This window comes from Actinomadura sp. GTD37, assembly GCF_041951365.1.
Classification (GTDB): Bacteria; Actinomycetota; Actinomycetes; order Streptosporangiales; family Streptosporangiaceae; genus Spirillospora.
This window is the reverse complement of sequence record NZ_JBGNUS010000001.1, coordinates 1,392,846-1,620,217: the sequence shown is the minus strand read 5'-3', so window position 1 is coordinate 1,620,217 and position 227,372 is coordinate 1,392,846. Positions and strand designations below refer to the sequence as shown.

At 72.4% G+C, this 227,372-nt stretch carries 211 protein-coding genes, 2 pseudogenes and 1 riboswitch (2 of these 214 cut by a window edge); of the genes and pseudogenes, 90 read left to right on the top strand and 123 right to left on the bottom strand.

The window, feature by feature from the left end; all coding sequences use genetic code 11:
* The 3 genes in view from ACA511_RS07855 to ACA511_RS07845 are tightly spaced (at most 23 nt apart) and all read right to left on the bottom strand, a layout consistent with a single transcriptional unit that may run on beyond the window.
* A protein-coding gene (locus ACA511_RS07855; protein ID WP_375023381.1) for a hypothetical protein crosses the window boundary here: on the bottom strand, positions 1-858 show its 5' portion. It extends 249 nt beyond the left edge of the window; only the first 858 of its 1,107 coding nucleotides appear in the window; the start codon lies at positions 856-858; the stop codon falls past the left edge of the window.
* A 13-nt stretch (positions 859-871) separates the two neighbouring features.
* Positions 872-1,942, bottom strand: a complete 1,071-nt coding sequence (locus tag ACA511_RS07850; RefSeq protein WP_375023380.1) for an endonuclease/exonuclease/phosphatase family protein — start codon at positions 1,940-1,942, stop codon at positions 872-874.
* 23 nt (positions 1,943-1,965) lie between these two features.
* A complete protein-coding gene (locus ACA511_RS07845) occupies positions 1,966-2,568 on the bottom strand; it encodes a M15 family metallopeptidase (RefSeq protein ID WP_375023379.1) in 603 nt (200 codons plus the stop codon).
* A 355-nt stretch (positions 2,569-2,923) separates the two neighbouring features.
* Here ACA511_RS07845 and ACA511_RS07840 point away from each other — a divergent pair, with 355 nt between their 5' ends.
* The 3 genes from ACA511_RS07840 to ACA511_RS07830 all read left to right on the top strand — a co-directional run bounded on the left by ACA511_RS07840 (position 2,924) and on the right by ACA511_RS07830 (position 5,652).
* Positions 2,924-3,625, top strand: a complete 702-nt coding sequence (locus ACA511_RS07840; RefSeq protein ID WP_375023378.1) for a hypothetical protein — start codon at positions 2,924-2,926, stop codon at positions 3,623-3,625.
* A gap of 148 nt (positions 3,626-3,773) precedes the next feature.
* Positions 3,774-4,469 carry a response regulator transcription factor gene (locus ACA511_RS07835; protein ID WP_375023377.1) on the top strand — a complete coding sequence of 232 codons (696 nt, stop codon included), beginning with the start codon at positions 3,774-3,776 and terminating at the stop codon, positions 4,467-4,469.
* A gap of 10 nt (positions 4,470-4,479) precedes the next feature.
* Positions 4,480-5,652, top strand: a complete 1,173-nt coding sequence (locus ACA511_RS07830; protein WP_375023376.1) for a sensor histidine kinase — start codon at positions 4,480-4,482, stop codon at positions 5,650-5,652.
* A 123-nt stretch (positions 5,653-5,775) separates the two neighbouring features.
* Here the strand turns inward: ACA511_RS07830 and ACA511_RS07825 are convergent, their stop codons facing one another.
* The 3 genes from ACA511_RS07825 to ACA511_RS07815 all read right to left on the bottom strand — a co-directional run bounded on the left by ACA511_RS07825 (position 5,776) and on the right by ACA511_RS07815 (position 8,893).
* Complete coding sequence (locus ACA511_RS07825) at positions 5,776-6,843, bottom strand: sugar phosphate nucleotidyltransferase (RefSeq protein WP_375023375.1); 1,068 nt, start codon at positions 6,841-6,843, stop codon at positions 5,776-5,778.
* Positions 6,844-6,880: 37 nt separating this feature from the next.
* Complete coding sequence (locus tag ACA511_RS07820; RefSeq protein ID WP_375023374.1) at positions 6,881-8,029, bottom strand: glycosyltransferase family 4 protein; 1,149 nt, start codon at positions 8,027-8,029, stop codon at positions 6,881-6,883.
* A 159-nt stretch (positions 8,030-8,188) separates the two neighbouring features.
* Positions 8,189-8,893 (bottom strand): class I SAM-dependent methyltransferase, encoded by a 705-nt coding sequence (locus ACA511_RS07815; protein ID WP_375023373.1) that lies wholly within the window; start codon positions 8,891-8,893, stop codon positions 8,189-8,191.
* A 65-nt stretch (positions 8,894-8,958) separates the two neighbouring features.
* On the opposite strand from ACA511_RS07815, the gene ACA511_RS07810 reads away from it, so the two are divergent.
* Together ACA511_RS07810 and trxA are read left to right on the top strand one after the other, a co-directional pair.
* Entirely contained in the window at positions 8,959-9,927 is a 969-nt protein-coding gene (locus tag ACA511_RS07810) for a lysylphosphatidylglycerol synthase domain-containing protein (RefSeq protein WP_375024708.1), read from the top strand.
* Positions 9,924-10,247: a thioredoxin gene (gene trxA, locus ACA511_RS07805; protein WP_375023372.1), complete on the top strand. Its 324-nt coding sequence runs from the start codon at positions 9,924-9,926 to the stop codon at positions 10,245-10,247. Before ACA511_RS07810 ends, trxA begins: the two co-directional genes overlap by 4 nt.
* A gap of 31 nt (positions 10,248-10,278) precedes the next feature.
* Here trxA and ACA511_RS07800 read toward each other — a convergent pair.
* The 4 genes and pseudogenes from ACA511_RS07800 to ACA511_RS07785 all read right to left on the bottom strand — a co-directional run bounded on the left by ACA511_RS07800 (position 10,279) and on the right by ACA511_RS07785 (position 15,365).
* Positions 10,279-11,045: pseudogene (locus tag ACA511_RS07800) on the bottom strand (RNA-guided endonuclease InsQ/TnpB family protein).
* 75 nt (positions 11,046-11,120) lie between these two features.
* Positions 11,121-12,206 (bottom strand): glycosyltransferase family 4 protein, encoded by a 1,086-nt coding sequence (locus ACA511_RS07795; protein ID WP_375023371.1) that lies wholly within the window; start codon positions 12,204-12,206, stop codon positions 11,121-11,123.
* Positions 12,207-12,223: 17 nt separating this feature from the next.
* Positions 12,224-13,129 carry a glycosyltransferase family 2 protein gene (locus ACA511_RS07790; protein ID WP_375024707.1) on the bottom strand — a complete coding sequence of 302 codons (906 nt, stop codon included), beginning with the start codon at positions 13,127-13,129 and terminating at the stop codon, positions 12,224-12,226.
* 175 nt (positions 13,130-13,304) lie between these two features.
* Positions 13,305-15,365, bottom strand: a complete 2,061-nt coding sequence (locus ACA511_RS07785) for a hypothetical protein (protein ID WP_375023370.1) — start codon at positions 15,363-15,365, stop codon at positions 13,305-13,307.
* Positions 15,366-15,536: 171 nt separating this feature from the next.
* Between ACA511_RS07785 and ACA511_RS07780 the strand changes: the two genes are divergently transcribed.
* The 7 genes from ACA511_RS07780 (at position 15,537) to ACA511_RS07750 (ending at position 28,064) form a co-directional block, all read left to right on the top strand.
* Positions 15,537-16,418 carry a TIGR03089 family protein gene (locus tag ACA511_RS07780; RefSeq protein ID WP_375023369.1) on the top strand — a complete coding sequence of 294 codons (882 nt, stop codon included), beginning with the start codon at positions 15,537-15,539 and terminating at the stop codon, positions 16,416-16,418.
* 112 nt (positions 16,419-16,530) lie between these two features.
* A complete protein-coding gene (locus tag ACA511_RS07775; protein ID WP_375023368.1) occupies positions 16,531-17,949 on the top strand; it encodes an LCP family protein in 1,419 nt (472 codons plus the stop codon).
* Between the two features lie 12 nt (positions 17,950-17,961).
* Complete coding sequence (locus tag ACA511_RS07770; protein WP_375023367.1) at positions 17,962-19,119, top strand: acyltransferase family protein; 1,158 nt, start codon at positions 17,962-17,964, stop codon at positions 19,117-19,119.
* A 16-nt stretch (positions 19,120-19,135) separates the two neighbouring features.
* Entirely contained in the window at positions 19,136-20,278 is a 1,143-nt protein-coding gene (locus ACA511_RS07765) for an acyltransferase family protein (protein ID WP_375023366.1), read from the top strand.
* Between the two features lie 59 nt (positions 20,279-20,337).
* Positions 20,338-22,557 carry a CDP-glycerol glycerophosphotransferase family protein gene (locus ACA511_RS07760; protein WP_375023365.1) on the top strand — a complete coding sequence of 740 codons (2,220 nt, stop codon included), beginning with the start codon at positions 20,338-20,340 and terminating at the stop codon, positions 22,555-22,557.
* A 139-nt stretch (positions 22,558-22,696) separates the two neighbouring features.
* Positions 22,697-26,092: a CDP-glycerol glycerophosphotransferase family protein gene (locus ACA511_RS07755; RefSeq protein ID WP_375023364.1), complete on the top strand. Its 3,396-nt coding sequence runs from the start codon at positions 22,697-22,699 to the stop codon at positions 26,090-26,092.
* Between the two features lie 7 nt (positions 26,093-26,099).
* A complete protein-coding gene (locus ACA511_RS07750) occupies positions 26,100-28,064 on the top strand; it encodes a glycosyltransferase (protein ID WP_375023363.1) in 1,965 nt (654 codons plus the stop codon).
* Here ACA511_RS07750 and ACA511_RS07745 read toward each other — a convergent pair whose 3' ends face one another.
* A complete protein-coding gene (locus tag ACA511_RS07745; protein ID WP_375023362.1) occupies positions 28,065-29,594 on the bottom strand; it encodes a hypothetical protein in 1,530 nt (509 codons plus the stop codon).
* A gap of 129 nt (positions 29,595-29,723) precedes the next feature.
* On the opposite strand from ACA511_RS07745, the gene ACA511_RS07740 reads away from it, so the two are divergent.
* Positions 29,724-30,725 carry a CDP-alcohol phosphatidyltransferase family protein gene (locus ACA511_RS07740; RefSeq protein ID WP_375023361.1) on the top strand — a complete coding sequence of 334 codons (1,002 nt, stop codon included), beginning with the start codon at positions 29,724-29,726 and terminating at the stop codon, positions 30,723-30,725.
* Positions 30,726-30,785: 60 nt separating this feature from the next.
* Here ACA511_RS07740 and ACA511_RS07735 read toward each other — a convergent pair whose 3' ends face one another.
* The gene (locus ACA511_RS07735; RefSeq protein WP_375023360.1) at positions 30,786-31,595 is read right to left on the bottom strand and encodes a class I SAM-dependent methyltransferase; all 810 of its coding nucleotides are present in this window, start codon (positions 31,593-31,595) and stop codon (positions 30,786-30,788) included.
* 121 nt (positions 31,596-31,716) lie between these two features.
* Here ACA511_RS07735 and ACA511_RS07730 point away from each other — a divergent pair, with 121 nt between their 5' ends.
* From ACA511_RS07730 to ACA511_RS07720, 3 genes are all read left to right on the top strand, one after another.
* Positions 31,717-32,385: a winged helix-turn-helix transcriptional regulator gene (locus ACA511_RS07730; RefSeq protein WP_375023359.1), complete on the top strand. Its 669-nt coding sequence runs from the start codon at positions 31,717-31,719 to the stop codon at positions 32,383-32,385.
* Positions 32,386-32,659: 274 nt separating this feature from the next.
* The gene (locus tag ACA511_RS07725; protein WP_375023358.1) at positions 32,660-33,031 is read left to right on the top strand and encodes a type II toxin-antitoxin system RelE/ParE family toxin; all 372 of its coding nucleotides are present in this window, start codon (positions 32,660-32,662) and stop codon (positions 33,029-33,031) included.
* Positions 33,028-33,363 (top strand): helix-turn-helix domain-containing protein, encoded by a 336-nt coding sequence (locus ACA511_RS07720; RefSeq protein ID WP_375023357.1) that lies wholly within the window; start codon positions 33,028-33,030, stop codon positions 33,361-33,363. Before ACA511_RS07725 ends, ACA511_RS07720 begins: the two co-directional genes overlap by 4 nt.
* A gap of 188 nt (positions 33,364-33,551) precedes the next feature.
* Here the strand turns inward: ACA511_RS07720 and ACA511_RS07715 are convergent, their stop codons facing one another.
* From ACA511_RS07715 to ACA511_RS07705, 3 genes are read right to left on the bottom strand one after another with little or no spacing between them, the layout of a single operon-like run.
* On the bottom strand, positions 33,552-33,746 hold the full coding sequence (locus ACA511_RS07715; protein WP_375023356.1) for a DUF397 domain-containing protein: 195 nt from the start codon (positions 33,744-33,746) through the stop codon (positions 33,552-33,554).
* On the bottom strand, positions 33,743-34,558 hold the full coding sequence (locus tag ACA511_RS07710; protein WP_375023355.1) for a helix-turn-helix domain-containing protein: 816 nt from the start codon (positions 34,556-34,558) through the stop codon (positions 33,743-33,745). The genes ACA511_RS07715 and ACA511_RS07710 overlap by 4 nt, the downstream gene beginning before the upstream one ends.
* Positions 34,558-34,689 carry a hypothetical protein gene (locus ACA511_RS07705; protein WP_375023354.1) on the bottom strand — a complete coding sequence of 44 codons (132 nt, stop codon included), beginning with the start codon at positions 34,687-34,689 and terminating at the stop codon, positions 34,558-34,560. The genes ACA511_RS07710 and ACA511_RS07705 overlap by 1 nt, the downstream gene beginning before the upstream one ends.
* A gap of 25 nt (positions 34,690-34,714) precedes the next feature.
* Between ACA511_RS07705 and ACA511_RS07700 the strand changes: the two genes are divergently transcribed.
* A complete protein-coding gene (locus tag ACA511_RS07700) occupies positions 34,715-35,086 on the top strand; it encodes an ATP-binding protein (protein ID WP_375023353.1) in 372 nt (123 codons plus the stop codon).
* Positions 35,087-35,115: 29 nt separating this feature from the next.
* On the opposite strand, the gene ACA511_RS07695 is transcribed toward ACA511_RS07700, so the two are convergent.
* A complete protein-coding gene (locus ACA511_RS07695; protein ID WP_375023352.1) occupies positions 35,116-35,799 on the bottom strand; it encodes a formylglycine-generating enzyme family protein in 684 nt (227 codons plus the stop codon).
* A gap of 53 nt (positions 35,800-35,852) precedes the next feature.
* A complete protein-coding gene (locus ACA511_RS07690; RefSeq protein ID WP_375023351.1) occupies positions 35,853-36,695 on the bottom strand; it encodes an alpha/beta fold hydrolase in 843 nt (280 codons plus the stop codon).
* A 51-nt stretch (positions 36,696-36,746) separates the two neighbouring features.
* Between ACA511_RS07690 and ACA511_RS07685 the strand changes: the two genes are divergently transcribed.
* A complete protein-coding gene (locus tag ACA511_RS07685) occupies positions 36,747-37,337 on the top strand; it encodes a TetR/AcrR family transcriptional regulator (RefSeq protein ID WP_375023350.1) in 591 nt (196 codons plus the stop codon).
* On the opposite strand, the gene ACA511_RS07680 is transcribed toward ACA511_RS07685, so the two are convergent.
* Genes ACA511_RS07680 through wecB form a run of 3 tightly spaced genes read right to left on the bottom strand, consistent with a single transcriptional unit; the run spans position 37,326 to position 41,279 of the window.
* The gene (locus tag ACA511_RS07680) at positions 37,326-39,440 is read right to left on the bottom strand and encodes a glycosyltransferase (protein ID WP_375024706.1); all 2,115 of its coding nucleotides are present in this window, start codon (positions 39,438-39,440) and stop codon (positions 37,326-37,328) included. The two genes, ACA511_RS07685 and ACA511_RS07680, sit on opposite strands and share 12 nt — an antisense overlap.
* Before the next feature lie 53 nt (positions 39,441-39,493).
* Positions 39,494-40,219, bottom strand: a complete 726-nt coding sequence (locus ACA511_RS07675) for a hypothetical protein (RefSeq protein ID WP_375023349.1) — start codon at positions 40,217-40,219, stop codon at positions 39,494-39,496.
* Positions 40,212-41,279, bottom strand: coding sequence for a non-hydrolyzing UDP-N-acetylglucosamine 2-epimerase (gene wecB / locus ACA511_RS07670; protein ID WP_375024704.1), 1,068 nt, complete (start codon positions 41,277-41,279; stop codon positions 40,212-40,214). The genes ACA511_RS07675 and wecB overlap by 8 nt, the downstream gene beginning before the upstream one ends.
* 57 nt (positions 41,280-41,336) lie before the next feature.
* Between wecB and ACA511_RS07665 the strand changes: the two genes are divergently transcribed.
* The 3 genes from ACA511_RS07665 (at position 41,337) to ACA511_RS07655 (ending at position 45,374) form a co-directional block, all read left to right on the top strand.
* A complete protein-coding gene (locus tag ACA511_RS07665) occupies positions 41,337-42,779 on the top strand; it encodes a glycosyltransferase family 4 protein (protein ID WP_375023348.1) in 1,443 nt (480 codons plus the stop codon).
* 19 nt (positions 42,780-42,798) lie between these two features.
* Positions 42,799-44,061, top strand: a complete 1,263-nt coding sequence (locus ACA511_RS07660) for a nucleotide sugar dehydrogenase (protein ID WP_375023347.1) — start codon at positions 42,799-42,801, stop codon at positions 44,059-44,061.
* A 179-nt stretch (positions 44,062-44,240) separates the two neighbouring features.
* Positions 44,241-45,374, top strand: coding sequence for a glycosyltransferase family 4 protein (locus tag ACA511_RS07655; RefSeq protein WP_375024702.1), 1,134 nt, complete (start codon positions 44,241-44,243; stop codon positions 45,372-45,374).
* Positions 45,375-45,389: 15 nt separating this feature from the next.
* Here ACA511_RS07655 and ACA511_RS07650 read toward each other — a convergent pair whose 3' ends face one another.
* Positions 45,390-47,288: a PQQ-binding-like beta-propeller repeat protein gene (locus ACA511_RS07650; RefSeq protein WP_375023346.1), complete on the bottom strand. Its 1,899-nt coding sequence runs from the start codon at positions 47,286-47,288 to the stop codon at positions 45,390-45,392.
* A 137-nt stretch (positions 47,289-47,425) separates the two neighbouring features.
* On the opposite strand from ACA511_RS07650, the gene ACA511_RS07645 reads away from it, so the two are divergent.
* The 6 genes from ACA511_RS07645 (at position 47,426) to ACA511_RS07620 (ending at position 53,462) form a co-directional block, all read left to right on the top strand.
* Positions 47,426-48,022, top strand: coding sequence for an HD domain-containing protein (locus tag ACA511_RS07645; RefSeq protein WP_375023345.1), 597 nt, complete (start codon positions 47,426-47,428; stop codon positions 48,020-48,022).
* Positions 48,023-48,111: 89 nt separating this feature from the next.
* Positions 48,112-48,609 carry an SRPBCC family protein gene (locus tag ACA511_RS07640; RefSeq protein ID WP_375023344.1) on the top strand — a complete coding sequence of 166 codons (498 nt, stop codon included), beginning with the start codon at positions 48,112-48,114 and terminating at the stop codon, positions 48,607-48,609.
* 51 nt (positions 48,610-48,660) lie between these two features.
* Positions 48,661-49,395, top strand: a complete 735-nt coding sequence (locus ACA511_RS07635) for an acetoacetate decarboxylase family protein (RefSeq protein WP_375023343.1) — start codon at positions 48,661-48,663, stop codon at positions 49,393-49,395.
* The gene (locus tag ACA511_RS07630; RefSeq protein WP_375023342.1) at positions 49,395-50,042 is read left to right on the top strand and encodes an SDR family NAD(P)-dependent oxidoreductase; all 648 of its coding nucleotides are present in this window, start codon (positions 49,395-49,397) and stop codon (positions 50,040-50,042) included. The genes ACA511_RS07635 and ACA511_RS07630 overlap by 1 nt, the downstream gene beginning before the upstream one ends.
* Before the next feature lie 71 nt (positions 50,043-50,113).
* Complete coding sequence (locus ACA511_RS07625) at positions 50,114-52,669, top strand: HelD family protein (protein ID WP_375023341.1); 2,556 nt, start codon at positions 50,114-50,116, stop codon at positions 52,667-52,669.
* 154 nt (positions 52,670-52,823) lie between these two features.
* On the top strand, positions 52,824-53,462 hold the full coding sequence (locus tag ACA511_RS07620; RefSeq protein ID WP_375023340.1) for a TetR/AcrR family transcriptional regulator: 639 nt from the start codon (positions 52,824-52,826) through the stop codon (positions 53,460-53,462).
* On the opposite strand, the gene ACA511_RS07615 is transcribed toward ACA511_RS07620, so the two are convergent.
* The 4 genes from ACA511_RS07615 to ACA511_RS07600 are packed head-to-tail and all read right to left on the bottom strand — an operon-like array spanning position 53,459 to position 57,037.
* Positions 53,459-54,313, bottom strand: a complete 855-nt coding sequence (locus ACA511_RS07615; protein ID WP_375024701.1) for a glycosyltransferase family 2 protein — start codon at positions 54,311-54,313, stop codon at positions 53,459-53,461. The two genes, ACA511_RS07620 and ACA511_RS07615, sit on opposite strands and share 4 nt — an antisense overlap.
* Positions 54,314-54,336: 23 nt before the next feature.
* The gene (locus ACA511_RS07610; RefSeq protein ID WP_375023339.1) at positions 54,337-55,185 is read right to left on the bottom strand and encodes a CDP-alcohol phosphatidyltransferase family protein; all 849 of its coding nucleotides are present in this window, start codon (positions 55,183-55,185) and stop codon (positions 54,337-54,339) included.
* Entirely contained in the window at positions 55,175-56,248 is a 1,074-nt protein-coding gene (locus ACA511_RS07605; RefSeq protein ID WP_375023338.1) for an iron-containing alcohol dehydrogenase family protein, read from the bottom strand. Before ACA511_RS07605 ends, ACA511_RS07610 begins: the two co-directional genes overlap by 11 nt.
* A gap of 57 nt (positions 56,249-56,305) precedes the next feature.
* Positions 56,306-57,037, bottom strand: a complete 732-nt coding sequence (locus tag ACA511_RS07600; protein ID WP_375023337.1) for a sugar phosphate nucleotidyltransferase — start codon at positions 57,035-57,037, stop codon at positions 56,306-56,308.
* A 268-nt stretch (positions 57,038-57,305) separates the two neighbouring features.
* Here ACA511_RS07600 and ispD point away from each other — a divergent pair, with 268 nt between their 5' ends.
* Positions 57,306-58,007 carry a 2-C-methyl-D-erythritol 4-phosphate cytidylyltransferase gene (ispD, locus tag ACA511_RS07595; RefSeq protein WP_375023336.1) on the top strand — a complete coding sequence of 234 codons (702 nt, stop codon included), beginning with the start codon at positions 57,306-57,308 and terminating at the stop codon, positions 58,005-58,007.
* A complete protein-coding gene (locus ACA511_RS07590; protein ID WP_375023335.1) occupies positions 58,004-58,753 on the top strand; it encodes a glycerophosphodiester phosphodiesterase in 750 nt (249 codons plus the stop codon). Before ispD ends, ACA511_RS07590 begins: the two co-directional genes overlap by 4 nt.
* A 16-nt stretch (positions 58,754-58,769) precedes the next feature.
* Here the strand turns inward: ACA511_RS07590 and ACA511_RS07585 are convergent, their stop codons facing one another.
* Entirely contained in the window at positions 58,770-59,516 is a 747-nt protein-coding gene (locus ACA511_RS07585; protein ID WP_375023334.1) for a hypothetical protein, read from the bottom strand.
* A gap of 104 nt (positions 59,517-59,620) precedes the next feature.
* A complete protein-coding gene (locus ACA511_RS07580) occupies positions 59,621-60,703 on the bottom strand; it encodes a glycosyltransferase family 2 protein (protein ID WP_375023333.1) in 1,083 nt (360 codons plus the stop codon).
* Between the two features lie 241 nt (positions 60,704-60,944).
* Here ACA511_RS07580 and ACA511_RS07575 point away from each other — a divergent pair, with 241 nt between their 5' ends.
* From ACA511_RS07575 to ACA511_RS07565, 3 genes are all read left to right on the top strand, one after another.
* Positions 60,945-62,612, top strand: a complete 1,668-nt coding sequence (locus ACA511_RS07575) for an LCP family protein (RefSeq protein WP_375023332.1) — start codon at positions 60,945-60,947, stop codon at positions 62,610-62,612.
* Positions 62,613-62,659: 47 nt separating this feature from the next.
* Complete coding sequence (locus tag ACA511_RS07570) at positions 62,660-63,451, top strand: thioesterase family protein (protein ID WP_375023331.1); 792 nt, start codon at positions 62,660-62,662, stop codon at positions 63,449-63,451.
* Between the two features lie 75 nt (positions 63,452-63,526).
* Positions 63,527-64,078 (top strand): hypothetical protein, encoded by a 552-nt coding sequence (locus ACA511_RS07565; RefSeq protein WP_375023330.1) that lies wholly within the window; start codon positions 63,527-63,529, stop codon positions 64,076-64,078.
* Positions 64,079-64,124: 46 nt separating this feature from the next.
* On the opposite strand, the gene ACA511_RS07560 is transcribed toward ACA511_RS07565, so the two are convergent.
* The 4 genes from ACA511_RS07560 to ACA511_RS07545 form a co-directional block, all read right to left on the bottom strand.
* Positions 64,125-67,772 (bottom strand): protein kinase, encoded by a 3,648-nt coding sequence (locus tag ACA511_RS07560; protein ID WP_375023329.1) that lies wholly within the window; start codon positions 67,770-67,772, stop codon positions 64,125-64,127.
* A gap of 203 nt (positions 67,773-67,975) precedes the next feature.
* Positions 67,976-69,199: an MFS transporter gene (locus ACA511_RS07555; RefSeq protein WP_375023328.1), complete on the bottom strand. Its 1,224-nt coding sequence runs from the start codon at positions 69,197-69,199 to the stop codon at positions 67,976-67,978.
* Positions 69,192-69,932: a DeoR/GlpR family DNA-binding transcription regulator gene (locus tag ACA511_RS07550; protein WP_375023327.1), complete on the bottom strand. Its 741-nt coding sequence runs from the start codon at positions 69,930-69,932 to the stop codon at positions 69,192-69,194. The genes ACA511_RS07555 and ACA511_RS07550 overlap by 8 nt, the downstream gene beginning before the upstream one ends.
* Before the next feature lie 63 nt (positions 69,933-69,995).
* Complete coding sequence (locus ACA511_RS07545) at positions 69,996-70,664, bottom strand: TetR/AcrR family transcriptional regulator (RefSeq protein ID WP_375023325.1); 669 nt, start codon at positions 70,662-70,664, stop codon at positions 69,996-69,998.
* Between the two features lie 62 nt (positions 70,665-70,726).
* On the opposite strand from ACA511_RS07545, the gene ACA511_RS07540 reads away from it, so the two are divergent.
* Complete coding sequence (locus tag ACA511_RS07540) at positions 70,727-71,371, top strand: methyltransferase domain-containing protein (protein WP_375023323.1); 645 nt, start codon at positions 70,727-70,729, stop codon at positions 71,369-71,371.
* 157 nt (positions 71,372-71,528) lie between these two features.
* On the opposite strand, the gene ACA511_RS07535 is transcribed toward ACA511_RS07540, so the two are convergent.
* On the bottom strand, positions 71,529-72,698 hold the full coding sequence (locus tag ACA511_RS07535; protein ID WP_375023322.1) for an acyl-CoA dehydrogenase family protein: 1,170 nt from the start codon (positions 72,696-72,698) through the stop codon (positions 71,529-71,531).
* Between the two features lie 114 nt (positions 72,699-72,812).
* Between ACA511_RS07535 and ACA511_RS07530 the strand changes: the two genes are divergently transcribed.
* Together ACA511_RS07530 and ACA511_RS07525 are read left to right on the top strand one after the other, a co-directional pair.
* Positions 72,813-74,147, top strand: coding sequence for a UDP-glucose dehydrogenase family protein (locus ACA511_RS07530; protein ID WP_375023321.1), 1,335 nt, complete (start codon positions 72,813-72,815; stop codon positions 74,145-74,147).
* A gap of 56 nt (positions 74,148-74,203) precedes the next feature.
* Positions 74,204-74,617, top strand: coding sequence for a CoA-binding protein (locus ACA511_RS07525; protein WP_375023320.1), 414 nt, complete (start codon positions 74,204-74,206; stop codon positions 74,615-74,617).
* Positions 74,618-74,634: 17 nt separating this feature from the next.
* Here ACA511_RS07525 and purE read toward each other — a convergent pair whose 3' ends face one another.
* Positions 74,635-75,102: a 5-(carboxyamino)imidazole ribonucleotide mutase gene (gene purE, locus ACA511_RS07520; RefSeq protein WP_375024700.1), complete on the bottom strand. Its 468-nt coding sequence runs from the start codon at positions 75,100-75,102 to the stop codon at positions 74,635-74,637.
* A 23-nt stretch (positions 75,103-75,125) separates the two neighbouring features.
* Positions 75,126-76,316 carry a 5-(carboxyamino)imidazole ribonucleotide synthase gene (locus ACA511_RS07515; protein WP_375023319.1) on the bottom strand — a complete coding sequence of 397 codons (1,191 nt, stop codon included), beginning with the start codon at positions 76,314-76,316 and terminating at the stop codon, positions 75,126-75,128.
* Between the two features lie 221 nt (positions 76,317-76,537).
* Here ACA511_RS07515 and ACA511_RS07510 point away from each other — a divergent pair, with 221 nt between their 5' ends.
* The gene (locus ACA511_RS07510; protein ID WP_375023318.1) at positions 76,538-77,104 is read left to right on the top strand and encodes a GtrA family protein; all 567 of its coding nucleotides are present in this window, start codon (positions 76,538-76,540) and stop codon (positions 77,102-77,104) included.
* Positions 77,105-77,191: 87 nt separating this feature from the next.
* On the opposite strand, the gene ACA511_RS07505 is transcribed toward ACA511_RS07510, so the two are convergent.
* The 5 genes from ACA511_RS07505 to glgX form a co-directional block, all read right to left on the bottom strand.
* The gene (locus ACA511_RS07505) at positions 77,192-78,463 is read right to left on the bottom strand and encodes an ATP-binding protein (protein WP_375023317.1); all 1,272 of its coding nucleotides are present in this window, start codon (positions 78,461-78,463) and stop codon (positions 77,192-77,194) included.
* A 99-nt stretch (positions 78,464-78,562) separates the two neighbouring features.
* On the bottom strand, positions 78,563-79,234 hold the full coding sequence (locus ACA511_RS07500) for a response regulator transcription factor (protein WP_026402549.1): 672 nt from the start codon (positions 79,232-79,234) through the stop codon (positions 78,563-78,565).
* Positions 79,235-79,374: 140 nt separating this feature from the next.
* Positions 79,375-81,159 (bottom strand): malto-oligosyltrehalose trehalohydrolase, encoded by a 1,785-nt coding sequence (treZ, locus tag ACA511_RS07495; protein ID WP_375023316.1) that lies wholly within the window; start codon positions 81,157-81,159, stop codon positions 79,375-79,377.
* Entirely contained in the window at positions 81,156-83,531 is a 2,376-nt protein-coding gene (gene treY / locus ACA511_RS07490; protein ID WP_375023315.1) for a malto-oligosyltrehalose synthase, read from the bottom strand. The genes treZ and treY overlap by 4 nt, the downstream gene beginning before the upstream one ends.
* Positions 83,532-83,542: 11 nt before the next feature.
* A complete protein-coding gene (gene glgX / locus ACA511_RS07485) occupies positions 83,543-85,780 on the bottom strand; it encodes a glycogen debranching protein GlgX (RefSeq protein WP_375023314.1) in 2,238 nt (745 codons plus the stop codon).
* A 236-nt stretch (positions 85,781-86,016) separates the two neighbouring features.
* Here glgX and ACA511_RS07480 point away from each other — a divergent pair, with 236 nt between their 5' ends.
* Positions 86,017-86,328 carry a bacterioferritin-associated ferredoxin gene (locus ACA511_RS07480; RefSeq protein ID WP_375023313.1) on the top strand — a complete coding sequence of 104 codons (312 nt, stop codon included), beginning with the start codon at positions 86,017-86,019 and terminating at the stop codon, positions 86,326-86,328.
* 100 nt (positions 86,329-86,428) lie between these two features.
* Positions 86,429-86,926, top strand: a complete 498-nt coding sequence (gene bfr, locus ACA511_RS07475) for a bacterioferritin (RefSeq protein WP_375023312.1) — start codon at positions 86,429-86,431, stop codon at positions 86,924-86,926.
* Here bfr and ACA511_RS07470 read toward each other — a convergent pair whose 3' ends face one another.
* Both ACA511_RS07470 and ACA511_RS07465 read right to left on the bottom strand, forming a co-directional pair.
* Complete coding sequence (locus ACA511_RS07470) at positions 86,927-87,958, bottom strand: adenylate/guanylate cyclase domain-containing protein (RefSeq protein ID WP_375023311.1); 1,032 nt, start codon at positions 87,956-87,958, stop codon at positions 86,927-86,929.
* A 123-nt stretch (positions 87,959-88,081) separates the two neighbouring features.
* A complete protein-coding gene (locus tag ACA511_RS07465) occupies positions 88,082-88,948 on the bottom strand; it encodes a biotin--[acetyl-CoA-carboxylase] ligase (RefSeq protein ID WP_375024698.1) in 867 nt (288 codons plus the stop codon).
* Positions 88,949-89,020: 72 nt separating this feature from the next.
* Here ACA511_RS07465 and ACA511_RS07460 point away from each other — a divergent pair, with 72 nt between their 5' ends.
* Complete coding sequence (locus ACA511_RS07460) at positions 89,021-89,794, top strand: enoyl-CoA hydratase/isomerase family protein (protein ID WP_375023310.1); 774 nt, start codon at positions 89,021-89,023, stop codon at positions 89,792-89,794.
* Between the two features lie 29 nt (positions 89,795-89,823).
* Here the strand turns inward: ACA511_RS07460 and ACA511_RS07455 are convergent, their stop codons facing one another.
* From ACA511_RS07455 to ACA511_RS07440, 4 genes are all read right to left on the bottom strand, one after another.
* On the bottom strand, positions 89,824-90,582 hold the full coding sequence (locus ACA511_RS07455) for a DUF899 family protein (protein ID WP_375023309.1): 759 nt from the start codon (positions 90,580-90,582) through the stop codon (positions 89,824-89,826).
* 88 nt (positions 90,583-90,670) lie between these two features.
* A complete protein-coding gene (locus ACA511_RS07450; RefSeq protein WP_375023308.1) occupies positions 90,671-91,885 on the bottom strand; it encodes an RNA polymerase sigma factor in 1,215 nt (404 codons plus the stop codon).
* The gene (locus tag ACA511_RS07445; RefSeq protein ID WP_375023307.1) at positions 91,882-92,217 is read right to left on the bottom strand and encodes a YciI family protein; all 336 of its coding nucleotides are present in this window, start codon (positions 92,215-92,217) and stop codon (positions 91,882-91,884) included. Before ACA511_RS07445 ends, ACA511_RS07450 begins: the two co-directional genes overlap by 4 nt.
* A gap of 56 nt (positions 92,218-92,273) precedes the next feature.
* Positions 92,274-94,901 carry a phosphoenolpyruvate carboxylase gene (locus ACA511_RS07440; protein WP_375024697.1) on the bottom strand — a complete coding sequence of 876 codons (2,628 nt, stop codon included), beginning with the start codon at positions 94,899-94,901 and terminating at the stop codon, positions 92,274-92,276.
* Positions 94,902-95,033: 132 nt separating this feature from the next.
* On the opposite strand from ACA511_RS07440, the gene ACA511_RS07435 reads away from it, so the two are divergent.
* The 4 genes from ACA511_RS07435 (at position 95,034) to ACA511_RS07420 (ending at position 99,348) form a co-directional block, all read left to right on the top strand.
* Positions 95,034-96,626, top strand: coding sequence for an acyl-CoA carboxylase subunit beta (locus ACA511_RS07435; RefSeq protein ID WP_375023306.1), 1,593 nt, complete (start codon positions 95,034-95,036; stop codon positions 96,624-96,626).
* 28 nt (positions 96,627-96,654) lie between these two features.
* Entirely contained in the window at positions 96,655-96,897 is a 243-nt protein-coding gene (locus tag ACA511_RS07430) for an acyl-CoA carboxylase subunit epsilon (protein WP_375023305.1), read from the top strand.
* A gap of 93 nt (positions 96,898-96,990) precedes the next feature.
* On the top strand, positions 96,991-98,046 hold the full coding sequence (locus ACA511_RS07425) for an NYN domain-containing protein (RefSeq protein ID WP_375023304.1): 1,056 nt from the start codon (positions 96,991-96,993) through the stop codon (positions 98,044-98,046).
* Between the two features lie 102 nt (positions 98,047-98,148).
* Positions 98,149-99,348: a hypothetical protein gene (locus tag ACA511_RS07420; protein WP_375023303.1), complete on the top strand. Its 1,200-nt coding sequence runs from the start codon at positions 98,149-98,151 to the stop codon at positions 99,346-99,348.
* 50 nt (positions 99,349-99,398) lie between these two features.
* Here ACA511_RS07420 and ACA511_RS07415 read toward each other — a convergent pair whose 3' ends face one another.
* The 14 genes from ACA511_RS07415 to ACA511_RS07350 form a co-directional block, all read right to left on the bottom strand.
* Positions 99,399-100,058 carry a response regulator gene (locus tag ACA511_RS07415; protein WP_375023302.1) on the bottom strand — a complete coding sequence of 220 codons (660 nt, stop codon included), beginning with the start codon at positions 100,056-100,058 and terminating at the stop codon, positions 99,399-99,401.
* Positions 100,055-101,209 (bottom strand): sensor histidine kinase, encoded by a 1,155-nt coding sequence (locus ACA511_RS07410; RefSeq protein ID WP_375023301.1) that lies wholly within the window; start codon positions 101,207-101,209, stop codon positions 100,055-100,057. The genes ACA511_RS07415 and ACA511_RS07410 overlap by 4 nt, the downstream gene beginning before the upstream one ends.
* A gap of 14 nt (positions 101,210-101,223) precedes the next feature.
* Entirely contained in the window at positions 101,224-101,796 is a 573-nt protein-coding gene (locus ACA511_RS07405; RefSeq protein WP_375023300.1) for a hypothetical protein, read from the bottom strand.
* 137 nt (positions 101,797-101,933) lie between these two features.
* A complete protein-coding gene (locus ACA511_RS07400; RefSeq protein ID WP_375023299.1) occupies positions 101,934-104,987 on the bottom strand; it encodes a BTAD domain-containing putative transcriptional regulator in 3,054 nt (1,017 codons plus the stop codon).
* A gap of 61 nt (positions 104,988-105,048) precedes the next feature.
* Positions 105,049-105,477 (bottom strand): pilus assembly protein TadG-related protein, encoded by a 429-nt coding sequence (locus tag ACA511_RS07395; RefSeq protein WP_375023298.1) that lies wholly within the window; start codon positions 105,475-105,477, stop codon positions 105,049-105,051.
* On the bottom strand, positions 105,474-105,953 hold the full coding sequence (locus ACA511_RS07390) for a TadE family protein (protein WP_375023297.1): 480 nt from the start codon (positions 105,951-105,953) through the stop codon (positions 105,474-105,476). Before ACA511_RS07390 ends, ACA511_RS07395 begins: the two co-directional genes overlap by 4 nt.
* Positions 105,950-106,399 (bottom strand): TadE family protein, encoded by a 450-nt coding sequence (locus ACA511_RS07385; RefSeq protein ID WP_375023296.1) that lies wholly within the window; start codon positions 106,397-106,399, stop codon positions 105,950-105,952. The genes ACA511_RS07390 and ACA511_RS07385 overlap by 4 nt, the downstream gene beginning before the upstream one ends.
* A 6-nt stretch (positions 106,400-106,405) precedes the next feature.
* Positions 106,406-106,627: a Flp family type IVb pilin gene (locus ACA511_RS07380; RefSeq protein ID WP_375023295.1), complete on the bottom strand. Its 222-nt coding sequence runs from the start codon at positions 106,625-106,627 to the stop codon at positions 106,406-106,408.
* A 37-nt stretch (positions 106,628-106,664) separates the two neighbouring features.
* The gene (locus tag ACA511_RS07375) at positions 106,665-107,582 is read right to left on the bottom strand and encodes a type II secretion system F family protein (protein WP_375023294.1); all 918 of its coding nucleotides are present in this window, start codon (positions 107,580-107,582) and stop codon (positions 106,665-106,667) included.
* Positions 107,579-108,622, bottom strand: coding sequence for a type II secretion system F family protein (locus ACA511_RS07370; protein ID WP_375023293.1), 1,044 nt, complete (start codon positions 108,620-108,622; stop codon positions 107,579-107,581). Before ACA511_RS07370 ends, ACA511_RS07375 begins: the two co-directional genes overlap by 4 nt.
* The gene (locus ACA511_RS07365; protein ID WP_375023292.1) at positions 108,612-109,910 is read right to left on the bottom strand and encodes a CpaF family protein; all 1,299 of its coding nucleotides are present in this window, start codon (positions 109,908-109,910) and stop codon (positions 108,612-108,614) included. Before ACA511_RS07365 ends, ACA511_RS07370 begins: the two co-directional genes overlap by 11 nt.
* Entirely contained in the window at positions 109,911-110,822 is a 912-nt protein-coding gene (locus ACA511_RS07360; protein WP_375023291.1) for a hypothetical protein, read from the bottom strand.
* Between the two features lie 2 nt (positions 110,823-110,824).
* Complete coding sequence (locus ACA511_RS07355) at positions 110,825-111,760, bottom strand: hypothetical protein (RefSeq protein ID WP_375023290.1); 936 nt, start codon at positions 111,758-111,760, stop codon at positions 110,825-110,827.
* Between the two features lie 237 nt (positions 111,761-111,997).
* Positions 111,998-112,726: a TetR/AcrR family transcriptional regulator gene (locus tag ACA511_RS07350; RefSeq protein ID WP_375023289.1), complete on the bottom strand. Its 729-nt coding sequence runs from the start codon at positions 112,724-112,726 to the stop codon at positions 111,998-112,000.
* Positions 112,727-112,845: 119 nt separating this feature from the next.
* On the opposite strand from ACA511_RS07350, the gene ACA511_RS07345 reads away from it, so the two are divergent.
* Both ACA511_RS07345 and ACA511_RS07340 read left to right on the top strand, forming a co-directional pair.
* The gene (locus tag ACA511_RS07345; protein ID WP_375023288.1) at positions 112,846-113,787 is read left to right on the top strand and encodes an NAD-dependent epimerase/dehydratase family protein; all 942 of its coding nucleotides are present in this window, start codon (positions 112,846-112,848) and stop codon (positions 113,785-113,787) included.
* Between the two features lie 36 nt (positions 113,788-113,823).
* Positions 113,824-118,290 carry an FtsK/SpoIIIE domain-containing protein gene (locus ACA511_RS07340; RefSeq protein ID WP_375023287.1) on the top strand — a complete coding sequence of 1,489 codons (4,467 nt, stop codon included), beginning with the start codon at positions 113,824-113,826 and terminating at the stop codon, positions 118,288-118,290.
* Positions 118,291-119,585: 1,295 nt separating this feature from the next.
* Here the strand turns inward: ACA511_RS07340 and ACA511_RS07335 are convergent.
* The 3 genes from ACA511_RS07335 to ACA511_RS07325 all read right to left on the bottom strand — a co-directional run bounded on the left by ACA511_RS07335 (position 119,586) and on the right by ACA511_RS07325 (position 121,374).
* On the bottom strand, positions 119,586-120,122 hold the full coding sequence (locus ACA511_RS07335; RefSeq protein WP_375023286.1) for a heme-binding protein: 537 nt from the start codon (positions 120,120-120,122) through the stop codon (positions 119,586-119,588).
* 419 nt (positions 120,123-120,541) lie between these two features.
* Complete coding sequence (locus ACA511_RS07330) at positions 120,542-120,736, bottom strand: DUF397 domain-containing protein (protein ID WP_375023285.1); 195 nt, start codon at positions 120,734-120,736, stop codon at positions 120,542-120,544.
* The gene (locus ACA511_RS07325; protein WP_375023284.1) at positions 120,736-121,374 is read right to left on the bottom strand and encodes a DUF5753 domain-containing protein; all 639 of its coding nucleotides are present in this window, start codon (positions 121,372-121,374) and stop codon (positions 120,736-120,738) included. Before ACA511_RS07325 ends, ACA511_RS07330 begins: the two co-directional genes overlap by 1 nt.
* A 30-nt stretch (positions 121,375-121,404) precedes the next feature.
* Between ACA511_RS07325 and ACA511_RS07320 the strand changes: the two genes are divergently transcribed.
* Entirely contained in the window at positions 121,405-121,797 is a 393-nt protein-coding gene (locus tag ACA511_RS07320) for an ATP-binding protein (protein ID WP_375023283.1), read from the top strand.
* 16 nt (positions 121,798-121,813) lie between these two features.
* On the opposite strand, the gene ACA511_RS07315 is transcribed toward ACA511_RS07320, so the two are convergent.
* The 8 genes from ACA511_RS07315 to ACA511_RS07280 all read right to left on the bottom strand — a co-directional run bounded on the left by ACA511_RS07315 (position 121,814) and on the right by ACA511_RS07280 (position 128,018).
* Positions 121,814-122,251, bottom strand: a complete 438-nt coding sequence (locus ACA511_RS07315) for a hypothetical protein (RefSeq protein WP_375023282.1) — start codon at positions 122,249-122,251, stop codon at positions 121,814-121,816.
* Positions 122,252-122,346: 95 nt separating this feature from the next.
* Positions 122,347-122,907, bottom strand: coding sequence for a hypothetical protein (locus tag ACA511_RS07310; protein ID WP_375023281.1), 561 nt, complete (start codon positions 122,905-122,907; stop codon positions 122,347-122,349).
* A gap of 20 nt (positions 122,908-122,927) precedes the next feature.
* Entirely contained in the window at positions 122,928-125,093 is a 2,166-nt protein-coding gene (locus ACA511_RS07305) for a hypothetical protein (protein ID WP_375023280.1), read from the bottom strand.
* Between the two features lies 1 nt (position 125,094).
* Positions 125,095-125,343 (bottom strand): hypothetical protein, encoded by a 249-nt coding sequence (locus tag ACA511_RS07300; protein WP_375023279.1) that lies wholly within the window; start codon positions 125,341-125,343, stop codon positions 125,095-125,097.
* A 106-nt stretch (positions 125,344-125,449) separates the two neighbouring features.
* On the bottom strand, positions 125,450-125,719 hold the full coding sequence (locus ACA511_RS07295; RefSeq protein WP_067629811.1) for a WXG100 family type VII secretion target: 270 nt from the start codon (positions 125,717-125,719) through the stop codon (positions 125,450-125,452).
* A 231-nt stretch (positions 125,720-125,950) separates the two neighbouring features.
* Positions 125,951-126,493 carry a hypothetical protein gene (locus ACA511_RS07290; protein WP_375023278.1) on the bottom strand — a complete coding sequence of 181 codons (543 nt, stop codon included), beginning with the start codon at positions 126,491-126,493 and terminating at the stop codon, positions 125,951-125,953.
* A gap of 136 nt (positions 126,494-126,629) precedes the next feature.
* The gene (locus ACA511_RS07285) at positions 126,630-126,959 is read right to left on the bottom strand and encodes a hypothetical protein (RefSeq protein ID WP_375023277.1); all 330 of its coding nucleotides are present in this window, start codon (positions 126,957-126,959) and stop codon (positions 126,630-126,632) included.
* A 15-nt stretch (positions 126,960-126,974) separates the two neighbouring features.
* Positions 126,975-128,018 (bottom strand): SPFH domain-containing protein, encoded by a 1,044-nt coding sequence (locus tag ACA511_RS07280; protein WP_375023276.1) that lies wholly within the window; start codon positions 128,016-128,018, stop codon positions 126,975-126,977.
* A gap of 205 nt (positions 128,019-128,223) precedes the next feature.
* Here ACA511_RS07280 and ACA511_RS07275 point away from each other — a divergent pair, with 205 nt between their 5' ends.
* Positions 128,224-129,987, top strand: a complete 1,764-nt coding sequence (locus ACA511_RS07275; RefSeq protein WP_375023275.1) for an acetyl/propionyl/methylcrotonyl-CoA carboxylase subunit alpha — start codon at positions 128,224-128,226, stop codon at positions 129,985-129,987.
* A 126-nt stretch (positions 129,988-130,113) separates the two neighbouring features.
* Positions 130,114-131,529, top strand: a complete 1,416-nt coding sequence (locus ACA511_RS07270; RefSeq protein WP_375023274.1) for a hypothetical protein — start codon at positions 130,114-130,116, stop codon at positions 131,527-131,529.
* 8 nt (positions 131,530-131,537) lie between these two features.
* Here ACA511_RS07270 and ACA511_RS07265 read toward each other — a convergent pair whose 3' ends face one another.
* A complete protein-coding gene (locus tag ACA511_RS07265; RefSeq protein WP_375023273.1) occupies positions 131,538-132,092 on the bottom strand; it encodes an SPFH domain-containing protein in 555 nt (184 codons plus the stop codon).
* A gap of 155 nt (positions 132,093-132,247) precedes the next feature.
* On the opposite strand from ACA511_RS07265, the gene ACA511_RS07260 reads away from it, so the two are divergent.
* Positions 132,248-133,231, top strand: coding sequence for a histidine kinase (locus tag ACA511_RS07260; protein WP_375023272.1), 984 nt, complete (start codon positions 132,248-132,250; stop codon positions 133,229-133,231).
* 35 nt (positions 133,232-133,266) lie between these two features.
* Here ACA511_RS07260 and ACA511_RS07255 read toward each other — a convergent pair whose 3' ends face one another.
* Positions 133,267-133,926: a response regulator gene (locus tag ACA511_RS07255; protein WP_375023271.1), complete on the bottom strand. Its 660-nt coding sequence runs from the start codon at positions 133,924-133,926 to the stop codon at positions 133,267-133,269.
* Between the two features lie 304 nt (positions 133,927-134,230).
* On the opposite strand from ACA511_RS07255, the gene ACA511_RS07250 reads away from it, so the two are divergent.
* Positions 134,231-134,692: a CBS domain-containing protein gene (locus tag ACA511_RS07250; RefSeq protein WP_375023270.1), complete on the top strand. Its 462-nt coding sequence runs from the start codon at positions 134,231-134,233 to the stop codon at positions 134,690-134,692.
* Positions 134,693-134,732: 40 nt separating this feature from the next.
* Positions 134,733-136,016: an SLC13 family permease gene (locus ACA511_RS07245; RefSeq protein WP_375023269.1), complete on the top strand. Its 1,284-nt coding sequence runs from the start codon at positions 134,733-134,735 to the stop codon at positions 136,014-136,016.
* Positions 136,017-136,041: 25 nt separating this feature from the next.
* Here the strand turns inward: ACA511_RS07245 and ACA511_RS07240 are convergent, their stop codons facing one another.
* Complete coding sequence (locus ACA511_RS07240; protein ID WP_375023268.1) at positions 136,042-137,427, bottom strand: NAD(P)H-quinone dehydrogenase; 1,386 nt, start codon at positions 137,425-137,427, stop codon at positions 136,042-136,044.
* A 354-nt stretch (positions 137,428-137,781) separates the two neighbouring features.
* On the opposite strand from ACA511_RS07240, the gene ACA511_RS07235 reads away from it, so the two are divergent.
* The 3 genes from ACA511_RS07235 to ACA511_RS07225 all read left to right on the top strand — a co-directional run bounded on the left by ACA511_RS07235 (position 137,782) and on the right by ACA511_RS07225 (position 140,715).
* Complete coding sequence (locus ACA511_RS07235) at positions 137,782-138,234, top strand: gamma-glutamylcyclotransferase (protein ID WP_375023267.1); 453 nt, start codon at positions 137,782-137,784, stop codon at positions 138,232-138,234.
* Positions 138,235-138,295: 61 nt separating this feature from the next.
* Positions 138,296-139,096: a purine-nucleoside phosphorylase gene (locus ACA511_RS07230; RefSeq protein WP_375023266.1), complete on the top strand. Its 801-nt coding sequence runs from the start codon at positions 138,296-138,298 to the stop codon at positions 139,094-139,096.
* On the top strand, positions 139,093-140,715 hold the full coding sequence (locus ACA511_RS07225; protein WP_375023265.1) for a phospho-sugar mutase: 1,623 nt from the start codon (positions 139,093-139,095) through the stop codon (positions 140,713-140,715). Before ACA511_RS07230 ends, ACA511_RS07225 begins: the two co-directional genes overlap by 4 nt.
* Before the next feature lie 28 nt (positions 140,716-140,743).
* Here ACA511_RS07225 and ACA511_RS07220 read toward each other — a convergent pair whose 3' ends face one another.
* The 6 genes and pseudogenes from ACA511_RS07220 to ACA511_RS07195 all read right to left on the bottom strand — a co-directional run.
* Positions 140,744-141,388, bottom strand: coding sequence for a PH domain-containing protein (locus tag ACA511_RS07220; protein ID WP_375023264.1), 645 nt, complete (start codon positions 141,386-141,388; stop codon positions 140,744-140,746).
* Between the two features lie 7 nt (positions 141,389-141,395).
* On the bottom strand, positions 141,396-142,487 hold the full coding sequence (locus ACA511_RS07215) for an adenosine deaminase (RefSeq protein WP_375023263.1): 1,092 nt from the start codon (positions 142,485-142,487) through the stop codon (positions 141,396-141,398).
* 178 nt (positions 142,488-142,665) lie between these two features.
* Positions 142,666-143,022, bottom strand: a complete 357-nt coding sequence (locus ACA511_RS07210) for a cupin domain-containing protein (RefSeq protein WP_375023262.1) — start codon at positions 143,020-143,022, stop codon at positions 142,666-142,668.
* 130 nt (positions 143,023-143,152) lie between these two features.
* On the bottom strand, positions 143,153-143,761 hold the full coding sequence (locus ACA511_RS07205) for a class F sortase (protein WP_375023261.1): 609 nt from the start codon (positions 143,759-143,761) through the stop codon (positions 143,153-143,155).
* Entirely contained in the window at positions 143,761-144,324 is a 564-nt protein-coding gene (locus tag ACA511_RS07200) for a hypothetical protein (RefSeq protein WP_375023260.1), read from the bottom strand. The genes ACA511_RS07205 and ACA511_RS07200 overlap by 1 nt, the downstream gene beginning before the upstream one ends.
* 182 nt (positions 144,325-144,506) lie before the next feature.
* A pseudogene (locus ACA511_RS07195) lies at positions 144,507-144,740 on the bottom strand (ABC transporter permease); the annotation flags it as partial.
* A gap of 26 nt (positions 144,741-144,766) precedes the next feature.
* Here ACA511_RS07195 and ACA511_RS07190 point away from each other — a divergent pair.
* From ACA511_RS07190 to ACA511_RS07155, 8 genes are all read left to right on the top strand, one after another.
* Positions 144,767-145,981, top strand: a complete 1,215-nt coding sequence (locus ACA511_RS07190; protein WP_375023259.1) for an RNA-guided endonuclease InsQ/TnpB family protein — start codon at positions 144,767-144,769, stop codon at positions 145,979-145,981.
* Between the two features lie 52 nt (positions 145,982-146,033).
* Complete coding sequence (locus tag ACA511_RS07185) at positions 146,034-146,786, top strand: TetR/AcrR family transcriptional regulator (RefSeq protein WP_375023258.1); 753 nt, start codon at positions 146,034-146,036, stop codon at positions 146,784-146,786.
* A 55-nt stretch (positions 146,787-146,841) separates the two neighbouring features.
* Complete coding sequence (locus ACA511_RS07180; protein WP_375023257.1) at positions 146,842-147,498, top strand: MOSC domain-containing protein; 657 nt, start codon at positions 146,842-146,844, stop codon at positions 147,496-147,498.
* Between the two features lie 404 nt (positions 147,499-147,902).
* The gene (locus tag ACA511_RS07175; protein WP_375023256.1) at positions 147,903-149,381 is read left to right on the top strand and encodes a sensor histidine kinase; all 1,479 of its coding nucleotides are present in this window, start codon (positions 147,903-147,905) and stop codon (positions 149,379-149,381) included.
* Between the two features lie 30 nt (positions 149,382-149,411).
* The gene (locus tag ACA511_RS07170; protein ID WP_375023255.1) at positions 149,412-149,843 is read left to right on the top strand and encodes a roadblock/LC7 domain-containing protein; all 432 of its coding nucleotides are present in this window, start codon (positions 149,412-149,414) and stop codon (positions 149,841-149,843) included.
* Positions 149,840-150,205, top strand: a complete 366-nt coding sequence (locus ACA511_RS07165; protein WP_375023254.1) for a DUF742 domain-containing protein — start codon at positions 149,840-149,842, stop codon at positions 150,203-150,205. Before ACA511_RS07170 ends, ACA511_RS07165 begins: the two co-directional genes overlap by 4 nt.
* On the top strand, positions 150,186-150,770 hold the full coding sequence (locus ACA511_RS07160; protein WP_375023253.1) for an ATP/GTP-binding protein: 585 nt from the start codon (positions 150,186-150,188) through the stop codon (positions 150,768-150,770). The genes ACA511_RS07165 and ACA511_RS07160 overlap by 20 nt, the downstream gene beginning before the upstream one ends.
* Positions 150,771-150,789: 19 nt before the next feature.
* Positions 150,790-151,371: a GAF domain-containing protein gene (locus tag ACA511_RS07155; RefSeq protein ID WP_375023252.1), complete on the top strand. Its 582-nt coding sequence runs from the start codon at positions 150,790-150,792 to the stop codon at positions 151,369-151,371.
* A gap of 36 nt (positions 151,372-151,407) precedes the next feature.
* Here the strand turns inward: ACA511_RS07155 and ACA511_RS07150 are convergent, their stop codons facing one another.
* On the bottom strand, positions 151,408-152,940 hold the full coding sequence (locus ACA511_RS07150) for an acyl-CoA dehydrogenase family protein (RefSeq protein ID WP_375023251.1): 1,533 nt from the start codon (positions 152,938-152,940) through the stop codon (positions 151,408-151,410).
* Positions 152,941-153,810: 870 nt separating this feature from the next.
* Entirely contained in the window at positions 153,811-155,616 is a 1,806-nt protein-coding gene (locus ACA511_RS07145) for a tannase/feruloyl esterase family alpha/beta hydrolase (protein ID WP_375023250.1), read from the bottom strand.
* Between the two features lie 257 nt (positions 155,617-155,873).
* Here ACA511_RS07145 and ACA511_RS07140 point away from each other — a divergent pair, with 257 nt between their 5' ends.
* From ACA511_RS07140 to ACA511_RS07110, 7 genes are all read left to right on the top strand, one after another.
* Positions 155,874-156,836: an ABC transporter substrate-binding protein gene (locus tag ACA511_RS07140; RefSeq protein ID WP_375023249.1), complete on the top strand. Its 963-nt coding sequence runs from the start codon at positions 155,874-155,876 to the stop codon at positions 156,834-156,836.
* Complete coding sequence (locus ACA511_RS07135) at positions 156,833-157,663, top strand: ABC transporter permease (protein ID WP_375023248.1); 831 nt, start codon at positions 156,833-156,835, stop codon at positions 157,661-157,663. The genes ACA511_RS07140 and ACA511_RS07135 overlap by 4 nt, the downstream gene beginning before the upstream one ends.
* Positions 157,660-158,442 (top strand): ABC transporter permease, encoded by a 783-nt coding sequence (locus ACA511_RS07130; protein WP_375023247.1) that lies wholly within the window; start codon positions 157,660-157,662, stop codon positions 158,440-158,442. The genes ACA511_RS07135 and ACA511_RS07130 overlap by 4 nt, the downstream gene beginning before the upstream one ends.
* 2 nt (positions 158,443-158,444) lie before the next feature.
* Positions 158,445-159,269 (top strand): ABC transporter ATP-binding protein, encoded by an 825-nt coding sequence (locus tag ACA511_RS07125; protein WP_375023246.1) that lies wholly within the window; start codon positions 158,445-158,447, stop codon positions 159,267-159,269.
* Positions 159,270-159,390: 121 nt separating this feature from the next.
* On the top strand, positions 159,391-160,095 hold the full coding sequence (locus tag ACA511_RS07120; protein WP_375023245.1) for a GntR family transcriptional regulator: 705 nt from the start codon (positions 159,391-159,393) through the stop codon (positions 160,093-160,095).
* A gap of 164 nt (positions 160,096-160,259) precedes the next feature.
* Positions 160,260-161,069: an ArsR/SmtB family transcription factor gene (locus ACA511_RS07115; protein ID WP_375023244.1), complete on the top strand. Its 810-nt coding sequence runs from the start codon at positions 160,260-160,262 to the stop codon at positions 161,067-161,069.
* 27 nt (positions 161,070-161,096) lie between these two features.
* Positions 161,097-161,573, top strand: coding sequence for a hypothetical protein (locus ACA511_RS07110; protein WP_375023243.1), 477 nt, complete (start codon positions 161,097-161,099; stop codon positions 161,571-161,573).
* A 12-nt stretch (positions 161,574-161,585) separates the two neighbouring features.
* Here the strand turns inward: ACA511_RS07110 and ACA511_RS07105 are convergent, their stop codons facing one another.
* Positions 161,586-162,239: a maleylpyruvate isomerase N-terminal domain-containing protein gene (locus ACA511_RS07105; RefSeq protein ID WP_375023242.1), complete on the bottom strand. Its 654-nt coding sequence runs from the start codon at positions 162,237-162,239 to the stop codon at positions 161,586-161,588.
* A gap of 107 nt (positions 162,240-162,346) precedes the next feature.
* Entirely contained in the window at positions 162,347-163,342 is a 996-nt protein-coding gene (locus ACA511_RS07100) for a helix-turn-helix transcriptional regulator (protein WP_375023241.1), read from the bottom strand.
* A 142-nt stretch (positions 163,343-163,484) separates the two neighbouring features.
* On the opposite strand from ACA511_RS07100, the gene ACA511_RS07095 reads away from it, so the two are divergent.
* The 3 genes from ACA511_RS07095 to ACA511_RS07085 all read left to right on the top strand — a co-directional run bounded on the left by ACA511_RS07095 (position 163,485) and on the right by ACA511_RS07085 (position 165,854).
* Positions 163,485-163,880, top strand: coding sequence for a RidA family protein (locus ACA511_RS07095; RefSeq protein ID WP_375024696.1), 396 nt, complete (start codon positions 163,485-163,487; stop codon positions 163,878-163,880).
* A 94-nt stretch (positions 163,881-163,974) separates the two neighbouring features.
* The gene (locus ACA511_RS07090; RefSeq protein ID WP_375023240.1) at positions 163,975-164,508 is read left to right on the top strand and encodes a GNAT family N-acetyltransferase; all 534 of its coding nucleotides are present in this window, start codon (positions 163,975-163,977) and stop codon (positions 164,506-164,508) included.
* Positions 164,509-164,570: 62 nt separating this feature from the next.
* Positions 164,571-165,854: an FxsB family cyclophane-forming radical SAM/SPASM peptide maturase gene (locus ACA511_RS07085; RefSeq protein ID WP_375023239.1), complete on the top strand. Its 1,284-nt coding sequence runs from the start codon at positions 164,571-164,573 to the stop codon at positions 165,852-165,854.
* On the opposite strand, the gene fxsT is transcribed toward ACA511_RS07085, so the two are convergent.
* On the bottom strand, positions 165,785-168,319 hold the full coding sequence (fxsT, locus tag ACA511_RS07080; protein WP_375023238.1) for an FxSxx-COOH system tetratricopeptide repeat protein: 2,535 nt from the start codon (positions 168,317-168,319) through the stop codon (positions 165,785-165,787). The genes ACA511_RS07085 and fxsT overlap by 70 nt on opposite strands.
* 259 nt (positions 168,320-168,578) lie before the next feature.
* Between fxsT and ACA511_RS07075 the strand changes: the two genes are divergently transcribed.
* The 5 genes from ACA511_RS07075 to ACA511_RS07055 all read left to right on the top strand — a co-directional run bounded on the left by ACA511_RS07075 (position 168,579) and on the right by ACA511_RS07055 (position 175,143).
* Positions 168,579-168,725: a hypothetical protein gene (locus ACA511_RS07075; protein ID WP_375023237.1), complete on the top strand. Its 147-nt coding sequence runs from the start codon at positions 168,579-168,581 to the stop codon at positions 168,723-168,725.
* A gap of 50 nt (positions 168,726-168,775) precedes the next feature.
* Positions 168,776-170,689, top strand: coding sequence for a tetratricopeptide repeat protein (locus tag ACA511_RS07070; protein ID WP_375023236.1), 1,914 nt, complete (start codon positions 168,776-168,778; stop codon positions 170,687-170,689).
* Between the two features lie 252 nt (positions 170,690-170,941).
* Positions 170,942-172,252, top strand: a complete 1,311-nt coding sequence (locus ACA511_RS07065; RefSeq protein WP_375023235.1) for an MFS transporter — start codon at positions 170,942-170,944, stop codon at positions 172,250-172,252.
* Between the two features lie 85 nt (positions 172,253-172,337).
* Complete coding sequence (locus ACA511_RS07060; protein ID WP_375023234.1) at positions 172,338-173,339, top strand: hypothetical protein; 1,002 nt, start codon at positions 172,338-172,340, stop codon at positions 173,337-173,339.
* Between the two features lies 1 nt (position 173,340).
* Positions 173,341-175,143, top strand: coding sequence for a protein kinase (locus tag ACA511_RS07055; protein ID WP_375023233.1), 1,803 nt, complete (start codon positions 173,341-173,343; stop codon positions 175,141-175,143).
* A gap of 102 nt (positions 175,144-175,245) precedes the next feature.
* On the opposite strand, the gene ACA511_RS07050 is transcribed toward ACA511_RS07055, so the two are convergent.
* The 5 genes from ACA511_RS07050 to ACA511_RS07030 are packed head-to-tail and all read right to left on the bottom strand — an operon-like array spanning position 175,246 to position 176,891.
* A complete protein-coding gene (locus ACA511_RS07050; protein WP_375023232.1) occupies positions 175,246-175,449 on the bottom strand; it encodes a DUF397 domain-containing protein in 204 nt (67 codons plus the stop codon).
* Positions 175,450-175,451: 2 nt separating this feature from the next.
* Complete coding sequence (locus tag ACA511_RS07045; RefSeq protein ID WP_375023231.1) at positions 175,452-175,655, bottom strand: DUF397 domain-containing protein; 204 nt, start codon at positions 175,653-175,655, stop codon at positions 175,452-175,454.
* A 2-nt stretch (positions 175,656-175,657) separates the two neighbouring features.
* The gene (locus ACA511_RS07040; protein WP_375023230.1) at positions 175,658-175,861 is read right to left on the bottom strand and encodes a DUF397 domain-containing protein; all 204 of its coding nucleotides are present in this window, start codon (positions 175,859-175,861) and stop codon (positions 175,658-175,660) included.
* Between the two features lie 11 nt (positions 175,862-175,872).
* On the bottom strand, positions 175,873-176,076 hold the full coding sequence (locus ACA511_RS07035) for a DUF397 domain-containing protein (RefSeq protein ID WP_375023229.1): 204 nt from the start codon (positions 176,074-176,076) through the stop codon (positions 175,873-175,875).
* Entirely contained in the window at positions 176,073-176,891 is an 819-nt protein-coding gene (locus ACA511_RS07030) for a Scr1 family TA system antitoxin-like transcriptional regulator (RefSeq protein WP_375023228.1), read from the bottom strand. The genes ACA511_RS07035 and ACA511_RS07030 overlap by 4 nt, the downstream gene beginning before the upstream one ends.
* Before the next feature lie 145 nt (positions 176,892-177,036).
* Here ACA511_RS07030 and ACA511_RS07025 point away from each other — a divergent pair, with 145 nt between their 5' ends.
* Together ACA511_RS07025 and ACA511_RS07020 are read left to right on the top strand one after the other, a co-directional pair.
* The gene (locus tag ACA511_RS07025) at positions 177,037-177,264 is read left to right on the top strand and encodes a hypothetical protein (RefSeq protein WP_375023227.1); all 228 of its coding nucleotides are present in this window, start codon (positions 177,037-177,039) and stop codon (positions 177,262-177,264) included.
* Positions 177,265-177,371: 107 nt separating this feature from the next.
* Positions 177,372-177,650 (top strand): hypothetical protein, encoded by a 279-nt coding sequence (locus tag ACA511_RS07020; protein WP_375023226.1) that lies wholly within the window; start codon positions 177,372-177,374, stop codon positions 177,648-177,650.
* A 108-nt stretch (positions 177,651-177,758) separates the two neighbouring features.
* Here ACA511_RS07020 and ACA511_RS07015 read toward each other — a convergent pair whose 3' ends face one another.
* The 10 genes from ACA511_RS07015 to ACA511_RS06970 form a co-directional block, all read right to left on the bottom strand.
* Complete coding sequence (locus tag ACA511_RS07015; RefSeq protein WP_375023225.1) at positions 177,759-178,307, bottom strand: DUF6817 domain-containing protein; 549 nt, start codon at positions 178,305-178,307, stop codon at positions 177,759-177,761.
* A 124-nt stretch (positions 178,308-178,431) separates the two neighbouring features.
* Positions 178,432-179,829, bottom strand: coding sequence for a serine/threonine-protein kinase (locus ACA511_RS07010; protein ID WP_375023224.1), 1,398 nt, complete (start codon positions 179,827-179,829; stop codon positions 178,432-178,434).
* Positions 179,830-179,926: 97 nt separating this feature from the next.
* On the bottom strand, positions 179,927-181,201 hold the full coding sequence (locus ACA511_RS07005) for a thymidine phosphorylase (RefSeq protein ID WP_375023223.1): 1,275 nt from the start codon (positions 181,199-181,201) through the stop codon (positions 179,927-179,929).
* Positions 181,202-181,204: 3 nt separating this feature from the next.
* Positions 181,205-181,609, bottom strand: coding sequence for a cytidine deaminase (locus ACA511_RS07000; protein WP_375023222.1), 405 nt, complete (start codon positions 181,607-181,609; stop codon positions 181,205-181,207).
* 4 nt (positions 181,610-181,613) lie between these two features.
* On the bottom strand, positions 181,614-182,972 hold the full coding sequence (locus ACA511_RS06995) for an ABC transporter permease (RefSeq protein ID WP_375023221.1): 1,359 nt from the start codon (positions 182,970-182,972) through the stop codon (positions 181,614-181,616).
* Entirely contained in the window at positions 182,969-184,306 is a 1,338-nt protein-coding gene (locus ACA511_RS06990; RefSeq protein ID WP_375023220.1) for an ABC transporter permease, read from the bottom strand. Before ACA511_RS06990 ends, ACA511_RS06995 begins: the two co-directional genes overlap by 4 nt.
* Positions 184,303-185,841, bottom strand: a complete 1,539-nt coding sequence (locus ACA511_RS06985) for an ABC transporter ATP-binding protein (RefSeq protein ID WP_375023219.1) — start codon at positions 185,839-185,841, stop codon at positions 184,303-184,305. The genes ACA511_RS06990 and ACA511_RS06985 overlap by 4 nt, the downstream gene beginning before the upstream one ends.
* Positions 185,842-186,001: 160 nt before the next feature.
* A complete protein-coding gene (locus tag ACA511_RS06980) occupies positions 186,002-187,051 on the bottom strand; it encodes a BMP family protein (protein WP_375023218.1) in 1,050 nt (349 codons plus the stop codon).
* A gap of 277 nt (positions 187,052-187,328) precedes the next feature.
* The gene (locus ACA511_RS06975) at positions 187,329-188,744 is read right to left on the bottom strand and encodes an amidohydrolase (RefSeq protein WP_375024695.1); all 1,416 of its coding nucleotides are present in this window, start codon (positions 188,742-188,744) and stop codon (positions 187,329-187,331) included.
* Positions 188,745-188,934: 190 nt separating this feature from the next.
* Positions 188,935-190,101, bottom strand: a complete 1,167-nt coding sequence (locus tag ACA511_RS06970; protein ID WP_375023217.1) for a glutamate--cysteine ligase — start codon at positions 190,099-190,101, stop codon at positions 188,935-188,937.
* 483 nt (positions 190,102-190,584) lie between these two features.
* Here ACA511_RS06970 and ACA511_RS06965 point away from each other — a divergent pair, with 483 nt between their 5' ends.
* Positions 190,585-191,826 carry a D-alanyl-D-alanine carboxypeptidase family protein gene (locus ACA511_RS06965; protein WP_375023216.1) on the top strand — a complete coding sequence of 414 codons (1,242 nt, stop codon included), beginning with the start codon at positions 190,585-190,587 and terminating at the stop codon, positions 191,824-191,826.
* Positions 191,827-191,861: 35 nt separating this feature from the next.
* Here the strand turns inward: ACA511_RS06965 and ACA511_RS06960 are convergent, their stop codons facing one another.
* From ACA511_RS06960 to ACA511_RS06945, 4 genes are all read right to left on the bottom strand, one after another.
* Positions 191,862-192,944 (bottom strand): YihY/virulence factor BrkB family protein, encoded by a 1,083-nt coding sequence (locus tag ACA511_RS06960; protein ID WP_375023215.1) that lies wholly within the window; start codon positions 192,942-192,944, stop codon positions 191,862-191,864.
* An 88-nt stretch (positions 192,945-193,032) separates the two neighbouring features.
* Positions 193,033-193,599, bottom strand: coding sequence for a 2'-5' RNA ligase family protein (locus ACA511_RS06955; RefSeq protein WP_375023214.1), 567 nt, complete (start codon positions 193,597-193,599; stop codon positions 193,033-193,035).
* 76 nt (positions 193,600-193,675) lie between these two features.
* On the bottom strand, positions 193,676-194,752 hold the full coding sequence (trpS, locus tag ACA511_RS06950) for a tryptophan--tRNA ligase (RefSeq protein WP_375024694.1): 1,077 nt from the start codon (positions 194,750-194,752) through the stop codon (positions 193,676-193,678).
* A 25-nt stretch (positions 194,753-194,777) separates the two neighbouring features.
* Entirely contained in the window at positions 194,778-195,779 is a 1,002-nt protein-coding gene (locus ACA511_RS06945; RefSeq protein ID WP_375023213.1) for a hemolysin family protein, read from the bottom strand.
* An 81-nt stretch (positions 195,780-195,860) separates the two neighbouring features.
* On the opposite strand from ACA511_RS06945, the gene galE reads away from it, so the two are divergent.
* Positions 195,861-196,814: a UDP-glucose 4-epimerase GalE gene (galE, locus tag ACA511_RS06940; RefSeq protein ID WP_375023212.1), complete on the top strand. Its 954-nt coding sequence runs from the start codon at positions 195,861-195,863 to the stop codon at positions 196,812-196,814.
* Positions 196,790-197,959 carry a galactokinase gene (gene galK / locus ACA511_RS06935; protein WP_375023211.1) on the top strand — a complete coding sequence of 390 codons (1,170 nt, stop codon included), beginning with the start codon at positions 196,790-196,792 and terminating at the stop codon, positions 197,957-197,959. Before galE ends, galK begins: the two co-directional genes overlap by 25 nt.
* A 27-nt stretch (positions 197,960-197,986) precedes the next feature.
* Here galK and ACA511_RS06930 read toward each other — a convergent pair whose 3' ends face one another.
* Positions 197,987-200,644: a hypothetical protein gene (locus tag ACA511_RS06930; protein ID WP_375023210.1), complete on the bottom strand. Its 2,658-nt coding sequence runs from the start codon at positions 200,642-200,644 to the stop codon at positions 197,987-197,989.
* Complete coding sequence (locus ACA511_RS06925) at positions 200,641-202,404, bottom strand: HSP90 family protein (protein ID WP_375023209.1); 1,764 nt, start codon at positions 202,402-202,404, stop codon at positions 200,641-200,643. The genes ACA511_RS06930 and ACA511_RS06925 overlap by 4 nt, the downstream gene beginning before the upstream one ends.
* A 118-nt stretch (positions 202,405-202,522) precedes the next feature.
* Between ACA511_RS06925 and ACA511_RS06920 the strand changes: the two genes are divergently transcribed.
* Positions 202,523-203,119, top strand: a complete 597-nt coding sequence (locus ACA511_RS06920) for a hypothetical protein (RefSeq protein WP_375023208.1) — start codon at positions 202,523-202,525, stop codon at positions 203,117-203,119.
* A gap of 266 nt (positions 203,120-203,385) precedes the next feature.
* On the opposite strand, the gene ACA511_RS06915 is transcribed toward ACA511_RS06920, so the two are convergent.
* The 4 genes from ACA511_RS06915 to ACA511_RS06900 form a co-directional block, all read right to left on the bottom strand.
* The gene (locus ACA511_RS06915; RefSeq protein WP_375023207.1) at positions 203,386-203,880 is read right to left on the bottom strand and encodes a DinB family protein; all 495 of its coding nucleotides are present in this window, start codon (positions 203,878-203,880) and stop codon (positions 203,386-203,388) included.
* A 158-nt stretch (positions 203,881-204,038) separates the two neighbouring features.
* On the bottom strand, positions 204,039-205,028 hold the full coding sequence (locus ACA511_RS06910) for a malate dehydrogenase (protein WP_375023206.1): 990 nt from the start codon (positions 205,026-205,028) through the stop codon (positions 204,039-204,041).
* 228 nt (positions 205,029-205,256) lie between these two features.
* On the bottom strand, positions 205,257-206,474 hold the full coding sequence (locus ACA511_RS06905) for an NADP-dependent isocitrate dehydrogenase (protein ID WP_375023205.1): 1,218 nt from the start codon (positions 206,472-206,474) through the stop codon (positions 205,257-205,259).
* A gap of 126 nt (positions 206,475-206,600) precedes the next feature.
* A complete protein-coding gene (locus ACA511_RS06900) occupies positions 206,601-207,053 on the bottom strand; it encodes a DUF3017 domain-containing protein (RefSeq protein WP_375023204.1) in 453 nt (150 codons plus the stop codon).
* Positions 207,054-207,312: 259 nt separating this feature from the next.
* On the opposite strand from ACA511_RS06900, the gene ACA511_RS06895 reads away from it, so the two are divergent.
* Complete coding sequence (locus ACA511_RS06895; RefSeq protein ID WP_375023203.1) at positions 207,313-208,041, top strand: FHA domain-containing protein; 729 nt, start codon at positions 207,313-207,315, stop codon at positions 208,039-208,041.
* 150 nt (positions 208,042-208,191) lie between these two features.
* Here the strand turns inward: ACA511_RS06895 and ACA511_RS06890 are convergent, their stop codons facing one another.
* The gene (locus ACA511_RS06890; RefSeq protein WP_375023202.1) at positions 208,192-209,040 is read right to left on the bottom strand and encodes a bifunctional methylenetetrahydrofolate dehydrogenase/methenyltetrahydrofolate cyclohydrolase; all 849 of its coding nucleotides are present in this window, start codon (positions 209,038-209,040) and stop codon (positions 208,192-208,194) included.
* A gap of 56 nt (positions 209,041-209,096) precedes the next feature.
* Positions 209,097-209,181: riboswitch (ZMP/ZTP riboswitch) on the bottom strand.
* An 82-nt stretch (positions 209,182-209,263) separates the two neighbouring features.
* Here ACA511_RS06890 and ACA511_RS06885 point away from each other — a divergent pair.
* Positions 209,264-209,857 carry a GNAT family N-acetyltransferase gene (locus tag ACA511_RS06885; protein ID WP_375023201.1) on the top strand — a complete coding sequence of 198 codons (594 nt, stop codon included), beginning with the start codon at positions 209,264-209,266 and terminating at the stop codon, positions 209,855-209,857.
* On the opposite strand, the gene ACA511_RS06880 is transcribed toward ACA511_RS06885, so the two are convergent.
* From ACA511_RS06880 to purN, 3 genes are all read right to left on the bottom strand, one after another.
* Complete coding sequence (locus tag ACA511_RS06880; protein WP_375023200.1) at positions 209,854-210,030, bottom strand: hypothetical protein; 177 nt, start codon at positions 210,028-210,030, stop codon at positions 209,854-209,856. The genes ACA511_RS06885 and ACA511_RS06880 overlap by 4 nt on opposite strands.
* Before the next feature lie 162 nt (positions 210,031-210,192).
* Entirely contained in the window at positions 210,193-211,758 is a 1,566-nt protein-coding gene (gene purH, locus ACA511_RS06875; RefSeq protein ID WP_375023199.1) for a bifunctional phosphoribosylaminoimidazolecarboxamide formyltransferase/IMP cyclohydrolase, read from the bottom strand.
* Complete coding sequence (gene purN / locus ACA511_RS06870; protein ID WP_375023198.1) at positions 211,739-212,413, bottom strand: phosphoribosylglycinamide formyltransferase; 675 nt, start codon at positions 212,411-212,413, stop codon at positions 211,739-211,741. The genes purH and purN overlap by 20 nt, the downstream gene beginning before the upstream one ends.
* A 116-nt stretch (positions 212,414-212,529) precedes the next feature.
* On the opposite strand from purN, the gene ACA511_RS06865 reads away from it, so the two are divergent.
* Complete coding sequence (locus ACA511_RS06865; RefSeq protein ID WP_375023197.1) at positions 212,530-213,000, top strand: DUF4190 domain-containing protein; 471 nt, start codon at positions 212,530-212,532, stop codon at positions 212,998-213,000.
* A 21-nt stretch (positions 213,001-213,021) separates the two neighbouring features.
* Here the strand turns inward: ACA511_RS06865 and ACA511_RS06860 are convergent, their stop codons facing one another.
* The 3 genes from ACA511_RS06860 to sucC form a co-directional block, all read right to left on the bottom strand.
* Positions 213,022-214,923 (bottom strand): DUF6350 family protein, encoded by a 1,902-nt coding sequence (locus ACA511_RS06860; protein ID WP_375023196.1) that lies wholly within the window; start codon positions 214,921-214,923, stop codon positions 213,022-213,024.
* 161 nt (positions 214,924-215,084) lie between these two features.
* On the bottom strand, positions 215,085-215,972 hold the full coding sequence (sucD, locus tag ACA511_RS06855; protein ID WP_375023195.1) for a succinate--CoA ligase subunit alpha: 888 nt from the start codon (positions 215,970-215,972) through the stop codon (positions 215,085-215,087).
* 2 nt (positions 215,973-215,974) lie between these two features.
* Entirely contained in the window at positions 215,975-217,153 is a 1,179-nt protein-coding gene (sucC, locus tag ACA511_RS06850) for an ADP-forming succinate--CoA ligase subunit beta (protein ID WP_375023194.1), read from the bottom strand.
* A 487-nt stretch (positions 217,154-217,640) separates the two neighbouring features.
* Between sucC and ACA511_RS06845 the strand changes: the two genes are divergently transcribed.
* Positions 217,641-218,987: a glycoside hydrolase family 15 protein gene (locus ACA511_RS06845; protein WP_375023193.1), complete on the top strand. Its 1,347-nt coding sequence runs from the start codon at positions 217,641-217,643 to the stop codon at positions 218,985-218,987.
* Here the strand turns inward: ACA511_RS06845 and ACA511_RS06840 are convergent.
* Together ACA511_RS06840 and ACA511_RS06835 are read right to left on the bottom strand one after the other, a co-directional pair.
* Entirely contained in the window at positions 218,984-219,751 is a 768-nt protein-coding gene (locus tag ACA511_RS06840; protein WP_375023192.1) for a sulfite exporter TauE/SafE family protein, read from the bottom strand. The two genes, ACA511_RS06845 and ACA511_RS06840, sit on opposite strands and share 4 nt — an antisense overlap.
* A 65-nt stretch (positions 219,752-219,816) precedes the next feature.
* Positions 219,817-220,359, bottom strand: a complete 543-nt coding sequence (locus tag ACA511_RS06835) for a GNAT family N-acetyltransferase (RefSeq protein WP_375023191.1) — start codon at positions 220,357-220,359, stop codon at positions 219,817-219,819.
* Between the two features lie 50 nt (positions 220,360-220,409).
* Between ACA511_RS06835 and ACA511_RS06830 the strand changes: the two genes are divergently transcribed.
* Complete coding sequence (locus ACA511_RS06830) at positions 220,410-221,009, top strand: TetR/AcrR family transcriptional regulator (RefSeq protein ID WP_375023190.1); 600 nt, start codon at positions 220,410-220,412, stop codon at positions 221,007-221,009.
* A gap of 58 nt (positions 221,010-221,067) precedes the next feature.
* Here the strand turns inward: ACA511_RS06830 and ACA511_RS06825 are convergent, their stop codons facing one another.
* The 5 genes from ACA511_RS06825 to dhaK all read right to left on the bottom strand — a co-directional run bounded on the left by ACA511_RS06825 (position 221,068) and on the right by dhaK (position 225,831).
* Positions 221,068-221,409 (bottom strand): DUF5713 family protein, encoded by a 342-nt coding sequence (locus ACA511_RS06825; protein ID WP_375023189.1) that lies wholly within the window; start codon positions 221,407-221,409, stop codon positions 221,068-221,070.
* 10 nt (positions 221,410-221,419) lie between these two features.
* Complete coding sequence (gene pcrA, locus ACA511_RS06820; protein ID WP_375023188.1) at positions 221,420-223,675, bottom strand: DNA helicase PcrA; 2,256 nt, start codon at positions 223,673-223,675, stop codon at positions 221,420-221,422.
* 152 nt (positions 223,676-223,827) lie between these two features.
* The gene (gene dhaM, locus ACA511_RS06815) at positions 223,828-224,214 is read right to left on the bottom strand and encodes a dihydroxyacetone kinase phosphoryl donor subunit DhaM (RefSeq protein WP_375023187.1); all 387 of its coding nucleotides are present in this window, start codon (positions 224,212-224,214) and stop codon (positions 223,828-223,830) included.
* A 1-nt stretch (position 224,215) separates the two neighbouring features.
* The gene (gene dhaL / locus ACA511_RS06810) at positions 224,216-224,839 is read right to left on the bottom strand and encodes a dihydroxyacetone kinase subunit DhaL (protein WP_375023186.1); all 624 of its coding nucleotides are present in this window, start codon (positions 224,837-224,839) and stop codon (positions 224,216-224,218) included.
* Entirely contained in the window at positions 224,836-225,831 is a 996-nt protein-coding gene (gene dhaK, locus ACA511_RS06805; protein WP_375023185.1) for a dihydroxyacetone kinase subunit DhaK, read from the bottom strand. Before dhaK ends, dhaL begins: the two co-directional genes overlap by 4 nt.
* Before the next feature lie 83 nt (positions 225,832-225,914).
* On the opposite strand from dhaK, the gene ACA511_RS06800 reads away from it, so the two are divergent.
* The gene (locus tag ACA511_RS06800; protein WP_375023184.1) at positions 225,915-226,871 is read left to right on the top strand and encodes a nucleoside hydrolase; all 957 of its coding nucleotides are present in this window, start codon (positions 225,915-225,917) and stop codon (positions 226,869-226,871) included.
* A gap of 118 nt (positions 226,872-226,989) precedes the next feature.
* A protein-coding gene (locus ACA511_RS06795) for a PIG-L deacetylase family protein (protein WP_375024693.1) crosses the window boundary here: on the top strand, positions 226,990-227,372 show its 5' portion. Its footprint extends 301 nt past the window's final position; the window shows 383 of its 684 coding nt (coding positions 1-383); it begins with the start codon at positions 226,990-226,992; the stop codon falls past the right edge of the window.

Sequence of the window (227,372 nt, the reverse complement as noted above, 5' to 3'; positions counted from 1 at the left end):
GCCGCCGGTGGAGCCGGACAGGTACGGACGGATGTGCATATCGGAAGTCAGCAGATCAGTGCAGGCGACCACAGTGACCGGGGCCGCCCCGTCAGGGCCGTGCCACCGCACGTCGGTGGTCTCGCCAGCGTCGCTCCGCCCGACGGTGACGAAGCCCGAGCCGGCCGGGTCGGCATCCAGCAGTTCACGTTCCACAGCGGGCGAGAGCACGCCATCGCGGCCGACCCCGAACGTCACCGCGGCCGCGCCCGAACGGACGCCCACGGCAACCGGCCGTCCACCTGCGTCCAGGGCGAGCCCCACGGAGAGGTGACGGCCGCCGATCGGCACCGCCAGCCGGTCGACGACCTCACCCGCGACGCTCAGCGACTGCAGGCGGAGTCCCGCCTCGGCGGGGACGGCCAGCCACAGTCGCGGTTCAGCGCCAGGCGGCTGCACCCAACGCGCATAGCGCACCGGGACGCCCTCCGAGCTCCCCGCGGATCGCTCCCACAGCAGCGTCCCGTCCGGCTTGACGATCCGGTAGGAATGCTCGTCCACCAGGGCCGCGTGTGACAGGTCCGGTGCCACCGGGCCGGTTCCGACGGTCGGCCGCCCGCGTACTTCTCCGGGAAACACTGCGGCGGGCTCCGCGAGGCGACCGCCGCCGGCCCTCAGCTCATGCACCACGAGCCCGTCACCGGTCCGGACGATCAGACGCGGCACGCGGCCCGCCCGGTCGATCACCGCCGATCCGGTTTCGAGCTGCCCGGCGTGACCCGTCCGGTACACCCCGATCAGGCGCGGTCGAATCACCACACCGGCATCACTCCCGAGCAGGTCTCGGCCATGGCGCGCGAGGGCCTCGTCCTCGCTCACCTTGGCCCCTATTTCACCAGTTGATTCCGGCTACGACCGGCAGGTGATCGCTGCCGGTGGACGGCAGCACCCGCGAGTTCACCGGTTCGACGCCTCTGACCAGGATCTGGTCGATGCGCGCCACCGGGAACGCCGCCGGCCAGGTGAAGCCGAAGCCGTTTCCGGCCGTTTCCTGGGTCGAGCGCATCCGCGAGGTGAGGGCGGCGAACGCGCGGTCGTCCATGGTGCCGTTCAGGTCGCCGAGCAGCACCACCCGCTTGTTCCGCTCGGCGGCGATCGCGTTGCCGAGCGCCTGCGCGTTCCTGTCGCGGTGGACCGTCCAAAAACCATGCTCGGCATTCACGCGTGCGGAACCCAGGTGGGCCACGTACACCGCCAGCGGCCCGTGGTCGGTGGCCACCGTGGTGCGCAGCGCACGGGCGTCGCCCCTCTTGACCTCCTCGGGCTTGGTGGCCGCCAGCGGCCCGTAGTCCGTCTGGATGTCGACCGGCCGGGTGTCCGACAGCGGCAGCCTGCTCCACAGCCCGACCGTGCCCAGTACCGCGTGGTACGGGTACGTCCTCGCCAGTTCCTTCTCGTACGCGCCCCGTGCCTGCTCGGTCAGTTCCTCCAACGCCAGCACGTCCGCGCCGGACGCGGCCAGGTCGCGGGCGGTGCCGGCCGGGTCGGGGTTGTCGGCGCCGACGTTGTGGCTCGCCACGGTCAGATCGCCGCCCGGCTGGGACTTGCCGCCGAGCAGGCCGCCGAACAGGTTCAGCCACACCACGACCGGCAGCAGCAGCGCGGCCACCGCTGAAGCGGACCGGCGCCACAGCGCCGCCACCAGCAGCACCGGGACGAACAGGCCGAACCACGGCAGGAACGTCTCCACCAGGCTGCCGAGGTTCCCGATCCGGTTCGGGATCCACGCGTGCAGCAGCATGAACAGGCCGAGCAGCGCCGCCAGCGCGGCGAGGACCGGGCCGCGCTTCCAGGGCCCCGGCCGGAAGCAGGAGCGGATCGCCCGGCGGACGCCCGCGCGCCGATCACCGGAGGCGGTATCACGGCCGCCGACACCGGTCTCCGCCGTGTCCGCCTGTGTCATCGTCTGGCCTCGCTCGCTGCCGGTCACTGCTTCATCCTCGGGTCCTGGGTGGGGTCGGCATACATGCGCGGGCACCCGCGATCCATCGCGGTGGCGCGCAGTTCGTAATGCCAGGGTTCGTTCCTGTAGATCTGGCACAGCCCGTATCCGGCACCGTGCTCGGACAGCCACGCCGCCGCGTCGGAGTGCCCGATGTCGACCGCGTCTCCCGACACGTGCGAAGACGTCGTCGGCGTGGCCACCCATCGGGCGGCCTCGTCCTCGGACCCGTACTTGGAGATCGCGTCGCGAAGAAGCCGCTTCTGGTACTCCGGGGAACGCCAGCCGCTGTTGACGTAGAACGTGACGCCGTCGTCGGCGGCGTCCGTCGCGGCCCGGCGGAGGGTCTTGAGCAGGTCTGGGTCGAGGTCGGCCACAGCCGGGTATCCGTCATCGAACACCGTCACGCCGTCGGGGACGACGCCGTCGGCCTTGCCGGGCACGCCACGGCGCTCACTGCGAGGAGCCTTCGAGGGCGGTGCCGCCAGGAAGGACGACGGCGGTGCGGGCGAGGAGGTCTCCACGGGCGGTGAGGGCGAGGACGAGTTCTGCGGCTGGTAGCCGAGGGCTGCGGCCGCCGCCGCCATGACGACTATCAGACCTGCGACGAGGAGCCGGCGGACCCGGCGGGTCCGGCGGGTCGATGGCAGAGTTCGCGCTGGTGGTGGGGTTCGGCTCATGCCGCCAGTCAAGGCGGCGGGGTGTTGCCGGGACGTATGCGGTTTTCGATACGCCGACGATATGCGCCGGCTCGTAGCCTAAAGAGCATGCGAGTGCTGATCGGGGGGCGAGCCCTACAAGGCGGAGACCGTCCGCAACGGTAACGGTGCTGCGCGGACATGATCTTGGCATGCCTGTCCTACCAGGGGCATCACACCTGCCCGCACCGGGACCCCGCCGCAGATCATTTCGCTGAGAGACCACAGTTTCCGAGAGGCAGGAATGACGGAACCGACACCGTACGAGCGCCGCTGGCTGGACGTATTCGACGAGCTGCGGCACTGCTCCGATCCCGACTTTCATATGACCTGGGATCATCAGGGCCCGCTGGCCGCGGAGCCTGCAGATGCGCCCAGCGCCTTCGGTGCGCTCGCGCAACAGGACGGAGTACTCCTCGCCCCGGTCCTTCAGGAGTGTTTCCTGCGCTTCGACGGCCTGGGCGCCTGCTGGGGGTACGGCGACGAAGAAACGGACCCGCTGTTCGCGGGGGAATTCAGTCTCTCGCCCCTGGCACAGGCGATCCGTAAGCAGCCGCCCGTCGAGCGCTATCCCGACCCGTCACCGGAGCGGCTGGAACTACTGGCCGAACTCCGCGACTTCGACGGAACGCCCATGGGCGGAGTGGGATCCGTCTCCTCCCTCAGAATCAAGCAGGGGGGCATGCACAACCCGGAGCTCTGGTTCAGCGACGGTGAGCTCGGCGTTCAACGTATGGACGTCGACCTCTGCGGCTACCTTGACGCGCTGCGCGTCACCAAGGGCACATACGGCTGGCAGTACCTGTTCACCGACGTCTCCTTGGCGGAAGAGGACCACGAAGTGACCGTCGATTTCCTTACCGAAATGCTTGCCGTCTTCCCCAATCTGTTCCCCACCCACGACTACGAGCCGCTCAGAGCGCGACTCGCCGAGCGTCTCCGCTGAGCCACACGGACAGGAACCCGTGACCCGTTACGCCGACATCACCCGAGCCGCACTGCTCATCCTGCCAGCCAAGGCTGGCGGGGTGTTGCCGGGACGTAGGCGGTTTTCGATACGCCGACGATATGCGGCGGCTCGTAGCCTCGAAGGCATGCGAGTGCTGATCGTTGAGGACGAGCCCTATATGGCGGAGGCGATCCGCGACGGCCTGCGCCTGGAGGCGATCGCGGCCGACATCGCGGGCGACGGCGACACCGCCCTGGAAATGCTGAACGTCAACGCCTACGACATCGCGGTCCTCGACCGCGACGTCCCAGGACCGTCCGGCGACGAGATCGCCGCACACATCGTCGCGTCCGGCAGCGGCATGCCGATCATCATGCTCACCGCGGCCGACCGGCTCGACGACAAGGCCACCGGGTTCGAGCTCGGCGCCGACGACTACCTCACGAAGCCCTTCGAACTGCAGGAGCTCGCGCTCAGGCTCAGGGCGCTCGACCGCAGACGGGCCCACAGCAGGCCCCCCGTGCGGGAGATCGCGGGCCTGCGGCTGGACCCGTTCCGCAGAGAGGTCTACCGAGACGGCCGCTACGTCGCGCTGACCAGGAAGCAGTTCGCCGTGCTCGACGTCCTCGTCGCCGCCGAAGGCGGCGTCGTCAGCGCGGAGGAACTCCTGGAACGGGCGTGGGACGAGAACGCCGACCCGTTCACCAACGCCGTGCGCATCACCGTCTCGGCACTGCGCAAGCGTCTCGGCGAACCCTGGATCGTCGCCACCGTGCCGGGCGTCGGCTACCGCATCGACACACCGCCCGAGACCGGACGTGAAGGAGCGGAGCGTGGATAGGGCGCCCGGTATGAGTGTGCGCCTCAAACTCACCCTCAGCTACGCCGGGTTCCTCATGCTCGCGGGGGCCTTGATACTCACCGCCGTGGGGGTCTTCTTCCTGTGGGGCCTGCCCAATGGCGCGGTCTACTCCGACGGTGCGCTCTACATCAACCGACGCCTCATCCTGCGTTCGTTCGTGCCGGTCGCGGTCGTCGTGCTGGCGTTCCTGCTGATGTTCGGCCTGCTGGGCGGATGGATCCTCGCCGACCGCATGCTCGCCCCCCTGTCCCGGATCACGGACGCCACACGCATGGCGTCGGCCGGATCGCTCTCCCAGCGGATCCGGCTGCCGGGCCGCAAGGACGAGTTCCGGGAACTCGCGGACGCCTTCGACATGATGCTCGCGCGGCTCGAAGCGCACGTCGCCGAACAGCAGCGGCTCGCGGCCGAGCAGCAGAGATTCGCGGCCAACGCCTCGCACGAGTTGCGCACCCCGCTGGCGATCTCGAAGACGCTTCTCGACGTCGCCCGCACCGATCCGGCGCACGACGCCCGCGAGATCATCGACCGCCTCCACACCGTCAATACCCGGGCGATCGACCTCACCGAGGCACTGCTCCTGCTCAGCCGCGCAAACCAGCGCTCCTTCGCCCGGGAACACGTCGACCTGTCCCTCATCGCGGAAGAAGCCGTGGAAACGCTGCTCTCCATGGCGGAGAAACGCGGCATCACCATCGAATCGTCCGGAGAGATCACCCCCGCGGTCGGGTCGCACGCGCTCCTGCTGCAGTTGACCACGAACCTCGTGCAGAACGCGATCTTCTACAACCTGCCGGAACAGGGCACCGTGTGGGTCAAGACCGAAGTCCGCCCGGCGACCGTCGTCCTGACCGTCGAGAACACCGGCGAGAAGCTCACCCCGCACCTGGTCTCGACACTCACCGAACCATTCCAGCGCGGCACCGAACGCACGCACACCGGCCAAGCGGGCGTCGGCCTCGGCCTCGCGATCGTCAAGACCATCGCCCACGCGCACGACGGAACACTGACCCTCGCGCCGCGCCCCGCCGGCGGAATCCACATCACCGTGGAACTGCCCGCGGATGTTCAGGTCTGCGGGCCGGCGGAGTCGGCGGCCCCTGTGGACGCCGCAACCGGCCACGGCTCCAGGTCGCCGTCTCTGGTGAGGTCGGAGCGGTAGGCCATGACCGCGACCACGTAGCGGAAGTGCAGCCGGTTGGCGGCGTCCAGCGCGCGGGCGATGCCGAAGTCGATCACCCGCGCCCCGTCCCTGCCCAGCGGGATGTCGGCGGCGGCGGGCTGCTCAGGTGTCGGTGGAGAAGCGGATGGCGGTCGGGGGGAGTTCTATGCCGGGCCAGACGCGGAGGCCGGGGCGCAGTTCGTTGCCGGGGCCCACTATCGCGGCGTCGCCGAGGACCACGCCGTCCAGGACGGCGCCGGGGCCCACCCTGGCGCCTCGGCTCAGGACGGAGTCGCAGACCGTGGCGCCTTCGGCGACGAACGCGTCCTCCAGGAGGACGCTGCCGACCACGGTGGCGCCCGCCTCGATCACCGCGTTGCGGCCCACCGTCGTCCCGCCGCGGACCACGGCGCCGGGGGCCACCCGGGCGCCCGGGAGGGTGAGGCGTTCACCCGGGTCGCCAGGCATGGCGGCGGACGTCAGGGCGCCCAGGACCAGGTCCCGGGAGCCTTGGACGAACGCTTCCGGGGTGCCCACGTCCAGCCAGTAGGCCGATTCCACGTGGCCCATGACCAGGGCGCCCGAGGCGATCAGGGACGGGAAGGTCTCGCGTTCGACGGAGACGACCTCGTCTTCGGCGATCGTGTCGATGGCGGAGCGGCGGAAGACGTAGCAGCCCGCGTTGATCTGGTTCGTGACCGGGTGCGGCGTCTTCTCCAGGAAGGCGGTGACCCGGCCGTCGGCGGACGTCGGGACGCAGCCGAACCGGGACGGGTCGTCCACCTCGGTCAGATGCAGGGTGACCGCCGCGTTCGCCTCTTCGTGCAGCTTGACCTGCGCCGGGACGTCATGGCCGGACAGGATGTCGCCGTTCAGGATCAGGACCGGGTCATCGGGTGCGCAGGTCAGGGCGCGGGCGGCGTTGCGGATGGCGCCGCCGGTGCCGAGCGGCTCCTTCTCGCTGACGTAGGCGAGGTCGACGCCGTACGCGTGGGTGCCGAAGGCCGCCTCGAACATCTCGGCGCGGTACGACGTGGCGAAGACGATCCGTTCGACGCCGGAGGCGTGCGCGCGGGCCAGCTGGTGCGCGAGGAACGCCACGCCCGCGGTGGGGAGCAGCGGCTTCGGGGTGGAGATCGTCAGGGGGCGCAGGCGCGTGCCCTGGCCTCCCACCAGGAGGATCGCTTCCACTCGGTTCCTTTCTCCACGCGCGCGGGTTGGAGAGAGCCTAGTGGGTGCGTGACGCGGCGTACTGGTCGACCGCGCGCCGGTAGGAGGCCATGTGCGCCTCCGCTGAGGCCGCCCAGGAGAACTCGCGGGCGCGGGTGTGGGCGGCGTCGGCCAGGTCCGCGCGGCGGGACGGGTCGTCGATCAGGGCGGACAGGGCGGCGGCTATGCCGGACGCGTCCGGCTCGGTGTAGGCGACCGCTTCGCCGCCCACTTCGGGCAGCGAGCCGCGGTGCGTGGTGAGGACGGGCGCGCCGCAGGACATCGCCTCCAGGACGGGCAGGCCGAACCCCTCGCCGCGGCTCGGGAGCGCGACGACCAGCGCGCCGCCGAAGAAGCCGGGCAGGGACGGCCACGGCAGGTAGCCGGGGCGCAGCACCCGCAGGTCGAGCGGGACGGTCGCGAGGGCCGCGTCGACCTCGTCGTCCCAGCCGCCGCTGCCCGCGAGGACCAGCGCGGGCGCGTCGGGACGGCCCGCGCACGCCCGCACCCAGCCGCGGATCAGGTTCGGGACGTTCTTGCGCGGCTCCAGCGCCCCCAGGTAGGCGACGTAGGGGCGGCCGTGCAGGCCGAGGCGGTCGGAGACCTGCTTCGTCTCGGCCTCGGACGGACGGTGGAACATCTCGTGGTCGACACCGTGGTAGGCGACGTCGATGTGCGCCGGGTCGGCGCCGAGGACGCTCACCAGCTCGTCGCGGGTCGCGCGGGACGGGACGATCAGCCGGGTCGCGCGGCGGGCCGCGGTGCGGGTCGCCGACTTGACGTACGAGGTGCGGACCGGGTCGTGCAGTTCGGGCTCGGCGAAGAGCGCCACGTCGTGGATCGTCACGACCGTGGGCAGGACCGCGCTGACCGGCATCGTGTAGGTGGGCAGGTGGATGACGTCCGCGCCGACGCGCTCGGCCACGTGCGGCAGCCCGGACTGCTCCCAGGCGAGGCGGGTGGCGCGGTGCGAGAGCGCCGCCGGGCCCGCGACGACGCGGGCGCCGGGGACGAGGCCCTCGTAGCGTTTCTCGTCGGCCCGCTGGCAGGCGACGGCGAGGTCGGCGCCCCGCGCGTGCAGGGCGCTCAGCAGCCCGTCCACGTACCGGCCGAGACCTCCGCGGTCGGCAGGCACGGCGGTGGCGTCGAGGAGAATTCGAGGCGCCACGGTCCATTCCCCCATCCGGTGGCGTAGATCACCCTTTTACGCTCCGAGCCTACGCCCGCCGGGCACGCGCTCGGGTGACCTCGTTCCACGTGATTCAGATGAGGCCCTACCCGACCACTACCTTTCATTGCGGGGGCCGACCCCCGCACCCCCCGACAACTACCTCTTACGCGCCTGGACGAGCACGATGCTGCCGCGCTCGTTCGGCGCCTTGCGGTCGGCGAGCGCGACGAGAGGGGTCAGCGGCGCGGCGGCGTTGAAGCCGACCTTGCCCCCATAGCTGGACAGCGACAGGTAGAGGCGCTCGGTGGCGGCCGTGCGGAACTGGTAGCTGTGCTTCACCAGGTCGAGGCCGCGCTCGTCCATCAGCTTGCTGAGGCTGTCGTGGGTGTAGGTGTGCTGCACGTGGTACTTGGCCTTGTGCGCGTCGCGCAGCTTCGGCCAGGCGTCGGCGCGGCTCAGCACGTCGGCGGACATGAATATCTCGCCGCCGGGCTTCAGCACTCGCGCCATCTCGTCCAGCGACCTGCCGCCGTCGTCGAAGTGCTCGATCGCGCAGACGGACAGGATCGCGTCGAACGACCCGTCCGCGAACGGCAGCCGCAGCGCGTCGCACTCGATCAGCGCGGGCGCGTGCGCGAGCGTCCGCCCGTAGACCATCTTGGTGCGGGCGAGGTCGATGGAGACGGCGTCGGCGCCGCGCCTGCGCGCCTGCCCCGCCCAGTAGCCGTCGCCGCCCGCGACGTCGAGGACGCGCTTGCCGCGCAGGTCGCGTCCGAGCCAGCCGAGCAGCGTCCCCGCCTCGCGGTACCGGCATACGTGCACCTGGTGCCCCATGAAGGCGACCACATCCGAAATCTTCATCGTCCCCAACTCTAGGGCGAGCGGGCGAGTGCGAGGTCGCGTTCGCCTACGCTGGGCGGGTGAAGATGAAGGCCGTCGCCGTACGGGCGCTGCGCGTGTTCCTGGTGCTGCTCGCGCTCGCGTTCTGCGCCTACAGCGTGGCCTCCCAATGGGACGCGACGGTCCGGGCGTTCGAGCAGATGTCCTGGGCCGCGCTCGCGGGCGCGCTCGCCGTGGGGCTGGCGGGGCTCTTCGTCTGGATGCTCGGCTGGCGGGAATTCCTCGGCGGGCTCGGCTCGCCGCTGCCGGTGCGGGCCATCTTCCGGATCTCCGGGATCTCCCAGCTCGGCAAGTACGTGCCGGGCAAGGTGTGGGCGCTGGTCACGCAGATCGAGATGACGCGCGAGCACAAGGTGCCGCCGGAGCGCAGCTTCGGGTCGACGCTGCTGGCGGTGGCGACGTCCACGGCGTGCGGGCTGGCCGTCGCGGCGGTGACGCTGCCGCTGACGTCCGAGGCGGCCCGCGACGAGTACTGGTGGCTGTTCCTGCTGGCACCGGTCCTGCTGGCGCTGCTGCACCCGAAGATCGTGACGTGGGCGCTGGGGACGATGCTCAGGCTCATCCGCCGCCCGCCGCTGGAGCACCCGGTGAGCCTCGCCGTCACGCTGAAGGCCATCGGCTGGACGGTCCTCGGCTGGGCCCTGTTCGGCGTGCACACCTGGCTGCTGTGCATGGCCGTCGGCGGCGAGGGCACGGGCCTGCCGTTCGTCGCGACCGGCGCCTACGCGCTGGCGTTCGTCGCCGGCTTCCTCGTCTTCATCGCCCCGGGCGGCATCGGGGCGCGGGAGGCCGCGCTGACCGTGGTGCTGACGCCGGTGCTCCCGGCGGGCGCGCCGGTCGTGGTCGCGATCGCGTCGCGGGTGCTGCTGACGCTCGCCGATCTGCTCAACGCGGGGGTGGCGTTCCTGCTCGGGCGTACCGCGCCGGACGCGGGGAATGAACCGCCTTCCAAGGAGCTTGTGACGGGTACGCAGCCTACGAAGGAGGGACCGTGACGGCCCCCATCACCGTGACCGACGCGACGTTCGCGGACGAGGTCCTGAAGAGTGACACCCCGGTACTGGTCGACTTCTGGGCCGACTGGTGCGGGCCGTGCCGCATGATCGCGCCCGTCCTGGAGCAGATCGCGCAGGAGCAGGACGGCAAGATCCGGATCGCGAAGATCGACTACGACGCGAACCCGCAGACGCCGAACAAGTACGGCGTGATGGGCCTGCCCACCCTGCTGCTGCTGAAGAACGGCGAGGTCGTGGAGCAGATCGTCGGCGCCAAGCCGAAGCGCGCCCTGATGAAGATCATCGAACCGCACCTTTGACTTCCTCCCCTTCCTGAAAGGAAGGGCGTTCCTACGGCTCACGCCGTGGGTGTTTCTGCTTCGCGGCCGACTGCGGCAGGGATGCCCCTGGCCGTCCGACGTCAGCTCCACAGACCTCGCCGGGGGCAGTGCCCCCGGCTACGGCTCGACCAGCCGCAAGGATGTTCTTGGCCGCGTTGTGGTCCCGGTCGTGCCGGGTGCGGCAGCCCGGACACGACCATGCCCGGGTGGACAGGCTCAACTCCGCGAGCAGGTGCCCGCAGGCCGAGCAGGTCTTGGACGAGGGGAACCACCGGTCGACCACCACCAGGACGCGGCCGGCACGGCCAGCCTTGTACTCCAACTGCCGGCAGAACTCCCCCCACCCGCAATCAGAGATCGCTCTGGCGAGCTTGTGGTTCTTCACCATGTTGGCGACAGCGAGGTCCTCGACCCGTCGCGGATGCGGAACGCCGAGCGGGTGTAGTGCGCGGACTGGCGGCCGTTGCGGGCCTTGAAGCGCGGATGGCGGGCGCGTCCGGCAAAGAAGCCGGTGAACGCGGCGTGCTGGTGCCGCAGCGCCTGCTGCAGTGGAACACTGGACACCTCGTTCAGGAACGCCAGCTCGCCGGTCTTCTTCCATCCGGTCAGCGCGACATCGCTCTCGGCGTAGGAGATGCGTTTACCGTCGACGTCCCAGGCTCGATGTCGTTCGGCGAGGGTTTTGTTCCAGACCAGGCGCACGCACCCGAACGTGCGGTTCAGCACCGCTGCCTGTTCGATGTCCGGATACGCCCGGCACTTGTACGCCGTCCTCACAGCCTGTGATGATATGGCAACGACTGGCTATCGCGTGGGGAAAGCACGCCACTGCGCCGCACCTGAAAGATTGGCTCAATTCAGCATGTGGCCTGTGAGGGCGTCGACGTAGGCGGTCCAGAGCGGGCCGTGGTCGACCGGGCGGACGCCGGAGCGCAGCCGCTCCGGCTCCCCCGGCGCGTAGAACGCCCGCAGCGCGGACGCCAGGGACGCGACGTCGTCCGGGCGGCAGACCAGCCCGTCGACGCCGTCGCGGATCTGCGCCGCGAAGCCGCCGACGTCGGTGGCGATCACCGGCAGGCCGTGCTCGTGAGCCATCCAGACGTTCTGCGACGCGGTGGCCGTCCGGTACGGCAGGACGAGCGCGTCGGCGGCGGCGAACAGCCCCGCGACGTCCGCGGCCGGGACGTAGCCGGGGCGCAGCTCCACCCGTGACGCCAGGTCCAGCGACGCGATCAGCTCGCGCGTCTCGTCCAGGCCGCCCCAGAACTCGCCCGCGACGGTCAGCGCCACGTCGTCCGGGCCTTCGGCGAGGGCGCGCAGCAGGACGTCCAGGCCCTTGTACGGGCGGACGATCCCGAAGAACAGCAGCCGCCGGCGCACCTTCTCGTCGGCCGGCGAGGGAGCCCCCGCCGACGGCAGGTGCGCGGCCATCTCCGCGACCCGCACGGGACGGCCGGTGAGGCCGCGCGCCACTTCGGCCTGCGCCTCGGTGTGGACGAGGACCCCGTCCACCTTCCGCAGCAGGCGCTTCATCAGCGGCTCGTCGTAGGGCTTCCGCTCGTGCGGCAGGACGTTGTGGCACAGCGCCACCACCGGCGTCCGCCCCCCGACACCGGCCAGAACCCCCAGGTAGGACGGCACCTGGACGGTGCTCAGCACCACCAGGACGACCAGGTCGCAGGACCGCAGCGCGCGGCCGGTGCGGTACCAGCCGTCCGGGCGCCGCCAGTCGAGCCGCCGCCGGGTGCCGGGGAACGGCTCGCCCTCCGGCTCGGCGATCGTCTGCTGTCCCGGGTACAGGAACCCCGGGTACTGGGCGCGCCACGACTCGATGACGACCTCGTGGCCCGCCGCGGCGAGCCGGTGCGCCAGCTCGGTCGTGTGCCGGGCGCCGCCGCCCTTGTACGGGAACGCCGGCCCGACGACGGCGATGCGCATGCCGCTGGACGCCACCGCTAGACGTCGCCGCGCGATCGGACGATCAGGTCGGCGAGCAGCGCCAGCGACGCGATGATCAATCCGGTCACGAAGATCATGATGGTGTTGTTGGCGAAGTAGCCGAAGTGCACCACCATGTCGAACACGCCCTTGAGCAGCCCGATCACGATCAGCCACAGCGCCGGCGGCATCAGCACCTTGAGCGGGTTGAAGTACATGACCATCCGCAGCACCTGAAGGATGTAGCGGTAGGCGTCCTTGGTGAAGTGGAACTTCGACTTGCCGGCCCGCTTGGCGTAGTCGATCGGCACGTACCGGACGGGGTGCTGGTTCGACAGGAACGCGATCGTGATCGTGGTGACGCAGGAGAACCCGGGCGGCAGCAGCCGCAGGTACGGCAGCGACACCTCGCGGCGGAACGCGCGCAGCCCCGAGTTCAGGTCGGGGATCCTGGAGTTGGTGAGCCGCTCGGCGACCTTGCGGATGAACCACTTGGCGGGCACCCGCAGCGCCTTGTGCGTGCCCTCCTCGGTGGTGCGCGCCCCGACGACCTGGTCGATGGACGGGTCGGTGTCGAGGGCGTCGACCAGCTCGGGGATCCGCTCGTTCGGGTAGGACATGTCGGCGTCCGTCCACACGACGATGTCGCCGCGGGCCTGCTGGGAGCCGATGCGCCGGACGGTGCCCGAGCCGCTGTTGTGCTGGAACGCCATGATCCGCATGTTCGGGAAGCGCGGTTCGGCCTCGCGCAGCCGGGCGAGCGTGTCGTCGGTCGAGCAGTCGTCGACGGCCAGCAGCTCGTAGTTCTTGCCGCTGGCGTCCATCGCCTTGCAGATGCGCTCGACCTCGTCGACCACGTGGTCCTGCTCGTTGTAGCAGGGCAGGACGATCGTGACGTGGACGGGCCCGGACGGCGGCTCCACCGGCTCGGCCGCCGCCGCGGGGGACGGCGGCGCCTCGCCGGATTCGGCGGGCGCGCCGTACTCGGCTGTCGCGACGGCCTCGGCGGGCTCGGCGGGCGCGGTCTCGGACGTGGGCTCGGCAGACTGGGTGCTCACGCAGCGCGAGGATACTCGCCCTGGCGAACACCGGCAGCCGTTAAGGCGCGGACGGCTCGGCGATCCAGACCTCCATGGACAGGCCCCACGTCCCGCCGGGCGGGCCCGTGAGGGTGCGCCCGTCCTGCCGCGTCCGCACGTCCAGCACCCGTTCCGGCGTCCCGTAGGGCGCGACCTGCTCCCGCTTCGCCGCCATGATCACCGGCCGCCGCCCGGCCCGGGACACGCCCGCGACGATCCGGTTCAGGTCGGCGGGCGCGGCGCCGCCGCTCACCCGCGCGGCGGGCAGCCCGCACATCCCGCGCACGACCTGGAGGAACCGGTCGGCCGTCGACTGCTCGACCACCACGACCGAGCCGCGCTCCGGCAGGGCGTCGCACATGCCCCGCACGGCGCCCACCTCGTGCTGCTCGGTGCGGGTCACCATGTACCCGCCGGACGTCAGCACGATAGGCACCAGCATCAGCACGACGCCGGCGACGGCGCCCCGGTTGACGAGCTTCGGCCCGTACCCGACCCGGCGGACGCGGCGCACCGTCCACGCCGCCGCGAACACGGTGAACAGCAGCAGCCCGGGGATGACGAGGCCGATCAGCCGCCGGGACGCCCACGGGTGGTCGGGCGTGATCCCCGGCCGCAGCAGCACCTGCGCCGTCGTCCAGACGACCATGGCGTACGGCAGCAGCCACTCCGGGGACTGCCCGCGCAGCAGCCGCCGCACCAGCAGCGCCGCGCCCAGCGTCGCGAACAGCAGCGCGGGGACGCCGATGTACCAGACGACCCAGTAGAGGGACAGCTCCGAGTACTGCCGGGCACCGTCCACGGGGAGGTGCTGGATGCGCTGGATCATCTCGATGAACTGGGCGTTCAGCTCGTCGTCCCGCGTGGCCGGGACCCGGCGGACGGTCTGCACCAGCGGCCGGACCGCGAAGCCGGCCATCACCAGCACGGTGAGGACGGCGGCGGCGTCCGGCACCCGGCTCCGCGCGACGGCCGCGCCCAGCCGGCGCAGCCGCGCGCCCGTCCGGCCCCAGCGCAGCAGCGCCACCATGAGAGCGGTCGCGACGAGCAGCGCCGCGCTGATGGCGAGCAGCGGCTTGAGCGACGACCCGAGATAGGTGAGGTAGGGCCGCGACAGGGTGAAGCCCTCGGCCAGCCCGGCGGCGGCGCCGAGCAGCAGCCCGCCCGCCAGCCAGTACCCGGCGCCCCGCCTGAGCCCGATGAGGAGACCGGCGAACGCGAGCACCGGCAGGACGTCCCGCAGCCCGTCGATGCGGACGAGCACGATGAGCCCGAGCGCGAGACCGGCCAGGAACGCCTTCAGGCCCGCGCGCCGCCCCTCCTCCCGGCGGACGTCGTAGATCAGCGACAGCCCGCCCAGCAGCAGCACGATCGCGGGCAGCTCGCTGAACGTGCTGCGCGAGACGTAGAGCATCGGCAGCGTCAGCGCGAGCAGCAGCGCCCCGGCGGGCGCCCAGCGCGGGCCGGCGAGCCGCGCGACGAGCCCGGCGAACGACAGCACGCAGCAGGCGCCGAGCAGCGGCGCCATCAGCAGGATCCCGTGCGTGCCGCCGAGCCAGCCGCCGAGCGCGAGGACGAGCGGCATTCCCGCCATGAACTGCGGGACGACCGCGCCGCCGTCCTGGTAGAAGGCGGGGCTCTCGAACCCGAGGAGGGCGTCCGGGCCGCCGAACGCCCCCGCGTCCCGCGGAATCGGCAGCGACCCGTGCTCGGCGAGCCACGTCGCGAACTGGACGTAGGACGCCGGGTCGCGCCGGACGACGATCTGCTCGGCGCACATGACCGCCTGGAGCACCAGGAAGGCGACGGTGATCGCGAGGACGCTCCCGGTCGTCCACCACGGCACCGCGTCGACGCCGCCGGGGGCGCTCAGGCCGCCCCGCCGCTCGTCCGGCAGGTCGCGGGGACGGGACCGCAGGCCGAGCCACAGCACCCCCGCCGCGACCGGCACGAACAGCGCGATCGCCGGGACCGGACGGAACACGCCCGCCAGCAGCAGCGGCAGCGACACCGCGAGCCACGCCGCCACGAGCAGCGCCGGAGCCGCGGTGACGCGGACGAGCAGCCGGCCAGCATTCATCTTCGCGCCCCTGCTCGTGAGTCCCGTGCGTCCCGCGCCCGTACGTCCGGCGCCGGCCTCGTGCGCTCGTCCGCCCGTGCGGTTCAACAGGTGGTCATCCACCCGTGCGGAGCGTAGCGGCAGCGGGCGGGTGGTGGCCGCCGGACGATCATGCGGGCATACGCTCGGGCCATGAGCGCACACGACCCGAGCGCGGCCACGCCCGCGGAACTGCTGCGGCGGCGGGTGGCGGACGACCCGTCCAGCCCGCTGGTCACCTTCTACGACGACGCGGCCGGGGAACGGGTCGAGCTGTCCGCGCGGACGTTCGACAACTGGGTCGCCAAGACGGCGAACTTCCTGGTGGACGGGCTCGGCGCCGAGCCGGGCGGCCGGGTCGTGCTCGTCCTGCCGCCGCACTGGCAGACGGCGGTGTGGCTGATGGCGTGCTGGTCGGCGGGGCTCGTCGCCGAACCGGTCGACCCCGCGTCCGTCCGCGGACGGGACGCCGCCGAACCGATCGGGTCGTCCGGGCCGTACCAGGACGGGGAGGCGACCCCCCGCGCCCCCCGGAACGGCCCTTACATCCTGGCGGCCGCGGAGGAGGTGCTGGGCGACGTGCTCACCGACCCGGCGGCCGAGGAGATCGTCGGGCTGTCGCTGCACGCGCTCGGCGGCCGGCTCGCCGACTGCCCGCCCGGCGTGACCGACTACGCCGACGAGGTCCGCGGCCACGGCGACCGGTTCGCCGCGGAGGCGGCTCCCGAGGCACCCGCGCTGAATGTGACAAAGGCCACATTCAGCGGGGCGGAGCTGGTGGCCGCCGCCCGCGGCGCCGCCGCGAAATGGGAGCTTGACGCGCGCGACCGCCTGCTGGTTGACATGCCGTTCACCACACTCGACGGAGTACTGATCGCGCTGCTCGCACCACTAGCCTCGGGTGCTTCCGTCATAATCCAACGAAACTTTGACAAAGCCACCCTAGATCGTCGCGTGAGCGTGGAGCATGTGACGGTGGTGGCCGGTCTGCCCGGACCGAATGACGCATCCGGGTCCCCGTACCGGCTCCCCTGACCTACGCTCTCCTTGCCCCAGACCCGTCATCCGATCCCTGAAAGCGGGCGATCCCGTGTGGGGGATGCCTCCCACACCTGCAAGAGCCGCTGAGACCCCGGACCCGGAGCCGATGAACAGCAACCCGATGTACATGGAGTACGTCGACGACGCCGACCCTCAGCCGGCGCCGCGACGAGGCTGGCGCATCCTCGGCTGGGTGTGCATCGGGCTGTCGGCGGTCATGGTGGCCGGCTCCCTCACCGCCTACGGCCTGTACCGCAAGGCGTTCGGGAACATCTCGCACGAGGACGTCAACGCGCAGCTCGGCCCCAACCGGCCGAAGAAGCTGAACAGCGCGATGAACATCCTGCTGCTCGGGTCCGACACCCGCGCGGGCGCCAACGGCAAGTACGGCCGCTCGCTGAAGAACGAGGCCCCCCGCTCGGACACGATGATCCTGCTGCACCTGTCGCCGGGCGGCGGCCAGGCGATGGGGATCAGCTTCCCCCGCGACCTGATGATCCGGATGCCGTCCTGCAAGAGCCGCAAGGGCGACACGCTCCCGGCCCAGTCCCGCGCCCAGATCAACTCGGCGTTCACCAACGGCGGCGCGGCCTGCGTCATCAAGACGATCGAGAGCATCTCCAACATCCGCGTCGACCACTTCATGCAGGTCGACTTCACCGGGTTCAAGAACATCACGAAGGCGGTCGGCGGCGTCCCGGTGTGCCTGCCGAAGTCCGTCAACGACCCCAAGTCCGGGCTCAACCTGAGCAAGGGCAAGCACAAGATCTCGGGCGAGACCGCGCTGGCGTACGTCCGGGTCCGGCACGGGCTCGGCGACGGCTCCGACACCGACCGCATCAAGCGCCAGCAGAAGTTCATGGGCGCCCTCGCCGGCCAGGCGATGAGCGCGGGCGTCCTCAGCAACCCCAAGAAGCTCTACTCGCTGATGAACGCGGTCACCAAGTCGCTCACCACCGACAAGGAGCTCACGCCGCAGGTCATGATGGACATCGCCCAGGAGATGCAGGGCATGACCACCGGCAAGCTGCGGTTCGTGACCGTCCCGTCCGGGCCCGACCCGGCCGACGTGAACCGGGTGGCGCTCAGCGACGCCGCGCAGCCGTTCTTCGCGGCCGTCCGCAACGACAAGACCGTGCCCAAGGAGCCGAAGGCGGGCTCCAGCATCCCGCCGAGCCAGGTGCGGGTGCGGGTCTACAACGGCAGCGGCGTCGACGGCCAGGCCGGACGCGTCGCCGACGACCTGGAGTCGCAGGGCTTCCAGGTGACCGTCGGCGGAAACGCCCCTTCCCCCACGGCGACCACCAAGGTGCTGTACGGTTCCGGTGCCGACCAGCAGGCGCAGACGCTCGCCGGTCTCATCGCGAGCAAGCCGCAGCCGGCGGCGCGCGGGAAGGGCGCCACACCGGGCGTCGTCGACCTCGTCGTCGGACGCAACTGGACCAACCTGAAGAGCGCAGGCGCCGGCATCCCGAAGCAGCAGGGCGAGATCCGGGCCAGCGACAGCATCTGCAAGGAGACCTGACCGGGCAGCCCTATGACGTACACCACCAGGCCCTCCGGCGCCGAGACGGCCCCGCACCCCGCACCGCCGCCGTCCGCGGACCCGGCGGCACCCCCCGCCGCGAGCGTCCCGCAGGCGCCGCCCGCCGAGGGCGCCGCGCAGGTCCCCGCGCCCGCCCGGCCCCCCAAGCAGCGCGACCCGTTCTTCGACAACGCCAAGTACTTCGCGATCCTGCTGGTGGTCTCGGGCCACTCCCTGGCCAACCTGCTGAACGTCCCGATGGCCAAGGGCCTGTACATCTTCATCTACCTGTTCCACATGCCGCTGTTCATCGTGATCACCGGCTACTTCTCGCGGAACTGGACGTTCGCCGGCGGCAAGGCGCGCAAGCTCATCACCAACGTCGGCGTCCCGTACGTGGTGTTCGAGCTGGCCTACTCGCTGTACGACTGGCTCGCCGGGCGCAACGAGCTGGAGATCAGCCTGCTGAACCCGTACTACCTGACGTGGTTCCTGATCGCGCTGTTCATGTGGCGGCTGTCCACCCCGGTCTGGCAGCAGATCCGCTGGCCGCTGGCGGTGGCGCTGGTGTTCGCGCTGCTGTCGTACATGAGCGACCTCGGCTCGACGTTCGACATCCACCGCGTCATCGGGCTGCTGCCGTTCTACGTCCTCGGGCTCACGCTGAAGCCGCAGCACTTCGAGCTGCTGAAGAAGCCGATCGCCCGGCCGATCGGGGCGGTGGTGCTCGCCGCCGGGCTCGGCGGGACGTACCTCGTCATGGACAAGATGTCGCGGAGCTGGATCTACTGGAAGCACGCCCACTTCGAGCTCGGCGTCGGCAACTTCAGCGGCACCCTGATGCGGCTCGCCATGTTCGCCGCCGCGATCGTGTTCGTCGCCGCGTTCCTCAGCCTGATCCCGCGCCGCCGCCACTGGTTCACCCAGCTCGGCTCCTACACCCTCTACGCCTACCTCCTGCACGGTTTCGTCACCAGGCTCCTCAACTTCACCGGCTGGTGGGGCGCGGACTGGATGCACACCCCGCCCGGCGTCGTCATCGTGGTCTGCGGCGCCCTCATCATCGGGACGGCGCTGTGCTCCAAGCCGGTCGTCCGGTCGATGAGCTGGGCCCTGGAACCCAAGCTGACCTGGGTCTTCACTCCCCTCCGACGGCCGAGCCGACGGTAGAAAAGCGTTCTCCACCATGACGGACATCCTCCCCACGCCGCGCACCCCCGCCGCGGCGACCGCACCGGACCCCGGCGCCACCGTCCCGGATGTCCGGGCGCCCGCCGACGGGCCCCGCGCGCCCGCGGCGGCGCCCAAGCAGCGCGACGCCTACTTCGACAACGTCAAGTTCTTCCTGATCATGCTGGTCGTCCTCGGCCACATCTGGGAGATCTTCCGGACCGACAGCCACGCGACGGCGGCGGTCTACACCGTCACCTACGGCTTCCACATGCCGGTCTTCGTGTTCGTCTCCGGCTTCTTCTCCCGCGGCTTCATGAAGTCCACGGAGAAATTCCGGGGTATTTTCCCGGCACTTGTCGTTCCGTATGTGATTTTCAACGTCCTTTACCGAATGCAGCTTGTGATCATCCAGGGCAACGACTTCCGGTTGCACGAGCTTTTCCGGCCGCAGTTCCTGATGTGGTTCCTCGTCGCCCTGGTGCTGTGGCGGCTGAGCGCCCCGCTGTGGTCGCACCTGCGGCACCCCTTCGCCGTTTCGGTGGCGCTCGCCCTGATCGCGGGGAGCTGGAGCTTCAACTCCGACGCGGCGCTGTGCCGGGCCGCCGGGCTGCTGCCGTTCTTCGTCCTCGGCCTCACCGTCCGGCGGGACCGCGTCGACGCGCTGCGCGGCCCCGGCTGGACGCGCTGGGCCGGCGCCGCCGTGCTGCTCGCGGCGCTGCCGGTCGCCTACCTCTGGGACCTCGGCAAGGTCCTCCCGAAGATCACGCACGGCGTGCTGCTGTGGAACCGCGGCTACGACTACATGGGCTTCAACGCGGTCGAGGGCATGGCGTACCGCCTGCTCGCGCTGGGTGTCGCGGTCGTCCTCGGCATGGCGTTCCTCGCGGCCGTCCCGCGCGGACGCGCCTGGTACACCGTGCTCGGCACGCGGACGATGTACGTCTACCTGCTGCACGGCCTCGTCGTGAAGACGCTCCACTACGGCGGGGTCTTCGACGCCCGCTTCTTCCACACCCCGGCCGGCCAGCTCGCGGTCACCGCGGGCGGCCTCGCGCTCGGCATCCTGCTCGCCACCGTCCCCGTGCAGCGCCTCACCCGATGGGCCGTCGAGCCCAAGGGGAGATGGCTGCTCAAGCCCGCTCATGGCGGGACATAAGATCTACCTACGATCTGCGGGTATAGTCCAGATTCACCGAGTAGCTGATTGGCCTACGCGTGAGCACTGATCACGACATCTCCTTGAGCATCATCGTGCCCGTGCACAAAGTGCAGGGGTACATCCGGCAGTGCCTGGACTCGATCCTCGACCCGGACCTGCCGAACCTTGAGGTCATCGCGGTCGACGACCACTCGCCGGACAACTGCGGTGAGATCCTGGACGAGTTCGCCGAGCGCGACTCGCGCGTCAAGGTGCGCCACCTCGCCGAGAACGTCGGGCTGGGCCACGCCCGCAACATCGGCCTCGACATGGCGACCGGCGACTACGTCTGGTTCTTCGACAGCGACGACTACGCGACCGAGGGCGCGGTCCGGGCCATCCTCGACCGGCTCGCCGAGACCCGTCCCGACGTGCTCGTCTTCGACTACGCCCGGTCCTACTGGAACGGCAAGGTCAAGCGCAGCATCATCAACGACCTGTTCCGCGAGCCGCCCGCGCCGGACGTGTTCACGCTCGCCGAGCGGCAGAGCGTCCTCGAGATGATGATGACGGCGTGGAACAAGGCGATCCGCCGCGAGTTCCTCCTCGACCTCGGGCTGCGGTTCAGCGGCGGCTACTACGAGGACGTCAACGTCACCTACCCGATCCTGATGGCGGCCGAGCGGCTCAGCCTGCTGGACCGGGTCTGCTACATCTACCGGCAGCGCCGCCGCGGCGCGATCACCAAGACCACCGGCGCGAAGCACTTCGACGCGTTCGCGCAGTACGACCGCATCTTCGAGTTCATGGACGGGCTGGGCGAGAAGGCCGACCCGTTCCGCCCGCTCATGTTCGACCGGACGATCTGGCACCTGCTCGTCATCATCGAGCGCGGCGACCGCGTCCACGAGTCGGAGAACGCGCGCTTCTTCGCGGAGATGTCGAAGACGTACAACAAGTACGAGCCGCCCGGCCACGTCCCGCCGACGCCGGAGGACAAGCCGTACCTCGCCGAGAAGCACCGACTGGTCAAGGCGAACGACTACAAGGGCTTCCAGCGCGTCCAGGCCACCGAGGCCAAGGACAAGGCGAAGAAGCGGGGCAACAAGGCGACGCGCATCCGCCGGCGCGGCATGCTCCTGTCCAAGGAGCTCGCCAAGGACCGCTACTACCAGATGCAGCGGCGCCTCTCCATCGACGAGAACCTCGCCGTGTTCGGCGCCTACTGGTACCGCGGGTACGCCTGCAACCCGGCCGCGATCTACGAGAAGGTCCGGGAGCTGGCCCCGCACATCAACCCGGTGTGGGTGGTCAAGCCGGGCGGGCGCAAGAGCATGCCGGACGGCGTCGACTACGTCATCGCGGGCGGCGCCGACTACTACCGGACGCTCGCCCGCGCGAAGTACTTCGTCAACAACGTGAACTTCCCCGACAACTACGTGAAGCGTCCGGGGCAGGTCCACATGATGACGCAGCACGGCACGCCGCTGAAGAAGATGGGCCTCGACCAGATGGAGTTCCCGGTCGGCGCCAACGACATGGACTTCAAGGCCCTCATCACCCGGTCCGACCGGTGGGACTACCTCCTGTCGTCCAACCCGCTGTCGACCGAGGCGTGGGAGCGCGGGTTCCCGTGCGACTACGAGATGCTGGAGATCGGCTACCCGCGCAACGACCGGCTCGTGCGGGCCACCGCGGACGAGCGGGTCCGGCTGCGCGCCGAGCTCGGCGTCCCCGGCAACGCGACCGCGATCCTGTACGCGCCGACGCACCGCGACTACCAGCGCCGCTACAGCCCGATGTTCGACATCGGGCGGGTCATGGAGCAGCTCGGCGAGGGGCACGTCCTGCTGCTGCGGGCGCACTACTACTACAAGATCAAGAACATGGCGGCGGACATGGGCTGGCCGGAGGGCCGGGTCATCGACGTCTCCAAGCACCCGTCCGTCGAGGACCTCATGATCGCCTCGGACGCGCTGCTCACCGACTACTCGTCGGTCATGTTCGACTACGCGAACCTCGACAAGCCGATCGTCGTCTACGCCAACGACTGGGAGACCTACCGGCTCACCCGGGGCGTCAACTTCGACCTGATGGAGACGTCGCCGGGCGTCGTCGCGAACACCGAGGCCGAGCTGGTCGACGCGTTCGTGTCCCGGGCGGCGTGGAGCGACGCGGCCACCAAGAACCTCGCGAACTTCCGGGCCCGGTTCTGCCCGTGGGACGACGGGCAGGCGGCCGAACGCGCCGTCCGCCGCATGTTCCTCGGGGAAAAGATCCCGAATCCGCCGCAGTGAGCCCCGGCGCGCGCCGGACGGCAGTAGCATCCGGCGCACGTCCCCCCTCGCGCTCCCGGCGCACGTCCGCCGCGCGAACCCCCCGTCCCGGCCCGGCAACGCCGCCGCGCCGGCCGAAGTGATCGAAGGAGTGGGTCGCTTGTCCGCCAGCCGCATCAGCGTCATCGTGCTCGCGCACGGGGCCGGGGAGTCGCTCGGCGACACCCTCGCCTCGCTCGCGGCGCAGACGTTCGGCGACCTCGAAGTGCTGGTCATGGACGACGGCGCCGGCGCCACCGCCGAGACCGCCGTGCCCGACGACCGGTTCCGGATCGTCCGGCAGGGGGCGCTCAGCCGGGGCGCGGCCCGCAACCTGGGCGTCGCGGAGAGCGGCGGCGAGTTCCTGCTGTTCGTCAACGGCGGCGACGAGCTCACGCCGGACGCCGCCGCGGCCCTGCTGGCGTCGCTGGAGCGGTCGGGGTCCGACCTCGCGCTCGGCCGCGAGGCCGTCCGCAAGTGGAACGGCCAGGTGTCGGCGTGGAAGTCGCGCAACACGCCCGCCGACCCCGCCACCGGCACCGACGTGCAGCGGAGCCCGGAGCTCGTCCGCGACCGCAAGGTGTTCGGCAAGCTGTTCCGCCGCTCGTTCTGGACGTCGCACAAGCTGGAGTTCCCCGACGTCGGCTGGTACGACGACCTGCCGACCACGCTCCAGGCGCTGCACCTGGCGCAGGGCGTCGACGTGCTGCCCGACGTCGTGCTGCACCGGCGCGGGCCCTGGTTCGGGACGACGACGGAGGCGCAGGAGATCGCCGACGGGTTCGGCGCCGTCAACCTCGCCACCACCTGGCTGGACGAGCACGGCCACGCCCGGTCCAAGCGCCGCCTCCAGCTCATCGCCGTGACCGGTGAGCTCCAGGTCTTCCTGGACGCGCTGCCCGACGTGCCCGCCGAGGAGCGCGACCAGGTCGTCGCGCAGGCCGCCGCGTACGCCGCGGACGTCCCCGCGAAGGTGCTCGCCGACGCGTCCGCGCTGACCCGGCTGAAGTGGCACCTCGCCGCCACCGGGCACACGACCGAGCTGGTGAAGGTCGTCCGGTACGAGCGCGGGAAGGCGTCGCCGTCGATCGTCCGCGACCCGCTGCGCCGCTACGTCGTGTACCCGTACTTCAAGGACGCGGGGGTCGACGTCCCCCGCGACGTCTACCGGGCGCGGAGCGAGGTCAAGCTGCGCGGCCGCGTGCACGCGGTGAGCTGGTCGGGCGACACGCTGACCGTCACCGGCGAGGCGTACATCAACTCCGTCAGCATGCGGCGCCGCTGGACGTCGGTGAAGACGATGACGCTGCGGTCCGGCAAGCGGAAGATCGTCGCGCGGGCCCGGCAGACGCCGAAGCCCGGCAAGAAGTCCGGCTGGTCCGGGTTCGAGGTCGGCCTCGACGCCGACCGGCTCCGCGACCACGGGACGTGGGTCGAGGGCGACTGGACCGTCGAGGCGTCCGTGCTGAACGCGGGCGTGTTCCGGCGGGGCCCGCTGCGCGGCGGCAGCTCCGGCAGCGGCGCCCACCCCCCGTACCACTACGTCGCCGACGACGTCCGCGTCGTCCCGCAGATCCGCGACGGCCGCCTCGTCATCACGGTCGAGAAGGTCGCCGTGAAGGCCACCGCCCTCCGCTGGGAGGACGACGCGCTCGTCATCGAGGCGGCGGGCGAGGCGCCGGACGAGCTGGTCCTGTCGCTCGGCGACGACCGCGTGGCGGTGCCGGTCACCGCGACGGACGGCGGGTTCACCGCCCGCGTCGACCCGTTCGGCCTCGAAGGCTCCCCCATGCCGCCGGACCAGATCGACGACACCCGCGACTGGCTGGTGTCGGCCGGCGAGCGCCGGTTGGTGCTCGCCGAGGGCGTCGCCGACGTCGACCGGATGTTCGGCGCGCTGGAGGTCACCGCCGGGCGCGGCCCGAGCGGCTACCTGCGCGTCCGCCGCACCACGACGCGGCTGGCCGTCGACGACTGCACGTGGCGGCCCGAAGGGGCGCTCGCGGTGACCGCGACGCACCCCGCCCACGGCGGCGGGCAGCTCGTCCTGCGCAGCCGGGGACGCCGCAAGGAGTACGCGTTCGCCCTCGTCGCCGACCCGTCCTCGGGCGTGCTGCGCGCCGAGGTCCCGGTCGCGGCCGTGCCCGGCGTCGCCGGTGTGCTGCCGCTGCGTCCGGGCCGCTGGGACGTGCTGTTCCAGCCGCCGGGCGAGCGGGCGCTGACCGTCCGGCTGTCCCCGCAGGCGCAGAAGGCGCTGCCGGAGCCGCTGGAGGTCGCGCGCCGCGGCTACGCGCTGGAGGCCCGCGACGGTCGGCTCGTCGTGTCGGTGACCGGCGACGTCACCTCCGAGGAGAAGAGCGCCGGGCCGAAGTACCGGGAGGAGGCCCGCCGCCGCGTCGACCGCGACGGCCTCCGCGACACCGTCCTGTTCTCGTGCTTCAGCGGACGCCAGTACTCCGACAGCCCGAAGGCGATCCACCAGGAGATCCTCCGCCGCGGCCTCGACCTGGAGCAGCTCTGGGTCGTCAACGACGCGCAGGTGGAGCTGCCGGACACGCTGGAGCCCGTCCGGCTCAACGGCAAGGAGTGGAACGAGGCGCTCGCCACGTCCCGCTACATCGTGACGAACCACCGGCTCGGCGACGCGTTCCAGCGCCACCCGGACCAGGTCGTCCTGCAGACGTGGCACGGCACGCCGCTGAAGAAGATCGGCAAGGACATCAAGGAGGTGCACTTCGCCTACGCGCCCGGCATGAAGAAGGCGCTGCAGTCGAAGTCCACCGGCCCGGTCGTCCCCGAGTGGAGCCACCTGCTGTCCCCGAACCCGTTCAGCACGGAGATCTTCCGCCGCGCGTTCGCGTTCAAGGGCGAGATGCTGGAGGTCGGCTACCCGCGCAACGACCTGATGCACAGCCCCGAGGCCGCGACCGTCGCCAGGCAGGTCAAGGCCCGGCTCGGCATCCCCGAGGGCAAGCGCGTCGTGCTGTACGCCCCCACGTGGCGGGACGACCAGTACTACAGCCGCGGCCGCTACAAGTTCGACATGCGCCTCGACCTGGAGCGGGCCCGCGCCGCCCTCGGCGACGACCACGTCCTCCTCGTGCGCCTGCACACCAACGTCGTCGACGGCGTCGCCGAGGACGAGCACGGCTTCGTCCGGGACGTGTCCCTGTATCCCGACATCACCGAGCTGTACCTGATCTCCGACATGATGATCAGCGACTACTCGTCGGTGATGTTCGACTACGCCAACACGGGCCGTCCCATGCTGTTCTTCACCTACGACCTGGCCGACTACCGGGACCGCCTCCGCGGCTTCTACTTCGACTTCGAGGCCGAGTCGCCGGGCCCCCTGGTGGAGACGTCCGACGACCTCATCGACGCGATCCGCGACGTGGAGTCCGCCACCGCCGCCCACAAGGAGCGCTACGACGCCTTCGTCGACCGCTTCTGCCCCCTCGACGACGGCCAGGCCGCCGCCCGCGCCGTCGACCGCGTCTTCACCCCGGACAGCTGAGGAACACTTGACTTCCCCCAAGGTCAGCGTCATCGTCCCGGTCTACAACTGCCGCGCGTCGGTGGGGCGGACGCTGCTGTCGGTCTTCGAGCAGACCCTCGACGCCGAGCTGATCGAGGTCATCGCGGTGGACGACGGCTCCACCGACGGCAGCGGCGACGAGCTGGACCGGATCGCCGCGACGCACCCGGGGCTCACCGTCGTCCGGCGGTCGAACTCGGGTGGGCCCGGTGGCCCCCGCAACATCGGCATCGAGCGGGCCCGCGGCGAGTACCTGTTCTTCTTGGACGCCGACGACCACCTCGGCCCGGAGGCCCTGGAGCGCATGTGCGCCATGGCCGACGAGCAGGGGACCGACGTCGTCATCGGCAACTACGTCGGTGTCGGACGGGGCGTCGCGCGGTTCGACGAGAACATCCCCCGCATCACCGTGGACGACCCGAAGACCGATATCTACAGCAGGTCGCTGACCGTGCACAAGCTGTTCCGCCGCGCCATGGTCGCCGAGCATGGGATCACCTTCCCGGAGGGCGTTCTCTCCGGCGAGGACAAGGTGTTCGCCGGACACGCGTTCCTGCACTGCTCCGGCGTCTCCGTCGTCGCCGACTACGACTGCTACTACCTCGTCGAACGCGAAGACGGCACCAGCATCATGCAGACCGGCGGAGCGCCGGGCGCCGTCTACTTCGCCGAGGCGGCCCGGCCGCTGCTGGAGCAGGTCGTGTCGCACCGCGGGCCGGGCGCGGTCCGCGACCGGATGCTCGTCCGCCACTTCCAGCGGGACGTCCTGCACCGGTTCAACGACCGGCTGCTCGCGGCGTCCGAGGAGGAGCAGCGCGCGACCAGGGACGGCGTCCGCCGGCTCTGCGAGGACTACCTCACCCCCTCGGTGCTGATGCGGATGCCGCCCCGCCACCGGCTGCTCGCCCACTGCGCGCGCAGCGGCCACGAGCGGCTCCTCACCGAGATCATCGAGGCCGGCGGGGGCCCGGACCCGGTTCCGGTCATCGTCGACAAGGACCGCGCCTACTGCCGTTTCCCCGGCTTCCGGGAGCCGTCGGCCGCCATCCCCGACGCCTATTTCGACGTCACCGACCGGCTGCGCGTCCAGCGGAGCATCACCGCGCTCGGCTGGGACGGCGACCGGCTGCGGGTCAGCGGCAGGGCCGCGATCACCATGCTGGACGTCGCCGACCAGACCGCCGCGCTGCTGCTGCGGTCCAAGAAGTCGGGCGGCGAGCGCCGGGTGGAGATCGAACTGGACGCCGACGGCGACTTCACCGTGGACGTCGCCTCCAGCGCGGTGCCGTCCGGCACCTGGGACCTGCACGTCGAGTTGTCCAGCGGCAGGCTGGCCATGGAGGGGCGCCTCGGCGCGGACCGCTCCCCGGAGATCGGGGCCGCCCCGCCGGTCCGGTTCGTCGCGTCCGAAGACGGCGATGCGGCGGCCGTCGCCCCGTTCTTCACCCGCGAGTACGGCAACCTGTCGTTGACCGTCGCGCCGGGGACCGCGGGCCTCCAGCGGCTCCTGAGCTTCGACGGCGTCGAATGGGACGACGACGCGCGGCTGCGAATCCGCGGCCACCTGCCGGCGACCCGGCGGGCCGCCGCGCTGGTGCACCTGGCGGTCGGGCTCGACCCGCGCGGCGGGGGCGGCGACGCACGACGCGGCGAAGTGGAGACGTCCGCCGGGGCCGACCGCATGGACTTCACCGCGGTCATCGACGCGCGCCGGCTGGGCGACGGGCGCTGGGACGCTTGGCTGGACCTGACCGTCGGCGCCGAGACGTCCCGTGTCCGGGTGTCGGTGGCCGACGGGGACGTGTCCGCGCCGGTGCCGTGCGCGGCCCTGGGCATGCGGCGCGCCTCGTTCTACCGGACGGGCGGCGGGAACCTCGCCGTCCAGGTCGTGCCGGGCCGGCTGCCCGCCATGCTGAAGTCGGCGCGGCGGCGGCTCGGCCGGGTCGGCTGATCAAGCGTCCTTTCCGGCGGCGACCTTCTGCTTCTCCGGCTCCTCGCCCACCGGTTCCGGCTTCTCGGCGGCGGGCTCCGGCTCTCGCCAGGCCGGGCGGGGCTTGCGGGGTGGGGGGAGGAGGGCCAGGCCGAGGGCCAGGCAGGCGAACGGGACGGCCGGGACGACGTAGCGGTAGTCGAAGTCGGCGGTCGCGGCGGGGATCACCAGCAGCGCCAGGCTCGTGCCCCAGGGGAGGATCGCGCCCGTCCCCCAGTGCGTGGCGGGGCCCAGCGGGCGCCAGCGGCCCCGTTGCCTGACGTGCGGGAGCGCGGCGGCGAGGCCGCAGAGGAGCAGGATGCCGAGGATCGTGCCCGGCATGGCGAAGTTGTCCTGGTAGGTGCGGATCTTCCCGGCCCACGGCTGGACGACCTTGGCCTCCCCGCCGTCCGGGTCGTACTTCTCGGCGGCGAGGGCCTGGCTGTCGCTCCACGCCTCGCCTTCGGGGAAGTCGTACTGCAGCCACGTCCACGGCGTCGGGTACGGCTCGCGGTCCCATTCGAACGCCATCATCGTGTCGTGGACGATCACGTTCGCGTAGTCGCCGGGCTGCTTCCCGATGGCCTGCCACGCGAACTCGCCCGCGAGCCGGTTGGCCTCCTCGCCGGTGACCCAGCCGGGGATGTTGCGGAACGGCGAGTCCTCCGTCCACATGGAGGCGAACGCGGGCGATATGCGCGGGTCGCTGCGCTGCGGGCACATGATCTGGAGTTCGGGCTCGGGCTTGATGACCCGGCAGTCGGCGAACGCCGCGGTGCGTCCGTAGAGCCAGATCGACTCGGCCTTGGCCATCTTGAACTGGCCGTACTCCGACTGGAACCAGAACATGTAGCCGACGACCGGCAGGGCGAACACGACCGTCGCGGAGACGCACGCCCGCCAGCCCGCGCGGCGCAGCAGCATCGCGACGAGGATCACCGCGATCAGCGGCAGGCCCGCCGACCGCGTCAGCGCCGCGAACGCCGCGAAGGCGCCGGCGAGCGCGCCCAGCCACCAGGTCGACCGGCGCCGCCACAGCGCCGCCGCCACCGCCGCGAGCAGCAGGAACGCGAACAGCGAGTCCGACATGAGCATGTGCTCGAGGGCGACCTGCTGGACGGGGATCAGCACCGGGACGGTCAGCGCCGCCGCGAGGACGGGCGGGAGCCACGCGCGCCACGCCCACCGCCCGGACGGCTCGTCCAGGGGCCAGGCCGCCCGTCCGGCGCGCACCACCAGGACGTACACCAGCACCCCGGTGAGGACGCCGATGGCGTGCTGCACCGACACCATCACGGTGAAGCTGTGGAACGGTTTGATCAGCCACAGCAGAAACGGGTATCCACTGGGACGCGTCTCACCCGGCCGCAACTCGACGGCGGACGCCAGATACCCGGGCGAGTCGCCGAACCACAACGGAGCCGGATACCCGAGGACCGCGATGACCCGGATCCAGATCGCCGCCGCGAGAACTCCAGCGAACGGCACATGGGGGATGAGTCGGACGCGCACCCGGTCCACGCTACCCATGGGAATGATCACCATGTGCGGGGACCAGTCACGGATCAGCGACAATGCCCGTCCCCCGATCCGGGCAGCGATAGCATCGGAGCGCTCCTCACGATGAAAGGGATGAACTCCATGGCTGACTTCACGCTCGACGACGTTCGGCAACGGACGTACAAGGCGCGTGATGCCTGGTGGACCGTCCTGCTGGTCGACCCGCTCGCGTCCCGGCTGGTCAGGTTCACGGCCAACCGGACGCGCGTCACCCCGAACCAGCTCACCGTCGGGGCCCTGATCCTCGGCCTCGCCGCCGGCGCCTGCTTCGCCGTCGCGTCCTGGCCGTGGCTGCTCGCCGGCGCGCTGCTGTACCACCTGTCGTTCACGCTCGACTGCATGGACGGCAAGATCGCTCGCCTGAAGGGCACCGGCTCGGTCTTCGGCGCCTGGCTCGACTACATCTTCGACCGCGTCCGCGTCCTCGCCTGCGCGATCGCCCTCATGGCCGGGCAGTACGCCGCCACGGACAACGTCGCCTACATCTGGACGGCCGTCGCGGTCGTGTTCCTCGACATGCTCCGCTACATGGACGCTCTGGAGATCTACAAGGTCCGCTCCCAGATGCGGACGACGCTGAACGCGGCCCGCACGGAGGCCAGGGAGCTCGAACTGGCCGCCCGCCGCGCCAACGGCGAGGTACCGGACGCCGACGAGGACCTCCTCTCCGCCGAGGCCCTCACCGAGGACCCCGAGGCCGACATGGAGAACCGGGTCGTCGCCGACGACCCGACCATCGCGACCCTCCAGCAGGGCTTCAACCAGCGTTTCCCCTGGTACGCCCGGATCCGCAACGTCCTGATGGCGGGCCGCATCCGCCCGCACCTGATCAGCGGCATCGAGTTCCAGATGGGCGTCTTCATCGTCGCCCCGATCGCCGCCGCGATCATCTCCGGCGCGATCATCCCGGTGGTCGCGGCGAGCGCCGCCGGCCTGCTGGCCTTCGAACTCGTCATCATCTACAAGTTCTGGCTGTCCAGCCGCGACTACAGCCGCAGCCTCGCCAAGCTCAACGACAAGATCGAGACCTACCGCTCCGCGCTCCCCGCCGACCAGGAGGTCACGGTCGGCAGCGCGGGCTGACCCGCTCCGCTCGTCGCGAAGGCCCCCGGCGCGTGCCGGGGGCCTTCGCCCTTTTCGAGGTCAGCGCTTGCGCGCGGTGACGATCAGGTACTCCCACTCCGTGACCAGGCTGGACGTCCCCACGTCGTGGCTGCGGGCCAGTTCGGCGAGCGCAGCGTCCAGCGCGGCGACCTTGTCCGGGTCGTCGGCGATGCGCCGGTAGACGGCGATCGTCGGCCCGTACCGGCTCTTGAAGTAGTCGCGGAACTCCTCGGGCTTCCCGAACCGGTCGACCCGCACCGTCTTCTTCTCGAAGCTGACGTCGGTGACGCGGTCGCCCAGGAGCCGCTCAACGTGCTCGGGACGTCCCCACAGCGGCGGCGGCTGCGCGCCCTGCGGGGGCGGCGGCGCGTACGGCTTCATCGTGGCGAACATCTGCCCGATGAAGCCCTCCGGCGTCCAGTTGAGCAGCCCGACCGTGCCGCCGGACCGGCAGACGCGCACCAGTTCGTCCGCGGACGCCTGGTGATGCGGGGCGAACATGATCCCCACGCACGACAGCACCGTGTCGAACTCCGCGTCGCCGAACGGCAGCGCCTCCGCGTCGGCCTCTTTCCACTCCAGCTCGGCGCCGCGCTTCGCCGCGTCGTCCCGTCCGGCCTGGAGCAGCTCGGGCGTGAGGTCGCTCGCCACCACGTCCGCTCCTTCGAGCGCCGCCGCGATGGCCGCGTTGCCCGACCCTGCCGCGATGTCCAGCACCCGCTTGCCGGCGGTCACTCCGGCCGCCCGGACGAGCACCGCCCCCAGCTCCGGGATGATCTCGGACGCCAGCGACGGATAGTCGCCCGACGCCCACATCGCCCTGTGCGCGTCCTTCAGCTTGTCCCCCATGGAAACTTCTCCCCTCGTGTCCCGTGTGGGGCCAACGTTAGGAACCTGAAGGACGCTCTCCTAGTACAGGATCTGTACCGAGATCTATCCGGCTGACGTTAACCGCCCTAGTGTGCGAGGTATGGGGGCTTCGTATTACCAGTTCTGCCCCGTCGCCAAGGCGATGGAGTTACTCGACGAGCGCTGGACGCTGCTGATCGTCCGCGAGCTGCTGTCCGGGAGTGAACACTTCAACGAGGTGCGGCGGGGCGTGCCCCGCATGTCGCCGACGCTGCTGTCCAAGCGCCTGAACCAGCTCGTCCGGGCCGGTGTCCTGGACAAGAAGGACGACCGCTACGTCCTCACCTCCGCCGGTGAGGAACTGCGCCCGGTGGTAGAGGCCCTCGCCGTATGGGGCGTCCGCTGGATCGGTGAACTGGGCGACCAGGACCTCGACCCCAAGCTGCTCCTCTGGGACATGTGCCGCAACATCGCTCCCGGCGCGGTCCCCGACGGCCGGACCGTGATCCTCTTCGACTTCCCGGACGTCGCGCCCCGCACCCGCCACTGGTGGCTCGTCACCACCCCCGGCACCGCCGACCTCTGCGACATGGACCCCGGCCACGAGGTCTCCGTGACGGTGACCACCGGCCTCCGCCACCTCATCGGCATCTGGCGCGGCGACCTCACCTGGGACACCGCCCTCCGCACCGACGTCCTGCGAATCCAGGGCCCCGAACCCCTCCGCCGCACCCTCCCCACCTGGTTCGCCCTCGCCCCCTACGCCACCGTCCCCCGCCCGGCCGGGTAGCCGCCCTCGGGTCGGACATCAGCCGATGTGATACTTGGTGATCTCTTGCTCACGCAGGGCCGCCCCCAACCCTAGAGCCCAACTCGGGCACGTGAACCCGAGGCGCCACGCACGCCCAGGTACCCGCACTTCGCGCGTGCGCAAGAGTGCAGGGGACGGGACGGGCACCGCCTGACCTGCTCGATCAGGCCGGGTACCCCCCATCCGGATCCTTGCGGTGCGTGACGGCTACCGAGCCGGAGCGCGCGGTAAAGGATTTGCTACACTTCGAGGCGTGGAGGAGTGGGAGATCCGTGTCACCAATGAGCTGCTCGCCTGGATCAACGCCTTGGACGAAAGGTCGAGGGCTCAGGTCGTTGATGCCATCGACCGTCTCGCCGAAATCGGTCCGGGGCTGGGCCGTCCGCTCGTGGACCGCATTGAGGGCTCTCGGCTGCACAACCTCAAGGAGCTGCGCCCCGGGTCGGCGGGCAGCTCGGAGATCAGAGTATTGTTCGTGTTCGACCCGTGGCGGTCGGCCATTCTGCTGACCGGTGGCGACAAGTCCGGTAACTGGTCGGGCTGGTACAAGCAGGCCATCCCCCGCGCCGAAGACCTGTACGAGGAATATGTGAAGGATCGCCAGGTCGAGGAGGAGCAGCGATGACGAAATTTCCCAAGTGGAGCGAGGTCCGCGCCGACGTCGTCGCAGCAGCCGGCGGGGAGGAAGGCGTCGCGGAAGCCCGCAAGCGCAACCAGTCCTACATCGACGGCCACCGGCTCGCCGAACGCCGCAAGGCCCTCGGTCTGTCCCAGACCGAGGTGGCCGACAAGATGGGCGTGACCAAGAGCCGGGTCTCCCAGATCGAGCGCGGCGAGGTCTCCACCGTCGACGCCATCGCCCGCTACGTCCAGGCCCTCGGAGGCCAACTCCAGATCTCCGCTGTGTTCGGCGACGACCAGTACATCCTGCGCGGCACCGACACCCACGCCGCCTGACCGATCGGTCGCAACACCGGCACTGCCGCTGGTCGCCGACTGAGCCTGAAGGCGCCCAGCCGTGTCACCACAGAGGCGGTTCGCAAGGCCCGTCCCAGGCCGGACACACCCCCGCGCTTCGCGCATAGACAACGACGCAAAGGGGGCATCGGAACGCCACCGGCCGGGGTTCGGGCAGGACAGGGCGGTCAGCGAGACACGCGCCGCTTGACCTGCCCGATCAGATCGGCGAACTGCGCAACGGACAAGGTGAGGTGCCCCCCATCCGGATCCTTGCTGTCCCGCACACCGATTCCGGCCTCTGGCGAAAGACTTCCCAGCTCAACGCAGTCTTCGTCGTTGACCCCGCTGCTATGGGCGCTCTTCCGCCATTGGACGTTCATGTGCATTGCTCCAAGTACCGCTCGACAAGAGCGCGCGAGGCATCTTCCGGGAGGGCCTTCGCGCCGATGCGGTCAAACCTAGCCCAAAGATCCCTCACCTCGCCGGGGGCCTCGATCAGCCTTCCGCCGTACTGCGCGCCCGCGTACGCGATGTCCCGGCGTTCCAAGCTGATGATCTGGAAGGGGCCGTCGAAGCCCTCGTGGGCACCAGCCGAAGGCTGGATGAAACGGATGATGACATGCGGGAGGTCCATCATCTCTCGGAGGTGTGCGAGCTGTCCCTTCATGACCTCCGGACCGCCGACACAGGAACGGAGTACTTCCTCCTCCAAGATGATGCAGAAGAACGGCGGCTTGTCTCGGTCAAGTAGGACCTGCTGGCGAGCCAGACGCCTGGCCACGGTGTCATCGGCGTCGTCCGGCGTCCCTGCCATGGCAAGGGCGCGCATGTAGTCCTCGGTCTGGAACGGCCGGGGGATGGATTTTCCGTGGTAGGCCCTGAATGCCCTTCCCCGCTCCTCGTGAGGGACGAGCTGACGGCCCCAGTCCGGGTCATGCGCATTCCGGGCATACCAGAGCAGAAACTGCAAAAGCTCGCCCGTGCCGTATTTCTCGTCCAGCTTGACAAGCTGGTCTTCCTGCGGATGCTGCCTGACTGCCTCGATGTTCGAAACAGTCGACCGGGTAACGCCGATGATCTTCCCGCACTGCGTGAGCGAAAGCCCTTCCTTCTCGCGAAGAAACCGCAGGTAGAAGGCCAGGAGGTGCCACAAAGAGATCTTGGGTTCGATGGGGTCGCGGACGATCGGCATCAGCTCTCCTGTTTGGGGTTGTTTATAAGCACAAGAAAACCGTAGAGCTTAGCGTGATCGTTGTCGCAGGAAATCGGAATCTCGGGCAAGGACGGGACGATGGCGATGACGGCGGCCTCAGAGCCGATCATGACCCTTATGGGCACACCTTCCGCAGTGGGGCTAGCACGCACCTTCGCGGACACACAACTCCGGAAATGGGACTACTTCCACATTCTCGACAGCGCGCTTCTCATCGTTTCGGAACTCGTCACCAACGCGGCCCGCCAGACGCCGGACGCGGAGATCCGTCTCCAGCTCAGCCGGGACGCCTACGGGATCATCATCGCCGTCTGGGACGCCGACCACGAGCTGCCCAAGGCCAAGCCGATGACCGAACTCACCCTCGAAGACCTCGACCTGTCCGAGGAGGCGTTCGACGACAACGGCGGCTGGGGCCTGCACATCGTCCAGGCCATGTCCGCCAAGTGCGGCGTCACCGCCGACCCTTCTGGCGGCAAGTGGATCTGGGCCCGCATGCACCCATAGCGGCCTCTGAGCCTGCCATCAGGCCAGAGTCACGGTCGGGACAGCGGTGCCGAGCGCGCGGTGCGGAATCCCACGTCGTCGATCCGGAAGGTCGGGTGGCTGCGCCGCCGCACCGAGGCCCGGCAGCTCCAGTGCTCGTCGGCCCATCCACCGCCGCGCAGCACGCGGTAGGTGCCGTACACCTCGGCGTCGTAGACGTCCCAGCACCAGTTCCACACGTTGCCCAGCATGTCGTACAGGCCCCACGCGTTGGGCTGCTTGCCGCCGACAGGGTGGATCCGCCCATCGGAGTTGCCCTGGTACCAGGCGACCTCGTCCAGCGGGCCGTATCGCGGGCCGGTCGTGCCCGCACGGCAGGCGTGCTCCCATTCGGCCTCGGTCGGCAGCCGGTACCCGCCGGCGGAGGTGTCCCATTCGACCAGCTCGGCGTCGGCATCGAGGTGATACGCGGGCGTCAGCCCCTCACGCTCGGACAACGCGTTGCAGAACTGGACCGCGTCCCACCACGAGACATTCGCAGCCGGAAGCCGGTCGTCCTGGGCGCTGCTCGGCCGCTCACCGGCGACCCGTGCGTACCGCGACCGCGTGACCGGGAACGCCGACATCTGGAACAGCGCGACCTCGATCTGCCAACTGCTCCGCGTCCGCCGATCCGACAGGGTCACCCGTCCGGGCGGGACGATGACCATCTCGTTTCCCGCGTCCGCGTGCATAACGGGTCACCCTACTGGCGGCTTCCCTCCGGCCTCCGCGATCGCCTGCCCGATCAGGGCGCCGTAGACGAGGTCAGGAAGGTGGTCAGTTCGCGGGCTACGGGTTCGGGGGCGTCCAGCATTGAGAGGACGTAGGCGTCTGGGATTTCGGCGTAGCGGGCGTTGGGGATGAGGTCGGCTAGGCGGCGGCCGTGGGACGGGGGCATGACGCGGTTGTCGGGGGACCACAGCACCAGGGTTTCGCCTTCGAAGCGGCTCAGGGCCTCGGTGTCCCGGACGAGGGTCGGCTTGTGGAAGCCCGCCCGGCAGTAGGCGCGCAGGTCGCGGCGGACGCCCGGGTCGCGCAGGACCGGCTCGGTCCAGCCGTGGACGAGGGCGTCGGGGACCGGTCGCCGTGTCATCTGCCCGAACAGCATCGGCTGGCGGCGCAGCCAGCCGATGCGGAGCTGGCGTGCGGCGATGGCGAGGAGCCCGGGTGTGCGGACGGCGATGACGGCCATCTTGCCGGGCAGGCCGGGCGGGAAGTTGTCGAACGCCTCGCAGGGCAGGATCACCAGGCGCGCGACGCGGTGGTCGAGGCCGTGGGCGGTGAGGAAGAGCCCGCCGCCCCAGTCGCTGTGCACGAGGGTGACGTCGTTCAGGTCCAGGGCGTCCAGGAAGTCGGCCACGATGCGGGTCTGGCCGCGCATGGACAGGTCCGCGTCCGGCTTCATCGCCCTGCGGTGCGAGCCGAGCGGCAGGACGGGGCGGATGTAGCGCCGGCCGTTCGGGAGCAGCGGCAGCACCCTGTCCCAGATGGTGTGGTCCAGCATCAGGCCGTGCAGCAGGACGACCGGCGGCCCGTCCCCCGTCTCGTCGTACTCGATGACGCCCGCCGGGACTTCGACGCTCTTCATGGCACCCCCATTAGAACGATCGCTCTAGAGCATCCGTTCTAACATGGGGGCGTGAGGACTGACAAGCGAATCGTGAACGCGATGGCGGAGCTGCTGCGCCTGCAGGGCTACGCCGCGACGGGGATCCAGCAGCTCGCGCGGGCGGCGGAGGCTCCCACCGGGTCGATCTACCACCATTTCCGCGGCGGGAAGCGCGAGGTGGCGGCGGCCGCGCTGCGGGAGACGGGGGCCGTCTACATCCAGGTGCTCCCGATGCTGCTGGACGAGCACGCCGATCTCGCGACGGGGATCGAGGCGGCGTTCGCCGCGGCGGCCGAGGACATGGAGAACACCGGCTGGGCCAACATGTGCCCGGTCGTCACCGTCACGGGCGAGATCGCCGACACCGAGCCGGAGCTCCGCGAGGTCGCGGCCGAGGTGCTCACCTCATGGGTCGACGAGGGCACCCGGTACATGGCCGGACGGGGTCTGTCCGAAACGGACGCGCGTGCCCTGACCTACGCGGTGCTCAGCTCGCTCGAAGGAGCGTTCATCCTGGCGCGCGGGCAGCGCTCCCGCGAGCCCCTCCTCGCCGCCGGCCACGCCCTCGCCGCCTACGTGGCGACACTTCCCGCCACGGCCTCGGCGCGCTCACCGGGCTAGGAGGCCGGTCCATTGGTCGCAGACCTCGGTGAGGCCGTAGGTGGCTCTCACCTGGGTTCGCGCCAGCTCCCGGTCTTGGTGCCAGCGGTCCAGGGCGACGGTCGTGGATATCGAGGCGGCCATGGCCGAGGGCGATTCGTGGATCCAGCGGGGGTCGTAGATGGTGTCGGCGCCGGGCCAGTTGAGGAGGGCCGGGACGGCGCCGGAGGCCATGCCTTCGGCGGGGGCCAGGTGGAAGCTCTCGTCGTCGCTGGTGGAGAGGACGAAGCCGATGCGGCGCAGCCAGGACGCCACGTCGCGGCCGTAGCTGTCGAAGACGACGCCGCCGGAGAGGAGGCGCGAGCGGCGGATGCGGCGGAAAACCTTCTCGTAGTGGGCCCGTTCCTCGTCCTTCTGCCAGATCCACCAGTACTCCCAGGGGAGTTTGGATTTGACGAAGAGGGTGAAGCGCGGGTCGTCGCGGCGCAGTTCTTCGAGGACGTCGAGGGCCAGGTCCAGGCGTTTGCGGGACGGCGCTATGCCGATCATTCCGAGGTGGTGTTCGGCGCCCGGGAGTTTGGCGCGGTCGAGTTGGGCGTCGTCCACCCAGTTCGGGACCGTGACGACCTTTGCGGCGGGCCAGCCCGTCATTTCGCGGGTGAGGTCGGTGTAGTGGGGGCTGACGCAGATGACCTGGTCCACTGCGGCGATGTCGAGTTGCTTCGGCCAGGGGGCGTACAGCTCGAAGCGGTGGAGGCGGACGACCAGGCGCTGGTCAGGGCGTTTGCGGGCCGCGAACCAGAGGGCGTTGGGGCCGCACCATTCGCAGATGATGACGTCCGCCCAGTCGACCAGGTCTTGGCTGCGTTTCTCGTCATGGGCTTTGAGAGCGGGCCAGTGGTCGACGCGGATTTCCATGTCGGGGCGGGAGCGCAGGTAGTCGAGCAGGCGGGAGAAGAATTTCAGGTCGTGGCCTGCGACTCCGACGCGGAGAGGGCGTTGCTTGACCGCCAGGACGGCCGGAGAGGGCTCCGGGAATGCCTGGGAAAGATATGCGCGGAGGCGGTCGGCGGCGGCGTCGAGAGTGAATTCCGTGGCGGCCGTGCGGCAGCGGTCGGCGGCGACGGTGTAGACGTCCGGGTTCTTGCCGATGAGGGTCAGGGCGTCCAGGACGTCGTCCTCGGTGGCCGCGAAGAGGGGGTAGTCCGTGCCCAGCAGCCGTTCGTGCATGGGCGTGCGGTTGAGGACGACCGGGACGCCGAGCGTGCCGCATTCCAGGACTTTCGTGGACAGTTCCAGGCTCGCGTCCATCGACGGGTCGCGCCACGAGAGGCCGACGTCGCAGGACGCGGTGAGCCGCATCGCCTCGGCGCGGGGGTGGCCGCCGTGCCAGACGACGCCTTCGCCCGTCTCCAGCGCGGTACGCATGCGGGTCGCGAAGCCGGGGTCGGCCGGGTCGTCGTGGATCTTGTCGCCGACCATGTGGAGCTCGGCGTCCACCCCGCGCATGGTGAGGAGGCGCGGCAGGGACGTCATCTCGTAGGTGTTCCAGCGGGGCGCGAACTTGCCCGTGTAGACGAGGCGGAGCGGGCCGTCGGGCGCGCCGGGAGGACGGGCCTCCACGTCGGAGAGGACCACAACGGGCGGGAACAGGACGCTCTTGCCCGCGGTGGCGGGGACGGCGGCCTCCAGGAAACCGCGCAGTTCCTCGGTCTGGCAGAGCAGGACGCGGGAGGCGTCGGCGATGCGGCGCAGTTCGCCCTTCGCGGACGCGCCGAACTCCCCCGCCGCCTGCGGGACGTCGGTCAGGTACGTCCAGAGCCGTCCGGCGAGGGGGCCCATGGCGAGTTTGCCCGCCAGCCGGCGGCCCCGGACGGCGACCAGGTCGTGCGGGTTCTCGGCGTCGATCTGGGCGAGGATCACGGCGGCGTGCCGCGGCGTCATCGGCACGTCGAACAGCCCCTCGGCGTGCGGGCTGCGGACGGTGACGCCGGGCAGGGCGCGCAGCGGGTCGACGAGCCGTCCGGTCCGGACGGGCGCCTTGAGGACCAGGGTCACCTCGCAGCCGGCGCGGGCGAGTGCCTGGACCATGCCCTGGGCCCAGATCGCCGATCCGTCGATCATGTTGAGGTCGACGTCGCCGTAGACGAGGGCACGTGGTCGCACGGTGGTTCCTTTCAACGGACTGAATCCTTCGAGGCGGGACGACCCCCCGCGCCCCCCGGCAACCGCACGGGTTCCAGCAGTTCGGCGAGCCGGCCGGGCGCGGTGGCGGTCGCGTCCCACGGCAGGGACGCGAGGGTCGCGGGCGGCGTCCCGCCCCACAGGACGAGCGGGAGCTTGCGGGCGGCGGCGATCTGCCGGAGTTCGTGCAGCGCGAGGTCCCGGTCGTACATGCCGGGGACGCCCAGGTACGCCCAGGGGCCGCCGGGGCCGCCGGCCGCCGCGTCCACGACGAGCATGTCGACGTCGGCCGAGCCGAGGACGATCGCGGCGTCGTGCGGGTACAGCGGGACCACCTCGGCGTGCTCGGCGAGGAGCGCCGCCGTGCCCGGGGCCAGCACCCCCGCGACGATCAGCCGCTCGCACGGGCCCGCGACGAGCAGCCGGTTCTCCGGACGGTCGACGCGGTCGGGCTGGACGCCGCCGCCCGGCGCGGAACCGGCGCCCGGCACGGGCGCGTTGCGTTTGCGCCACAGCCGGTACAGCTCCCGGGGCAGCCGCTTGCCCCGCTTCGGGTTGCGCGCGGCGCCCGCGACGAGCCGGCCGAACTGGACGGCCGTCGACGTCTCCAGCGCGGCGAGCCGCCTCTCCAGCTCGTCGAGCCGCGCCTCGCGCTCGCGCAGCGTGGACTTCAGCCGTCCGAGCTGCTGGTACGCCTTCGCGTCCGGGCCGTCACTCACTCAGGAACTCCATGATCACTTCGGCGATGCGGGGGCCGGCGTGGCCGTCCCACAGGGGCGGCTTCCGGTCGCCCGCCCGCGCACCCGATTCGAGGACCTTGCGCACGCCCGGCACCAGTTCCGCGAAGGTGACGAGGCGGTTCGTGCCGTGCGTGATGGTGATCGGCCGCTCGGTGTTGGGCCGGACGGTCAGGCACGGCACGCCGAGGATCGTCGTCTCCTCCTGGAGCCCGCCCGAGTCGGTGACCACCGCCGCCGCCCCCCGCACGGCGGCGATGAAGTCGATGTACCCGAGCGGGTCCAGGACGTGCACGCCGGGGTGGTCGTCCAGCCCGGCGGACAGGAGGTTCGCCCGGCCGCGCGGGTGCACGGGGATGACGAGGTCGGCGAGGTCGGCGACGCCGTGCAGGTGCCGGACGAGGGCGGACGCGGTCGCGGGCGCGTCCACGTTCGCCGGGCGGTGCATGGTCGCGAGGACGTACCGCTCCGGCAGGCCGTGCGCCTCCCGGACGGCGGCCGTGTCGAAGGAGTCCAGGTTCGCCAGCAGCGTGTCGATCATCGGGTTCCCGACGAGGTGCGCGCGGGACACCGGGACGCCCTCGGCGGCCAGGTGCCCGATCCCCTCCGGGCTCGTGACCAGGCACAGCGCGGACAGCTGGTCGGTGATCCGCCGGTTGACCTCCTCCGGCATGGTCATGTCGAAGCTCCGCAGCCCGGCCTCCACATGGGCGACCGGGATGTGCAGCTTGGCCGCGACGAGGGCGGCGGCGATGGTCGAGTTCACGTCGCCGTACACGATGACCAGGGCGGGTGAACGGCTGGTGAACTCCCCCTCCAGGCCGATCATGAGCGCGGCGGTCTGCTGGGCATGCCCGCCGGAGCCGACGCCGAGGTTGACGTCGGGCTCGGGAAGCCCCAGCTCGTCGAAGAAGACCTCCGACATCCGCGCGTCGTAGTGCTGACCGGTGTGGACCACGGCCTGCTCGGCGCCGGCGGCCCGCAGCGCGGAGATCACCGGGGCGGCCTTGACGAAGTTCGGCCGCGCCCCGAGGACGTGCACGATGGGTGCCAACACAATTTCCCTTCTGTTCACCGGGGTCGCTTAGCGTCCGGCCCCGTGGTCGACCAATCGCTGAAGAAATCCGTCTACCTGGCCGGACTCGGCTGGCGGCAGCTGCGGGACGATCCCGGGCGGGCGGCGCGGCTGGCCGTCCGGCTGGCGGCGCGCACCCCGTTCGGCGCCCGGCTGCGGCGCTCCCCGCTGGCCGTGCCGAAGCCCCGGGACGTCCGGCGCGAGACCGCCGAGCTGCGGGCCCTGCTCGCCCGGCCGCGCGCGGCGGCCCCCCGGCACGAGCGGCGGCCGGGGAACGGCGTGCTGATGTTCGTGACGAACGCGCTGCCGTGCACGAACGCCGGCTACACCGTCCGGACGCACCGGATCGCGCTCGCCCAGCGGGAGACGGGCCTCGACACGCACGTGGTGACGCGGCTCGGCCATCCGCTCGGCCAGGGCGTCGGCGACGCGCGGGCGAGGGTGGACGTCGACGGCGTCCCGTACCACCGGCTGCTGCCCTGGCTGCCGCCGGGCGATCCCGTCCGGGCCGTCGGGAAGAGCGCCGATCTGGCCGGACGGCTGGTCGAGGAGCTGCGGCCGTCCGTCCTGCACGCGGTCAGCAACCATCTGAACGCGGCCGTCGCGCTGGAGCTCGGACGCCGCCACGGCGTCCCGGTCGTCTACGAGGTGCGCGGTTTCCTGGAGGACTCCTGGCTCTCCCGCGACCCCGCGCACCGCGCCACCGACGAGTTCTACCGGCTGACCCGCGAGCTGGAGACGCGCCGGATGGCCGAGGCGGACGCGGTCGTCACGCTCGGCGAGGCGATGCGGGCGGAGATCGCGTCCCGGGGCGTCCCCGAGGAGAAGATCTTCACGGTCCCGAACGGCGTGGACGAGGCGTTCCTGGAGCCGCTGCCCGACGGGCGGGACCTGCGCGAAGAGCTGGGCATTCCGGAGACCGCCACGGTCGTCGGCCTCACGTCCTCGTTCTACGGCTACGAGGGCATCGACACGCTGATCGACGCCGCCGCGCTGCTCCGCGACCGGGGAGCCCCCGTCACGCTGCTCCTCGTCGGGGACGGCCCGGAGCGCGGCGCGCTGGAACGGCGCGCGGCCGGGCACGGCGTGCACGCCGTGTTCACCGGCCGGGTGCCGATGGAGTCCGTTCGCCGCTATCACGCCGCCCTCGATGTGTTCGCGGTCCCGCGCCGGGCGGACCGGGTGTGCCAATTGGTGACGCCCCTCAAGCCGATCGAGGCGATGGCGGGGGGAATCCCCGTTATCGCCAGTGATGTCAAAGCTCTCCGGGAAATCGTGGAACCGGGCGTGACGGGCGCGTTAACAGTTCCGGAAGACCCGGAATCATGGGCGAATTGTCTGGAAGATCTGGCTTACAGTCCCGAATTGAGACAGAAGATCGGGCGGGCGGCCCGGGAACGGGTCGCGGCGGAGCGCACCTGGCGCGCCGTGACCCGCGGATACCGGGCCGCCTACCGACGGACATAGACCGAAGGGAGCCGGGCGCATGGATCTTGTGGTCATCGGACTCGGCTACGTGGGGCTGCCGCTCGCGCGGGAGGCGTGCCGCTCCGGCCTGCGGGCCGGCGGGCTCGACCGGGACGCGCGCGTGGTCGCCGGGCTCAAGGCCGGGCTGTCGCACATCGACGACGTCTCGGCCGCCGAGATCGAGCGGATGCTGGAGGCCGGGTTCGTCCCGAGCCTGCACGAGGACGTCCTGGACGGCGCCCGCACCGTGGTCATCTGCGTGCCGACGCCGCTGTCGCCGGAGGGCGGCCCCGACCTGACCGCGGTGCGCGGCGCGGCCGAGACGGTCGCCCGCCACCTGGAGCCGGGCATGCTGGTGGTGCTGGAGTCGACCACCTACCCGGGCACGACCGAGGAGGTCGTCCGGCCGATCCTGGAGACGTCCGGCCTGGTCGCGGGCGAGGAGTTCCACCTGGCGTTCTCGCCGGAGCGGATCGACCCGGGCAACCCGGTGTACGGCGTCCGCAACACCCCGAAGATCGTCGGCGGGCTGACCCCGGCGTGCGCGTCGGCGGCGGCGGCGTTCTACGGCAAGTTCGTCGACCGGGTCGTGCAGGCCAAGGGCACCCGCGAGGCGGAGATGGCGAAGCTGCTGGAGAACACCTACCGGCACGTCAACATCGCGCTGGTCAACGAGATGGCGGTGTTCTGCAACGAGCTGGGCATCGACCTGTGGGACGCGATCGACTGCGCGGCCACGAAGCCGTTCGGGTTCCAGGCGTTCCGGCCGGGTCCGGGCGTCGGCGGGCACTGCATCCCGATCGACCCGAACTACCTGTCGTACAAGGTCAGGTCGCTGGGCTACCCGTTCCGGTTCGTGGAGCTGGCCCAGGAGATCAACGACCGGATGCCCCGGTACGTCGCGGAGCGCGCGCAGCAGCTGCTCAACCGGGAGGGACGCGCGCTGAAGGACGCCAGGGTCCTGCTGCTCGGCGTCACCTACAAGGCCGACATCGCCGACCAGCGCGAGTCGCCGGCCCGTCCGGTGGCGCGGCGGCTGGCCCGGCTCGGCGCCGACCTGTCCTTCCACGACCCGTTCGTCGCGTCCTGGGACGTGGACGGCGAGCCGGTCCGGAACGCGGGCGACGACCTGCCCGCCGCACTGGAGGCGGCCGACCTCGCGATAGTCCTGGCCGCCCACACCACCTACGCCCCAGAGACGCTGACAAGGCACGCAAGGCTGCTGTTCGACACCCGCGGCCGAACCCGCGACGCCCAGCAGCAGAGCGTAGAGCTCCTCTGAGCCCCGTTGATCTGCGGCGTGTCGTTGTTATGAGGCCGCCGATAACAACAACACGCCGCAGGTCAACGAATCGGGTGGGGGTGGACATGTCGTGGACGACGGGGGTTCATCGGGTGTTCTCGTCCGGCGTCGAGACTCGGGGGAAGAAGACGATTTCGGCGCGTTACGGAGTGAGTGTGATGCGGGTCTGTGTTTGCACGGTGGTGCACCATCCCGAGGACGCACGCATTCTGCACCGGCAGATTCGCGCGCTACTCGACGCCGGCCACGAGGTCACATATATCGCCCCATTTCGGGCGTGCAATGCGACCCCGTGGCGGCAGATCAGCCCGGTGGACATCCCGCGGGCGACGGGGCGGCGGCGGCTCCGCGCGCTGCGCGCCGCCCACCGGGCGCTCGCCGAGCACGCCCCGTACGCCGACGTGGTCCTGCTGCACGACCCGGAGCTGCTGGTGTCCCTCCCCCGCGAGGTCCGGCAGCGGACGGTCGTGTGGGACGTCCACGAGGACACCGCCGCCGCCCTGTCGGCCAAGGGCTGGCTGCCCGGCCCGGCGCGGCCCCTGCTGCGCCCGGCCGTCCGCCGGCTGGAGCGGCGCAGTGAACGGCGGCACCGGCTGCTGCTCGCCGAGCACGGCTACCGGTCCCGGTTCCGCGAGGACCACCCGGTCGTGCCCAACACCACCTACGTCTCCGACACGCCGCCCGGCCCGCCGGACGGCCGCCGCGCCGTCTACGTCGGGCAGCTGTCCCGGGCGCGCGGCGCGCTCGACATGATCGAGATGGCCCGCGCGCTGACCGCCGAGGGCATCCTGGTGGAGCTGATCGGCGCGGCGGACGCCGACGTCCGGGGCGCGCTGCGGCAGGCCCAGCGCGAGGGGCTCGTGCGCTGGTACGGGTTCGTCCCGAACGACCGGGCGCTGCGGATCGCCGAGGGCGCGATGGCCGGGCTGGCGCTGCTGCACGACGAGCCGAACTACCGGCACTCGATGCCGACGAAGGTCGTCGAGTACATGGCCCGCGGCATCCCCGTCGTCACCACGCCGAACCCGCCGGCGGTGGACATCGTCGAGCCGGCCGGCTGCGGGCTCGTCGTCCCGTTCGCCGACCCGCAGTCGGCGGCCAAGGCCGTCCTGCGGCTGCGCGACGACCCCGACCACCGGGCCGAGCTGGGCAAACGCGGTTACGACGCGGCCCGCGCCCGGTTCCACTGGCCCGTCCACGCCGCAGACTTCGTCGCCCAACTGGAGGCGTGGGCGGGCCGCTCCCCGCACGTGGCGCGGGAGCCGGAGCCCGAACCCGTCCCCGAGTTCTAGCCCCGGCCGGACGCGTCAGGCCCGGTGGTGCAGGCGGTAGGCGACCGACCGGGCGATCCGCGCGGCGGCCCCCGGCGGGTGGTTCGCCTCCACCACCACGACGTACCGGCGGACGCGCAGCGCGATCATCCCGGCGGTCGGCCCGATCTCGTACGCCTCGTCCCCGCCGATGTCGCGGCGACGCCGGGCCTGCGACTGCGTGGCCTGCAGCGCGTCCAGCATCCGTGCGGCGGCCTCGTCCGTCTCGGCCACCCAGCGGACGCTCACGGTGAGGCCCCGCAGGGCCGGATCGGCGGCCCCGGACGGGCTCGCGGACGGCGTGCCCGGCCCCGGCGCGCTCGGCTCGGGTGACGCGCTCCCGCCGTCCGGATCGTCCTTCCGTTTGCCGTCCTTCTCGCCTTTGCCGCGCTTTCCGCGCTTGGCGCGCGGCTCGTAGGTGCACGACACCGGACGCGGCAGCTTGACCGTCCCGGCGGACGTGCGGCTCGGGTCGGCGGCGTAGCCGGTCATCCGGGCCGCCGCGAGGTCGGGACCGGTGAGCAGCGAGCACGCGTCCGGCCAGTCGGCCGCGGGCACGCCGCCGAGCTCGGCCGGGCCCGCGCCGGTGGGCCCGCCGCGCAGCGCGACCAGCCGCGCCGCGCCGTCCGGGCGGGGCGCCGCCTGCGGGACGCCCACGTACAGCAGCCCGCCCGCCGCCGCCAGCCACGGCCGCGCGCCGGGCAGGTCCGGGTCCATCGAGAACGGCGCCGGCGCGGTCGTGGCGCTGCCGTCGGACGGCTCCACGATGTCGACCCCCGCAGGCAGGAGCCGCTCCGACAGCCGCGGGCGCAGCGCGAACACGTGCCCGCCGGCCTCCGCGAGCGCCGCGTACGCGGGGACGTCGCGGCCCCACGCCACCCGCCCGGACGCCAGGTCCACCGCCTCCATACGGGTGTCGCCGGAGCGGTCGCCGTCCGGGTGATAAACGACCATGAGCCGCCCCGGCGCCAGCACCCCGGGGCACATCAGGTCGCCGCACACCCCGTCGCCCTTCCAGGCGCCGATCTGGTCGCCGTCCTCGCCGAACGCGCGCAGCGCCGTCCCGTCCGAGGCGAGCGTCACCCCGTCCAGCATCGACACCTCGGGCGACTCCTTGGCGCCGAGCCGCTCGTCCCAGCGGACCGTGCCCTTCGCCGGGTCGACCGCCAGCAGCCTGCTGCGGCGCCGTCCGTCCTCCTCCCGGCAGTCCAGGCCGAACGCGGCGAGGGCCTCCCGGCCGTCGGACGGATGCGCGCCGCCCTCGAACAGCCGGCAGCCGCGCGGCAGCGCCAGCCGCCACACCCGGTTGCCGGTGACCGCGGACACGCCGAACAGCGTCCGGTGCCCGTCGTCGGTGGTGAGGACGATGTCGGATCCGGCGGGCCAGCGCAGCGTCGTCCGGGACACCGCGGCGGGAAGCTCGCCGTCCCGCCGCCACAGCAGCCCGCCCGAGAGCGCGTCGAACGCGACGAGCGCCCGGTCGCCCCGGTCGCCGTTCCGCTCGAAGTAGGCGACGAGCCGGGACCGCGTGGACGACCAGCCGAGCATCGTCCAGCCGGAGCGCCGGTAGCTCCAGCGCTCGCCGCCGGTCCGCGCGTCCCGCACCTGGAGCCCGTCGCCGGACGCCGTCACGACCTGCCCGTGCGCGACCTGGTAGGCGACGCCGTCGTAGCCCGCGACGGCCCCGTGGTGGATCCGGGTGGTCTGCTGCCAGCTCACCGCGAGCGGGCCCGGCGGCGGCCCCACCTCGCGCTGCGGCGTGACGGGCCGGCCGGTCACGGTGTGCCGCACCTGCCACCACTCGGCGCGCAGGACGTACTTGTCGACGAGCACGACGCACAGCGCCACCGCCACCGCGGCGGAGACCAGACCGAGCGCGACGCGGACCCTGCCCACGGACTCCGGTCGGCCGTCAGGCCGCTGCCGGCTCCCGACCACGACCGCGCCCGCCCCCCTCCGCTGATTACTGTGTCTTGGGACGACACCCACCATGCCGTGTGCGGGACGTCGGCGCGACAGAACGGAGACGAACCGTGGAGGTCTTCACCCGCTGGCACAATTGGGACACGGCCCGTGCCGACATCACGGCGTCCGGCGCCGCGGTCGACGTGGACGCCCTGGACGCCGCCGTCGCCGCCGCCCTGCGCTGGCACGGCGACCAGAAGCGTCCCACGGGCGACCCTTACGTCGAGCACCTGCTGGAGGCGCTCGAAGTCCTGGTGCGCGGGGCCGGGGTCACGGCGCCCGCCGTGCTGTCCGCGGTGGTCCTGCACGACGTCGTCGAGGACACCCCGGCGACGCTGCGGGACGTCGAGGCCGAGTTCGGCCCGGAGGTCGCCGAGCTGGTCGACTGGGTCACCAAGCCGCCCGTCCCCGGCGCGGGCCGCCAGGCGAAACGCGGCGCGAAGGCCGCCTACCTGCGCCGCCTCGGCGACGCGCCGCCCGAGGCGGTCCAGGTGAAGCTCGCCGACCGCGCCAGCAACGTCCAGACCCTCGACCGGATGCCCCCGGACTTCCAGCGCCGCTACTACGCCGAGACCCTCACCTACATCGTCCCCCTGGCCGAGCCCCACCCGTGGTTCCGCGCCTGGTACGCGAGTTGGAGCGCCGGTTTCGCGCACCTGCGCTAGCCCGGCCGCCGACCTCGGCGTTGCGATCGCGCCGGGCGTCGAGGGAGGGCCCCCAAAAGCCGACGCCGAGGCAATGAAATAAATACTGCATGGATCGGGAGTGGGTGGTCGAGGAGAGCGTGGGCGTCGCGGCGGGGGCCGGGGACGTGTACGCGGCCGTCGCGGATCTGCGGCGGATGGGCGAGTGGAGCCCCGAGGTGTTCGCCACGTGGGTGCGCGGGCGGGCGATCGCGCCCGGCACGAGGTTCGTCGGGTTCAACCGGATCGGCTGGCGTGTGTGGTTCACCACATGCCAGGTGACCTCGGCGGTGCCGGGCGAGGCGTTCGCGTTCCGGGTGTCGAGCTTCGGGATCCCCGTGGCGCTGTGGGGGTACCGCTTCGAGGACGTGTCGGACGACCCGTCCGCGCCCCGGACGCGGCTCACCGAGTACTGGGAGGACCTGCGCCGCGACGGCCGGAGCGCGAAGTTCGTCTCCCTCCTCGGCAAGGTCTTCACCGGCGTCCCGGCGGAGCGGCGCGCGGACGTCAACCGCGCGGGCATGCGCGCCACCCTCGGCCGCATCCGGACGGCCGTCGAGAAGGGCTGATCCCGCCGCCGGTACTTGGCGGCAAAACAAGAACCTGTTCTACTAAGCGGTGTGACAAGCACCGTGCAAGCGCATGCCATCCAGGGCGAGCGGGTCACCCTCCCGGTGCGGATCCGCGACGCCGCCGTGGCCTCGGCGATGTTCGCCGTGCCCGCCCGCGCCGCCCAGGCCGTCATCGCCTACTCCGGGCTGGAGGTCGCCGAGGCGCTGCCCGGCCGGGCGATCTGCTCGCTCGCCTTCGTCCGGTACGCGGACGGGGACCTCGGGCCGTACCACGAGTTCGCCGTCGCGTTCCTGGTGCGCCCGCCCGGCTCGGCGGCGTCCGGGCTGTTCGGGCGGCTGCGCGGCGTCGGGGCGTTCATCCACTGGCTGCCCGTCAACCAGGAGTTCACGCTGGACGCCGGGCGGACGATCTGGGGGTTCCCCAAGGAGATCGCCGACATCCCGATGGACCTGGCCGGGCGCGTGAAGCGCTGCGCGGTCCGGCTCGGCGGGCGGACGGCGATCGAGGTCGCGGTGCGGCCCGGCCTGCCGATGCCGGGGAGCACCGCCGCGCCGAAGGTCGACGCCTACTCCTGCATGGACGGCGTCACCCGCCGGACGCCGTGGACGCTGACGCCGGCCGACGTCCGGACGCGTCCGGGCGGCGCCAAGGTGATCTTGGGCGATCATCCGGTGGCGGAGGAGCTGCGCGGGCTGGGGCTGGACCGGGCGCGCGCGCTGAGCAGCAGCACGGTCGGCCACCTGCAGATGGTCTTCGACGGCGCCGAGGAGGTGCGCCGGTGATGCGGACGGCGCTGGTCACGGGCGCGGCGGGCGGGCTCGGCGCGGCGGCCGCGCGGCGGCTCGCGGCGGCGGCGTGGGACGTCGTCGCGGTCGACACCGACGAGGCGGGCCTGGCGGAGACCGCGCTGCGCTCCCCCAACATGCACGTGCGGACGTGCGACATCACCGATCCCGGGGCCCTCGCGGACGTGCTGGCGATGACCGGCCCCGTGCACCGGCTCGTGCACGCCGCCGCGACCGCGCCGTCCGCGCCCGCCCTCGACCAGCCGCTCACCGAGGTAGATCGCGTTCTCCGCGCCGACGTGCTCGGCGCCGTGCACGTCGTGCGGGCCGCGCTGCCCGGCATGCTGGAACGCGGTTCCGGCGAGCTGGTCCTCTGCGCGGGCCCTCCGGCGACGGGCGCGGCCGCGGCGGCGTCCGGCGCGGTCGCCGCGTACACCGACGCGCTCTGGCGGGAGCACGGCGGGCGCGGGGTGACGTTCCGCTGCGTCCACCTGGACGACCGGACACCCCCGCGCCACGTCCTCGACGCGCTGGACCGCTCGCTCGCGCGCCCGCCCGGCGACCTGCACGTCCGCCCCGGGGCGGGCCGCCCGCCGCTCGCCGGGGCCGTCCGCTCCGCGCTGAACCTCGGGCCGACCGAATAAGCTGTCTCCTTCGCCCCTTCGGGGTGCCGGGGGACGTCCCCGGCGCGACACACGTGCGAGGAGCAGCCTGCATGTCGTCCCAGGTCACCGGGCGGCCGACCGGCCCCGGCGGCACGGTGAAGGATCAAGAGATCGCCGCCGAGCAGCGCTACGTCGACATCGCCTACACGCGGCTGGAGGAGATGCGCGCCGACGCCCAGGCCATGATCCGCGAGGGGTACCGGCAGTCGCTCGCCGGCACCAAGGGCTCACTCGTGGACCGGGACGCGATGGTCCACCAGGCGGCCCTGCGCGCCCGTGCGCTGGACATCGCCGACGACGGCCTGGTCTTCGGCCGGCTCGACCTCGCGCCCGGCGAGCGTCCGTCCGGCGAGGTCCGCTACATCGGGCGCATCGGCGTCCGGACGAGCGAGCACGACTCCCTGGTGATCGACTGGCGGGCGCCCGCCGCCGAGGACTTCTACCGCGCCACCCCCGAGGACCCGCGCGGCGTCGTCCGCCGCCGCGTCCTGCACTCGCGCGGGCACACGGTCGTCGACCTGGAGGACGACCTCCTCGACCCCGACGCGGCGGACGGCATGACGATCGTCGGCGACGGCGCGTTCCTCGCCTCGCTCGCGCGCGCCCGCGAGGGCGCGATGCGCGACATCGTCGCGACGATCCAGCGGGAGCAGGACGAGGTGATCCGCGCCCCCGCCGACGGGACGGTCCTCGTGCGCGGCGCCCCCGGCACCGGCAAGACGGCCGTCGCGCTGCACCGGGTCGCCTACCTGCTGTTCCGGCACCGGCGGCGGTTCGGCTCGCGCGGCGTCCTCGTCGTCGGGCCGAACCGCCGGTTCACCGCCTACATCGAGCGGGTGCTGCCGTCGCTCGGCGAGGGCTCGGCGACGCTGCGCTCGCTCGGCGACCTCGTCGACGGGGCCACCGCGGCCGTCCACGACCCGCCGCGCCTCGCCCGCGTCAAGGGCGCGGACGAGATGGTGCAGGTGCTGCGCCGCGCCGTCGCCGACCACGCGCCCGGCGCCCCCGACGAGCTGCGCGTCGTGTTCAAGGGCATCGTCGTCACGCTCGGCCGGGACCGCCTCGACCGGATCAGGAACGACGTCCACCGGCGCAGCCGCGGCAGTGTGAACGCGGCGCGCGGGCGGGCCGCCGAGATGCTCCTGGACGCTCTGTGGGGCCGCTTCAACGACGTCGGCGGCCCGGAGGCCGCCGAGGCCGAGGAAGGCGCCGAGGCGGGGCTGTGGAACGCGATCCTGGCCGCCGACGGGCTCGCCTCGCTCGACGAGGAGCCCGCCCGCGGGCGGGAGAACGGCGACCCCAAGCGGGCCCAGTTCGACGCGCGGGTCCGCGAGCAGCGCACGTTCACCGACTTCCTCGTCGCGTGGTGGCCGATCCGCCGCCCGCTGGACGTGCTGCGCTCGCTCGGCGACCCGTCCCGGCTGCGCCGCGCCGCCGGCCGCGACCTCGGCCGCGCCGACCTGGCGGCGCTCGCCGCGTCCTGGGCCGGGGACGCCCCGCTCAGCTACCAGGACGTCGCGCTGCTGGACGAGCTGGACGCGCTGCTCGGCTCGCCGCCCCGCCCGTCCCGCCGCCGCAGGGCCCCGTCCGAGGACGACCCGTTCGTCGTGGACGGCGTCAACATCCTCACCGGCGAGGAGGTCGCGGACGACTCGTGGGAGCCGGAGATGCAGGAGCTCACCACGTCCATGGAGCGCCTCGAACGGTCCCGGCGGGTCGACGACGGCGTGGTGGAGGAGCGTCCCGAGTACGCGCACATCGTCGTGGACGAGGCGCAGGACCTCTCCCCCATGCAGTGGCGGATGCTCGGCCGCCGCGGCCGCCAGGCCAGCTGGACCATCGTGGAGGACCCGGCCCAGAGCGCCTGGGAGGACCTCGACGCCGCCCGCCGGGCCATGGACGCCGCGCTCGGCGGCGAGAAGCCGTCGCAGAGCCGGGGCCGGGGCCGGGGCCGCCGCCCCCGCAAGCCGACGCCCCGCGCCCGGCACGAGTACGAGCTCACCACGAACTACCGCAACTCCACTGAGATCGCCGCCGTGTCGGCCCGGGTGCTCGCCCGCGCGCTGCCCGAGGCCCGGCCGGCCCGCGCCGTCCGCGCGTCCGGCATCGAGCCGGTCGTCAGCGTGGTCCCCGAACCCGGTCTGGCCCGCGCCGCGCGCGAGGCGACCGAGGAACTCCTCGACCAGGTCGAGGGGACGATCGGCGTCATCGTCCCGATGTCCGCGGAGGAGCCCGGAGCCGCGGCGGCGCCGGCCGGCGCGGACACCGACGGCCAGACCACCCTTTTCGGCGACACCGCGCCCGACGAAACCAGCACGTCCGAAACCAGCGCGCCCGAAACCGCCGCACCCGGCGGGGGCACGGCGTGGACGGCGGCCGACCGGGAGCGGCTCGGCGCGGGCCTGCCCGACCGCGTCCAGGTGCTGGACGTGCTGGAGGCCAAGGGGCTGGAGTTCGACGCCGCCGTCATCGTGGCGCCGGAGACCGTCGCCGCGCAGTCGCCGCGCGGGCTGCGCGTCCTCTACGTGGCGGTGTCCCGCGCGACGCAGCGGCTGACCGTCCTCACCGCCGACCCGGAGTGGCGCGACACGCTGCTCACCGGCTGAGCCGCGCCCCCGGCCGATCGGCCGAGGGCCGCGGCGGCCCGCCCGCCGCAGACGCCGCGGCCCGGCCGCGCACCGCCGTGCGAGGGTGAAAAGTCCCCGTCCGCGGGAGTTAGGCTGACGCTGCCCCCTTTATCGCACGGGTGAACGGAGAGCGATGAGCGGCCGTAATCCCGCACCCAGGCGCAGCTACGGCGGCCGCTCGGCGGAGGAGCGCCGCGCCGAACGGCGGGAGCGCCTGCTGGCCGCCGGGCTCGAACTGTTCGGGACGCGCGGCTACGCGGCGACGTCCATCGAGCGGCTGTGCGCGACCGCGAGCGTGTCCACTCGCAACTTCTACGAGGAGTTCACCGGACGCGAGGAACTCCTCACCGCGCTGCACAGCACCATCAACGAGCGCGCCGCGCAGGCCCTCGCCGCCGCCTACGCCGAGGCGTCCGGCGCCGGCCTCGGCACCCGCGTCGAACGCGCCGTCCGCGCGTTCGTCACCGTCACCGCGAGCGACCCCCGCTGGGCGCGCATCGCGTTCGTCGAGGTCATCGGCGTCAGCGCGAGCCTGGAGCAGCACCGCTTCCGCTGGCGCGGCCAGTGGGAGGACGCGCTGACCACGATGGCCCGCGAGGCCGTCCACCGCGGCGAGGCCGTCGACCGCGACTACCGGCTCACCATGATCGCGATCATCGGCGCGGTCAACAACCTCGTCCACCACTGGTCCGCCCGCGACCAGGACATCCCCCTGGACGACATCACCGCGGAGCTGACCCACCTGATCATGGCGGCGGTGACGACCCCCTAGATGATGGGGGGACGTCCCGTGCGGGTCATGCGCCAGGCGGTGCGGTAGGAGATGGGGCGGCGCGGTCCGGCGGGCTTGCGCCAGCCCTCCGCGAAACCCTTGAACCACGGCTTGAGGGCGCTCGGCTTGCGCTCGCGGAGGACGGTCATGCCGACCCACACGGCCAGATAGGTGAGCGCCAGCGGCCACGGCAGGTTGCGCCGGGCCAGCCAGACGCGGTTGCGGGCGTTGTAGCGGTAGAACATGTCGTGCCGCGTCGGCAGGACCGCCGGGTGGAACATCACCGCGGAGGCGTCGTAGACGATGCGGTAGCCCGCGTTGAGGACCTGCCAGGCGAGGTCGGTCTCCTCGTGGGCGTAGAAGAAGTCCTCGGGGAGGCCGCCGCCCGCGTCGAACGCCGCGCGGCGGACCGCGCAGGCGCCGCCGAGGAACGTCGTGACGGGAGACGAGCGCTCCGGGTCGCCGGCGCGCAGCCGGGGGACGTGCCGGCGCTCGCCGCGCCCGCCCTCCGGGTCGCGGACGCGGAACGAGACGACGCCCAGGTCGGGTTCGGCGGAGAACCGGTCGCGCAGGTGGGCGCCGAGGCGGGTGGAGCGGTACCAGCCGTCGTCGTCCAGGAAGAGGACCACGTCGCCGCAGGACGCCTCGACGCCCCGGTTCCGTCCGCCCGGGATGCCCAGGTTCGTGGGGAGGCTGAGGGTCTTGACGCGCTCATCGTCGAACGGCGCCTCGCCCGCGCGGTCGCCGACCGGGTCGACGCCGTTGCCGACGAGGACGACCTCGACGTCCACGTGCTCCTGCTCCAGCGCGCTGCGGACGGCGCGGGCCAGTTCCTCCGGCCGGTTGCCCATGGTCAGGACGACGACGGAGAGTTTCACTTCAGCCTCCGGGAGGCCAGGATGCTGACCAGGTGGAGCAGCGTCTGGAGCACCGCGACGACGGCCACCGCCACCATCAGGACCCGGACCGCGACCGGGTCGTCGTTGCCGAGGACGGTGTCGGCCACGGCCGCCGCGACGATCAGCAGCGACAGCTCGACCGCGCCGATGATCCGGTGGAAGCGCAGCATGGACGCGGCCTGCCGGGCGAGCGCGATGCGGGTGGATCGGGGCCGCAGCGCCCGGTCGCCGCCGGACGGGTCGGCGGTCAGCCCCGACTTGGCGCGGGCGACGACGACGTTGTCGGTCTCCGCCTTGATCAGCGCGGCGCCGAGCGCGGCGACGAGGCCGAGCTCGGCCCAGCCGCCGTTCCGCCAGCCGCCCTGGGCCATGAAGCCGAGCCCGACGAGCAGCGAGATCTCCGACAGGTAGTGGCCGATGCGGTCGAGGAAGACCCCGGCCACCGACGTCTGCCGCAGGTAGCGCGCGACCTCGCCGTCCACGCAGTCGAGCAGCAGGTAGAGCTGGATGAGGACGGCGCCGCCGAGCGCCGTCCACAGCGGGTCGGCCGGCAGCGACACCACGGCGCCGGCGAGCACGCCGCACGCCATCATCATGTAGGTGAGCTGGTTCGGGCTGAAGCCGAGGCGCAGCGCGATCCACCCGAAGTACGGGGACAGGTCGCGCATGTAGAGGCGCCCGGCCCAGTGCTCCTCGTTGCGCCGGTCCTTCAGGCCGGGCGGCTGGCCGTACCTGCGGACGTCGGCGACCCTGGCGCCCTTGCGGTGCGGCCGCTGATCGTCCTCGGGGGGCGCCGCGGACTGCCCGGGGAGCTCAGCCTCCATGGGCCTGGACATACTCTTCCACCGCCTTGCGGGCCTCGCCCTTGTCGAGGCTGAGATATTCCAAGATCGTGTAACGGCCGGGCCGGGTCTGCGGCGCGTGCAGCACGGCCTCGGTGAACTGCTCGACGCTCAGCCCGACGTCGCCGGGCAGCCGGGGCAGCCCGTGCCGGCCGAGGCAGGCGAGGATCTCGTGCAGCCGCTCCTCGCCGGACCCGAGGCGGGTGGCGCGCAGATGGAAGCAGAACGCCGCGCCGATCCCCGCCAGCTCGCCGTGGTTGGCCGTGTCCGGATAGAGCTGGTCGACGGCGTGCAGGATCTCGTGGTCGCCGCCGCTCGCCGGGCGGGAGTCGCCGGCGAACGCCATCGACATCCCGGACAGGACCAGGCTCTCGGCGAGGACGGTGAGGAACCGGTCGTCCTCGATCGAGCCGGGCTGGTGCAGCAGCGCCTCCGCGGCGGTGCGCGCCACGGTGAGCGCCATCCGGTCGACGCGCTCGCCGCACTGCTCGGCCGCGAGGAGCCAGTCCTCCACGGCGGAGAAGTTGCTCACCACGTCGCCGATCCCGGCGCGGATGAGCCGCGGCGGCGCGGCGTGCACGTAGTCGAGGTCGACGATCATCGCGAGCGGCATCACCACGCCGAACGAGCCCTTGCCGCCGTCGTGCACCAGCGACGCGACCGGGGAGCAGATCCCGTCGTGGGACAGGTTCGTCGCGACCGACACCATCGGGATGCCCGACAGCGTCGCCGCGTACTTGGTGGCGTCGATCGTCCGGCCGCCGCCGATCCCGACGACGGCCTCGTAGGATCCGGCGCGCAGCTTGGACGCCAGCGCGACGGCCGCGTCCACGGTGCCGCCCTCGACCTGGAACAGGTCGCAGGACGACAGGGACGGCCGGACGTGCTCGGCGATCTGGTCGCCCTGGCCGGGGCCGACGGCGATCGCCACCCGTCCCTCGGTGACGATCCGCCGGTCGGCGAGCAGTTCGCCGAGGGCCGCGACGGCACCGCGCCGCACGTCGATGGACAGCGGCGCGTTGAGCATCCGCGTCAGCAGGGGCATGTGCCTCCTCGCTCGGGTCGAGCGCCTAGATCGAGCGCCGACGGTGCTGCCGCCGGGTCAGTAGCCCTTGGCGATCCGCCGGGCCTTCTCCAGGTCGTCGTGGTTGTCGACCTCGACCCAGTCGACCTCGCCGATCGGCGCGACGCCGATGCGGCCGCCGCGGTTCACCAGCTCCTGGTAGCCGTCCTCGTAGTAGAGGTCGGGGTCGCGCTCCCAGGTGGCCTGGAGGGCGGCGGCCAGCGGCTCGGCGGCGGCGGGCTCGATCAGCGTGGCGCCGATGTACTCGCCGCCCGCGGTCGAGGGGTCCATCAGCTTGGTGATGGTCTTCAGGCGCCCCTCGCCGTCGAGGATGACCTTCATCTCCTCGTCGGCGAGAGTTTTCACATCGTCCACTGCCAGGAGGATGTCCGGCCCGCGGTTCGCCAGTAGCGTCTTCTCGACGCCGACCGGATGGACCGTGTCGCCGTTGACCATGAGGACGCCCTTGGAGAAGTGCTCACGGGCCAGCCACATGGAGTAGGCGTTGTTCCACTCCTCGGCCTTGTCGTTGTGGACCAGCGTGATCGTCACGCCGTACCGCTCCTCGAGGGCGGCCTGGCGCTCCTCGACGGCGCCCGCGCAGTAGCCGACGACGATGACGACGTCGGTCAGCCCGACCTCGGCGAGGTTGCGGAGGGCGATGTCCAGGATGGTGGTCTCGCCGTCCACCGGGACCAGGGCCTTGGGGAGGGTGTCGGTGTAGGGCCGCAGCCTCCGGCCCGCACCCGCCGCCAGCACCATGCCGATCATGCTTCCTCTTTCCTCAGGTCGAACCGATCCGTGCCCGCAAGGTAGACGGCCGGCGCGGCGAACGCGAACGGGCCGGACCTTCGGCGGGGCGGACGATGCCGTCGTGGTGGAGCGGTGCCGGCACCGCCTGCGCGGACCCCAACACGGCGAGGCAACCATACTCGATCCGGCGCGCTCGGGCGGTGCGAGCCGCTTCGTCCGCCCCCCGCCGCGGGGCCTTCCGGTACGTTGAGCGTGGTCGGAGAGACCTGGCGGGAGATCGGGAGACATGGCGACGCGGACGGTTGCGGTGGTGCTCGCCGGCGGGGTCGGCGCGCGCATGGGCGCGGGACGGCCCAAGCAGCTCATGGAGGTCGGCGGGCGGCCCATCCTGGCGCACGCGATCGGCGCGTTCGACGCGCATCCGGGCATCGGCGAGATCGTGGTCGTGATGGCGTCCGGGCACCTGCGCGACGCCGCCGCGATCGCCGCGCCGTTCCGCAAGACGGCCGCCGTGATCGAGGGCGGCGACACCCGGACCGCCTCGACGGTCGCGGCGCTGCGGGTGCTGGACGGGCGGCCCGACGACGTCCGCGTCCTGTTCCACGACGCGGCCCGCCCCTTCGTCGACGGCCCCCTCATCGACCGCGTGCTCGGCGCGCTGGACGGCTGCGAGGCCGTCGCCGTGGGCGTCCCGTCGTCCGACACGATCGTGGTGGTGGAGGACGGCGTGGTCGCCTCGATGCCGCCCCGCGAGACGCTGAGCCGGTTCCAGACCCCGCAGGGCTTCCGGCTCGGCACCATCCGCACGGCCTATGAGCTGGCGCTCGCCGACCCCGCCCTGCGCGCGACCGACGACTGCGGGATCGTGCACCGCTACCTGCCGGACGTCCCCATCCGGGTGGTGGCGGGCAGCGAGCGCAACCTCAAGGTGACCCAGCCCCTCGACGCCGTCGTCGCCGAACATCTCGCCACCGAGGTAGAGCCTTGATTTTCGAGAACACCCCCACGGTCATCGGTCATCGCGGCTACGGGTCGGGCGACCTCGTCCCGCCCGGCGCCGCGGCGCCCGTCGCCGAGAACACGCTGCCGTCGCTGCTCGCCGCCGTCGAGGCCGGTCTGTCCTGGGTCGAGATCGACGTGACGCGCACCGCCGACGACCACCTCGTCCTGCGGCACGACCCGACGACGGTGGACGGCGACCACCTCATCGACCTGCCCGCCACCGCCAGCGGCCTGCCCCGGCTCACCGAGATCTTCGCGGCGCTGCCGGAGGACGTCGCGGTCGACGTGGACGTGAAGACCGTCCTGGAGGACGCGCTGGACGAGCCGTCCCGCCGCACCGGCGCGCTCCTCGCCCCGGTGCTGAGGCGGGAGGCGGAGCGCCGCCGGCTGCTCGTCACGTCGTTCGACCCGTCGCTGCTGACGTTCCTGAAGGAGGAGGCGCCGGGCGTCCCGCTGGGGCTGCTGACATGGCTGCGGTTCCCGCTGTGGCACGCCGTCCCGGCCGCCGCCGGGCTCGGCCTGGACGCCGTCGCCGTGCACACCGGGTCGTGCGGCATCGACCACCCCGACACGCGCCTGCGCCCCCTGGAGCACTGCGTGGACGTGGCGCACAAGGCTGGCCTGGCGACGATCGCCTGGTGCCCGTCGGCCGAGGCGGCGCCGACCTACGCGGAGGCCGGGTTCGACGCGCTGGTGGTCAACGACGTCCCCGGCGTCCTCGCCGCGATCTGACCCGCCGCGGCCGCGGTCACTTCGGGCGGTTGCCGCCGTACATGCGCGTCCACTCGCCGGGCTCGTCGTCGTCCGAGGCGGAGCCGGACGGCTTGTTCTCCGCGGCGGGCGGCGCCGGAGCGGACGGAGGGCCGGCGGGGAGGGGCGGCGGGTTGGCCGCGGCGGGCTGGGCGGGCGGCGCGCCGTACTGGGGCGCGGCCTGCCACGACGGGCTCTGCGCGGGCGGCTGCTGGGGCGCGCCCATGGGAGCCGGGGCGCCCTGCATGTGCGGCGGGCCCATCGGAGCGGGCGGCGGCGCGCCGTAGCGCGGCGCGGCGCCGGCGGGCGTCCGGGCCTTCCACCGCGACGGGGCCAGCGACGCCACCAGGAGCAGCACGCCGAGAATGAAGAAGACGCCGACGGGGCCGAGCATCCCGTAGCCGGTCTCCAGGTCCCTCGGCAGGACGTCGTTGTCGGGGTGGGTGATCGCCCAGCGCGGCGACATCAGCCAGATGAGCCCGATGCCCGTGTAGACCGCGCCCGGAACCAGCGAGGCGACCGGCGACAGCCGGGAGCCCGCCAGCAGGCCGAGGAGCACCGCCGCCACGGTCAGGACGGCGAGGCCGATCCACAGCTCCGTCCCGTGGTAGCTCTGGAACCGCGCGATGCCGATGCTGTAGACGAAGCGCAGTTTGCCGACGCCGTACATCAGGCACAGCATGACGACCGGCGCCAAGACGAGTCCGGCCACGACGCCGAGGCCGTGGCGTGCTCCGTTGGACATGTCCACCCTCCAGTGCCCGGGTCGACGGGCAAGATCCCGCCAAACCTAACCCTCAGACGTGCGGAAACGCACGCCGGTTCAGGGGTGGATATGTCTTCTGCCCGCTAGTGGACGGATTCGCCGGGTTTGACCGGAGCCGGCTGGCCCAGCCGCGGCGGGCTCGTCAGGAACCCGACACCCCAGGTGACGTGCATCGTCGCGAACACGAGCGGCAGCCGCACCCAGGCGGACAGGGGCAGCCCGCGGCCCTCCACGGCGGCGCCCGCGATCATCGCGGCGGCGTACCCGCCGGGCAGGATCCAGCCGGGCCAGAAGCCGAGCGCCCCGGCGATCACGCCCGCCGCCATCGCGACCACCGCGATCGGCGGCGCGAGGTAGCGCAGGTTCAGCGTGCCCTGGTGCTCGCGCCCGACGACGCGCCGCCAGCGCCCGGTGTGGAAGTACTGCTTGGCGAGCGCCCGCAGGTTGGGTCGCGGCCGGTAGGTGACCCGCATCCGCGGGGTGAAGAAGATCCGGCCGCCGGTCTCCCGGATGCGGTGGTTCATCTCCCAGTCCTGCGCGCGGACGAACGTCTCGTCGTAGCCGTCGACCCGCTCCAGCGCGCTGCGGCGGAACGTCCCGAGGTAGACGGTCTCGACCTCGCCCGCCTCGCCGCCGGTGTGGAACCGGGCGTTGCCGACGCCGAGCTTGGACGTCATCGCCCGCGCCACGGCCTGCTCGAACGGGGTGACGCCCTCGGCCGCCATGATCCCGCCCACGTTGTCGGCGCCGGTGTCCTCCATCGTCTCGACGGCGGCGCGGACGTAGTCGGCGGGCAGCAGCGAGTGCCCGTCCACCCGGACGATGATCGAGTACTGCGACGCCTTGATCGCGATGTTGAGGCCCTGCGGGGTGCGCCCGGTCGGGTTGGCGACGACGAGGACGCGCGGGTCCCCGGCGGCGAGCTCCCGGGCGATCTCCTCGGTGCGGTCGCGGGACGGCCCGATCGCGAGGACGAGTTCCAGCTCGCCGGGATACTCCTGGGACAGGATGCCGCGCACGGCTTCGGCGAGGTGGCGCTGCTCGTTGAGGACCGGCATCACGACCGACACCGCGGGCCAGGTGCGAGCACCGGGCTCGGGACGGGTCTTCACGGCGTACTGGGTTTCCTGGTTCGTGGCGCGGTGGGCACGGGGAGACGAATTCATGTGGGCTCGCGGACGCGCACCGGCCGGAAGACCGGAGGCGGGCGCCTCTTCCTCTCTCTTGCTCGCTTGCCTGACGCGGCCCACGCCACCCAGGTTCGCGTGCGGGCCGCCGGGGTGTGGTCAAGACGGCGCCACGTTACTGCAAGGACACGAGCTCCAGGTAGCGAACGCACGGGCGTCCCCCACTTTAGAGTGGTGGGGACCCACGGCAGAACGTGATCTTCGGGAGGCGGCGGCCGGCATGGCAGACGGGCACGACTCGGGTCGCGGCGGCCATCCGGCCGAGCCCGACCCGCTGGAGCGCTACTTCCGGCCGCGGCCGGGCGCGCACGCGGCGCCCGGCGACGACGGGGACGCCGGCATCGAGGGCGTGACGATCGACGGGATGCCCGCCCCGCGGGTGCCGGTGGACGGCCCGCGCGGCCCGCGCCGTCCCGGCCGGGGGCTGAGCCCGCGCGCCGCGATGAGCGCCCGGCGACAGAAGCGCTTCCTCACCCTGACCGGGACGATGTCGGTGTTCGTGCTGCTCACCTCCGGCGGCGCGTGGGCGTTCCAGAACTACGTCACCGGCATGATCGACAAGGTGTCGGTCAACGGGCTCGGCAAGGGCAAGGACGCGCCGAAGGGCGCGATGACGATCCTCGTCGCGGGCGTCGACCGGCGCGAGGGGCTGACGAAGGCGCAGCAGAAGGAGGCCAAGCTCGGGCATTTCGAGGGCGAGCGCTCCGACACGATGCTGCTGGTGCACGTGTCCCGCGACCACGACAGCGTGTCCGTCGTCAGCCTGCCGCGCGACTCCTACGTGACGATCCCGGCGCACAAGTCGAACGGGTCGGAGGGCGCGAAGGGGGCGCGGGTGCCGTCCCGTCCGGGCAAGCTGACGTGGGCGTACCAGTTCGGCGGGCCCGACCTCGCGGTCGGCACGATCAAGCAGGCGACGGGCGTGTCCATCGACCACTACGTCGAGGTGAACTTCTTCGGGTTCGTCCACATGGTCGACGCGCTCGGCGGCGTGGACGTGTGCACCGAGCAGGCCGTGGACGACCCGAAGAGCGGGCTGCGGCTCCCCGCCGGCAAGTCGCACGTGGACGGCCTGAAGGCGCTCTCGTTCGCCCGTGCCCGGTACACGCTGACCGGCGGCAGCGACCTCGGCCGCATCGACCGGCAGCAGCAGTTCATGGCGGCGATGCTGAAGCAGGCGCTGTCGACGAAGACGCTCGGCGACCCGGTGAAGTCGACGAAGTTCCTGAACGCGGCGCTGAAGTCGCTGCGCGTCGACGGCAAGCTCGCCGACAACCTGCCGAAGCTCGCCGACCAGATGAAGGGCCTGTCGACCGACGACCTCACGTTCGCGACGGTTCCGCTGTCCAATCCGGACTACAACGCCGTCCTGTGGAACGCCTCGACGACCCAGTCGACCGTCCAATGGGACGAGCACAAGGCGCGCGACCTGTTCACCCGGATCAGGCGCGACAAGCCGCTGGCCGAGCACACCGCGAAGCCGAGCGCGACGCCGTCGGAGAAGCCCGAGGACGAGCTGACCGTCCCGCCGGACGACATCTCCGTCCGCGTGCTGAACGCGATCGGCACGCGGGGCCTCGCGACGAAGGCGGGCGGCCAGCTGCGGGACCTCGGCTTCAAGGTGACCGTCGTCCCCGGCGTGGCGCGGCACGGCCTGCGGACGACGCAGGTCCAGTACGGCCCCGGCCGGGAGGACTCGGCCAAGACGCTGGCCGCCGCGATCCCGGGCGCCAAGCTGAAGAAGGTGCCGTCCCTGGGGTCGCGCGTCCAGGTCATGGTGGGCGGTGACTGGGACGGCGTGAAGAAGGTGAAGGTGGCTTCGAGCGCGTCGCCGGCGGCGTCCCCCGGGATCAAGACGGGCACGGCGACGTCCAAGCTCTGCGCCTGATCCCGGTCCACTAGAATAAAGTTCTGGTGGACGTGGGAGGGAGCCGCATGCGCGAGGACGAGGCGTTCTACGAGCCGCTCGGGGACGGGCGGTTCGCCGCCGCGCGGGCCACGGCCGGCCCCTGGTCGCCCGACTTCCAGCACGGCGGGCCGGTGTCGGGCCTGATCGGCCGGGCCTTCGAGCGGCACGACCCCGTCCCCGGCACCCGGGTGGCGCGGGTGACGGTCGATATCCTGAGCCCGGTGCCCGTGTCCGTGCTCGACGTGCGGGTCCGCGTCGTCCGGCCCGGGAAGCGCATCGCGCTGCTGGAGGGCGAGATCACCCACGAGGGGCGGCCGGTCGTCCGCGCGTCCGCGTGGCGGATCATGGCGGCCCCGGCGCGGCTGGCCCCGGTCTCGCACGCCCCGGCCCCGCCGCCCCTCCCCGGCTCGGCGGCGTCGTTCGGCGAATGGCCCGGCGTCCACCTGGACGGCTACCTGTCCGCGATGGAGTGGCGGCCGGTGCGCGGCGCCTTCGGACGGCCCGGCCCTGGGACGACCTGGGCGCGCGCCCGCGTCCCGCTGGTCGCCGGCGAGTCGGACACGCCCCTCGTCCGGGCCCTCACGCTGGCCGACAGCGCGTCCGGGATCGGCAGCCAGCTCGACTTCGCCAAATGGCTGATCATCAACACCGACCTGACCGTCGCCCTGCACCGCGACCCGGTCGGCGAGTGGCTGTGCATGGCCGCGTCCCTGGACGCGAGCCCCGGCGGCAGCGCGCTCTGCCAGGCCACCCTCGCGGACTCCGCGGGCGAGTTCGGCCGCGCCCTGCAGACCATGCTGGTGGACGAACGATCATGACGGGATGTTCATGATCGAATACTCTGGGTAACCATCATGGTGACAGAGCGAAGTCACCTATCAGGAGCCCAGCGAATGTCGACCAGGATTCTCGGCCTGCTCACCACGACCGCCGCCGTCTCACTGACGCTCACCGCCGGCGTCGCCGCCGCGAGCGCCTCGCTCGCGGCCCCGCCGCCGTCCCCGACCGACCAGGTCCAGGCGCCGGAGGCGCTCCCGGCGGAGGACGCACCGCCGGCCGCGGACGCACCGCCCGCCGCGCAGGCCCAGCCCGAGGCGAACGCGCAGCCCAAGGCGGACGCGCAGCCCAAGGCGGACGCAAAGCCCAAGGCCGCCGCGCAGCCCAAGGGCGACACGGAACTCAAGGAGTGCGCGGACGCCGACTGCGACGTCAAGATCCGCGACGGCCAGACCATCAAGCTCGACAAGAAGTTCGGCCTGGACCCGATCGGCGTCAACATCGACGAGAACCGGGTGACCTTCACCATCCGCGGCAAGAACAACAAGATGATCAGCACGGTCGACGCGAGCCAGGCCTCCGACACGCGTGCGACCTACAACGGCATCACGTTCCGCCCGCGCATGAACAAGGACGGCACCATGAACCTCAAGATCTCCCACGCCTGACCCGCGCACCGGGGACGGGCGCCCATCGCCCGTCCCCCGGCGCCTCTCAGCCGGACGGGGACCGGCAGACTTCCCGGTAAGGGACACCGGTGCGCTCGTACTTGGACCATTCCGCACGGGTGAGGGTGCGGCCGGCGATGGCGCAGGCGGTGTCGGTGGCGTTCGCGGGCATGGCGATGTTCCAGTGGCGGACGACGGCGGCGTGGTCGGCCGTCGTGAGGGTCTGGTTCCGGTCGTCGAAGGACGCCCCGATCACCCCGTTGGTGTGCCCGGCGAGGGCCTCGCCCAGCTGGCGGTGGCTGGCGACGTCCCAGAGCAGGGCGGTGTTGTCGTCGAAACCGCCGCCGCTGACGAGCAACGAGCCGGAGGCGTCGAAGGCGAGGGACTCGACCCCGCCCCGGTGGCCGGCGAGGGGGGCGCCGCGCTGCTGCCGGCTGCGGACGTCCCAGAGCCTGATCGCCCCGGTCGCGCCGGTGGCGAGCGTCCCGCCGTCCGGGCTGAAGGCGAGGGCGGTGACGGTGCCGGAGGGGTCGTCGAGCACACCGAGCCTGCGGTTCCTCTCGATGTCCCAGAGATACACCGACCCGCCCACGCCGGCCGCCAGCTTGCCGCCGTCCCTGCTGAACGCGAGCGACCTCACCTCCTGGGACGTGTCGGCGGCGAGCGCGATCAGGCGGCCCGTCCTGGCGTCCCACAATTGCACCTTGCCGTCGAAGGCGGTCACCTCCATCTGGCCCTGCTCGCCGCCGCCGGTGGCGAGGTAGCGGCCGTCCGGGCTGAACGCCATCGCCGCGATCGCCGCCTCGGGCCCGCCCTCGAAGAGCTGTGTCCAGCGGCCCCCCGACCACACGGAGATCTCGCCGTAGGCGTTCCCGAAGGCGATGCTCTTCCCCTCGGCGGCCACGGCCATCGAGGTCGCGGCCGAGTCGGTGACCTTCGGAGGCGCGCCGACGGGGCCGGTGACGCGTCCGCCGCTCGTGGTGCTCCACGACGCGTAGGCGCTGCCGGCGTCCCCGACGCTCAGCGACGAGGTCAGGGACCCCCCGTCGGCGCTCATCTCGATGGTCCTGATCGGGGAGGGCCCCTTCGAAAGGACGAGGGGCCCGGGGCGCGGCTGATGGACGTTCAAGTCCCACATCCGCACGGCGTTCTTCCTCCCGGACTGGTCGTCGGCGCCGCTGACGGTGGCCAGCGTCCGGTCATCGGTGAAGGCCCCCGCGAGGATCGTGTCTCCGCCGGCGCCGCCGATGGCGCCCGCGCGTGTGCCCGTCGCCACGTCCCACATGTCCGTGCCGATGAGCAGGGTCTTCCCGTCGGGCGTGAACAACGGATGCTCCGAGAAATCCGACTCCGCCTTGAAGGGCGTGCCGAGTGCCCGGCCGCTCCCGGCGTCCCAGAGCCGCATGTTCTTGCCGTGCCGTGTCGCCGCGATCCTTCCGTCGCGGCTGAGCGCCACCTCGTCGACCGGGGTGGATATGGCTGCCCGCCGCCGTCCGTCGGCCAGATCCCAGGTCTCCAGCGTGTCCCCCTGGCCGAAGGCCGCGGTGCCGGCGTCCGCGCTGACCACCGCGGTGTTCTCGATGTAGGAGTTGGGCATGTAGGAGAACGAAGGCGGGAGGGGCACGAGGCGCCGGCGGTGCCGGTCCTTCACGTCCCAGACGCCGACTCCGTCCGACCCGACGACGGCCACGGTCTTGCCGTCCGGGGAGAACGTGACCGAGGAGGAGTGGGGGACGGGCAGATCGCCCAGCGGCTTCCCCTTGTTCAGGTCCCACAGCCTGACCCTGCCCGCCCCGTCGGTGCTCTGGGGCGACGGGGACCTGCTTCGGCTCCCGGCGGCGGCCAGTACGCCGCCGTCGGGGCTCAGCGCCACGGAGAGCACGAGGTCGCTTTTGTACTTGGAGTCCTCCAGTAGCCGGAGCGGCGCGCCGTCCTGCTTTCGGGTCTTCTGGTCCCAGATCGCGACCGTGCCGTCGTCGTTGCCGAACGCGAGCCGCCCGCCGCCCGCCGCCACGGTGACCGGGTTGGGCCGGTACCCGGTGACCGTGCCCCGTCCGGACCGGGTCACGACGTCGAGCAGCGCGGCGCGGCTCTCCGGCGTCTCGTGGACGCGCTGCGCGGCGACGGCCAGCAGCGCCGCCGTCTCGGGGGTGCCCGCGAACTGCCGGCTCTGGTCCGCGAGGTTCTTCGACGCGGTGATGTCGCGTTTCTCGGCCTCGCTCCGCTGCGCCTTGACCGCCCACCCCGTGGCGCCCAGGGCCACCACCGCGGCGACCGCCAGGGCCCCCGCGATCCCGCGGTTGCGGCGCTTGTGGGCGTACCGGGCACGGGCGCTGGCGTCCATCAGGCCGCGTTCGAGCCGGCTCAGCGCCGGCCGCCGGGCGCCCGAGGTCGCCCAGCGCACGGCCTCGTCCAGATGCGCGCCGGACAGGACGTCGGCGCGGCGGCGGCCGTGCTCGGCCCAGGTCCGGGCGGCCTGGCGGATGCGGTGATGCGTCCGCAGCCCGTCGCGTTCGGTTTCGAGCCAGCCCCGCAGCCTCGGCCAGGCCCGCAGCAAGGCCGGGCGGGTCAGCACGAACTGGCCGCCGGTCACGAACAGCAAAGGCCCGAATGCCTGGACGACATGGCGCAGCGCCTGGGCCTCGGCATCGTCCTGGCGGTCGAACAGCTCGTCGGACGGGATGGGGCGCGTGGTCAGGTTCCCGTCCTCACCCGGCACCACGAACCGCAGGAACACTTCGGGAACGAGCCTCTGCACCTCGGGCGGCAGGGCCGTGTAGGCGTCCTCGGCGACCTTGCCCAAAGCCGGGTCGCCCGGCTCCCAGCGGGCGTGCAGCCCCGCCTGCGCGGCGCCCGCCGCGACCAGGTCGGCGCCGTCGCGGGGGTCCCCGGTCAGCGCGGCGAGGATCTCCGACGCGGACGGCCGCGCCATCGGGTCCTTGGCCAGCGCGGCGCCGGCCAGCGGGCGCAGCGACTCGGGCAGCACGCTCAGATCGGGCTCGTGCGTGCGGACGCGGTGCGCGATCTCGGGCAGCGTCAGACCCTTGAACGCGTGCTTCCCGGTCGCGGCGAACACCATGATCGCGCCCCAGGCGAACACGTCGGCCTCCGCCCCGGCCTGCCGTCCCGCATACACCTCCGGGGCCATGTACGGGAGGGTTCCGGCGAAGGCCCCCGCCTCGGCCGAGCGGGTGTCCAGGACCTGCGCGACACCGAAGTCGATCAACCGGGGCCCGTCCGGGCCGAGCAGGACGTTGCCCGGCTTCAGGTCCCGGTGGACGACCTTGGCCCGGTGGATGGCGGTCAGCGCGGTCGCGATCCCGACGCCCAGCCGGTGCAGGGCGTCACCGGAGAACAGCCGTCCCTCCCGGTCACCGGCCCCGCGCACCACCGCTTGCAGGTTCAGCCCGTCGATGTACTCGCTGACGATGTAGGGACGCGGCGGCTCCAGCCGCACCTGCAAGATCTTCGCCGTGCAGAACGAGGCGACCCGCTGCGCCGCCCGCGCCTCGGCCGCCATCGCCCGCAACTCCTTGGGCGACTCCTGCGCCCCGTGCAGCACCTTGACCGCCACCCGGGAGCCGTCGGGCGCGTAGGCGTCGTAGACGACGCCCTGCCCGCCGGCGCCCAGCCGCCCGGAAAGCCAGAACTCCCCTATCCGCTCGGGATCCCCGGGCTCCAGCGGTTCCGGCATCCGACCACTCCATCCCTCGCGTCGCCCGGCGGCCGGACGGCGTCCCGTCACGGTGAGCAGAAGTTGATCACCAACCGTGTGACGCTACCGGCCCCCGGAGAAGTTCGCCCCAGATGTCGGATGTGTACGGCCAGGTGGTCTCGCGGGTGACCGCGAGGGCCGCACCCCGGCGGAGATCCTCGCCCGCGCCGCCGGCCTGATCCTCACCCGCGGCCGTCCGCCGAGCTGAGATCCGCCGGGTTCCGGGTCGCCGGCACGGGCGATTCCGGGTCCGAGCGCAGGATGCCCGCTGCGGAGGCGGCGACGATGCAGAGCGCCACGGGCAGGAAGAACGTGAGGTTCAGCGGCATCGCATGGGTCAGGGGGCCGATCACGGCGGGGCCGGCGAGCATGCCGAGGTAGCCGAGTCCGGCCACGCGGGAGACGTTGGCGCCCACGGCGTCGCGGTCGTGGTGGCCCGCGGCGCTGAACAGCTGCGGGACGCAGCCGGAGAGCCCGGCGCCGAACACCGCCCAGCCGATCAGCGCCGCCGGGATCCAGGGGGACAGCGCCGCGACCGTCCCGCCGAGCGCGGCCGTCGCGGCGCCGTAGCGGAGGACGGCCATCGAGCCGAAACGCGCGGCCACCCGGTCGGCCACCAGGCGGCCGGTGGTCATCGCGGTGGCGAAGGCCCCGTAGGCGAGGGCGGCGGTGGCGGCGGACGCGTCCAGGACGTCGCGCAGGTGGAGGGCGCTCCAGTCGTTGGCCACGCCCTCGCACAGCATGACCATCAGCGCGAGGACGGCGAGCATCCAGATGCGCCGGGGTGTTCTGGCCCGTCGTCCGGCGGCGGGGGCGGGGGCGGCGGCGTCGCGGAGCGCGTCGCGGCGCAGCAGGGCGGGGGCCGCCAGCGCCGCCACGGCGACACCGGCCAGCGCCACCGCGCCCAGCGTCGCCGCCGGGCTCCATCCCCAGCTCAGGGTACGGGCGCCGGTCAGCGCGGCGAGGACGCCCCCGAGGGAGAAGGTCGCGTGGAAGGCGGACATGACCGGCCGCCGGTAGCCGCGTTCCACCTGGACGGCGTTGGCGTTCATGGCGACGTCCAAGACGCCGTTGCCGATCCCGAGCGCCAGCAGCGCGCCGCCCAGCGTCCACGCGTTCGCGGCCAGGCCCGGCAGGGCCACGGCGGCGCTGCACAGTGCCGCGCCGAGCGGCACGACGACGCGGGCCCCGGCGCGGTCGGCGAGGGGCCCGCCGATCTGCATCCCCGCGACGGCTCCGGCGCCGAGCAGCAGCAGGAGCCAGCCGAGGACGGCGTGGCTGATCCCGGTCCGGTCCTCGATGACCGGGATGTGGACGATCCACATCCCCAGCAGGAAGCCGTTCAGCCCGAAGTAGCCGAAGGTGGCGATCCGGCCCGCCCGCAACGACCTGCGCGGATCAGACAAGGCGCACGTCCACCCCGGCCTCGCGGAGGCGCGACACGGCGGCCGCGGGCGCGGACCGGTCGGTCACCACCATGTCGAGCGTGGTGACGGGGCAGACGAGCCCGAGGCCGGTGCGTCCGAACTTGGCCCCGTCGCACACGGCGACGACGCGCCGGGCCGACGCGATCGCGGCCCGCTTGACCGGGACCTCGTCGAGTTCGTGGGCGGTGAGCCCGTGCTCGGCCGACAGCCCGCACACCCCGAGCACGGCGGTGTCGACGCGCAGCGAGGCCAGCGCCGCCTCGGTCAGCGGCCCGGTGAACGCCAGCGCCCCCGGCGCGGTCCGCCCGCCCGGGACCAGCAGCCGCACCTGCGGGGCGCCGCTGAGCGCGTTCGCCGCGTGCAGGTCGAGCGGGACGACGGTGAGCCGCCGCCCGGCGATCGCGCGGGCGACGGTGAGCGTGGTGGTGCCGCCGTCCAGGATGACGGCCTCCCCGTCGGTGAGCAGGCCGTCCACCGCGGCGGCGATCCGCTCCTTGGCGTCGGCCGCCTCCTGCTCGCGGACGGCGAAGGGCATCGCCTCGCCCCGCAGCAGCAGGCTCACCGCGCCGCCCCGCACCCGCCGCAGCACCCCGCGCTCGGCGAGCTGGTCGAGGTCCCGCCGGATCGTCATCTCGGACGCCCCGGTCTCCCCGGCCAACTCGACCACCGTGACGTGCTCGGTGGTCCGCAATCGCTCAATGAGCGCAGCCACCCGCTCCGAACTCTCCATACGCTCGATCGAACATGGAACGTGTGAGAAAGTCAAAACGTCCAGCTACACCGAACCACCCCCGCCGAGCGCCTCGTCCCCGGCGGCGGTGCAGAGTTGGGCGGACAGGGTGGTGTGGGTCCACTCTTCCCACTGGTCCGGCGACCAGCCGCGGTCTTGGACGAAGAGCAGGTACAGCTGCGGGCTGAGCAGCCCGAACAGCAGGTCGGCGGCCATCGCGGCGGAGACGTCCGGACGGGCGCCGGGCTTGCCCGCCAGCGCCCGGGCCGCGGCCTGGTGGACGGTGTAGCGCGGGTCGGGGCCGTCGGGCCATTGCGCGGCGATCTGCGGATCGGTGGCAGCGGCGGCCTCGATCAGCGGCATGATCGGGGCCACCCGGGCCAGGATCTCGCGGGTACCGCGGACGTGGGCGCGCAGCTGGCCGGCCGCGGTGGGCGCGGCGCATGCGGCGCGGAACCATTCACGGTCCATGGTGGCCACCGGTTCGGTGTCACCGGCGATGGACGTGTCGACGACGTCCTTGAACAGCGTGCGCTTGTTGCCGAAGACGAAGTAGATCGTCTGGACGGCCACGCCCGCCCGGTCGGCGACCTCTTGCAGGCTCGTCGCCCCGTAGCCCTGCGCCAGGAACAGCTCCCGCGCCGCCTGGATCACTTTCTCGCGGGTGCGGCGTGAGCGCTCGGCCCGCTTGTCCGGCCGCTTGACGATGTCCATGCCGCGAGTCTATATCTAGAGTTCATCACTAGAGTTGAACTCTAAATTCTCTGGAGGGAACGATGGACCAGCCGAACACCGCTCAACGTCCGGACGCGGACCGGATCCGTACGGAGCGCGACCAGGAGCAGGCCGCCCGCCGCGAACTGGAGGACTACTACCGCGCCGGGAAGCCGCCGTGGGACACCGAGGTGACGCCGCCCGAGCTGGTCGCCCTGGTGGAGGGGCGCGGCGCGCTGCCGCCCGGCCGCGCCCTCGAACTCGGCTGCGGCACCGGGACCAACGCCGCCTACCTGGCCAAGCATGGCTGGGACGTCGTCGCCATCGATCTGATCGACCGGGCGGTCGAGCAGGCCCGGGCCAAGGCCGCGGCGGCGGGAACGGCGGTGCGGCTGCTCTGCGGGGACGCCACCCGGCTCGATGACCTGGACGTCCCCGGCCCCTACGACCTGTTCTTCGACCTGAGCTGCTTTTGCGGCATCCCGCCGCACCGCCGCGACGCCTACGCCGCCGGGCTCACCCACCGCGCCGCCCCCGGCGCGCGGCTGCTGATGTTCGGGTACGGCCCCGAGGCGTTCGACGACCCGATATCGGGCGTCACCGCCGACGAGCTGCGCGCCAGGTTCGCCGGCTGGGAGCTGGTCGACACCACGCCCGGCACGAACCCGGTGCCCACCTTCTGGTTCACGCTGCGCCGCAACGCCTAGGCAGCCGGGTGGGGCCGTCGGCCGGGATGCGGAAGGCAGTACGCGGTGGGGAGAAGGTCGCCGTCCAGGGCACGAGCTTCTCGGCGCCGGGCGCGCGCGGGCGCATCCGGCCCTGCTGGACGACCCGGGTCGTCCCGTCGTGGGTCGGGTGACGCGCCTACTTGAGGAGTTGGCGGGCCATGACCATGCGCTGGATCTGGTTGGTGCCCTCGTAGATCTGCGTGATCTTGGCGTCGCGCATCATCCGCTCCACCGGGAAATCACGCGTATACCCGTAACCCCCCAGCAACTGGACGGCGTCGGTGGTCACATCCATCGCCACATCCGAGGCCAGCGCCTTGCACGCCGACGACACGAACGTCAGATCCGCGACCTTCTCCCCCTGCATCGCCCGCTCCGACTTGACCGCCGCGTGATAGGTCAACTGCCGGGCACCCTCCAGGCGCATCGCCATGTCCGCCAGCATGAACTGCACACCCTGGAAATCAGCGATCTGCTTACCGAACTGGCGGCGCTCCTTCACATACCCCAGCGCGAAGTCCAACGCGCCCTGCGCGATCCCCAGCGCCTGCGCCGCGATCGTGATCCGCGTGTGGTCCAACGTCGCCAACGCCGTCTTGAAACCCGTCCCCTCCGCACCGATGATCCGATCGGCGGGAACCCGCACACCCTCCAAGATCACCTGCCGCGTCGGCGACCCCTTGATCCCGAGCTTGCGCTCCTTGGGACCGAACGACACCCCCGCATCCGACTTCTCCACCACGAACGCCGAAATCCCCCGCGCACCCGCACCCGGATCGGTCACCGCCATCACCGTGTAGAACTCCGACACCCCCGCATTGGTGATCCACATCTTCGCGCCGTCCAACACCCACGCATCACCATCACGCACCGCACGCGTCTTCATCGCCGCCGCGTCCGACCCCGCCTCGGCCTCCGACAACGCATACGAGAACATCCCCTCACCACGCGCCACCGGCCCCAGGTACCTGCGCTTGAGCTCCTCCGACCCGGCCAGCAGCACCGGCACCGTCCCCAGCTTGTTCACCGCCGGAATCAACGACGACGACCCGCACGCCCGCGCCACCTCCTCGATCACGATCACCGTGGCCAGCGCGTCCGCCCCACCACCCCCGTACGATTCGGGCACGTGCACCGCATGCAGACCACTGGCCACCAACGCATCAAGGGCCTCCTGCGGGAACCGCGACTCCTCGTCCACCACCGCCGCGAAAGGAGCGATCTTGGCATCGGCCAGCTCACGCACCGTACGCCGCAGCAGCTCATGCTCCTCCGACGGCGCATACGCAGGAAAGTCAGAACTCATGCCGCAGATGCTACCCGCCAGTAAGGGCTGCCGGGCGGGACAGGTGAGCGCCCGTAGCGGGCACGTGTCACTAGAGGCCGCTAGTCGGCGACGGCGGATCGAAGGGAGCAGGTCTTGACCTACCGGCTGACGGTCATCGGAACGGGCTATCTGGGCGCCACCCACGCCGCCTGCATGGCCGACCTGGGGTTCGAGGTGCTCGGGCTCGACGTGGACGCGGCGCGGATCGCGCGGCTCGCGGACGGCGACCTGCCGTTCTACGAACCCGGCCTGGAGCCCGTGCTCCGCCGGGGGCTGGAGACCGGGCGTTTGCGGTTCACCACGTCCTACGAGGAGGCCGCGGAGTTCGGCGACGTCCACTTCCTGTGCGTCGGGACGCCGCAGAAGTCCGGGGAGTACGCGGCCGACCTCCGCTATGTCGACACGGCGATCGCGACGCTGGCGCCGCTGCTGCACCGGCCCTGCCTGATCGTGGGCAAGTCGACCGTGCCGGTCGGGACGGCCGCGCGGCTCGCCGAGACCCTCGCCCGGGTCGCGCCGGTCGGCGGCGACGCCGTCCTCGCGTGGAACCCCGAGTTCCTGCGCGAGGGGTTCGCCGTCCAGGACACCCTGCACCCCGACCGGATCGTGGCCGGGCTGCCCACCGAGCAGGGCGCCGCCGAGCACGCCGAGAAGGTGCTCCGCGAGGTCTACCGGGCGATGCTCGCCGAGGGGACCCCGTTCATCACCGCCGACTTCCCGACCGCGGAGCTCGTGAAGGTGTCGGCCAACGCCTTCCTCGCCACCAAGATCTCGTTCATCAACGCGATGGCGGAGGTCTGCGAGGCCGCGCACGCCGATGTGACGAAGCTCTCCGAGGCGCTGTCCTACGACGACCGGATCGGCGGCAAGTTCCTCGGCCCCGGGCTCGGGTTCGGCGGCGGCTGCCTGCCCAAGGACATCCGGGCGTTCATGGCGCGGGCCGGCGAGCTGGGCGCCGACCAGGCGCTGACGTTCCTGCGCGAGGTCGACGAGATCAACATCCGGCGGCGGATCCGGATGGTGGACCTCGCCCGGCAGCTGCTCGGCGGCTCGTTCGCCGGGCGGACGGTCGGCGTCCTCGGCGCCGCGTTCAAGCCGAACTCCGACGACGTCCGCGACTCCCCCGCGCTGGACGTGGCGGCGTCCATCCGGGGCCAGGGCGCCAAGGTGACCGTGTACGACCCGCAGGCCATGGGGAACGCGCGCCGCGCCCAGCCGACCCTGGAGTACGGCGACTCGGCCCTGTCCGCGGCCCGCGACGCGCACGTCGTGCTGCTGCTGACCGAGTGGGCCGAGTTCCGGGACATGGCCCCGTCCTCGCTCGCCGAGGTCGTCGCCGAGCGCAACATCGTGGACGGCCGCAACGCCCTCGACCCCGAGCTGTGGCGCGCCGCAGGCTGGAACTACCGGGCCCTCGGACGTCCCTGATCCCCGGATGGCCGGCCGCCGGGAAGCAACGGACCGCGGGAGCTGTTGACCATGGCATGGGTGACGAATTCGCCGACCAGGACGTGATCCGGCGGCTGCTGAGCGAATCCGGGACGTGGGCGTTCGTCGGGCTGGCGGGCAACCCGCAGCGCGAGGTGTACAACCAGGCCCGGCTGATGCAGCAGCGCGGGAAGCGGATCGTCCCCGTCCACCCGGCGGCCGAGGAGGTGCTCGGCGAGCAGGGGTACGCCTCGCTCGCCGACGTCCCGGTCACGGTGGACGTGGTGGGCGTCTACCGGCGCGCCGAGCACGCCGGGCAGGCCGTGGACGAGGCGATCGCGGCCGGCGCGAAGGCCGTGTGGCTGCCGCTCCAGGTGATCGACGAGGCGGCGGCCCGGCGCGCCCGGGACGCCGGGCTCGACGTCGTCATGGACCGCTGCCCCGCCGTCGAGTGGGCCCGGCGCCGCTAGAGCTTCTCGCGGAACCGCTAGAGCTTCTCGCGGAGCCGCGCGCCCTTCGCCTTCGCCTGGCCGTAGAGGTCCTGCTGGAAGACCGACATCTTGGCCCGCAGCGCGTCGTCGGACGCGGCGAGGATGCGCACGGCCAGCAGCCCGGCGTTGCGGGCCGCGCCGACCGCGACCGTCGCGACCGGGACGCCGGCGGGCATCTGGACGATCGAGAGCAGCGAGTCCATGCCGTCGAGGTACTTCAGCGGGACGGGCACCCCGATCACCGGCAGCGGCGTCACCGACGCGAGCATGCCGGGCAGGTGCGCGGCGCCGCCCGCGCCCGCGATGATCACGCGCAGGCCGCGGACCGCCGCGCTCTCCCCGTAGGCGATCATGTCGTGCGGCATGCGGTGCGCGGACACGACGTCGGCCTCGTACGGGACGCCGAACTCGGCCAGCGCCTGCGCGGCGCCCTCCATGACGGGCCAGTCCGAGTCGCTGCCCATCACCACGCCGACGACCGGATCCGTCACTGGTGGTCCCCCATCTTCGTCCCCCACCGCAGGTAGTCGGCGGCGTGCCGGGCCCGTTCGCGGACGTCGGCGAGGTCGGCGCCGAGCGCGGTCACATGGCCGATCTTGCGTCCCGGGCGCGACTCCTTGCCGTACAGGTGCACCTTGACGGCCGGGTCGTGCGCCATCACGTGGAAGTAGCGGGAGTAGACGTCCGGGTCGTCGCCGCCGAGCACGTTGGCCATGACCGTGTACGGGGCGGTGGGTTCGGTGGAGCCGAGCGGCAGGTCGAGGACGGCCCGCAGGTGCTGCTCGAACTGCGACGTGCGGGAGCCCTCGATCGTCCAGTGCCCGGAGTTGTGCGGGCGCATCGCCAGCTCGTTCACGAGCAGCCCGTCCCCGGTCTCGAACAGCTCGACCGCGAGGAGCCCGACGACGCCCAGCTCGTCCGCGACGCGCAGCGCGAGGCTCTGCGCCTCGGCGGCCAGGTCCTTCGGGAGGCCGGGCGCGGGGGCGATCACCTCGGTGCAGATCCCGCCCTCCTGGACGGTCTCCACGATCGGGTACGCGGCGCCCTGCCCGTACGGGGAGCGGGCGACGAGCGCGGCCAGCTCCCGCCGGAACGGGACGTGCCGCTCGACCATCAGGTCGACGCCCTCCGCGAGCAGCCGCTCCACCTGGCCGGACGGCTCGCCGACGAGCCACACGCCCTTGCCGTCGTAGCCGCCGCGGGTGGCCTTGAGGACCAGCGGCCAGCCGTGCTCGCGGGCGAAGCCCGCCAGGAACGCCGCCGGCTCGGACGCCGGCACGTGCGCGTACGCGGGGCACGGGACGCCGAGGGCGCTGAGCCGTTCCCGCATGACCAGCTTGTCCTGGGCGTGGGCGAGGGCCGCCGCGCCCGGCCGGCACGGGACGCCCGACGCCTCCAGCTCCTCGATGTGCGGGCCCGGGACGTGCTCGTGGTCGAACGTCACCACGTCGCAGCCCTTGCCGAACGCCAGCAGATCGTCGCGGGACCGGTCGTCCCCCACCCGCACGTCGGACACGACCTTGGCCGCCGACTCGTCCGGCGCCCCGGCGAGGACGCGCAGCGACACGCCGAGCGCGATCGCGGCCTGCTGGGTCATCCGGGCCAGCTGCCCGCCGCCCGCCATGCCGACCACGGGGGGCTCGCCCGGCCGGGGGCCATGCTGAGCTGGAACAGTCACCCCAGCAGGCTATCGGCCGCCCGCGCCGAACGAATCCCGCGGCCCCGGCGTCGAACGTGTGTGGGGATCTCGCCAATGGGCAGGGAACGGACGCAGAGCGTGAAACGTTCATGTTCCGACGTCCCCGCGGCTACGGGCGTCTATCCTCGTGGTGCCCCCACATCAGCCGCCGCGCCGTCGGCCGTGGCGTACAGACGAAGTCGGAAGGACGGTTCCCCTTCGTGAGCCTGGTCGCCAAACTCCACCGGCGGTTCGCGCACCTCGTGCAGGAACTCGCCAAGTTCGGCAGTGTGGGCGCGATCGCGTTCGTCATCACGGTCGCGATCGGAAACGGCCTGCACACCGGGCTCGATGTGGGCCCGCTGACGTCCAACGGCGTCGCGACGATCATCGCGACGACGTTCTCGTACCTGGCGAACCGCTACTGGACGTTCCGCCACCGCGACCGCACCGGCCTCGGCCGCGAGTACGTCCTGTTCTTCGCGCTGAACGGCGTCGGGCTGGTGATCACCGAGCTGTTCATCGGCTTCTCGCACTACGTCCTCGGGCTGGACGGCGCCGTCTTCTACAACATCGCGCTGGTCATCGGCACCGGCGTGGCGACGCTGTTCCGCTTCTGGTCGTACAAGAAGTGGGTGTTCCTGCCGTCGAGCGCCCCGAGCGTCGACCCCGCCTCCGGCCTCCCCGAGGCCCCGGACGCGCCGGGCGTCCACCGCGCGGACGTCCACCCCTCCCGCCTGGGCCACTCCCTGGACGCCCACGCCGCCGAGGACTACGCCGAGATCTGAGCCCCGCCCGTCCTCGCCCGTCCTCGCCCGTCCTCGCCCGTCCCCGCCCGTCCCCGCCGGGTCGCGTCGCGACGGGCGTCGGTCGTTCTAGGCGGGGCCCATCACCACGCGTTCGCTGGCCAGGCGGGCTTCGGCGGCTTCGCGGAGGAAGACGCCGAAGACGGCCGGGCGGGACTGGAGGAGTTCCAGGCGGCCGCCGTCCACGACGGCCAGGGAGCGGGCCAGATAGAGGCCGAGGCCGGTGCCGTGGGCGCCGCTGACGCTGCGGTCGAAGATCCGGGGTTCGAGTTCGGGCGGGATTCCGGCGCCCTCGTCGCCGATCTCCACGACCACCGAGCCGGCGCCCTGCTTGGTGTGGATGGTGACGCTGCCGGCGCCGTGCGTGAGCGAGTTCTCCAGCAGGGTGGCGACGATCTGGGACAGGCCCTCGGGGTTGGTCAGGCCGACGAGGCCCTGCTCGCCGGTGATGCGGACGTCCCGGCCGGCCTTGCGGAAGCTGGGCCGCCACTCCTTGACCTGCTGCGTGATGACCTCGTCGATCGGGGACGCGACGGCGCCGCCGGTCGGGTCGTGCCGGGCGCGGGCCAGGAGCTGCTCGACGACCGCGACGAGGCGCTCGGTCTGCGCGACGGCGGCGGCGCCCTCCTCGCGGACGACGTCGGGGTAGTCGGCCGCGTCGATCATCTCCTCCAGCCGCATGGACAGCGCGGTCAGCGGCGTGCGGAGCTGGTGGCTGGCGTCGGTGGCGAACTGGCGGCCGGCGACCACCAGGTCGGTGATGCGGACGGCGCTGCGGTCGAGCACGACCGCGATGTCGTCGATCTCCGGGATGCCGTAGCGGCGGGGGCGCGGCCGGGCGTTGCCGCTGCCCAGCCGGTCGGCGGTCTCGGCGAGCTCGCGGAGCGGCAGCATGAACCTGCGGGCCTGCACCATCGCGAGGCCGACGGTGACGGCGACGCCGAGCAGCGCCAGGGCCGCGATCAGCATGATCAGCCGCAGCGCGGCGTCGCGGACCTCCGACGCCGGGCGCGACACCCGCACCCGGATCGCGCCGTGCGTGGCGGTCGCGCTGAGGACGCGGCCGCGGCGCGGCGGCCCGGCGGTGAGGGTGCGGCCGTCCGGCAGCGTGACGGAGACGTGCCGGCCGGGGTACTCGCGGGCGATGACCGCACCGGTGACGGGCTGCGGCTTCTCGAGGCTGTAGCCGACGCTGCCGGCGATGGAGGACGCCTCCCGGTCGAGCGACCGGCCGGCCTCCTCGTAGACGAGCTTGTGTGCGGCGTAAGCGAGGGGTATGCCGAGCAGGAGGATCGCGACCACCGCCACCGCGAGCGTCGACAGGAGGAGTCGGCGCCTCATCAGGGCTCCTTCGAGGGTGGGGCCGCGGACCGCACGGCACACGCCGGGGCGCCTCTCGGGAAGGCCCCCGGTCGTCCCGCACGGCCGCGGCGGCCGGTGCTAGTCGCCGCGCTCGAACCGGAAGCCGACGCCCCGCACCGTCGTGATGTAGCGGGGGCTGCCGGCGTCGTCGCCGAGCTTGCGGCGCAGCCAGGAAATGTGCATGTCGAGGGTCTTCGTGGAACCCCACCAGTTGGTGTCCCACACCTCGCGCATGATCTGTTCGCGGGTCACGACCTTGCCGGCGTCGCGGACGAGGACGCGCAGCAGGTCGAACTCCTTGGTGGTCAGCTGGAGCTCCTGCTCGCCCATCCAGGCGCGGCGCGACTCGGCGTCGATCCGCACCCCCTGGACGATCGGGGTCTCGGTGCTGCCCCGGCGCAGCAGTGCCCGCACCCGCGCGAGCAGCTCGGCCAGCCGGAACGGCTTGGTCACGTAGTCGTCGGCGCCCGCGTCCAGCCCGACGACGGTGTCGACCTCGTCGGCCCGCGCGGTCAGGATCAGGATGGGCACGCCGTGCCCCTCGGCCCGCACCCTGCGGGCCACCTCGAGGCCGTCCAGCTCGGGAAGCCCGAGATCGAGGACGATCAGGTCCACACCGCCGCCGAGCGCCCGCTCCAGCGCCTGCGGGCCGTCCGGGCTTACTTCGACGGTGTACCCCTCGCGACGCAGCGCGCGGGCGAGAGGCTCGGAGATGGACGTGTCGTCCTCGGCGAGCAGTACTGAGGTCATGAACCGATCGTATGACCATTCTTGACCATTACCGGGCTGCCTCCGCGCTCTTGACCTGCGGTTTGCAACTCGTAGTACATCCGCGAACACGACATATCCGTCAGTACCCGGGTTTAGGTCGCATTACGCGTGCGCGGGGGTCAGCGAAAAACCCCGACGGAGGCGGCCGGCAGCTCCAGCGCGACCCTTCCGGAATCGCCGAGGTCGTCGGCCTGGAGGTGAATTGCCGGATCCGACGCGAGCAGCAGGCGCGGACGCCCGCCGTCCGGCCCCGCCGGGAGGGCGACCGGGAGGACGACGGGGACGCCGCCGAGGTTCGTCGCCACGTGGACGCCGCCGCGCCGCATCACCAGCCAGCGCGCCTCCTTCTCGTCCGTCTCGACGCGCACGGCGGTCAGCCCGGGGTCGTTCAGCTCGGGCGTGGCCCGCCGCAGCGAGATCAGGGCGCGATGCCATTCGAGCAGGTCAGCGTGGTGCGGGTCGTCGAGTTCGGTCCAGTCGAGGACGGATCGGCGAAAGGTTTCCACAGCCTGTGGATCGGGCACCCCGCCCGTCCAGCCGTGCCGCGCGAACTCCCGCCGGCGTCCCTCGCTGACCGCGCGGGCCAGCTCCGCGTCCTGATGGTCGGTGAAATAGCACCACGGGGTGGACGCGCCCCACTCCTCGCCCATGAAGAGCATCGGCGTGAACGGCGCGAGCAGGAGCAGTGCCGCGCCCACTTTGAGCATGCCTGGGGACGGCAAGAGGGTGCCCATGCGGTCGCCCGACGCCCTGTTGCCGACTTGGTCGTGGTTCTGCAGAAAGCCGAGGAAACGGTGTGCGGGTGTTTCCCGGACGTTCACCGGACGACCGTGGCGCCGCCCCCGGTAGGCGGACATGGTCCCGTCGTGGACGAAGACTTTGGTAAGGGCCTTCTTCAGCGTTTCCAGGGAACCGAAGTCGCAGTAGTAGCCCTGCCGTTCACCGGTGAGGGCCGCGTGCAGAGCGTGGTGGAAGTCGTCACTCCACTGCGCGTCCAGGCCATATCCTCCGGCCTCTCTGGACGTCACCAGGCGCGGGTCGTTGAGGTCCGATTCGGCGATGAGGAAGAGGCCGCGCCCGAGGTGGGCGGATTCCGCGGCCACCGCACGTCCCATCTCTTCGAGGATGTGCACGGCGCCGTGGTCGGTGATGGCGTGGACGGCGTCGATCCGCAACCCGTCGAAGTGGTAGTCGCGCAGCCACATCAGCGCGTTCTGCACGACGAACGCGCGGACCTCGTCCGCCCCTTCCTGGTCGAAGTTCACCGCGTCGCCCCAGGGCGTTGCGTGGGCGCTGGTGAAGTACGGGCCGAAGCTCTTCAGGCAATTCCCGTCCGGGCCCAGGTGGTTGTAGACCACGTCCAGAATGACGGCCAGGCCGCGCGCGTGGGCGGCGTCCACGAATCGCTTCAGCCCGTCGGGACCGCCGTACGGCTCGTGCGGCGCCCAGAGGTGGACGCCGTCGTACCCCCACCCGTGCCGCCCGGGGAAGGACGCGACGGGCAGCAGTTCCACCGCGTCTATCCCGAGCGCCACCAGATGGTCGAGGCGTGCGGCCGCCGCGTCGAACGTCCCTTCCGGCGTGAACGTGCCCACGTGCATCTCGTACAGGACGCTGCCGGGGAGCGGACGGCCGTGCCAGTGCTGGTCCGTCCAGGCGAAGCGTCCGTGGTCGTAGACACGGCTCTGGCCGTGCACGCCCTCGGGCTGCCACGGCGAGCGCGGGTCGGGCAGGACCTCGCCGGCGCCGTCCAGGACGAAGCCGTAGTCCGTCCCGTGGCCCGCGCCCGGGACGCGGGCCTCCCACCAGCCGGAGGGCCGCGCCCGCATGGGGTGCCTCGCGCCGGCGGCCACGACCTCGACGCGCCCGACCGCCGGCGCCCACACCGTGAACCGGTCGCTCACCTATCGATCTCCCTGGGGACGAGCAGCGCGACGGGCAGATGCTCGAAGACGCGGCCCGCGTCCAGGATCGGGCCCATGTGCGTGCAGCCGGTCAGGACGTCCCGCCAGCCCTGGTCGCGGACGTCCACCCTCGTGCCGGCCCAGCCGCCGCGGCGCTCCAGCCCCACGGGCAGCCGGGTGGCGAGCGCCACCGCGCCGCCCCGGGCGAACCCGACCAGGTGCCCGGCGGCCGGCCCGCGCGCCGCGACGGGCTCATGCCGGGAACCGGGCCCGAACCATTCGGGATGCGCCCGGCGCAGCCGCAGCGCCCGCGAGGTGACCAGCAGCTTCTCGTCGTCGACCTCCTTCGGCCGGCGGCCGGTGTCGAGCCGGGTGAGGTGCTCGCGGCGCCGCCCGTAGTCGACCGGGCGCCGGTTGTCGGGGTCGACCAGCGCCAGGCCGGTCAGCTCGCAGCCCTGGTAGACGTCCGGGACGCCCGGCATCGCCAACTGGACGAGTTTCTGCCCCAGCGTGTTGACGCGCGCGTAGGGGGCCAGCTTCCCGACGAAGGACGTCATGTCGGTGATGAGGTCGGCGTCGGACAGGACGTCCCGGGCGTAGGCGAGGACGGCCTCCTCGTAGTCGGCGTCCTGGTCGGTCCAGGACGTGCGGGTCTTGGCCTCGCGCATCGCCTTGGTGAGGAACTCCTCCAGGCGGCCGCGGGTGATCGGCCATGCGCCGACGAGGGTCTGCCAGAGCAGGTATTCGAGGTCCGGCTCCAAGGGCGACGTGGCAGGACCCCATGTCCGCCAGCGTTCGACCGCTTCCGTCCACTCGCCTGGGAGTTCTGCCAGCACGGTGAGCCAGGCCCGTACGTCCTCCTCGCGCTTGGTGTCGTGCGTGGACAGCGTCGTCATCGTCAGCGGCCAGTCGCGCGCGAGCCGTATGCAGTGCGCGTGGAAGTCCTCTGGGCTGACGGAGAACCGCCCTGGGTCGCCGCCCACCTCGTTCAGCGCGGCCATACGGTTCCACCGGTAGAACGCCGTGTCCTCCACGCCCTTGGCCGCGAGCGGCGCCGACGTCTGCTGGAACCGGACGATGAACTCGGCATCGGTGCGCTCACCGCGTCCCAGGGCGAGGTCTACGACGGTCTCCAGGTCGCCGTGCAGGTCCTCCGGCAGGTGAGCGCTCGCACGGTCGGCGGCCTCGCTCAAGATGTCCACGGCCTGCTGTGGCGCGTCCTCTCCCGGCACGACGTAGGCGCGGTACACGGGCATGGCGACGAGCAGCTCCACCAGGGCCCGCTCCAGGCCCGGACGGCGTTCGCCCACGACCCGGTGGAGGACGCGCAAGAGCCGGTCGATCTCCGGTTTGAGTCCGTGCGTGGCCGCGTACAGACGGCCGTCGTGCTCGACCTCCTCGAACCCGGCCGGTCCGCCCGTCAGCGCCACGTAGTAGTCGGTGAGCGGCTTCTCCCCCGCCGGATCCACGAACAGCCCGCCGATCACGCCGAGCGAGTCGTAGCCGGTGGTGCCCGCGCAGGACCAGTCCGGCGGCAGCCGCTCCGCGCCCTCGGTGATCTTCTCGACGAGCAGCCAGCGGTCCGGCGCGGCCTCCGCCAGCCGCCGCAGGTAGCCGCGCGGATCGGCGAGGCCGTCCGGATGGTCGACGCGCAGGCCGTCCACGAGGCCCTGCTCGATCAGGCCCAGCAGCAGCCCGTGCGTGCGCCGGAAGACCTCCGGATCCTCCTGCCGCAACCCGATCAGGCCGGATATGTCGAAGAACCTCCGGTAGTTGGGCTCGCCCTCCCCGGGCAGGACGATCCGGCCGCCGCCCGCGTCCCAGTCGACGTCGAACCACTTCGCGAACGGCGAGCCCGGCCCGTCCTCCAGGACGCGGGACAGCGGCAGGTTCAGCGCGTGCGGCTCCGGGAACGCCATGTGGTTCGGGACGACGTCGACCAGCACCCGCAGTCCGTGCGCGCGGAACCGGGTCGCCATGGCGCCGAACGCCTCCGGCCCGCCCAGCTCGTCCGAGAGCCGGGAGTGGTCGACGACGTCGTAGCCGTGCGTCGATCCGGGCGCGGCCCGCAGGACCGGCGACAGGTAGACGTGGGACACGCCGAGGGACGCCAGGTAGGGGGCGAGCGCGGCGGCCTCGGCGAAGCCGAAGCGCTCCTCGGGCGTCCCGCGGAGCTGGAGGCGGTAGGTGCCGGTCGGGGGCGCGGCGGCGGCGTCCTCGGCGGGGACGATCTCTTCGGCCAGGTTCTTCTCGGTGCTGTGATCCTCGGACACGGTGTCCTCTGGGGGGTCGGCGGGGAGCGGTTCCTCGGCGGCGGGTTCGACGGGTTCGACGGGTTCGGCGGTCATGTCGGCGTGCATGTCGGCGTGCATGGGGCGCGTCCTCAGACCCGGCGCAGGACCTGGATCGAGCGGGCGCCCACCGGGACGTTCTCGCGGGCCTTCACGACGGGCGACTCCTCCTCGGCGAGCAGCGGGTCGGCGGTGTCGAGCACCTTGATCCACATCTGTCCGTACACGGCGGGCGGCAGCGTGAACGGCAGGTCCCCGTCGTGCGCGTTGAACAGCAGCAGGAACGAGTCGTCCCGGACCTGCCGCCCCCGCCGGTCGGGTTCGCCGATCGCGTCGCCGTTCAGGAACACGTTCAGCGACTTGTTGAACCCGGCGGACCAGTCCTTGTCGGCCATCTCCTGCCCGCCGGGCGTGAACCAGACCAGGTCCGGCAGCTCGGCGGACTCCGCGTCCGCCTCGCCCATCCGCCGCGCGGCCTTGCGGGCGCGCTTCGTCCGCTGGTCGCCGAGGAAGAACCGGCGCCGCCGGAACACCGGGTGCTCGGTGCGCAGGGCCGACAGCCGCCGGACGAAGTCCAGCATGAAGCCGCGCTCGTCGAAGCTGCGGTCGGCCGAGTCGGCGGAGTCGGCGGGACCGGCCCGCCGGGGCAGGCGCGCATCGTCGCGCAGGCCCGTCCAATCGACCCACGAGAGCTCGCCGTCCTGGCAGTAGGCGTTGTTGTTGCCGTTCTGGGTGCGGCCCATCTCGTCGCCGTGGGACAGCATCGGCACGCCCTGCGACAGGAACAGCGTGGTCAGGAAGTTGCGTTTCTGCCGTTCGCGGAGCGCGACGATGTCGAGGTCGTCGGTCGGGCCCTCGTGGCCGGAGTTCCACGACCGGTTGTCGTCGGTCCCGTCCCGGTTGTTCTCCCCGTTCGCCTCGTTGTGCTTGCCGTCGTAGGAGACGAGGTCGTGCAGGGTGAACCCGTCGTGGCAGGTCACGAAGTTGATCGAGGCGATGGGGCGGCGGCCGTCGTCGGCGTACAGGTCGGACGAGCCCGTCAGCCGGGACGCGAAGTCGGGCATCGAGCCCGGCTGCCCGCGCCAGTAGTCGCGCGTCGCGTCGCGGTACTTGCCGTTCCACTCCGTCCACAGCGGGGGGAAGTTGCCGACCTGGTAGCCGCCCTCGCCGATGTCCCACGGCTCGGCGATCAGCTTCACCTGGGAGACGACCGGGTCCTGCTGGACGAGGTCGAAGAACGCCGACAGCCGGTCCACCGCGTGCAGCTCGCGGGCCAGGGTCGCCGCGAGGTCGAAGCGGAACCCGTCCACGTGCATCTCCGTCACCCAGTACCGCAGCGAATCCATGATCAGTTGCAGCACGTGCGGGCTGCGCATCAGCAGGCTGTTGCCGGTGCCCGTCGTGTCCGTGTAGTAGCGCGGGTCGTCGTCGGCGAGCCGGTAGTACGAGGCGTTGTCGATGCCCCGGAACGACAGCGTCGGCCCGAGGTGGTTGCCCTCGGCGGTGTGGTTGTAGACGACGTCCAGGATCACCTCCATGCCCGCCTCGTGCAGCGCCTTCACCATGGCCTTGAACTCCAGGACCTGCTCGCCCCCCTGCCCGGACGAGGAGTACTCGTTGTGCGGCGCGAAGAACCCGATCGTGTTGTAGCCCCAGTAGTTGCGCAGGCCGCGGCTCGTCAGCGCGTCGTCGTGGACGAACTGGTGGACGGGCATCAGCTCCACCGCCGTCACCCCGATCGAGCGCAGATGATCGGTGATCACCGGGTGGGCGAGGCCCGCGTAGGTGCCGCGCAGCGCCGGCGGGATCTCCGGGTGCCGGGCGGTGAGGCCCTTGACGTGCGCCTCGTAGATCACCGTCTCGTGGTACGGGATGCGCGGCGGGCGGTCGTCCCCCCAGTCGAAGTACGGGCTGACGACCACCGACCGCATCGTGTGGCCCGCCGAGTCGGCGTCGTTGCGCGACCAGGGGTCGCCGAAGTCGTAGCCGAAGCACGACTCGTCCCAGTCGACCGCGCCCTCGACGGCCTGCGCGTACGGGTCGAGGAGCAGCTTCGCCGGATTGCAGCGCGGCCCGCGCCGCGGCTCGTACGGCCCGTGCACCCGGTAGCCGTACCGCCGGCCCGGCATCACGCCCGGCAGGTAGCCGTGCCAGACGAACGCGTCCACCTCCGGGAGCGGGAGCCGCGTCTCCGCGCCGTCGCCCGCCGGTCCGTCGAAGAGGCACAGCTCCACCCGCTCGGCCGCCTCGGAGAAGACGGCGAAGTTCGTTCCCGCGCCGTCGAACCGGGCCCCGAGGGGGTACGCGTCGCCCGGCCAGACCTGTGCCACTGTCCCGTCCTCCCGTCACGCCGCGACGGGCCCTGCGCGACGACTGCGGCGCGGGACCCGGAGCGGACGCCGGAAGCCCTTCCCCCTGAGGGGTGGATCACACCGATTGGGAGCCCACTGGCCAGAACGGACATACCTGAGCTACCTTAGGGGAGCCTTACCTCATTAAGGGCGCCCTAAGTGCCCGAGGCCGGGCACCGAGCCAGCATCAGCCGCACGGAAGGTCTCCTACCGGCATGTACGTCTGCATCTGCAACGCCATCACCGAGGATGACGTCCACGGCTGCATGGCGAGCGGTTGCTCGACCGCCAAGGCCGTCAAGTCCGCATGCGGCTTCAAGCCCGGCTGCGGCATGTGCACGAAGCGCATCTCCACCATGGTCAGCCAGTACCGGACGGCCGGCGAGCTGGCGGACGCCCTGACCGGCGGCCCCCTCGCGCTGACCGCGGTCCCCGATCCGTCCCCCGTCGCCGGGCCGGTGCGGCCCGCGCCGGGGACGCCCGCCGAGACCACCGCCGAGGGAGCCGCGTCACCGACCGCCGCCTGAGATCTCCGCAGCCCCGCACGGGCCCCGCCCGCGAGTCGGACACGCGCCGTGCGGGGGTTAGTGCTGTCCCCAACCCGGCCGCCATGCGAGCATGGAGCCCATGGAAGGCGACAGAGACATCATCGCGCTGCTGAACGAGCAGCTCACCGCGGAACTCACGGCGATCAACCAGTACTTCCTGCACTCCAAGATGCAGGAGAACTGGGGTTTCACCCGCATCGCCAAGCACACCCGCGACGAGTCGTTCGACGAGATGCGGCACGCCGAGCGGCTCACCAACCGGATCCTGTTCCTGGAGGGGCTGCCGAACTACCAGAAGCTCGGGACGCTGCGGATCGGGCAGACCATCTTCGAGCAGCTCAGGGCCGACCTCGAGGTCGAGATGGAGGCCGTGGCCAGGCTCCGTCCGGGCATCGAGCTGATGCGCTCGCGCGGCGACATCACCTCCGCACGCCTCTTCGAGTACATCCTCGCCGACGAGGAGGAGCACATCGACTACCTGGAGACCGAGCTCAGTCTCGTGGAGGCGCTCGGCGAGCAGAACTACCTGCAGCGCCTCACCGACTCTCCCGGCGAGGACGGCCCCAGCGTCCTCTGATCACTCCCGGACCGGTTCGGCGGGCCCCTGCTCCCGCCCGGTCTTGCGGCGCAGCACGAACGGCTGGACGATGCCGAGGCCGCGGACGGGACGCCGCACGATCCGGGTCACCTCGTAGGCGGGGTCCGGCTCCAGCCGTGCCGCCAGCTCGCTGTCGATCACGACGGAGCCGGGCCGGGCCAGCGAGGTGAGCCGGGCGGCGAGGTTCACGGTCGTGCCGAACACGTCGCCCATCAGCGGCAGGACCGGCCCGTGCGCGACGCCGACCCGCACGTCCGGGACCTCGGTCTCGTCCTGGATGGCCGCCGCCACCGTCAGCGCGATCTCCGCGCCGACCTCCGGCGTCTCCGCGCTGAACAGGACCTCGTCGCCGAGCGTCTTCACCAGCCGGCCGCCGCAGGAGGCGATGATGTCGGCGGCGGTCTCCTCGAACCACTCCACCACCCGGGCGAGCTCGATCTCCTCAAGCTCCCGGCTGACCTGCGTGAACGACACCATGTCGGCGAACCCGACGGTGGTCATCGGCCGGCCCGCCGGGTCGCCGTTCTCGCGGGTCGCCGCCGCCGCGAGCGCCCGCGTCCCGGCCGCGGCGAGCTGCCGCCGCCAGGCGTGCACGACCAGCGGCTCGAACTCGCCGATGTGCTTCTCCGCGATGTCCACGACCGTGTCGACCGCCTCGGCGGACGGCATGTCGTGCGGGTCCTGGGCGAGCATGCTGCGCAGCAGGTTGACCTGCCATTCGGCGAGCCGCGTCATCGTCTGCCCGAACGCCCGGACGAGGCGGATCACCCCGTCCTCGTCCAGGATCCCGTCGTCGACGAGCCGGCGGAGCCGCTCCAGCGCCGACACGTCGCCCTCGGTGTAGGCGATCGTCTCGTCCGGCATGGACGGGTAGCCGAACGCCCGCCAGATCCGGCCGGCGAAGTCGCGGGAGACCCCGGACAACTGGACGGCCTGGACGCGGGTGTACCGCAGTTCGCCGCCGAGGAGAAGTTCCTCGATCTCCTTCGGATCGGGCAATCCGGCCGCCATCTCCCGCCCCTCAGTCCGCCGCCGCCATGGGCCCTGGCAGCGGCGTCATAACTCGCTGTCCGGACATATCGTCGCAGATCAGCAACCGGTGCAACGTCCGGACGGCGGATCGTCGTTCCCGGTTCACCGGACGTGCACCACGTCGCCGGCGCTGACCGCGCTGTCCCCGCCCCGTCCCTCGACCACCAGGCGCCCCGCCCCGTCCACGTCCCGCGCCGTCCCGGTCAGCCGCTCGCCGCCGGGCATCTCCACCCTGACCTCGCGTCCGAGCGTCGTGCACAGGTCCCGGTAGGCGGTACGGAGCCCGCTGGTCTCCGGATCACCGTCCAGCGCCGTCCACTCCCGGTACCAGGTCGCGAACTCGCGCAGGATCGCGCGCAGCAGCGGCGCCCGGTCGCTCAGCGGCGCGCCCTCGATCGCCAGCGACGTCGCGGTCGGCACCGGCAGCTCCTCGGTCCGCAGCCCGACGTTCAGCCCCACCCCGATCACGAGGCCGTCCTCGATCTTCTCGGCGAGGATCCCGGCCAGTTTCCGGTCCCCGACGAGGACGTCGTTCGGCCATTTGAGCCGGGCGTCCACGGCGACGTCGGCGGCGTCCCCGAGGAACCGGTCGCCCGTCTGCGACCACGCGGTCATCCTCCGGACGGCCATGGCGACGGCGACGCCCGTCAGCAGCGACGCCCATCCCAGCCGCGGCACCGGCACCGCGGGCCGCAGCAGCATCGAGAACGCCAGCCCGGACCGCGGCGGCGCCGTCCACGTCCGGCCCTGCCTGCCCCGGCCGGCCGTTTGCAGCTCGGTGACGAGCACCGTCCCCTCCGGGGCGCCCTCCCGCGCGCGCGCCGCGAGGTCGGCGTTGGTGGAGCCGGTCTCGTCCACGACCCGGACCTCCCGCCACAGCCCGCCCTCCCGGACGAGCGCCCGCCGCAGCGCCCCCTCGTGCAGCGGCGGCCGGTCCAGATCCCCATAAGCTGAGTCCACGACCTCTATCCAACCCGATGACCGTCCCGATCTTGGGGGCGGCCGCCGGGGAAGCCGCCCGCCGGTCGTTAGGGTGCGGCTATGGATGGTGTGACGCTGCGGCGCGACGGACATGTCGCGGAGATCGTGCTGGACCGGCCCGAGGCCCTCAACGCCCTGTCGACCGCGATGGCCCGGCGCCTCGCGGACGTGTGCCGCGAGGTCGCGGCGGACGCCGCCGTCCGCGCGGTGGTGCTGGGCGCGGCCGGCGAGAAGGCGTTCTGCGTCGGCGCGGACCTCAAGGAACGCAACGCGATGACCGACGACGAGATCATCGCGCAGCGGCCGGTCTTCCGCGCCGCGTTCGGCGGCGTGCTGAACCTGCCGCAGCCGGTCGTCGCCGCCGTGCACGGCTACGCGCTCGGCGGCGGCTGCGAGTTCGCCCTGTCCGCCGACCTGATCGTCGCGGACGAGACGGCCGTGTTCGGCCTCCCCGAGGTGAGCGTCGGCCTCGTCCCGGGCGGCGGCGGAACGCAGCTCGCCCTGCGCCGCCTCGGCCCCGGCAAGGCCGCCGACCTGGTCTTCACCGGCCGCCGCCTCGGCGTCGACGAGGCCCTCGCCTACGGCCTCGCCGACCGCAGGGTCCCGGCGGGCGCCGCCCGCGAGGAGGCCCTCGCCCTCGCGGGCGTGATCGCCCAGAACTCCCCGATCGCCGTCCGCGCCGCCAAGCGCGCCCTCCGCCAGGGCGCCGGCGTCTCCTTGGACGCCGGTCTCGACCTGGAGGAGAACGCCTGGCGCATCGCCGCCCTCTCCCCGGACCGCCGCGAGGGCATCGCCGCCTTCGCCGAGAAGCGCAAGCCCGACTGGGGCGCTTAGACGACCGGTGCGGCTAGAGGACCGTGCGTCTAGAGGGCCGGTGTGCGCCGTTCGGTGGCGCCGAGGTCGTCGGAGTGCCCGGCCTCCAGGCGGCGCCATTGGGCGGTGGGGCGCCCGCCGGTGCGGAAGAAGCCGTTGTTGACCGATCCGGTGCGCGGCCAGCCGGCGGGCGAGTCCTCCCAGTCCTCCTGGCGGCCGTACACGGTCATGTCCATCAGCGAGTAGGCGATGTCGATCGCCTCGACGCCGCGGCCGTTCGTCCAGTAGGTCTCGAACACCCGGTCGCCGTCCCGCAGGTAGCAGACGAGGTGGAACATGCCCGCCGTGCGTCCGGTCAGCAGGGTCTCGGCGGAGTCCGCGGCGGAGTACCAGGGCATGGTCCAGCCCATGAAGTCGCGGTACCGGACGCTCGCCTCGTACGGGCCCTGGCAGAACGTCGCGTAGGTGATGCCCGCCGCGTGCAGGGTGGACAGCTCGCGGACCTGTCCGTTGTAGTACGTGCAGCCGTCGCACTGCTCCGCGGCGGAGTGGCCGGTGTGCCACATCATGTAGTAGGCGATCAGCTGGCGGCGGCCCTCGAAGGCGTCCAGCAGCGTGACCGGGCCGTCCGGGCCGATGAGCGGCGCGGCGGCGTCGACCTCCACCATGGGCAGGCGGCGCCGGGCCGCCGCGATCGCGTCGCCCTCGCGGGTGTGCGCCTTCTCGCGGACCCGCAGGACGTCCAGTTCGGCCTGGAACGCGGCCCGGTCGACGACGTCGGGCATCGGCTGCGTCGTATCGGTGTTCATGGGGGCTTCCCTTCCCTCCGGTTGACTGTCACCCCACCGACGAAGGGAACCCGCCCCGGATCGACATCGCCGGGCAGAAACTTCTGGATCAGAGTTCGCGGAGACGTCCGGCCAGGTAGCGGCGGTCGGCCTCGGTCGGCGCCAGCTCCATCGCCTCCTCGTAGGCCGCCTTGGCCTCGGCCGTGCGGCCGTCCCGGCGGAGGAGGTCGGCGCGGGTCGCGGGCAGCAGGTGGTATCCGGCCAGGCGCCCGGACGCGGCGAGCTCGTCGACCAGGGCGAGCCCGGCCGGGACGCCGTCGGCCATCGCGGCCGCCACGGCGCGGTTGAGGTCCACGACCGGGGACGGCGCCAGCCGCGCCAGCTCGCCGTAGAGGGACGCGATCTGCGGCCAGTCCGTGCTCGCCGCGCCGGGCGCGGTGGCGTGGCAGGCGGCGATGGCGGCCTGCAGCTGGTAGGGCCCCGCACTGCGCTTGGCCAGCGCCCGGTCGAGCGTGGCGACGCCCTCGGCGATCAGCGCCCGGTCCCACCGGGAGCGGTCCTGGTTCTCCAGGGTGACCAGCACGCCGTCCTCGATGCGGGTCGCGCGGCGGGACTCGTGGAGCAGCATGAGCGCGAGGAGCCCGCGCGGTTCCGGTTCGGCCGGCATCAGCCGGACGAGCACCCGGGCGAGCCGGATGGCCTCGGCCGTCAGGCCCCGCTGCGAGTCCTGCTCGTCGTAGCCCTGGTTGAAGATCAGGTAGAGCACCGCGAGGACGGCGCCGAGCCGCTCCGGGAGCAGCTCGGCGGGCGGGACCCGGTACGGGATCCCGGCCTCCTGGATCTTGCGCTTCGCCCGGACGAGGCGCTGGGCCATCGCGGGCTCGGCGGTCAGCAGCGCGCGGGCGATCTCGGCGGTGCTCAGCCCGGCCAGCGTGCGCAGGGTCAGCGCGACGCGGGCCGGGAACGGCAGCGCCGGATGGCAGCACGTGAAGATCAGCCGGAGGCGCTCGTCCGGGACGTCCTGCTCCGGCGCGCCGGGGTCGCCGCCCCGCACGGCGAGTTCGCGCAGCTTGGCGGCTCCGGCTGCGTCCCGGCGCAGCCGGTCGAGCGCCCGGTTGCGCGCCGCCGTCGTGAGCCACGCGCCCGGCCGGCGCGGGACGCCGTCGCGCGGCCAGCTCGCCAGCGCGGCGGCGAAGGCGTCCTGGGCGCAGTCCTCGGCGAGGTCCCAGTCCCCGGTCATGCCGATCAGGGTCGCGACGACCTGGCCCCATTCGTCCCGGTACGCGAGATCGACCGCGGCCCCGACCTCCTCCGGCGCCGTCATTCCCAGAGGGGGCGGACCTCGACGCCGCCCCACCGCGCGTAGGGATGGCCGGCGGCGATCTGGAGCGCCTCGTCCAGGTCCGCGCACTCGACGATCAGGAAGCCGCCGACGAAGTCCTTGGTCTCGGCGAACGGACCGTCCGAGACGAGGGTCTCGCCGTCCCGGACCCGGACCGTGGTCGCGTCCGCCACCGGCCGCAGCCGGGCGCCGTAGATCTCGGCGCCCCGCCGCTCCAGGTCGTCCGACCAGGCCCGGTGCCCCGGATCGGCCGCAAGCTCCTCGTTGGACGGCGAGACCGACTCGTCATCGCAGATCAGCAGCGCGTACTTCATGCTCCCGATTCTGCTACGCGGGCGGCTCGGCCGCGTGGCCGACGCCGCGGCCCCCGTCACCCCGTGTTCTGGAGGCCCGCGGCCACCCCGTTGACGGAGAGGAGGAGCAGGTCTTCCAGGTGGGCCCGTTCGTCCTCGCTCTCCACGCCCGCCCTCAGGACCTTCAGCGCCCGCAGTTGCAGGTGGGAGAGGGCGTCCACGTAGGGGTTGCGGAGTTCGACCGCGCGGGACAGGACGCGGCGGTTCTCCAGGAGGCGCTCGTGCCCGGTGACCGCCAGGACGAGCCGGCGGGTGCGGTCGTACTCCGCCAGGACGGTCTCGGAGAGCTCGGGACGCTCCCCCAGGGCCAGGTACCGTTCGGCGATCGCGCGGTCGGACTTGGCGAGGCTCATCTCGGCGTTGTCGAGCAGCGTGTTGAACAGCGGCCACGCCTCGTAGGCCTCGCGGAGCTCGGCGAGGTCGGCGCCGTCGGCGGAGACGGCGGCGAGGCCGCTGCCGAGGCCGTACCAGCCGGGGAGGTTGACGCGGGTCTGCGTCCAGGCGAACACCCACGGGATGGCGCGCAGGTCCTCCAGGCCGCGGGCGGCCTTGCGGCGCGCCGGGCGGGAGCCGATGCGCAGCTCGGCGATCTCTTCGAGCGGGCTGACCCGGGCGAACCAGACGGCGAAGTCCGCGGTCTCGATCAGGCCGCGGAACGCCGACCTGGCGGCATCGCTGATCTTGTCGGCGAGCGGCCGGTAGCGGGCGGCGGCCGCGCGGGCGCGGTCCTGGACGGGGTCGGTCGAGGCCAGCAGGACGGCGCTGGTGACCTGCTCGACGTGCCGGCGGGCGATCTCGCGGTGGCCGTAGCGGGCGAAGATGACCTCGCCCTGCTCGGTGACCTTGAAGCGGCCCGCGACGGAGCCGGGCGCCTGGGCGAGGATGGCGCGGTTGGCGGGGCCGCCGCCGCGGCCGAGCGAGCCGCCGCGCCCGTGGAACATCGTCAGCTTGACGTCGTGGCGGGCGGCCCAGGCGGCCAGGGCCTCCTGGGTGTCGTAGAGGCGGAGGGTCGCGCTGGTCGGGCCGAGCTGCTTGGCGGAGTCGCTGTAGCCGAGCATGACCTCCAGGCGGCGGCCGGTCTCGTCCAGGCGGCGCCGGACGGCGGGGATCTCCAGCATCCCGTCCAGGACGGACGGGGCGCGCTCCAGGTCCTCGCCGGTCTCGAACAGCGGGACGACGTCCAGGACGGGCGCGCCGTCGCCGAGGGACTCGGCGAGGGCGTGCACGTTGGCGATGTCCTCGGCGGAGCGGGTGAAGGAGACGACGTAGCGGTGGCAGGCGCGGACGCCGAACCGCCCCTGGATCCAGGCGACGACCCGGAGCGTCTCCAGGATCTCGTCCGTCATCTCACTACGCGGTTGCCGGGGAGTCGTCCCCTCACCGGCGGCGCGCTCGCCGCCGAGCTCGGCCAGGGCCCGCTCGTGCAGCTCGGAGTGCTGGCGGATCTCCAGCTCGGCGAGGTGGAAGCCGAACGTCTCGACCTGCCAGATCAGGTGCTGGACGCGCCCGTACGCCTGCCGGGCGGCGCCCGCGGCGGCGAGGGAGTCCTGGACGGCGCGCAGGTCGGCGAGCAGCTCGTCCGGGGACGCGTAGGCGAGGTCGGCGTCCCGCTCGCGGGTCGCGGCGATGCGGGCGGCGGCGTGCAGCAGGACCAGGCGGTGCGGCTCGCCGGGCGAGCGCTTGCCGATCTCGGCGATCAGCTTCGGGTGCGCGGTGCGCGCGGCGGCGAGGACGTTCAGCAGCCCGGCGGACGCGGGCGTGGTGGTCTCGTGGACGGTCAGCTCGCGGCCGATCCGGGCGCACGCGTTCTCCAGCGCGCGCAGGACGTGCTCCGCCTGGATCATGACGGCGTCCCGGGTGACCTGCGCGGTCACGTACGGGTTGCCGTCGCGGTCGCCGCCGATCCAGCTGCCGAACCGCAGGTAGGGGCGGGCCTTCGGCGGGCGGGTCCCGGTGCCCTCGCCGTCGCCGCCCTCCAGCGCCCGGTCGAGGGTCCGGTAGATGTGCGGGACGACCCGGAAGATCGTCTCGTCGAACGCGGCCATCGCGGTGCGGACCTCGTCCAGCGGGTCCATCTGGGCGCCGCGGCGCAGCGCCGTCCGCCAGAGGAGGTCGATCTCCTCGCGGAGCCTGCGCTCGGTCTCCTCCCGCTCGGACGCGCCCGGCGCGTCGTTCAGCCGGGTCAGCAGGTCGCTGATCCGCTGGATGGCGGTGACGACGGCGCGGCGGCGCGCCTCGGTCGGGTGCGCGGTGAAGACGGGCCGGAACTCCAGCCCGTCGATGATCCCGTCGAGGCGGCCGTCGCCGGACGCGCGGATCTGCTCGATCGCGGCGGCGGCGGAGCCGGGCACGGTGCCGCCGGTGTCGCGCTCCCGCAGCGTGCGGATGCGGTGGTGCTCCTCGGCGAGGTTCGTCAGGTGGAAGTAGACGGTGAAGGCGCGGGCGACCTGCCCGGCGCGCTCCAGCGTCCAGCCGTCGACGAGGGCGGCGACCTCCTCGATGCCCGTCTCGCCGCGGCGGGCCGCGATCACCGCGTGGCGGAGCCGCTCGACGTCGTCCAGCAGCCCTTTGCCGCCGTACTCCACGAGGCCGTCGCCGAGCATGGCGCCCAGCAGCCGGACGTCGCGGCGCAGCGGTTCGGGCATGTCCTGCCGAAAGGTGTCTCGCGTCTTCGTAGCCACCCGACAAGCCTAACGAGCGGGCCCGCGACGGCCTTCGTCCCGGTCACCGGCACCCGGCCGCACCCCCCGGATCAGCGGCCGGTTACCCTGACCGGCATGGCGATGGAAGCCCCTGAACCGCCCGTGGACTTCGACATCCACACAACGGCGGGAAAGATTGCGGACCTGGAGCGGCGCCGGTACGAGGCGGTGCACGCCGGCTCGGCGCGCGCGGTCGAGAAGCAGCACGCCAAGGGCAAGATGACGGCCCGGGAGCGGATCGACGCGCTGCTCGACCCCGGCTCGTTCGTCGAGTTCGACGAGATGGCGCGGCACCGCTCGACCAACTTCGGGATGGAGAGGAACCGGCCGTACGGCGACGGCGTCGTCACCGGGTACGGCACGGTGGACGGCCGCCCGGTCGCGCTGTTCAGCCAGGACTTCACCGTCTCCGGCGGGTCCCTCGGCGAGGTGTTCGGCGAGAAGATCGTCAAGGTCATGGACCACGCGGTCAAGACCGGCTGCCCGGTGATCGGCATCAACGACTCCGGCGGCGCGCGGATCCAGGAGGGCGTGGTCGCGCTCGGCCTGTACGCGGAGATCTTCAAGCGGAACGTGCACGCCTCCGGCGTCATCCCGCAGATCTCGCTGGTCATGGGGCCGTGCGCGGGCGGCGCGGTGTACTCCCCGGCGATCACCGACTTCATCGTCATGGTCGACCAGACGTCCCACATGTTCATCACCGGGCCGGACGTGATCAAGACGGTCACCGGCGAAGAGGTGACGATGGAGGAGCTGGGCGGGGCGCACTCGCACAACTCCAAGTCCGGCGTCGCCCACTACCAGGGGTCGGACGAGGACGACGCGATCGAGTACGTCAAGGCGCTGCTGTCGTACCTTCCGTCCAACAACCTGTCCGACGCGCCCGCGTTCGACGTGCCGGTGGACGTGACCGAGCTGGACGAGGAGCTCGACACCCTCGTCCCCGACTCGCCGAACCAGCCGTACGACATGCACACCGCGATCGAGGGCGTGCTGGACGACGGCGAGTTCCTGGAGGTCCAGGAACTGTTCGCGCCCAACATCATCATCGGGTTCGGGCGGGTCGAGGGCCACTCGGTGGGCATCGTCGCGAACCAGCCGATGCAGTTCGCCGGGACGCTCGACATCGACGCGTCCGAGAAGGCGGCCCGGTTCGTCCGGACCTGCGACGCGTTCAACATCCCGGTGCTGACGTTCGTGGACGTCCCCGGCTTCCTGCCCGGTACCGACCAGGAGTGGAACGGGATCATCCGGCGCGGCGCGAAGCTGCTGTTCGCCTACGCCGAGGCCACCGTCCCGCTCGTCACGATCATCACGCGGAAGGCGTACGGGGGCGCGTACGACGTCATGGGGTCCAAGCACCTCGGCGCCGACGTCAACCTGGCGTGGCCGACCGCGCAGATCGCGGTGATGGGCGCGCAGGGCGCGGTCAACATCCTGTACCGGCGCGACCTCGCCGCCGCGGACGACCCGGACGGCCGCCGCGCCGAGCTGATCACCGAGTACGAGGACACCCTCGCCAACCCCTACATCGCGGCCGAGCGCGGCTACATCGACAACGTGATCAAGCCGTCGGAGACGCGCGGGCAGGTCGTGCGGGCGCTGCGGGCGCTGCGCGAGAAGCGCAAGACGCTGCCGCCGAAGAAGCACGGGAACATCCCCCTGTGATGCGGACACGCCCGGAAGGCCAGGTTTCGTGAGCGCCGAGCAGAAACCCTTCCTGCGGATCGTCCGGGGCGACCCGGGCCCGGCGGAGATCGCGGCGCTCGTCGCCGTGCTGACCGCCCGCGCCCGGGCCGCCGCCGCGGCCCGGGACGGCGAGGGCCCCGGCCGCCCGTCCCGCTGGGCGGACCGGTCCCGGCTCGTCCGCAACACGTTCGCGGGCGACCTCGGGCCGCGCGGGCGGGGCGCCTGGCGGGCCAGCGGCCTACCCCGCTGACCGGCGCGGACGTCCCGCGCCGGTCCGCCGGATGCGACATGTAACCGTGGTTCGCACCCAGCGGGGGGCTCCGCACGAATAAGGTGGAAGGCCATGGCCACCTCGGAGTACGTTGCCCAGCCCGCGCGCTATGCGATCTTCGTCGACGCGGGATACCTATACGCGGCCTCGGGCGCGCTGCTGCTCGGCTGCGGATCGCGGCGCGAGTACCGGGTGGCCGCCGAGAAGCTGATCAAGGCCCTGACCGACCACGCCGACGAGCAGCGGCGCGGCGAGCTCCTGCGGGTGTACTGGTTCGACGCGGCGCCGAAGAAGCAGCCGACGGTCGACCAGCGCGTGATCGCCAACCTGCCGCTGGTGAAGCTGCGCCTCGGCAACCTGAACGCGCAGGGCCAGCAGAAGGGCGTGGACGCGCAGCTGCGCGCCGACCTCGAGGCCCTCGCCCGGCACCGCGCGATCACCGACGCGGTCCTGCTGGCCGGCGACGAGGACATGCTGCCCGCCGTGGAGGCCGCGCAGCGCTACGGCGTCCGCGTCCACCTGTGGGGCGTCGAGCCGACGCACGGCTCCAACCAGGCCGAGTGGCTGGTCTGGGAGTCCGACACGGTCGAGGTGCTGGCCGCCGACTTCCTGCGTCCCTACTTCACCAAGGCCAAGGTGCTGCCGGTGCCCGCGCCGGGCAGCGCCGCCGCCGTCCGGGACGCCGCGGCCGCCGCGCAGCGGGCCAACCCCGTCCCGTCCCCGTCCCAGGTGTTCGCGGGCAAGCCGCCGTCGGTCAAGCCGGTGCCCGCCGCCGTCCGCGCCACCGTCCCGGTGCCGGGCGGCGCGACGCCCGCCACCGTGGCCGCGTCGATGAACTCCACCGCCGCTCCCGCCGACGTCAAGCTCGGCCCCGACCGCGACCACATGCTGGAGATAGGCGAGCACGTCGCGCAGAAGTGGATCTTCGAGCGGGGCCGGGACAACATCCGCGACCTGCTGCCCGGCCCGATCCTGCCGCCCGTCATCGACAAGGAGCTGCTGATCGAGGCCGAGAAGGAACTGGGCGGCTCGCTGCGCCCCTACCAGGAGGCCCGCACGTGGCTGCGGGACGGCTTCTGGGAGCGCGTCTACCGCGAGTTCGGCATCGGCATCGGCAAGTCCGACTGACCGTCGCCCTTACCGGGGGCGTCCCCCCGCAACCGCAGGCTCTTGCACGTTTCGCGATTGTGCGGGCACTGAGCGTCGCCAGTCGGTAAGGTCCCCGCCGTGATGCGGGCACGACCTGGGGCCGCCGCACTGCCGTTCGCCGCGGCCCTCACGATGGCGGCCGGCGTGCTGACCGGGTGCGGGTCGCCCGTTCCGTTCCACCGTCCCGGGCGGGCGTCGCCGGACGACCCGGTGGTGGGGCTGGGCGGGCCGGCGCCGTACCTGCGGGCGCGGCCGGACGGCGAGCGCGGCGCGGCCGACCCGGGCGGCGGCGTGCCGCTCGCCCCGGCGGGCGGACGCGTCTACGCCGCCACCGGGCCCGGGATGATCGCGCCGAACGCGCGCGGGCTGCCGCCGCGGATCTACGTCGCGAACGGCCGGTCCATCGACGTCATCGACCCCGGCACGGCCGGGGTCGTCGGGCGGTTCCGCACCGGGGCGGCGGCGTCGCGGGTCGTCCCGTCGTGGGATCTGCGCCGACTGTGGGCGGCCGACCGCGCGCACGACCTGCTCGTCCCGGTGGGGCCGCGCGGCGAGCGGCGGGGACGGCCGGTCGGCGTCACCGGTCCGGCCGGGCTCTATTTCACGCCGGACGGCCGCGACGCGCTCGTGCTGGCGAGCCGCCGCATCGACGTCCGCGCCCCGCGCACGATGGCGCTGCGGGCGTCGCTGCCGACACCGTGCTCGGCGGCCCACGCGGACTTCCCGTCCGGCGGCACGTCCATGGTCGCGACGTGCACGGCCGCCGGCACGCTGATCCGCGTCGACCTCGCGGGCCGCCGCGTGGCGGGGACGGTCCCGCTCCCGGCCGGGGCGCGGCCCGGCGATCTCCGGCTGTCGCCCAGCGGCGCCGTGTTCTACGTCGCGGACGCGGCCCGGGGCGGCGTGTGGCTGGTCGACGCGCGGCGGTTCACCCGGCTCGGGTTCGTGCCGACCGCGCCGGGCGCCCGCGGCCTCGCGATCAGCCGGGACGCGCGGCGGCTGTTCGTCGTGGGCGGCGGCACGCTCACCGCCGTCGACTTCCGGACGCGGCGGGTCGTGTCCCGCTGGCCGCTGCCCGGCGGCGGCTCCCCCGTCCCCGGCGGCGTGTCGTCGGACGGGACGGCGCTGTGGCTCGCCGACCCCGCCGGGCTCGTCTACGCGGTGTCCACCCGGACGGGACGCGTCGTCCGGAAGGTCCGCGTCGGCGGCCGTCCGACGGGGCTGTGCGTCCATCCGCAGCCGGGCCGCTACTCGCTCGGCGGCACCGGCCTCTACCGCTAACCGAGCCGTCCGAGCCCGGACCGGCGCGGCGCCGGTCCGCCGCCGAGCGGTCAGATCCGGCCGGGCACGGCCAGCCCGGTCTCGTACGCGGCGATCACCGCCTGCGCCCGGTCGCGCAGCCCGAGCTTGGTGAGCACGTTGCTGACGTGCGTCTTCACGGTGTGCTCGCTGACCACCAGGGCGGCGGCGATCTCGCCGTTGGTCAGCCCCTGGGCGAGCAGCCGCAGCGTCTCGCGCTCGCGGGCGGTCAGCGCGTCCAGCCGCCCGGCCTGCGGGGGGCGCACCGCCGCGCCGGAGGTGAACGCGGCGATCAGCGTGCGGGTCACCGACGGCGCCAGCAGCGAGTCGCCGGCCGCGACCATCCGGACGGCGTGCACCAGATCGTCCCGCCGGACGTCCTTGAGCAGGAATCCGCTCGCGCCGGCGCGCAGCGCCTCGAACACGTGGTCGTCCTGCCCGAACGTGGTCAGCATGACCACCCGGCAACCGGTCTCGGCGCAGACGATCCGGGCCGCCTCGATGCCGTCCATCCCGGGCATCCGGATGTCGAGCAGCACCACGTCCGGTTCGTGCGCGCGGACCGCGCCGACCGCCTCGAAGCCGTCCCCGGCCTCGGCGACGACCTCGATGTCCGGCTGCGCCGAGAGGATCATGGCGAAGCCGGCACGGACCAGTTCCTGGTCGTCGGCGACCACGACGCGGATCGTCATGGCGTCGCCCCCGCCAGCGGGAGCCGCGCCGACACCTCGAAGCCGGGGCCGTCCGCGCGGGGCCCGGCGGACGCGGCGCCGCCGCACGCCGCGGCGCGCTCGCGGATGCCGATCAGCCCGTTGCCGCCGGACGGCAGGCCGGTGCCCGCGCCCCGCCCATCGTCCACGACGCTGATCACCAGGCCGTCCTCCGTCCAGTTCAACCGCACCTCGGCGTTCGCCGCGCCGGCGTGCTTGACCACGTTGGTCAGCGCCTCCTGCGTGATCCGGTACGCGGCGACACCGGAGGCGGCGGGGAGCGGGCCGGGCTCGCCCTCCGCGGTGCAGCGCACGGTCAGCCCGGCCCCGGCGACCCGGTCGGCCAGCGCGGGCAGGTCGTCGACCGTCGGCTGCGGGGCGCGCGGCTCGTCGTCCTCCTTCAGCACGCTGAGCATGGTCCGAAGCTGGTCCATGGCGTCGCGGCCGGTGTCGGCGATCGCGTCGAACGCGGCGGCGGCGCGGTCGGGGGCGTCGCCGATCATCACCTGCCCGGCCTCGGCCTGCACCACCATCAGGCTGATGGAGTGGGCCAGCACGTCGTGCATGTCCCGGGCGATCCGGGTCCGCTCGCGTTCGGCGGCCCGCTCGGCGTCCACCCGGCGTTCGCGCTCCAGCCGTTCGGCGCGCTCCGCCAGGACGGCGCCCTGCGCCCTCGACCCGGCGGCGGCCCGGCCGAGCGCGTAGACCGTCACGTAGAGGATCACTCCGCGGAACGCCGTGTCGGCCGAGCCGACGGTGGCCAGACCGCCTGCGATGAGGACGGCGACCGCCGGCAGCCGCACCCGCTGCCGGGACCGGGAGGCCACCGTGTAGAGCGCGATGAGCAGGCCGTACCAGAGCGGCTGCGGCGCGATGTGGTCGACGGCGTCGTAGAGGGTCCCGAAGGCGGCGCAGAGGATCAGGACGGGTACCGGCGCGCGGCGCCGCCACACCAGCGGCAGCGACGCCCCGGCCGCCGCGACGTACCCCCACCAGTGCCAGGGCCGCCCGTCGTCCGGGACGGTCAGCAGCGGCCAGATCTGGGCGAGCGTCGCCGCGGCGGCGAGCGCCGCGTCCGACCAGGGCGACGCCGTCAGCCGCCGCAGCGACACAAAGACTGGCAAAGCGGACACGGGGTGTGATTCTGTCATGCGTATTCGGGGACCCGCACCCGGGCCGGACGGGCCAGCGGCATGAGCGCGGCGGTCATCAGCAGCCCGCCGAGCGGCAGCAGGTTCAGGTCGACCGCCGAGACCACCACGCCGGACGCCAGCACCGCCAGAGCCCACACCGGCGCCGCGCGGACCGCCACGAGGTGGATCATCGCGGCGAGCAGGCCGAGGTAGAACAGCGGGGGCCCGGCGTCGTAGACCGCGAGACCGACCCCGGGGACGCTCTTGACGTCCTGGAACATCCGCTGCATGCCCGCGTCGTCGGCGGCCAGGACGCCGACGGCGATGTCGATGGCGATCTGCGCCATGGCGAACCCGGCGCCGCCGAGTCCGACCACCGCCGTCACCGTGGCGAGGAGGCCGCGCCCCGCCCGCCTCCGCATCTCCAGCAGAGCCGGCACGAAGAGGACCAGCGCCGCGAGGAAGGCCGCGTGCCCGGCCGTCCAGAAGAATCCGGGGCCGCGCCCATCCAGCCCGTCCAGGAGGCGGACGAGTCCGTAGACGGTGACCAGGAGCGGCGCGGCGATGAAGGGATGGTTTCTGTTCATGCCCCGAATCCTCGTTCGCGCGGCCCGGCCCCGGCATCGCCGACACCGGCGATCTCTCTCCTCCCTCGCGCGACGGAGGCGGGACGCGGGCGTGAGGCGGGCCGGACGCGGCGGGCCGGACGCGGCGGGACGGCGCGCTACCGGGAGCCGACGCGGTGCCAGTCGGGGATCAGCTCCTCCATCAGAGACTCGGTCTCGGGCTGGAGCCGGTCGAGGAACGGGTCGCGGCCGATGCGGTCGCGCAACTCGTCCACGACCACCCGCACCTGGGCGACGTCGCCGGTCGCGTGGGTCGCGCGGAGCAGGTCGCGCCACAGGCCCTCGTCCTCGGGCGCGAGCCGCAGCCCGGCGCGGGCCGCGCCGACCGCGCCGCGCGCGTCGCCCTCGTCCAGCCGCAGCACGACGAGCCGGTGCGCGACGTCGATGATCCGCGCGGGCGTCTCGTACTCCAGGTCGTGGGTCGCCAGCCACGCGTACCGGCCGCGCGGCCGGCCGGCGAGCAGCGGGCCGCGGACGAGGTCGAGCGCGTACGCCATGTACGCCGTCTCGGACGCGGGCTCGGCCGCCGACCGCCACACCAGCCAGCGGAACATGGCGATGTCGACCCGCACCTCCGAGCCCAGCCTGATCCGGCCGCGCTCGTCGTAGTACAGGTTGGGGCGGCCCCGCGCGTCCCTGCCGAGCCAGTCGGACACGCGCGCCACGGCCGCGTCGCGGACGCCCGCGCCGGCGCCGCGCGGCCAGATCGCGCCGGACAGCACCGTCGGGTGGACGCCCTCCGGGTGCGCGGCGAGGTACACCAGCAGCTCGGTGCACAGTTCGCGGCGGCTCTCGTCCATCGGCCCCGGCGCCTCGACCTCGATCGGGCCGAGCAGCCGGATGTCGACCGACGCCTCCCGCGCGGCGGGCGGCTCCGCGCCGCCGGCCAGGCCGGGCAGCTCCACCGAGTCGAGCCGCCCCGCCGTGCGGAACAGCTCGAACACGCCGCGGTAGTCGTCGTCGCGGACGAGCTGCGCGTCGACGTCGAAGCCGAGCACCCCGGCCTGGAGGCGTCCGGCGGCGTCGACGTCCCACGTCCAGGTGGCGCCCTGCACCTCGCCGGGCACGATGTAGCCGGCCGCCATCCGGGTCCCGGTGCGGGCGAGCGCGACGAGCCGGTCGGCCTCCTGCTCGTCCGGGCGGTCCGCCATGATCAGGTAGTGCGGCATCCACGCCTCGCCGAACACGCCGCGGCAGCGTCCGGTGAGCACCGAGTCGACGCCGGACGCGGCGAGCGCCTGCCGCACCTCCTCGCTGCGCCCCTCCAGCTCGGGCAGCGCGTCGCGGAGCGTCGGGACGGACCGGACCCGCTCCGGGGCGATCTCGGTGATGCCCTCGCCCAACTCCGCGTCGAACCCGACGAGGGTGATCCGCATGTGGTCGGACCAGCGGTTGGTGGCCAGCTCCAGCGCCACCGCGGACAGCGCGGCGCGGCGGACGTCGTCGGGGCCGCGCAGCGCGATCAGCCCGTGCGCGGCCTCCAGGTCGACGAGGATGCGGCCGTTGGCGTTCGTGCCGATCGACACCAGGCCCGGGTAGGGGGCGAGGACGTCGCCGAGGCCCGCCGCCTCCAGCATGGGCAGCGCGTCGCCGCGCAGCCGCCACACCTGGCCGTCGTCGAACGCCTGCCAGGGGGCGGGCGGGTTCCGGTCGGCGGGCGCGATCCACAGGTCGAGGCTGCCGCGTCCGAGGTGGACGCCGTAGACGGTGGGGAGGGCGCGGCCGCCCGCCGCCATGGACTTCGACATGTGCCGCAGGCCGAGGTCGAGGAGCTTCGCCGCGTCGTCGTCGGCGCCGATCCGCAGCGCCCGCTCCGCCTCGGCGGCCTCCCCCTCCGGCCGGACGGCCATGTGCCCGAACGCGCGGTTCCACAGCTGGACGCGGCGGCGGCGGCCGAGCACGGCGAGCAGCCCGGCGGCGACCAGCGACGCCGCGGCGAGGCCCTGCGGCCAGCCGAGGTCGAACGCCGCGCCGGTCTCCTCGTGGTCCGGGGAGCCCTGGCCGGGGGCCTCCGCACCGCCGCCCGTCTCGCCGGACCGCCCGTCCCCGTGCGCGGGCGGATGCGCGGGCTCGGACTCCTGGGGCGCGCCCTGCTCGGGCGCCTGGCTCTGCTCGGGCGCTTGGGTCTTTTCCGGTGCTTGGGTCTGCTCGGGCGCCGGGGACGCCGGTGGCTGGGAGGCAGGCGGCTGCGCGGCGGGCGGCTGGGACGCGGGTGGTTGCGAGGCGGGCGGCTGGGACGCGGGCGGCTGGGTCGGCTGCTGCTGCGGCGGCGCCGGGTCGGGCTCCGGCGCGGGCGCGGGCTTCGCCGGCTCGTCCGGGACGGCGTGCCCGTAGCGGAAGTAGTCGTGCAGGTCCTTGACGGGGACGACCTTCGCGCCCTTGGCGTCCGCCGGCATCTCCAGGATCCAGCCCGGACGGATCAGGCTGGCGATCGTCAGGCGCGTCCCGTCCGGCTGGACGTGGCTCTTGTTGAGGGAGTAGATCTCCTTGTAGCGGCGGCCCTCGCCGAGGCACTTCTCGGCGATCTCCCACAGGCTCTCGTGGTGGCGTCCGTCCGGCGGACGCACCGTGTAGATCTTCGTGGTGGCGGACTTCTCCGCGGGGTTCGCGGTGAGGTCCTCGGCGACGCGGTCGGCGGCGGCCGGGTGCTCCGGCGCGTCCGGGACCTGGTGGAACCCCGCCGACTGCGGCTGCATCTGCGCCTGCGCGGCCGCCGGCGGACGCTGCGCCAGCCCGCCGCCGGTGAACGCCGGCATGATCGTGGTGGTGGCGGTGAACAGCAGCAGCGCGGCGACCACGAGCCGGTGCACGAGCGACTGCGTCCCGCCCGCGAGCGGCACCCGCGCGGGCACGCCGACACCGCGCACCCCCGCGTACACCTCGACGACGACGCACGCCGCGAGTTGCAGCCAGGCGAGCCACACCAGCGCCACCAGGATCGCCATCAGCGACCCCGGCCCCACCTTCTGCGTGAGGTCGGACGCGGACGGCACGTGGTCGGGCAGCGGCGACCCGAACAGCGTCAGCAGCGCGAACGGGACACCGGCCATCAGCGCGGCCAGCGCCGCCACCGCGCCGATCCCGGCCAGCACATCGCCCGTGCTCCGGCGCCCGTTCACCCGGACGGGCGTCCGCCGATCATGCCGCGTCACCATCGCGTCCCTGCCGTTTCGCCGGAGGTCGCCCTCATCGTAAGTCCGTTCTCCCGCTCGATCACGGCCCGTCTCCTCCGGTGACCGGGCGGGCGGTCGCGCCGGAGGTCAGCTCGAACTCGCCGAAGCCGGGGATGATCCCGAGCAGTTGCGGCCGCACGCTGATCCGCACCGTGACCGCGACCTCCTGCTCGTTCGCGTCGCACTGGGACGCGGTGACCCGGTCGGGGTAGGCCGCGATCAGGTCGCACGCCGCCGCGCGGGCCCGGCCCGGGTCGAGGACGGGCCGGCCGGTCTCGCGCAGCGCGTCGGCGTCGATCTGGTTCGCGCCGGCGCGGGCGGCCTGCTCGGCCATGTCGGCGGCGCGCTGCCGGGCGTGGATGGCGAGGCCGCCGTCCACCAGCAGCCCGGCCAGCAGCAGGACGACCGGGGTGAACAGCACCGTGTACATCGCGATCGTCCCGCGGTCCCCGCGCTCGGCGGTCCTCATGGCGCGGCTCCCGGGTCGCCGGCGTCGCCCTCGTCCGTCCCCCGGTTGGTGAAGGTGTCGACGGGCGCGATCGCGTGGCCCTGGAGGCGTTTGCTGCCGGGCAGCCCGATGAACGCGAGGTCGCCCAGGTCGACGTCGCAGGTGATCGTCACGCCGACGCTGCCGCCCGGCCCCCAGGCGGACACGTCGGTCTGGACGGACGGGCCGCCCGAGCACCACTCGGTGCCGCGCATCCCGGCGGTCGCGGTGTCGGCGGCGAGGTTCTGCGCGGACCCGGCGCTGCGGGCGATGGACGCGGCCCGTGCGGCGTCGCGGGCGGCGCCGTCCACCTGGCTCTTGGCGTCGACCATCCGCCCGGCGCCCGCGAGGAAGAGCAGGAACGCGATGAAGACGGGGGTCACGAGCACCATCTCCAGCGACATCGAGCCGCGCTCGCCAACACGCAGGGCGCCCCGCTCGCCACCGCGCGCTCTCACGGGCCCGCCTCCTGCCCGCAGGCGGTGCCCGCGCCGACGTCCGGCCGGAAGCACTCGATCGGCCCCTGCGAACGCTGCGACACGTGGAACGTCATGAACGGGACGACCTGGACCGCCTCGCCGCTGACCTCTACCCACCGCTCGTCGTTCTCCTCGCCCGCCCGCACCTGGAGCCCGCTCAGCAGGTCCGGCCCGATCTCCCGGACGGAGCCGGCCGCCTTCGCGCTCGCCGCGCCCTCCCAGCCGCCGCCGACCGGCGACGTCCGCGCGACGCGCGCGCCCGACTGCGCCGCGGCGAGCGCGACGTGCCGGGCGTGGAAGACCATGGCGAACTGCACGACGACGAGCATCACCAGGATGAGGATCGGTGTGAGCAGCGCCCACTCCATCGACGACACGCCCGCGTCGGACCGCAGGAGGAGGGCCGCGCGTTCCCGGAGCCGCATCGGAGGTCAGCCCGTGTTGATGCTGTTGGCCTTGTCCTGGATCTTCTTCTGGATCACCGCGCCGATCGTGATCGCGATCAGCGCGAGGATCGCGGTGATGATCGCCCACTCGATCGCGGACGCGCCGCGGCTGCGCTCCTCGTCCGAGCGCAGCCGGGCCATCCGGGCGCCGAGCATCGCGCGCCAGTACAGGACGGACGGATGGTCGAAGGGGTTCAGCGGATTCATTCGGACACCTCCACGGGGTCGGGGGCGGGCCCTCGGGTCATGACGCGAGCACCCGCATCAGGGCCGGGTAGGCGAGGAAGATCAGGAAACCGGCGCAGAGGAACAGCTGCGCGACGAGCATCGACTGGGAGCGCTCGCCGGCCTTGCCCTCCAGCTCCGACAGCTCGCGGCTGCGCATGGACGCGGCGCGGGCGGCGAGCGACTTGCGGATCTGCGCGCCGTCGTCCGATACGAGGGCGAGCGCCCCGGCGAGGTCGCGCAGTTCGGCGATGTCGAGTTCCTCGCCGAGCCGGCCGAGCGACTGCCAGGGCGTCTGCCCGGTGATGCGGGCGTTGGACAGCGCGTCCTGGATGCGGTGCATCGCCCAGCCCTCGCCGACCTTCGACGCCGTCATCAGCGCCTCCGGGACGCCGCGCCCGCCCGCGAGGTTCATCGAGACGAGGTCGAGGAACGCGCCGACGACGTGCCGGAAGTCCTGCCGGCGGGCCTGCGCCTCCTGCCGGAGCTGCATGTCGGGGAAGAAGAAGAACAGCACGGCGAACAGCACGCAGATCCACGCGGGGACGGCGACGGACGTGCCGAGCCCGAGCAGCGTGAAGTAGGCGACGATCAGCGGGATGAACAGCAGCGCGGCGGCCGGCAGCAGGAACTTGCTCGCGAGGAACGCCTCCAGCGACCGCTCGGTGATCGCGAGGTCGGCGCGGACCGAGCGCAGCCGCCAGCCGCGCGCCTCGCAGAGCCGGGCCAGCTCGCGGCCCACCTTCGCGCGCATGCCGCCGACCCGTTCGAGGGTCGGGGACGTCCGGCCGAGCTGCTGCTCCTCCAGGTCGCGGCGGCGGGCGGCGTCGAGCGCGGCCATCCGGGCGGCGAGGCCGGGCCGGGCCGGGAACAGCGCCCGGACGAGCGCGTACAGGCCGAGTCCGACGACGGCGCCCGCGATCATCGCGGCGTTCACGGCGCGCCACCCCCGCCGGCGTCCATGGTGTGCCGGCCGCGGAGGGGCGGCTGCTCCTGCGGCTGCCCGCCCTGCCCGCCCTGCCCGCCCTGCCCGCCCTGCCCGCCCTGCCAGCCGGCGACGGTGCTCGGCACCTCGCCGGGCACGCCCGGTTCGGACGTCCGGTGCGGCTCGCTGAGGAACCGTCCCGGCAGCTCGTACCGCGACAGCCGGCGCAGCCACAGGAACGCGGCCCCGTACAGGGCGACGACGATGCACAGGACGAGCTGCCCGAGGAAGTCGTCGTACGGCTCGACGTAGGAGTGGTTGAACACGGCGAGGGCGAGGGCCGTCCCCACGGAGACGGCGACGACGATGCGGACGCTGCGCCGCGTCGCGCGCCGGTCGGCCTCGACGCGGCGCCGCATGTCCAGCTCGGCGCGGGCGGAGGTCGCGAGCGCGCTCAGCATGTCGCGCAGGCCGGGGCCGCGCAGCTTGGCGTTCAGGATCAGCGCGGCGATCACCAGGTCGGCGGACGGGTCGTCCAGGTCGTCGGCGAACCGGCGCAGCGCCTCCGGCATCGGGACGCGGGTGTGCAGCCGGTCGACGAGGTTGTGGAGCGGCTGCTGCAGGGCGGGCGCGGCGGCGCGCTGCGAGGCGGGGATGGCCTGTTCGAGGCCGACCGCGCCGGCGATCGTGTCGCGGAGCGACTCCGTCCAGGCGGCGAGGCCCTCCAGGCGCGCCATGCCGCGGCGCTCCTCGGCGGCGCCGCCCGCGAGGCCGTTCCAGGCGAGGACGAGCGCGCCCGTCCCGGCGGCGGCGATCGGCCACTGCGTCACGATCAGGACGAGGAACCCGACGACGACGGCCATCGCGGTGCGGGTCGTGAGGGTGCGGACCAGGTCCTCGCGGCTGCGCCCGCGCGCGGGCCCGGAGCGGGCCGGCAGCCCGCGCAGCGCGACGACCAGCAGCAGGAGCCCGCCGCCGACGGCGGCGCCCGCGACGATCGCGAGCATGACGTCCGGCGTGTACATCAGCCGCCGCCCCCGCTCACCAGGCACCGGCCGACGGGTCGTAGCCGTACTCGGCCAGCTCGGCGGCGCACGCGATCGGCGCGGCCGGGACGGCGTACCCGCCCGTCCCGAGCGCGAACACCTCCGAGGACAGGACCCGCCCGTCCACGCCGGTGACCTCGCGGACGCTGGCCACGTAGCGGCGCAGCCGCCCCCCGGACGCGTACTCGTTGCGCTTCTCGATGAACACGACGAAGTCGATCGCGCCCGCGATCAGCATGTGCGTCGCCTCGACGGGCAGCCGCTCCTCCGACTGGATCGCGTACGTGGCGACGCGGTTGAAGACCTCCACCGACGAGTTCGCGTGGATCGTCGACAGCGACCCGTCGTTGCCCTGCGTCATCGCGTTCAGCATGGTGACGATCTCGTCGCCGAGCACCTCGCCGACGATCACCCGGGACGGGTTCATCCGCAGCGACCGGCGGACCAGCTCCGCCATCGAGATCGCGCCCTGCCCCTCGGAGTTCGGCAGCCGCTGCTCGAACGCGACGCAGTTCGGATGCAGCTCGGGGAAGGCGTCCAGGCCGAGTTCCATGGCGCGCTCGACGGTGATGAGCCGCTCGTGCGGCGGGATCTCGTTGGCGACCGCGCGCAGCAGCGTCGTCTTCCCCGCGTTCGTCGCGCCCGCGATCATGATGTTCTTGCGGGCGAGCACGGCGGCGCGGAAGAACTGCCCGATCTCCTGGGTGAACGTGCCGTTGCCGACGAGGTCGGCGAGGAAGACCTTGCCGAGCCGGGCGCGCCGGATGGACAGCGCGGGGCGGACGGTCACGTCCATCACGGCGGAGAGCCGCGAGCCGTCCGGGAGGCGCAGGTCGAGCTGCGGGTTCGCGGTGTCGAACGGGCGCGACGACAGCCCGCTGTAGGCGGCGAGGATCTGGATCAGCTCGACGAGCTCCTCGTCGCTCTCGGCGACCGGCTCGGCCATGACCTCGCGCCCGTCGGCGTAGCCGATGAACACGCGGTCGCAGCCGTTGATGTCGATGTTCTCGATCTCGGGGTCTTCGAGCAGCGGCTGGAGGCGGCCGACGCCGAACAGCGCGGCGTGCACGCCCGCGGCGAGCGCCTCCTCCTCCTCGGCGTTCGGCGGGCGGCGCCCCGAGGTGATCTCGCCGCGCGCGAACTCCTCCAGCACCTGGCCGATCAGCGCGCGGGCGAACTGCCGCTCGTCCTCCCCGGACATGGGCGGCAGCCCGTTCGCGGCGTCCAGCCGGCGCTGCTGCGCCAGCCGGTCGCCGACCTCCTGGCGGAGGCGTTTGACAAGCCCGTGGTCCATCTAGCGGCTCCCCTCCTCGTGCCGCCCGCCCGCCGGAACCTGCGCGGGCGGAGGCGGCGAGGGCGCCGGGACCGCCGGGACGGCCCCGCCGCGGACCGCCGGGGGCGCGGGCGCGAGCCGTCCCACGAGTTCGGCCGCGACCTCCCGCGCCGACCGGATGAGGAGGGAGCGGTCGAGCCGCCCGCCCCACTGCCCGGACAGCAGCTCGGCGCCCTTCGGGTCGAGCGCCAGGCCGCCGAGGACGGTCACGCCGGGCGGCGGCGGGCCCTGCGCCGGGCCGGGCGCCTGGCCGCGGTTGCGCACGATGATCCGGTCGACCTCGGCGACCGAGCCGCGGAAGTCGCGCGGGTCGGCCAGCACGAGGACCCCGATCGGCGGGCCGCCGCGCAGCTCCTCGGTCAGCGCGCCGACGCGTTCGCGCAGGTGGGCGACCTGTTCGAGGGTGGCGCGGGTGAGCAGGACGACCATGTCGGCCTCCCGCATCAGCTCGGTCAGCGGGGTGCCGGCGCCGAGCCGTCCGCAGTCGGCGAGGACGTCCACCGGGGCGAGCCCGGCGAACGCCCGGCCGAGCGGCCCCCACAGCCACGTCATCGCCTGCGCCTGCTCGGCGTTGGTGAGCCCGACGAGCACGTCGAGGCCGCCGACGAGCCGCTGGCAGTGCTCGGCGACCTGGTCGGGGCGCAGCCCGCGGCGGGCGGTCGCGGCGAGGCTGAGCAGCCCGCGGGACGGGTTGAGCATGCCGCCGTCCCCGCCGCCCTCCGGCTGGGCGGCGGGCAGCCGGTACACGAGGTCGCCGCCCGCCTGGTCGCACTCCGCCACCAGCACGGGCCGCGGCCACACGGCGCCGAGCGCGACCGCCGCGGTCGTGACGCCCGGCGCCCCCTTGTCGGCCGCGAGCGCGATGAGTGCCACCGTCAGTTACCGCCCGTGCCCGCGCCCGGCGTGCCGCCGGGCCCCGGTGTGCCGCCGCCGGGCCCCGGCGTCGCGCCGCCCGGCCCCGGCGTCGCGCCGCCCGGCCCCGGCGTCGCGCCGCCCGGCCCCGGCGTGGCGCCGCCCGGGACGGGCTCCACGCCGCCGCCCGGGTTCTGCTTCTGGGGCGCCGCCTTCGTGCCGGGCGGGATCAGCGCGATCGCGACCGCGCCGGCGGAGGCCGCCTGCGTCACCTGCGCCGCGTCCGCCGGCAGGACGGCGACGTCCACGCTGGTCTGGTCGGAGCGCAGCCGGGTCGGGCCGCCGCCGTCGCCCCCGCCGCCGATGCCGATCACGACGGCGTCCTGGGCGAGGACGGTCCCCGCGCGCGGGCCGCCGCTCTGCCCGCCGCCGACCGCGTAGAGCGTGACGCGGCTGCCCTGGACCACGTCGCTGGACGGAAGCTGGCCGGGTTTGAGGGCGAGCCCGACGATGACGCGCCCGTTCTCCGGGGCGGTCTCGGGGCTGATCATGGCGTTGGTCAGCAGCGCGCCCCGCACCAGCGGGACGGCCGCGATGTGCCGGTTCACCTTCGCCCGCTCCGTCCAGGCGAGGTACTGGATCCCGGTGTCGCCGATCTGGACCTCTTCGAGGGCGCTCGCGGGGATCCGCTGCCCGGCCGCGACCGGCTGCGCGACGCGGATCGCCGAGACCCGCTCGCCGCTCGCCATCACGAGGTAGGCGCTGGCGAGGGCGCCGCCGAGGATCAGCAGCACCGCGAGCGCCGCGAGCGCGGGCTTGCGCTCGCGCGGGGACGTGGGAAGCCGCTGCCCCCCGGAGGTGCCGAGCCCCGACCGGCCGAGCCCCGCCGTCCCGCCGGACGAGCCCGCCGCGCCGCCGCCGGAGATGGTCGACTGGTTGGCCTTCATCGCGCTGCCCACGCGCTCCTTCCCGCCGTCCCGCGGACCCCGTCCCGCGACGTCCGCGCATACCGAGCGATCCATGCTTGCGGGGGCGGCAAGGTCCCGTCAATGGATTCGGTGATGTGAAGCCGTTCCGTATCCAGGCGCACGGGGATGACCTGCGAATTCGTCGGACACTTGGCTACTTACCACCAGTCACACCCGTCACTGACCACATGCTGGACATCTCCGGAGCGCCCGTGAGACCCCGCGGCGTCACGCTTTCAGGCCGGCGAGGCGGCCGAGGAGGGTCATCGTGTGGTCGAAGTAGGCGGCCCGCTCCTCGATCACATTGTTGAATTGCCCGAACAATTCGAAACTGACCGTCCCGTACAGGCCGGCCCACGCGGTGAGGGCCGGAGCGACCACCTCGTCCGGGACGTCCATGGACACGGCGGCGCGCACCCGGGCCATGTCCCCGGCGAGCGCGGGCGGGCACGGCCCGGCCGGCTCCAGCGCGCCGGCGGCGTGCGCCTCGCCGATGATCCGCGCGAGGACGACCGTGTCGCGCACGGCGGCGGGGACGGTGTCGTCCGGCGCCGTGTACCCGGGGACGGGCGATCCGTACAGCAGGGCGTACTCGTGCGGATGCTCCAGCGCCCACCCGCGGACCGCCCGGCACACGGCGAGCCACCGTCCGGCGAAGCCGCCGTCCCCCGCCTCCGCGCCGTCCCCCGCCTCCGCGTCGGCCCGCGCCTTCGCGTCGGCCCGCTCTACGGCCTCCCCGACGGCGTTGTAGCCGTCGATGATCAGCGCGGTGAGCAGGTCGTCGCGGCTCGGGAAGTACCGGTAGATCGCCGATGACACCATGCCCATCTCGCGGGCGACCGCGCGCAGCGACAGCCCCGCCGCGCCCTCGGTGGCCAGCTGCCGTCTCGCGATCCCGGTGATCTCCCGGATCAGCTCCGCCCGAACCCGTTCCCGTGCCGTACGACCAGCGCTCATGGCCCGAGGCTAGCAGAGCGACGCACCAAACCGAGAGCACTGCTCTTGACAACACTGCTCTCAAGAGAGAGCATTGCTCTCATTACGGAGCACCGATTCAGAGATGAAGGAGCAGGACCATGGGAAAGCACGTGATCGTCGGAGCGGGGCAGGTCGGGGCGCATCTGGCCGAGCGGCTCACCGCGCGGGGGCATGACGTCGTCGTCGTGACGCGGTCCGGGTCGGGCCCCGACGGGGTCGAGCGGATCGCCGCCGACGTCGCGGACCGGGGCCGCCTGACCGAGATCGCCAAGGGCGCCGACGCGCTCTACAACTGCGTCAACCCGAAGTACCACCGGTGGGTGCAGGACTGGCCGCCGATGGCGTCGTCCTTCCTCGGCGCCGCCGAGGACACCGGGGCCGTCCTGGTGACGCTCAGCAACCTGTACGTGTACGGGCCGGTGGACGGCCCGATGACCGAGGACCTGCCGCTCGCCGCGACCGGCACCAAGGGACGGGTGCGGGCGAAGATGTGGGACGACGCCCTGGCGGCGCACGAGGCCGGGCGCATCCGGATGACCGAACTGCGCCCGTCCGACTACTACGGGCCGCGCAGCACCGACCAGGCGTACATCGGCGAGACGCGGTTCGTGAAGCCGCTGCTGGCGGGCAAGCGGGTGGCCTACCTCAGCGACCCGTCCGTCCCGCACGCCTGGACGTACCTGCCGGACGTCGCCGAGGCCCTCGCCATCGCCGGGACGGACGAGCGGGCGTGGGGGCGGGCCTGGCACGTCCCGACGGGCCCGGCCGTGTCCACGCTGGAGGTCGCCGAGCGGCTGTGCGCGATCGCCGGCGCGCCGAAACCGCGGGTGTCGGAGACGCCGCGCCCCGTGTTCACCGCGCTCGGGCTCTTCTCGCCGATGCTGAAGGAGCTGCGGGAGACCCGCTACCAGTTCGACAGGCCGTACATTCTGGATTCTTCCGCGTTCCAGTCGACGTTCGCGATGGCGCCGACGCCGCTGGGCGACGCCCTCGAAACGATCGTCGCGGCCTACCGGGAGACGGCCGGGGCCGGTAATTAAGCTGACTCCGACTGACCACGGAAGTCGGAGGCTCGGATGCGGATCTCGTTCACGGCGCTGACCGGCGGGGGGCCTCGCGATGTCGTGATAAACGTCGATTCCGAGGTCACCGTGGACGGTGTCGCGCAGTCGCTCGCCGCCCTGCTGGACGATCGTCCGCCCAGCGTCCCCGCGCCCCGCTTCTCCAAGGAGGCGCTGCTCGCCAAGGACGGGCGCACCCCCCGCCGGGCCCTCTGGATGGACGGCCGGATGCTCGACCCGCAGGCCCTCGCCGTCAAGGAGCTGCGGGACGGCGCCGTCGTGGCGGTCGAGCAGCGCGGCGCCGCCGCCACCGTCCTCGCCGAGCCGACCGGCCTCGTCGAGGTGCGGGTCGCCGGCGGCCCCGCCGCGGGGTCGGTGCACCGGCTCGGTCTCGGCACCTGCACGATCGGGTCCGGCCGGGACGTCGACGTGACGCTCGACGACCCGTCCGTCCCGGCCCGGTCGCTGCGGCTCACGGTCGGGCGGGAGAGCGTCGAGGTCGAGCCGTCCGCGATGACCATGCAGGGCTCCGCCGTCCTGGACGGGACGCCGCTGGGCGCGAAGACGGCCTGGCCGATGGGCGCGATGCTGTCGGTGGGCGGCAGCGTGCTGACGCTCGCGCCGAGCGCCGCGCCCGACACCCATCTGGAGCCGCTGCCCGAGGGCGGGCTCGCGTTCAACCGGCCGCCCCGGCTGCATCCGGCGCAGAGCATCCGGCGGCTGGAGGTCCCGAAGCGTCCCGAGCGGAACCCGCGCGAGCGGCTCCGGCTGTTCGGCGCGCTGCTGTTCTCGGCGTTCGGGCTCGTCATGGCGTTCGCGCTCGGCCAGTGGTGGTGGGCGCTGTTCGCGCTGGCCTGGCCGGTGATGACCGTCGGCGAGTGGATCGGCGACCGGATGCACGGCCGCAAGTCGTACAAGAAGGCGCTGCAGGAGTACCACCGCAAGTCGGGCCGGTTCGACGGCGAGATGGAGCGGCTGCGCCGCGCCGACGAGTCCGAGCGGCGCGCCGTGCACCCCGACCCCGCCGAGGTGCTGCTCACCGCGACCGGGCCGCGGGGGCGCCTGTGGGAGCGCCGCCGCGACGACTCCGACGTCCTGCACCTGCGGCTCGGCCTCGCCGACCTGCCGGCGCGCATCGAGCTGACCGGCGAGCCGGGCGAGCTGCGGGCCCCCGCCGCCCGGCAGGTCCCGGTGGCGCTGCCGCTCGCCGACCTCGGCGTCATCGGGCTGACCGGGCCGCGGCACGCGTCGCGCGGGCTGGCCCGCTGGCTGGTCGCCCAGGCCGCCGTCCTGCACAGCCCCCGCGACCTCGCCGTCGTCGTCCTGGCCGCCGACCAGCGGGCCGGGGACGAGTGGAACTGGGTGCGCTGGCTACCGCACTGCGAGCCCCGCGAAGGCGAGGACTGCGTCGCCCTCGTCGGAACCGACCCCGAGTCGGCCGCGCACCGCGTCACCGAACTCGCGATCCGCCTGACGGAGCGGCGCCGGGCCGCGCAGACGGAGTCCTCGTTCTTCGGGCAGGGGAACAGGGGCGGCTCCGTGCCGTACAACGTCCTGATCGTGCTGGACGGCGCGCGCGCTCTGCGCCGCATCCCCGGCATGCCGATGCTCCTGTCACGCGGCGCCGAGCATGGCCTCTACGCCATCTGCGTGGACGACGAGGAACGCCTCCTCCCGGAGGAGTGCCAGGCCGTCGCTGAATGGGAGCCCCAAGCGCCCTCGCTCATCCGGCTCCAGGGGCGCGGCCTCGAAGCCTTCGGTCCTGTGCTCGCCGACCAGGTTTCGGCGACGTGGACCGACCGGGTGGCGCGCGCGCTGGCCCCCGTCCGCGACGTGTCCCGCGAGGACGCCGAAGACTCGATCCCGGCCGATGTGCGGCTTCTCGACGTCCTCGGTATGCCCGACCCCACGGCCGAGCACATCCTCCAGTCGTGGAGCCGGACCGGTGGCCGGACGACCCGTGTCCCCATCGGCATCGGCTCCGGCCAACCGTACAAGATCGACCTCCGTTTGGACGGCCCACACGGCCTCATCGCAGGGACGACCGGCGCGGGCAAGTCGGAACTGCTGCAAACGCTCATCGCGTCCCTCGCCGTGGCGAACCGCCCAGACGAGATGACGTTCGTCCTCATCGACTACAAGGGCGGCGCCGCGTTCAAGGACTGCGCCCGCCTCCCGCACACCGTCGGCATGGTCACCGACCTGGACGGTCACGCCACCGAACGCGCCCTCGAATCCCTCGCCGCCGAACTCCGCCGCCGCGAGGAGATCCTCCTCGAAGCGGGGGCCAAGGACATCGACGACTACAACGACCTGCGCCCCACCGCCCCCGGTCTGCCGGCCATGCCGCGGCTCGTCCTCGTGATCGACGAATTCGCCGCCATGGTCACCGAACTGCCCGACTTCGTCACCGGCCTCGTCGACATCGGACGCCGCGGCCGCTCCCTCGGCGTGCACCTGATCCTCGCCACGCAGCGGCCCGCCGGGGTCGTCACCGCCGACATCCGCGCCAACACCAACCTGCGCATCGCGCTGCGCGTCACCGACCCGGACGAGTCGGCCGACGTCCTCGACTCGCCCGACGCCGCGCAGATCTCCAAGGCCACGCCCGGACGCTGCTACATCCGCTCGGGCGTGTCGTCCCCGGTGGCCGTCCAGTCCGCGCGGATCGGGGGCCGCCGCCCCGGCAACGGCGCCGGCGCCACCGGCCCGACCGTCCTCCCCCTCCCCTGGCAGGGCCTCGGCCACCCGCTGCCGTCGCCCCGCGAAGCCGCCGACGACACCACCCTCGCCACCGACCTGGGCGTCCTCGTCCAGGCCATCGACGAGGCCGCCCGCCGCGCCGGGACCGCCCGCCAGCCGTCCCCGTGGCTGCAGCCACTGCCCGAGCAGATCAGGCTGACGCCCCGCACCGCCGCCGGCGGGTCCGTCGTGGACGTCCCGCCGATCCCGTTCGGCGTCACCGACCTGCCCGCCGTCCAGTCCCGCGAGGAACTGGCCCTCGACCTCGCCTCCGGCGGCCACCTCTACCTCGCGGGCTCCGCCCAGTCCGGCCGCTCCACCGCGCTGCGCACGATCGCCGGCTCCCTGGCCGCGTCCTGCTCCCCCTACGACGCGCACCTGTACGCGATCGACTGCGGCGCCAACGCGCTGCTGCCCCTGGTCTCCCTGCCGCACTGCGGCGCCGTCGTCACCCGCGACCAGCTCGGCCGCTGCGAACGGCTGCTCACCGCGCTGACCGCCGAGGTCGCCCGCCGCCAGCAGCTCCTCGCCGAGGCGGGCTTCGCGTCCCTCGCCGAGCAGCGCGCCGCCGTCGCCGCCACCGACCGCCTCCCCTGGATGGTGCTGCTCCTCGACCGCTGGGAGGGCTTCCTCGGCGCGTTCGAGCACTACGACTACGGCCGCCTCGTCGACCAGGCCATCCGCCTCCTGCGCGAGGGCGCCGCCGTCGGCCTCCGCGCCGCCTTCACCGGCGACCGGTCCGGACTCGGCGGCCAGATCTCCACCGTCTTCGACCGCCGCCTCCTGCTGCGCATGGCCGACCCGAACGACTACGGCTACGGCGGCCTCCAGGACAAGCAGGTCCCCGCCGCGATGCCGCCCGGCCGCGCCCTCGAACCGGCGGCGCCCGGCGCGCCGCCGCGCGAATCACAGATCGGCCTGCTGGGGGACGACCCGTCCGGCACGTCCCAGGTCGCCGTCCTCCAGGAGATCGCCCGCACCTGCGTGTCCCGCTACGGCCGGCTGCCCCGCCGCCAGCGCCCCCTCCACGTGGACGAACTCCCCGTCCGCGTCACCTACCGCGAGGCCATGTCGCTCGACCCCGAGTTCACCGCCCCGTCCCCGCTCTGGGCCCTGGTCGGCGTGGGCGGCGACACCCTCGCCCCCGTCGGCGTCGACCTCCTCAACGAGGGCCCCGGCTTCGCCGTCGCCGGCCCGCCCCGCTCGGGCCGCTCCACGACCCTCCGCACGATCGTCCACTCGCTCCTCGACCCCGCCGTGGGCGGCGGCCTGGTCCCCGTCGTCCTGGTCACCCCGCGCCGCTCCCCGCTCCGCCAGCTCGCCGAGCACCCCGGCGTCCTCGGCGTCCTGACGTCCGACTCCGACCCGGACGACCTGACCCGGGCCATCGGCGACGAGCACCGCTACGCCGTCATCGTCGACGACGCCGAACTCCTCGACGAGACCGACCTGGACGACGCCCTCCGCGACGTCCTCCGCACCGCCCGCGACGGCGAGCACGCCGTCGTCATCGGCGGCACCACCGCCGACCTGGGCCGCGGCTACCGCGGCTTCCTCTCCGACACCCGCCGCTCCCGCTCCGGCGTCCTGCTGTCGATCGACTCCCCGGACGACGGCGACCTCTTCGGCCTCCGCCTCCCCCGCAACGCCCCCCTGGGCGGCCCCACCGGCCGCGGCCTCTTCGTAGCCACCGGCATGACCACCCAAATCCAAACAGCCCTCCCCCCGACCACCGACTGACCCCCGCCCCGTGCCGCGGCGGGACGGGTTCGGGTGCCGCCTCGCAAGCCAGTCGAACCCGGCCCCCAGATCCGCCGCCGACCGGCCGGTCTTGAAGCAGCCGCTTGCTTCAAGATCGGCCGAACCCCTCAAGGTCGGTCGAGCGCTCCCGCCTTGATCTGGTGAAGCAGACGCCCGAACTGGCCACCGGTCACGCTCAGCCGCCCACCATCGGGATCCCTGGAGTGCACCTGCGCCATGAACACCCCATCCCATCTACCGGCCCCCCGACCGAACCCGGTGATACCCACCCCAACCGGTCGCCGAGCCGCAGCCCCTACCCGAGGTCCGCTCAACGCCCCAGCAGGCGCACAAGGTGCCGCTACCCCGGTTCCCAACCAACCCCGACCCCCACCCCTAACAACGACCCGCCTCCGGCGCAGGGCTCTACCCACAAGAGCGCCTGCGACCCGGTCACCGCGCTAAGCCACCGTCGCGCAATCCAGGCGAAGTGGGCACCCGTGCAGCCCCCCACGGGGCCGAGGCGGGCGACGCGTCGCCGGGCGCGGGCTTGGGCGGGGACCCCTCCGGCGGGCCGCCCCCGGCCTGGAGCGGGCAGCCGTGAGGCAGCCCGGAGCCGCGCGAGGCTAGCAGCCCGCCGCCCCACCCAAGCCCGCGCCCGACTCCCTACAACAGCGCACGCCAGCACACGGGAAGAGCCCCACAGGCCACCCACCCGTGCCCGTGCCGCTGACCGGCAGCCGCCATCACCCCACGCCCCTACCGCCCCGGAAGGGAGACGGCCGCCGGCCCGCTCCCACCGCGAACACTTGGCACCCGCACCGCGCCATCCTGGAAGCGAGCGCGAGGAGGGACGACCCCGATGAGCGAAGACTTGGCCGCCGTCATCGCCGAGCAGCTAAGGCGATCCGGGCAGACCAGCACCGTCTACCACTCGCCCGACGAACGCGACCGCCTACGCGCCGCCGGACGCCAAGCCGGACGCCAGTTGAACCGCCCCGTCCGCACGTTCGACACCACCGCACGGCATCCACGCTGCGACGCCGACCAATGCGGAACCGTCCTAATCGCCGTCACCGATTGGGGCACCAACCCCCTAGAACGCCAGCTCAGCGAGACCCGCGCCAACAAGGCCATAGACCGCGCCCTAGCTCATCCCCGGAACACCCGGAGCAGCCGTCGGCGGACTGCCGCGTTTTCGTGCGCGGCTGACGCTGGTCTTGCACGGTTCCGGGGCGGGGACCGCGCGTGTCTGCGGCCCCGCCCCGGTCTGAACCCTTGGTATGGCGTCCTGGTCAGCGGCCGATGGCCGCGAGGACGTCCTTGGCGATGGTTTCGTCGATTCTGCCATCGGGCGCACCGCCGACGCCGATGCCGGCGATGGGGAAGTTCTTGTGCATGACGGGCACGCCGCCGGGCAGCAGGAGGGTGCCGGGGATCTGCTTGAGCGTCTCGTTTCCTGCCAGCGCGCTCGTGGGCTGCCCGAAAGCCACGGCGGTGTAAGCCTTTCGTTTGGCGGATTCGTAGGTCTGCGGGCCTGCTTTGCGAGTGCGGACTACGAGCCGGATGGTGCCGGACCGTTCCATGATGACCATCGTCACGTGCTGATTCCCGTGCCGCCGTGCCGAGCGCACGAGGGCCGTGGACGCCCGGGTGAGCGCGCCGTCGGACAGGACCCGCTCCGGCGCCGTGGCTTTACCGTGCTCGCCCTTTCCTTTCCCATGGTCGCCGCGGTCGGTGATGGCCGCGGACGCGGTCCCCGCGAGGCCGAAAGTTCCGGCCGCGACAATGCCGAGCGCGATGGTACCGCCCGTGAAATTCCTGATCGACATGCTTCTCCCTGATTCCTCACCGCAATTACAAGAAGTAATTGCCCAGATCTGCACGGTAACGGGAATGGCAACCCCGGACAACCCTCCATGCGCTGCGTGCTGGGCAACTCTGGGCAATGAATCACCGTGGAGGTCCATAGGCCGGCGCCCTCGGGCGGGGCCTTCGGTACGGTTGCGGGCCTGTCGGCGTCGGTCAAGACGCCTGGTCGATGGCGTCCACGATGTCCTGGTGGCCGCGCTCGGCCGCTAGACGGCCCGTAGCCAGCGACAACCGTTCCGGGCCATGGCCCGCAGATGGCCCGCGAACAGCAAGCACCAGCGATTCACTTGCGGCGTGTTGTTGCTATGGCAAGGCCGATAACAACAACACGCCGCAAGTCAACGCACGGACGACCCGGCCGGCGTTCGTGGTCGCCGCGCTAGGGACGGTCGAGAACACCCAGCTTGATCTTCCCCGTCAACGCCGCGAACTCCACGCCGCTCAGTTCGAGTCGCCCGCCGTCCAGATCCTTGGAGTCCCTGACCCCAACTCCCCCGGGCAACGCAGCCAACTCGACGCACATCTCATCGTTCGAACTGCCGCTGTACGAGCTCTTGCGCCAGTTGACCACCATCAGAAATCCTCCATGAGCTGTTTGATCAAAGTACGGGATTCGCCTTCGGATGAGGCTTTTGCCCCGATCAACTCGAAATCTACGGCCATCTCCCGCACCTCGGAAGCATCCTGGGCCAACCTGCCGCCACTGAACGCACCGACGTAAGCAACGTCCTTGCGTTCCAGGCTCATGATCTGGAACGGGCCGTTCAGTCCAAAGTGCCATCCCGCAGAACGGGCGATGACTCGGATGCTCACGCTCGGACGCTCCCGCAACTCCAGCAAGCGCTGGAGTTGCGCCTTCATGACCCGGGCGCCTCCAGTCGGGCGGTCCAAGGCATCCTGATCGAGGAGAACCATGATCAAGGGGTGGTCCTGTCGCCCGCTGATCAACTCCTGTCGCGCCATGCGATCCATCAGCGCCTTATCGAGGTCCGCAACGCGAGCCATCGACAAGACCGCACGGGCATAGTCCTCGCTTTGCAAGGGAACGGGGATCGTCTGCCCCTGATAGATCCGCAGAATCCCGGCCTTCACCTCGTACTCGACACTCTGGCGGAACCAGTCCGGGTTGTGCAGCGACCGCGCGAAGAACAGCAACCGCTCGAAGTGCCCGCCCGTGTCCCAAGCCTCGTCCAGGGCCTTCGCCTGCTTCATGTGAGCACACCGAACTGCATGCTGATCCCCATGCCGACGTCGACTGCCGCGCCCGGCCTCGCGCGCACGCTTACGAAAACCCGCCTCCACAATTGGGGCTACATGCACATTTCGGACGATGTATTCCTGATCGCCTCGGAACTGATCGCCAACGCCGTGGCGGCCACGCCCGGCGAGGAGATCCGCTACCAGTGCAGCCGCGACACCACCGGCGTCCTCATCGCCGTCTGGGACGCCAGCCCGGAACCACCTCAGGCACGCCCGATCGTGGAACTGACCCTCGACACCCTCGACGTCTCCAAGAAGCACTGGGACGACAATGGCGGCCGGGGCCTCCCGCTCGTCGCCGCCCTCGCCGCCTCATGCGGCCACACCCCCGACCCGACCGGCGGCAAATGGGTCTGGGCCCGCCTCAAGCCCTGACCCCCCACCTCGCGGCTCAGAGGGACGTCAATGGATGGCCCAACCGACCGATCACCCGCGCGGGCCCCTCCGCTCGTCCACCGTCCCGAACGACGGGTCCATCCACTTTGCGACCTTCTCCGGTGCGGGCTTCCCCTTCGCCGACCGCCACACAGAAGAACACCACCACGAACGCGACGGAGAGGTAGAACGCGTAGCCGTTTCCGTACATGAGATCGTACTTCTGATCCCCCGGTTCAAAAGAGAAGGCGAACGTCGAAACAACGGTGATACAGCCGACCAACCACGTCACACACGAGATCACACGGGTGGCCGCCGCACTCGCCGCCACACCCAGCAGAAGCGTGATCATCATCAGTAAGGGGAGCAGGCGACCGGGCACGCCCACGACGTCCATGGCACCCAATTCCCACAGCACATGAGGCGTGCCGCTCACGTCGATCCATGGCGCCATCGTCCACCCCGTCAACGCCATCGTGACGGCCGACCCCCACACCGCACACCGAATCCGCCGCTCGAACTCGGCGGCACCGAGAGCAGGCCCCCTACTCACAACGGCCTCGGCGTGCACTTGTGAATCTCCCCGAACCGCTTCTCCGCGATCCGTATGAAGTCGAACATGTCCTGCACCGCATCCCGCCCCCGCACCACCCGCACGAAATCAATACTGATCCAGGGTTTCTTCTTCCCACACCTGAACAACGCGATCACATAGTAGGGGCGCCCATCGAGCCCACCGGATGGCTGGTATCCGGCCAGCCCGCGTCCCAGATCGGACGGGAGCTGGTAATGCGATTCGTTTGACCAATTATTTCGCTGCGTCCGCAGAATCTTCTCCCCGTCCTCATACGACCACTCGACAGCCAGCGGAGCGCGACCCTTCGGAGGCATGGCCACACAGAGCCCCTGATCCACATGCGGTCCGGCCCAGTCGCTCTTCAGCGGGGCAGTCGCTCCTACGACCTGCCGGAAGGCCAACTCCGACATCAGGTCACAGAGGTAGGGGGCAGTGTCCGAGACGGGCCGCACGTCGGAAGGCGGCCGCGTCTCACGCGGACCGGCATCATGGCAGCCGGCGACAGGTATCACCATGAACGCCGACAGGAGCACCAAAGCCCTTCCCATCGACATCACCGCTGCGGACTCGGAGTCACGTTCTTGCCATCCGTCCCCGTGTAATGCCCCGCCGTTTTTTCTTGCCCGTTCCGGATCGAATCCTGCACCCTATTATTAAGGCCACCCAGGTCCAGCCTGGTCCTGACCCAACTCAGAAACTGCTCCAATTCGGCATCGCTCATCGATTCGATAGGCCGCACCTTGGGGTGGGATCCCTCCGTGGCGAACGGTTCCCCCGCCGGAACTGGACCATCGAGACGTCCGTGGGCCACTACCGAGGAGAGGATCATCTGATTGAACAACTGCTCGACAGCCTCTGTCTCGGTGGTCGAGTTAAGAATCGTCTGGTCGGCCTTGTCCGCCAGTCTCTTCGCCGCGACATCGGTAACTTTCCCGGTGAGCTGCAGCATGGCGGCCTCGGCGGCCTTCCCTCCACCTGGGATGCGCTCGGCGATCAGCGTCGGGGCGAGTGGGACGAGGCCGACGGAGAAGCCCACGTACTTGCGCATGCGGTTGAGGTCTTCGGCGAGGCGTCCTTCTTCGGCGCCGATCGACTGGTAACGGGCCTCCAGAAGATGACCGAACATCCAGCCTTCGTCGGTGATGACCTTGGAAAGGTGACTTTTTTTGGCCACTGTGCGGTCGACGGCGAGCTTGGCATGGGCTATCTGTCCAATGAGGAGACGTTCGTAGGCGCCGGCATCCCGGGTCACGTCCAGGAGCAGATAGTCCAGATCTTCCGGGGTCAGTCCCGTAGAGCCGGAGTCTTTGGTGTAATTGGAGAGCCGGACGATGCTGTGCAGTCTCTCCAGGTGGGCGACGAGGACGGTCGCCATGGCGGGTCGCAGGCCAGACAGTTCGTCGTAGTGCTTCGGGCGGGCGATCGCATCACCCAGCTCAGCGTGCGCCAAGGCGTCGACCGGGCCTCGTTCCGGGATCTGGAGGATCCCGTTCTTGACGACGAAGTTCTTGCGGGCGTCGGCGGTGAGGATTTTGGCCACGTCGAAGGCCAGGCGGGTGGATTCCTTGTCCTGGCCGGTGGCGGCTGTCTGGACGGTCTGGCCGAGGGCGGTGCCGTGGTCGGTGAGGCCCCAGGTGGGGCGGCGGTCGTGGAGGAGGTACTGGAGGGTCGTGCCCTTGAAGTTGGGTTCGGTGCCCTGTTCGAACGGGCCCATGTAAACGTGGGTCAGGAGGGCCTGGGACGCTTCCTTGCCAGATTGGGCGGCGGCCATGAGGAGGGGCGCCAGGAAGTCTGTTTTGCGGTCACTCGGGACGACCTTCGTTGTGGTCGGGTCCAGGGCGTTGCCCAGGCCGGCCTTGCCGCTGAGGGTCGGGAGCGGCTCCTGGCCGAGGGTTTTTCGGAGGCGGCTGTCGTAGGCGATCATGTCGCTGCCGACGACCTCGATGAAGTGGGTGGAGAAGCGGGTGTCGCCTGCGGCCGTGAGGAGGTTCGTCAGGGACTGATAGCCGCACGTGCCGTTCGGTGGGGTGCTGAGGGGTGGGAAGTTCTTGCGGCCCGCCGCGGTGAGGGCGCGCAGGTAGTCGTCGCCCAGGTATGCCTTGGTGTCGGGGCGGGTGGCCAGGGCGAGGCTGCGGCCTAGGAGGGCCAGGGTCGCGCGGGTTTCGGCGGCGTTCGCGTCCACGCCTTTGCGGTGTTGACGGACGTCGGCAGCGAGCGGCAGCGTCAGGTCCATCGGGAGTTTGAGGAGGGCCTCGGGGCCCAGGGCTTCTAAAAGGCCCTTGGCGAACATCGGGGTGATGTCGTCCGGGCGGAGGCGGCGCAGGGCGGCCTTCGCGTCGGCGTCGCCCGAGGCGGCGCGGCGGAACAGGTCGGCGCTGCGGCGGCCTGCGGCGTAGCCGACCTGGTCGGTGTAGCGGTCGGGGAGCTTCAGGTAGTCGCCGTCCTGGCGGCAGACGACGAAGGCGAGCTTCTGCCGGTCGAGGTCGTGCGCGAGCTGGTTGCGGCGGCGCAGGTCGGACGCGGCCTGGTCGGCCCACGCGGCGATGCGTTTGATCTCCATCGCTGGCGCGGTGCTCACCTGGGCGGCGTGGAGCGCCTGCCACAGCTGGTCGGCGAGTTCGGCGAGCTTCGGGGCGGCCTGCGTCATCTGCCGGGTCATGTGCTCGAACTCGGCGAGCTTCACGCCGCAGGTGTTCGGGTCGAGCCACGTGTCGCCCATGTCAGCTCGTCCCGAGGGAGTTGCGGTTCAGCTCGTCCCGGACGAGTTGCAGGGCCTTGCGCAACTCGGCGTGCAGGGCGGCGTCGCTCTTGTCGAGTTCGCGCGCGAAGCTCCGGGACGCGGCGCCGCCGACCCAGGCGTGGTCGTCCATGGCCTGGCGGGAGGCGGTGAACAGGTGCCAGTGCTGGTCGGACAGGACCTGGATGCGGCCGAGGAGGAACTGCAGTTGCAGCGGCGATGGTTTGCTCACGTGGGTCTCTCTGGCGTGAGCCCGGCCGCGGGGTCACCGGGTGGCGGGGAGCTGATGCGGGTCCCGGCCTCGGGGGGATGGGCCGGGACCCGCGGCTCAGGGGAGGTCAGCGAGTGGCCGCCTCGATGTTCTGCTGGGACTTGCGGATGTCCTGGCTGCCCTGCTCCAGGGCGAGCGCCATCTTGTCGAACGCCGTCTTGGCCTCGGCCCAGGCGGAGCGGAAGCGGTCGGCGCCCGGGCCCCACCAGGCGGCGCTGCTGCTCACCGTGCGGCCGTTGAGGTCCTTGATGAGGGCGTCGAGGTTGCGGGAGTGCTTACTGAAGATCCGGGACAGTTCCTCGAGCTCGCCCAGGTTGGCCCCGCGCTTGTCGCCCATCGCTCCGCCCTTTCGTCGCTGATCGCCGAACGTTTTGCCGTGGTGCGGAAAGAATGGCGTCAGCTTACGCCCCACCGATCACGGGAATCCAGCCGTACCACGCGCATCGTCCGTCGAAACGGCCATAATCCCGCCATCTCGACATGTCCGGATGTGGCCACGACGGGGTTGTGACGAGCATACTTACTGTCCGTCAAGGGCATTTCAGAGTATTTCCGCAGCGAATCGTGATCAGCGGTCGGGGCTGACCGGGTCGTTGACCGGACGGGCGTCCGGATCGAGGACGCGCTCGGCGACCAGCGTGATCTGCTCGCCGCGCGTCCGGAACTCGAACCGGCGCCGGATCGACTGCGTGACCTCGCCGCCGCCGTACCGGACCTCGGTGTGCTCGACCGCCTCCAGCGTGATGCGGTCGCCGCTGCGGACGGCGCGGCTCACGTCCAGGCGGGTGCGGGCGCCGGTGTAGGCGGGGCCGCCCTCGACGGGCGCGCGGTTGCGGGTCTCCAGTTCGCGGACGGCCCGCTCCTGCGACCGCATCAGCGCCGGGGAGATCCGGACGCCCTGCACCTCGGTCGGCATGGTGCGCGGGTCCCGGTCGTGCTTCGGCACGAGGGCCTGGGAGCGGCGCCGCAGGAAGGTGCTCGCGGCGACGGTGAGCTGCTCGGTGACGTAGTCCTCGACGGCGGGGTCCTCACGCCGGACGGTGGACGAGGGTGCCAGGAGGCAGGCCGCCAGAGCGACCGCCAGGCCGGCCCGGGGCCACGGGCGAACCATCCGCGTCTCCCGCTGATCATGTGCGAGCAGATTCGAGCCGAGGGTACACCGGTCGGCGCGGCGGTGACGGCCCGTATTCGCGCGAAGGCCCGCGCCCCGGTGGAAGGGGGCGCGGGCCTTTTCGGATAATGGCAGGTCAGTTCGCTTCGCTCGCCAGCGCGGCGACGCGGGAACGGGCCTGCGCCATCGCCGCGTGATAGCGCTCCTCCCATTCCGGATCGCCGTCCGGGATGGACGCGACCGTCTGCCGTCCGATCTCGGCGACGAGGTCCCCGGCGTCGCCGCGGGAGACCTGCCGGACGACGACGGTGGTGACGCCGCCGGACGACTCGGTGTGCGTCTCCCAGCGGGCGCCGCGCTCCAGCGCCGCCCTGCCGGACGACGAGCGGTCGGCGAACGCGTAGACGAGCAGGACGACCACCGCGGCCGCCGCCGCCAGCGCCACCAGAACGATCAGGAACCGCATGACCGCCTCCGTCAGTCAGTTCCGCAGGAGCGAGCCGTTCGGGTTGCCCGGCGCGTAGACGGTGATGCCCTGCGGAAGAGCCTTCAGTTCCTCGATCCTCGCGCAGGTCGGGCACTTGTTGTAGCCGTTCTGCCGGGCCTTGTTGGCCGCGGCCTCCGCCTTGGCCGTGGCGACCTTCGCCTGCGCCTCGCTGACCTGTGCGAACGCGGCCTGCGCGCGGTCCACCGCGTCCTGCACCTTGGACGGCAGGGTGATCCGGACGAGGTTGAAGTGGATGTTGGTGACGAACTTGCCGCCGAGCGTCTGCTCCAGGTCGGCGGCCAGGCTCGTGTTGATCGCGTTCTGCACCTTGGCGATGTTGCCGTTGTTGCTCTGCGGCTTCTGCCCGACCGACGGGGCGCTCTGCGGCTGCGCGGAGGAGTTCTGGACGAGGGCGCAGGACGAGACCAGCTCGGCGCAGCGGAAGCTGTTGATCTGGCTGCGCAGGTCGTTGTCGATCACCGGCCGGACGATCTGGTCGAGGAACGCCGACCAGCCCTTGTCGCCGTCGTAGACGTTGTACATGTCACCGCCGGCGCTGCGGAACTTGCGGGTGCCGTACTTGTCGTCGAACTCCCTGAGCGCCTTGTGGTCCTGGTTGAGGGTGAAGTACAGGGTCCCCTCGATGCCCATGTTGACGCCGTCGGAGCTCGGCACGGTGACGACGTCCACGCCGGTCTCGTCGCCCTTCCGCGCGTCCGAGGTGATCGTGTAGAAGCGCTGCTGGGCGGGGTACTTGTGGACCTGCGAGTAGAGCCCGATCCACACCCGGCCGGAGCCCGGGTCGATGACCTGCCGGATCCTGTTGTTGTCGAAGAACCCGCCGTTGCGGACGACCGCGATCTCGCCGCCGCTCGTCCGCTCGAAGCCGCCGAACAGGGCGCTGAGCACCGGCCAGCCGACGACCACCAGCAGGACGGCGGCGACGATGGCGGTGCGCCGGCTGGGCCTGTTCAGCCCCGAGAGCCGGTTCTTGCCCGCCGACCGGTTCTTCCCGGCGGACGACTCCTTGTTGGCCACGACCACTCCTCTCACGCCCGCACCACTCGGCTGGCGGGTCGCAGGGTGAGACGGCGGAGGGCCCCTCCGGGCTCCGCCGGTCACCAGACCGTTATGCGGCGAGAGCTCCCGCTACCTGGGACTTGGACCCCAATAAGGAGGGGCTTACGAAAACCTGGTTCGGCCGTTATCTAGACTGCCTGCGAGGTTGAAGGAGGAGACCCACGTGCGCAAGGTCCTGATCGCCAACCGCGGTGAGATCGCGGTCCGTATAGCCCGTGCCTGCCGCGACGCCGGTCTGGCCAGTGTGGCTGTGTACGCCGAGCCGGATCTGGAGGCGCTGCACGTTCGGGTCGCCGACGAGGCGTTCGCCCTGGGCGGGCAGACGGCGGCGGAGAGCTACCTGAACATCGAGAAGCTGCTGAGGATCGCCGCGGAGGCGGGGGCGGACGCCGTCCACCCGGGGTACGGGTTCCTGGCGGAGAACGCCGACTTCGCGGCGGCCGTGGAGAACGCGGGGCTGACCTGGATCGGTCCGCCGCCCGCCGCGATCACCGCGCTGGGCGACAAGGTGCAGGCCCGGCACATCGCGCAGAAGGTCGGCGCGCCGCTGGTCGCCGGGACCAAGGACCCGGTGTCGGGCGCGGACGAGGTCGTCGCGTTCGCCGAGGAGCACGGCCTGCCCATCGCGATCAAGGCCGCGTTCGGCGGCGGCGGGCGCGGCCTGAAGGTCGCCCGGAACCTGGACGAGGTCGCCGAGCTGTACGAGTCGGCCGTCCGCGAGGCCGTGGGCGCGTTCGGCCGCGGCGAGTGCTTCGTCGAGCGGTACCTCGACAAGCCGCGGCACGTCGAGACCCAGTGCCTGGCCGACAAGCACGGCAACGTGGTCGTGGTGTCCACCCGCGACTGCTCGCTGCAGCGCCGGCACCAGAAGCTCGTCGAGGAGGCCCCGGCGCCCTACCTGTCGGACGAGCAGCTCGAACTGCTGTACCGCTCGTCCAAGGCCATCCTGAAGGAGGCCGGGTACGTCGGCGCGGGGACGTGCGAGTTCCTCGTCGGCCAGGACGGCACGATCTCGTTCCTCGAGGTCAACACCCGGCTCCAGGTCGAGCACCCCGTCACCGAGGAGGTCGCCGGGGTCGACCTGGTCCGCGAGATGTTCCGCGTCGCCGACGGCGAGGAGCTCGGCTACGGCGACCCCGAGCTGCGCGGGCACTCGATCGAGTTCCGGCTGAACGCCGAGGACGCGGGCCGCGGGTTCCTGCCGGCGGTCGGCACGCTGACCGCGTGGGAGCCGCCGACCGGCCCCGGCGTCCGGCTGGACGCGGGCTACGGCGCCGGGCAGACCGTCCCGCAGGCGTTCGACTCGCTGATCGCCAAGCTGATCGTGACGGGCGCGACGCGGCGGCAGGCCGTCGAGCGGTCCCGCCGCGCACTGGCCGAGTTCGTCATCGACGGCATGCCGACCGTGCTGCCGTTCCACCGGGCGGTGCTGGACGACCCGGCGTTCGTCCCGGCGGACGACGAGACGCCGTTCTCCGTCCACACCCGGTGGATCGAGACCGAGTTCGACAACCAGATCCCGCCGTTCGAGACCGTCCCGGCCGACGAGGCGGAGGAGGGCGAGCGCGAGCGCGTCACCGTCGAGGTCGGCGGCCGGCGCGTCGAGGTCGTCCTGCCGGCCGGCTTCGGCGCCGGCGCGGCCTCCGCCGGGAAGGCGCAGCCGGCCAAGCGGCGCGCCGGCAAGAAGGGCGGCGGCGCGCAGGCGTCCGGCGACTCGCTGGTCAGCCCGATGCAGGGCACCATCGTCAAGATCGTCGTCGAGGACGGCGCGACCGTGGCGGCGGGCGACACCATCGTGGTCCTGGAGGCCATGAAGATGGAGCAGCCGCTGACCGCGCACAAGGCCGGGGCGATCACCGGCCTGTCCGCCGAGGTCGGGCAGACCGTCTCGGCCGGCGCCGTCATCTGCGAGATCAAGGACAGCTGACCGGGCGCCGCCCCGCCCGGCGCCGGGCGGGGCGGCCTCCGCCCGGGTGCCCGCCCCCATGGAGGACGACCGCAAATCCGTCTCGCGAACGAGGCATCAGGCCGTCAACGTGGGCAGATAGTAGGTATGAGCACCGAGAAGCGGGCAATCCGGGCGGCACGCCGGGGCGCCGCCTCGGCGATCATCGGCGCCGTCGCCGTGCCGGCGTTCGCCCTGGCGGCGCCCGCCCACGCCGCCCCGACCGAGCCCGTCCACGCCGCACCGGCCCAGTCCGCCGCACCCGGGACCGGCGCCCAGCAGAGCGCATCGGCGCACGTCGGGGCCGCATCGGCGCACGTCCAGGCCGCACCGGCTGCGGCGGCGGACACCGTCGGGCAGATCGCGAAGGGGCTCGTCGACTCGCGGCTCTACGTGACGAGCGAGGCCGGGAACGTCCTGTCGGCGGCCGACCAGAGCCAGATCAAGCAGTCCTTGGCGGGTGACAACGACGCCGACATCCGGGCCGTGGTCGTCAGCAACGACGTCACCGGGCCCCAGGTGAGGCAACTGTTGCCGGCCGTCGCGGACCGGGTCGGGAAGGGCGGGACGTTCGTCGCCGTCACCGCCGACGGCAGCCGCATGGCGGCGATCTCCAAGAAGCTCGACAGCAGCGAGATCAACCAGATCGTCACCCGGACCAACGGCGCCCCGCTGAAGCAGCGGCTGATCGACTTCGGGAACCGGGCCGAGAACAAGGTCGACGACAACGCCCAGTCCGGCGCGGTCGTCGGATACGTCGTGATCGGCCTGATCGTGCTGCTCGCGGCGGCGGCCATGAGCGTGTACCTCACCGCCCGCAAGCGGCGGCAGGCGCGCGAGGCCAAGGAGATGGAGGACCTCAGGGAAGGCGTGGAGGAGGACGTCACCCGCCTCGGCGAGGACATCGCCCACCTCGACCTCAACGTCATGGACAAGGACCTCGATACCGCGACCCGCGCCGACTACGAGCGCGCGCTGAACTCCTACGACCAGGCCAAGCAGGCGACGGACCGGGCCACCAGGCCGCAGGACATGCAGTCCGTGACCACCGCGCTGGAGGACGGCCGCTACTACATGACCGCCACCCGCGCCCGGCTCGGCGGCAAGCCCGTGCCCGACCGGCGGGCCCCCTGCTTCTTCAATCCGCAGCACGGGCCGTCCGTCCGGGACGTCATGTGGGCGCCGCCCGGCGGCAGCGTCCGCTCCGTCCCGGCGTGCGAGGCCGACGCGGAGGCCGTCATGCGCGGGACGGAGCCGGACATCCGGATGGTCCCGTACCGCGGCGCCCGGCAGCCGTACTGGAACGCGGGCCCCGCGTACGCGCCGTACGCGGGCGGCTACTACTACGGGTACGGCGGGTTCGACCTGCTCGGCGGCCTGCTGATCGGCACCACGCTCGGCTCGATGATGGGCCCCGGCCTCGGCTGGGGCGGCGGATTCGGCGACGGCGGCGGGGACGTCGGCGGGGGCTGGGACTTCGGCGGAGGCGACTTCGGCGGGGGCGGCGACTTCGGCGGCTTCTGACGGCGCGCTCAGGCGGAGCGGACCGGGACCGTCGCGTCGGTGATGGAGACGAGGCTCGCGGCCACTCCCCACGGCCGCACCGCCTCGTTGACGCGCCGGACCAGCTCCGGGCCGTCCCCGTCCGCCAGCAGGGACGGAAGGTCCGCCAGGTCCCGGTCCGCTATCACGCCGCGCAGGGCGGCCTCGGTGACCGCCTGCGCGGCGGAGGACGGCGCGTCGGCCGCATCGGCCGCGTCGGCGTACCTGACGGGGTCGTCGGCTCCCATCAGCGCCACCGCCTTGACGCGCACGGACACACCGTCCCTGGTCATCGCCCGGAACCAGAGGTCGTGCGACCGCGCCCCCATCGGGACGCGGACGCCGGTGTCGGCGAGCGGCAGCAGGTAGCGGAGCCCGGGTCCGCGGACCCCGCGCGTCCTGCCGAAGCGCCGGACGACGAGCCGCTCGGACGCCCCGACGCGCCGCAGCCCCGAGACCGCGACCGCGACGACCACCAGTGCGAGGACGATGGCGAACGCGGCGGAGGCGGCGAGGGGACTCTCGCGTGCGGCGAGTTCGACCATCTGCCCTCCTCCACGTGTGCTCACCCTCCACCGTCGGCGATGGGGCGGGAATCCGCCATCGGGTGCGACGCCCATAAGGGAGGGAGCGCGTCATGTAGGACGGGCCTGGGCGTCCCGCATGGACAAGAGGCGGCCCCATGCGGTGACCTGGTGTCATGAGCAGGACACCTGCCTCGGCACTCTACTGGCGCATCCTCGGCATCAACGGGCTGATCTTCGCGATCGGCACCGTCCTGCTGGCCGTCGCGCCCATCACCATCTCCTCGCCGATCCTGCTGCGGGAGCTGCCCGTCCTCGTGATCGGGCTGGCCGTGATGATGGCGGCGAACGCGTTCCTGCTGCGCGCCAGCCTGTCGCCGCTGGAGCGGCTCACCGCGCTGATGGCGCGGCTCGACTCGCTGCGCTCCCGCGACCGGCTCTCCAGCACCGGCAGCGGCGACCTGTTCCATCTGGTCGACCAGTTCAACGCGATGCTGGACCGGCTGGAGGCCGACCGCAGCATCAGCACCGCCGTGGTGCTGGACGCGCAGGAGGCCGAGCGGCGCCGCATCGCGCAGGAGCTGCACGACGAGATCGGGCAGTCCCTCACCGTGGTGCTGCTGGAGCTGAAGTCGGTGGCGGACCGGGCGCCGGAGGCGGTCGCGGAGGAGCTGCGGGGCGTCCAGGAGGTCGTCCGGTCCAGCCTGGACGAGGTGCGCCGCGTCGCCCGCCGGCTGCGTCCCGGCGTCCTCGACGACCTGGGCCTGACCAGCGCGCTCACCGCGCTCGCCGGGGAGTTCTCCGCGACGGGCGGGCCGCGCGTGACCCGCCGCGTCCAGACGGGGCTGGAGGACCTCGGCCCGGACGCCGAACTGGTGATCTACCGGATCGCGCAGGAGGGGCTCACGAACGTGTGGCGGCACTCCGGCGCGCGCAACGTGGAGCTGTCGCTGGCGCAGGACGAGGAGGGAGGCGTCGTGCTGCGCGTCGTCGACGACGGGTCAGGGCCGCCCACCGAGGTCGGCTCCGGCATCCACGGCATGCGGGAACGCGCGATGCTCATCGGGGCGGAGCTGACGATAGGACGGGCCGGCGGCGGCGGAACCGAGGTGAAACTGGAGGTCCCGCCGACGGGGCCGCGCCCCGCCGCGGGCGGCTAGGACCCGCCGCGGGCGGCTGGGCCCGCCTCGGGCGGTCAGGGCTCGACGAGGCCGACCCTGATCGCGTACTTCGTCAGCTCCAGCCGGTCGCGCATGCCGAGCTTGCCGAGGATGTTCGCGCGGTGCCGGTCGACGGTCTTCACGCTGATCGTGAGCGTCTCCGCGATCCGCTTCGACGAGTACCCCTCCGCGATCAGCTTGATGACCTCCTCCTCGCGCGGGGTGAGGATGCTGCCGGGGCCGTCGCCGTCGCGGTCCCGGCCGAGGTACTCGCGGATCAGCGCGGTCACCGCCCCCGGGTACAGGAACGGCTCCCCGCGCATCGCGGCGCGGACGGCGTGCAGCAGGTCGCGGTCGGCGACGGACTTCAGCACGTAGCCGGACGCGCCCGACTTCAGCGCCTCGAACAGGTACTGCTCGTTGTCGTACATCGACAGGATCAGCATGCGGACGGTGGGGAACCGCCGGGCGATCTCCCGCGCGGCCTGCAGGCCCGTCATGCGCGGCATCGCGATGTCGAGGATCGCCAGGTCGACGCCGCCGGCGGCGAGCGCGTCGACGGCCTCCGCCCCGTCCGACGCCTCCGCGACCACGGTCATGTCGGGCTCCGCGTCCAGGATCAGCCGCAGCCCGCGGCGCACCAGCGCGTGATCGTCGGCGAGCAGTATCCGGGTGGCGGACTCGCGCGTGTGCACCCGATCACCTCCGGTCTCCCGTACATCCTAGGCTCGGGCGCCGCGAAGCACTCTCCTCCACCTGCGAATACACAGTCCACGGCGCCGATATGGGGGGCTTCCCCGATATAGGGCCGGGGCGCCGCCGCAAAGACTGGACAGCGTACGCGAAAGGGGCGGACACATGGCACAGCGAATGAGCGGCGGGCATCGCCACCCGCCGAAAGCGCCGCGGAGGCCGTCTTGCGACGGAGTCGCCCCCGGCGTCAGGAGGAGGAATCTATCAACTCGAAGAGCCAGGCTTTCCGGAAGCCGAAAGGACGACATGCAAGCGCGGGACATCGCCATAAAGGTGCCGACCGTGACGCGCGACGACTCGATCGCGCACGCGATACAGGTCATGGCCCTCGGCCGTCTGCCCGGACTGATCGTCGTGGACGAGGCGCAGCGCCCCCGTCTGGTCCTGCCCGGCACGCAGGTGCTGCGGCTGGCGGTGCCCGTCGCCTACCAGGAGGACCCGGCGCTGACCCGGGCCGTGGACGAGGCCCATGCGGACGTCTTCTGGCACGAGATCCGCGACAGGAAAGTGGGCGACTGCCTCGGCACGCACACTCCCCGCCCGGTCATCGTGAAATCGTCCGCGACCCTGCTGGAGCTCGCCACGCTCATGGCGCGGCAGCGCAGCCCCCTGGTCGCCGTGGTGGACGACGCCGGGCTCCTCACCGGCGCGGTCATCCTCGACCGGCTGCTGTCGGCGCTGGCGCTGACCAGGCCCGACGACGACTGATTGACGCACGGCCCGGCGGCGGCCGGGCGGGAGTCCCGCGATGACGGCGGTGGCGGCGCTCGCCATCTTCGTCGTCGCGTTCTTCTTCATCGCCACCGAGAAGGTCGACAAGGTCAAGGTCGTCCTGATCGCGGCCGGCGCCATGACGGTGCTGGGGCTCACCCCCGGCGCCGGGGTGTTCTTCTCCGAGCACGACGGGATCGACTGGAACGTCATCTTCCTGCTGCTCGGCATGATGATCATCGTTGGGATCATCAAGGGCACCGGACTGTTCGACTACCTGGCGATCTGGGCGGCCAAACGCTCGAAGGGCAGGCCCTACCGGCTGCTGGTGATGCTCATGGCCATCACCGCGGTCGCCTCGCCGTTCCTGGACAACGTCACCACGATCATGCTGGTGGCGCCGGTGACGGTCGTGGTCTGCAACCGGCTGCGGATCCCGGCGCACCCGTATCTGATCGCCGAGGTGCTCGCGTCCAACATCGGCGGCGCCTCGACGCTCATCGGGGACCCGCCGAACATCATCATCGCCAGCCGGGCGGGGCTGACGTTCAACGACTTCCTCGTCCACATGGCGCCGATCGTGGTGGTCGTCTTCGTCGCGTTCGTGCTGCTGGCGCGGGTGCTGTTCCGCAAGTCGTTCAAGTACGACGAGCGGTACGTCGCCGAGGTGATGTCGCTGGACGAGCGCAAGGCGATCACGGACCCGGCGCTGCTCGTCCGGTGCCTGATCGTCCTCGGGCTCGTCGTCGTCGGGTTCATGCTGCACTCGGTGCTGCACATGGAGCCGTCGATCGTCGCCCTGCTCGGCGCGGGCGTCATGCTGCTCGTGTCGCGGGTCGAGGTCTCCGACGTCCTGGCGGAGGTCGAGTGGCCGGTGCTGATCTTCTTCGTCGGCCTGTTCGTGATGGTCTCCGGCCTCGGGCACACGGGCGTCATCGAGGCGATCGGCACCTGGGCGGCGGACACCGTCGGCGACAACTACTTCGTCGCCGCGACCAGCCTGCTGTTCGGGTCCGCCGTGCTCGGCGCGTTCTTCGACAACATCCCCTACACGGCGACGATGGCGCCGATCGTGGAGGGGATGGCGGCGGGAGCCCCCGACGCGACGACCGCGGAGGCGCTCTGGTGGTCGTTCGCGCTGGGCGCCGACTTCGGCGGCAACGGCACCGCCGTCGCGGCGAGCGCCAACGTCGTCGCGATCGGCATCGCCGCGCGGACCGGCAACCCGATCAGTTTCTGGCAGTTCACCCGCTACGGAATCATCGTCACGGTGCTGAGCACCCTGATGGCGTGGGTGTACGTGGCGTTGCGCTACTTCTAGCGCCGCGCCCGGCCGGGCACGTCCTCTAGTAGGCGTGCTCGGCCATCAGCCGCCGGGACGCCTCGGTGATGCTGCCCGACAGCGACGGGTACACCGCGAACGTGTGCGCGACCTGGTCGACGGTCAGGTGCTGCTGGACGGCGATCGACACGCCCAGGATCAGCTCGCTCGCGCGCGGAGCCACGATGACGCCGCCGAGCACGATCCCCGTGGACGGACGGCAGAACACCTTCACGAAACCGTCCTCGAAGCCCTGCATCTTGGCGCGCGCGTTGGTGAACAGCGGCAGCATGACCGTCCGGGCGTTGACGTCCCCCGAGTCGACCATCTGCTGCGTCACGCCCACCGAGGCGACCTCGGGGTCGGTGAAGATGTTGGACGCGACCCAGCCCAGCTTGAGCGGCTGCACCGCCTCCCCCAGCGCGTGCCACATCGCGATGCGCCCCTGCATGCCCGCGACGGACGCCAGCATGAGCACGCCCGTGCAGTCGCCGGACGCGTAGATGTGCGGGACGGACGTCCGCGACACCTTGTCGACCTCCACGAAACCGCGCGCGTCGCACCGCACGCCGATCTCCTCCAGGCCGATCCCGGTGGTGTTCGGCACCATCCCGACCGTCATCAGGCAGTGCGAGCCCTCGATCTTCGTCCCGTCCTCCAGCGTGACGATCACGCCCTCGCCGGAGCGCTCCACGCCCGCGGCACGGGACCGCGACATGACGTTCATCCCGCGCCGCAGGAAGACCTCCTGCAGCACCGAGGCGGCGTCGGCGTCCTCGCTCGGGAGGATGCGGTCGCGCGAGGACACCAGCGTGACGTTGGAACCGAGCGACAGGTAGGCCCCGGCCAGCTCGGCGCCCGTCACGCCGGACCCGACGACGATCAGGTCCTCGGGGAGCGCGGGCAGGTCGTACAGCTGGCGCCAGTTCAGGATGCGCTCGCCGTCCGGCTCGGCGCCCGGCAGCACGCGCGGCGTCGCGCCCGTCGCGATGAGCACGATGTCGGCCCGGATGCGCCGGTCGCCGACGGCGACGACGTGCGGCTCCACGAGCCGCGCCTCCCCGCGGACGATCTTGACCTCCTCGTAGGCGAGCCGTTCGGCGACGTCGAACGACTGGGCCCGCGCGAGGTCCTTCACGCGCTTGTTGACCTCGGCCATGTCGGCCTCCAGGGCGCCGACGATCCCGTCCGGGCCGCCGTTGAAGCGCAGCCCGAGGACCGTCGACTCCGACATGACCGCCATACGGGTCGAGGTGGCGATGAGCGTCTTGGAGGGCACGCAGTCGGTGAGCACGCAGGCGCCGCCGGGACCGTCCCGTTCGATGACGGTCACGTCCGCGCCGAGCTGAGCCGCGACGAGCGCGGCCTCGTAACCGCCCGGGCCTCCTCCGATTATCACGATGCGGGTCACATCTTCCATTGTTTCCTACTCCAGGCAGTGAAAAGTCCCGCCCCGCACCCCGACCCCCACGTGGCGCGTCACTGTGGGGGGCAACCCCCACACCCCCGCCCAAAGCGTCGCGCGTCACTGTGGGGGCAACCCCCACACCCCCGCCAAAGCGTCGCGCGTCATTGTGGGGGGCAACCCCCACACCCCCACTCAAAGCGTGGCGCGTCACTGTGGGGGGCAACCCCCACACCCCCGCCCAAAGCGTGGCGCGTCACTGTGGGGGGCAACCCCCACACCCCCGCCCAAAGCGTGGCGCGTCATTGTGGGGGGCAACCCCCACACCCCCGGCCAAAGCGTGGCGTAGCCTTGGCCAACGTGGCACTGTACGCGGCGTACGCCTCCAACATGGATCCCGAGCAGATGGCGAGCCGGGCTCCGCATTCGCCCATGCGCGGCACCGGCTGGCTCGCCGGATGGCGACTGACCTTCGGGGGGCAGGACAAGGGCTGGGACGGGGCTCTGGCGACGGTCGTCGAGGACGACTCCGAGCAGATCTTCGTCGTCATGTACGACGTGCCCGCCTGGGACGAGAAGGAACTCGACGCCTGGGAGGGGGCAGCGCTCGGCGTCTACCGCAAGACCCGGGTCCGCGTGCATACGCTGGACGGCGACGCCCTGTGCTGGATGTACGTCCTGGACGACTACGAGGGCGGGCTCCCCTCCGCGCGCTATCTCGGCATCCTCGCGGACGCCGCGGAGAAGGCCGGAGCGCCCGACGACTACGTCAAGGAACTGCGCACCCGCCCCTGCAAGTCGATCGGCGACTGACGGGTCCGGGCCGCCGGGCGGCGCGGCAGGCCACGAGCGGCCCGGCGGTAGTGTCGGCGATGTGAGCAACGACGCTTTTGCACTGGCGCGGGACGCCGCGGACGCGCTCCGCGACCGCACGTCCATCGACTCTTTCGACGCCGCCCTCGTCATGGGTTCCGGCTGGGTTCCGGCGGCCGACCGGCTTGGCGAGCCCGTCGCCGAAGTGACGGTCACCGACCTGCCCGGCTTCGCGCCCCCCGCCGTGGAGGGGCACGCCGGGAAGATCCGGGTCGTCGAGGCCGGCGGGCGCCGCGCGCTGGTGTTCCTCGGCCGGACGCACCTGTACGAGGGACGCGGCGTCGACGCCGTGGTGCACCCCGTCCGGACGGCCCTCGCCGCCGGGGTGACGACGCTGGTGCTGACGAACGCGGCGGGCGGGCTGCGGCCCGAGCACCAGAGCGTCGGCGACCCCGTGCTCATCTCCGACCACCTGAACCTGTCGGGCGCGAACCCGCTCACCGGCGCGGCGTTCCTGGACCTGACCGAGGCGTACTCGGGACGGCTGCGGACCCTCGCCAAGGAGGTCGACCCGACGCTGCGGGAGGGCGTGTACGCGGCGTTCCGCGGCCCGACCTACGAGACGCCCGCCGAGATCCGGATGCTGCGCACGCTGGGCGCCGACATGATCGGCATGTCGACCGTGCTGGAGACGATCGCGGCGCGGCAGGGCGGCGCGGACGTCCTCGGGATCTCCCTCGTCACCAACATCGCGGCCGGGCTGTCGGACGAGCCGCTCGACCACGAGGAGGTCCTCGCGGCGGGGCGCGCGTCCGCCGGGCGCATGGGCACGCTCCTCGCGACCGTCCTGGCGAAGCTGTGAGCGACCTCCGCGCGCGCGCCGAGGAATGGCTGGCGCAGGACCCGGATCCGGAGACCCGCGCCGAACTCCGCGCGATCCTGGACGACGACGACGCGCTCGCCTCCCGGTTCGGCTCCCGCCTGGAGTTCGGGACGGCCGGGCTGCGGGGCGAGCTGGGCGCCGGCCCGAACCGGATGAACCGGGTGACGGTCATGCGGGCCGCCGCCGGGCTGGCCGCCCGCCTCCCCGCAGGCGGGCGCGTGATCATCGGCTTCGACGCGCGGCACGGCTCGCGCCGGTTCGCCGACGACACCGCGGCCGTGCTCAGCGGCGCCGGACTGCGGCCGGAGGTGTTCGCCGAGCCCGTCCCGACGCCGGTCCTGGCCCATTTCACCCGGGCGTTCGACGACATCGTGGCGGGCGTCATGGTGACGGCCAGCCACAACCCGCCGCGTGACAACGGCTACAAGGTCTACTGGTCGGACGGGGCGCAGATCGTCCCGCCGGTGGACGCCGAGATCTCCGCCGCGATCGACGCCGTCGGACGCGTGGACGAACTGCCGCTCGGCGCGGGCTGGCCCGTCCACCAGGGCGCGGGCCTGTACCTGGACGCGGTGTCGTCGCTGCGCCTCGGCGGCGACCGCGACATCTCGATCGTCTACACGCCGATGCACGGCGTCGGCCGCGACGTCCTCCTCGCGGCGTTCGACCGGGCCGGGTTCCCCGCCCCGGTCGTCGTCCCCGAGCAGGCGGACCCCGACCCCGACTTCCCGACCGTCGCGTTCCCGAACCCGGAGGAACCGGGCGCGCTCGATCTGGCGCTCGCGCTCGCCGGCGCCCGCGGCGCCGACCTGGTGATCGCCAACGACCCGGACGCGGACCGCTGCGCCGTCGCCGTCCCGTCCCCGTCCGGCTGGCGGACGCTGACCGGGGACGAGGTCGGCGGGCTGCTCGCCGAGCACGTCCTGCGGCACACCACCGGCGCGGACCGCCTGGTCGTCACCACGATCGTGTCGTCGTCGCTGCTGCGCTCGGTCGCCGCCGCGCACCGCGTCCGCTTCGCCGAGTCGCTCACCGGCTTCAAGTGGATCATGAAGGCGGGCGGCCCGCCGGACCGGCTCGTGTTCGGCTACGAGGAGGCGCTCGGCTACAGCGTCGGCGACGACCGGGGCGTCCTCGTCGACGACAAGGACGGCATCGGCGCCGCCCTCGCCGTCGCGGCCCTCGCGGCCGCCGCGAAACGCGACGGCCGCACGCTGCTCGACCTCCTGGACGCGCAGGCCCGCGAGCACGGCCTGCACGCCACGTCGCAGCTCTCGATCAGGGTGGACGACCTCTCCCTGATCACCGCCGCCATGACCCGCCTCCGCGCCGCCCCGCCGAGCGAGCTGGCCGGACGTCCGGTCGAATCGTTCGACGACCTGGCCGACGGCGCGGACGGCCTCCCGCCCACGGACGGGCTCCGCCTCCGCCTGTCCGGTGGCGCGCGGGTGGTGATCCGCCCTTCCGGGACGGAACCGAAGCTCAAGTGCTACTTGGAGGTCGTCCTCCCGGTCGACGGGGACATCACCGAGGTCCGCGCGCGCGCCGCCACCGACTTGCAAGCCCTCCACGCCGCCCTGTCCGCCGCCCTCGCCTGACACGTCCCGCGCGGCAGGCAGGGGGCAGTCAGCCGACCGTCGCGTAGACGATGATCGCTATCAGGGCGGCCAGGGGGGCGACGAGGGCGGCCAGGGCCGGGATCGACCAGGTGATCGTGCCCCGCGCAGGCGGCTCCGTCTTGGCCGCGGCGGCCTTGTCGGGTGCGCCCGACTTGGCCTTCGGACGGTGCCGGTCGCGCATCTCGTTGAGCTGCCGGGCGGCGAACCCTGTGGGCGTCCGCCCCCGCAGGTCGAGGCCCGGGCCCTGGGCCTTGCGCGCCTCCTTCTGCGCGCGCGCCTCCGCCTTGGCCTGGGCGCGCGGAGACGTCTGGTGCACCCAGGCGCGGGTCACCAGTTCCGCCCCGTCCGCGCCGGTGAAACGCACCGTCACCGCGTTCCGCGCCTCGATGCCGCGGATCGCCGCCCACGGCGCGCGGACGTCCCGCAGCGGGTTGCGGACCGTGAGCGTCTCCTCGTCCGCGACGATCGCGGGACGCAGCCCGACCGTGTAGGCGATCCCGCAGCCGAGCAGCAGCAGAAGCGCGATCGTGAACGTCGTCGGCGAGTAGTCGGGGTCACCGGTGATGCCGACGAACAGGTCCACGAAGTTGAGCCCGGCGAACACGAACCACGCGTACGCGGCGACGCGGCCGCCGGTGGAGCGAATGGTCATGGCTCGATCATGCCAGTGGCCTGGCGCCGCTCCACTTGAGCTGGGCGAAGCCCGGCTTGATCACCCCGTTGATCAGTTCGAGCCGCTCGTTGAACGGCACGAACGCCGACTTCATCGCGTTCACCGTGAACCACTGCAGGTCGTCCCACCCGTAGCCGAACGCCTCGGTGAGCCTGGCGAACTCCTGCGACAGCGACGTCCCGCCCATCAGCCGGTTGTCGGTGTTGACGGTGACGCGGAAGCTGAGCCGGCGCAGCAGCCCGATCGGGTGCTCGGCGATCGACTTCGCCGCGCCCGTCTGGATGTTGGACGTCGGGCACATCTCCAGCGGGATCCGCTTGTCCCGGACGTAGCCGGCGAGCCGGCCGAGCCGCGCGTCGTCGCCGTCCGCCTCGATGTCGTCGATGATCCGCACGCCGTGGCCGAGCCGGTCGGCGCCGCACCACTGGATCGCCTGCCAGATCGACGGCAGCCCGAACCCCTCGCCGGCGTGGATGGTGAAGTGCGCGTTCTCCCGCTGCAGGTACTCGAACGCGTCCAGGTGCCGGGTCGGCGGGTACCCGGCCTCGGCGCCCGCGATGTCGAACCCGACGACCCCGAGGTCGCGGTACCGGACGGCCAGCTCCGCGATCTCCATGCTGCGCGCCTGGTGCCGCATCGCCGTGACCAGCGTCCCGACCCGGACGCCGAAGTCCGCGCGGGCCCGCGCGAACCCGTCCAGGACGGCCTCGACGACCTGCTCCAGCGTCAGCCCCATGCTGAGATGCTGCTCCGGCGCGTACCGGACCTCCGCGTAGACGACGCCGTCGTTCGCGAGGTCCTCCCCGCATTCGTAGGCGACCCGCGTGAGCGCGTCGACGGTCTGCATCACCCCGACGGTGTGCGAGAACGTCTCCAGGTACCGCTCCAGCGACCCCGAGTTGGACGCCTCCTCGAACCACGTCCCCAGGCCGTCCGCGTCGGCGGCGGGCAGGTCGGCGTACCCGGTCTCCCGCGCCAGCTCGATGATGGTCGCGGGCCGGAGCCCGCCGTCCAGATGGTCGTGCAGCAGCACCTTCGGCGCGCGCCGGATGTCCTCGAGAGTCGGCCGCTCGTTCATCATTCGAACCTACCCGGCGGCGCCCCGTCCCACGTCGTCAACTCTCGCCAGAAGGGCCGGCCTGTCCGCGGGGCGGGGTGGAGGTGCGGGCGGCCCGCACAGGGTGCGGCCGGCGGGCGTTCCCCTGCGTCCCGCCGGCCGCGATCGATCACCGGGCGTTCCCGCCCGGGCTCACAGGTCAGCGGGCTTTCGCGTAGTCGCCCATGCCGCCCGCGAAGTCGAACATGACGCAGGGCTCGTCTCCGACGACCCAGGCGTCATGCCCCGGCTCCAGGACGAACACGTCCCCGGGGCCGACCTCGCCTTCGGAGCCGTCCTGCATCCGGACGCGCATCCGCCCCTCGACGACATAACCGTTGTGGTGGACTTCGCACAGGTCGGTGCCCGCGATGTCCTTCACGGACTCCGTCCACCGCCAGCCGGGCTCGAACGTCGCCTTCCCGAAGACGAGGCCGCTGAGGTTGACCACCTCCAGGTGGCCCCTAGGGAAGTCGCGCCGGTCGTCCGGCTTCTCGATGCTCTTGATCTCTGTCATGACGAGTCCCCCTCTCACCATCACTTTTCACGCTTGCACTGCGGCTGACCTGCGTCAAGAAGTCCAGCGGGCCATCTCGGCGGGGGTCGGCGCCGATGTCGGGACTGGGTGTCCGGCATCGCGCCGAGCACTACCGGACGGACGTCTGGGCGGCGTAGACGATGATGTTGTCGCGGTAGCTGTGCTGCTTCCGGTCGAACGAGCCGCCGCAGGTGACCAGGCGGAGTCCGGGGTGGTCGAGGGGGCCGTACACGCGCTCGGTGGGGAAGCGGTCCTTGGCGACCCGCTCCACGGACTCGACGGTGAACACGGCCACGCGGCCGTCGGCGCGGGTGACCTCGACGCGGCGCCCGGGACGCAGCCGGCCGAGGTCGTAGAAGACCGCGGCCCCCTTCGGGGAGTCGACATGGCCCAGGATCACGGCGGCGCCGCGCTCCCCCGGGGCGGGCCCGCGGTCGTACCAGCCCGCCTCGCCCGGACGGTCGGCCGCGGGCACCTGGACGGAGCCGTCGGGATCGAGGCCGAGGCCGGTCAGCGGAGCGCGCACCCCGATCGACGGGACGGCCACCAGGACCGGCGCCGAGCGCGGCAGCACCGGCCCGCCGTGGCCGGCGGGCCGGGTCGCCGCCGCCCACGCGGGCGGTCGCGGCGGGCCGTCCGGACCGCGCAGGCCGAGGCCCACGGTCGTCAGCCCGGCCGCCAGCAGCACCGCCGCCACCGCCCACAGGAGTCGCGTCATCAGGCGTCCGTGTCGCTCCGCCGGCGCCGGTGGGCGGCGCCGGCGGTGCCGACCGCGCCCACCAGCATGAGCGCGCCGCCGGCCAGGACGACGAGCCCGCCGTGCCCGGAGGCGCCGCCGAAGCCCGTCTTGGCCCCGCCGGACGGGGTCGGGTGCGTGCTGCCCATCGGCGTCGGACGCGCCGTGCCGCCCGGGGCGGGCTGCGAGGTCTTCGGGGCCGTCTTGGCGTCCAGCACCTTGAGGTACCCGACCGACCTGTGCGTGCCGCAGCGCACCTGCACGGTGTAGTCGCCCGGGACCGTGTCCGGCTTGACCGTGGCCAGGCCCGCCCGGCCGTCGACCTCCTCGGCGCCGTTCAGCGGGACGGCCCCGCCCACGAAGGCCAGCGAGCCGGCCTCGCCGTCCACCTGGCACTTCTTCCCGACGACGGTGACCTGCTGGCCGGGACGGGCCTGGCTCGGCTGGACGACCACGTCCCCGTCGTCGGCCATCGCGGGCGCGGCCAGGCCGATCGTCATGCCGCCGAGAACGAGACCGAAAACGGTCGCCTTTCCGAGTCGCATCTTCTCCCCATTACGACACGGCGGCTTACTCGACTTTCAGCCCTGGCACCGTGCCCCCTTATGCCTTCATACGATGAGGCAGGAAGCCGTTCGGTTCGGGGGTCTTCAAACAATTTCCAATGACGGCATGATCGAAATTCGGCGGCCGAAAGTTGGTGTGATAGCCGTCACATTCGAGGCCGTCAGCGGCTCAGCCGGCGGTAGCGCCGGACCGCAAGCGGCAGGAAGACCGCCGTGATCGCGATCGGCCACACGACCGCCATCAGCAGCGCGTTCTGCTCGACCCAGGTGTCGCCGGCCGCGGCCGGATCGCCGAACAGCTCCCGGGACGCCGTCACCGCCGAGGACACCGGATTCCACCGCGCGACCGCGCCCAGCCAGTCCGGCATCAGGGACGGCGCCACGAACGCGCTGGAAATCATCGAGAACGGGAGCGCCACCGGTGGCGTTCGGTAGGTTGCGGAGCGTGTCCCGGTACCGGTTGTATCCGACCCCTGCTCAGGAGGCGGGGTTACTGGAGCATTGCGGGCATGCCCGGTTCGTGTGGAATCTGGCAGTGGAGCAGCAGGCGTGGTGGCGTCCGGGGCGGGGCCCGGCGCCGGGGTATGTCGCTCAGGCCCGCCAGTTGACCGAGGCCCGGGCTGCGTTCGGGTGGCTGGCGGCCGGTTCGCAGACGGTGCAGCAGGCGCTCAGGGACTTCGCCCAGGCAATGGCGAACTTCTTCGCGGGCACGCACCGGCGCCCGACGTGGCGTAAGGCCGGAGTGCGTGAGGGGTTCCGGATCGTGGGGGCGCGCGGCCGTGCCTGGGAGGTACGGCGATTGTCACGTCGTGTGGGTGAGGTGCGGGTGCCGAAGGTGGGGTGGGTGCGGTTGCGCTGGTCGCGGCCCGTGCCCAGCGGGGTGAAGTCGTTCCGGGTGACCCGCGACCGCGCCGGACGCTGGCATGTCGCGTTCGCGCACGTCCCCGACCCGGTGCCCGCGCCCGGCAGCGGTGAGGCGGTGGGCGTCGACCGGGGCGTGGCGGTGTCGGCCGCGCTGTCCACGGGCGAAATGCGCACAGTGCCGGGGTTGACGCCGGGTGAGGCCGAGCGGCTGCACCGGCTGCTGCGTCGACTGGACCGCGCCCGTCGGGGGTCGAACCGTCGCGCCCGCGTCAAGGTCGCCATAGCCCGGCTCAAAGCGCGTGAGACCGACCGCCGCAAGGACTGGGCGGAGAAGACCTCGACAGATCTGGCGCGCCGCTTCGACGTCATCGCCGTCGAGGACCTGGACGTACACGCCATGACCCGCTCCGCCAAGGGCACCATCGAAGCCCCCGGCACCAACGTCCGTGCCAAGGCGGGGCTCAACCGCTCGATCCTGGCCAACGGGTGGGGCCGACTGGTCACCCGGCTTGAGCACAAGGCCCCCGTACGCCGGGTCGACCCGGCGTACACGTCGCAGACCTGCAACACCTGCGGGCACCGCGCCCGGGACAACCGCAAGAGCCAAGCGGTGTTCCGGTGCACGGCCTGCGGGCACCAGGACAACGCCGACGTCAACGCCGCCCGCAACATCAAAGACACCGCCGTGGGACGCACGGTGGCCGCGCGGGGAGGCGGGGCGGTGGCCCGGCCGGTGAACCGCGAACCTCAACCTGTACTCCTGCCCGCGTAGGGGACAAGTTGGAATCCCCCACGCCGCCGCGCACCGGAGACCAGGACGGACGATGACGACGGAGCACGGCGACGGCCGCGACCTCGGGCGGAGCCTGAAGCTGCTGTGGGGCGACACGACCCGGCCGCCGCGCGGCCGCCCGCCCGCGCTCACCCTCGACCGGATCGTCGCCGCCGCCGTCGAGGTCGCCGACGAACTCGCGCGGACCGAGGGCCTCGACGCCCTGTCCATGCGCTCGATCGCGACGCGCCTGGGCGTCGGGACCATGTCGCTCTACCGCTACGTCCCCGGCAAGAGCGAATTGCTCGACCTCATGCTCGACCATGTCGTCGACGTCCCCGAGGAGGTCCGGGAGGACGAGGAGGGCGGCTGGCGCGAGATCCTCGCGGCCGAGGCCGGGCGCCACTGGCGGCTGTGCCTCGACCACCCCTGGTACCCGTTCGTCGACCAGAGCCGCCCGCTCCTCGGCCCCAACGCCATGCGCGGCCTGGACCGGCTCGTCGCCCGGCTGCGTCCCATGGGCGTGGCCGACCGGACCCTGCTCATGATGATCAGCGTCCAGAACGACTACGTGGAGGGCGTCGCGCGCCGGTACATCAACGAGCGCCGCGCCGAGGCCCGCACGGGCGTCAGCAACGAGGACTTCTGGGCCGCCCAGGAACCGACCCTCGTCAACGCCCTGAACAGCGGGGACTTCCCCACCATGGCCGTCCTGGCCGACGACGTCTTCGACTTCTCCCACGAACAGCTCTTCGAGTTCGGACTGGCCCGCCTCCACGACGGGTTCGCGGCCCACCTGGGCTGAGGCCGGCCGAGGAAAACCGTTCGCGCGGGGAAGGCGGGCTTCGTACCGTCGTCGGGTGAAACTGCTCTCGGTCAATATCGGACGGCCCCGGACCAACCCGTGGAAGACGAGCACGCTGACCGGCATCGACAAGCGTCCGGTCGACGGCCCGGTGCCGGTCGCGGCGCCGGAGTCCGAGGGGACGGGCGAGGTCGGCCTGGCGGGCGACCGCGTCCATGACGTGCGGAGTCACGGCGGGGCCGACCAGGCCGTCTACGCCTACGCGCGCGAGGACCTCGACTACTGGCAGGGCGAGCTGGGCAGGCCGCTGCCCGACGGCGTCTTCGGCGAGAACCTCACCACGGCCGGGGGCGACGTCAACGGCGCGCTGATCGGCGAGCGGTGGCGGGTGGGCCCGGACGTCCTCCTGGAAGTGAGCTGCCCCCGGATCCCCTGCGGGACCTTCCAGGGCTGGCTGGACGAGGCGGGCTGGATCAAGCGGTTCACCCGGGCGGCGCGGCCCGGCGCCTACCTGCGGGTGATCGAGCCCGGCGAGATCCGGGCCGGCGACGCCGTCGAGCTCGCGCACCGCCCCGGCCACGGCGTGACCGTGGCGATGTCGTTCCGCGCCCTCACCACCGAGCCCGGCCTTCTGCCGCGGCTGGTCCCGATCGAGGCGCTCCCGCACTACGTGCGGGACGTGGCGCGCAAGCGCTCGGATACCGGCCGCTGAGCGGCGGGGAGGATTCCGGCGCGGATCGTTTCGGCACGTCAGGCGGCAAGGCCGGGGATTCTCATTACGGGCGTACATTTGGGGTGATTCGGGCTAATTGGGCACCAAGGGACGGGTTAGGTGAAACTGGTCCGGTCTCGCTGGAATCTCAGCAATCCACGCTTGTCCGATGGTGCGTTGTGCCAGCCTAGATACGGACTGTGCCGGTAAGAGCACGCCTTACTCAGTAATGTGACCTGCCGCCGACCGCACTGAGGACGCCGATGCCTGTTTACTCCGAACCTGCTGCCGACGCCGAGCGCCAGGAATTCCCGCGGCATGGCCGGAATCCGACCCGCGGGACGCGTCGCCACAGCAATGTGCGGTCCTTTCACCTGTGCATCTCCGTCCTTCCCGCGGCCGTTGTGGCGGGGCTCGGAGTCGCCGCCGCGGCCGTGCTGTACAGCGGCGACACGGTGACGCGGCGGGCGCAGCTCGTGCTGGCCGCGGCCGCCGTGGGAGCCGTCCTCACGCTGGCGGCGGCCGTGTTCGCGGCGGACACGGCGACCCGCCGGCTGGACCGGCAGAACGCCCGGTCGTCCGTCCGCGGCCACGAGGACGTGCAGCGGCGGCTCGGCGAGCTGTGGTTCTCGATCGCGCGCGGCCGGCAGGGCCTGCGGGAGCTGGTGGAGCGGGTCAACGCCGGCGAGACCGCGCCCCGCAGCGACGACTTCCCCGCCACCGAGTCCAACGACCCGTTCGTCCGGCTCGCGTACGAGCTGCGGCAGGCGCAGGGCGAGGCGTGGAACGCCGTGCTGGACGCCGCCGCCCGGGACTCCGGCGCCGACCGGCGGGTCGACGTCTTCGTCAACCTCGCCCGGCGGATGCAGTCGCTGACGCACCGGGCCATCCAGGGGCTCGACGAGCTGGAGAACCAGGTCGAGGACCCCGACCTCCTCAAGGGGCTGTTCAGGGTCGACCACCTCAGCACCCGCATGCGGCGCCAGGCCGAGAGCCTCGCCGTGATCGGCGGCGCCGCGTCGCGCCGCCAGTGGAGCCGCCCGGTGACGGTCTACGAGGTGCTGCGCTCGGCCATCGCCGAGGTCGAGCACTACAACCGGGTCAAGGTGGTGCCGCCCGTCGAGGGGACCCTGCACGGCGGCGCGGTCGCGGACGTCGTCCACCTGCTCGCCGAGCTCATCGAGAACGCCACCCGCTTCGCCCCGCCGCACACCCAGGTGCTGATCCGCGTCGACACCGTGAGCGCGGGCCTGGCCATCGAGGTGGAGGACCGCGGCCTCGGCATCCCGAAGGAGGACCGGCGGCGGCTGAACGAGGTGCTCACCGACCCCGACCGGGCCGGCACCGGCGACCTCCTCCAGGAGGGGCGCATCGGGCTCCTCGTCGTCGCCGCGCTCGCCCGCCGGCACGGCGTCCGCGTCCAGCTCCAGGACAACCTCTACGGCGGCACGCAGGCCGTCGTCGTCGTCCCGAAGGACATGGTCGGCAAGGAAGAGGAGGAGGCCGAGGCCGCGCCGCAGGCTCAGCCGCAGGCCCGCCCCGCGCGCCCCGAGCCCGTCCCGGTGGGCGCGGGCGCGGCGATGGCCTCGTCCGCCGCGCAACCGGCCGCGCGTCCCGCCGCGCCCGCGCCGCGGCCCGCCCCGCAGTCCCCCGGCGCGGAGCCCGCCCTCCCCGACCCGGCGCAGAGCGGTGAGCGGCCGTCCCTGCCGCGCCGCCGGGTGCAGGCGAACCTGGCGCCCGAGCTGGTCGATCCCCCCGCACCGCAGCAGCAGCAGGACGACGACGTCGAGCACAACCCCGGTCTCATGGCGGCGTTCAAGCGCGGGGTGCGCGGCGCCGAAGAGAGCGACGGCGCCGCGGACGGCCCCGAAGCCACGGGCTGACGAACCACCACCAGCGATAAGGAGCGTCCATTGAGTGCTGTCTCCCCGAACCAGGCTCAGGATCTTGCTTGGCTGCTGCGGGGACTGGGCGAGGAGGTTCCGGTCATCCGCGGCAGCGTGCTGCTGTCCTCCGACGGCATGCTGAAAGCCGCCCACGGCTTCGACCGCGCCAGCGCGGAGCAGCTCGCGGCGCTCGCCTCCGGCCTGTTCTCCATCGCCCGCAGCGCGGGCACGAAGTTCGACGGCAGCAACGAGGTCCGGCAGGTCGTGACCGAGCTCAAGTCCAGCCAGCTGTTCATCTCCTGGGCCGGCTTCAACTCCGTCCTGGCGGTGCTCGCGAAGGGGGAGGCCGACCCGGCCGTCGTCGGGTTCGAGATGGCGCGGCTGATCAAGTCCGTCCGGCCCTTCCTCGACACCGCGACGCGGGCGGCGGCCATGAGCGATCCGAACAGGTCGCCATGACGGCCGGCGACGACGACGTCTGGCTCGACGACGACGCCGGCCCGCTGGTACGCCCGTACGCGGTGATCTCCGGGCGCACCCGCCCGGCCGTCGAGCTGGACCTGCTGTCCCTGGTGGTGACCACCGGCGCCGACCCCGTCGGCATGGCCCCGGAGCACGCCAAGGCGCTCGCCCTGTGCCGCGCGCCGACCTCGGTCGCCGAGGTCGCGGCGCATCTGCGGCTCCCCGTGGCGGTCACCAAGGTCCTGCTCGCCGACCTGGTGCACTGGCGGGCCATGACCACCCGGGCGCCGCGCCCCGTCGCGGATCTCACCGACCGAGACCTTTTGGAGAAGCTGCTCGATGGCCTACAACGAGCCTGATGAGGTGTTCCCCACTCAGGTCAAGATCCTCGTCGCGGGCGGGTTCGGCGTCGGGAAGACGACGTTCGTCGGCGCGGCGAGCGAGATCGAACCGCTGAGCACCGAGGAGCTCATCACCACCGCCAGCGTCGGCGTCGACGACCTCGGCGGGGTGGAGCACAAGTCCACGACCACCGTCGCGCTCGACTTCGGCCGGATCACGATCTCCCAGCACGACATCGTGCTGTACCTGTTCGGCACGCCCGGCCAGCAGCGCTTCTGGTTCATGTGGGACGAGCTGTGCGCCGGCGCGCTCGGCGCCGTCATCCTCGCCGACACCCGCCGCCTGGACGCCTGCTTCGAAGCCGTCGACTTCTTCGAGAACCGGGGCACCCGGTTCCTCGTCGCGGTGAACCAGTTCGACGGCGCGTTCCGCTACGAGCCGGACGAGGTGCGCGCCGCCCTCGAACTCGACCCGCGCGTGCCGATCGTGCTGTGCGACGCGCGGGACCGCCGCTCCGCCACCTCGGTGCTGAGGGCGCTGATCCGGCACCTCATCGCCGCCGTTCCCGCCACGTCCGCCTGACGACCTCCTGGAGTCCCCCGTGACGCACGAGCCCCTGTACGAGCCCGCCGGCCACCTGCTGACCCCCGTCGACCACGATGTCCCCCAGCGCGTCGCGCGGCTGCGGGAGCTCGGGCTGGGGCGGGAGGCCGACCCCGAGTTCGACGCCTTCGCCCGCGACCTCGCCGAGGCCGCCCGGCATCTCATCGGCACCGGCGTCCCGCCGTTCGCGATGGTCAACTTCGTCACGGACCGGCAGTTCCTCGCCGGCCTGTACGCCCCGCAGGACCCGGGCGCCGATCCGGCCGGCGCCGTCCAGCTGGGCCGCGAGGTGCCGCTCGACCACGGCTACTGCCCGCACGTCGTGGTGCGGCGCAAGGCGCTCGTCCTGGACGACGTGTGCGACTACCCGCGTTTCGCCGGCAACCCGGTCGTCGACAAGCTGGGCATCCGGACGTACGTCGGGGCCCCGCTCATCGACCGCACGGGCACGACTCTGGGCACCATCTGCATCATCGACACCGAGCCGCGCCCGTGGGGTCATCCCGGGCTGAACCTGATCAAGGAGGGGGCGGCGGAGCTGACGCGGCTGATCCGCCGCCGCGAGGACCTGCTGGGCTGACGCGCGCCGCCGTTCCGCGCGTCGCCGTTTCGCGCGTCACGTCTCGGCCGGCGCGGCGCACGCCTCGGCGGGCGCGGGCGCGGGCACCGGCACGGACCGCGAGAGCCGCACCCCGGCCGGGGGCGGGACGGCGCCGTCCTCGATGCCGAGCACGCCCGAGGACAGCAGGCCGAACTCCGTCGCGACCCCGGCGATGTCGGCCTTGAGGAACTCGATCGCGGCCCGTGCCTGGCCCGCGTCCGCGCCGGACTTCGCCGCCCACCGCATGACCTGCCCGATCGCGAACGCGTAGGCGATGGCCCGGCCCGCCAGGACCAGGTGCTCCTGCCGCAGGTCCCGGTCGAGGAAGCCGAGGTCCAGGCCCTGCGAGGTGATCGCGGACGCCGTGAGCGGCCACTCGGCCAGGAACTTGCTGAGCGGCAGGCCGTCGGTCCTGGCGAGGCAGTACTCGGTGAGCTGCTGGCTGAGCAGGTCGTTGGTGCCGTCGAAGATCGTGTAGACGCGGGCGTCGAGGAACGCCTGCGCGGAGATGTTGGTGGGCGATCCGCAGCGGTACCCCTCGCCCCCGGCGAGCTGCTGGTAGTGGTGCGCCGCGCTGAGCATCCGCTCGGTGGCGACCGTCTTGATGGCCTGCACGGCCGGGAACGCGCCGATCATGTCGGCCTTCATGTCCAGCCGCGTCTGGAGGTAGTCGTTGAGCGCCGCGCACACGGTGTAGGACGTGTCGATCGCCGCCAGCCGGTAGCGGACGAACCGGATCGCCGACTGCGGGCCGGGCCCGATCTCGCGCGCGTCGGCGTAGGCGTGCGCCTCGCGGCTGATGCGGCGCAGGAACCCGCAGCCCATCGCCGCCATCATGGCGCGCGACGCCATGAGCATCTCCACCATGGGGCGCAGGTTGCGGCCCTCCGCCTGGATCCGCCGGTGCCGGGGGACGACGACGTCGATCTCGTTGAGCCCGTAGTCGATCACTTTGAGGCCGAGCGGCTCGTACGGCCGCAGGGTGCGGAACCCCTCGCTGCGCTTGACGATGAAGTAGCCGTACTCGCGGCCGTGCTCGTCGTTCTTCGCGCTGACCAGCCACCAGTGGGCGCTGGAGCTGAACGCCTGCCAGTGCTTGCGGCCGCGGATCCGGTAGCCGTCCTCGACCTCCTGGAACGTGGTGGTCATGGCGGACATGGCGGAGCCGCAGCCGGGCTCGGTGGAGGCGAAACCGGCGATCATGGGGTCGCCGCCCGCGTACTGGGGCAGCACCTCCCGCTTGGCCTCGTCCCCGCCCCAGAGGGCGATGGGCCGCAAGGCCACGCCCGTGATGACCGTGATGTACATGCCGAGGGGCAGGTTCCACTCCGAGACGGCCTCCACGACCCGGCACATCTCGACGTGGCTGTCGCGGCCGCCGTACTCCTTCGGCAGTGTCGGGAGCAGGACGCCGGCCCGCGTCAGCAGTGTCCAGTCGTCGGCCGGGAGATTCTGCTGCGGGTAGGTGGCGGTGTCGAATCGGGGGGCGATGGCCTCAATACCGGCGATGAATTCGTTCGTCGACAGGGATTGGAGAGCATTCGTCATGGTGTCCGCTCTTACAGGTCGGCGTGGCAGTGCAGGGGGAAGTCGTCTGTTGAAAGCGCGCTGATGCCCGATCGACTGTTCAGCCGACCATGCGGACCCCCTCTCCAAATCGGTCACGTGAGACTCTCACGACATACTGAAACGAACGATCACGGGACGCAAGGCGTCCTTGGCTGACCGTAATCAGCCAAGATGGGATGATCTGTGACCGATGTTGCGCGCGTGCTTGCGGTATCAATTGAGCAGTAGGAGAGTAATGAGGTTAATGTCTACGCCCCTGCGCGGGGTGGACCTTGAGGTTTCCGCCGGCCGGCGGGCCCGGCCCGGCCGAACTCCCGTCCGGGGCGGCGGGCGAGCGGGTGCACCTTTGAAGAATTTGCAGCTCAGCCGGTGATCGCCGATCGAAAAGCACGTCGCGCGCGACACCCATGGACGAGGCGGCGGACGGGCGGCCCCGCGGCACGCGCAATACGCGGGCGGCGGGGCTTTTTTCGCGTCAAGCGAAAACAACGCCGGGCCTCGGCCCGGCGTTCTGATCAGTTACAACCCCCTACCTGCGGCGATAGCGCGGCCCCCATCACAGGACGCCTGACTCGGAGTGCCGGTCACCGACAAGTGCGGGCGCCCACCGCCATGGACGGGTCTCGACGCGTCCCGTCCCTCGAATTGTCGATCACCAACCGAAAAACGCCTTCACCGAAGGAATCGTCGATATCTACTGCCTTGCAGTGCCGTTTGTTCTGGCCCCGGCCGGGTTCAACCCGCGATTCCGGGACGGCTCGGACGACGGGGACGCGCACCCGCCGACGCACGAAACGCGCCGCGGATCGATCGGTCCCCGACCGACCCGCAGCGCGCTTCACCCAGTTCTTAGTGGGTGCGTCGTGTGAGCCAGGTCTGCTCCGGCCTGCACGCGAGTTCCGTGCCCTTCGCCATGCACCAGGTCTGGTAGCCGTGGGAGTAGAGCCGCTCGCCGAGCCAGTGGTAGGCCGGACGCGCCGTCCCGCGCGGGGTGTGGGGCGCGAAGTTGGCCGCGTCGTCGGCGCTGCCCGTGCCGTCGTAGCGCGCGACCGCGGGATAGGGGTAGACGGGCCGGGTCCGGACGGCGTCCGACGCGATGATCTTTCCGGGCGCCCGGCCGCTCTCCGCCCACGCCATCACGGGGGTGAGGACGTCGAAGGTGTTCGGGCCGTCCCCGCCGCCGCAGTGCGCGACGCCGGGGAAGAGGTAGAGCCGGGAGAACGCGTCGGTGGCCCGCTCGCGCATCGTCTTGCGCATGGCGTCGTGGTACGCGAGCGTGCTCTGCGGTGAGATGTGCTGGTCGTTCCAGCCGTGCCAGAGCAGGAGCTTGCCGCCGCCGCGCGCGAAGCGCCCGAGGTCCGGGTCCATGGCGGAGAGGTAGCTGGAGGACTGCACCGTCTTCCAGAACGACTTCGCCGTGAACTTCAGGTCGGAGAGCCGCCAGTCGGGATCGACCTTGTTCGTGTAGGCCAGGTAGCGCGCGAAGGACAGGACGAACCTTTCGCTGCCGACCGTCTGCCCCTGAGCCGCCGGCACGAACAGCGTCCATTCGAGTTCGGATCCCCATTCGTGGGAGATCTCGGGCTCCAGCCTGCGGCCGTGGTCGTCGACCGCTCCGTCGTGCAGGCGGCGGACGACGGCGGCCTCGGCCTTGGACAGGCACGTCGACGGGTTCTGCCCGGACGCGCACACCAGCGTCGCCGGGTCGAAGTCGCAGCGGCGCGGGTCGCCGAGCAGGCCGTCCTTCAGCCCGTCCAGCGCGTCGCAGCGCGCCATGACGGCGTCGTGCACGAGCGGGAGCCTGCCCGCGAGCAGGATGTACCGGCCGTCCTCGTCCAGGTTGGTCAGGACGTTCCACGCGTGGTGGAAGGTGTTCTGCACGACCATGTTGTTCGCGGGCGCGCCGGCGGCGATGCCGTCGAAGTCGCCGGGGTACCGCTGGGCCTCCATCAGCCCCTCGCGGCCGCCGTCGGAGCAGCCGTTGAAGTAGGAGTAGGCCGGGGAGCGTCCGTAGAACCTGGCGATGACGGCCTTGGCGACCTCCGCCGTCACGTGGACGCCCCGGTAGGCGAAGTCGATCTGCGCCTGCGGGTTCCGCGCCGCCCAGGACCCGTCGGGCGAGCCCTGGTGGCCCATATCGGTCGTCGCGCCGGCGACGGTGCCGTCCGCGATCGGCGGGCACGTCGCCGCCTGCGTGTAGTTGATGTTCGAGCTGCCGCACTCGCCGCCGCAGCCCGTCTGCACGTAGCGCTGCGTCCAGCCGTTGACGGGCAGGCGCATGACGATGGTGTTCGCCGGGGCGATGGTCCCCCGGACGTCGCAGTACGGGGCCGGCGCGCCCGCCGTCGAGACGGTCGCGGACGTGATCGTGACCGGTGCGTCGGTGACGCCGTCCAGCTTGAGGCCGACCAGGCCGGCGCAGTCCATCCGCGGCTTGAGCGCGGGCAGGTCGGCGAGCCCCGCCGCGGTGAACGCCCGGGGCCGGGGGGACGCCTCGGCCGTGCCGCCCGCCGTCCAGGCGGGCACGAGGGCCAGCACGAGGGCCAGCAGCATGGCCGGTGCGAGCAGCGCGCCGACCGCCGGGCCGGGCCTGCCGTGCGCGCGGCCGGCGCGGCCCGCCCCGGACGTCCTGCCCCGATCGAAGAACCCGTGCATGGGGTACCGCCTCCTCGGATGGGCGGGGGCGCCGTCGTCCTGGCGCCACCACGGCCGGGCACCGCCTCGGCCGGGGTCAACGGTGAGCGACGTCCACGAAAATGTCAACAATCTGGAGAAAGTTCTGGTGGCTACTTCGGCGCACAAATTGTTGACAATCTCGTCTGCGAATTCGTAGCATCACGGCACGCCAGCGGCGTCGTCCGGTCGGGCGAGCGCCGGCCCCACCCCTCGACCGACGCCCCTGGAGAACCACCGTGATCAGATTCCGCGCGGCCCTGGCCGCCGCCGCCTCAGTGCTCCTCCTCACCGCCGCGTGCGGGGGCGGGGACTCCTCCGACGACGCGTCCGGCGACGGCCCCACCACGGTGAAGGTCAGCGTCATCCCCATCGTCGACGTGGCGCCGATCTACCTCGGGGACCAGCAGGGCTTCTTCGCCGAGCAGGGCCTGAAGCTGGAGCTCCAGTCCGCCCAGGGCGGCGCGGCGATCGTGCCCGCCGTCGTCAGCGGGCAGGTCGACTTCGGGTTCAGCAACTTCACGTCGCTGATCATCGCCAGGTCCAAGGACCTGCCGCTCAAGGTCGTCGCGCCCGGCGCGGGCTCGACCGGCGTCCAGGGCAAGGACTTCGGCGGCGTGGTCGTCAAGGCGGACAGCCCGATCAAGTCGGCCAAGGACCTCGCGGGCAAGCGGGTCGCGGTCAACACCCTGAACAACATCAACGACACCACCGTCCGGGCGTCGATCAAGGCCGCCGGCGGGGACGCGAAGAACGTCAAGTTCACCGAGCTGGCGTTCCCGGACATGCTCGCCGCGCTGGAGAAGGGCAACGTCGACGCGGTCCAGGTCGTCGAGCCGTTTCTCGCCACGGCGAAGAAGAACGGCGACAGGGTGATCGCGTCCAACTACGTGGACACCGCGCCCGGCCTGACGATCGCCGGCTACTTCACCTCGCAGAAGACCGCGGGCTCCAAGCCCGAGCTGGTCAAGAAGTTCGCCGCGGCGATGCAGAAGTCGCTGAAGTACGCCGACGAGAACCCCGACGCGGTCCGCAAGGTCCTCCTCGAGTACACCAAGATCGACTCGGCGCTGACCGGCTCGCTGACGCTGCCGAAGTACCCGACCGAGGTCAACGCGGCGTCCCTGGAGACCCTGGCGAAGCTGGCCGTCCAGGACGGGCTGATCAAGACGGCCCCGGACGTCAAGGACCTGCTTCCGTGACGGCGGCGGTGACGGCGAACGCGGCGGGGCGCGGCCGGGGCGGACGCCGTCACCGCCCCCCGCCCGCCTGGGCCTTCGGCCTCGCCGGGCTCGTCTGCCTGACGGCGGTGGTCGAGGCGGCGCCCCGGACGGGCCTGGTGGAGGAGCGCTTCCTGCCGCCGTTCAGCGCGATGGTCTCCGCGCTGGCCGACCAGGCCGGGACGGCGGCGTTCTGGCAGGCACTGCTGGAGACGCTGCGCGGCTGGGCGATCGGCCTGGCGATCGCGACGGTCGCCGGCGTCGTGCTGGGGATCGCCATCGGCGGCGTCCCGCTGCTGCGGGCCGCGATGTCCTCGACGATCGAGTTCCTGCGTCCGATCCCGTCGGTGGCGCTGATCCCGCTGGCCGTGCTGCTGTACGGCACCGAGATGCGATCGACGCTCCTGCTGGTCGTGTACGCGTCCTTCTGGCAGGTCCTCGTGCAGGTCCTGTACGGCGTGCAGGACGTGGACCCGGTGGCCAGGGAGACGGCCCGCTCCTACCGGTTCCGTCCGCTGACCCAGGTGCGGACGGTGATCTGGCCGACCGCGCTGCCGTACGTCCTGACGGGTTTCCGGCTGAGCGCGGCCGTCGCGCTCATCCTGGAGATCACCGGTGAGCTGGTCATCGGGTCGCCGGGGCTCGGCAGGCAGATCGCGGTGGCGCAGACGTCCGGCGCCGTCGCGGCGATGTACGCGCTGGTCATCGTGGTCGGCCTGATCGGCGTGACGGTCAACGCGATCGCGCGGACCACCGAGCGCCGCGCGCTGCGGTGGCACCCGTCCGTCCGCCGGGAGGCGGCCTCGTGAACATCCTGGACGCGGTGCGCCGGATCCTGCTGCTCATCACGCTGCCCGTGCTGCTGGTCGCGGCATGGTGGACGGCGACGGCGAACAGCACCGACTTCTTCTGGCCGCCGCTCAGCAAGATCCTCGGCACGTTCGGCGAGACCTGGTTCGAGGGCCGGTTCACCGCCGACGTGCTGCCCAGCCTGGCCCGGCTGCTCGCCGGCTACCTGATCGCCCTGGTGCTCGGCATCGGCCTCGGCGTCGCGATCGGTTCCGTGCGCGCCCTCCGCGCCTTCCTCGAACCGGTGCTGGAGTTCTTCCGGGCGATCCCGTCGCCGGTGCTGGTGCCGATTCTGATGCTGTTCGCCGGCATCGGCAGCGGGATGAAGGTGCTGGTCATCGTGTCCGGCTGCGTCTGGCCGATCCTGCTGAACACGGTGGAGGGCGTGCGCGCCCTGGACGAGGTGCTGAGCGACACCGCCCGCTGCTACCGCATGCGCCCGCACTCGCGGCTCGTCCACCTGGTGCTGCGGGGCGCGAGCCCGCAGATCGCCGCCGGGGCGCGGCAGGCGCTGTCCATCGGGATCATCCTGATGGTGATCAGCGAGATGTTCGCGGCGAGCAACGGCGTCGGCTTCACCATCATCCAGTTCCAGCGCAGCTTCTCGATCCCGCAGATGTGGAGCGGGATCATCCTGCTCGGCCTGATCGGCATCGCGCTGTCGGTCGTCTTCCAGCTCGTGGAGAACCGGCTGCTGAACTGGTACACCGGCCTGCGCCGGTCACAGCGAGAGAGTTGAGAATGACCACGACACCGACCGGCGCCCCGGGCGCCGCCGCGGCGCTGCTGGACGTCCAGAACCTGCGCAAGGTCTACGAGGGCAAGGGCCGCAGCGTCGAAGCCGTCCGCGACCTCACCTTCACCGTCGGGACGGGCGAGCTCGTCTGCATCGTCGGGCCGTCCGGCGCGGGCAAGACGACCCTGCTGAGATGCGTCGCCGGGCTGCTGAACTGCTCGTCCGGGAAGGTGGTGCTCGAAGGGGAGACGGTGACCGGCCCGCCGCCGGGGATGGCCGTCGTCTTCCAGGAGTACGGGCGCAGCCTGTTCCCGTGGATGACGGTGCGGCAGAACGTCGAGCGTCCGCTGAAGGAGAAGAGGGTCCCGAAGGCGGAGCGGCGGCGGCTCGTCGAGGACGCCCTGGAGGCGGTCGGCCTCGCCGACTCCCGCGACGCCCATCCCTGGCAGCTGTCGGGCGGCATGCAGCAGCGCGTGGCCATCGCCCGCGCGGTCGCCTACGAGCCGCACATCCTGCTGATGGACGAGCCCTTCGCCGCCGTCGACGCCCAGACCCGCGCCGACCTCGAAGACCTCGTCCGCGCCCTGTGGAAGCGTCTCGGCGTGACCGTCCTGTTCGTCACGCACGACATCGACGAGTCGGTGTACCTCGGGCAGCGCGTCATCGTGCTGTCGAACTCGCCGACGGTCGTCCTGGAGGAGGTCGCCATCGACCTGCCGGACGAGCGCGACCAGCTCACCACCCGCTCCGAGCCCCGCTTCGCCGAACTGCGGGGCCGCGTCTACCGGCTCGTCCAGCAGGCCAAGGAGGGGCACCGGCCCGCCGGCTGAGCCGGTGCGCCAGCCCCCCGGGCCGGCCTCAGCCGCGGCGGCGGGCCGGCCCTCGGGCGCGCCCGCGCGGCGCGGGGCAGCCCGTAGAATCGATCACCGGACCGGCAGCGAGCGAGGAGTCATGGCAGCCCACGAGCGGACCACGGACGCCCCCCGCGGCACGGCCCCCGGCGGCGCGGCCCCCGGCACCACCGCCCCCGGCGCCACCGGGCAGCCGGATGTCGCCGCGGCGATCCGCGAGGGGATCGCCCGGGGCGACTTCGCCCCCAACCAGCGCCTGGTCGAGGGCGACCTGTCCGAGCTGTACGGCGCGAGCCGCAGCGGCGTGCGGTCGGCGCTGATCGAGCTGACCAACGAGGGGCTGGTCGAACGCGTCCAGCACCGCGGCGCCCGGGTCCGCGCGGTGACGCTGGACGAGGCCATCGAGATCTCCGAGGTCCGCATGGTCGTCGAGGGGCTGTGCGCGGCCAAGGCCGCCGAGCGCGTCACCGACGCGGAGACCGCGGAGCTGCGCGCCCTCGGCGACGCCATGCGCGCGGCGGTCGCGGAGGGGCACGTGCTGGAGTACTCCGCGCTGAACAAGTCGCTGCACCAGCGGATCGTGGACATCAGCGGTCAGGAGACCGCCGCCGGGGTGCTGCGGCGGCTGCGGGCGCAGAACGTCCGGTTCCAGTTCCAGCTGGCGCTGGTCCCGGGACGTCCGAACGTGTCGCTGGCCGAGCATCTGGCCATCGTCGAGGAGATCTGCGCGCACTCCCCCGACGCGGCCGAGCGCGCGGCCCGCCGCCACCTCGTCAGCGTCATCGAAGCCCTCAAGGCGGTCTGACCCGCCCTCGGCGCCGGGTCGGTGCGGACCCGGCGCGGGACGACGAGCACGGCGTCCCGCCACTTCCCCGCCGCCACCCGGTGGCAACCACACCCGAACCTGCTCTGACCTGCGGGAAGACTCGGCATTGACATTAGGCAGGTAAATGCCTGCATAATGGGGGCGTGAGCCACGAAGCCGAAACGATGGACGCGGCGTTCAAGGCGCTGGCCGACCCGACGCGGCGCCTGCTGCTCGACCGCCTGCGCGAGGCCAACGGCCAGACGCTGCGCCAGCTGTGCGAACGCCTGAACATGGCGCGCCAGTCCGCGACGCAGCACCTCGACGTCCTCGAACGGGCCCGCCTCGTGACCGTCGTCCGGCGGGGACGGGAACGGCTCCACTACCTCAACCCGGCGCCGATCCACGAGATCGAGGAGCGCTGGATCTCCGTGTTCGACAAGCCCCGCCTGCAAGCACTCAGCGCCATCAAGTACCAGGCAGAGGAGTACGCCATGACGACCGAGACCGCATCCGTGCCGACCTACGTCTACGTCACCTACATCCGCGCCAGCGCGGAACAGGTGTGGCAGGCACTGACCGACGCGGACCTCACCGCCCGCTACTGGGGGCACGCCAACATCTCCGACTGGCAGCCCGGGTCCCGCTGGGAGCACCAGCGCACCGACGGATCAGGCGCCGTCGACGTCGTCGGCAAGGTGATCGAGACCGAGCCCCCGACGCGCCTGGTCATCACCTTCGAGGACGACCCCGACACCGCACCGCCGCGGGAGCCGTCGGTCGTCACGTTCCTCGTCGAGCCGCACCAGGACATCGTCCGGCTCACCGTGACCCACGAGAACCTCCCCAACGAGGAGATGCTCAACGGCATCTCGCAGGGCTGGCCTGCCGTCCTGGCGAACCTCAAGTCGCTGCTGGAGACCGGCGACGTCCTTCCCCAGGCGCCGTGGGAGATGTCCAGCGCGCACGCGTGACGCACGACCGACCACAGGAGACCCGACATGCCCGACACCGAACCGCTCCGGGACGCCTACCGCGCCCTGCTGGACGCCGCCGCCACCGTGGCGGCCTCCGGCGCCCCGGGCCCCGTCCCCCCGCCGGGCGAATGGGACGCCGACCAGATCCTGGCGCACGTCGTCCTCGTCAACGCCGCCACCATCACGGCCGTCACCTCGGCCGCCTCGGGCGCGGTGACCACCTACGACAACCGCCTGGCGCAGGACGCCTGGACCATCGACCGCGTCATCGACCTCGCCGGAGGCAACGCGGGGCTCCAGGAACGCGTCCGCAGGCAGGGGGACGCCTTGTGCGCCCTCAGCGTGCTCAGCGAAACCGAACTCGACACACCGGTGCCGGCCCTGCTCATCTCCCACGGCAAGACCTTGGTCGACCAGCCCATGCCGCTACGGGCCCTGATCACCGGTCTGGCGGAAGCGGAACTCCCAGGCCACACGGACCAGCTGCTGGCCCTCCTCTAGGCCGTCCCGGAGTCAGCCGAGGACGAGTGGGAGCCTGCCGGCGAGCTCTCCCAGCGCGGCCACGTCGGCGGACGCCGGGGCGCGGCGGCCGGTGCCGATCAGCAGCGCGTCCGTGTCGGAGAACGAGGCCGGGAAGGAAGCCCCGGCGATCTTCTCCAGCGACGCGCGCGCGGCGGCGAGGGTCTCGGCGGGCGGGCCCGAGGCCGAGGGCAGGTGCGCGGTCAGGTCGAGGTGGTGCAGCGTCCATTCCATGACGTACGCGGACAGGTAGTCCCCGGCCGTCAGGACCATGTCCTGGGTGCCGACGCGGAGGTCCGGGTCGGCGAGTCCGGCGGCGCGCCCGGCGGCCGAGCCGACGTCGTCGAAATGGAACTTCAGCAGGCTCGGGTCGCCGTACGCGGCGGCCAGCCGCGGGATCAGCGCGTCGAGCGGGTCGTCGCCGGTCGGGGGCTCGACGAGCTTCCAGTAGGTGACCGCGTCCGCGCTCGGTTCGGCGTCGGCGGGCGTGACGAGCGTGATCAGGACGTCCTGGGCATCGATGACCAGATGGCACACCAGGTCCCGGACGAGCCAGCCCGCACAGCCGGACGGCCGCTCCCAGTCCTCACCGGAGAGTTCACCGACCGCCGTGCGCAACGCCGTCCAAGAACGCGAGAAGAGATCCACTCCGCCAAAGCTACAGCGGCTCCGCCCCCGCGTTGACTTGCGGCGTGTTGTTGTTATGAGCCGCCTGATAACAACAACACGCCGCAGGTCAACGTGGCCGGTGAGCCTTAGCCGCGGTCGGGCGGGGGGCTGGAGGGTGCTTTGTAGCGGGTGGCGATCGCGGCGGCGCGGTCGTGCAGGGATGTGCGCAGCCACTGCGGGGCCAGGGCCTCCGCGTTCGTGGCGAGCTGCCAGAGCGCCCATTCGGCGTGCCGCGAGTCCTGGAAGGTCACCTCCATCCGGAGCCGGCCGTCCGGGTCGGGCTCCTCGGCGAGGACGGCGAGCGCGGTGCCGACCAGCTCGTCCCGCCGCGCCGGGTCCACCCGGACCAGCACGGCGACCTGGTCGCCTCCCGTCCGGAACCGCGTGCTGCGTTCCTGCCAGGCCCGGTCGAGATCGACCTGGTCCGGACGCTGTGCGGGTTCGTCGAGTTCCTCGGCGGCCAGCACCCGGGACAGCCGGTAGGTGCGGTCCTCGCCGGATTTCGCGGCCAGCAGGTACCCCTGGTCGCGGACGGTGACCAGGCCGATCGGGTCAACGGTGCGCCACTTCGGGGCCTGGCCGACGGCCGCGTAGCGGATGCGCAGCTTGTGTCCGGCGAACACCGCGCGCCGGATTTCGGCCACTACGGCGTCCGGTACCTCCTCAGCGGCCACGCGGCGTGAGAGGAGGTCGATCTCGGGGTCGATGAGCAGTCTCCGCGCCGCGCCGGCCGCGGTGTCCCGATGGCCTTCGGGCAGCGCGTCGACCACCTTGAGCATGGCCGAGGCGAGCGCCGAGCCGAGGCCGAACGCCTGCGCGCCGCGCCGCGATCCGGCGATCAGCAGGGCGAGGGCCTCGTCGTGGTTCAGCCCGGTGAGCTCGGTCTGGAAACCCGGCAGCAACGCGAACCCGCCGTGCCGGCCGCGTTCGGCGTAGACCGGGACGCCCGCCGAAGACAGCGCCTCGATGTCGCGCAGCACGGTGCGGGTGGACACCTCCAGCTCGCCCGCCAGCGTGGCCGCGGACAGCTGACCGCGCTGGCGCAGGAGCAGCACCAGCGCGACCAGCCGGTCGGCGCGCATACGAAAACCCTAACCGGAATACACGACAAAAGGTGTCGTGATTCGTTGGGAGGCTTTCGACACGACGTCAAAGGCGGGCGGCTGCCGAGCCGGCCGCTGGACGTCCGTACTGTCGACGAAATCGAACGGAGCTGGAATGGCCATGGAACGAACGGCGGTCAACCCGTGGACGTGGTCGGTCGAGATGGGCTACAACCAGGGCGAGATCGTCTCCGGGCAGACCCGGACCCTGTACTGCGCCGGGCAGACCGCGATGAGCGGCGACGGCAAGCCGCAGCATTCCGGTGACATGGCGGCGCAGTTGGCGCTGAGCCTCGACAACCTGGAGGCCGTTCTCGCCGAAGGCGGCATGTCCCTCGCGAACCTCGTCCGGCTCAACGTCTACACCACCGACGTGGACCTGCTCTTCCCGCACTACGGCGTGCTGGCGTCGCGGCTGGGCGCCGCCGGGGTGGCGCCGGCCACGACGATGCTCGGAGTGACGCGGCTGGCCGTCCCCGGCCTGATGGTCGAACTGGAGGGAACCGCCGTCGCATGATCTGCCCCGCCGCCCGCGCCGGCGCGGGCGGCGGACCGCGGTCACCGCGCCCGAACCATATGGACGGCCGAAGCGGCGCCGTTAGGGTCTCGGCATGGGATCGCTCGTGGGGACGCGGGTCTCGCTGCAAGCGGTGAGCGCCGGGGACGGGGCCGAGTTCATCGCGCTCGCCCGGGAGAGCACGGCGATGCACCGGCACCTGATCCGCGCGCCCACGACCGCCGCCGAGTTCGACGCGTACCTGGCCCGGTTCGACGGAGTCGCCGCGATCGGGTACGTCGTGCGGGTGAACGGCACCGGCGAGCTGGCCGGGCTGGTGAACTTCAACGGGATCACGCGGCGGCCGAAGCGGTGCGCCGCCCTGGGCTTCGGCGGCTTCGCGGCCACGTCCGGGCACGGCTATGTGGGCGAGGCGGTGCTGCTCGGCGTCCGGTACGCGTTCGAGAAGCTGGGACTCGACCGCCTGGAAGCCGACGTCCAGCCGGGCAACGGCGCCTCAAGGGGAATCGTCGAGCGCGCGGGGTTCCGGCCCGCGGGCTCGACGACCAGCATCCGCATCGACGGGGAGTGGCGCGAGCACGAGCGCTGGGTGCGGCTGGCCGACAGCGGCGGCCCCGGCCGCGTTTAACGATCTTCCAATCTGTACATACCCGGGCCGCAGCCCGTACTCGGCCGTAGGGAGCGATCAGCGTGGCCGTCGGCCCGGAGAAGCACGAATGGCCCGCGATGCTCGACGTGCAGTCCCTGCTGGGACGAGGGTGGCGGCCGACCCCGTTCCGGGAGTTCATCCTCAAGATCCACAGCCGCTGCAACCTGGCGTGCGACTACTGCTACATGTACGAGATGGCCGACCAGAGCTGGCGCGGCCAGCCCCGGAAGATGGCCAGGCCCACCGTGGACTGGACGGCGCGGCGTATCGCCGAACACGCGCGGACGAGGCTCCTCGACCAGGTGGACGTCACCCTGCACGGCGGCGAACCCCTGCTCGCCGGGGTCGACCACCTGCGGTACACCATGGACGCCGTACGCGACGCCTGCGCGCCGGACGTCGAGACCCGATTCAGAATCCAGACCAACGGCGTGCTGCTCGACCCGCCGTTCCTGGAACTGTTCGACGAGTACGGCGTCCACGTCGGGGTGAGCCTGGACGGTGACGAGGAAGGGCACGACCGGCACCGGAAGACCCCCAGCGGGCGCGGCAGTTTCCAGTCGGTGCGGGCAGGACTGCACAGGCTCACCGCCGAGCCGTACCGGCACCTGTTCAGCGGCCTGCTCAGCACGGTCGACCTGCGCAACGACCCGGTGGCCACCTACGAGGCGATGCTGGAGTTCCAGCCGCCCGTCATCAGCTTCCTGCTGCCGCACGGGAACTGGGACACTCCGCCGCCGGGCCGTCCGCCCGACTCGTCCACCCCGTACGGCGACTGGCTCGTCACCGTGTTCGACCACTGGTACGGCGCGCCGGAGAAGCGCACCAGCGTCCGGCTGTTCGACGACATCCTGCGGCTGCTGCTCGGCCGCCGTTCCACCGGCGAGGCGGTGGGGCTCACCCCGGTCGCCGTCCTGGTCGTGGAGACCAACGGCCACATCGAGCAGGTCGACACGCTCAAGTCGGCCTACGAGGGGGCCGCCGGGACCGCGCTCCACGTGTCGCGCGACCCCTTCGAGACCGCGCTGACGCACCCGTCGATCGCCGCCCGGCAGATCAGGGAGCTCGCCCTCGGCTCGGTGTGCCGCGAGTGCGGGCTCCGCAAGGTCTGCGGCGCCGGCCACTACGCGCACCGGTACCGGAGCGGCACCGGGTTCCGCAACCCGAGCGTGTTCTGCCCCGACCTGCAACGGCTGATCACGCACGTCCACGCCGTGCTGTCGCGGGACATCGCGGGGATCAGGTCGCGGAGGGGTCAGAGCGGCGGCGGGTCGAAGTCGACGTCCTTGTGCCTGCCTTCCATGAAGACGACGGCGTCGGGGTGATTCAGCCCGAGCGTGCGCCGGTATCCGGCGCGGGTGCGTTCGATCAGCTCGGTCGCGGCGTCCGCCCGGCCGCTCGCCTTCAGGTCGGCCGACAGGTTCGCGGCGGCCGTCAGCGCCAGCGGGTGCTCGTCGCCGACCAGGGCGCGGAGCCGCCGCAGCGTCTCCTCTCCCAACCGGCACGCGGCGTCCGGTTCACCGAGCGCCGCCAGGTCGCCGGCCAGGTTGAGGGCCACGGTCAGCGTGTAGTCGTGGTCTCTGCCGAGCCTCGCCTCCAGGCCCGCGAGCGCGCGCTCGTTCAGCTTCCGCGCCGCCTCCGGGTCGCCCTGTGAACGGCGCAGGACGGCCACGTTGCCCAGGCAGGCGAGGGTGTAGGGGTGGTCGGGACGGAGCACCTCCGTGTACCGGGACGCCGAATCGGCGGCCAGCCCGGTGGCCTCGTCCAGCCTTCCCAGGGTGCGCCACAGATTGGACAGGCTGATGGCCGCGGCCAGCGTGTCGGGGGAATCGGTCCCGTACAGGCGGACGCAGCGGTCCTGGACCTGCATCGCGAGCTCCTCCGCCTCCTCGTACTCCCCGTGCATGCGGAGCGCGACGGACAGGTCCTTGCCGGTGCGCAGCGTCCAGTTGTGCTCGGCGCCGAGCACCTCCTGGGCCATCGCGTAGGCGTCGTTGCCGAGGTCGCACGCCTCCGAGTAGTCGCCGGAGAGCCTGACGGCCCTGGCCAGCCCGCTGAGCGCGTTGATGAAGCTCGACTTGACCATGCCGGCTCCGTGGGACTGCCAGCCGGAGTACGACCGCTGGTACAGCTCCTTGGACTTCTTGTAGTCGCTCATCAGGCCGTAGTCGATGGCGAGGTTGTTGTAGGCGCGCAGCGTGCCGGAGTCCGCGGGACCGTACTTGGCCTCGTAGCGGCGCAGGGCCTCCTCGTCCCGCCGGAGGGCCTGCGGGAAGTCGCCGACGGCCCGCAGGTCGGCGCCCGTACCGCGCAGGGACCGGAGGGTGACGGGGTCGTCCAGGCCGTGGACCCTCTCCGCCGCCGCCAGAACCTCCGCGTTCAGCGCCGTCGCGGCGTCGTACTGGCCGAGTTCGCGCAGCGTGTTGGTGAGTTCCAGCTTCACCAGGATGACGTCGGGGTGCTCGGGCCCGGACTCGGCGCCCCAGTGCTCGATGTAGCCGTCCGCCACCTTCCGGGCCGACTCGTAGTCACCGGAGCCGAACAGGTACCGCAGCATCCTGACGGCGAACCCGCGGACCTCGGGGACCGCGCTGCCGGCGACCCCCGAGGGCTCCAGGTGCCCGAGCAGCGCCGCGTACTTCGGCCAGTTCACCTCGTCGCCGGGGTCTCCCGCGTCGTAGCCCGCCAGCAGCAGGTGCACTTCGTGCTGGATGCGCTGCCGCTCCTCCGGCGACAGCTCGTCCTGCACGAGCTTCTGGACGAGCCGGTGCACCTGGATCGTCCGGCCGGTGATGTCCAGGCGCGCGAGCGCGTACCGGCCCAGTTCGCCGACCGCGCGCCCCAGCCGGATGGTGTCGCCGATGAGGCCCGCGAGCTGCGGCCGAAGCCCCTGCGGGGCCCTGCCGAGGACGTCGCGCGGAATCGGCTCCGAACCGAAGAACGCGCAGATCCGCAGGAGGTCGACCGCCTCGGGAAGGCTCTCGTTCAGGTTGGCCACCGAGACGCTCCACGCCGCCGTCATCGGCACCGGGTACTCGACCGGACGCCCCTGCGACAGCAGCTGGCTGGTGCGCTCGCCCAGCTGTTCCAGATACTCGTGGACGCTCATTCCCCGCTCGAACAGCAGCGCGCCCGCCTGCTCCAGCGCCAGCGGCAGGTCGCCCAGCTGTTCGGCGAGACGGGCGGCGTCGTCCGCGGAGATCCCGGCGCGCACCCGCTTCACGAGGAAATCGACGCTCTCGTCGCGGCGGAAAACGTCCACGGGAACGGCGTCGACAAGGCTGGCCCAGCGATGGTTGCGGGACGTTATCAGCACATGGCCCGGGTCCTGCGGGATGATGTCGAAAAGATCTTCCGGCTGGTCGGCGTTGTCGAAGACGAGCAGCCAGCTGTCGTACGGCTTGCCGCGGCGCAGCGCGTCCAGGACGTCCCTGGCCGCGTCGTCGATTCCGCTCACCGCGGCGGGCGGCAGGCCCAGGTGCGGGGCGAGATCGGCCAAGGTGGTCTTCACAAGGAACGGCTGATCGGACGGAATCCACCACACGACGTCATAGGTGTGCCGGTAGCGGTAGATGTACTCGACCGCCATCTGCGTCTTCCCGACACCGCCGAGACCGTGCAGCGCATGCGGCTGCGGGACCACCGCGGTCACCTTGCCGGCGACGCCTTCCCGCAGCGCGGTGAGAAGCTCCTCACGGCCGGTGAAATTCTTGTTGCGCGGCGGTATATTCCCCCAGACCGGGGGGACGCGCATCTTCGGAGTGCCGGCTTCCACTTCCTCTTCGGACACCTGTTCCGCCTCCGGGTCGCACTCGGTACCGCCTCTCGGTACTGCCTGACTGACAGCAAGCCTAGGTCGGGTCAAGGCATTCATCTACCGCGATGGGCGGCGACGCGCAAAATTGCATGCAACTTGCGTCACCAGACGCTTTCGATTCGGTCACTCTGATACCGCATTAAGTTCAGGCACAGAAACACCGCGATCGATATTGCGGCTATATTCGGAGGACGGCCTGGGGACACGCCAGGGAGTCACTGGGAGAGAGAACATGCCGCCACTCACCATCGACGTCCAGGAGATCACCCCCGACCTGCTCCGCCCCGAGGACAGCCCCGTGCTCGCGGACGCGGTCCTGGAGGCGATCAGCCCCATCCGGCCGCTGCCCGACGGCGCCGGCTTCGACAACGACTGCTGAAGCCGCCGGGAGCCCGCGGATTCCGCGGCGCCCGCCGGGCTTACGCGACCATGAGCACACGCTCACCCTTCGTCGGTCCGCGCCCCTTCGACACCGAGGACGCGGGCATCTTCCATGGACGCGACGATGAGACGGCCGCGCTGGCGACCCTCTGGCGGGGTCACGCGCTGACCGTCCTGCACGGCCCGTCCGGTGTGGGCAAATCCTCGCTGCTGCGCGCCGGCGTGCTGCCGCGGCTCGCCCGGCGCCCGCCGGGAGAGGTCTTCCCGGTCGGACGGCCGGCGTTCCGCGCCGACTTTCCGCTGGCCGCCCTGCCGGACCACGACCCCTTCACCTTCACGCTGCTGACGTCCTGGTACCCGGAGGAGTCGCCGACCCGGATCTCCGGCTCCTCGATCTCGGGGCTGCTCCGCAGGAACGTCCGCACCGACCGGCACGGCGACCCGGTGCCCGTCCTCGCCGCCATCGACGACGCCGACCTGCTCTTCCCGGAGAACAGGCGGTGGGAGGGATACCGCGGCCGGTTGTTCGACGACCTGGCCGAAGCGTCGGCGTCCTTCCCCCGGCTGCGGCTGCTCATCGCCGTCCGCACCGACAACCTCGGCGGGCTCGTGGACGTCCTGGAGCGGGCGGGGCTCGCCACCGGGTCCGCGGCCCGCTTCCCGCTCGGCGCGCTCCGGCCGGACGCCGCCCGCGAGGCGGTCCGCGAACCCGTCGGTGACGCCGGGCACCCCCTCGCCGCGTGCGCCGACGAACTCGTCGACGCACTGCGGGAAGGCGAGACCGGCGTCGATCCCGCGACTCTCCAGATCGTCTGCGCGCGGCTGTGGGAGGAGTTCAGATCCGGCCGGGCGACCCGGATCGCCGACCTCGCGGACGTCCTCGACCACGTCCTCCGGGACCACTGCCTCGGCGCGCTCGCGACGACGGCGGACGAGCACGGCGCCCTGCCGGGCGGGCTCGTCGAATGGTTCCGCGGCGCGTTCGGCGGACGGGACGACGGCGTCCCCGCCGGGCGGGCCGCCGCGCACGGAATCCCCGGCACGGTGCTGCGGGCCCTTGAGGACGCCCGGCTCCTGGTCGCCGACCGGCGGCCGGACGGACGGCGCTACCGGCTGCGCCAGGCGCGGCTCCGGCCCGTCGTCCGGCGGCTGGCCGCGGACGCCGACGTCCCGGCGCCGGCGGGGAGGCCGCGGCTCGGCGCCGCCGAGGCCGCGTTCACCGCGGGCGAGACGGAGCTGGCGTGGCGGCGCGCGACGGCCGTCGCCGCGGACGCCGCCGGCGACACCCGGCTGCGCGGCGCCGCCGAGTGCCTGCTGGGCACGATCGCCCGCCACCGGGACGGGACGGCCCTCGCCATCGAGCACTACGAGGCCGCGGCGCACGCGTTCGGGGCCGCGGGCGACGCGGTCCGCGTCGGCATGCTGCTCGCGGCGATCGGCCGGCTGAAGATCGGCGACGGCACCACCGAGGCGGTGAACCGGCTCCAGGCGGCGCTCGCCCGGCTGCCGGGCGACCTGTTCGTGCGGACGGCCCTCGCCCACGCCCTCTGGCACGCCGGACGCGCGCAGGCGGCGATCGCGGTCCTCGACGACGCCCTGAGCCAGGACGGCGCCACGCCGGAGGCCCTCCGGCTGCGCGGCGAACTGCTGGCCGATCTGAACAGGGCCGAGCCCGCCCTGCGCGACCTGGACCGGGTCGACCACGGCGACCGTCCCTCCACCCGGGCGGCGTGGGCGCTGGCCCGGAGGACCCATGAGGGCGGGGCCGCGCTGGCCTCCACCGAGGAACTGGAACTGGTCGAGTCCGCCGACGACAGCGGGCCGGTGCTGCTGCGCGTCGCCCGGGTCCTGCGGCTGGGGGGCGAGGCCGACACCGCCGCCGGGCTGGCGAAGCGCGCCGTGATGGCCCGGCGGCCGCCGCTGCCGCGGCATTTGCGGCACGAGGCCGAACGGCTGATGTAATCCTTGGCAATTCCTGCCCAAAGCGCTTCGTCCGGACTGATAACGTGCGTTGGACCGGCCGCGGGGGCGTCCTGAGATGGATGGGTACCGGCTCTGACCACAATCCCGTCGCCGGAGGGCGAACGCAGTCCGCTTTGTCCGGTGAACTGCGCTGCTTAGCAAGGTTGAGCACGGTGGGTCGCCATCGCGACCGCCGCATGACCCGGAAGGGCGACCCTCAATGACGACGGTCGGCCGACATGGTTCGCGCCGGTGAAGGGACGCGACTTCACCCTGCTGTGGAGCGCGTCGGCGGCCTCGCAGATGGGCAGCATGTGCCTGTCCGCGGCCAATCCCCTGCTGGCGCTGCTGCTGACGCACTCGCCCGTCGTCGCGGGCTGGGTCGGGGCCGCGAGCACCATCCCGGCCCTGCTGATGCACCTTCCCGCGGGCTGGCTCGTCGATCGCTGCGATCGACGGCTGCTGATGTTCGCCGGGCAGCTCGGGCGGCTCACCGCCTGCTCGCTGCCCGTCTGCGCCATCGTGTTCGACAGCCATCCGACCGTCCTGCTGATCCTGGGCGCGTTCTTCGAGGGGATCTTCCACGTCCTCTACAACGCGGCCGAGGTCACCGCGGTGCAGCGCGTGGTCGACTCGGCGGAACTGCCGTCGGCGCTCGCCACCAACGAGGCGCGCCGCCATCTCGCGGTCATGGCCGGCAAGCCGCTCGGCGGGTTCCTCTTCAGCCTTGAGAAGTCCTTCCCGTACCTGGTGAGCGCGCTGTCGGCGCTGTGTTCGATATTCGCGCTGTTCGCGATGACGAGAAAGGACTTCCAGCCCCGCCGCGCCAGTGGTCCCCCCACCGGGAAACGGGGTGCGGCGCCCGGCACGTCCTTTCTCGGCAGTCTGCGGGTCGTCCTCCTCAGTCCCTTCCTCCGCACGGTGATCGTCGTCTGCGCGATCGGCAATTTCCTGTTCCAGACCGTCCTGCTGCTGCTGGTGGTGCAGGCGGAGGAGCAGCACATGTCCAGCACGAAGATCGGTCTGCTGCTGGCGACCTCCGGCGTCGGCGGGCTCGTCGGCTCGGTCGTGGCGCCCAAGGCCGGGCGGCGGATGCGCGAAGAATCGATCATCAAGCTCTGCGTGATGGCCTGGGCGGTGCTCATCCTGGTCGTGGCGCTCACCGGGCATCCGGTCGTCGGCCTGATCGCCTGGGGCTGCCTCAGCGTCACCGGCGGCTTCCTGAACGTGGCGGTCGTCAAGCACCAGACCACCGCGGTCCCCGAGCACCTGCTGGGCCAGGTGATGGGGATCAACCGCTTCGTCACGAGCGGAGCCGTCCCGCTCGGGGCGCTCAGCGCCGGATACCTCATCGCCGAACTCCGCCCCGAGGCCACGGCCTGGGTCGTCCTCGCGGCCATGGTGCCCGTGGTCGCCGCCGTGCCGTACCTGTTCCACCCCAGCAGGCTGCTCCCGGCCGCGGCGGTCGCCCACCTCAGGAAGATGATCCCGGCGGCGCGGTACCCGGCGGCCGTCACCGCGGCGCCGGTCGAGGAAGCGGCGGATTCCGTCCCGGCCTATTGACGTTTGTGTCATCAGACCTTGACCGGCTCGCGGGCGGCCGTGGTAAACCTCGGTTGACCAGCACGCGGACCGAAGGCGACAACGCATGTCCGAACCCACCGGGGACTGGAAACCGAACGGGCTGTGCTCACTCTTCGCCTGCGACATCGCCTCGTTCGGCGACCCGTCGCGCAGCGATCTCGACCGCCAGAGCGTGCGGAGGGCGCTCTACCGGGGTCTGCGCGCGAGCTTCGACGGCGAGGGGATCGGCCTGCCGGCCTGCTACCGGGAGGACCGGGGCGACGGCGCCCTGGTCGCCGTCCCCCCGACCATCGACACGGCGCGGCTGCTGTCCTCGCTGGCCGACCGGCTGCGCGCGGAGGTGCGGCGGCACAACGACGTCTCGAGCGCGACGGCGCGCATGCAGCTCCGGCTGGCCGTGCACACGGGAGTCGCCCACTCCGACGACGACGGCCTCGTCGGGACGGCGGTCAATCACCTCTTCCGGTTGCTGGAGGCCGACCAGCTGCGGCGGGCGCTGCGGGGAACCGGCGCCGAACTGGCGCTGATCACCTCCGCGCGCGTCCACGAGGACGTCGTCCAGCACGGCCTCGGAATGGTCGACCCCGGCGAGTACGTGCGGATCGACGTCCGCGTGAAGGAGACGGTCACGCCCGCCTGGATCCGGATTCCCGGGCTGCGGTCATCGATCCGTCCCGTCCCGGACGCGCCGCGCGCGGTCACGACCGCGCGGGTCGTCCCGCCGGCCGAGCCGACGCTGCCCGGCCCGCCGCCCCCGCCCGCGATCACCGTCGTGGAGCGGCCGAGCCCGCTGGAGACGGTGCTGGATCTCGCGATGGCCGTCCGGCAGCTGCGCGGCCGCCGGTCGCGCGACCAGATCGTCGCGGAACTGCCGCTCGCCGTGGCCACGTCCGTCCGGGAGCGGCGCGCCGACGACGACCGGACCGACATGTCCGCCATCGTGAGCACATGCCGGGCCCATCCGCAGGGGCTGCGCGAACTGGTGCGCGCCGTCCGGCAGTTCGCCGGCGACTCGCCCCAGGTCGCCGACTTCACCCGGTCGGTCGAGGCGCTGAGGCAGGCGTAGGGTGTCGCCGCATCCGCTGGAGGCCGGCGATCCCCCGAGCATCGGCGAGTACCGGGTGACCGCGCGGCTGGGCTCGGGCGGCCAGGGCGTCGTCTACCTGGCGGCCGGGCCGGGCGGCGGAGAGGTGGCGATCAAGCGGCTGCATCCCTGGTTCAGCGGCACCGCCCACGGCCGGCGGCTGTTCGCCAGGGAGATCAAGTCGGCCGAACGGGTGAAGGGGTACACCGCCCGGGTGCTGGACTCCGGAGAGCAGGGCGGCAGGCCCTATGTCGTGAGCGAGTACATCCCCGGCGAATCCATCCTGGACCGGGTCGGCCGGGCGGGGCCCTACGACGCGGACGAGGTGCCGGCACTCGCCCGGGGGACCGCCGAGGCGCTGGCGGCGATCCATGCCGCCGGCCTGGTGCACTGCGACTTCAAACCGGGCAACGTGCTGACGGGGCCGGACGGCGTCCGGGTCGTCGACTTCGGCATCGCGCGTGCGCTGGACACGATCGTCCACCGCGACCAGGAGATGCGGGGCACGCCCGCCTACATGGCGCCCGAGCAGATCACCGGCGGCCCCATGGGGCCGCACACCGACGTCTTCGCGTGGGGCGCGACGATCGCGTTCGCGGCGACCGGCGGGCCGCCGTTCGGGTTCGGCGAAGAGTACGGCCACGGCGTCATGTACCGGATCGTCAACGAGCAGCCCGCGCTGGACGGCGTCCCGGAGCCCCTCCGCGGCATCATCGCGCTCTGCCTGCTGAAGGACGCGGCCGAACGGCCCAGCGCGTCCGGCGTGGTGGAGTTGCTCGGCCGCGGGACGGCGCCCGTCCCGCGGCTCGCCGGCGCCCCGGCCGGCGAACCGCTGGCCGGCCACACGAAGACCGTGACGTGCGTCGGTTCCGGGCGGGCCGGCGACCGTCCGGTCGCCGTCAGCGGCGGCGACGACCGGACGGCGCGGGTATGGGATCTGCGCACCCGGCGCCAGACCGGCCCGCCTCTCCCGCACGACGACGTGGTGCTGACGGTCGCGTGCGGGCAATTGCGCGGCACGCCGATCGCCGTGACCGGCTGCCAGGACCATTCGCTCTACCTGTGGGACGTGCGGAGCGGCGAACGCATCGGCCGGATGCAGGGCCATACCGGCGCCGTCGTCTCCGCCGCGGTCTGCACGCTGGACGGGGAGCCCGTCGCGGTCAGCGTCAGCGAGGACCGCTCCGTCCGGCTGTGGGACCTCGCGGGACGCCGCCAGATCGGCGCGCCGCTCGTCCGCAACAACAGCGTCATGTCCGTGGCGTGCGGAGAGCTCGAAGGTCGCGCGGTGGCGGTCGTCGGCGGCGCGTGGGACCAGTCCCTGCGGGTCCTCGATCTGGTGGACCGGCGTCCGGCCGGGCGGCCTCTCACCGGCCACACCAACTCGGTGATGTCGGTGGCCTGGGGCGCCGTCGCGGGACGGCCCATCGCCATCACCGGCGGATACGACCGCACCGTCCGCGTCTGGGACCTCACGACGCGGCGCGAGACGGGACGGCCGCTGACCCACACGAGCGCGGTCATGTCGGTCGCGTTCGGCATGCGCGGCGCCGAGCCGATCGTCCTCACCAGCGGCGCCGACCGCGCGGTCCGCGTATGGAGCCTCACCACCCGCGACGAGGTCGGCGACCCGCTCCCCACCGAGAGGACGTCCACGGGCCCGGCCCTCCCGATCGCCTTCGGCCACATCGACGACCAGCCGATCGCCGTCACCGGCAACCCGGACTCGACCATCGGCCTCTGGACCCTCGCCACCCCGCCACCACAACCCACCCGCACCGAGTAAGCCGCCCGCGACCAGGCGCCGCTTCAGCCGACGCTGAGAGCCCAGTCAGCCCTGGTCAGTGCAATTTCAGCACCATCAGCGGAGCACCGTGCCCCTGGAAGGTCACCACCCAGGATCGAACTCGCTCGCCTTCACCCGCCGAGCGAACACCCGCCACTCGGCGACACCGAACGCCAGCGTCGGGCCGTCCGGATCCTTGGAATCCCGCACCGCGATCTCAGGAGCTTGAGCCGCGACCTCCACGCAGTTGCCACCCTGGCCCCCGCTGTAGCTGCTCTTCCGCCACCGGACGCCCGACGTGCTCACAGCTAGCCCTCCTGGTCGAACTCGCTCGCCTTCGCCCGGCGAGCGAACGCCCGCCACTCGGCCGCACCGAACGCCAACCTGGGGCCGTCCGGATCCTTGGAATCCCGCACCGCGACCGCAAGAGCAAGCGCCGCCACCTCCACACACTCACCCCCATGCTGATCGCTGTGGCTACTCTTCCGCCACCGGACGCCCGACGCGCTCACAGCTAGCCCTCCTGGTCGAACTCGCTTGCCTTCACCCGGCGCGCGAACGCCCGCCACTCGGCGGCAGCGAACGCCAACCTGGGACCCTCCGGATCCTTGGAATCCCGCAGCGCAACTGCAGAGACGAGCGCCGCGACCTCCACGCAATCACCGCCTTGGCCCCCGCTGTAGCTGCTCTTCCGCCACTGGGCGCCCGACGCGCTCACAGCTAACCCTCTTAGTCGAACTCGCTCGCCTTCACCCGGCGCGCGAACGCCCGCCACTCAGCCGCACCGAACGCCAGCCTCGGCCCGCCCGGATCCTTGGAATCACGCACCGCGATCCCAGGGGCGAGAAGCGCGACCTCCACGCACTCGCCCCCTTGAGGACCGCTGTAGCTGCTCTTGCGCCACCGGACGTCCGCTTGCTTCGAGATGCTCATAGCTGCCCCATCGCATTTTGGATCATGGCCAGTGACTCCTCAACGGAGAGCGTATGGCCTTGGACTAGGTCCCAGGTTACGGCTTGCAGTGCGACCCTGTCGCGCTGCTCTAGCAGTATCCCCTCTCCAGAAGATTCCGTGTAGGCGACTTCTGAGCCCTCCGCCAAGCGGAGGATGGTGAAACTTCCTGTTAGGCCGACATGGAATCCTGCACTGAATGGAACGACCTGAAGTTGAGTTCTCTTTCGTTGCCCCACCTCGAGCAGGTAGCCGAACTGCTCGCGCATAACCTCCTTGCCGCCTACGTTTCGACGGATAACGCCCTCGTCCAAAATGAGGAAGGTGTGAGGAGGTTCGTCACGATCGAAGATCAACTTTCGCTCCATACGCTCAGCGACAACTCTTGAGGTCGCCGACCCCATCAGGGAACTGATGACCGTGGCGGCGTACGCCTCGGTCTGAAAGAGGCCGCTGATCAGGTTGGTGCTGAAGACGCGGAGGTGACTAGCCGTCTTCTCGTAGCCGAGGTATTCCGGGAATCCTGGGGGCAGGGCGGCGAGGTGGCGGGTTTCGTTGATGCGTTCCAGCAGGCGCAGGAACAGGCCGTCCGTCTTGAAGAAGGTGTCGAGGGCGGCGGCGTACTCGTCGGACGGCAGGTTTTTGCGTAGTTCGACCTGGCCGACGTAGGAGTCGGCGAAGCCGAGTTTCTCGGCGAGTTCTTTCTTGGTGAGGCCGGCTTGCGTGCGGCGGAACTCGACTTCCTTTGCGAACGTGACGATGGCGGGGGCTTCGTAGGGCTCTGACTTCGCGGGCATCTCGACCTCCGGGGGACTGCACCCGGGGGGCGGGTGCGATCGATCTTGCCTGTGGTGCATTGCAGGTGGTGCTCGGTCCACTCCTCAGCGTATCCGAGCGTGTGAGTGTGGTCACACGAAATCGGTGAGCGAGCAGAGGTGCCAGATGGATGTGCGAGAGCGGGACGAGCGGGAGCTGGGGCGGCTGCGGGACGACTTCGGCGGTTGGCGGATCTGGCGGGCCGTGAAGCAGGACGGCCGGCTGGGCGAATGGGTCGCCAGCCTGCACGACCCCAGCGCGGGCGTCGAGCCGACGCTGATGTTCCCCACCGCGCCCCTGCTGCGCAAGGCGCTGCTCCGGCAAGCCGAGCGGGCGCGAGTCCGGATCCGCTGATGCGCGCGGCGGTGGCGCGTCCGCCATCGCCTTACGAACGCGACGCGGCCGGTGGACGTCCCCCCGGGCTCACCGGCCGCGCCGTCCGCCAGAAGAAAGGTGAAGTCATGGCTGTTCTCACCACCCGGCGCAACGACCGGCGCACCCACCTGGACGCGTTGCGGGCGGCCGTGGAAGCCCGGCGCGAGCTGGCGTGCGAAGTCGTCGTGCGGCGGGGAGTCGCGTGGGTGAGCGTCGCCGGGTCGTCGCAGGCGAGGGTCGAGGTCGGGTGCGACTACCTCCGGTCGGGGTGGTGGTTCACCTGGGCGGACGGGCGGCTGATCGCGCCGGTGCGCGACGTCCAGTGCGTCGTAGATCGGCTCGTCGACGGATTGGGTGACGGCTGAGCACCGGCAAGAACGGGGCGGCCCTGCTGCTAGGCCCTGCTGCTAAGCCGTCCGGGTCAGTGGGTGAGGGGTGTTCGGTGCGTCATGCGGATCACCGTGGACGCGGTGTTACGGCTCGCCTGCCCATTGGCCGAGGTCTTCGACGGCGCGGGTCGCGGGCGGGCTGAGCAGCGGCCGCCACGTGGCGAACAGGTCGGCCAAGGCCCGGCCATGCGCGGCGCGGAGTTCGGCGGACGCTGTCAGCACATCGACTTCGTTGGCGACGGTGAGTTCGGCGAAATCCCGGCGATCCGCCTGTGGCGGACGGAGCACGGCCCCGGCGAAACGGTCGGTGAAGGGACCGTCGGCCGAGGCCAGATGCGGATAGGAACTGCGGCGATCGCAGCTCGCGTACAGGTAGACCAGCCGTTCGGCTTCCGTTCCGACGACGTCGATCAGTTCGCCGCGCCGCCGGGGATCGCCGAGGGCCGTGCCGAATCCGTCGGTGCCGTAGAAGGCGTGGCACAGGCCCGCCAGACGGAGTTCGGGCCGCGCTCCCCACTCGCCGAGCATCGCGTGCACGCGCCGCAAATGGGCGAGCAGCGTGCCGCCCGGATGCTCGACCCGGTCCGCCCCTCTGGTCAGCAGAAGCTCGGCGGCCGCAGCGTCGGTCTTCATGCCCGCCCGCCCCTTCTCGTCGCGGAAGTCGTCCTTAAGCGCGGTACTCAGCCTGGGGCCGAGCCGCACTCCAGTCAATTCTTCGATTTCCTTGCGAAGCTCTAAGAAATAGCTTGGGGCCCCGTCATCCGACCTGGAAGCCGAGAACGATCGATCGGTCGGGCTCCGACAGGTACTGGCTGTAGATCTGGACCTGGCCCAACTTCGGCGAGCCCTCGGTCGTAACGGTGAACTCGCAGCCGGGGTTCTCCTCGCACATGCTCTTGGGACCGTCGAAGTTCACCGATTTAACGTTGGGCTGTGCCCGCAACCAGTTGACGACGGCGGTGACCATGCCGTCCACATCGCAGTCGTTGCGCGAGAAGGTGGCATCGTCGCACAGTTCCGACTCGACGTATGCCTTGCCCCCCTCATTGGACCGGTCGATCCGCGCCACCTTGCCGGGGACCGACGTCATTCTTTTCGCCAGCCGCTTGTTCGCTTCGAAGCGCGCGTTCTCCTGGTCCTTGCGGGCTTCCCGCCACTGGTCTTCGATGAACGCCGCCGCGACCGCCGCGAGGCCGAGCGCGAGGACGGCGGCCACCGCGGCGAGCGCCCAGCGGACGGCCTTCCTTCCGCGAAGGCGCGCCGGGCGCGGAGACGGCTCCGGCGGCTGGACGACGGTCGGCTGCGCGCCAGGCGGGTCCTGGACGAGCGCGGTGAGCCGGGCGTGCAGGTCGTCGGCGGTCGGACGTTGCGACGGAGCACAGTGCAGCAGCGCTCTGAGCACCGGTTCCAGCAGGCCGGCGCGCACTGGCGGCGCGGGGTCCTCGGTGGCGATGGCGACGAAGATCGCCCCCGTGCCCGCGCCCCCGAACGGAGGACGTCCCTCCACCGCGGTGTAGAGCGTCGCTCCCAGCGACCACAGGTCGGAGGCGGCCGACGCCTCTTCGCCGCGCACCTGCTCGGGCGACATGTAGGCGGGGGTGCCCAGGACCGCGCCCGTCGCGGTCAGGGTCGCATCGCCCTCGACGGCGGCGATCCCGAAGTCGGTCAGGACGACGCGGTCGTCCTCCAGCAGGACGTTGGCGGGCTTGATGTCGCGATGCGTGATGCCCGCCCGATGCGCGGTCCGCAGAGCGTCCAGCACCCGCAGTCCGATCTGCGCGACCCGGCCGGGCGGCAGCGGCCCCTCGGCCTTGAGCAGGTCGTCCAGGGAACGGCCGCGCACCAGTTCCATGATGATCCAGGGCCGCCCGTCCGCGCCGGTGACGCGGTCGTGCACGGTGACGATCCCCGGGTGCCTGAGCCGGGCGGCGGCGCGGGCCTCCCGGTCGAGCCGGGCGATCCAGGTCTGCCGCCCGGCGTCGTCCAGGTGCTCGGGGAGGCGCAGTTCCTTGACCGCCACCTCGCGGTCGAGGTTCTCGTCGTGGGCGCGCCAGACGGCGCCCATGCCGCCGCGGCCCAGCAGGGAGACCAGCCGGTACCGGCCCGCCAGCACCTGCGTCTCCGGCCGCGGGCCGTCCTGCCTCAGCGGCTCCACCGGCGGCTCCCCTCACAGGAACATTCGTGTCCGAGTGACCTGGGTTGAGATCATCTCAAACGCCGGAGGCTCCGGAGGCCATGAGCGTCCGGCCCGGTCAGGCGATCCGGTCGATGATCAGCGGGTGGAGGGCCGGGGCCCCTCCCTCCTCGATCTCGTAGGCGCCGTCCAGGGACTCCAGGGCGCGGGCGAAGCGGGCCTCGTCGTCGGCGTACAGGGTGAGGAGGGGCCCGCCCTCGCTGACCGTGTCGCCCGGCTTCGCGTGGCAGACGACGCCCGCGCCGAACGACACCGGGTCCTCCTTGCGGGCGCGTCCCGCGCCGAGGCGCCAGGCGGCGACGCCCACCCCGTAGGCGTCCAGCCTGGTCAGGACGCCCGAGGACGGGGCCCTGACCACGTGCGTCTCGCGGGCGGTCGGCAGCGGGGCGTCCGGGTCGCCGCCCTGGGCGATGATCATGCGGCGCCAGACGTCCATGGCGGAGCCGTCCTTCAGCGCGTCCGCCGGGTCCTTCGCGGTGAGCCCGGCGGCGGCGAGCATCTCGCGGGCCAGGGTCAGCGTCAGCTCGACCACGTCGGACGGGCCGCCGCCCGCCAGCACCTCGACCGACTCCGCGACCTCGACGGCGTTGCCGACCGCGTTGCCCAGCGGACGGTCCATGGCGGTCAGCAGCGCGACCGTGCGCAGCCCGTGGTCGGTGCCGATCGCGACCATCGTCTCGGCCAGTTCGCGGGCGTCCTCCGCCGTCTTCATGAACGCGCCGGAGCCGACCTTGACGTCCAGGACGAGCGCCCCCGTCCCCTCCGCGATCTTCTTCGACATGATCGAGGACGCGATCAGCGGGATCGACTCCACCGTCCCGGTCACGTCGCGCAGCGCGTAGAGCTTGCGGTCGGCGGGGGCCAGCCCGCCGCCCGCCGCGCAGATCACCGCGCCCGCGCCGCGCAGGACGTCCAGCATCTCCGCGTTCGACAGCGACGCCTTCCAGCCCGGGATCGACTCCAGCTTGTCGAGCGTGCCGCCCGTGTGGCCGAGACCGCGCCCCGACAGCTGCGGGACGGCCGCGCCGCACGCCGCCACCAGCGGCGCCAGCGGCAGCGTGATCTTGTCGCCGACGCCGCCCGTGGAGTGCTTGTCGGTGGTCGGACGGTCCAGCCCCGACCAGTCCATCCGCTCGCCGGAGCGGATCATCGCCTCCGTCCAGCGCGTCACCTCGGCCCGCGTCATGCCGTTCAGCAGGATCGCCATCGCCAGCGCCGACATCTGCTCCTCGGCGATCGCGCCGCGGGTGTAGGCGTCGACCGCCCAGTCGATCTGGTCATGGCTCAGCACGCCGCCGTCGCGCTTGGCGCGGATGACGTCAATGGCGTCCACGGATCACGCTCTCTCGATCAAATCGTCGGGGCCGAAGGCGTCCGGCAGGACGTCCGTCATGGGCCGGATGCCGCGGACGGTCTCCAGCAGCATGGGCGCGCCGCCGTGCTCCCAGAGGAGCTGGCGGCAGCGCCCGCACGGCATCACCGGGTCGCCGTGCTTGTCGACGACCGACACCGCGACGAGGCGCGGCCGCTCCGCCTTGCCGGGGCCGTGCAGCGCCGACACGAGCGAGCACTCGGCGCACAGCCCGACCCCGTACGAGGCGTTCTCGACGTTGCATCCGGTGATGATCCGGCCGTCGTCCACCAGCGCGGCGGCGCCGACCGGGAAACCGGAGTACGGGCAGTACGCGCGCGTCATCGCCTCCCGCGCGGCGTCGCGCAGGACGGGCCAGTCGATCTCCATGCCTTTATCGTGCCTCACCGCGGCGGTACTGGAGCCCGTTGGCGGCGGGCATGCGGAGGCGCTGGCTGGCCAGGGCCAGGACGAGCAGCGTCGTCAGGTGCGGCGTGAAGGAGACCAGCTCGCCGGGGACGACCTCGCTCAGCAGGAACCAGGTGAGCAGCCCGGCCGCCGCGACCAGCGACAGCACGGCGCCCAGGTAGGCGTTGCGGACCTCGCGGCGGCCCAGGTCCGTGACGACCTCGGCGCGCAGCCGGTTCGCGCGCAGCGCCTGCCAGACCGCGACGCCGATCAGCAGGACCGCCACGAACAGCAGCAGCGCGTGGACGGCCCCTCCGCCGCCGCGCACGTTCATCGCGTCGGTGTAGCCGAACAGCAGCGAGCCCGCGGCCAGCCCGCCCGGACGCCAGTTGCCGAAGATCATGGCGGCGAGGCCGATGAAGCCGCGGCCGTTGGTCTGGCCGTCCTGGTAGAGCGGGGCGGCGACGGTGACGAGGAACGCGCCGGCGAGGCCGGAGAACGCGCCCGAGATGACCACGGCGGCGTACTTCATCCGGTACACCTGCACGCCGAGCGACTCGGCGGCGTACGGGTCCTCGCCGCAGGAGCGGATCCGGAGCCCGAACGGCGTCCGCCACAGGATCAGGAAGCTCAGCGGGACGAGCAGCAGCGCCACCAGCGTCAGGAGCGACATGTCGCTGGTCAGCCCGCGCACGATGCCCGCGATGTCGGACAGCAGGAACCAGTGGCGGCCCTCCAGCGAGCCGAGCCAGTCGGGGCTCTGCCAATCGCCGATCTTGCCGCCGGACAGCCCCGGCAACGTCAGCGTCGCTATCGGATCGACCGGCGGCGACTGCCGGGGCCCGCCGCCCAGCGCCTTCGCCTCCCCCTTGTCGAAGATCAGCCCGGCGAGGAACTGCGTCAGCCCCAGCCCCAGGATGTTGATCGCGACACCGGACACGATGTGGTCGACGCCGAACGACACCGTCGCGATGGCGTGCAGCAGCCCGCCGAGCGCGCCGCCGATGATCCCGGCGAGGACGCCGATCCACGGCCCCCACTGGTACCCGGCCCAGGCGCCCGTCCAGGTGCCGAGGATCATCATGCCCTCGAGGCCGATGTTGATCACGCCGGACCGCTCGGACCAGAGCCCGCCGAGACCGGCCAGGAAGATCGGCACGGCGAGGCGCAGCGCGGCGCTGACCGTCCCGCTGGACGTCACCGGCTCCGCGTCGTCGATCACCCGGACGAGCGACAGCAGCACCAGCAGCCCGGAGGCGATCAGCAGGTAGTGCGGCCAGCGCAGCCGGAACTTGCCGTTCGCGGCCTTCGCGGCGGCGGCCGCCGCCGTGGTCACGGCGCTCATGAGGCGCTCCCAGCGGCCTCGCGGGCCAGGTCGTGGCCGGTGGCCAGCTCGGCGGCGACGGCCCGCTGCTGCAACGCGATCTCCCAGCGCCGGACGAGCTCGTACACGATGACGACGGTCAGCACGACCACGCCCTGCATGACGCCGACGATCTCCTTCGGCACGTCGACCTCCTGGAGCACGTCGGAGGTCTGGTCGAGGAAGGCGAACAGCAGCGCGGCGAGCGCGATGCCGGCCGGATGGTTGCGGCCGAGCAGCGCCACCGTGATGCCGGTGAAGCCGAGCCCGGCCGGGAAGTTCAGCGAATACTCGTACGACGCGCCGAGCAGCTCCGGCATGCCGATCAGGCCGGCCACCACGCCGGACGCGACCATGGTGTAGACGACCATGCGGCGCGCGTTGACGCCGCTGGCCTGCGCGGCGGACGCCGACAGCCCCGACACCTTCAGGTCGAAGCCGAACCGGGTGTAGTTGATGACGACCCAGAACACGATCCCGACGAGGATCGCGAGGGGCAGCAGCCCGTACACGTCGCCGGGCAGGTCGATCCCCATCGAGGACAGGAGGCCGTTCAGCGGCCCGACCCGTCCCGACTCGGGGATCTGCGAGGTCGCGACGTTGTTGCTGCCCGGCCGCACCTCGGCGAGCCGCTTGTCGTTCAGCAGGTAGGCGATGACGCCCGTCGCGATCGCGTTCAGCATGATCGTGGACAGCACCTCGCTGACCCCGCGGGTCACCTTCAGCACGCCCGCGATGGCGGCCCACAGCCCGCCGACCACCATCGCGGCGATGATCACCAGCAGCTGCCCGAACGGGGCGGGCAGGGTGATCGCGCCGCCGAGCGCGGCGGCGAGGAACGCGGCGATCCGGTACTGGCCGTCCACGCCGATGTTCAGCAGCGCCATCCGGAAGCCGATCGCGACCGCGACCGCCGACAGGTAGTAGCGGGTCGCGCGGTTGACGATGTCGACGATCGAGTTCTCGGTGGTGCCGTAGTCGATCATGCTCTGGATCGAGCTGATCGGGTCGGCGCCGGTGACCCGCAGCAGGATCATCGTGATGCCGAGCGAGATCAGCAGCGCCAGCACCGGCGCGCCGATCTTCAGCCCGAGCCCGGTCGGGCCCATCCCGCGCAGGATCGCCTTCCAGGACGGCACCGTCTCCGGCCGCACCGGACCGGGCGCGTCCCCACCGGGCGCGTCGCCGTCGGGTGCGTCGGCGGGCGTTCTCGCCGCCTGCTCCGGCTCCTCTGGACGCTCCGGCCGCTCCGGCTTTTTCGAGCCCTCCGGGTCCTTCGGGTCCTTCGGGTCCTTCGGGTCCTTCGGGTCGGTCATGAGGTGCCGCCCGCACCGGTCATGGCGGAGCCGAGCTCCTCGGGGGTGACGGTCCGCGGATCGACCTCCGCGACCAGCCGCCCCCGCAGGATCACGTGCAGGGTGTCGGACATTCCGATGAGTTCCTCAAGGTCGGCGCTGATCAGCAGCACGGCCAGCCCGTCCGCGCGGGCCTGCCGCAGGTACTCCCAGATGGCGGCCTGGGCGCCGACGTCGATGCCGCGCGTCGGATGCGCGGCGATCAGCAGGCGCGGGTCGCCGGACATCTCCCGCCCGACGATGAGCTTCTGCTGGTTGCCGCCCGACAGCGCCGCGGCGGGCACCTCGATGCCCGGCGTCCGGACGTCGTACTCGCGGACGATCCGGGTCGTGTCGCGGCGGGCGCCGCGCCGGTCGGTCCACGGGCCGCGGACGTTCGGCTTCTGCGTCTGGTGGCCCAGCATCCGGTTCTCCCAGAGCGACGCCTCCAGCACGAGCCCGTGCCGGTGCCGGTCCTCCGGGATGTAGGCGATGCCGGCCTCGCGGCGCCGCCGCGTCGCCCAGTGGGTGATGTCGCCGCCGCCGTAGACGATCGTCCCGGCGTCCGCGTGCCGGATGCCCATGATCGCCTCGATGAGCTCGCTCTGCCCGTTGCCCTCGACGCCGGCCAGCCCGACGATCTCGCCGCGGCGGATGCGCAGCGACACGTCGTCCACCACGGGACGGCCCTCGCCGGTGAGCACCGTCAGCCCGCCGATCTCCAGCTGGACGTCGTCGGTGACGGTCGACTCGCGCAGCTCGGGGGTCGGCAGCTCCGATCCGACCATCAGCTCGGCCAGCCGCCGGGACGTGACCTCCCGCGGGTCGAGCCGGGTCGCGACGGTGGTCCCGCGCCGGATCACCGAGATGGTGTCGGCGACGGTCAGCACCTCGTCCAGCTTGTGCGAGATGAACAGCACGGTGAGGCCCTCGGCGCGCAGCTCCCGCAGGTTGCCGAACAGCTCGTCGACCTCCTGCGGGACGAGCACGGCCGTCGGCTCGTCCAGGATCAGCACGCGGGCGCCCCGGTACAGCACCTTGAGGATCTCCACGCGCTGCCGCTCGCCGACGCCGAGGTTCTCCACCAGGGTGTCCGGGTCGACGCGGAGGCCGTACGCCTGCGACATCTCCGTGATCTTGGCGCGGGCGGCGGCGAAGTCGATGCGGCCGCGCCGCCAGCCCTTGGCGCGGGGCTCGGCGCCGAGGACCACGTTCTCCAGCACGGTCAGGTTGTCGGCCAGCTTGAAGTGCTGGTGGACCATGCCGATGCCGCGGCCGATCGCGTCCGCGGGGGTCCGGAAGGAGACCTCCTCGCCGCCGACCTCGATGGCGCCCTCGTCCGGCTTCTGCATGCCGTAGAGGATCTTCATCAGGGTGGACTTGCCGGCGCCGTTCTCGCCGCAGAGCGCGTGCACCTCGCCGCGCTCGATGACGAGGTTGATGTCGCGGTTGGCCACCACACCGGGGAACCGCTTGGTGATCGATGTCAGCCGCACGGCCGGCACCTGGTCAGGCACGAGTGCCCCTCCTCCTGCCTCGAACGTGCTGTGTACAGGGCGGACGTACCGCCGCACCGGGAGCCGCCCGTCCAGGCGGCTCCCGGTGCGCGGTCGCGGGCCGGACGGACCGGCCCCACGTCACGAGTGCGGGGCGTCCCCGCACTCCCGGACCGCCGGATCAGGCCTTCGTCGGGACCTTGATCTCGCCGCTGACGATCTTGGCCTTCAGCTCGTCCAGCTTGGCCTTGACGTCGTCGACGTTGCCGCCGGACGTGGAGTAGCCGACCCCGTCGTTGCTGAGGTCGTAGGTCTGGGTGCCGGCCTTGAACGAGCCGTCCGCGACGCTCTCCACGAAGTCGAACACCGACACGTCCACGTGCTTCACCATCGAGGTGAGGATGTGCTGCTTCACCCCGGCGACCGCGGGCTGGTTGTACTGGTCGGAGTCGACGCCGATGGCCCACTTGCCGGCCGCGCCGACGGTCTTGATGACGCCGATGCCGGCGCCGCCCGCGGCGTGGTAGATGACGTCCGCGCCCGCGTCGAGCTGGCCCTTGGCGGCCTCGTTGCCGAGGCTGGTGTCCTTGAAGCCGTTGAAGTTCGGCGGCTGCGTCAGGTACTTCGCCGGCAGGATCTTGATGCCCGGCTTGGCGGCCTTCGCGCCCGCCTCGTAGCCGGCCTGGAACTTGTGGATCAGCGGCACGTTGACGCCGCCGATGAAGCCGATCGTGCCGGACTTGGACTTCAGCGCCGCGGCCGCGCCGACCAGGAAGGAGCCCTGCTCCTCGGCGAAGCAGGCGCCGCTGACGTTCGTGCCGTCGACCTTGCACTGGTCGGCGTCGACGACGAGGAACTTGGTGTTCGGGAAGTCCTTGGCGACCTTGACGATCGAGGTGGTGTAGGCGAAGCCGACCCCGATGATCGGGTTGTAGCCCTTGTTGGCGAGCAGCCGCAGGCGGGACTCCTTGTCGGAGTCCGGCTCGTCCGGCTTGGCCGAGATCTCCTCGGTCTGGACGCTCAGGTCCTTCTTCGCCTTGTCCAGGCCCGCGGCGGCCGAGTCGTTGAAGGACTGGTCACCGCGGCCGCCGATGTCGAAGGCCAGGCCGATCTTGAGGGCCTTCTTGCCGCCCCCGTCGGCCCCGTCACCGGTGTCCGCCTTCTTGCCACCGCATGCGGAAGCGCTGAGCAGCAGCGCCGCACCCGTCACGGTGACGAGCGAAGTCTTCAATCCACGGCGCAAGGTAGCGCTCCTTCCGTTCCCCACCCACGGTCGGCGACCGATCCGGTCACCGAAATCGATCGGACGCTACCTCGCGATTGGGGGCAAACCTCACGCCTGCACCGATTCGCAATGCGTCCGTTACCAATGCGTACGCATATCGCCACAGGTCAGCGGTGGCGTCGGCGCCGTGGCCGGGCCCGCCGACGTGCCGCGATACGCGGACGCCGGCGGGGAACGAAAGATCACGCTGAGTGATCGGGGGACGGGTCAGGCCAACACGGGGTCAGGCCAGCGCGGCGCCCTCGATCGGCTCGGCGTCGCCGGGCCGTCCGCCCTCCCAGAGCGCGGTCAGCGCGGTGGCGCTCAGCACCCGCAGGCCGACCGCGATGCACCGCTCGTCGACGTCGAAGTCGCCGCGGTGCAGGTCGTACTCGCCGGACGAGCCGGGGGTGCGGACGCCGAGCCGGGCGAGCGCGCCGGGGATCGACTCCAGGTACCAGCCGAAGTCCTCGCCGCCGAGGCTCTGCGGGGTCGGGACGACGCCCTCCTCGTCCATGACCTGGGCGGCGGCGTCGCGGAACATCTGCACGCTGGCCGCCTCGTTCACGGTCGGCGGGACGCCCCGGATGTACTCCAGGGACGCCTCCACGTCGTAGGCGGCGGCGACCGACTGGAGCAGCGCCTTCATCATCTCCGGCGCGCGGTGCCACGCCTCGTCGTCCAGGCAGCGGACGGTGCCCTCGGCGATCCCGTCGTCGGGGATGGCGTTGGCGACGGACCCGGCCGAGACGCGCCCCCACACCAGCGACAGGCTGGAGCGCGGGTCGACGCGCCGGGACAGCGCTGACGGCAGCTCGGTGACGATCTTGGCGAGCGCGTACACCAGGTCGGCGGTCAGGTGCGGCCGGGCGGTGTGCCCGCCGGGGCCGGTGACCTTCACGTACACCTTGTCGCAGGCCGCGGTGATCGGGCCGGTGCGCAGGCCCAGCTGGCCGACCTCGATGCGCGGGTCGCAGTGCAGCGCGAACGCGCGGTCCACGCCCGCGATGCCGCCGGCGGCCATCACGTCCAGCGCGCCGCCGGGGGTCTCCTCGGCGGGCTGGAACAGCAGCCGGACCCGGCCCGGCAGCAGCCCGGCCTCGGCCTGCTGCGCCAGGAACAGGCCCGCGCCCAGCACCATCGTGGTGTGGACGTCGTGGCCGCACGCGTGCGCGACGCCCTGGACCGTCGAGCGGTACGGGACGTCCTCCTTCTCGTCCTGGAGCGGGAGGGCGTCAATGTCGGCGCGCAGGGCGACCGTGGTGCCGTCGGCGGGGCCGATGTCGCAGAACAGGCCGGTGCCCTTGGGCAGGATGACCGGGTCGAGGCCCGCGGCGCGCAGCCGCTCGGCGATCTTGGCGGTGGTCCGGTGCTCGGCGTAGCCCAGCTCGGGGTGGGCGTGCAGGTCGCGGCGGAACTCGATCAGCTCGTCCTCGTGCGCGGCGAGGAACGCGTCGAGCTGCGGCTGCAGGACGGCGCCGCCGAGGACCGCGGGCACGGCCGGATGGCCCGCGCCGGGGGCCGCCCCTGCGGGCCCGGGCACGGCGGATGCCGCGGCCCCGTTGAGGCGGGCGGCGGCGCTGCCGGCGGCCCGGTCGACGGGGTCCGCGGCGGCGGGTGGTTCAAGCCCGGGCATCACCCCGGGTCCCGGATGTGTCATCTGCGCCCCCTGCGCGACGGCGGAGCCGAACGGCGCCCGCCCGGTGGTGTTCTCGTTCTCGGGAACGTTCTTTGCCTCTGCGAACTGTTCGCTCTGCGGCGGTTCCGGGTTCACGGCCCGGTCCGCGGGACCGGCCCGGTGCGCGCCCGCCGCCCGGTCTGCGGGGCGGGCCGTCCGCCGCTGCGGCCTCTCACGCTCCGGCATGTACGACCTCCCCCAGTGTGACGAACCGGTCCTCCGCGAGCTCGGTGATCGCCGCGTCGACGATGTGCTCCAGCGTGCCGCCCTCGGCGCGGATCGCGCGCTGCCGCTCGTACGGGGCCCCGTGCTCCAGTACCTCGCCGGCCACCTTGAGCTCCTCCGCGCAGCCGAGCCGGTCGGCGACCGGCTCCAGCTCCCTGACCAGCTCGTACAGGTCGTCGCGGAGCGGCGCGGTGCTGCCGCTGTCGTCGGTGATGACGATCGCGTCGAGCCCGTACCTGGTCGCGCGCCACTTGTTGTCACGCACCACCCAGGCGGCCGGTCTCGGCAGCGTGTAGCCGCGGTCGAGCTGCTGTTCGAACAGCGTGACCAGGCTCTGGCACAGCGCCGCGGCCATGCCCACCTCACGCATGGTGGGGATGCCGTCGAACATCCTGATCTCGATCGTCCCGAAGTCGGGATGCGGGCGGATGTCCCACCAGACGTCCTTGATGCTCCTTATGGTTCCCGAACGCATCAGCGTGTCCATGTAATCCTCGAAGGCCCCCCAGTCGTCCAACAGGTGGGGAGGTCCGGCCGTGGGCATCTGGCCGAAGACGATCGCCCTGCAGGACGCGAGGCCGGTGTCACCGGCACTCCAGAACGGGCTGGACGCCGTGAGCGCCAGGAAGTGCGGAAGGTAGGACGAGAGCGCGTTGACGATCGGGATCGCCTTGGCGCCGTCGGAGATGCCGACGTGCACGTGAACGCCGAACGTCTGGATGCGCCGGGCCAGCCACTGCATCTCCTCGACGAGCTGGGCGTAGCGGCCCATCGGGGCCGTCACCGCGTCCCGCCAGTCGCTGATCGGGTGGGTGCCCGTGCAGGCCAGCGTGATGCCGCGTTCGGCGGCGGCGCCGCGCAGCGCGGTGAGCGTCCCGGAGAGGTCGGCCTTGGCCTCCCCCACGGTGTCGCAGATGCCGGTCACGACCTCGACCATCGACTCCATCAGCTCGTGCCGGACGCGCGGGTTGTCGCCGTCCAGGCTGAGCGCGGGCAGCGCGGCGAGCACCTCGCGTGCGTCCTGCCGCAGGTGCCTGGTCTCCGCATCGATGAGCTGGATCTCCCACTCGACGCCGAGCGTCGCGCCCTTCGATGCGTTGAAGTCAATGGCCACGGCCAACCTCCGTCCACAATCCTTGCAGGTCGTTGCGTGGCACGTGGCGCAATTCAGCCAGCGGGTCCCTAAGCCTGGACAAACGCCGGTCCAGGTCACGTGTTCGCTCCATGATGGCGCTCGTGCCCGCCACCCTGCCGGATGTCCATGCCCTTCGTGGGTCAATTGACTCATGCGGGCGGGGGGCGGACGTCCGGGCGTCCTACTTTTCGGTCATCGATCTTGGCCCGGACACCACTAGATCGAACTAGTCAGTCCGTCCCAAATTACCGTCCATGACGGACTGTAACCAATCCTTGGTGTCCCTTACGTACCGTCATATCACGTCTGTACCGTGCGTCGCGTCCGTCCCGTGCTTGCCATGTTCGAGGTCGGGTACCCCTTCGCCGGATACGTCGCCTAGTCTTCGGGGGAGTCATGGGCGTTGGGCGCCTGCGCGTCGGGAGCGATCGGGCTCCCACCGGAAAGAGGAGCGTCGAGAGCTTGCGAGCCGAGCGACGAGGGCCGGCAGGCGTCCGCCGCGCCCTGACGGTGATCACGATTCCGGTCACGGCCGCCGCGGTCGCGGCCGGCCCCGTCCTGGTGGCGGCACCGGCCGCCGCCGCGCCCCCCGGCGCGGCGCCGCCCGCCGAGACCGTCGGGGGGCCGCAGCTCGCCGGCCGGGGGACCATCGTCAACGCGGCGCCCGGCGTCCCGGCGCTGCCCAAGATCAAGGCGTCCTCCTACCTGATCGCGGACGCCGACACCGGCCAGGTCCTCGCCGCCAAGGACCCGCACGGCCGCTACCTCCCGGCCAGCACGATCAAGACGCTGACCGCGCTGACGCTGGTCCCCAAGCTGGACCCGAACCGGCTCGTCCGGCCCTCGCAGAAGGCGTGCGACGTCGAGGGCACCAAGGTCGGGCTGACGCCCAAGATGAAGTACAAGGTCTCCGAGCTGTTCCACGCGATGCTCATGATGTCGGCCAACGACGCGGCGTTCACCCTCGCCGAGGCGGACGGCGGCGTGCAGAAGACCCTCGCCGACATGAACGCCGAGGCCAGGCGGATCAACGCCCGCGACACCCTCGCCGCGTCGCCGAACGGGCTCGACCGCGACCTCGGGCTGAACGTCCGGACCCAGCACACCTCGGCGTACGACCTGGCGCTGATCCTGCGCGAGGGCATGAAGAACCCGCAGTACCGCGCGTACATGCAGGCCATCGACTTCAAGTTCCCCGCGCCGCCGACCAAGAAGCAGCGCAAGAAGGGCCTGAAGGTCGGCGGGTACCCGATCCACACGCACAACCACATGCTGGCGGGCGAGCGGCAGGCGTACCCGGGCATGGTCGGCGGCAAGAACGGCTACACGATCGCCGCGCAGCAGACGTTCGTCGCCGAGGCCCGGCGCGGCGGGCACACGATCGTGATCTCGCTGATGCGGGCGGACCGGCCGCCGTCCCCGTACGCGGCCAAGCTGCTGGACTGGGGCTTCGCCGCGCGCGGCAAGGTGCAGCCGGTGGGGACGCTCGTCCCGCCCGGCGAGGTGAAGCAGGCCGCGAAGGACCGCGACTCCGGCGGCGTGCTGCCGGACGCGCCGCTCGCCTCGGACGACTCGTCCCGCAGGTGGCTGCTGTTCGGCGGCGGCGCGGCCGGCGCGCTGCTCGCGATCACCGCGCTGTTCGTGGTGCTGCGGCGCCGGCGCCGCCTGGAGGCCGCCCGCTCCTTCCGCGACACCCGCCGGTAGGCCGGGCGGGCGCGGCGGCCGGACGGCACGGCGGGTCAGCGGCTCAGGTGAGCGGACGAGGCCCCCCGATCACGGGCGGGCCCGTCGTCCTCCCGCGGCCCCCGGACGGCGTCGCCGGTCTCCTCGCCGGTCTCCGGGCCGTTCTCCGCGCGTTCCCGGAGGGCCTCGACCTCCGCCTCGTCCGCGCAGTTCTCCGGGTTCGCGGCGTCGGCGGTGAGGACGACGCGGCGGGTCGCCGTCCACGCGGCGGCGAACAGCGCGAACCGGGACGCGATGTTGATCCACACCATCAGCCCGACCAGGACGGCGAACGTGCCGTAGACCGGGTTCGCCGTCGTCCGGCCGAGCAGGATCGTCGCGCTCTGCTTGAGGACCTCGAAGCCGACGGCGCCGAACAGCGCGCCCCGGATGATCCGCCGCCACGGCGCCCGGGTGCCCGACAGCCGGCTGAACAGCACCAGGAACACCACGGTGTCGAACACGATCGCGCAGGCCAGCGACAGCAGCCGCAGCCCCGTCCCGGCCCCGGGGACGTCCTCCAGCCCGAGCCACCCGAGGACGGTGTGCGTGGCGGACGTCGTGACCGCCGTGACCGCCATGCCGCAGATGAGGATCACGCCGAGGAACACCAGCACGGCGGCGTCCCACAGCCGCATCAGGATGAAGTTGCCGCCGCCGCCCGGCTCGTTGCCCCAGATGTCGCGCAGGGACTCGCGCAGCACCTGCACCCAGCCGAGCCCGGTGAACAGCAGCGCGACCAGGCCGAGGACCCCGACGGCCGTCTTGGACTGGGCGATCTCCTCGACCTGGAGCTGGCCCGCGAGGCCGGGCAGCTGCGAGTTGATCGCCCGGACGAAGTAGTCGCGGGCCTGCGCGCTGACGCCGACGAGGTAGCCGAGCAGCGAGTACGCGAGCGCCAGCAGCGGGAAGAACGACAGGAACGCGTAGCAGGTGAGCGCGGCGGCGAGCCGGTCGCCGCGGCGCTCCTGGTACCGCTCGAACGCGCGGGCCTGGTGGTCGAACCACCGCGAGCGCTCCCGCGCGCCGCGCAGCAGGTCCCTGCCCGAGCCGAGGAGGGACTCGATCCGCCCCTGCACCCCGTTGATCACCTGCCGCATCTACGCAACGTACCCGCGCGGGACGGCTCGATGCCGCAATCGGTAATCACTTGTTCAACGCAGCGTCCACGGGCGCACGGATGGCGCGTCAGGGCCGGCTTCCGGGGGCGGGGACGGCGCCGTCGCCGAACAGGTAGTCGCGCTGGCGGCGCCACACGCCGTCCAGCCCGTGCTCGTAGAGGGAGAACCCCCACGCCTCGAAGTCGGCGCCGTACCCGGCGAGCTCCTTGAACGCGCGGTCCATGACGTCGTCGGGCAGGTGGTGGGCGATGGTCACGTGCGGGTGGTACGGGAACGGCAGCGGCCGGGCCAGCGGACCCGACAGAACCTTCTCCTGGACGCGTTCGCAGCCGCCGATCCCCTCGGCGAGCGCCACGAACACCACCGGGGAGACGGGCCGGAACGTTCCGCTGCCGCGCAACCTGATCGGGAACGGGCGCTCGGTGCGCGCGACCCCGACCAGATGCCGCCGGATGCCGTCCAGCGCGGCCTCGTCCACCTCGGTCGGCGGCAGCAGCGTGATGTGCGTCGGGATCGCGTGCGCGAGCGGGTCGCCGAACGAGGCGCGCCTGGCCTGCAGGAACGAGCCGTGCGGGTCGGGGATCGGGATGGCGACGCCGATGGCGCGGCGGCCCGGCGCGGTCGTGGCCGGCATGCCCCCGACCATCGTGGTCTCGGCCGCGGACGGGGCCTCCCCCTGGCCCCCCGCGGCGGCGTCGTGTGGTGGGCGGTCAGCGACCACGTCCCACGAATCCCACCCGTTCGCGCACCGTCTCCATCGTCCGCACGGCGACCGCCGAGGCGCGCTCGGCGCCGCGGGCGAGCAGCCGGTCGAGGTGCTCCTCGTCGTCCAGCAGCTTGCGGGTGCGCTCCCTGATCGGCGTGAACGTGTCGAGGACGACCTGCGCGAGGTCCTTCTTGAACTGCCCGTAGCCGGACCCCGCGTAGCGGGCCTCCAGATCGGGGACGGACGTGCCCTCCAGCGCGGAGTAGATCCGCAGCAGGTTGGTGACGCCGGCCTTCTTGTCCTCGTCGTAGACGACCTCGGAGCCGGTGTCGGTGACCGCGCGCATGATCTTCTTGCGCATCGGGCCGGGCTCCTCCAGCACGTCGATGATCCCCTGCGGGGAGGACGCCGACTTGCTCATCTTCGCGTCCGGCTCCTGCAAGTCGGTGATCTTCGCGGCGCCCTCGGGGATGTGCGCGTCCGGGAGCACGAACGTGTCGCCGAACCGGTGGTTGAACCGCTGCGCGAGCGTGCGGGTCAGCTCCAGGTGCTGGCGCTGGTCCTCGCCGACGGGGACCCGCAGCGGACGCCCGCGCTCGGCCGGGTCGGGCGTGTAGAGCAGGATGTCGGCGGCCTGCAGGACCGGGTAGGTGAACAGGCCGACGCTCGTCCCGCCCGTGCCCTGCTTGGACGACTTGTCCTTGAACTGGGTCATGCGGCCCGCCTCGCCGAACCCGGTGAGGCAGCCGAGGACCCACGCGAGCTCGGTGTGCTCGGGGACGTGGCTCTGCACGAAGACGGTGGCGCGGTCGGGGTCGAGGCCCATCGCGAACAGCTGCGCGACGGCGACCTTGGTGCGGCGGCGCAGCAGCGCGGGGTCGTGCTCGATCGTGATGGCGTGCAGGTCGACCACGCAGTAGAAGGCGTCGTGGGTGTCCTGCATGGAGACCCACTGCCGGAGCGCGCCCAGATAGTTGCCGAGGTGGAACGAGTCGGCGGTGGGCTGGATGCCGGACAGCACGCGCGGCTCGGCCGCGGTGGTTCCGGCGTCGGACGCTTCGGGGCTGGGCGCTTCGGGCATCTGCACGGACCGATTCTCTCAGGTGTCACGGGACGCTCCGCCGCCGGCGGGCTGCCCGCTCGGGGAGCCGACGGCGGCCGTCGCCGGGCACCGCCCGCGGGGTCGCGGGCGGCGTGCCGGGCGGCACCGGGACGGCCTGCGGCGACGCGCGCGGCATGACGCGCACGCGGGCCACCCGCCGGCCGTCCATCCGGGCCACCGCGAGGCGGCGGCCCCCGGCCTCCACCGAGTCGCCCTCGGCGGGCACCCGGCGCAGCACGGCCATGATGTGCCCGGCGACCGTCTCGTACGGCCCGTCGGGCAGCCGGATGCCGGTCTCGGCGGCGAAGTCGTCCAGGTTGAGCAGGCCGTCGACCTCGACCACCCCGCCGTGCAGGCGGCGTGCCTGCGCGTCCTGCACATCATATTCGTCGCGGATGTCCCCGATGAGCTCCTCCAGGAGGTCCTCCAGCGTGACGATGCCCGCGACGCCGCCGTACTCGTCCATGACGATCGCCAGGTGGCAGCCCTCCCGGCGCATCTCCGACAGCGCCGGCAGTACCCGCTTGGAGGGCGGCAGGAACTTCACCGGACGCACAAGATCGCCCACCGGGGCGTTCTTCCCGGGCGCGTCCGGACTCTCGGGGACATCGGGGGCGAGCAGGTCACGGATGTGGACGAACCCAACCACCTCGTCGTGTGAGTCGCGGCAGACGGGGAACCGTGAGTGCGGGCTGCGCGCGGCGAGCCGGGCGGCGTCGTCCAGCGAGAGCGCCACGTCCAGGAACACCACCTCGGTGCGCGGCACGAGCACCTCGCGCAGCGGCCGCTCACCCGCCGCGAACACCTCCCCGATGAGCGTCCGCTCGTCCGCGGTGAGCTGGGTGTTCTCCGCCACGAGCGCGCGCATCCGCTCGGCGGTGATCTCCTCGCGCAGCGCGTCCGGGTCGCCGCCGGACAGCCGCACGACGAGGTTCGCCGAGCGCGACAGCAGCCACACCAGCGGCCGCGCCGGGCCCGCCGGCGGCCGAGGCGGCGTCCGGTCCATGCGTTCATCCTTCCCCGATCGCGGTTCCGGATAGCCTGGGCGGACCCCGCCGTCCAAGAGTCTCTCCGTGGAGGTCCGTCAGTGAAGCTGCTCGTCACCGGAGGCGCCGGCTACATCGGCAGCGTCGTCTCCGCTCTGCTTCTGGAGGCGGGGCACGAGGTCGTCGTGCTGGACGACCTGTCGACCGGGCACAAGGACGCGGTACCCGAAGGCGCCCGGCTGGTGCGCGGCACCCTGCGCGACACGGCGGCCGACGTCCTCGCCGGCGCGGGCTTCGAGGCCGTGCTGCACTTCGCGGCCAAGTCCCTCGTCGGCGAGTCGGTGCAGAAGCCCGGCCTGTACTGGGACAAGAACCTCGGCGAGTCGCTCGCGCTGCTGGAGGCGATGCGCGTCGCCGGCGTCCCCCGGATCGTGTTCTCCTCGACGGCCGCGACGTACGGGGAGCCGGAGTCGACGCCGATCCTGGAGACCGACCCGACCCGTCCGACCAACCCCTACGGCGCGTCCAAGCTGGCGATCGACACGACGCTGACCGAGTACGCGCGGCTGCACGGCATCGGCGCGGTGTCGCTGCGGTACTTCAACGTGGCGGGCGCCTACGGGCGGCACGGCGAGCGGCACGCCGTCGAGACGCACCTGATCCCGAACGTGCTGAAGATCGCGCAGGGGGACGGGTCCGCGGTGAAGCTGTTCGGCGACGACTACCCGACGTCCGACGGCACCTGCGTGCGCGACTACATCCACGTGGTCGACCTCGGCCGCGCCCACCTGCTCGCGCTGGACGCCTGCGCCCCCGGCGCGCACGAGATCTTCAACCTGGGCAGCGGCACCGGCAACTCCGTCCGGGAGGTCGTGGACGTGTGCCGCGAGGTCACCGGCCGCGACATCCCGGCCGAGACGGCGCCGCGCCGGCCCGGCGACCCGGCCGTGCTGATCGCCTCGTCCGACAAGATCCAGGAGCGGCTCGGCTGGAAGCCCGAGCGGGACCTGCGCACCATGGTCGACGACGCGTGGACCTTCCTGCGGTCCCGGTGACCGGGAGCCTGGCCGAGTCGTTCGGCGCGGCGTTCGGGCGGCCGCCGGACGGCGTCTGGCACGCGCCCGGCCGGGTCAACCTGATCGGCGAGCACACCGACTACAACGACGGCTTCGTGCTGCCGTTCGCGCTGTCGCGCGGGGTCTCGGTGGCCGCCGCGCGGCGCGACGACGGCCTGATCGAGGTGCGGTCGCGGCAGGCCGCCGCCGCCGTCACCGCCCCGGTGGACGGTCCGCCGGTCGTCTCCGAGGGCTGGCCGGACGAGCGGTCGTGGGCGGCGTACCCGGTCGGCGTGGCGCGGGTCCTGCGCGAGCACGGGGCGGGCGGCGCGACGCTCCTGATCGACTCCGATCTTCCGCAGGGCGCGGGGCTGTCGTCGTCGGCCGCGCTGGAATGCGCGACGGCGCTGGCGCTCCGCGACCTGCACGGCGTGCAGGCCGGCCGTCCGGCGCTGGCCCGGCTGGCGCAGCGCGCGGAGAACGAGCAGGTCGGCATGCCGTGCGGGCTGATGGACCAGTCGGCGTCCCTGCTGTGCACGGCCGGGCACGCGCTGATGCTCGACTGCCGCAGCGGGCTGTCGTCCCAGGTGCCGTTCGACCCGGCCGCCGCCGGGCTGACCCTCCTGGTGGTCGACACGCGCGCCTCGCACGCCCTGACCGGCGGCGAGTACGGCCGGCGCCGCGCCGAATGCGAGGAGGCGGCGGCGCTGCTGGGCGTCGCCGCGCTGCGCGACGTCGAAGACCTGGCCGGGGCGCTGGGGACGCTGCGCGACCCGGTGCTGCGGCGGCGCGTCCAGCACGTCGTCACCGAGAACCACCGCGTGGAGGCCACCGTCGGCCTCCTGCGGGCGGGCGCCCTGCCCGAGTTCGGCGCGATGCTGAACGCGTCGCATCTGTCGCTGCGCGACCAGTTCGAGGTGTCCTGGCCCGAAGCCGACGCCACCGTCGACACCGCGCTGCTGGCCGGCGCCCGGGGCGGCCGCATGGTCGGCGGCGGCTTCGGCGGCTCGGTGATCGTCCTGACGCCCGCCGACCGCGCCGCGAAGGTGCGGGACGCGATCACCGCCGCCTACGCCGAGCGCAGCTGGACGCCCCCCGAGTTCCTGGACGCCGTCCCGTCCCAGGGCGCCCACCGCCTCAGCTGACCGCGGGCGGGGGCGGGCCTCCGGGCGTCAGCCGCCGAGGGCGGAGTTGATGTCCGCCAGGAGGCGGGCGGCGTCCTCGGCGGGTTCGGTCTGGTCGACGGCGGTGAAGCCGTCCACGGCGGCGGACGCGTGCGAGGCCGCCTCGTCCAGGCGGCCCGCCTGCGCCAGTACGCGGGCCTGTTCGAACGAGGTCAGCGCGGTCTCCCAGACGCGGTTCGGCTCGTTGTCCGGGGGCAGGGCCGCGAGTGCCTCGCGGGCCGTCTCCATGGCGGTCGCCGCCCCGTCCGTGTCGCCGCTCCACGCCAGGCACATCGCGGCGCGGCGGCGGGCGCGGACCACCCCGTACGGGTCGCCGGCCTTCTCGAACGCCTCGGCGGCCTGCGCGTACCGTTCGGCGGCCTGCGCGTCCATGTCGAGGCCCGTCAGGACGTCGGCGGCCTCGCGGAGGAAGTGCGCGACGGCGTCGTGCTGCCCGTCCCGCGCGGCGTCGTCGGCGAAGGACGTGAACAGGGCGGCGGCGTCCTCCTCGCCGAGCTGCTTCTGCGCGTGCGCGAGGATCAGCCGGCAGCGCCGGGCGACGTCGCCGCCGAGGTTCGGCAGCGCCTCCTCGGCGGCCTCCGCCGCCTCCAGGGCGCGGTCGGTGGACAGGTAGGCGGCGGCGAGTTCCACCCGGAGCTCGACGGCCTGCTCGTGCAGGCCCTCGGCCGTCCATCCCGCGATGGCCTCGACCAGGTCGGCGACGGCGTCGGCCGGACGATCCGCGGCGAGGAACGCCTGGCCGCGCTCGGAGTGCGCGGCGGCGCGCATCGGCGACGGTTCGCGCAACGCGGCGATCACCTCGTCGAGCAGGGTGAACACCTCCTTGTCCGGGCCGCCGTCCCGGCGGGCCAGGGTCCGCGCCAGCAGCAGCGCGGGCGAGGCGGCCAGGGCCGGATCGCCGGACGCCCGCCCCGTCTCCATCGAGCGGCGCAGCGCCGCCACGGCCTCGTCGCCCCGGTCGGTCAGCAGGAGCGCCTGCCCGCGCAGGAACCACAGCTCCCCGGCGCGGTCGGGCGCGTCGCCCGGGTCGACCTCGGCCAGGACGGCGAGGGCGTCGGCGGGACGGTCGAACCTGAGGTGCGCGGTCGCGAGGCGGAGCAGCGCGGGCGCGGCGTCGCCGTCCTCCCCCGGATGCGCGGCGAAGTGGTCGGCGGCGGCGATCACCTGCTCCAGCCCGCTCTCGTCGCCGAGGTCGATGCGGACCGCGCCGAGGCGGCCGAGCGTGCGGTGCCGGCGCGTCTCGTCGCCCAGCTCGCCGAACAGCCGGGCCGCCTCCTCCCAGCACTCGACCGCGTTCCGGCCGTCGCCGCCGACGGCGTGCTCGACGCCCCGGGCGTCCAGGCGGCGGGCCCGCTGCGGCGGCGTCGGCTCGGTCGTCTCCGCGACGGCGTCGAACCGCCGCCAGGCCGCGAGCATCCCCGGCACGTCGCTGCTCCTGCGGCGCCGGTCGCCGATGTCGAGGAGCTCGTCGAGATCGTCCACGGCGGCGAGGTCGTCCCGCGGGGCGGGCTCCGGCGCGGGGGCAGGGGTCGCCGGGAGGCGGTGGTGGGCGGCCAGCGGGACGAACTCGGCGACCGGCTCGGCGGCCAGCGCGGCGGCGACCCGGTCGCCCTGCCGGGACGTGCCGTTGCGGGCGTCGAAGCGGGCGGCGAGGCCCGTCGCCCGCTGCGTCAGCTCGGCGCGCAGCTCCGCCGCCGGGACGTCCGCCGCCGGCCGGCCGTCGGCGGCGGGACGCCGGACCGTCGCGGCGGCGTGCCCGGCGGCGGCCACCCGGCCGAGGAGGAGGGCCGCCGCGGCGGAGAACTCCATGTCGGCGTGCGCGCTGGGCGCCCGGTCCAGCCAGCCGAGATGCCGCTGCAGGATCTCCAGCCCGCGGGCCTCGTTGCCCGTGGTCGCGCAGAACTCCAGATGCTCGGCGATGTCGCTGAGGTCGGCGAGCCGGGTCCGGTGCACCCGGTAGGCGCGGCGGTGCGCGTCGGCGGCCTGCTCGGCGCGGCCCGTCCGCAGGTACACCGGCAGCAGCGCGGTCTGGATGGACTGCGGCTGCTCGTTGCAGTTCAGCTGCGCGTTCAGGACGGGGGCGGCGACCTCGAACGCCTCCTCGTGGCGGCCGGCCTCGATGAGGTGCCGGGCCATGCCGGTGGGGTCGCAGCCCTCGCAGTCGGACAGCTCGTCGCGTTCGGCGGCGCGCCACTTCAGGTACCACTCGTCGGCCGTCCCGTCGCCGACGTGCCGCGCCACCACGTTGCGGTAGTGGTACACCGCCTGGAGGCTGTGCCCGCCCGCCTTGTAGCGCCGCTCCATGTCGTCCAGCACGGCGTAGGTGCGGTCCAGCGGGATCTCGGGGAACAGGGTGAGGGAGCTGACGATCGCCTTCATCTGCCACAGCAGGCCGTGGGTCTCGTCGAACCGGCCCGGGTCGCGGTCATGGTCGGCCAGCGTCCGGCTGAACGTCGCGAACGCCTTCACCGGCTCGCCGCCGTACCGGTAGGCGTCGGTCAGCCGCACCCGCACGTGGAACGCGAGCACCTCGTCGCCCGCCGCCTCGGCGCGCCGGAGGGCGTCCTCGACCAGGACGGTGCGGGCCTCCCCGTAGGGCAGTTCCTGCGACCGCCCCATCAGGGCATAGACGTCATCCGTGCTCATTCGGGAGCCTCCGGGGAGTGGACGGCCCACTCCAGCAGGCCGATGAAGGAACGGTTCAGCACCGCCGTGTCGGCGGGCCGCAGCGGATGGTGGCCGAGCAGCAGCGCCTGCCCGTACAGGGCCTGGACGGCCGGCTCGACCGGCCCGCCGTCGCCGAGCGAGGTGACCCGCCGGGCCAGCGGATTGCGGTAGTTCAGCACCAGTTGCGGACGTTCGACCCCCGCGGGGCCGACGGCGCCGAGGACGTCCGCCCACAGCTCGCCCGCTTCCTCCCTGGCCCGCGTCAGCTCCTCGCGGAACTGCGCGTCCCGGCTGGTCAGATACAGCGCGGGCAGCGACGCCGGGTCGAAGTCGCGGACGACGACCTCGCAGCCGAGCCGCTCCACCGCCCGCTGCGCCGCCGCCAGGAACGGCCGCAGCGCCAGCTCGGCCGCCGGATCGAGGACGCCGAACGTCGTGGTCAGCTCGGCCGCGTCCAGCCTGGCCAGCCGGATGTCCGGGTCGAGGTCGGGCAGCCGCTCGATGATCTCGGTGTCGTGCACGTAGCCGCCGTTGACCAGCCCGACGCCCTGCGCGCCCGCGACCGCCGACAGCCGCCGGAACTCGTCCACGGACGCGGTGAACCGGCCGTCCGGATGCCGGCGGCGGAACTCGTGCAGCGTCATCGGCCCGGCGGACGTCTCGTACTCCAGCCAGCGGTCGACGATCCGCAGCATGTCGCCGTCGTGCAGCGCCATCGCCTTCACGCCGAGCTGGTGCAGCCGCAGGAACGCGCGCAGCCGCGCCGGGTCGGTCTCGGCCAGCTTCACCAGCCACTGCCGCAGCACCTCGCCGAGCCCGGACCGCGTCGATTCGAGCAGCTCGTCCTCGTAGAGGGCCTCGCGGCTCGCGGTCGGCCGCAGCTCCCCCGCGTCCACGACGCACCGCGCGAAGAACGCCCAGTCGGGGAGGAGGCCCTCGACGCTCTCGGCCAGCAGCATCCGCTTCAGATAGACCCGATGGGAGGCCCGCGCGGACGGCGACACGGGCGCGGGCAGGACGAACGCGACACCCGTCAGCCCCGCCTCGGGCACGTCCAGGTCGACGACGTCGAACGGCGTGAACCCGTAAAGCTCCTCGCAGTACTGCTCCAGCGCCCGCCTCCGCCCGGCCGGGTCGCGGTAGGACGTCCGCCACGGCGGCCCGTCACCCGTGACCGGCGCACCGTCGACGGTCAGCTCGACCGGCAGCAGCGACCCGTAGGTACGGGCCAGCTCGGCCACGACCTCCGGGCTCAGCAACTCCCCCGCGCCCTGACGGGCTTTGAGCGTGACCGTCGTGCCCGGCTCGTCCCTCTTACCGGGCTCGACCTGGTAACTGCCTCCGGAGCGGCCCGTCCACCGGACGGCGTCGCCGCCCTTCGCCGACCGCGTGACCACCTCGATCTCGTCCGCGACGAGAAAGGCCGACAGGAGCCCGATACCGAACTGCCCCAGGAAGTCGTGCCGCGCGAACCCCAGCTCGTCGCGCTTGGACGACCGTCCAATGGTCGCCAGCAGCGTGTGGACTTCGTCCTCGGTGAGCCCGACGCCGTCATCATGGACCTTGAGCACCCCGCCACCGGTCTCGATCACGACCCGCCCACCGGCGCCCCGCGCAGTGATCGCGTCCACCGCGTTCTGCAGCAACTCACGCAGATAAACGCGCGGGCTCGCGTAGAGGTGGCGGCTCAGCAGATCCACCACACCCCGCAGATCCACTTGGAAAGCCTGTTCCGCCACCGTCCGCCTCCCCGATCGCCTTCCCGAGCGGATCACACCCTAGCGACCGATACCGACGATCTTCAGGTCATTTGCCGCCGGTACGGTGTTGGCGAGCACCGCACCGGCTGGAGGACACGTGGGCGCCCACCTCACCGCGGTACGGCGCGCGGCCCCGGTGCTCGGCATCGCGGTACTCGGTTTCGCGTCGGCCTCCGCCGCCTACCTCTGGTGGAGCCTGACCGCGGCCGTACTGCTCGGCCTCGCCGCCTGCGTCGGCTCCGCCGCCGCGCTCGCGATGCTGTACCGGTCGGGGCGGCCGCTCCGGTTCAAGAGCGTCCCGCTGTACCTCGGCCTGCTCGCGCTGATCGTCCTCTACATCGTCGGCATCATCACCGCGCGGGACGTCGCGCTGACGCTGACCGGCACCGACGCCGACGCCGTCGTGGCGAGAACCTGGACGACCTACGACAGCGGCCGCAAGCACAAGACGCAGCACCACTGCACGGTGACCCTCTCCGACGGCACCCCGCTCCCCCGCGAGTTGGGGTCGAACTGCGTAGGCCGCGACCCCGGCGACACCCTCCCGATCGTCTTCACCCCGGGCAAACCCTTCCCACCGGTCAGCGGCCCCAAGTCGGACATGCAAACGGCGGGAGAGGCCCAGGTGACGTCGATCGCCGCCCTCGTCCTCCTCCTCTCGATCGCCCTCGGAAGCCCGCCCAAGCGCACATGACGCCGCGACCGAAACACCTCAGAACCCGGCTTGAGATCACGATGCACCATCCCGGCGGCATGGACGGCCTCCAGCGCCTCGGCCAGTCCCGCGCCCAGGAAAAATTCCCATGTCGAGGGAGTGCGCTCATGGGCAGTCATGTCCGGCGCCCTTGGGGGACGCTTTCGAGTGGTGGGTCCGACACGATGGGCCCGGCGTCGGCCGGTTCGGGCTGACGGTGACGTCCGAGGGTGACCGGCTGTGGCTGGACGATCCAGGTCGCGCGGTCAGCGGCCGGTCGCGCCGTCGATGAGTTCGCGGAGGATGTCGGCGTGGCCCGCGTGGCGGCCGGTCTCCTCGATCATGTGGGTGAGCGCCCAGCGGAGCGTGGGGGCGGGGCGTCCCGGGCGGGGAACGGGGGCGGCGAGGTCGGTGCATCCGTCGAGCACCTCGTTCGCGCGCTCGACCGTCTCCCGGTAGCGGGCGACGACCTCGGCCACGCCGTCCTCCGGCGCCGCCTTGAACGTCGCCTGCCAGTCGCTGACCTCTTCCCCGAGGAACATCGCGCGTTCGACGGACGTCAGGTGGGCGAGCAGGCCGAGCAGGTTCGTGCCGGACGGCACCATGGCCGTCCGGACCTGCGGTTCGGGGGCGCCGTCGACCTTCGCGGCGATGGAGGCGCGGAGGTAGTCGAGGAAGCCGCGCAGGACCTCGGCCTCGCTGCCTCCCGTCCGGGGCGGCGGGGTGTCGCGGCGGCGCTTGCCGCCGGTCGTGCCGGGCATCGTGTCTCCCTTTCAGTGGACGGACATCGCCAACGCACTCAGCCTTTCCCGCCCGCCGCGGTTAGGCACAAAGCTTTGCGATTCCAGCAAACGAGGCCGTCCGCACATGGGACGAGCCCCGGGCCTTGGGGGCCGGGGCTCGTCGTGGTGCCGTGGGGTCAGATGAGGCCGAGCTTGCGGACGGCGTCGCGCTCCTCGGACAGCTCGTTCACCGAGGCGTCGATGCGGGCGCGGGAGAAGTCGTCGATGTCCAGGCCCTGGACGATCTCCCACTCGCCGTCCTTCGTGGTGACCGGGAAGGACGAGATGAGGCCCTCGGGGACGCCGTAGGAGCCGTCCGACACGACCGCCATGGACGTCCAGGTGCCCTCGGCGGTGCCGTTCACCCAGGTGTGCACGTGGTCGATCGCGGCGGACGCGGCCGACGCGGCGGAGGAGGCGCCGCGCGCCTCGATGATCGCGGCGCCGCGCTTGGCGACGGTCGGGATGAAGTCGTTCTCCAGCCAGTTCTGGTCGTTCACCGTCGCGGCGGCGTTCTTGCCGGCGATCTCGGCGTGGAAGATGTCCGGGTACTGGGTCGCGGAGTGGTTGCCCCAGATGGTCATCTTCTTGATGTCGGCGACGGAGACGCCGGCCTTCTTGGAGAGCTGCGCGAGCGCGCGGTTGTGGTCGAGGCGCGTCATCGCGGTGAAGCGCGCGGCGGGGACGTCCGGGGCGTGCGACTGCGCGATCAGGGCGTTGGTGTTGGCCGGGTTGCCGACCACCAGGATCTTGACGTCGTCGGCGGCGCCCGCGTTGATGGCCTCGCCCTGCGGCTTGAAGATGCCGCCGTTGGCCTCCAGCAGGTCGCCGCGCTCCATGCCCTTCGTGCGCGGGCGGGCGCCGACGAGCAGCGCCACGTTCGTCCCCTCGAACGCCTTGACGGCGTCGTCGAAGATGTCGATGCCGGACAGCAGCGGGAACGCGCAGTCGTCCAGCTCCATCGCGGTGCCCTCGGCGGCCTTCACCGCCTGCGGAATCTCCAGCAGGCGCAGGCGTACGGGTACGTCCGCGCCGAGGAGGTGCCCGGACGCGATGCGGAACAGCAGCGCGTAGCCGATCTGGCCCGCGGCTCCGGTGACGGTGACGTTGACTGGGGTGCGCGACATTGTCCTTCTTCTCCTGCTGTGACCTGACGGGGCTCAGGCGGCCATCCTTCGAACCCGACCGCCGAAGAGCCGCGCCGCCGCGGTTTCTCTCGCCGTCGAGATAGTTCGACGTCAGGCTATCGCGCGCCCCCTACCCGCCACCGCCCAGGTGCACCCACCGGCATGCCCGGAGACGCGAAAGGCCGCCCCGGGCGGATCCGGGGCGGCCCTCGGGAGAAGTCTCAGCGGTCAGCCGTTGATCTTCTTCTGGAGGTTGGTGTCCAACGCCTCCAGGAACTCCTGCGTGGTCAGGAAGGGCGTGTCCCGGCCGACGAGGAGGGCGAGGTCCTTGGTCATCTGGCCGTGCTCGACCGTCTCGACGCAGACCTGCTCCAGCTTGCGGGCGAAGTCGATCAGTTCGGGGGTGTTGTCGAGCTTGCCGCGGTGCTCAAGGCCCCGCGTCCAGGCGAAGATGGACGCGATGGGGTTGGTCGACGTCGGCTTGCCCTGCTGGTGCTGCCGGTAGTGGCGGGTCACCGTGCCGTGCGCGGCCTCGGCCTCGACGGTCTTGCCGTCCGGGGTCATGAGGACGGACGTCATGAGGCCCAGCGAGCCGTAGCCCTGCGCGAGGGTGTCGGACTGGACGTCGCCGTCGTAGTTCTTGGCGGCCCAGACGAACCCACCCTCCCACTTGAGCGCGGCGGCGACCATGTCGTCGATGAGCCGGTGCTCGTAGGTCAGGCCCTTGGCCTCGAAGTCCGACTTGAACTCGGCCTCGTAGATCTCCTGGAAGAGGTCCTTGAACCGGCCGTCGTAGGCCTTGAGGATCGTGTTCTTCGTCGACAGGTACAGCGGCATCTCGCGGCTCAGGGCGTACCGCATGCTCGTCCGGGCGAAGTCACGGATCGAGTCGTCGTAGTTGTACATCCCCATCGCGACGCCGCCGCCGGGGAAGTCCGCGACTTCCATCTCCATCGGCTCGGAGCCGTCCTGGGGGGTGTAGGTGATCGTCACCTTGCCCGGGCCGGGGACGACGAAGTCGGTGGCCTTGTACTGGTCGCCGTGGGCGTGCCGGCCGATGATGATCGGCTTCGTCCAACCGGGGACCAGGCGGGGGATGTTGGACGTGACGATCGGCTCACGGAAGATCACGCCGCCCAGGATGTTGCGGATCGTCCCGTTCGGGGACCGCCACATCTTCTTCAGGCCGAACTCCTCGACGCGCGCCTCGTCGGGGGTGATGGTCGCGCACTTGACGCCGACGCCGTGCTCCTGGATCGCCTTGGCGGCGTCGATCGTGACCTGGTCGTCCGTGGCGTCACGGTGCTCGATTCCCAGGTCGTAGTACTTCAGGTCCACATCGAGGTAGGGCAGGATCAACTGGTCCTTGATGAATTTCCAGATGATCCGCGTCATTTCGTCGCCGTCGAGTTCGACGACCGGGCCCGCTACTTTGATCTTGGGCATGCTTGTGCTGTCCCTTTCCTACACCTGGCCAGCAGTCCTTGTAAGGCTCAACTGGCTAGGCTAGCCGAGGCGGTCACGCGGTCTAGACCTGGCCCGGCCCAGAACGCCTCCACCTGGGACGACGCGCTAGACCCGCGGTCCGTTCCCGGGGGGCGGGCCGCCTGCGGAGCGGCGCCCGGCGAGAAGGAGCCGGATGCCGCGCGCCGCCGCCGTGAGCGCGATCAGCACGCCGAAGGCGCCCGCGAGGACGAGGCCGGTCTTGTTCATCGGCGGGATGCTCAACGACACGAACGCGACCATCTCGCCGAGGATCACGAGCGTCCAGCAGTCGACGGACCGGCTGCGCACGGCGAGCGGGCCGAGCTGCGACTCCGGCAGCAGCAGCCGGGCGAGCGCGCCGATGAGCAGTGCGGCGGCCATCAGGCCGGAGCCCTTGCGGAAGTAGTTGAAGGCGCACAGGGTGAGGCCGGCGCCCACCCCGCTGAGCACGAGCAGGTACGGAAGCTGCGCCAGCCAGTGCGGCGCGGCGCCCCTGCGGCGCGGGGCCCTGCGCCTGCGCCGGTGCACCTGAGTGCTCATGGCCCTCACGGTATCGCCGATCGCGGCGCGGGACGACATCGCGCGTCCGGCGGGAGGGCGGCTCCGCGCCTCCCGGGATGGAACGGTCCGGCTTGTCCCCCGTCGCCGGGAATAGGGGTGGGGCGGATGGTGCCCGGGTGATGCCCGAGAGGCCGGAATCCCTTGCACCATCGGTGCTACTCGCCAGTAGGAGGGTGTGACGGCACGGCGCCCGGGTAACCCGGCAGACAGGGGTCGCTAACTAGCTGGGAGGACTGCCGTGGAGGGGCCGTTCATGCGGATCGAGGACAGCGGGCTGGTGGTGCCGCTGCGCCCCGACGTTACGACGGTCGGGAGAGGGAGAGGAGTCGACGTACGCCTCGACGACCCGAGTGTGTCCCGTTTGCACGCAGAAATCGTCCGACGTGGCCCGTACGTCTACGTGGTGGACATGGGCCTGTCCCGCAATGGGACCCGAGTCAACGGCAGGCCGATCGCCCGCCGAGTGCTGGAGGACGGTGACGTCGTGAGCTTCGGCACGGCGCGCTGCCGGTTGGGGGGCATCCCCCGTGAGGAGGTCGACCCGGACGTCGAACTGCGGCGCGCCGTCGCGCCCGAGCTCACCCGCCGCGAGGTCGACGTGCTGACCTCGCTGTGCCGTCCCGCCCTGTCCGACGAGGCGTTCGTGGCCCCCGCCACGGCACGCGACATCGCCGGCGAGCTGGTCGTCACGGAGGCGGCCGTCAAGCAGCATCTGCTGCGCCTCTACCAGAAGTTCCGCATCCCCGAGGGCGCCAACCGGCGCACGCGGCTCGCCAACGAGGTCATCGCCATGGGCCTCGTCCGTCCGCTGCCGCCGGTGCACGTCCCCCACCAGAGCCGTCCGCCGATGGACGGCCGGGTCCCCGGGGTCCGCGGGACGACGGAGACGCGGAGGCCGGGCACGCCCGGCCACGGCCACGGGCCGGGCCGTCCGGCGCCGACCACCGCCGGACGGAGGGCGAGCTGAGGTGAACCTGCGGTCGCCCTCCCGGCAGCGCGACGAGGGCGACCGCTGAACCCTCCCGGCCGGAACCGCGCAGGTGACGGCGCGGTTCCGGCCGGGGAGACGGGTACGGGGCCGCCGCCTCGGTGCTGGGGCGGCGGCCCCGTCCGTGCGTCAGCGCCGCTTCTCGGCGGCCTCGACGACGTTCGCGAGCAGCATGGCGCGGGTCATCGGGCCGACGCCGCCGGGGTTGGGCGCGACCCACCCGGCGACCTCGCGGACGTCGGCGGCGACGTCGCCCGCGAGCCTGCCGTCGACCCGGGAGACGCCCACGTCGAGGACGGCGGCGCCCGGCTTGACCATGTCGGCGGTGATGAGGCCCGGGACGCCGGCGGCGGCCACGACGATGTCGGCGGCGCGGGTGTGCGCGGCCAGGTCGCGGGTCGCGGTGTGGCAGAGGGTGACGGTCGCGTTCTCGGTGCGGCGGGTCAGCAGCAGGCCGAGCGAGCGCCCGACCGTGATGCCGCGGCCGACGACGGCGACCTCCGCGCCCTTGATCGGGACGTCGAAGCGGCGCAGCAGCTCGACGATGCCCTTCGGGGTGCAGGGCAGCGGCCCCGGCTGCATCAGGACGAGCCGCCCCAGGTTCGTCGGGTGCAGGCCGTCGGCGTCCTTGGCCGGGTCGATGCGCTCCAGCACGCGCTGCTCGTCCAGGCCCTTCGGCAGCGGGAGCTGGACGATGTAGCCGGTGCAGCCGGGGTCGGCGTTCAGCTCGGCGACGGTCCGCTCCACGTCGTCCTGGGTGGCGGTGGCGGGCAGGTCGCGGCGGATGCTCTCGATCCCGACCTCGGCGCAGTCGCGGTGCTTCATGGTGACGTAGGAGTGGCTGCCCGGGTCGTCGCCGACCAGCACGGTGCCGAGCCCCACGGTGACGCCGCGGTCGCGGAGCGCCTCGACGCGGACCTTGAGGTCCGAGCGGATCTCGGCGGCCGTGGCCTTGCCGTCCAGAGTCTGTGCCGTCATTGCGTTCCTCCGCGTGGATCTCGCCAGGGCCCCGCAGGACCGAGCCCGGCTCAGGTCCCGTCCACCCAGGCGCGCGGTGTCCGGACTGTCGTTCGCTCCCCGGTGGTGATCCACCTTGCCGCGCCAGTCGCGTGAAAACCCATGGTAACGGCCGAGTGGCACCTGGAAATCGGCGCCGAGTGGCCCTGCCGCGGCGGGCGCGGGGCCTTCTAGCGTGCTCGGCATGAGCGACGCATGGTTCGAGCGGCCCGTCCTGACCGGGCGCTACGTGCGGCTGGAGCCGCTGTCCCGCGAGCACGCCGGCGGGCTGTTCGAGGCGTCCAAGGACCCGGGCGTGTGGACGTGGCTCAGCGAGCGGCAGCCCGCGACGGCCGCCGAGATGGGCGTGCTGGTCGACAAGGCCCTCGCCCACTGCGAGCGCCGCCTGCGGCTCCCCTGGGTCCAGATCGACGCGGCGACCGGCGACGTGGCGGGGACGACGTCGTACTACGAGGTCGTGCCGTCGCACCGCGGCCTGTGCATCGGCCACACCTGGCTCGGCGCGCGGTGGCACCGGACGGGGCTGAACACCGAGGCGAAGCTGCTCCTGCTCGGCCGCGCGTTCGACGAGCTGGGCGCGATCAGGGTCGGCTGGCACACGCACGTCCGGAACGCGAGGTCGCGGGCGGCGATCGAGCGGCTCGGCGCCTCGTTCGAGGGCGTGCACCGCAAGCACCGGATCCTGTCGGACGGGTCGGTCCGCGACACGGCCGCCTACGGGATGACGGACGACGAGTGGCCCGCGGCGGCGCGGGCCCTGCGCGGGCGGCTGCGCTAGTCCTCGGAGCGCTGCCGGCGGGCGAGCACCCGGTCGGTGCCGTGCCAGCCGAGCTGCGCGGCGAGGAGCGCGGCCAGGAACGCGGCGACCAGCCCGATCACCTGCCGGGAGTCCATCAGCAGCGCCTCGACCAGGTACACCGACCGCAGCATGACGGCGAGCAGCACGTCCATCGCGCCTCCAGGAGGGACTCTCGCGCCCTGGGGGTCAGAGGAGGGTGTGAGGACGCGGTCGCGCCGAGGCTACCCGCAGCGCGAAGTGGAATATGCCGGGCCAAACCCGGTGCGGCGCGTGTTCCGCGCCACACCGGGCCCCGCCCCGCGGGGCGGTACGGCTCAGTGGAAGAAGTGCCGGACGCCGGTGAAGTACAGGCTGATCCCGGCCTTCTCCGCCGCCGCGACCACCTTGTCGTCGTTCACGGACCCGCCGGGCTCGACGATCGCCTTCACCCCCGCCTCGGTCAGCACCTCGAGGCCGTCCGGGAACGGGAAGAACGCGTCGGACGCGCCCACGGCGGACGCGGCGCGCTCCGCGCCCGCCCGCGCGACCGCGAGCTTGGCGGAGTCGACCCGGTTGACCTGGCCCATCCCGACGCCGACGGTCGCGCCGCCGGCGGCCAGCAGGATCGCGTTGGACTTGACCGAGCGGATCGCCCGCCACGCGAACGCCAGGTCGCGCAGCGTCGCCTCGTCCACGGGCTCGCCGGTCTTCAGCTCCCAGGCGGACGGGTCGTCGCCGGGCGCGTCCACGGCGTCGACGCCCTGCACGAGGAGGCCGCCGTCGATGCGCCGGTGCTCGGCCGCGCCGGCCGGGGCGTCCGGGCAGACCAGCAGGCGGACGTTCTTGAACCGGTCCTTGAGGACGGTGACGGCCTCGTCGTCGAAGGACGGGGCGATCACGACCTCGGCGAAGCTCTCGGTGACCTGCCGGGCCATCGCGGCGCTGACCGGGCGGTTCGCCGCGATCACGCCGCCGTAGGCGGACACCGGGTCGCAGGCGTGCGCCTTGCGGTGCGCCTCGGCGATGTCGGCGCCGACCGCGATGCCGCACGGGTTGGCGTGCTTGATGATCGCGACGCAGGGCTCGGCGAAGTCGTAGGCGGCGCGGCGGGCGGCGTCGGTGTCCACGTAGTTGTTGTAGGACATCTCCTTGCCGTACAGCTGCTCCGCGCCGGCCAGGCCGGTCTCGCCCGGCGAGCGGTACAGGGCCGCGCGCTGGTGCGGGTTCTCGCCGTACCGGAGGGTGTTCGAGCGCTCCCAGGTGGCGCCGAGGAAGTCGGGCCACTGCGTCTCGGCGGCGGTCTCGTCGGGGGCGTAGGAGCTCGCGAACCAGGAGGCCACGGCCACGTCGTAGGACGCGGTGTGCGCGAACGCCCGCGCGGCGAGGCGGCGGCGCTCGGCCAGCGTGAACCCGCCGGCCCGCACCGCGTCGAGGACCGTCCCGTAGGCGGACGGGTCGACGACGACGGACACGCTCGCGTGGTTCTTCGCGCCGGCGCGCACCATGGTGGGGCCGCCGATGTCGATCTGCTCGACGCACTCGTCCGGCCCGGCGCCCGAGTTCACCGTGTCGGCGAACGGGTACAGGTTCGCGACCACGAGGTCGAACGGCTCCACGGCCAGGTCGTCGAGCTGCTGGAGGTGGTCCTCTTTGCGGCGGTCGGCGAGCAGGCCGGCGTGCACCTTGGGGTGCAGGGTCTTGACCCGTCCGTCCAGGCACTCGGGGAAGCCGGTGAGCTTCTCCACCTTCATCACCGGGACGCCGGCGGCGGAGATCCGGCCCGCCGTGGAGCCGGTCGAGACGATCTCCACTCCCGCCTCGTGCAGGCCCCGGGCCAGCTCCTCCAGCCCGGTCTTGTCGTACACGCTGATCAGCGCGCGCTTAATCGCCACCCGACTCACCGGCCGAGCTCCCCTCATGGTCGTCGGAAGATTCACCACAGGTCCTGCACTTCATCGAGACCCGCCTGCCGCGCGTGGTCCAGCCGTCGCGGGCGAGGCGTCCGACGACGTCGACGAGGAGCCGGCGCTCCACCCGCTTGATCCGCTCGTGCAGGGAGTCTTCGTCGTCATGCCAGCCCACGGGGACGGTCTCCTGGGCGATGACGGGTCCGGTGTCCACGCCTTCGTCGACGAAGTGAACCGTACAGCCCGTGACCTTCACGCCGTACGCCAGGGCGTCCCGTACGGCGTGCGCGCCGGGGAAGGAGGGGAGCAGCGCGGGATGGGTGTTGACCGTCCGGCCGCCGAAGCCCGCGAGGAAGCGCGGGCCGAAGATCTTCATGAAGCCGGCGGAGACGACGAGGTCGGGCTCGTGCTCGGCGACGGCCTCGGCCAGTGCCGCGTCCCAGTGGTCTCGGGACGGGAAATCGGGGATGCAGAGCGTGAAAGTGGGCAAACCCACACGTTCTGCGCGCTCAGTTCCTGCGATACCGGGGCGGTCCGCCCCCACGGCCACGACTTTCGCACCGTAGGCTGGATCCGCGCACGCGTCGAGCAGCGCTTGTAGGTTGGTCCCCGCGCCGGAGACGAGGACGACGAGCCGGGCGGACACCATGACTCCCCGGTGGACGTTGCTGGGACACCACGAAGCCTATCGGGCCGGTTCGACGCCGCTTCACCGCAGATCCGCACCACACGTCCGCCCGACCCGGGCCCAGGAGGAAACGAAACGTGAGCGAGCAGCAGGGCCGCGAGGTCCGTCCCGATGACCGCCCGGACGGGCGGCCCGCGGGAGAGCCGCCCGCAGGGCCGTCCCAGGCGCGGCAGACCGGCCTGCGGGCCCTGTGGCTCGGCGGCATCGCGCTGCTGACCGCACTGTTCTTCTACCCGCTCGGCCTCGTGCTGGGCATCGCCGCGCTCGTCGTCGGGATCAGGGCCAGGCGGCAGGTGCGCGGCACCCCGGACTCCGTGCCCGGCGCCGTCCCGGGCATGGTGATGGGCGCGCTCGGGCTGACGCTGTCGCTGCTGATGGTCGCGCTGGCGGTCTTCCTGCGGACGGAGTTCAGCGGCTACTGGGACTGCGTCAACGCGTCCAACACCAACGCCGACCAGCAGGTGTGCCGCGACGAGTTCTACCCGAAGATCGAGGACAAGCTCGACCTGCCGCCCGGCTGGATCGACAAGTACGGGCACCTGCTCTAGCCGCCCGGCCCGCGCGCCGCTCTAGTCGTCCGGTTCGGGCTCCTCGCGCAGGACGTAGATCGCGCCGCCCCGGTTCTCGGTGCGGTTCGGGTCCGCGCGCGGCGGCGGGACGGGCCTGCGCGGCTCCTCGGGCGCCGGTTCGGGCTCGGGCTCGTCCACGATGTGGCCCTCGACGAGGACCGTGCGGTCGCCCGGCGACGGGGCGGGCTCCGGGGCGGGACGCCGCTCCTCCACCAGGTCGGGCAGCGGATCGGCCCGCCGGCGGGGCCGCCGCGGGGCGAGCACGGGGTCGGCCTCCTCGAACTCCAGCGGATCCGGCGCGTGCGGGGCCCTCGGCGCCTTCGCGGCGGGCCTCGCGGGCGGGTCGTAGTCGCCCGGGACCGGCGCCGACAGCGGCACCGCCACGGGTTCCGGCCGGACCGTCCGCCTCGGCTTCGCGGCCTTCCTCCCGGCCTTCTTCCCGGTCTTCCTCCCGGTCTTCTCGGACGCGGCGCGCGCCGGGCGTCGCAGCACCATCGAGTTCGCCGCCCACGCCGCGATCGCCGCCGAGATCCCCACCTCCAGGGCCGCCAGCAGCCCCACCTGCCAGGCGGACGGCCCCACCGTCGCCATCCGGCCGCCGCCGAGCGGCCCGCCCGACAGCGCGCTGAGCAGGGCCGCCACCGCGCCGGTCAGCGCGCCCGACAGGAACCCCCACAGCGGCGCGCCCTCCGCCACCGGGCTCGGCAGCGACCGGATCGTGAGGACGCCGCCGACCGCGCCCGCCAGGAACGGCGCGGCCAGCGCGATCAGCGACAGCGCGGGCGCCGGGCCGGGCTGCGGCAGCGCCGCGAGCGGCGGGAAGGCCGGGACGACGTCCAGGAACACCCCGGTCGGCGAGACGCTCGTCCCGGCGCCGACCGAGAACCCCGGCCCGACCGCGTACGCCATCCCCCAGATCACCGCGTTCGGCAGGAAGGCCAGCTCGACCAGCAGCAGCAGGACGCCGCCGACGACGCCGGGGGCGAGCATGCCGTACAGGTCGTCGGCGGCCGCCATGTTCATCGCGAGGGCCGCGCCCACGAGCACCGCGCCGGACGCGAGCAGCACCCCCAGCGCGCCCGCCACCCCGATCACCAGCGAGCGGGGGCGCTCCGGCAGCAGCCGCAGCAGCGCGCCCAGCCCGGACCTGACCCGCCGCCCCTTCGCCTCCGCCGCGACCTGCGCGGCGACGACGGCCCGCGCGGCGCCGAGGCCGCCCGCGATGGCGGCGACGAGGAAGCACGCGATGAGCGCCTGCCACGCCGACGGCCGCACCTCGTCGGACGAGGCCGCGAGCGCGAGCAGCGCGGCCAGCCCCGCGTACGGCACGGCCTGCGCGACCGCCACGTGCACGACCGCGATCCGGGGCCGCTGCCGCAGCCCGGCCACGCGGATCATCCAGCCGCCGCCCCGGTACAGCAGGACGCCGGGCAGGACGAGGACGCCGAGCGGCAGCAGCCCCACGCGGCCCTGCCCGTAGGAGAAGCCCGCGTGGTGCGACACGAGCCAGAAGTTCACGGCCGTCCGGAACACCCCGGACATGCCGTGGCCGAGCGCGGTCTTCGGCGCCGCGATCCAGCCGAGGAGCGTGATCGTGGTGAGCACGGCGAGCCCGATGCCGACGCACCACAGCGCCGCGACCAGGCCCGTCACGTACAGCGGCCGGGCCGCGGCGGGCGGGCGCTCCCGCGCGGGCTCGGCGCGCGACCGCCCGCCGGCGCGTCCGGGCCCGCCCGGCGCAGCCCCGCCCGGCACGGGCCCGCCCGGCACGGGCCCGCCCGGCACGGGCCCGCCCGGCACGGGGTCGCCCTTCGCCGGCTCGCCCTTCGCCGGTTCACCCTTCGCGGGGACGGGTCTGGACGGCTCCCGCTTCGCGCGCTGCCCGGGGGTCTTGTCGCTCACCGGTCCATGCTGGCACCACGCCCGCCCGCGGGCGGGCCGTCCGCCCGGCGTGTCGCCTTTGCCATCCGCTGTCCGGAGCTCCGACGCGAAAGACGCCCGGGCCGCGACCGGCGGCTCGGGCGTCTTTTCGGTGGTCCCGCGTGCTCGGCGGTCCCGCGTGATCAGCGGTTGCGCATGATCTCCCGCATGAGGACGGCGGTCTCGCTCGGGGTCTTGCCGACCCGGACGCCGACCTTCTCCAGGGCCTCCTTCTTCGCCTGCGCGGTGCCGGCGGAGCCGGACACGATCGCGCCCGCGTGGCCCATGGTCTTGCCCTCGGGGGCGGTGAACCCGGCGACGTAGCCGACGACCGGCTTGGTCACGTTCTTCTCGATGTAGGCGGCGGCGCGCTCCTCGGCGTCGCCCCCGATCTCACCGATCATCACGATGGCGTCGGTCTCCGGGTCGTCCTGGAACGCCTGGAGGGCGTCGATGTGGGTCGTCCCGATGACGGGGTCGCCGCCGATGCCGACGCAGGTGGTGAAGCCGATGTCGCGCAGCTCGTACATCATCTGGTAGGTCAGCGTGCCCGACTTGGACACGAGCCCGATGCGGCCCGGGGTGGTGATGTCGGCCGGGATGATGCCCGCGTTCGACTTGCCGGGGGACGCGATGCCGGGACAGTTCGGCCCGATGATGCGGGTCTTGTTACCGGCCTTCTCCGCGTACGCCCAGAAGTAGGCGGTGTCGTGCACCGGGATGCCCTCGGTGATGACCACGCAGAGCGGGATCCCGGCGTCGACCGCCTCGACGACCGCGTCCTTGGTGAACTTCGGCGGGACGAACACGACGGAGACGTCCGCGCCCGTCTGCTCCATGGCCTCCTTGACGGTGCCGAACACCGGGAGGCTGGCGCCGTCGAAGTCGACGCTCTGGCCGGCCTTGCGGGCGTTCACGCCGCCGACGACCTGGGCGCCGGACGCGAGCATCCGGCGGCCGTGCTTGGTGCCCTCGGAGCCGGTGATCCCCTGGACGATGATCTTGCTGTTCTCGGTGAGCCAGATGGCCATTGTCATGCACCTGCCGCTGCGAGTTCGGCGGCGCGCTCGGCCGCCGCGTCCATGGTGTCGACCTGCTGGACGCCGGGCAGCGCCGCGTCGTTGAGGATCTTGCGTCCGAGCTCGGCGTTGTTGCCGTCCAGCCGGACGACCAGGGGCCGGTCGACGGTCTCGCCGCGGTCGGCCAGCAGCTTGTAGGCGGAGACGATGCCGTTCGCGACGGCGTCGCAGGCGGTGATGCCGCCGAAGACGTTCACGAAGACGGACTTGACGGCGGCGTCGGACAGGACGATCTCCAGCCCGTTCGCCATCACCTCGGCGGACGCGCCGCCGCCGATGTCGAGGAAGTTCGCGGGCTTCTGGCCGTCGAACCGCTCGCCCGCGTAGGCGACGACGTCCAGCGTGGACATGACGAGGCCCGCGCCGTTGCCGATGATGCCGACGCTGCCGTCCAGCTTCACGTAGTTGAGGTCCTTGGCCTTGGCCGCGGCCTCCAGCGGGTCGGCGGCGGCCTTGTCCTCGTACTTGTCGTGGTCCTGGCGGAACCCGGCGTTGTCGTCCAGCGTGACCTTGCCGTCGAGGGCCTTCACCTGGCCGTCGGCGGTGAGGATCATCGGGTTCACCTCGACGAGGGAGGCGTCCTCGTCGATGAACACGGCCCACAGCCGCTCGATCAGCTCGGCCGCGCCGTCCAGGGCCTCCTCCGGGAGGCGGCCCTGCTCGGCGATCCGGCGGGCCGCGGCCCGGTCGACGCCGTCCAGCGGCGACACCGGCACCAGCGCCAGCCGGTCGTGCGGCACCTCCTCGATCTCCACGCCGCCCTCGACGGAGCAGATGGACAGGAAGGTGCGGTTGGCGCGGTCGAGCAGGAAGGAGAAGTAGTACTCCTGCGCGATCGCGCTCCCCTCCTCGACCAGGACCTTGTGGACCGTGTGGCCCTTGATGTCCATGCCGAGGATCCGGCCGGCGAGCGTCTCCGCCTCGTCGGCCGTGTCGGCCAGCTTCACGCCGCCGGCCTTGCCCCGGCCCCCGGTCTTCACCTGGGCCTTGACCACGACCTTCTTGCTGCCCGCGGAGAACAGCTCCTCCGCGATGGCGCGTGCTTCCTGGGGAGTATGGGCGACCTTGCCGGTAGGCACCGGTACCCCGTACTCGGCGAAGAGTTCCTTCGCCTGATGTTCGAACAGGTCCACGAGGCGTCCTTAAACGGATCGACAGCCAAAGACCACACGAGTCGGCGATCTACACGGGTTTCCGTGCGGCCGGCACTCTGCGGTCCGCTCCGTCGATGCAGCCTAGTCACCCCGCCTCCGTGGTGATGCCGCCGGGTCCATATGTCACCGACTGTCCCGTCGGAAGGCGAGTGTCGCTCGGCGGAAGGTGTCTCCTCCTGAGGGGTGGGCACGAGTGGCTCGTGAGGAGGATGAACCAATTGACGTAGTTTGATGTACTTATTTCGCCGCGATGAGATGCGGCAAAGGGGGCGAACGCATGGCGATGGCGGAGGAGCGGGATACATCCGTCACTGCCTCCGTCCCCGCGAGGAGCGTACACGCCGCCCCCGTCCCGCCGGCCCCGCGGCGCGGAGATCCGCGCGGCGGCGGTCGCGCGCGGCGGCGGCCCGCCTCCCGCAGGCGGTCGGGCGCGCGCAAGGTCCGCCGCGTCGCCGCCCTGCTGATCGTGGCCGCGCTCGTCGCGACCGGCGGCGCCAACGTCCCCGAACCGTCCAGCCCCGGCTGGGCGAGCCCCGGGCTCGTCGGCGGGGGCGGCTGGCCGTTCACCGGCGTCCCGCTCTCCCCCGAGCAGGCCGAAGGGGCCGCCTACCTGCCGGACAGCTCGGTCGTCCGGCTCGCGGACGGACGCGTCCGGCTCATCCCGACCGGCGGCGACACGCCCGTCACGGTGGACGCCGCCGACCCGCGGGTCGCGCGGGCCGTCCGGTCCGACACCGCGTGGCTGTCGAAGGGCACGGTCCCGACCGGCGGGAAGGGGCAGACCTACCGCGACATGGCGGCGCGCGCGCTCCTCGACCTGCGGCTCCTCACCCGCCCGAACGGCGCCTCCCTCGCCTCCTGGTACACCAAGTGGCGGTACTGCTGGCCGCGCGACTCGGCGTTCACCGTCGCCGCGTTCACCGTCACCGGCCACCCGTCGGAGGCCCGCCGCGTCCTGCGCTTCCTCGCCCGGACCCAGAGCGACGGCGGCATGTGGGCCGCGCGCTACAACACCGACGGGACGGCGGTCGCCGACGGCCGCGCGCCGCAGCTCGACTCGCTCGGCTGGGTGCTGTGGGCGGCCTGGTTCTACCGCGCCGAGACCGGGTCCTCCGACGACCTGCCGGACCTGTGGCCGATGGTGCGGCGCGCCGCCGACCACCTCGCCCGCTCGCTGGACGCCGAGGGCCTGCCGCCCGCCTCGTCCGACTACTGGGAGCGCGACCCGCTCCGCGAGCAGGACCCGCGGCGCCCCACGCTCGGCGTCGTCGGGCCCGTCCTCGCCGGGCTGCGGTCCGCCGCCGACCTCGCGCGGGCGCGCGGCGACGCCGCCAAGGCCGCCGAGTGGCAGCGCGCGGCGCAGCGCGTCTCCGCCGCCGTGGCCAGGCAGTTCGCGCCCTACGACTACCCGCGCTCGCCCGTCCCGGGCGGCCTGATGGACACGTCCGTCACGTTCCTCGCCCCGCCGTTCGCGCCGGCGGACCCGGGCGTCGCCGGCGCCGTCCAGGACGCCGCGCGCAAGCAGGCGCTGCCGAACGGGGGCGTGCTGCCGGGCGAGCGCTGGTCCGGGACCCCGGACGTCGCCTGGACCCCCGAAACGGCGCTCTTCGGGCTGAACGCCGCCGCGGCGGGCCGGACGGACGAGGCGGTCGGCCGGCTCGGCTGGCTGGCCGCCCACCGCACGTCCCTCGGCGTCCTGCCGGAGAAGGTCGGCCCGGCCGGCAGGCCCGCCGGCCCGGCCCCGCTCGGCTGGACGGCCTCGCTCGTCCTGCTCAGCCTGTCCGCCCTGGAGCGCCCGCTCCCGATCCCCTAGCCGAACTGCTCGTAGGCCAGTTTCGCCACGAGGGCGCCGACCACGCAGAGCAGGACGATCCGAACGAACCCGGCGCCGCGCCTGATCGCCATGCGCGCGCCGAGCTGCGCGCCGACCGCGTTGGCGGCGGCCATGCCGAGCCCGACCGCCCACAGGACGTGCCCCTGCGCCGCGAAGACGAGCAGCGCCCCCAGGTTGGTGCAGGTGTTGATGATCTTCGAGGTGGCGGACGCGTCCACGAAGTCGAGGCCGAGCAGCGCGGTGAACGCGACGACCAGGAACGTCCCGGTGCCCGGCCCGACGAGCCCGTCGTAGAAGGCGATCGCGACGCCCGGGACGAGGACGGCGGCGGCGACCCGGCGGCGGGTCCGCAGCACCGCGCGCGGCGCCCGGCCGAGGTCCGGCTTGAGCACCACGATCGCGGCGACGGACAGCAGCACGACCATGATGACCGGTTTCAGCACGTCCGAGGAGATCACCGACGCGCACAGCGCCCCGCCCGCCGCGCAGCACACCGCGAGCGCGCCCGCCGGGACGGCGACGCGGACGTCCGGCTTGGCCTTGCGCGCGTAGGCGACCGCGGCCGAGGCGGTGCCCGCGATCGAGCCGAGCTTGTTGGTGGCGAGCGCGGTCGCGACCGGCTGCCCCGGGGCGACCAGCAGCAGCGCCGGCAGCTGGATCAGCCCGCCCCCGCCGACCACCGCGTCGATCCAGCCGGCCGCGACGGCGGCGGCCAGCAGTATGAGCACCTGCTCGGCGTGCACGGGGGCTCCCGGGGGTAAGGAGTTAATCTAAGATCACTGATTACCCTACCGGCGGGCCCGGGGCGTCACGGCGCCCACTCGTCGGCGAGGACGGCCCAGACCTGCACGTCCCTGCGCTCGCCGCCCAGCACGAACCCCTGCCGCAGGACGCCCTCGCAGGTCATGCCGAGGCGCGTCGCGACCGCCGCGCTGGCGGTGTTGCGCGGATCGCAGAGCCACTCGGCCCGGTGCAGCCCCCGCGTCCCGAACGCCCAGTCGATCATGTGGCGGACGGCCGTCGTGACCAGCCCGCGCCCGCGCGCCCCCGCCGCGAGCCAGACGCCCACCTCGCAGGTGCCCTGCGCGGCGTCGAACGTCCGGAAGAGCGTCCCGCCCTGGAGGACGCCGTCGACCCAGATGCCGTAGACGCGCCCCCGGTCGGCGGCCTGCTTCTCCGCGTACGCCTGGAGCAGGTTCCGGGCCGTCGCCTCGTCCACGACCGTCCGGGCCCAGGGGATGTAATCGGCGATGTCGGCACGGACCTGCCGCGCGTGCTCGGCGAACTCGGCCGCCTGCCACGGTTCCAGCGGACGGAGTTCGGCGCCGTCGGCGAGCGTGCGAGCGAACATGGGGACCTCCCGGGGGTACGTACCGAACGTTTGTTATGTACTCTACGGGAATGCCCGCCCGAGGTGATCACGACGCCCGCCGCCGGGACGTGTCCGAGGCCGTCTGGCGCGTCCTCGCCGAGCACGGCTTCGGCGGCCTGACCCTGCGCGCCGTCGCGGCGGAGATGGGCGCCTCCACCGGCCTGCTCACCCACTACTTCCCGAACAAGAAGGCCCTCGTCGCGCACGCCCTCGACGTGGCCGACGAACGCACCGCGAGCCGTCCCCTGCGGACCGCGCCGCCCGGCATGCCCGCCCTGCGCGCCGCCCTCCTCGACGTCCTGTGCCTCACCCCCGCCGCGACGGCCATGAACCGCGTATGGGTCAGCTCCTGGGACGTCTCGCTCGCCGACCCCGGCCTCGCGTCCCGGCAGAAGGACCGCTACGACAACTGGCGCGGCCGCCTCCGCCCGCACGTGGCGGCGGCCGTCTCCCTCGGCGAACTGCCCGCCTCCCGCGACGTGGACGACGTCGTCGCGTCCGCCGCCGCCTTCGCGCACGGCCTCGTCGTCCACGCGCTCTTCGACCCCGCCGGCTTCCCGCCCGACCGCCAGATCGCGATGCTCGACGCCTTCCTCGCGTCCCTGGACCCGGTCCCCCGGCCGGAGTGACGAAGCACGACGCCGGGTGGCATGGCGACCGCCCCGGCCGCGCTCCCGACGCGGCAGGTCACCAGTCGCGCGGGGCGATCAGCTCTTCGATGTCGGCGTCCGGGAAGCCGTACGCCGTCGCGACGAACCAGAACTCCTCGCCGATGGCCTCCCGCGCGACGGTCTCGATGTCGCTGTCCGCCGCGAGGAACTCGTCCTCCAACGCGTTGAACTCCTCCGTGGCCGCGTGGGTGAGCGGGTACAGCGCGGCCAGGTCGGCGGGCCGCTCGGACTCGATCCGCTCGCAGAGCCTCAGCAGGATCGCCCGGCCCTTGTCGACGATGCGGTCCGGGTAGTAGTCGTCCTCGTACATCTCCTTGAGGAACGCGCGGCCGTTCACCTGTTCGTTGGTCGGCGCCATCGGGGGAACCTCAGAGCTTCTCGATGGTGGCGAAGCGGAGGACCAGGGTGCGGACCCCGTACTCGCCGCCGAAGTCGACGCTGGCCTTCTCGCCCCGGTCGTAGACGGACACGACGGTGCCCAGGCCGAAGGCGTCGTGCGTGACCTTGTCGCCCGGCGAAAGGGACGGGACGGGCCGGTTGCCCGGAGAGCGGGTACCCGGGCGTGCGGCCATCCGCGCCATCGCCGGAGTGGACGTCGAGGACGCCTCGCGCTCCCATTCGACCAGGGCCCCCGGCACCTCGCCGAGGAACCGGGACGGCGGGTTGACCTGCGGCGCGCCCCACGAGCTGCGCATCGTGGCGCGGGACACGTAGAGGCGCTGCCGGGCGCGGGTGATGCCCACGTAGGCGAGGCGGCGCTCCTCTTCGAGTTCCTTGGGATTGCTCATCGCGCGCAGGTGCGGGAAGACGCCGTCCTCCATGCCGGTGAGGAACACGACCGGGAATTCGAGGCCCTTGGCGGTGTGCAGGGTCATCAGGGTGACGACGCCGTGGTCGGTCTCCTCCGGCTGCTCGCCGGGCGGGACGGGGCCGCCCTTCGCGCCGCCGGGGATGGAGTCGGCGTCGGCGACCAGCGCGACCTGCTCCAGGAACTCGGGCAGGCGGCCCTCGGCGGACTCGCCGTCGAGGCGCTCCTCGAACTCGCGGGCGACGGCCTCCAGCTCCTGGAGGTTCTCGACGCGGGTCTCGTCCTGCGGGTCCTTGGAGTTGTTGAGCTCCTCCAGGTAGCCGCTGGCCTTGAGGACCTCGGCGATCAGGTCGGCCGGGGCGAGCGTCTCGGCGGCCGCGCGCAGCTCGTCCAGCAGGGCGACGAACTCGCGGACGGCGTTGATCGAGCGGGTCGCCATGCCGGGCACGTCCTCCGGCACCCGGAGCGCCTGCCAGAACGAGACGCGCTCGCGGGAGGCGTACGCCTCGACGCACGCCTCGGCGCGGTCGCCGATGCCGCGCTTCGGCACGTTGAGGATGCGGCGCAGGGAGACGGCGTCCTCGGGGTTGGCGAGGCAGCGCAGGTAGGCGAGCGCGTCGCGGATCTCCTTGCGCTCGTAGAACCGGACGCCGCCGACGACCTTGTAGGGCAGCCCGACGCGGATGAACACCTCTTCGAAGACGCGCGACTGGGCGTTGGTGCGGTAGAAGACGGCGACGTCGCCGGGACGGGCGTCGCCGTCGTCGGTGAGCCGGTCGACCTCGTGGGCGACGAACGCGGCCTCGTCGTGCTCGTTGTCGGCCACATAGCCGGTGATCTTGTGGCCTTCGCCCTGGTCGGACCAGAGCTTCTTCGGCTTGCGGTCGGCGTTGCGCTCGATGACCGCGTTGGCCGCCGACAGGATCGTCTGGGTGGAGCGGTAGTTCTGCTCCAGCAGGATCGTGGTGGCGTCCGGGTAGTCGCGCTCGAACTCCAGGATGTTGCGGATCGTCGCGCCGCGGAACGCGTAGATCGACTGGTCGGCGTCGCCGACCACGCACAGCTCGGCCGCGCCGACCCCCTCGACGGGCGCGGTCAGCTCGCGGACGAGCTCGTACTGCGCGTGGTTCGTGTCCTGGTACTCGTCGACGAGGACGTGCCGGAACCGGCGCCGGTAGTGCTCGGCCGCCTCCGGGAAGACCTGCAGCAGGTTGACCGTCATCATGATCAGGTCGTCGAAGTCCATGGCGCCGGCCTGCTGGAGCCGCGCCTGGTACATCTCGTACGCCTCGGCGAGCGTCTGCTCCATGTGCGTGGACGCGCGGTTCTTGAACGTCTCGTAGTCGATCAGCTCGTTCTTCAGGTTCGACACCTGGGCGCTGAACGACTTCGGCGGGTACCGCTTCGGGTCGAGGTCGAGTTCGCGGCAGACGAGCGCCATCAGCCGGTTCGCGTCGGCCTGGTCGTAGATCGAGAAGCTCGTGGGGAAGCCGAGGCGCTTGGCCTCGCGCCGCAGGATCCGGACGCACGCGGAATGGAACGTCATCACCCACATGGCGCGCGAGCGCGGCCCGACGAGGGCGTCGACGCGCTCCTTCATCTCGGCGGCGGCCTTGTTGGTGAAGGTGATCGCGAGGATCTGGCCGGGGTGCGCGTCCCGCTCCCCGAGCAGATGGGCGATGCGGTGGGTGAGCACCCGGGTCTTGCCCGAGCCGGCGCCCGCGACGATCAGCAGGGGGCCGCCGGAGTGCACGACGGCGGCGCGCTGCTCCGCGTTGAGGCCATCGAGCAAGGGGTGAGCTTCGGTCTTCGACATCACGTGCGAGTCTACGGCGCGGCGCGGACGTTTTCGGCGCGTCCCCGAGTCCCGTCCCGGCGGCGGGCGCCGCGTCCGCCCCCGGCGCCCCGCCGTCCGGGCCCCGCCGCGGCCCGACCGGCGGCGGGCCGGGCCCGCCGCCGGTCGGCCGGTCAGCCGGTCTTGCGGTGGTCGCGGGCCGACTCCGCGGCGGCGTGCACGGTGGCGAGGTCCGCGCCCGTCGCGGCCATGGACGCGGCGGCGACCGCGCCCTCGACCAGCGGCGCGTCCGCGAGCAGGACGTCGTCGCCGGCCGCGTCCTCGATGAGCAGCTTCGCGGTGAGGACGGAGCTGCCGAGGTCGGCGAGCAGCACGACGCCGTCGCCGCCGTCCGCCGCCGCGACGGCCTGCTCGACGAGGTCGATGCTGGTGCCGAGCCGTCCCTCGGAGTCGCCTCCGGCGGGTTCGACGACGGCCTTGCCGACGCCCATCGCGCGGGCGACCTCGGCGGCGCCCTCGGCGAGCGTCAGGCTGTGCGAGATGAGGACGATCCCGACCATGTCAGCCCTCCCCCGTCACATCGGCCAGGCCCCGCAGCAGGAGGGCGGTGGACGCGGCGCCCGGGTCCATGTGGCCGACGCTGCGCGGCCCGAGGTAGCTGGCCCGGCCCTTGCGCGCCTGCATCGGGACGGTGGCGTCGGCGCCCTCGGCGGCGGCCCCGGCGGCGGCGCGCACGCATCCGGCGAGGTCCGAGCCGTCCGCCAGCGCCGCCTCGTAGGCCGCGACGGCGGGCGCCAGCGCGTCGACCATCGTCTTGTCGCCCTCGACGGCCTTCCCGAGGTCCTGGACGCCGTCCAGCGCGGCCCTCAGCGCGGCGCCGAGCGCGGCGGCGTCCACGTCGTCCGCGTCGCCGAGCGCCTTGCCCGCGCGGCGCAGCACCGTCCCGTAGAGGGGGCCGGACGCGCCGCCGGTCTTGGACACGACGGCCCGCCCGGCGGCGATCAGCACCTTGCCCGGCGGCGCGTCCGCGGGGAGCGCGTCGACGGCGGCGCGGAAGCCGCGGTCGAGGTTGTGGCCGTGGTCGCCGTCGCCGATGGCCGCGTCCAGCCGGGTGAGCCGCTCGGCGTCGGCCGCCACCAGCTCGGCGGCGTGCCGGACCCACGACGCCAGATCGGCGGCGTTCACCGGCCCCACCGCAGCCCCGGCGTCTCGACCGGCGCGTCCCAGAGGCGGGTCAGCTCCGGCGTCACCCGGCACACGCTGATCATGCAGCCGGCCATCTCCAGGCTCGTCACGTACGGCCCGACCAGGCGCCGGACGACGGTCGCGCCGCGCCCCTCCAGCCACCGCGCCGCCGCCCCGTAGGCGATGTACTGCTCGATGAGCGGGGTGCCGCCCATGCCGTTCACCAGCACCAGCACCTCGGACCCGGACAGCGGCATGTCCGCGTCGATCGCGCTGAGCGAGGCGTCCACGATCTCCGCCGCCGTGCCGGTCCGGACGCGTTCCCGGCCGGGTTCGCCGTGGATGCCGATGCCGAGCTCCATCTCGTCCTCGCCCAGCTCGAACGTGGGCGTCCCGGCGGCCGGGACGGTGCAGGACGACAGCGCGACCCCGAACGAGCGGCTGCGCTCGTTCACCTCCCGCGCCACCGCCGCGACGGCGTCCAGCGCGGCCCCCTCCTCGGCGAGCGCGCCGGCGATCTTCTCGGCGAACAGCGTGGCGCCGGTGCCGCGCCGCCCCGCGGTGAACGTGCTGTCCTCGACGGCCACGTCGTCGTCGAGGACGACGGAGGTGACCTCGATGTCCTCGTCCTCGGCCAGCTCGGCGGCCAGCTGGAAGTTCATGACGTCGCCGGTGTAGTTCTTCACGAGGTGCAGGACGCCGGCGCCGCCGTCCACCGCCATCGTCGCCGCGATGATCTGGTCGGGCACGGGTGAGGTGAACACCTCGCCGCAGCAGGCCGCGTCCAGCATGCCGTGGCCGACGAACCCGGCGTGCAGCGGCTCGTGCCCGGACCCGCCGCCCGACACCAGGGCGACCTTCCCGGCGCGGGGCGCGTCCGCCCGCACGACGGTGCCGCCGGCCGGGTCGACCGTCAGCTCGGGATGCGCGGCGGCCAGTCCGCGCAGCGCGTCGGTGACCACGTCCGCCGGGGCGTTGATGAGTTTGCGCATGTCTCAGCTCTACCCCGGCGCGGCCCGGCGTCCCAGACCCAATTGGTGATCACGGCCGCGGCCCGTCCGGATAGGTTGCATCCGTGACGAATGGACCCACGTTCCTGTACGACTGCGACACCGGCATCGACGACGCGATGACGCTCCTCTACCTGGCCTCACTCGTCCGGGCGGGTGAGGCAAGGCTGGTGGGGGTCGGCACCGTCCACGGCAACATCGACCCCCTGACCGGCGCGCTGAACACGCTGCGCGTACTGGAGGCGGCCGGCGCCGCCGAGGGCGTGCCGGTCGCGGTCGGCGCGGCCCGCCCGATGGCGCAGGACGTCCACTACGCGCTGGACTGGCACGGGACGGACGGCCTCGGCGACACCCGCCTCCCCGACCCGGCGGGACGGCCGACCGCCGAGTCGGCGCCCGCGCAGATCGTCCGGCTGGCCCGCGCGATGCCCGGCGAGCTGACCCTCCTCGCGACCGGCCCGCTGACGAACCTGGGCGCGGCGCTGCTGCTGGACGGCGAGCTCCCGTCGCTGATCCGCGAGGTCGTCGTCATGGGCGGCGCCTTCGACCACCCCGGCAACATCACCACGCATGCCGAGGCGAACGTCTGGCACGACCCGGAGGCCGCCGACCTGGTGTTCGCGGCGGACTGGCCGGTCGTGCTCGTGCCGCTGGACGCCACGCACCCGACCGCCGTCCACGACGACTGGCTCGACCGGCTGGCCGCCCACGACTCCCCGGTCGCCCGGTTCGCCGCCGGCATCCTGAAGTTCTACGAGACCGCCTACACGCCCACGCTCAAGCGCCGGGGCGCGGTCATCCACGACGCGCTCGCCGCGATGCTCGCCGTGGACCCGGGCCTCGGCGAGTACGCGCACCGTCCCGTCCGGGTGGAGCTGCGCGGCGAGCTGACGCGCGGCACGACGGTGTGGGACGCGCGCTCGCTGCCCGCCGAGGACGTCCGCCGCCCGGTCAAGGTCGCCGTCGGCAGCGACGTGCGCGCGTTCCAGGAACGCCTGCTCACAGCCCTCACCTCGTTCTGACGGCGCCCCGCACCGGATTACTCGATCTTCGGGCGTGCCCTGACCGTTCACTGACCTTATTGTTGAAACCGTGACCAAGTTTCTGGACGACGGTGTAGTACAGCGGGTCCTCGCGGTGATGGCGCATCCCGACGACGTCGACTTCGGCGCGGCCGGGACGGTGGCGGGCTGGACGGACCGGGGTATCGAGGTCTCCTACCTCATGGTGACCGACGGCGACGCCGGCGGCTTCGACGACGACGTCTCCCGCGAGGACATGGCGACCCTGCGCCGGGAGGAGCAGCGTGCGGCGGCCAAGTGCGTCGGGGTGACCGACGTCCGCTTCCTCGGCTACCCGGACGGGCGGGTCGAGGCGACGCTGGACCTGCGCCGCGACATCGCCCGGGTGATCCGGCAGGTCCGGCCGGACCGGGTGCTGATGCCGAGCCCCGAACGCAACTACGACCGGATCTACCCGAGCCACCCCGACCACCGGGCCGTGGGCTCGGCCGCGCTCGACGC

Bases quoted from the DNA above. Each gene is read 5' to 3' on its own strand.
- ACA511_RS07850 (WP_375023380.1), bottom strand. From the start codon at position 1,942: ATGACACAGGCGGACACGGCGGAGACCGGTGTCGGCGGCCGTGATACC.
- ACA511_RS07845 (WP_375023379.1), bottom strand. From the start codon at position 2,568: ATGGCGGCGGCGGCCGCAGCCCTCGGCTACCAGCCGCAGAACTCGTCC.
- ACA511_RS07840 (WP_375023378.1), top strand. From the start codon at position 2,924: ATGACGGAACCGACACCGTACGAGCGCCGCTGGCTGGACGTATTCGAC.
- ACA511_RS07835 (WP_375023377.1), top strand. From the start codon at position 3,774: ATGCGAGTGCTGATCGTTGAGGACGAGCCCTATATGGCGGAGGCGATC.
- ACA511_RS07830 (WP_375023376.1), top strand. From the start codon at position 4,480: ATGAGTGTGCGCCTCAAACTCACCCTCAGCTACGCCGGGTTCCTCATG.
- ACA511_RS07815 (WP_375023373.1), bottom strand. From the start codon at position 8,893: ATGAAGATTTCGGATGTGGTCGCCTTCATGGGGCACCAGGTGCACGTA.
- ACA511_RS07810 (WP_375024708.1), top strand. From the start codon at position 8,959: ATGAAGGCCGTCGCCGTACGGGCGCTGCGCGTGTTCCTGGTGCTGCTC.
- ACA511_RS07795 (WP_375023371.1), bottom strand. From the start codon at position 12,206: ATGCGCATCGCCGTCGTCGGGCCGGCGTTCCCGTACAAGGGCGGCGGC.
- ACA511_RS07785 (WP_375023370.1), bottom strand. From the start codon at position 15,365: ATGAATGCTGGCCGGCTGCTCGTCCGCGTCACCGCGGCTCCGGCGCTG.
- ACA511_RS07780 (WP_375023369.1), top strand. From the start codon at position 15,537: ATGAGCGCACACGACCCGAGCGCGGCCACGCCCGCGGAACTGCTGCGG.
- ACA511_RS07775 (WP_375023368.1), top strand. From the start codon at position 16,531: ATGAACAGCAACCCGATGTACATGGAGTACGTCGACGACGCCGACCCT.
- ACA511_RS07770 (WP_375023367.1), top strand. From the start codon at position 17,962: ATGACGTACACCACCAGGCCCTCCGGCGCCGAGACGGCCCCGCACCCC.
- ACA511_RS07765 (WP_375023366.1), top strand. From the start codon at position 19,136: ATGACGGACATCCTCCCCACGCCGCGCACCCCCGCCGCGGCGACCGCA.
- ACA511_RS07740 (WP_375023361.1), top strand. From the start codon at position 29,724: ATGGCTGACTTCACGCTCGACGACGTTCGGCAACGGACGTACAAGGCG.
- ACA511_RS07735 (WP_375023360.1), bottom strand. From the start codon at position 31,595: ATGGGGGACAAGCTGAAGGACGCGCACAGGGCGATGTGGGCGTCGGGC.
- ACA511_RS07730 (WP_375023359.1), top strand. From the start codon at position 31,717: ATGGGGGCTTCGTATTACCAGTTCTGCCCCGTCGCCAAGGCGATGGAG.
- ACA511_RS07720 (WP_375023357.1), top strand. From the start codon at position 33,028: ATGACGAAATTTCCCAAGTGGAGCGAGGTCCGCGCCGACGTCGTCGCA.
- ACA511_RS07715 (WP_375023356.1), bottom strand. From the start codon at position 33,746: ATGAACGTCCAATGGCGGAAGAGCGCCCATAGCAGCGGGGTCAACGAC.
- ACA511_RS07710 (WP_375023355.1), bottom strand. From the start codon at position 34,558: ATGCCGATCGTCCGCGACCCCATCGAACCCAAGATCTCTTTGTGGCAC.
- ACA511_RS07705 (WP_375023354.1), bottom strand. From the start codon at position 34,689: ATGATCGGCTCTGAGGCCGCCGTCATCGCCATCGTCCCGTCCTTGCCC.
- ACA511_RS07695 (WP_375023352.1), bottom strand. From the start codon at position 35,799: ATGCACGCGGACGCGGGAAACGAGATGGTCATCGTCCCGCCCGGACGG.
- ACA511_RS07690 (WP_375023351.1), bottom strand. From the start codon at position 36,695: ATGAAGAGCGTCGAAGTCCCGGCGGGCGTCATCGAGTACGACGAGACG.
- ACA511_RS07680 (WP_375024706.1), bottom strand. From the start codon at position 39,440: ATGATCGACGGATCGGCGATCTGGGCCCAGGGCATGGTCCAGGCACTC.
- ACA511_RS07660 (WP_375023347.1), top strand. From the start codon at position 42,799: ATGGATCTTGTGGTCATCGGACTCGGCTACGTGGGGCTGCCGCTCGCG.
- ACA511_RS07655 (WP_375024702.1), top strand. From the start codon at position 44,241: ATGCGGGTCTGTGTTTGCACGGTGGTGCACCATCCCGAGGACGCACGC.
- ACA511_RS07640 (WP_375023344.1), top strand. From the start codon at position 48,112: ATGGATCGGGAGTGGGTGGTCGAGGAGAGCGTGGGCGTCGCGGCGGGG.
- ACA511_RS07630 (WP_375023342.1), top strand. From the start codon at position 49,395: ATGCGGACGGCGCTGGTCACGGGCGCGGCGGGCGGGCTCGGCGCGGCG.
- ACA511_RS07625 (WP_375023341.1), top strand. From the start codon at position 50,114: ATGTCGTCCCAGGTCACCGGGCGGCCGACCGGCCCCGGCGGCACGGTG.
- ACA511_RS07620 (WP_375023340.1), top strand. From the start codon at position 52,824: ATGAGCGGCCGTAATCCCGCACCCAGGCGCAGCTACGGCGGCCGCTCG.
- ACA511_RS07615 (WP_375024701.1), bottom strand. From the start codon at position 54,313: ATGGGCAACCGGCCGGAGGAACTGGCCCGCGCCGTCCGCAGCGCGCTG.
- ACA511_RS07610 (WP_375023339.1), bottom strand. From the start codon at position 55,185: ATGGAGGCTGAGCTCCCCGGGCAGTCCGCGGCGCCCCCCGAGGACGAT.
- ACA511_RS07605 (WP_375023338.1), bottom strand. From the start codon at position 56,248: ATGCCCCTGCTGACGCGGATGCTCAACGCGCCGCTGTCCATCGACGTG.
- ACA511_RS07600 (WP_375023337.1), bottom strand. From the start codon at position 57,037: ATGATCGGCATGGTGCTGGCGGCGGGTGCGGGCCGGAGGCTGCGGCCC.
- ispD (WP_375023336.1), top strand. From the start codon at position 57,306: ATGGCGACGCGGACGGTTGCGGTGGTGCTCGCCGGCGGGGTCGGCGCG.
- ACA511_RS07585 (WP_375023334.1), bottom strand. From the start codon at position 59,516: ATGTCCAACGGAGCACGCCACGGCCTCGGCGTCGTGGCCGGACTCGTC.
- ACA511_RS07580 (WP_375023333.1), bottom strand. From the start codon at position 60,703: ATGAATTCGTCTCCCCGTGCCCACCGCGCCACGAACCAGGAAACCCAG.
- ACA511_RS07575 (WP_375023332.1), top strand. From the start codon at position 60,945: ATGGCAGACGGGCACGACTCGGGTCGCGGCGGCCATCCGGCCGAGCCC.
- ACA511_RS07570 (WP_375023331.1), top strand. From the start codon at position 62,660: ATGCGCGAGGACGAGGCGTTCTACGAGCCGCTCGGGGACGGGCGGTTC.
- ACA511_RS07565 (WP_375023330.1), top strand. From the start codon at position 63,527: ATGTCGACCAGGATTCTCGGCCTGCTCACCACGACCGCCGCCGTCTCA.
- ACA511_RS07560 (WP_375023329.1), bottom strand. From the start codon at position 67,772: ATGCCGGAACCGCTGGAGCCCGGGGATCCCGAGCGGATAGGGGAGTTC.
- ACA511_RS07545 (WP_375023325.1), bottom strand. From the start codon at position 70,664: ATGGACATCGTCAAGCGGCCGGACAAGCGGGCCGAGCGCTCACGCCGC.
- ACA511_RS07540 (WP_375023323.1), top strand. From the start codon at position 70,727: ATGGACCAGCCGAACACCGCTCAACGTCCGGACGCGGACCGGATCCGT.
- ACA511_RS07535 (WP_375023322.1), bottom strand. From the start codon at position 72,698: ATGAGTTCTGACTTTCCTGCGTATGCGCCGTCGGAGGAGCATGAGCTG.
- ACA511_RS07525 (WP_375023320.1), top strand. From the start codon at position 74,204: ATGGGTGACGAATTCGCCGACCAGGACGTGATCCGGCGGCTGCTGAGC.
- purE (WP_375024700.1), bottom strand. From the start codon at position 75,102: ATGGGCAGCGACTCGGACTGGCCCGTCATGGAGGGCGCCGCGCAGGCG.
- ACA511_RS07505 (WP_375023317.1), bottom strand. From the start codon at position 78,463: ATGAGGCGCCGACTCCTCCTGTCGACGCTCGCGGTGGCGGTGGTCGCG.
- ACA511_RS07500 (WP_026402549.1), bottom strand. From the start codon at position 79,234: ATGACCTCAGTACTGCTCGCCGAGGACGACACGTCCATCTCCGAGCCT.
- treY (WP_375023315.1), bottom strand. From the start codon at position 83,531: ATGCACGCCGACATGCACGCCGACATGACCGCCGAACCCGTCGAACCC.
- ACA511_RS07480 (WP_375023313.1), top strand. From the start codon at position 86,017: ATGTACGTCTGCATCTGCAACGCCATCACCGAGGATGACGTCCACGGC.
- bfr (WP_375023312.1), top strand. From the start codon at position 86,429: ATGGAAGGCGACAGAGACATCATCGCGCTGCTGAACGAGCAGCTCACC.
- ACA511_RS07470 (WP_375023311.1), bottom strand. From the start codon at position 87,958: ATGGCGGCCGGATTGCCCGATCCGAAGGAGATCGAGGAACTTCTCCTC.
- ACA511_RS07460 (WP_375023310.1), top strand. From the start codon at position 89,021: ATGGATGGTGTGACGCTGCGGCGCGACGGACATGTCGCGGAGATCGTG.
- ACA511_RS07455 (WP_375023309.1), bottom strand. From the start codon at position 90,582: ATGAACACCGATACGACGCAGCCGATGCCCGACGTCGTCGACCGGGCC.
- ACA511_RS07450 (WP_375023308.1), bottom strand. From the start codon at position 91,885: ATGACGGCGCCGGAGGAGGTCGGGGCCGCGGTCGATCTCGCGTACCGG.
- ACA511_RS07445 (WP_375023307.1), bottom strand. From the start codon at position 92,217: ATGAAGTACGCGCTGCTGATCTGCGATGACGAGTCGGTCTCGCCGTCC.
- ACA511_RS07440 (WP_375024697.1), bottom strand. From the start codon at position 94,901: ATGCCCGAACCGCTGCGCCGCGACGTCCGGCTGCTGGGCGCCATGCTC.
- ACA511_RS07435 (WP_375023306.1), top strand. From the start codon at position 95,034: ATGGCGATGGAAGCCCCTGAACCGCCCGTGGACTTCGACATCCACACA.
- ACA511_RS07425 (WP_375023304.1), top strand. From the start codon at position 96,991: ATGGCCACCTCGGAGTACGTTGCCCAGCCCGCGCGCTATGCGATCTTC.
- ACA511_RS07420 (WP_375023303.1), top strand. From the start codon at position 98,149: ATGCGGGCACGACCTGGGGCCGCCGCACTGCCGTTCGCCGCGGCCCTC.
- ACA511_RS07415 (WP_375023302.1), bottom strand. From the start codon at position 100,058: ATGACGATCCGCGTCGTGGTCGCCGACGACCAGGAACTGGTCCGTGCC.
- ACA511_RS07405 (WP_375023300.1), bottom strand. From the start codon at position 101,796: ATGAACAGAAACCATCCCTTCATCGCCGCGCCGCTCCTGGTCACCGTC.
- ACA511_RS07395 (WP_375023298.1), bottom strand. From the start codon at position 105,477: ATGAGGACCGCCGAGCGCGGGGACCGCGGGACGATCGCGATGTACACG.
- ACA511_RS07385 (WP_375023296.1), bottom strand. From the start codon at position 106,399: ATGCGGCTCCGGGAACGCGCGGCCCTCCTCCTGCGGTCCGACGCGGGC.
- ACA511_RS07380 (WP_375023295.1), bottom strand. From the start codon at position 106,627: ATGAATCCGCTGAACCCCTTCGACCATCCGTCCGTCCTGTACTGGCGC.
- ACA511_RS07365 (WP_375023292.1), bottom strand. From the start codon at position 109,910: ATGGACCACGGGCTTGTCAAACGCCTCCGCCAGGAGGTCGGCGACCGG.
- ACA511_RS07350 (WP_375023289.1), bottom strand. From the start codon at position 112,726: ATGAGCGCTGGTCGTACGGCACGGGAACGGGTTCGGGCGGAGCTGATC.
- ACA511_RS07345 (WP_375023288.1), top strand. From the start codon at position 112,846: ATGGGAAAGCACGTGATCGTCGGAGCGGGGCAGGTCGGGGCGCATCTG.
- ACA511_RS07340 (WP_375023287.1), top strand. From the start codon at position 113,824: ATGCGGATCTCGTTCACGGCGCTGACCGGCGGGGGGCCTCGCGATGTC.
- ACA511_RS07335 (WP_375023286.1), bottom strand. From the start codon at position 120,122: ATGTCGATCAGGAATTTCACGGGCGGTACCATCGCGCTCGGCATTGTC.
- ACA511_RS07330 (WP_375023285.1), bottom strand. From the start codon at position 120,736: ATGGTGGTCAACTGGCGCAAGAGCTCGTACAGCGGCAGTTCGAACGAT.
- ACA511_RS07325 (WP_375023284.1), bottom strand. From the start codon at position 121,374: ATGAAGCAGGCGAAGGCCCTGGACGAGGCTTGGGACACGGGCGGGCAC.
- ACA511_RS07320 (WP_375023283.1), top strand. From the start codon at position 121,405: ATGCCGACGTCGACTGCCGCGCCCGGCCTCGCGCGCACGCTTACGAAA.
- ACA511_RS07315 (WP_375023282.1), bottom strand. From the start codon at position 122,251: ATGGCGCCATGGATCGACGTGAGCGGCACGCCTCATGTGCTGTGGGAA.
- ACA511_RS07305 (WP_375023280.1), bottom strand. From the start codon at position 125,093: ATGGGCGACACGTGGCTCGACCCGAACACCTGCGGCGTGAAGCTCGCC.
- ACA511_RS07295 (WP_067629811.1), bottom strand. From the start codon at position 125,719: ATGGGCGACAAGCGCGGGGCCAACCTGGGCGAGCTCGAGGAACTGTCC.
- ACA511_RS07290 (WP_375023278.1), bottom strand. From the start codon at position 126,493: ATGGTTCGCCCGTGGCCCCGGGCCGGCCTGGCGGTCGCTCTGGCGGCC.
- ACA511_RS07285 (WP_375023277.1), bottom strand. From the start codon at position 126,959: ATGCGGTTCCTGATCGTTCTGGTGGCGCTGGCGGCGGCGGCCGCGGTG.
- ACA511_RS07270 (WP_375023274.1), top strand. From the start codon at position 130,114: ATGAGCACCGAGAAGCGGGCAATCCGGGCGGCACGCCGGGGCGCCGCC.
- ACA511_RS07265 (WP_375023273.1), bottom strand. From the start codon at position 132,092: ATGGTCGAACTCGCCGCACGCGAGAGTCCCCTCGCCGCCTCCGCCGCG.
- ACA511_RS07260 (WP_375023272.1), top strand. From the start codon at position 132,248: ATGAGCAGGACACCTGCCTCGGCACTCTACTGGCGCATCCTCGGCATC.
- ACA511_RS07250 (WP_375023270.1), top strand. From the start codon at position 134,231: ATGCAAGCGCGGGACATCGCCATAAAGGTGCCGACCGTGACGCGCGAC.
- ACA511_RS07245 (WP_375023269.1), top strand. From the start codon at position 134,733: ATGACGGCGGTGGCGGCGCTCGCCATCTTCGTCGTCGCGTTCTTCTTC.
- ACA511_RS07220 (WP_375023264.1), bottom strand. From the start codon at position 141,388: ATGACCATTCGCTCCACCGGCGGCCGCGTCGCCGCGTACGCGTGGTTC.
- ACA511_RS07215 (WP_375023263.1), bottom strand. From the start codon at position 142,487: ATGAACGAGCGGCCGACTCTCGAGGACATCCGGCGCGCGCCGAAGGTG.
- ACA511_RS07210 (WP_375023262.1), bottom strand. From the start codon at position 143,022: ATGACAGAGATCAAGAGCATCGAGAAGCCGGACGACCGGCGCGACTTC.
- ACA511_RS07205 (WP_375023261.1), bottom strand. From the start codon at position 143,761: ATGACGCGACTCCTGTGGGCGGTGGCGGCGGTGCTGCTGGCGGCCGGG.
- ACA511_RS07200 (WP_375023260.1), bottom strand. From the start codon at position 144,324: ATGCGACTCGGAAAGGCGACCGTTTTCGGTCTCGTTCTCGGCGGCATG.
- ACA511_RS07185 (WP_375023258.1), top strand. From the start codon at position 146,034: ATGACGACGGAGCACGGCGACGGCCGCGACCTCGGGCGGAGCCTGAAG.
- ACA511_RS07165 (WP_375023254.1), top strand. From the start codon at position 149,840: ATGACGGCCGGCGACGACGACGTCTGGCTCGACGACGACGCCGGCCCG.
- ACA511_RS07160 (WP_375023253.1), top strand. From the start codon at position 150,186: ATGGCCTACAACGAGCCTGATGAGGTGTTCCCCACTCAGGTCAAGATC.
- ACA511_RS07150 (WP_375023251.1), bottom strand. From the start codon at position 152,940: ATGACGAATGCTCTCCAATCCCTGTCGACGAACGAATTCATCGCCGGT.
- ACA511_RS07145 (WP_375023250.1), bottom strand. From the start codon at position 155,616: ATGCACGGGTTCTTCGATCGGGGCAGGACGTCCGGGGCGGGCCGCGCC.
- ACA511_RS07125 (WP_375023246.1), top strand. From the start codon at position 158,445: ATGACCACGACACCGACCGGCGCCCCGGGCGCCGCCGCGGCGCTGCTG.
- ACA511_RS07120 (WP_375023245.1), top strand. From the start codon at position 159,391: ATGGCAGCCCACGAGCGGACCACGGACGCCCCCCGCGGCACGGCCCCC.
- ACA511_RS07110 (WP_375023243.1), top strand. From the start codon at position 161,097: ATGCCCGACACCGAACCGCTCCGGGACGCCTACCGCGCCCTGCTGGAC.
- ACA511_RS07100 (WP_375023241.1), bottom strand. From the start codon at position 163,342: ATGCGCGCCGACCGGCTGGTCGCGCTGGTGCTGCTCCTGCGCCAGCGC.
- ACA511_RS07095 (WP_375024696.1), top strand. From the start codon at position 163,485: ATGGAACGAACGGCGGTCAACCCGTGGACGTGGTCGGTCGAGATGGGC.
- ACA511_RS07090 (WP_375023240.1), top strand. From the start codon at position 163,975: ATGGGATCGCTCGTGGGGACGCGGGTCTCGCTGCAAGCGGTGAGCGCC.
- ACA511_RS07075 (WP_375023237.1), top strand. From the start codon at position 168,579: ATGCCGCCACTCACCATCGACGTCCAGGAGATCACCCCCGACCTGCTC.
- ACA511_RS07070 (WP_375023236.1), top strand. From the start codon at position 168,776: ATGAGCACACGCTCACCCTTCGTCGGTCCGCGCCCCTTCGACACCGAG.
- ACA511_RS07060 (WP_375023234.1), top strand. From the start codon at position 172,338: ATGTCCGAACCCACCGGGGACTGGAAACCGAACGGGCTGTGCTCACTC.
- ACA511_RS07035 (WP_375023229.1), bottom strand. From the start codon at position 176,076: ATGAGCATCTCGAAGCAAGCGGACGTCCGGTGGCGCAAGAGCAGCTAC.
- ACA511_RS07030 (WP_375023228.1), bottom strand. From the start codon at position 176,891: ATGCCCGCGAAGTCAGAGCCCTACGAAGCCCCCGCCATCGTCACGTTC.
- ACA511_RS07025 (WP_375023227.1), top strand. From the start codon at position 177,037: ATGGATGTGCGAGAGCGGGACGAGCGGGAGCTGGGGCGGCTGCGGGAC.
- ACA511_RS07020 (WP_375023226.1), top strand. From the start codon at position 177,372: ATGGCTGTTCTCACCACCCGGCGCAACGACCGGCGCACCCACCTGGAC.
- ACA511_RS07015 (WP_375023225.1), bottom strand. From the start codon at position 178,307: ATGAAGACCGACGCTGCGGCCGCCGAGCTTCTGCTGACCAGAGGGGCG.
- ACA511_RS07000 (WP_375023222.1), bottom strand. From the start codon at position 181,609: ATGGAGATCGACTGGCCCGTCCTGCGCGACGCCGCGCGGGAGGCGATG.
- ACA511_RS06995 (WP_375023221.1), bottom strand. From the start codon at position 182,972: ATGAGCGCCGTGACCACGGCGGCGGCCGCCGCCGCGAAGGCCGCGAAC.
- ACA511_RS06990 (WP_375023220.1), bottom strand. From the start codon at position 184,306: ATGACCGACCCGAAGGACCCGAAGGACCCGAAGGACCCGAAGGACCCG.
- ACA511_RS06975 (WP_375024695.1), bottom strand. From the start codon at position 188,744: ATGACACATCCGGGACCCGGGGTGATGCCCGGGCTTGAACCACCCGCC.
- ACA511_RS06960 (WP_375023215.1), bottom strand. From the start codon at position 192,944: ATGCGGCAGGTGATCAACGGGGTGCAGGGGCGGATCGAGTCCCTCCTC.
- ACA511_RS06955 (WP_375023214.1), bottom strand. From the start codon at position 193,599: ATGCCGGCCACGACCGCGCCGGGCCGCCGCGCCATCGGCGTCGCCATC.
- trpS (WP_375024694.1), bottom strand. From the start codon at position 194,752: ATGCCCGAAGCGCCCAGCCCCGAAGCGTCCGACGCCGGAACCACCGCG.
- ACA511_RS06945 (WP_375023213.1), bottom strand. From the start codon at position 195,779: ATGGACCGGACGCCGCCTCGGCCGCCGGCGGGCCCGGCGCGGCCGCTG.
- ACA511_RS06930 (WP_375023210.1), bottom strand. From the start codon at position 200,644: ATGAGCACGGATGACGTCTATGCCCTGATGGGGCGGTCGCAGGAACTG.
- ACA511_RS06915 (WP_375023207.1), bottom strand. From the start codon at position 203,880: ATGCCCGGCACGACCGGCGGCAAGCGCCGCCGCGACACCCCGCCGCCC.
- ACA511_RS06910 (WP_375023206.1), bottom strand. From the start codon at position 205,028: ATGTCGCGCACCCCAGTCAACGTCACCGTCACCGGAGCCGCGGGCCAG.
- ACA511_RS06905 (WP_375023205.1), bottom strand. From the start codon at position 206,474: ATGCCCAAGATCAAAGTAGCGGGCCCGGTCGTCGAACTCGACGGCGAC.
- ACA511_RS06900 (WP_375023204.1), bottom strand. From the start codon at position 207,053: ATGAGCACTCAGGTGCACCGGCGCAGGCGCAGGGCCCCGCGCCGCAGG.
- ACA511_RS06890 (WP_375023202.1), bottom strand. From the start codon at position 209,040: ATGACGGCACAGACTCTGGACGGCAAGGCCACGGCCGCCGAGATCCGC.
- ACA511_RS06885 (WP_375023201.1), top strand. From the start codon at position 209,264: ATGAGCGACGCATGGTTCGAGCGGCCCGTCCTGACCGGGCGCTACGTG.
- ACA511_RS06880 (WP_375023200.1), bottom strand. From the start codon at position 210,030: ATGGACGTGCTGCTCGCCGTCATGCTGCGGTCGGTGTACCTGGTCGAG.
- purN (WP_375023198.1), bottom strand. From the start codon at position 212,413: ATGGTGTCCGCCCGGCTCGTCGTCCTCGTCTCCGGCGCGGGGACCAAC.
- sucD (WP_375023195.1), bottom strand. From the start codon at position 215,972: ATGGCCATCTGGCTCACCGAGAACAGCAAGATCATCGTCCAGGGGATC.
- ACA511_RS06835 (WP_375023191.1), bottom strand. From the start codon at position 220,359: ATGTTCGCTCGCACGCTCGCCGACGGCGCCGAACTCCGTCCGCTGGAA.
- ACA511_RS06830 (WP_375023190.1), top strand. From the start codon at position 220,410: ATGCCCGCCCGAGGTGATCACGACGCCCGCCGCCGGGACGTGTCCGAG.
- ACA511_RS06825 (WP_375023189.1), bottom strand. From the start codon at position 221,409: ATGGCGCCGACCAACGAACAGGTGAACGGCCGCGCGTTCCTCAAGGAG.
- pcrA (WP_375023188.1), bottom strand. From the start codon at position 223,675: ATGTCGAAGACCGAAGCTCACCCCTTGCTCGATGGCCTCAACGCGGAG.
- dhaM (WP_375023187.1), bottom strand. From the start codon at position 224,214: ATGGTCGGGATCGTCCTCATCTCGCACAGCCTGACGCTCGCCGAGGGC.
- dhaK (WP_375023185.1), bottom strand. From the start codon at position 225,831: ATGCGCAAACTCATCAACGCCCCGGCGGACGTGGTCACCGACGCGCTG.